Here is a 162,323-nt window from a genome sequence, read left to right as displayed (position 1 = left end):
CGCCCGAGCTCAGCCCGTGATCTGACGGGGGCCTTTACGGCCCGGCATTTGGGAAACTTTTTCCATATTTGGCGCCGTACTTGAGCCACAATCCCGCGGCGTTCTGATAAGAGACAAGCTTGAATCGCGGGGACGCCTGTGGGGGCTGCCGGCGATTTTCATGGGGTCAGAGGAAGGCGATGTTGCAAATGACGCGACCTTCCTTCGGCATTCGAAAGACATCGAGAGCGCTTTACCCGTACAGCTGTTCGTAATTTCGGCCGGCCCCATCAAGGGGCTTTCTGGGCGCGGACAGTTGTGCGGCTTGCCTGCTCCGGCGATCCCCGTTCAAGAGGGCAGCCTGGGACAGGTTCGAAACCGGGCATCTTGGGTCGTTGAGTTGGGGGACTTGGGTTGAACCACAGGACGTCACGCGGCACTTTCGGGCGTGAGACCGGGATCATCGATCTCGGCCACGAGCCGCCGCTGTCCGTCGATGGTTCTGAAGCCGCGGTGATCGACCGCCGCCGCGTCTCGGTGCAATGGTTCAGCGGGACAATTTTGACCGGACTCTGCGGCGCAGCCCTGATCGGCGGCGCCGTTTTCGCTTCGCTCGACGGCGAGATGACCTTCGCCAAGGTGCCGGAGCGGGTCGAAGGCGCGCTGCGCGGAGCATTCGGCGCCGCCGATCGCGCCGCCACGCTGCACAAAAGCGACCGCCTGCCGCCGCCGAGCGAATCCACCGCCTCGCGCAACGTGATGCGCGTCTCGACGGTTGCCCGCGTCGGCAACCGTGACGTGATGCGGGTGCGTCCGTTCGTGCGGATCGCCGGCAATCTGTCGATGACGACGAGCGATCTGTCGGCGAAGATCCCGCCGTTCAACGCCCAGCGCCTGCTCACCGATGTCGGCTCCGACCCGAAGACAGCGTCCGACGATCCCAACAATCCCGAAGCCGTCGAGCCCGACGCGGAAGTGTCCTTCGTCACCAAGGACCTGTCGCCGGTGCTGCCGAAGGCCAAGATTTCCGCGGTGGTGGCACTCGACGACATCCTGATGCGGGTGCGCGATGCCGCCAATTGGCGCGGCAATGGCGGGGTGCGCTACGCCTCGCTCGCCAACACGGCTGCCGACATCTCCGGCGCGACCGGTCCTTCCGACATCAGAACCGCCTACGCCGCCGAGGCCTCGCCGTCCGATCCCTATGCCGGCTTCGAGACGCGCGTGGTGCCGGAAAACGTCACGCTGCTGCCCAAGACCAAGGAGCAGATCACCGGCGGCAATCCCAACGGCGAACGCGTCCACATGGTCAAGAAGGGCGACAGCGTCGCCGGCGTGCTGCGCGATCTCGGCGCCAATGCCGACGAGATCAAGGCGATCACCGCGACGCTCGGACCGCGCGGCCGCGACGGCGGCCTGAAGGAAGGCGAGAAGCTCCGCATCCTGATGGCGCCCGCAAGCCCCGGCGCCCGCCTGCAGCCCTATCGCGTCGTGGTTGCAAACGACACGATGGTGGAAGCGATCGCGGCGCTGTCCGATCTCGGCAAATACGTCGCCGTCGACGTCTCCAGCATGAACACCGTCGCCGATACTGCGGCCAACGCCAGCAGCGACGACGAGGATGACGATGACGGCTCCGGCGTGCGGCTCTACCAGAGCATCTACGAGACCGCGATGCGCAACAAGGTCCCGATGCCCGTCATCGAGGACATGATCAAGATCTACTCCTACGACGTCGATTTCCAGCGCAAGGTGCAGCCCGGAGATTCCTTCGACGTGTTCTACGCCGGCGAGGACGAGGGCGTGACGTCGAGCGAGAAGAACGAGGTGCTGTTCGCCTCCCTCACCGTCGGCGGCGAGACCAAGAAATACTACCGCTACCAGAGCCCCGACGACGGCCTGGTCGATTATTACGACGAGACCGGCAAGAGCGCGAAGAAGTTCCTGGTCAGAAAGCCCGTCAACAACGCCATCATGCGCTCCGGCTTCGGCGGCCGCCGCCACCCGATCCTCGGCTACGTGAAGATGCATACCGGCGTCGACTGGTCCACCAGCTACGGCACGCCGATCTTCGCCTCCGGCAACGGCATGATCGAGAAAGCCGGCCCCGAGGGCGGTTACGGCAAATACATCCGCATCAAGCACGCCAACGGCTACGAGACTGCCTACGGCCACATGTCGGCCTTCGCCAAGGGCATGGAGCCCGGCAAGAAGGTGCGGCAGGGTCAGGTGATCGGCTTCGTCGGCTCCTCCGGCCTGTCGACCGGCCCGCACGTCCATTACGAGATCCTGGTCAACGGCCGCTTCGTCGATCCGATGCGCGTGAAACTGCCGCGCGGCCGTTCGCTGGAGGGCCCGATGCTGGCAAGCTTCGAGAAGGAGCGCGACCGGCTCGACGGCATGATGAGCGGCCGCGGCGGCGCCATCGCCCGGATGTCGGATGCCACCGGCGGGCCGCTGCAGGTCACCAACCGATAAGCCGGCAACGCACCGATATCAGCCGGCGTTTTCAAACAGAATTTCAAACGAGCACGCTACGCAGCGAGGCGCGTTACAACGTCAAGTTTCGTTTGCCAAAGCCGCAGGACGGGCGAATACTTTCCAAAAAAATGGGAGGTCACGCCATGACGAGCAGGCTCGCCTGCGCAGCCCTGATTGCTGCGCTGTTCTCCACAACGAGCGCATCGGCCGACGGCTGGGAGGTCACGAGACTCGTGCCGGGCTCGGCATTCCACGGCGTGCACGGGCTCGGTGTCGACAAGGCCGGCCATTTGTTTGCCGGCAGCGTCGCGGGCGCTGCGCTCTACGAGGTCGACATTGCCGGCGGCAGCGCCAAGGTTGCAATCCCGGCGCCGGTCGGGATGGCCGACGACATCGCGTTCGCACCCAACGGCACCATGGCCTGGACCGGCTTCCTCGCCGGCGATCTCTATGCGCGCAAGGGCGACGGTCCGATCAAGAAGCTCGCTTCCGGGCTTCCCGGCATCAACTCGCTCGCCTTCCGCAAGGACGGCAGGCTCTACGCCACGACGGTCTTCCTCGGCGATGCGCTCTATGAGATCGACGTCGAGGGCGTCAAACCGCCTCGCCAGATCATGGAGAAGATGGGCGGCCTCAACGGCTTCGAGTTCGGTCCCGACGACAAGCTCTATGGTCCGCTCTGGTTCAAGGGTCAGGTCGCAAGGGTCGATGTCGACAAGGCCGAGCTGAGTGTCGTCACCGACGGCTTCAAGATCCCGGCCGCCGTGAACTTCGATTCCAAGGGCAATCTCGTCGTGATCGACACCGCGCTCGGCCAGCTCGTCCGGGTCGATCCCAAATCGGGCGCCAAGACCATGGTCGCGCAGCTGAAGCCGTCGCTGGACAATCTCGCCATCGACGACAAGGACCGCATTTACGTCTCCAACATGGCCGACAACGGCATCCAGGAGGTCGATCCCGCGACCGGTCATGCCAAGCAGATCATCATCGGCAAGCTCGCTTTGCCCGGCGGCATCGGCGTCACCTCGGATAACGGCAAGGACACGATCCACGTCGCCGACCTGTTCGCCTATCGCACGGTGGACGGCGTGACCGGCGAGGTCACCGAAAAGGCGCGCATGCACGCCGCTGGCACGACGCTCGAATATCCGATGAGCGCGACGGCGAAGGGCAACGACGTGGTCCTGTCGAGCTGGTTCACCGGCACCGTGCAGGTGATCGACGGCAAGACCGGCGCGACGCGCGACATGCTGCACGACTTCAAGGCGCCGCATGACGCGGTCGTACTCGCGGACGGCAGCATCCTGGTAGCCGAGCTCGGCACCAAGTCGCTGGTCAAGGTGAGCGGCGAGCACGGTAAGGATCGCACCACGCTGATCGGCGCGCTCGAGGGTCCGATGGGTCTCGTCCGCGGGGCCGGCGACGAGGTTTACGTCACCGAGGCTTTTGCCGGCATCATCTCCAAAATCGACAGCACCGGCGAAAAGACCGTGATCGCGAAGGAGCTGAAGATGCCGGAAGGCATCGCGCGCACAAGCGACGGCAAGCTGATCGTCGCCGAAGTCGGCGCCAAGCGGCTGATCGAGATCGTGCCGGAAACCGGCAAGGTCACCGAGATCGCAGCCAATCTCCCGATCGGCCTGACCGGCGCGCCCGGCGGCTTGCCGACGCATATCCCCACCGGCGTCGCCGTCGGCGCGACGGGCGTGATCTACGTCAGCTCGGATGTCGAGAATGCGATCTACAAGGTGGTGAAGAAATAGCAGTGGCGTGCGCGGGACCGGCCCGGGAACCCCCGCGCGGGTTCCCCGGTTAGACGCTGACCGAAGCCAGCACGAGGATCGCCCATGACGCGCCTCTCACGCGACGATGTCGTCAAGGCCGTGGACCGCGCCGACGACGTCACCATTGCCCAGATCATCGGAACCGGCGCCACCGCCGAGGAACTCGCGGAAGCCCAGGCTTGGCTCGCCAATGACGAGCCGATGATCAACGACCTGCGCCCGCTGGCCCAGGGCCGGGTGCGCGAGCTGGTGGATATTTTGTCGGAGTTGGAAGAGGACGACGAGGAGGCTGGGCCGGCGAAAGCGGGCTCAGCGCCCGCAGCCGGCTAGGACTGCGCGCATCTTCACCGAACACAATTCGCCCGGAGAGATGAACCTCTCCGGGGCGGTAAGTCGTTCAGGCGGCCTTGCCGATCAATTCAACAGATATTAACCCGCACGCACCCGTGCGAACAATTCCGACGGCATCATGCCGAACATGTCGCGGAAGGCCGTGCTGAAATGCGCGGAGCTGGAAAAGCCCGCGTCATGCGCGGCCTCGGTCAACGATTGGCCTTGTGCGACCGCCCGTGCGGCAGCGCCGATCCGGGACCAGATCCGGTAGCGGCGGAGCGGCACACCCGTGACGTCCTTGAAGAGATGCAGGAAGCGCGAGGACGAAAGCCCGGCCTTGCGGCCGAGTTCAGCAAGCGTGTGCGAACCGCCGGGCTGCTCGCGCATCCGCTCGATGGCGGCGGCAATTCTTGCATCCGGCTGCGGATTTGATCCGATCCCAAGCATATCGCGGGCTGCTTGCTGCGCCTGCTCTGATGCAAGGCGTCGCTCCGCGATGTCGCAGAACAGCGCGACGACCGACCTCTCGTCGATCAGGTCGAACGCGGCGTTCGATCCCACCTCCTTCATTCGTGAGCGAAGCGCCTCGATATCGCGCCCGAGGGGATCGACATACAGAAAGGCCGACCGTCCGGCATCGATGCGGAGATGGTGCAGACTGTTGGGCATGATCAGCACGCTGCGGGTCTGGCGATAAGACGGTGAGCGCGCCCTCGGATCGTTAGCTACGCCTATCGCCCCGTCGAGCGCGACGGCCAGCACGCCGGTGGCATTGCGGTGGGGCGTCAGCCCGAAGGCTGGACCGAGATAGAGCACCCGCGCGTCCCAATCGAGCATCCGCGCCCTCTTCGGTCCGCCGCTGGGCGGCGTGCTGATAGCCAGTTCCTGAAAGCCGGGTGGCGAGATCATGCCTCATCATAGCGCACCGGCACAGCGCTGCCGATGACCGGGGAGATCATATCGATGGACAGAGTTCTGGTAGATGACGCCGCACCAATCGCCGCGATCCGCGCCGCCGTCACGCGCTACGCGGCCGCCTGGCAGGCCGGTGATCGCGCCGCGATCGCCGCCTGCTACCACGATGAATTCGTGCTGCATTATGCCGGCCATAACCCCCTCGCCGGCACTCACCACGGCAAGGCGGCCGCGCTTGCCACTCTGGCCGAGGTCGCACGCCGCTCCAACCGAAAACTTCTCGGCATCGACGACGTGATGGCCGGGCCGCGGCGCGGCGCCATTCTCGCACGGGAATCATTCAGCCGGGACGGTCGCACGGCTGAATTGGAACGGTTGCTGGTCTATGCCGTGCGTGAAGGCCTGCTGAGCGAATGCTGGGTCTACGACCGCGATCAGGCAGTGGTGGACGCGTTCTTAGCGGATTGAAAAACGCCCTCCGCGAGCTTGGCGCGGAGGGCGTGCATTTCATCAGTTCAGCTTCCGTTTCGGCACTGGTGCCTCGAACTGCGCGATCTCCGCGGTCTGCGGCGCCTTGCCGTTGAAGGTCAGGACGTTGCCTTCCGACGAGATCGCGACGCTGTCGCCGTCCCTGACGTCGCCGGCGAGGATCATCTCGGCGAGCGGGTCCTGGAGGTAGCGCTGGATCACCCGCTTCAAGGGCCTTGCGCCGTAGGCGGGATCCCAGCCCTTGGCGGCGAGCCAGTCGCGGCCGGAGGCATCGAGGCTCAGCACGATCTTGCGATCGGTCAGGAGCTTCTGCAGGCGCGCGAACTGGATCTCGACGATCCGGCCCATCTCGCTCTTCTGCAGCCGGTGGAACAGGATGATCTCGTCGACACGGTTGAGGAATTCGGGGCGGAAGTGCGCCCGCACCATTCCCATCACCTGCTCGCGCACCGCCGCGGTGTCCTCGCCCTCCGGCTGGTTCACCAGATATTCCGAACCGAGGTTGGAGGTCATGATGATCAGCGTGTTGCGGAAGTCGACGGTGCGGCCCTGGCCGTCGGTCAGGCGGCCGTCGTCGAGCACCTGCAACAGCACGTTGAAGACGTCAGGATGCGCCTTCTCGATCTCGTCGAACAGCACGACCTGGTAGGGCCGGCGCCGCACCGCTTCGGTGAGCGCGCCGCCCTCGTCATAGCCGACATAGCCGGGGGGCGCGCCGATCAGCCGCGAGACCGAGTGCTTCTCCATGTATTCGGACATATCGAGGCGGACCATCGCGGTCTCGTCGTTGAACAGGTACTCCGCCAGAGCCTTGGTCAGCTCGGTCTTGCCGACGCCGGTGGGACCCAAGAACATGAACGAGCCGGTGGGGCGGTTCGGGTCCTGCAAGCCGGCACGCGAGCGGCGCACGGCGGTTGCGACCGCACGCACCGCCTCGGCCTGGCCGACGACGCGCTTGCCGAGCTGCTCCTCCATCTTCAGGAGCTTCTCCTTCTCGCCTTCCAGCATCTTGTCGACGGGCACGCCGGTCCAGCGCGAGACCACCTGCGCGATGTGGTTGGCGGTGACAGCCTCCTCCATCATCTCGCCGGCGTTCTCCTTGGCCTCGATGTCCGCGAGCTGCTTCTCGAGCTGCGGGATCCGTCCATAGGCCAGCTCGCCGGCCTTCTGGAATTCGCCGCGCCGCTGCGCGTTGGCGAGTTCGACACGTAAACCGTCGAGCTCGGCCTTCAGCTTCTGGGCATCGGAGAGCTTGCTCTTCTCCGCGCTCCAGCGCGCCGTCAGCGCCGCCGACTTCTCCTCGAGCTCGGCGAGGTCCTTCTCCAGGGTCTGGAGCCGCGACTTGGAGCCGACATCGCTTTCCTTCTTCAGCGCCTCCTGCTCGATCTTGAGCCGGATGATCTCGCGGTCGAGCGAATCCAGCTCTTCCGGCTTGGAATCGACCTGCATCTTCAGCCGTGCCGCGGCCTCGTCCATGAGGTCGATCGCCTTGTCGGGCAGGAAGCGGTCGGTGATGTAGCGGTTGGACAGCGTCGTCGCCGCAACAAGCGCGGAATCGGTGATCCGCACGCCGTGATGCTGCTCATACTTGTCCTTCAAGCCGCGCAGGATCGAGATGGTGTCCTCAACCGAGGGCTCGCTGACGAAGATCGGCTGGAAACGCCGAGCCAGCGCGGCATCCTTCTCGACGTGCTTCTGGTACTCGTCGAGCGTGGTCGCGCCGATGCAGTGCAGCTCGCCGCGGGCGAGCGCCGGCTTGAGCAGGTTGGAGGCGTCCATCGCGCCGTCGCCCTTGCCGGCGCCGATCAGCGTGTGCATCTCGTCGATGAACAGGATGAAGGTGCCCTCGCTCCCGGTGACTTCCTGCAGCACGGCCTTCAGCCGCTCCTCGAACTCGCCGCGGTATTTCGCGCCGGCGATCAATGCGCCGAGGTCGAGCGAGAGCAGCTTCTTGTCCTTGAGGCTCTCCGGCACGTCGCCGTTGACGATGCGCAGCGCGAGGCCTTCGGCGATGGCGGTCTTGCCGACGCCGGGCTCGCCGATCAGGACGGGATTGTTCTTGGTCCTTCGCGACAGCACCTGGATGGTGCGGCGGATCTCCTCGTCGCGGCCGATGACCGGATCGAGCTTGCCGTCACGCGCGGCCTGGGTCAGGTCGCGGGCATATTTCTTCAGCGCGTCATAGGCGTTCTCGGCGGTCGCAGAGTCGGCCGTGCGGCCCTTGCGCAGCGCCTCGATCGCCGCGTTGAGGTTTTGCGGGGTGACGCCGCCCTTGGCGAGAATGGTGCCGGCCTCGCTGGTCTTCTCCAGCGTGAGCCCGAGCAAAAGCCGCTCGACCGTGACGAAGCTGTCGCCGGCCTTCTCGCCGGCCTTTTCGGCCGCATCGAAAGTGCGGGCCAGCTCGGGCGCGAGATAGATCTGCCCGGCGCCGCCGCCGGAGACCTTCGGCACCTTGTTGAGGGCGTCCTCGGTCGCCTTCAGGATTGCGCGGGAATTGCCGCCGGCGCGGTCGATCAGACCGGCGGCGAGCCCCTCATTGTCGTCCAAGAGGACCTTCAGCACATGCAGGGTTGAGAACTGCTGGTGCCCCTCGCGCATCGCGAGTGACTGCGCGGACTGGATGAAGCCCCTGGAGCGTTCGGTATACTTCTCGATATTCATCTTTTCTGTCCCTCGGCCTGCCCTCGGGGCCCTCTAAGGCACCCCAAACGGCATCTTCATTGGGTTTCCAATTACCGCATTGACGTTTCTCAACCGGTAACGGTCGTCTTTTGCCGGCGTTGCCGCCGGCCTGGGCCAGATGTGGGAAGCAGGTTGCGGATGCGAAAGAGGCAACTTCACAATTTCGTGCGCGCGGGAGCGGGCTTGGCGGTGGCAGGCCGAATCCCTTAAGTAGCGGCATGACAGCCAGCCACACCGCCGAGATCACCGGCCTCTACCGTTACCCGATCAAGGGCCTGACGCCGGAACGCCTGTCGCGCGTCTCTTTGCGGGTCGGCCAGACCCTGCCGGCCGACCGCCGCTACGCCATCGAGAACGGCCCGAGCGGGTTCAACCCCGAGGCGCCCGAATGGAAGCCGAAAATCCAGTTTCTGATGCTGGCGCGCAATGAGCGGCTGGCCGCGCTCGACAGCCGGTTCGACGACGAAACCAACGTGCTGACCATCCGCAAGGACGGCCAGATCGTCGCCAGCGGCGATCTCGAGACCGCCGCCGGGCGCGCCGCCATCGAGGCCTATTTCACGGAGAACTTTCAGCCCGAGTTGAAGGGCCCGCCCAAAATTCTCTCCGGCCGCGACCACAGCTTCTCCGACGTCGCCCGCAAGGTCGTCTCCATCATCAATCTGAACAGCGTCCGCGCCATCGAGACCATGCTCGGCGGCGTCGCCGTGCATCCGCTGCGCTTCCGCGCCAATCTCTACGTGAAAGGCTGGCCGGCCTGGTCGGAGCTCGACCTCGTCGGCCAGACGCTCGCGATCGGGCAGGCCCGACTGAAGGTGATCAAGCGCATCGTCCGCTGCCCGGCCACCAATGTCGACCCCGAGACCGCCAAGCGCGATCTCGAAATTCCGCCCACGCTCTCGCGCCATCTCGGCCACATGGACTGCGGCATCTATGCCGAGGTGATCGAAGGCGGTGACGTCGGCGTCGGCGATGTGGTGGCGGTGGAACAGCCGAAGCTGGTGTGAATCAATGCCGTCTCCACGCACTCCGTCATTGCGAAGAGCGAAGCGACGAAGCAATCCAGAGTATGTCCGCGGAGGGATTCTGGATTGCTTCGCGGAGCCTGTCATCGGGCCGCGCGCTGCGCGGACCCGTTGGCTCGCAATGACGACCTAAAGAAGCTGCGTCGCCGAACGTTCAGAAATCGTAGAGTGGGCAAACCACCCTACGGCACCGGCACTCCTCAGTTCGGCATCACATAGGCATAGATCTTGCCGCGCGAGACCGGGGCTTCGCGGACGCGGTTGCCGTTGTTGCCGGAGATCATGATCGGATTGCCCTGCGCGTCGATGCCGGTGATGATGCCGACATGACCGCCGCGGCGGCCGCGCGACATCACGGCGATGGCGCCGACCTGCGGACCGGAGATGCGCGTGCCGTAGCGCGCGAACGAGCTCGCCATGTCGGAGCCGGTGCCACGATGGCCGGTATGCTCCAGCACCATGTTCATGAAGCGCGCGCACCACAGGCGGCCGCGCCCGGTCGGATTGCCGCCGATATGGCGGCGCGCCTCGGACACGAGGCCCGATCCTCCGCTGAAGCCTCCGTTCATGCCGGCACCGCTGGCATTGGCATTCGGATCATAGCTCGCCTGGGTGTCGGCGAAGCCGCTCGCCCGCAATTGCGCCGCGCTGCGCTCGAAGCGCGAACTGCGGGCATGATGGCGATAGTGACGGTGGTGATGATGTCTGGCGTGATGCACGTAACCGTGCCGCTCTGCGCTATGACGATGATACGGCCGTGCCGAGGCCGGAGAAACGAACACGGCGAACGCCGCGAAGAACAGCGCCAGCGCGACAACACAACGCGACAGGCGAGACGCAAACAACTCGAACATTCTTCATCCTTCTTGACACCCCACTTCCCGCCGGCCCGTGCAATGGCCGACATCCGTTTGGCCGTTAAGCCGCTCGATGTGGCGAGAAAAAGACGCAACGCTCGCGAATGGCTGCAATGATTTTGTGTTCGTGCTCGGCGCTGCTGCCGCATTGCCGACAACAGAATTAACTGCGATCCTCGAACACGGCTTGAAACAGAGGGAAACGGTTAATGCCCCATGCCACGACCAGGGACGGCGTCCGCATCTATTTCGAGGAGACGGGCCAGGGAACGCCGATACTTTTTCTGCACGAGTTCGCGGCCGACTACACCAATTGGGAGCCGCAGATGCGCTACTTCTCGCGCGGCCATCGCTGCATCACCTATTCGGCGCGCGGCTACACGCCGTCGGACGTGCCTGACGGCGAGGTCTACACCTACACGCATTTCTACACCGATGCGCTTGCGGTGCTCGATCATCTCGGCATCGAGCGCGCGCATCTCGTCGGTCTTTCGATGGGCGCCTATTCCTCGCTGCAGATCGGATTGAACGCGCCGCAGCGCGCACTGTCGATGACGCTCGCCGGCGTCGGCTCCGGCTCGGAGCTCGAGAACCTCGACGATTGGCGCAAGCAGTGCCGCGCCAATGCCGAGCAGTTCGAGACGCTGGGCTCCGCCGAGGTCGCAAAAGTCACGCGCGAGGCGCCGAGCCGGATTCCGTTCCTGGTGAAGGATCCACGCGGGCATGCCGATTTCTACGCCGCACTGGCGCGGCACGATGCCAAGGGATCGGCGCGCACCATGCGCGGATTCCAGGGCGGCCGTCCCTCGATTTACACGATGACAGACGCGATCAGAGGCGTGGCAACACCCGCGCTGATCATCTGCGGCGACGAGGACGAGCCGTGCGTGGGCGCCAGCCTGTTCCTGAAGAAGCACCTGCCCGCGGCGGGGCTCGCGATGTTTCCGAAGTCCGGCCACGTGCTGAACCTGGAGGAGCCCGCGCTGTTCAATGAGAGCGTGGAGCGGTTCGTGACGCTGGTGGAAGCAGGACGTTGGCCGGTGCGGGACCCGCGGTCACTGGCTGCCCATTGAGGTAGAAGCGCCGCCAAGTACTCCGTCATTGCGAGCGTAGCGAAGCAATCCAGAATCCCTCCGTGGCGGCATTCTGGATTGCTTCGTCACAAGAGCTCCTCGCAATGACGGAGAGAAACTACTTCCTCCCGCCGCGGCTCAGCAGGAACACCGCCTGCTCGCCGAACATGTTCCACACCCACCAGGGCAGGTTCAGCGGCACCGGGCGGCCGTAGAGATCGAGCGCGACCGAGCGCTCCATCTTGACGTTGATCTCGTCGCAGAGCTGCACGAAATCCTTGATGGTGCAGAAATGGATGTTGGCGGTGTCGTACCAGGTCGCCGGCAGATTCTCCGTGCGCGGCATGTGGCCGCCGATCAGGAGCTGGAGTCGCATCTTCCAGAACCCGAAATTCGGGAAGGAGACGATGGCGCGGCGGCCGATGCGCAGCAGATTCTCCAGCACGACCTTCGGCTGCCGCGTCGCCTGCAGCGTCTGCGACAGGATCACGTAGTCGAAGGCATCGTCGGGATAATTGACGAGATCGGTGTCGGCATCGCCCTGCACCACCGCGAGCCCCTTGGCGACGCAGCGGTTGACGCCCTCGCGCGACAATTCGATGCCGCGGCCGTCGATGCCGCGGGTCTCCAGCAGCTGAAGCAGATCACCGTCACCGCAGCCGACGTCGAGCACCTTCGAGCCCGGCTTGACCATCTCGGCGACCAGCCGATGATCGGCGCGATAATCGCCGGACGGCGCTGTGGCAACGCCGTTCAACGGCAGCACTTCCTGCACGGACATCGCTAGCGGTCCTCGAGGTTGAGCCCGCGGGCCTTGCCTGCCGATTGCAGGAAGGCGCGGGAGATGTCGAAGAATTCGGGCACGTCGAGCAGGAAGGCGTCGTGGCCGCGATCGGTCTCGATCTCGGCAAACGACACCCGGGCGCTCGAAGCGTTCAGCGCGTGCACCAGCGCGCGCGATTCCGAGGTCGGGAACAGCCAGTCGCTGGTGAAGGAGACCACGCAGAAGCGGGTCTTGATGTCGGCGAAGGCCTTGGCCAGGACGCCGCCGTGGTCGGCGGCGATGTCGAAATAGTCCATCGCCCGCGTCAGATAGAGATAGGAATTGGCGTCGAAGCGCTCGACGAAAGACGAGCCCTGGTAACGCAGATAGGATTCGACCTGGAAGTCGGCATCGAACGAGAAGGTCGGCAGCTCGCGGTCCTGCATGCGCCGGCCGAACTTGCGATGCAGCGCCGCGTCCGAGAGATAGGTGATGTGCGCCGCCATCCGCGCCACCGCGAGCCCCCGGTGCGGATGGATGCCGCGGTCGGCATAGCCCCCACCGTGCCAGTCGGGGTCGGCCATCACGGCCTGGCGGCCGAGCTCGTGGAAGGCGATGTTCTGCGCCGAGTGCCGCGTCGCGCAGGCGATCGCCAGCGCGGAGTACACGCGCTCCGGATAGGCCGCGGTCCATTGCAGCACCTGCATGCCGCCCATCGAGCCGCCGACGACCGCAAACAGCGTGTCGATGCCGAGCCGGTCGATCAGCATGGCCTGCGCGCGCACCATGTCCGGGATGGTGATGACGGGAAAGTCCAGGCCCCAGACCTTGCCGGTGGCGGGATTGATCGAGGCCGGCCCGGTCGAGCCCATGCAGCCGCCGATCACGTTGGAGCAGATAATGAAGTAGTGCTTGGGATCGATGGGGCGGCCGGGGCCGACCAGCGTCTCCCACCAGCCCGGCTTGCCAGTGACCGGATGCACGTTGGCGACATGCTGGTCGCCGGTCAGCGCATGGCAGATCATCACCGCATTGGAGCGATCGGCATTGAGCTCGCCATAGGTCTGGTAGGCGATCTGGAACGGGGAGAGATCGACACCGCAATCGAGCCGCAGCGGCTGCTCGGTGCCGAAATGCGCAACCAGCGAGCTTGGATGATCGACCTCGTGCGACCGCTCGTCGGCGCTGATCGCAGGACTCGGTATCGACTTGACGCTACCCATCTCGGACATCGACCTCGTTTGCGACGGGCTGCTCGACCGCGCCGCTGACATCAGGCCATGAAAAACCCGGCCTGAACGATAGGTTCGGCCGGGATCGGAAGCGTCCCCGGCCTGTTTAGCGAGTTTTTTAACGTGGCTGCAAGCCGGCCGGCTCAAATGACCACGGAACGGGCAAAAGCTACCGTCTTGGGCGGTTTTCGTCAAGTCGCGGCCCGGATCGGCCCAATTCGTCTCTGTCGCGTCGACCGAAAAGGACGTCATTTCTCTTTGCTTTCACCGTCCCGACTGCCTAATCAGGACATCCCCCATCGGAACGATCGACGACCTGACATGTCCCAACGTCCGCCCGCGCCACCATCGCTGCAGGAACTGCGCAAGGAGATCGACGCGATCGACGAGGGCATGCATCGCCTGCTGATGCAGCGCGGCGACATCATCGACCGCCTGATCCAGGTGAAGCAGACCCAGGAGGTCGGCTCGGCGTTCCGGCCCGCGCGCGAGGCTGCCATGATGCGCGAGCTCGTGCAGCGTCATCGCGGCATCCTGCCGCTCGACACGGTCGAGAGCATCTGGCGCGTCATCATCTCGACCTTCACCTATGTGCAGGCGCCGTTCTCCGTGCATGCCGACGTCTCGGTGAGCGAGCCGGCGATGCGGGATTCCGCGCGCTTCCATTTCGGCTTCACGGTGCCTTATGTCGCGCATTTCAGCGCGCAGGCCGCGGTCGAGGCGGTGGCGAAGTCCAAGGGCGATCTGGCGCTGGTCTCGGCGATATCGAGCCGCACGCCGTGGTGGCTGGAGCTGGAGGCGAACGGCGCGCCGAAGATCATCGCGCGGATGCCGTTCGTCGAGCGCGCCGACCATCCCGCCGCATTGCCGGTGTTCGCGATCTCGCGCGTCGCCGACAGCGCCCTGGTGACGGAGGTCGAGACCTTCAGCGTGCGCGTCTCGGGATGGAACGCCGAGGTCGCCCGCGCGCTGTCGCCGCTCGCCGAGATCGTGGCGGTGCCCGATACCGCCTTCGACGGCGCGGCGCTCTTGGTCTCGGTCACCGGCGCGACCAGCATCGACAAGATCAGGGCTGCCCTGATCGAGGCGGGGGCCTCGGTGCGCTCCGTGGCCCTCGTCGGCAGCCACGCAACGCGCTATACGGTGCCCCCGACCGGGCCGAAATCGTAAAATCGCGAGCCGCCCAGCCTATCCGGAGTCCAAGATGTCCCGCCCCGTGCCGAATCCCGGCATTCTCGATATTGCGCCCTACACGCCCGGCAAGAGCCCGGTGCCGGAGCCGGGCCGCAAGGTGTTCAAGCTCTCGGCCAACGAGACGCCGTTCGGGCCCTCGCCCAAGGCGATCGAGGCGTTCAAGCGCGTGGCGGATCATCTGGAGGACTATCCGGAAGGCACCTCGCGCGTGCTGCGCGAGGCGATCGGCCGCTCGTTCGGGCTCGATCCCAACCGCATCATCTGCGGCGCCGGCTCGGACGAGATCCTCAATCTGCTCGCGCACACCTATCTCAGCCACGGCGACGAGGCGATCTCCACTACGCACGGCTTCCTGGTCTACCCGATCGCGACCATGGCGGTCGGTGCCAGGAACGTCGTTGCGCAGGAGACCAACCTCACTGCGGACGTCGACGCCATCCTGAAGGCGGTGACGCCGAAGACGAAGCTGGTCTGGCTCGCCAACCCCAACAACCCGACCGGCACCTATCTGCCGTTCGACGAGGTCAAGCGGCTGCGTGCCGGCCTGCCCTCGCACGTGCTGCTGGTGCTGGACGCCGCCTATTGCGACTACGTCTCGCGCAACGATTATGAGATGGGGATCGAGCTCGTCGCCACCACCGAGAACACGGTGGTGACGCACACCTTCTCGAAGATCCACGGCCTGGCCGCGCTGCGCATCGGCTGGATGTTCGGGCCCGAGCACGTCATCGACGCGGTCAACCGCATCCGCGGTCCCTTCAACGTGTCGACGCCGGCGATGTATGCCGCGGTCGCCGCGATCGAGGACACCGCGCATCAGGCGATGTCGAAGCAGTTCACCGAGACATGGCGCAACCGGCTCACCGAGGAGATCGGCAAGCTCGGGCTGAAGGTGACGCCGAGCGTCGCCAATTTCGTGCTGATCCACTTCCCGACCGACAAGGGCAAGACCGCCGACGACGCCGACGCCTTCCTGACCAAGCGCGGCCTCGTGCTGCGCGGCTTGAAGAATTACGGCCTGCCGCATGCGCTGCGCATGACCATCGGCACCGAGGAGGCCAACCGCCTCGTGGTCGAGGGCTTGCGCGACTTCATGGCGGGCAAATGAGCGCGCAGGCGCACTTCCAGCGCGTCGCGCTGATCGGCTTCGGCCTGATCGGCGGCTCGATCGCCCGCGCTGCGAAGCTCCAGGGGCTTGCCGGTGAAATCGTCACCACTGCGCGCTCGGAAAAGACGCGTGCGCGCGTTGCCGAGCTCGGGATCGTCGACCAGGTCGTGGCGACTAATGCCGAAGCGGTGAAGGATGCCGATCTCGTCATCCTCTGCATTCCCGTCGGCGCCTGCGGACCCGTGGCAGAGGAGATCGCGCCCCATCTCAAGCCGGGCGCGATCGTCTCCGATGTCGGCTCGGTCAAGGGCGCGGTGGTCAGGGACATGGCGCCGCATCTGCCGAGCGGCATTCATTTCGTGCCGGCGCATCCGGTGGCGGGCACCGAGCACTCGGGGCCGGATTCCGGCTTTGCCGAGCTCTTCATCAACCGCTGGTGCATCCTGACCCCGCCCGACGGCACCGACGCAGCGGCCACGGAGCACCTGCGCGCGTTCTGGACGGCGATGGGCGCCAAGGTCGAGGTGATGACGCCGGATCATCACGACCTCGTGCTCGCCATCACCAGCCACCTGCCGCATCTGATCGCCTACACCATCGTCGGCACCGCCGACGAATTGGCGCAGGTGACGGAATCCGAGGTGATCAAATTCTCCGCCGGCGGTTTTCGCGATTTCACCCGCATCGCGGCGTCCGATCCGACGATGTGGCGCGACGTCTTCCTCGCCAACAAGGAGGCCGTGCTGGAGATGCTCGGCACCTTCACCGAGGATCTCGCCAAACTCACCCGCGCGATCCGCCGCGGCGACGGCGAAGCACTGTTCGACCACTTCACCCGCACCCGCGCCATCCGCCGCGGCATCGTCGAGATCGGCCAGGATTCCGCTGCGCCCGATTTCGGCCGGCCGCATGCGGCGCTGAAGAAGCCGTGAGCCTGTCATTCCGGGGCACCCGAAGGGCGAGCCCGGAATCCATCAGGCCACAGCACAAGCGGTGAAATGGATTCCGGGTTCGATGCTCGCATCGCCCCGGAATGACGACAGAGCCGTCAATACAGCGGCGGGATCTGGCCGACCTTGACCGGGCCGAGCAGCACCGCGCCGTCGGCGAATTTCAGCGGGAAGCTTCGCGCCTTCTTGCCTTCCAGCGTGCTCTCGGTGCCGATCGAATTGATGCCGGCGGCAACGCCGGCATTGGCGTTCTGCTTGATGACCTTGCCGAGGCCGGGCACGGCGCGGTCGAGCGCGCCGAACAGATTGTTGAGGTCCTGCGACTTCACGCCGGGCGCAACGCGATCGAGCGTTGCCTGCGGCACGCCTTCCTCCAGCATCTTCTCGATGCCGAGCGCCGGGATCACGCGCTCGAGGCCGGTCACGGTCATCTGCAATTCGCCGTCGAGCCGGCCGTTGGCCGACAGGCCGAGCGTGCCGGCCGCGACCGCGATCATCTCGCCCTGCTGGATCCGCGACTGCACGATCTCGATGTGACCGCCGGCGGCCTGGATCTCGCGGAAGCGCTGCGGCCACGGTTTGGGCGTGAGGTCGGAGAGGCCGGTGATCTTGGCGCGGGTGTCCGCCTCGAACGGCTCGGCGAGCAACGGATGCACGCCCTGGATGCTGCCCTGCGCGACATGGAGCACGGTCTCGATCACGGGACGATCCGGCGCTGATCCATCGGCAAGGCGACCATGCAGCTCGACCTGCTTGGCGCGCGCAAGCGGCACCTGGACGCTGCCATCGAGCCGGTTGAGGCTGGGGTCGTCGAACACGATGGAAGCGCGATCCGGCACCGCCGGCAGACCCGCCACACTGGCGCGGCCCTTGCTCCAATTCACGCTGAAGGTGTTTTGCGTAATGCCGTCGATCAGCATGGCGGGCGCGGAGAATTCGGCGATGATGCGCTTGGGGTCGTAGACCTGGGCCACGACCAGGATGTTGTCGAGCTTGGCCGTGAACGGCGTCTTGCTCGCGTTCTGCGAGACCAGGGCAACGCTGGCGCCGGAGCACTGGACCTCGAAGCGGAACGGGAAGCCGGCGATCGAGCGCTTGGCACAATCATAGATGCGGCCGGCCTTGGCTTCCTGCGTCCGCCAGGCGTCGGCGACGATTTCGGCCTGCCACGCCGCATAGAACCAGAAGCAGGTCCAGCCGACGGCGAGGACCAGGACGAGAACGGGGGCGATGAAGAGGCCCAAGCGGGAGCGGCGGCCTGTTGCGACATTCATATTGGACATGCGGCGACCCTTTGACGCCAGATTCAGGCAAATGTAAGCGGAGCCGGCCTGCGACGAAAGGCGCAGAAATCGCTTCGCTTGGGCGCAGGGTTCTGGTAGCCGTCCCCGAAATGTCGGAAATCACACTCCCCTCCGTCACCACAGCCAAGGGCGACCTCTGGGTGTTCGGCTACGGCTCGCTGATGTGGCGGCCGGGCTTCGACTTCGAGGAGCGCGTCCCGGCGCGGCTGGTCGGCGAGCACCGCGCGCTCTGCGTCTATTCCTTCGTGCATCGCGGCACGCCGGAGAAGCCGGGCCTGGTGCTCGGACTCGACCGCGGCGGCGCCTGCCGCGGCATCGCCTTCCGCGTCGCCGAGAAGAACCGTGCCGAGGTGGTCGCATATTTGCGCGCACGCGAGCAGGTCACCTCGGTCTATCGCGAGGTGATGCGCTCGGTGTGGCTGGAGAACGATGCACGTCAGCGCGTCTCCGCGCTCGCCTACGTCGTCGACCGCGGCCATGTGCAATATGCCGGCCGCCTCTCGCTCGCCGAGCAGCACCGCCATGTCGTCCAGGGCCACGGCCAGTCCGGCGCCAACCGCGACTACGTCACCGCGACGGTGAAGGCGATCGAGGCCGAAGGCTTTCGCGACACGCAGCTGCATCAGCTCGCGTTGATGCTGCATGGTGATGCGCATTCGTTGCACGCGCCGGATCGGGGCGAGGATCGCGAAAGCCGCTAAAGCATGATCCGGAAAAGTGCGAAGCGGTTTTCCGGGAAGATCATGCGTAAACAACAACCTAAAGCGCGATGAAGATTCATCCCAATCTCATCGCGCTTTAGCCGGTGGGCGCGTAGCTCGGTGCAGAGCCAATCAACTGTTCCTGCTCCTTCCGCCCTGCTTCGACGAGCCGGGCGGTCGCGTCCTCGATCGCCGCTTGCACGCGTGCGAGAAACTCGTCCTTCGGCAGGCCCGGCGGCAACGGTTCGAGAAACTCCACCACCAGCGTGCCCGGATAGCGCATGAAGGTGCGGCGCGGCCAGAACAGGCCGGAATTTAGCGCGATCGGCAGGCACGGCACGCCGCAGGAGGAATAGATCTGCGCAAAGCCGGTCTTGTAATCGGGCGGCGCACCCGGCGCACGGCGCGTGCCTTCCGGAAAGATCACGAGCTGCTTTCCACTGCGCACCGCCTCGCGCGCGCGCCGCGTCATGTCGAGCAGCGCCTTCACGCCGGCATTGCGGTCGATCGCGATCATCCCGGTCTTGACCAGGAACTGGCCGAACACCGGGATCTGCATCAGCTGGCGCTTGAGGATGAAGATCGGCCGGTTGAAGAAGCCCGGCAGCACGAAGGTCTCCCAGAACGACTGATGCTTGGCTACGATCAGCAGCGGTCCTGTCGGGATCTTCTCCACCCCGCGGAATTCCACCTTGATGTTGCAGACCAGGCGCATCAGGACCAGCGTGGCCTTGGCCCACCATTGCGCCACCGTCAGCATGGCGCGCGGCGGCAATGCAAAGGTCGGCAGGGCCACGATCGCGAGACAGACCAGCACGGCGTAGAACAGCACGTTGAACACGAGCGATCGCAGGAAAATCAGGAACATCGATGGTCCGATCAATTGGCCTGCGCGGTGGCGGGCCGCTTCGGTTGCTGACCTGCAGGCTGCTCCGACATCTCGGGCCAAAGGTCAATCCCGAAACCCTCCAGCCGCACCCTGAGCTCGGCCGCAACGTACTTGACGTATTCGGACAGGAGCAGCCGCAGCGTCGAGCCTGAGATCCACCACGGCTCCTCGCGCCATTTTTCGCCAACCACCGCGAACGGGATCAGCGTCGTCCGCGGCATCGCATGCGAGAATTCCACCAGCGCGCGCGGCATGTGATAGTTCGAGGTGACCACGATCAGAGACGTAAATCGGCGCCCCTCGGCCCAGCGCCGCGCCTCCGCGGCGTTGCCGCGGGTCGAAAGCGCGGTGCGGTCGAGGTCGACGCAGCAGGTCATGAAGGATTGATTCTCCGGCAAGGTGCGGGAGATGTCGTTCGCCGTCGAGGTCGGATGCACGCCGGAAATCAGCAGCCGCCTGCCGTAGCCCGCAGCCAGCAACTCCATCGCGTCCGATACCCGCGAGGAGCCGCCGGTCAGCACCACGATGCCGTCCGCCCTGCGGTCCGGCACCTTCTCGGCGCCGCGCAATTGCGACAGGAATGCAACGAAGCCCGCGGCCGCGCCGACGAAGACGAGCGCGATCGTCGACACGATTGCCGCGCGCAGCCAGCCGCGCGGCAGTTTCGGCGATCGATCGTCGGTCGGCGAGCTCATGCGATGTCGGTGATCCCTTCCCGATCTGATTTTATGACGTTTTGAGGCGAAGTGGAGTCCGGTTTAGCAAGCCTAGTCGACATCATTCAATGTCGCGAACAGCGTTTGGCGCGAGGCGACTGCGGTAATGGCGCCGATCAGGACGGCCTGAACCGCGAGCACGATGTAGCCGGAGGGGCGCAGCGAGAAGGTGCCGAGCAGCGCGGCGAACTGGTCGCCGACGGGAGTCCCGGAAAACCAGCCTGCGATGGACTCGGAGAAGCCGAACATCAGCATGGCGGCACCGCCGCCGATCACGCCGCCCTCCAGGCCCAGCCTGAGGAAATGACGCAGGAAGTGGTTGGCGATGTAGCGGTCGCCGGCGCCGACGAAATGCAGGACCTCGACGATCGGACGGTTCGCCGCCATTGCGCCGCGCGTCGCGAACGACACCGAGATGATGGTTGCGACGATGACGAGCGCGAGGATGCCGAGGCCGGCCAGCACGGTGGCGTTCGTCATCAGGCGCATGCGCTCGATCCAGGCGCGGTGATCGTCGACGCTGGCGCCCGGCGCGACCTGCGCCACGCGCGCGCGCAAGGCGCCGAGATCGAGCGGCGTGCCCGGCTGCACGCGCGCGATGATCATGCGCGGCACCGGCAGATCGTCCATCGACAGGCCGGTGCCGAGCCAGGGCTCGAGCAGCTTGCCGCTCTCGTCCCTGGTGAACGGCTTGACCTCGACGATGCCGGCTTGCGTGCGCATCGCTTCCGCCACGGCTGCGGTGTCGCGCTCGAGATCGCGGCCGGCCTGCGGGCGAACCTGGATGGTGATTTCGCTCGCGACGTCCGACTGCCATTCGGCCGCGGAGGCACTCACCAGCAGCACCGTGCCCGTGGCCATCGAGGCGAGGAAGGTCATGATGGCGACCACCGCAAGCAGCGCCCTGCCGTGGATCGAGGCGCGCGGGACGATCGGCGACATGTTGCGTGCCTTGGCCGGAAGCTGCGGACGCTCCTGTCCGAGATCGACCAGCACGCCGCGCTCGTCGAGCCTACTCATAGACGTGCAGCCGTCCCTGGTGCAGCACCAGCCGCCGTGCTTCGTACTGGTCCATCAGCCCGATGTCGTGGGTGGCGATGATGACGGCGGTGCCTGATTTGTTGAGCTCGATGAAGAGTCGCAGCAGGCGGCGGCCGAGCGTCGGATCGACGCTGCCGGTCGGCTCGTCCGCGAGCAGCAGCTGCGGCCGCGAGATCACGGCGCGCGCGATCGCGGCGCGCTGCTTCTCGCCGCCCGACAGGATCGGTGGCAGCGCGTCCATGCGGTCGCCGAGGCCGACCCAGCGCAACAGATCGATCACCTCCTTGCGGTAGCTCGACTCGCTGCGGCCCATGACGCGGAACGGCAGCGCGACGTTCTCATAGGTCGTCATGTGATCGAGCAGGCGGAAATCCTGGAGCACGATGCCGATGCGCTTGCGCAGGTCTGCGATCTCGTCCTTGCCGAGCTGCGAGATGTCGTGGCCGAACAGGTTGACGAGGCCCCGCGTCGGTCGATGCGACAGGAACAACAGGCGCAGCAGGGACGTCTTGCCGGCACCTGACGGTCCGGTGAGAAACTGGAAGGAATGCGCGGGAATCTGGAAGGTGAGGTCGCGCAAAATCTCCGGCCCCAGACCGTAACGCAATCCGACATTTTCGAACCGAACCAAGCTCAGCTCCGTTCGAGAGGGGGCGCGGGCCGCATTGCGGCGCTCCGCCATACGCGATCAACGGGTTTTGCCGCCGTTATGGTTTCCGGTTCGTTAACGGTCGCCCAGTAGCATAAGGGGCGCCCGGTCTCCGCGACCGTGGCATCGTCAAGACCCGTACAAGACCTCCGTTCAAGACCTTCGTTCATGCATCAAGGCTCGTCCATGCATATCGTCTGCCCCCATTGTATGACATCCTACGCCATCAAGCTCGCGAGCCTTGGGGCGAACGGGCGGGCGGTCCGCTGCTCCCGCTGCAAGGAGACCTGGATCGCCCACGCCGAGGATGCCATCGAGGAGGCGTCCGTTCCGGCCATGGCCGCGGCCGGCCGAGCCGACGACCAGTCCGACCTCGCCGAACAATGGAACTCCTATGCCAAGGACGACGGCGCCGCTGATGCGCCCGTCGTCGATAGCCCATCGATCGCCAGCGACTGGCCGGACGAGCAGGCCCGTGAAACCGAGGACGAATGGTCGGCGGCGGCCCGGCAGGCCGAAGAGGAGGCCGTCGGCGCCCAGCACCAGTCCTGGTTCCGCAGCCTGTTCCCTCGCCGCGGCGCGCGGGTGAGCCGCCCGGTTGCCACCACGGCTCCGCGCAAATCCTATCTTGGCCTGCCGAGCGCCTGCGCCGCGATGGGCGCGCTGGTGCTGGCACTGGTGCTCTGGCGTGGCGACGTGGTGCGGCTGCTGCCCCAGACGGCTGCGTTCTACCAGATGGTCGGGCTCGAGGTGAACTTGCGGGGTCTCGCCTTCAAGGACGTCAAGCTCTCCAGCGAGACCGTGGACGGTAAGCAGGTGTTGGTGATCGAGGGCATGATCGTCGGCGAGGGCAAGAAGCCGCTCGACATCCCGCGCTTGCGCTTTGCCGTGCGCGACGCCCAGGGCGCGGAGATCTATGCCTGGAATGCGGTACTTGAGCAGACCGTGCTGCGGCCCGGTGAGCGCGCCTTCTTCCGGTCGCGCCTGGCCTCACCGCCGCCGGAGGGCCGCAACATCGACGTTCGTTTCTTCAACCGGCGCGACATTGCCGGCGGCAGCGTATAATCGCCCCGCAGGGGTGGTTGATACCAAGGTTCGTCTCATGCCGAAGATCTTGATCGCCGACGACGAGGATTCGATGCGCACGCTGGTGGCGCGTGCCATCGCCATGGACGGCCACGAGACCGTCACCGCCCAGGACGGCGCCGAGGCGCTGGAGATCCTGACCCGCGAGGATGGCGCCTTCGACCTGTTGCTCACCGATATCCAGATGCCGGTGATGGACGGCATCGCGCTGGCGCTCTCCGCCGCACGCGATTTCCCCGACCTGACTATCCTGCTGATGACCGGCTTTGCCGACCAGCGCGAGCGCGCCTCGAACCTGAACGCGCTGGTGCATGACGTCGTGACCAAGCCGTTCTCGGTCGCGGATATCCGCACGGCGGTCGCCGATGCGCTGGCGGCGAAGAAGGGCTAGCGTCGGCGGCTACACATTCCCCTGTCATGCCCCGGCTTGACCGGGGCATCCCGTACGCCGCGGCTTCTCGATTGAATCATAACAGTCTCGGAATACTGGATCGCCCGGTCAAGCCGGGCGATGACACTGAGAGTGCCGCTCAAAACCCCTTCAGCAGCCGCTCGAGATAATCGAGCTCGATCTGCGGCCGCGAAGGATCGCCGAGACGGCGGCGGAGCTCTTCGAGAATGCGGCGGACACGCTGCGTGTCGATCTCGCCGGGGATCTTGACCGTGTAATCGTCGCCATATTCGCGCCCGTGAAGCGGACGGCCGAGCGGATCGGTCTGGTTGCCGCCGCTCTGCTGCCGGCCGGCACGCTGCCCGGGGCCGTCGCCCTGGCCGTCGCCGTCGCCCTGCTGCATCGCCTCGGCCATCTTCTGCGCACCCTTGCGCATGGCGTCGAGTGCCTTGCCCTGCGAGTCCACGGCGCCGTCGGCATTGCCCTCGCCGAGCTTTGATCCGGCATCGCCCATGGCACCGTCGGCTGCGTCCAGGCTGCCGTCATCGCCCTGGTCGCCGTCCTGATCGCCGTTCTGGCCGGGCTGGCCCTGCTCGCCTTGCTGACCCTTCTGGCCCTTCTGTGCCTGCTGGCCCTGCTGACCCTTCTGCCCCTTCTGGGTGAGGCCGCGCTTGGCAAGCTCGTCCTGCAGCTTCTTCAGGCGGTCGCGTAGTCCCTGCTGGTCCTGCTGCAGCTCCGACATGGACTGATCGCCCTGCTGCTGCTTGCCGCGCGAGCGGTCGCGCCGGGAATCCTGGCCCTGCTTGAACGTCTTGTCGCGCAATTGCTGCTGCTTGCGGATCATGTCGCCGAGTTCATTGAGCGCCTGCTCCATGTCGCTCTCGCCGGACTGCCCGGGCTGCGCCATCTGCAGGCCTTCCAGCATCTGCTGGAGCTGGTCGAGCAACTGCTTGGCCGCATCCTTGTCGCCGGAGCGCGACAGGCGCTCCATCCGGTCGATCATGTTCTGCAGATCCTGCTGACGCAGGACCTTGGTGTTCGGATCGAGCGGCCGCGCCAACTGCTGCGGGTCATTGTTGTTGCGGAACTGCTCGGCGAGCTGGCGCATGAAATCGTTCAGCGCCTGACGCAGATCCTGCGTGAGCTTCTTGATCTCTTCGTCGCTTGCACCGCGCTCCAGCGCCTGCTTCAGCGCCTCCTGGGCCGCGCGCAACGCCTTCTCGACGTCGGAGATCTTGCCGTCCTCGATCGTCACCGCAAGCGCCCACAGGCTCGCCACGACCTCGCGCAGGGCTTCATCGGTGCGCGCGGCCTCGAGCTGCCGGGCCACGCTGTGGAGGCCGAGATATTGTCCCGGCTCCGGCGTGAACATCTCGGGCGCGATCATCAGCCCGTCGAGCGCGGCATAGACGTCCGAATTCTTGTTGGCGTCGAGCGCGAGGATGCGGCGCTGCTCGATCAATGCACGGGCCAGCGGCTTGGTGAAGAGCCGCTCGGGCAGGCGCATGTTGAACGGCTCACTTGCGGCCTCGTTGCCGGCCTCGTCCTTGGCCGTGAGCGTCAGCGTGACCTCGGCGCCGGCATAGGGATCCTCGCTGAGATCCTTCACGGATTGCCCGACGCCATTGCGGGTGCGCGCATTCGGCAGCGCGAGCGGGAATTTCGGCGGCTGGAACAGCGGCCGCGGCGGCGTCCTGCTGTCGCCATCGCCGGCGGCGGCCTTCGGACCATCCTTGGCACTATCTTTGGCGTCGGTCGGCCGCGGGGCGAATTTCGCCTCGGCGCCGGTGACGCCGTAATCGTCCTCGATCTTGTAGGAGAGCTGGAGCGCGCCGCGCGCCTGCCGCTCCGGATCCTTGGCGAGCGCGATCGTCGGCGGACGATCCGGCGTGGCCGCAAAGGCCCATTGCGGCTGGCCGGAGGGTGCCCGGACATGCGCGGTTCCGTCGCTGGAAATCGCGAAATGCTTTTCGTTGGTCCCCTTGGGGCTGGCTTCGGCCGGGGCGACCTCCTTGAGGCCGCCCGAGACGGCGACATCCAGGTTGCCGCCGGAGGAGCGCACGATCAGGGTCGAGCCGGCGGGAACGGCGAGCGGGCCTCCGGCGGGCAGCGCCGCGGCTTCCTTGTTGGCGGCCGACAGGATGACCGGCGGCCTGCCGGTGTAGAGCGGCGGCGTGACCCAGGCATCGACGCGAACATTGGCCGGCGCCAGCACCCCGTTCCAGTTGAAGGCGGCGCCAAGGCGCATCGCACGCTCGTCACCCGCGGCAAAGAAGGTCGCGACCAGCATCACCATCACGAGGGCACGCAGCGCCCAGGGGTCGTGAAGCGCGAGTCGGGGCTGCGGCACACCGGCGCGGATGCGCTTGATGGAGGCGAGCGTCCGCTCGCGCTGCGCCTGCCACAGCGCCTGCGCGACCGGGTCCTGCGAGGTCAGCGTGTCCGTGAGCGTGGTGGCCGGGCGGTGCCGGATGCCAGAGCCACGATCGAGCCGGGCGAGCGCTTCCTCGCGGCTCGGCCAGCGGAAGCGAATCAGCGGGAACAGGGCGGCCGCCGCGATCACGGCGAAGAGGGCGAGGCCGACGGCCCTGGCCGTGAACGGCAGCGCCAGCCAAAGGCCGGCCCAGGACACCACCAGGAACAGGCCGACGACGGTCAGAAGGCGCGCCCCATTGGGCCAGGCACGCTCCCACGCGATGGCATAAGTCGCCCGATCAAGGGCCTGCGCCAGCTTCAGCCGCGACAGCGCATCGCCGTTGCGGATCGGGTCTGACGGCTCGGGGGTGACGCCGTTCAATCAACTCTCCAGGTTGCCCGGTAGAGCAGAGCCTATCACAACGGCAGCACTGAGGCATCCGTTCCCGTACGGGAGCGCCTCCTTTTCCCGCATAACACGAGGACGTGACTGGCCGGGTGCAACCCCGTAATTTCCGCGCGCCAATCTCGAGGGAAACGAAGGAAACGCCATGGACAAGAAGATGCACGACAAGGGCCTGGAAGTCCGCAAAGCGGTGCTGGGCGAGGCCTATGTCAACAACGCCCTGAAGAACGTCGACGATTTCAACCGCCCGTTCCAGGAGATGCTCAACGAATATTGCTGGGGCACGGTGTGGGGCCGCGACGAGCTGCCGCGCAAGACCCGCAGCATGCTGAACATCGCCATGATCGCGATCCTCAACCGTCAGCACGAGTTTCGCGCGCATCTGAAGGGCGCGCTGACCAATGGCGTCACCCGCGAGGAGATCCGCGAGATCCTGATGCAGGTCGCGATCTATGGCGGCATGCCCGCCGCGGTCGACAGCTTCCGGATCGCGCGCGAGGTGTTCGCGGAGATCGACGGGAAGGCGTGAGACCTGTCGGAGGTCATCCCGGGGCGCGCAAAGCGCGAGCCCGGGATCCCTAACCACAGGAGGATGTGGTTACGGAAACTCGGAGTGATCGCTTTCGCGCCACGACCTCCTTCCGGGGTTATGGATTCCGGGCTCATCGCTTCGCGATGCCCCGGGATGACGCGTGGAGAATGATCGCCGCTTCACGTTCAACCAACAACGAACAACAACACAAGGAAACACCATGGACATCGGATTCATCGGGCTCGGAAACATGGGTTTCCCGATGGCGCGGCGGCTGATCGAGGCGGGGCACAGGCTCGTCGTATTCGACACACGCAAGGAGGTTACGGGCAAGCTGGTCGCGCGCGGCGCCATTGCCGCGTCATCGCCGAAGGACGTCGCTGACCAGGTCGAGACCGTGATGGCGAGCCTGCCGTCGCTGCAGGCTTCCCTGGACGTTGCCACCGGCGCTGGCGGCGTGATCGAGGGCACGCGTGCCAAGCGTTTCGTCGATCTCTCAACCGTCGGCTCGGCGATGGCCGCGAAGATTCACGGCCTGCTCAAAAAGCGCGACATCGTTCAGATCGACTGTCCCGTCTCCGGCGGCGTCGGCGGCGCCGAGAAGGGCACGCTTGCGGTGATGGTGTCGGGCCCGAAAGCCGATTTCGAGCAGCTCAAGCCTGCGCTCGAGGTGATCGGAAAGGTGTTCTTCATCGGCGAGAAGCCCGGCGCGGCGCAGACCATGAAGCTCGCCAACAATTTCCTGTCGGCCACCGCGATCGTGGCGACGTCGGAAGCCGTGGTGATGGGCGTCAAGGCCGGGCTCGATCCCGCTGTGATGATCGACGTCATCAATGCCGGCTCCGGCATGAACACGGCGAGCCGCGACAAGTTTCCGCGCGCGGTGCTGCCGCGCACCTTCGACTTCGGCTTCGCCACCGGATTGATGGTGAAGGACGTGCGGCTGGCGCTGGAGGAGATGAAGCAGCTCGGCCTGTCGATGGAGGTCGCCGACGCGGTCGCGCGGCTGTGGGAAACGGTGATCAGCGCTGAAGGCGCCGAGTCCGATTTCACTGCGGCGATCAAGCCGATCGAGAAGAAGGCGGGTGTGATCGTAGGCGGGAAAAACTGACGTTCAGCGAAATAGCGCGGTCGTGCTGAATTTGCCTGACAGTTCAAGCGACTTTGCCCGACGACCGCGCATCATCGCGAAAGCCCCGGTCTACTGTGCATGGGGTTGTTTTGCAGGTTTTGGTAGCGGCCTCACAGCCACGGCGCCGGCGTGTCCATTGCAATGAGCTGCTCGACCTCGATGCGCGGGCGCACCACGGCGTATTGGTCACCCTTCACCAGCACCTCGGGCACCAGCGGCCGGGTGTTGTAGGTGCCGGCCTGCACGGCGCCATACGCACCGGCGGTCATGATGGCGAGGAGATCGCCGGGCGCGGGCGTCGGCAGCGTGCGGTCGAGGGCGAGATAATCGCCGGTCTCGCAGACCGGGCCGACGACATCGGCCTTGATGGTGGCGGCGCCCTTGGCCGGCTGCTTCACCGCCAGGATGTCGTGATGCGCCTCGTACAGCGTCGGGCGGATCAGGTCGTTCATGGCGGCATCGATGATGACGAAATTCTTGCCGTCGCCGTGCTTCACATAGATCACCTTGGCGACCAGAATGCCGGCATTGCCGACGATCATGCGGCCCGGCTCGAACATCAGCGTGCAGCCGAGATTGTGGCTGACGCGCTTGACCATGGCAGCATAGGCGGCGGGCGCCGGCGGTGCCTCGCGGTCCATGTAATAGGGAATGCCGAGACCGCCGCCGAAATCGACGTGGCTGATGTCGTGGCCGTCCGCCCGAAGCGTCTGCACGAATTCGGAGAGGATGCGGAACGCGGTCTCCATGCCGGACAGGTCGGTGATCTGGCTGCCGATATGCACGTCGGTGCCGGTCACCTTGATTCCGGGCAGCTTCGCCGCGCGCGCATAGACCTCGCGGGCATGCACGATCGGGATGCCGAACTTGTTCTCGGACTTGCCGGTGGAGATCTTTGCGTGCGTGCCGGCATCGACGTCGGGATTGACGCGGAGCGAGATGCGCGCGGTCTTGCCCATCTCGGTCGCGAGTCGCGACAGCAGCTCGAGCTCCGGCTCGGATTCGACGTTGAGGCAGAGGATGTCGGCGGCGAGCGCCGCGCGCAGCTCTGCCTCGGTCTTGCCGACGCCGGAGAAGACGATCTTGCTGGCGGGAATGCCGGCGGCCAAAGCGCGCTTCAGCTCGCCGCCCGAAACCACGTCGGCGCCGGCGCCGAGCTTGGCCAGCGTCCGCAGCACCGACTGGTTGGAGTTCGCCTTCATGGCGTAGCAGACCAGCACCTTCTCGCCGGCAAAGGCCTCGGTGAAGACGCGGTAGTGCCGCTCCAGCGTTGCGGTCGAATAGCAGTAGAACGGCGTGCCGACGTTGGCAGCCAGCTCGGACAGGTTCACCGCCTCGGCGTGCAGCACGCCGTTGCGATAGTCGAAATGGTTCATGGCGCAGGCTCGGTTGTCCCGGCTTATTTCTTGCCGGGAGGTTCGTCCAGGAGCGGGTCGAGAATAAACGATTTCTTCCGGCCCTTGGCCGCCGCGGGCGCGGCATCCGCGCTGGCGGTGGGCTCGAACAGGCTCGGCGCCTTCTGGGCCGCGGTCTCGGGCTCGACGGGTGCGGCGCCGGTGGCTGCGGGCGCGTTGGAGGCGGTCGGCGGCAGATCCAGCGGGCCCTTGCGGCCGCAACCTGCAAGCGCGAGCGCCGTCAGGCTCAAGACAATGATGGCCCACCCCGAGCCGGCCGGGCGAAACTTTGACGTCACGACGAAATCCCCACTACGCGCGGCGCACCATACAGAGATTGGCGCGTTCTGGCGAGAGCCGGATGACCATGAAACATAAGCGAAATTTTGCCCTCAGCCCAATTTTCGCTCTTTTTCCAGCCGCTTCGCCCAGGCCTTGGCCTGGGACGTCACATTCTTCGGCGCGGTGCCGCCAAAGCTGGTGCGGCTCTTCACCGACGATTCGACCGAGAGCACGCCGAGCACGTCCTTGGTGATCTTGGGCTCGATCGCCTGCATCTCCTTCAGCGGCAGCTCGTGCAACGCGACGCTCCCCTCGGCGGCCTTGGCGACGATGCGACCCGTGACGTGGTGCGCCTCGCGGAACGGCATCTTCAGCGTCCGCACCAGCCAGTCGGCGAGGTCGGTCGCCGTGGCGTAACCCTCGCCCGCGGCCGCCTTCATCTTGGCTTCGTCCGGAACGAGATCACGGACCATGCCGGTCATGGCGCGGATTGCCAGCGACAGCGCGGCAAAACCCTCCATGGCGCCTTGCTTGTCCTCCTGCATGTCCTTTTGATAGGCGAGCGGCAGGCCCTTCATGACGATTAGGAGGCCGTTGAGCGCGCCGATGACGCGGCCGGTCTTGGCGCGCACGAGCTCGGCGGCATCCGGGTTGCGCTTCTGCGGCATGATCGAGGATCCCGTGGTGAACTTGTCGCTGAGTCGGATCATGCCGACCAGCGGAGAGGTCCAGATCACGATCTCCTCGGCAAAGCGCGACATGTGCACGGCGCAGATCGCGGCGGCCGACAGCGTCTCCAGCACGAAGTCGCGGTCGGAGACGGCATCGAGCGAGTTCGCCATCGGGCGGTCGAAGCCGAGCGCCTTCGCGGTGGCGTGGCGGTCGATCGGGAACGAGGTGCCGGCGAGCGCAGCCGCGCCGAGCGGCGATTCGTTCAGCCGCTTGCGGGCGTCCTGGAAGCGGCCGCGGTCGCGCGCCGCCATCTCGACATAGGCCAGCAGGTGATGGCCGAACGTGACGGGCTGCGCCGTTTGCAGATGCGTGAAGCCGGGCATCACGGTTGCGGCGTGCTCCAGCGCGCGGTCCACCAGGGCCTGCTGGAACGCGGCGAGCGCGGCATCGGTCTCATCGATGACGTCGCGAACGAACAGACGGAAGTCGGTAGCGACCTGGTCGTTGCGCGAGCGTGCGGTGTGCAGCCTTCCGGCGGCCGGGCCGATCAGGTCCGAGAGGCGGCTCTCGACATTCATATGGATGTCCTCGAGCGCGCGCTTGAATTCGAAGCCGCCCCTGCCGATCTCTGACAGGATTGTGTCTAGACCCTTGCCGATATTTTTCGCATCAGAAGCCGTGATGATGCCCTGATTGGCCAACATCGCGGCGTGGGCCTTGGACGCGGCAATGTCCTGGGCGAAGAGGTGACGATCGACGTCGATGGAGACGTTGATCTCTTCCATGATCTCGTCGGGGCGTTCCGAGAACCGGCCGCCCCACATCTTGTTGCTCATGATCCCCTGTGCTCACGCCTGATTTGCCGAACGTTTGCTGGCCGTGGCCAGCCGTATTAAGAGGCCCCTGATAGCCATATCTGCGACCGGATGACAAACGATATGCTCGAACCGAAGCCCTCCACGCGCCGCATCCCCCTCGTCATCGCCACCGTGGCGATTGGCGGGCTGGCCGGCTTCGCCGCGCTGTACGGGCTGGGCCTGAGCCGGGCGCCATCAGGCGATCCGACCTGCAAGGCGGCGGTCGCGACGGCGCAGAAAATCGCCCCGCTCGCCCATGGCGAGGTGGCGGCGCTGACCATGGCGAGCGCCCCCTTGAGATTGCCCGACCTCGCCTTCGAGGATTCCGAGGGCAAGCCGAAGAAGCTGTCCGACTTCCGCGGCAAGACCCTGCTGGTGAACCTCTGGGCGACCTGGTGCGTGCCCTGTCGAAAGGAGATGCCGGCGCTGGACGAGCTCCAGGGCAAGCTGTCGGGCCCGAATTTCGAGGTGGTGGCGATCAACATCGACACCCGTGACCTGGAGAAGCCGAAAACCTTCCTGAAAGACGCCAATCTTGTCAGGCTCGGCTATTTCAGCGACCACAAAGCCAAGGTTTTTCAGGATCTTAAAGCTGTCGGACGGGCGCTGGGAATGCCCACCTCGGTGCTTGTGGACCCGCAGGGCTGCGAGATCGCGACAATCGCCGGGCCGGCGGAATGGGCGAGCGAGGACGCACTCAAGCTGATCCGGGCGGCAACAGGGAAGGCCGTCGCGTCGCTTTGAAGCTCAGGCGGTGACGTTGAGATTGCCGCCGACGCCAGGGCCGACATTGGCGAGCGAGGGCTGGCCGGCGCCGAGCAGCGTCAGGACGGTGGATTTCTCCATATCCGCGTTCTGCTTGGTCAGCGTCGCCGCAATATTCGACTGCAGCGCGCCTTGCTGTGCGGCCAGCATGGTGCTGACCATTGCCATCATGTCCATTACGCGAACCCTCGTACCGGCCGTAACCTAGGCGCGAGAGGTTAACGACAGATGAGCGGAGAGGTGTCCCGGACAAGGCGCGGCACGAAGTGACGCGCTACGCAGCGTCCGGGGCAGGAGATCACCCACCTTAACGCGTCGGCACCGGCTTGGCGCCGCGGTAATCGTAGAAGCCGCGCTGGGTCTTGCGGCCGAGCCAGCCGGCCTCGACGTATTTCACCAGCAGTGGGCACGGGCGGTACTTGGAGTCGGCCAAGCCCTCGTGCAGCACCTGCATGATGGAGAGGCAGGTGTCGAGGCCGATGAAATCGGCAAGCTCGAGCGGACCCATGGGATGGTGGGCGCCGAGCTTCATCGCCGCGTCGATCGCCTCGACGTTGCCGACGCCTTCATACAGCGTGTAGATCGCCTCGTTGATCATCGGCAGCAGGATGCGGTTGACGATGAAGGCAGGGAAATCCTCGGAGACCGCGACCTGCTTGCCGAGCTTGCCGACGAATTCCTTGGCGGTCTCGAAGGTGGCGTCGTCGGTGGCGATGCCGCGGATCAGTTCGACCAGTTCCATCAACGGCACCGGATTCATGAAGTGAATGCCGATGAAGCGTTCTGGGCGGTCGGTGGCGGCGGCGAGGCGCGTGATCGAGATCGAGGACGTATCGGAGGCGACGATCGCCTCCGGCTTCAATATTGCGCAGAGCTCGTGGAAGATCTTGCGCTTGACCTCTTCCTTCTCGACCGCGGTCTCGATGACGAGGTCGCAATCGGCGAGATCGTCCAGCTTCTCGGCTAGCTTGATGCGCGCAATCGCCTTGGCCCTGTCGTCCTCGGTGACGGCCTTCTTGGAGACCTGACGCGCCAGATTGCCGTTGATGGTGGCCATGCCCGACTTGAGGCGGTCGGCCGAAACGTCGTTGAGCACCACGTCGAAGCCAGCGAGCGCCGCGACATGCGCGATGCCATTGCCCATCTGACCCGCGCCGATCACGCCGACCTTCTTGATCACTGCCGCCATATTGTCATCCACCGGAACGGCGCGCGGGGGGCGCGCCCTGCCTTTCCCCTCGAGCCGGGAGGTCCGATTTAATCAGAACCTTGGCTCGAAACCTAGATTGGATCGTCTCCAAGGCGCGCCCCACGCCAAAGAAAACGCCTCAGAAATGCAACACCGGCCGGAGTTTATACCTCCGGCCGGTGTTTTCGATGCCTTTTACTTGCCGAGCTTGCCGAGTTCGGCCGTCAGCTCCGGAACCGCCTGGTAGAGATCGGCGACCAGGCCGTAATCGGCGACCTGGAAGATCGGCGCGTCCTCGTCCTTGTTGATCGCGACGATCACCTTGGAGTCCTTCATGCCGGCCAGATGCTGGATCGCGCCGGAAATGCCCACCGCAACATAGAGCTCGGGAGCCACGACCTTGCCGGTCTGTCCGACCTGCCAGTCGTTCGGCGCATAGCCTGCGTCGACCGCGGCGCGAGAGGCACCGACACCGGCCCCAAGCTTGTCCGCGAGCGGCTCGATGTACTTGGCGAAGTTCTCGCGGCTCTGCATGGCGCGGCCACCGGAGACGATGATCTTCGCCGAGGTCAGCTCGGGGCGATCGCTCTTGGCGACTTCCTCACCGACGAAAGTCGACAGGCCCGGATCGGCCGCCGCCGCCACGGTCTCGACCGGGGCGCTGCCGCCCTCGCCTGCTGCGGCGAAGGTGGAGGTGCGGACCGTGATGACCTTCTTGGCGTCCTTCGACTTCACCGTCTGGATGGCGTTGCCAGCATAGATCGGGCGCTCATAGGTATCGGGCGCGACCACCTTGGTGATCTCCGAGACCTGCATGACGTCGAGCAGGGCGGCGATGCGGGGCATGACGTTCTTGAAGCGCGAGGTCGCCGGCGCGACGATCGCGTCATAGCCGGACGCCAGCGACACGACCAGCGCAGCCAGCGGCTCGGCGAGATCGTGCGCGTAGAGGTCGCCATCGGCGAGCAGCACCTTCTTCACGCCAGCGAGCTTGGCAGCGGCATCCGCCGCGGCCTTGGCGTTCTGGCCGGCAACCAGCACCTCAACATCCGCGCCGAGCGCGGCAGCTGCGGTCAGGGCCTTGTTGGTGGCGTCCTTGAGCGAGGCATTGTCGTGTTCGGCAATCAGAAGCGTCGTCATCAGAGCACCCCGGCTTCGTTCTTGAGTTTGGACACCAGCTCGGCGACGTCCTTGACCTTGACGCCGGCCTTGCGGCCCGCGGGCTCAGCCGTCTTCAGAACCTCGAGACGCGCGGCGATGTCCACGCCGTAATCGGCGACGGTCTTCTCCGCGATCGGCTTCTTCTTCGCCTTCATGATGTTGGGCAGCGAGGCGTAGCGCGGCTCGTTGAGGCGAAGATCGGTCGTGACGATCGCCGGCCCCTTCAGCTTCACGGTCTGGAGACCGCCATCGACTTCGCGCGTCACCTTGAAGTCGGAGCCTTCGATCTCGAGCTTGGAGGCGAAGGTCGCCTGCGACCAGCCGAGCAGCGCGGCCAGCATCTGGCCGGTCTGGTTCGAGTCGTCGTCGATCGCCTGCTTGCCGAGAATGATCAGGCCCGGCTGCTCTTCGTCCGCAACCTTCTTCAGGATCTTGGCGACGGCGAGCGGCTCGACGGTGCCGTCCGCCTTCACCAGGATGCCGCGATCGGCGCCCATGGCAAGACCGGTGCGGATCGTCTCGGACGCCTGCGCCGGTCCGATCGAGACCACCACGACCTCGGTGGCCTTGCCGGCTTCCTTCAGGCGCAGCGCTTCCTCGACAGCGATTTCGTCGAAGGGGTTCATGGACATCTTGACGTTGGCGAGTTCAACGCCCGATCCATCGCTCTTGACGCGGACCTTGACGTTGTAATCGACCACCCGCTTTACCGGCACTAAGACCTTCATCGATCCTCTTTCACTCAATTTGGGAGGGGGGTTATCAACTGGCGCGGAACCTAAAGGCCTGATCTGCCCCGGTCAACGCGCGAACGGGTCTAATTTTGGCCTTCTGAAATGCGGGCGCCCGATGGGTCAGCGATTCTGGCCGGGAACCCAGAGCACGTCGCCCGCGCCGTTGCCGTTCGCGGCCCGGCTCGCCACGAACAGCAAGTCGGAGAGACGATTCATATATTGGATGCCAGCCGCGCTGACCGGCTCGCCCGGCTGGGCCGCCAGTTCCACGATCACCCGTTCCGCCCTGCGGCATATCGTGCGCGCCACATGCAGGTGGGCCCCAGCCGGCGTGCCGCCGGGAAGCACGAAGGAGGTCAGCGGCGCGAGCTTGTCGTTGAGCATGTCGATGTCGCGCTCAAGCCGCTCGACCTGGCTCGCCACCACCCGCAGCCGCTCGGCCTTGCCTTCCCGCTCCGGCACGGCGAGATCGGCACCAAGATCGAACAGATCGTTCTGGATGCGGCCAAGCATCGCATCGAGCTCGGACATCTCCACGGTGTGGAGCCTGACCACGCCGATCGCGGCATTGGTCTCGTCGACCGTGCCATAGGCCTCGATGCGCAGATCGTATTTCGGCCGGCGCTCGCCGGTTCCGAGCGCCGTCGTGCCGTCGTCACCGGTCTTCGTGTAGATGCGATTAAGTACGACCATGATCAGCGTCCCATCGCCCAGACCGCGAGCATCGCGATGATGATCGCCACGAACTGAAGCAGCACGCGCCAGCGCATCAGCTTCTGCGAGGTGTTGGGCGAGCCGCCGCGCATCATGTTGATAAGCCCGAGCAGCAGCACCAGCGCCACGGCGCCGGCTGCGGCCGGCAGGATGAAAGTACTCAGGAGAGATGCCATTTGAGGGTAGATAACACCGTGTGTGCTGGTTCGCCATCTCCCCAGCTCGTCATTCCGGGGCGATGCGGCGGGACCGAGCGCAGCGAGGCCCGGCGCATCGAGCCCGGAATGACGGCGGGGGCGCTTCGCGAACTGGCTTTTGGGCCAAGAATATCAGATGGTAGCGCGATGATTTTTCGATTTGCGCCCATTGCTTGTTCTCCTGGCCTCTCCCTACGTGCAGAGGGAGAGAGCAGCGGTGTAGGTGCCAAGTGAAAGCCATCCGCTACATTTACTGCGTCGTTGAGGACGCGTTCTACACGTTCCTCGCCGATGACGGCTGGGCGATCGCGAGCCACATTGCGCTGTCGACGCTGATGGCGCTGTTCCCATTCCTGATCGTGCTGACCGCGCTCGCCGGCTTCTTCGGCTCCAAGGAACTCGCCGACCAGGCCGCCAGCCTGATGCTCCAGGTCTGGCCCAAGCAAGTCGCCGATTCGATCTCGGGCGAGGTGCATGACGTGCTGACCACCACCCGGACCGGCCTTTTGACCATCGGCGCGGCGCTGTCGGTCTATTTCGCCTCGAACGGCGTCGAGGCGCTGCGAGTCGCGCTCAACCGCGCCTATGCGGTGGTGGAGATGCGAAGCTGGTACTGGCTCCGGCTGGAATCAATCGCCTATACGATCATTGCCGCCTTCACGGCGCTCGCCATGGCTTTCCTGATCGTGCTCGGTCCGCTCATTATCGAGGCGGCGCGGCGCCACATTCCGCTGTTCGTCGAATCCAACGAGAGCATCCTCACCTGGGTGCGCTATGGCATCTCCATCGGCGCGCTGGTGGTGGCGCTGATCATCCTGCATGCCTGGCTGCCGGCGGGACGGCGCAGCTTCCTGCAGATATTGCCCGGCATCGTCTTCACCATCGTGGCGTCGCTGATCTCGAGCATCGTGTTCGGCCAATACTTGGCCCGCTTTGCCAACAACTACGTGACAATGTATGCGGGCCTCGCTTCGGTGATCATCGCGCTGGTGTTTCTGTACTTCATCGCCGCAATCTTCGTTTACGGCGGCGAGCTGAACGCCGCGATCATCAAGTCGCGGCTTCCTCACGGCGTGTCGCTTCAAGCAGCGCAGTCGCTAAAGCCCGCGGAGACACAGGCTTGACCAGGAAGGCGTCAGCCCCGGCTTGGCGCGCGGCGGCCTCGTCCTCGCCGCGGCCGGACACGCCGATGATCGGGATCTGAGCCAGCGGCGTCGTCAGCCTGCGAATCCGCCTGATGGCCTCGATGCCGTCGATGCCCGGCAGCACCATGTCCATCAGCACCGCGTCGAACGCGCCATGCTCCAGCCGGTTCACGGCGTCCTCGCCGCGCCCGATGAACTCGGCATGATGGCCGAGCTCGGTCAGGATGGTGTTGAGCACGACGCGGCCGAACGGGTTGTCCTCGACGCTGAGAACGCGAAGCGCAGCCACCGCCTCGGGCTCGCTGCCGTCCTTTGCCTTGCGGGCCTTGCCCCGTCCCGCCGAGTCCAGCGACACCGTCAATGTGAAGGTGGCGCCGCCACCCCGGCGCGGAGCGACGGTGATGTCGCCGCCCATCGCCCGCGCCAGTTGCTTGACCGAGGAGAGCCCCAAGCCGGCGCCGCCGAAGCGTGCGGCAATGGTGACATTGGCCTGGGTGAACGGACGGAATAGCCGCTTGATCTCGGCCATGGTCAGGCCGATGCCGCTGTCGGACACGGCGAAGGCGACGCCGACCCGGCCCTTTGCTTTGCCCTTGGCCGGACGCCAGGGCTCGACCGCGAGGGCCACACCGCCCTCGTCGGTGAATTTCACGGCGTTGTCGATCAGGTTCTCGAGCGCGGCGCGCAGGCGGACGGAATCACCGACCACGAGCCCTGGGATCTTGTCGGCGATCTCGACCTTGGCCTGGAGACCTTTGGCCGCGGCGCGGCCGGCCAGGGAATCGCCGGCGGTGCGGGCGAGCGCCTTGAGATCGAACAGATCCTGGCGCGGCGTGCTGCCGCCCTTCCCCGTTCTGGCAGCATCCACGAACAGCGTGGCGAGGCTCGCCAGATGCTCGGCGCCGGCCTTGATGGTGTCGGCCCAGCGCCGCTCCCGCTCGCCTAGATCGGAGGTCGCGAGCAGGTCGCTGATCGCGAGAATGCCGGTCAGGGGGGTGCGGACCTCATGGGCAAACGCGGCCAGCGCCGCCTGGACGACATCAGGCGCAACCGCCTTGGTGCTGCGCTTTCGCAGCTGGCCGGCCGCCCTGGGCCGCTTCCGAAGCGGCCGCCGCCTGGACGTCCGGGTGGTGCGCACTGGACGCGTCTTCGCCGCCATGAATCCCCTTCGAAGTACCCTCTTCGAACCCCGCGCTGGCCAAGCATGGCACGGAGGAACGCCCGGAGTCACGGCGACGTTTCGCTAACCCCCAGAGAAACTTAACCTAATCCCACCAGCCGGCAGATCGCGGCAGGCGTGAGGCCGGCCGCGCGCAATTCGCGCAGACCGGTCGAGCGGCCCGATTTCGACAGCTTCCGACCCGCCTCATCGCGAATCAACCGGTGATGGCGATAGGCCGGCTCGGGCAGGCCGAGCAGGACCTGGAGCAGGCGGTGCACCGCGGTGGCGTAAAAGAGGTCCTGCCCCCGCACGATCTCGCTGGCGCCCTGGAGCGCGTCGTCGACGACCACCGAGAGATGGTAGCTGGTCGGCGTCTCCTTGCGGGCCAGGATGATATCGCCCCAGGCCTCCGGCCGCGCCGGGACGATGCCGCGCTCGCCATCCGGCCCCTCGCCGAGCTCGTTCCAGCTCAGGCCGGCGACGCGGCGGCAGGCGGTCGCCATGTCGAGCCGCAGCGCATAGGGCGCGCCCGAGGCGATCAGCTGCGCGCGCTCGTCAGGCGAGAGTGATCTGGCCTCGCCCGGATAAAGCGGCGCGCCGTCGGGATCACGTGGCCACGGCCCGCCGGCCTCGCGCGCCGCCACCAGCCTTGCGATCTCGGCCCGGCTTTCGAAGGCGGGATAGACGAGACCGAGCCCAGAGAGCTTTTCCAGCGCAGCACGATAATCGGCGAGATGTTCGGATTGACGTCGCACCGGCGTCTCCCAGGCAATCCCGAGCCAGCCGAGGTCCTCATAGATCGCCGCCTCATAATCCGGCCGGCAGCGCGTCGCGTCGATGTCCTCGATCCGTAGCAGCAATCGGCCGCCGGACTCGCGCGCTCGATCAAAATTGAGCAGCGCGGAATAGGCGTGGCCGAGATGCAGGAAGCCGTTCGGGCTGGGGGCAAATCGGAAAACGGGTGGCATGGATTCTCACGAGGCTTGTCATGGCCGGGCTTGACCCGGCCATCCATCTTCCAAGACTCTGTTACGATAGGAGATGGATGCGCGGGTCAAGCCCACGCATGACGAGCAGGGCCTTCATGACCATCCACCTCGAAACCCAGTCCGATCTCGAAGAGGCCGTTCACGCGCTGATCAAGCGCGATCCGCGGCTCAAGCCCGTGCTCGAGATCGCGGGCATGCCGGCGTTGCGGCGGCGCGAGCCGGGTTTTACGGGGCTCGCGCACATCGTCTGCGGGCAGCAGCTCTCCACCGCGAGCGCCGCGGCGATCTGGGGGCGGCTGTCGGCCGCATTCGATCCGCTCGACCATGACGCCGTGCGCCGCGCCCGCGCCGACCGGCTGGGGCGGCTCGGCCTCTCCGCCGCCAAGATCAAGACGCTCAAGCATCTCGCCCGCGAGATCGCCGCGCAGCGGCTGAACCTCGACGTGCTCGCGGAGGAGGATGCCGACGCGGCGCATCACACCCTGATCGCGCTGCCGGGCATCGGCCCCTGGACGGCCGACGTCTACCTGTTGTTCTGCCTCGGCCACGGCGATGCCTGGCCGGCCGGCGACCTCGCCGTGCAGGAAGGCATCCGTATCGGCCTCGGCCTCAAGGCGCGGCCGACGGAGAAACAGATGGCGCCGATCGCCGAGCCCTGGCGTCCGCTGCGCGGTGCGGCTGCGCATCTGTGGTGGAGCTATTACCGCGCGGTGAAGAAGCGCGAGGGCGTGCTCGCGGAATCGGGCTAACCGCGCAGCCGCGCGCGGTCGGCCCGGGCGCATTCGGCGACGAATTCGATTACGGCGCGCACCGCCGGCAGCTCGACGAGATCGGGATGGGCCAGCAGCCAGAGATCCGCGACGCTGGCGAGCTTTTGCGGGGCGACGCGCACGAGATCGGAATAGGTTTCGGCGACGAAGCACGACAGCGCGGAGATTCCGATTCCGGCGCGGGCCGCCGCCAGCATGTCGCCCTGGGACGAGCAGCGCATCACCACCCTGGCCTGCCGCGTGACCACATCGCTCCAGCGCGCAAGCTGCGCATTGGACGTCTGGTCGGCGAAGCCGATGACGCTGTGCTCCTTCCAGTCGCCGCGCCGTTCCGGCAGGGACCGCCCGGCGGCATAATCGCGCGAGGCATAGAAGCCGGTGCCGAGACGGCCGATCTTGCGGCCGACCAGGTTCTCCTCCCCGGTATCGAAGGGCCGCAGCACCACGTCCGCCTCACGCCGGCGCACGCTCGCCGGAAATGGATGGGTGATGATCTCGAGCTGGATATGATCGTGCGCGCGCAGGAAGGCTGGCAAGCGCGGCATCAGCCAGTGCGAGGCCAGCGTCGCGCCGATCGACAGCTTGACGATGCCGCGCGCCTTGTGTCCACCCGCCGCCACTGCGGTCTCGGCCCGCAGCGCTGCGGCCGCCATGGCCTCGGCGTGCTCGCGCAAGGTCCGTCCGTCCGCGGTCAGCGCCAGGCCATCGGCGGCCCGCGCCACCAATCTTGTGCCGAGCTGGGCTTCCAGCGCCGCGATCTTGCGGCTGACGGTGGGATGGCTGGTGTGCAGGCGGCGGGCGGCGGCGGTGAAGCTGCCGGTATCGGCGACCGCGACGAAGGTCTTGCAAAGGTCCCAATCCATCGGCAGCCCTGTTCATACCTGAATGATCGTTCGTTCATTATTGAACGGCCGGGCCGCGTCGTCCAACCTTATAATGGGATCAAATCCGCGGCCCGGGCGGCCCATCCGCCCGCGCGACAATCAATACGGAAACGCCTCGTCATCCGCCCGCGGGCGGGGCTGCGTTTCGGGAGGACATGATGGCACTGCCCACACTCTTGAAGGATTCGCTCGAGCTGCCCGTGGTCGGCTCGCCGCTGTTCATCGTCTCCGGCCCGGAACTGGTGATCGCCCAGTGCAAGGCGGGCGTCGTCGGCTCCTTTCCCGCGCTCAATGCCCGCCCGGTCGAGAAGCTCGGCGAATGGCTGAGCCGGATCGAGGACGAGCTCGGCGAATACAAATCGCGCAATCCCGGCAAGAAGGTCGCGCCCTACGCCGTCAACCAGATCTGCCATGCCTCCAACGACCGGCTGATGAAGGACATGGAGACCTGCGTCAAGCACAAGGCGCCCATCATCATCACCTCGCTGCGGCCGCCGGCTGAGATCGTCGAGGCCGCGCATTCCTATGGTGGGCTGGTGTTCCACGACGTCATCAACGTCAAGCACGCGCGCAAGGCGGCCGAGCAGGGCGTCGACGGCCTGATCCTGGTCTGCGCCGGTGCGGGCGGACACGCCGGCACGCTGTCGCCCTTTGCGCTGGTGCGCGAGGTCAAGCAATGGTTCGACGGCGCCGTCCTGCTGTCGGGCGCGATCAGCGACGGCTATGGCATCGCCTCGGCGCTGACGCTGGGCGCCGACCTCGCCTATATGGGCACGCGCTTCATCGCGACGCAGGAAGCCAATGCGGACGGGGCCTACAAGTCGGCGCTGACGCAGCACGCCGCGCACGACATCGTCTACACCAACCTGTTCACCGGCGTGCACGGCAATTATCTCGGCCCGTCGATCGCTGCCGCCGGCCTCGATCCGGACAATCTCCCCGCCGCCGACAAATCGAAGATGAACTTCGGCTCCGGCGGCAACATGAAATCCAAGGCGTGGCGCGACATCTGGGGATCGGGCCAGGGCATCGGCCAGATCACCGATGCCCCGCCCGTCGCGGAGCTCGTCGACCGCATGAAGCGTGAATTCGATCAGGCGAGGCAGGATTTCCTGATGCGCGTCAGCGCCTGACGGCGCGGTCCGACAACAGGATTGGACTGACAATAAAACGGGAGGACATCATGAAGCTGGCAGCCACATTGATCGGCCTGTCTCTGCTGGCGCTCGCCGGTGGCGGCGCCCATGCCGAAGGCAGTGACGAGATCCGGATCGGACAGACCCTGCCCTATAGCGGCCCGGCCTCCGGCTTCGGCGCGATCGGCCGGACGCAGGAGGCGTTCTTCGAGAAGATCAATGCCGAAGGCGGCATCAACGGCCGCAAGGTCAAGTTCATCACGCTGGACGACGCCTATTCGCCGCCGAAGACGGTTGAGCAGACCCGCAAGCTCGTCGAGCAGGACGAGGTGCTGATGCTGTTCGGCTCGCTCGGCACCGCAACCAACAGCGCCGTGCAGCGCTACCTCAACGGCAAGAAGGTGCCGCAGCTGTTCGTGCTCTCCGGCGCGACCAAATGGGCCGACCCGCAGAAATACCCATGGACCATGCCCGGCATGGCCGCCTATGAATCCGAAGGCGTGGTCTATGCCAAGCATGTGCTGCGCACCAAGCCGGGCGCCAAGATCGCCATCCTCTCCCAGAACGACGATTTCGGCCGCGACTACGTCGCCGGCTTCAAGCGCGCGCTCGGCGACAAGGCTGCCGGCATGATCGTTGCGGAAGCGACCTACGAGACCAGCGCACCGACGATCAGCTCGCAGCTGTCGACCCTGAAGGCGTCGGGGGCCGACGTGCTGTTTGGCGTCGTGCTCGGCAAGTTCACCTCGCAGATGATAAAGGGCGTCGCCGAGCTCGGCTGGAAGCCCGAGCTGTTCTTCGTGCCGACCTCGGCCTCGTCGATCTCGTTTCTGGAGCCGGCCGGGCTCGACAACGCCGTCGGCCTGATCTCGTCGAGCAACCAGAAGGACACGATGGACCCGCAATGGGCCAGCGATCCCGGCGTGAAGGAGTATTTCGCCTTCATGAAGCAGTACATGCCGAATGCGGACCTCTCCAACTCCAATTATGCGGCCGGCTACCACTACGCGACGCTGCTGATGACGGTGCTGAAGGCGTGCAAGGACGATTTCAGCCGCGACAACATCATGCGCCAGTCCGCCTCGCTGAAGGAGGTGAAGCTGCCGCTGCTGCTGCCCGGCATATCCGTCAGCACCGCCGCCGACGACTATCTGCCGTTCCAGCAGCTGCAGCTGCGGCGCTTCAACGGCAAGAGCTGGGTCGGCTTCGGCGACGTGCTGGACGATCGCTGACTCGAACGGAATAGGACAGACCATGATCATCAGCGGCGAACGCCGGATCGGCTATGACGAGATCCAGGCGCGCATCAGACGCGCGGCGAGCGGGCTGCGCGCCCTCGGCCTTGCCGAAGGCGCGCCGGTCGCCATGATGCTGCGCAACGACTTCGCCTTGTTCGAGGTGGTCGCGGCCTCGGCCGCACTGGGCAGCCCCGTGGTGCCAATCAACTGGCACCTGAAGGCCGAGGAGGTCCGCTACATCCTGACCGACAGCGGCGCGAAGATCCTGATCTGCCACGCCGACCTACTGCCGCAAATCCGGGGCGGCATTCCGGAGGATGTTCGCCTGCTCGTGGTCGCGACCCCGCCCGAGCTGGCGGCGACCTTCGCCATTCCCCATGAGCTGACCGAAATCCCGGCGGATCTCACCGATTGGGACCGCTGGCGCGACGGCCACACCGAGATGCAGGAGCCGCCGCGCCGGGCCGCGGCGATGATCTACACGTCGGGGACCACGGGCATGCCGAAGGGCGTGCGCCGCATGCCGATGCAGCCGGAGCAGGCCGCTGCCTCCGAGCGGGTCGGCGCGATCGCCTATGGCCTCAAGCCGCGCGAGGGCCAGGTCGTGCTGATCAACGGGCCGATGTATCACTCGGCGCCGCATTCCTACGGCATGATGGCGTTCCGCAACGGTTGCACGATCGTGCTTCAGCCGCGCTTCGACGCCGAGGAGCTGCTGGCGTTGATCGAGCGCCACCGTGTGACCCATATCCACATGGTGCCGACCATGTTCGTCCGTCTGCTGCGCCTGCCCGAAGCGGTCCGGCAGCGCTACGACCTGTCGTCGCTGCGCTTCGTTGTGCACGGCGCGGCGCCCTGCCCGTCCGAGGTGAAGCGGGCCATGATCGAGTGGTGGGGACCGGTCATCAACGAATATTTCGGCTCGACCGAGACCGGCATCCCGGTTTGGCACTCGGCCGAAGAGGCGCTGAAGAAGCCCGGCACCGTCGGCCGCGCCATCGAAGGCGGCATCGTCAAGATCTTTCGCGACGACGGCAGCCTCTGCGATGTCAATGAGGTCGGCGAGATCTATATGCGCCAGACCGCGGTGCCGGATTTCGACTATCACGGCAAGGCGCAGGCGCGCGCCGAGGCCGGCCGCGACGGTCTCGTCAGCGTCGGCGACGTCGGCTATCTCGACGAGGACGGCTATCTGTTCCTGTGCGACCGCAAGCGCGACATGGTGATCTCGGGCGGCGTCAACATCTATCCCGCCGAGATCGAGAACGTGTTGATCGCGATGCCCGGCGTGCGCGATTGCGCCGTGTTCGGCATCCCGGACGCGGAATATGGCGAGCGGCTGTGCGCCTGCATCGAGCCCGACAGGGCCGAGCAGCTCTCGGCCGCCGCGGTGCAGGCTTTCTTGCGCGAGCGTCTGGCCAACTTCAAGGTGCCGAAGGAGGTCAAGTTCCTGGATGCGCTGCCCCGCGAGGCGACCGGAAAGATCTTCAAGCGCAAGCTGCGCGATCCCTATTGGGCCGAGCACAGGCCGGGCGGCGCTTAAGTCGTTCTGCGGCCGCGTCCGCACGCGCGGAATTCCGGGCCATATTCCGTCCGGGCAGGGCTGCATGCCGGCCTCGCGCGGTTCGCGGCTTTTGGCGGGCGGCGAAACCGTATAGCGTTCGATCTCCGAGGAAACGCCGCGAAGACGGCCATGAGGTCGCGCATGCTGGACCGGACGCAGGATATTTCCATCGCCGCACAGGCCTGGCTCGACGATTTCGAGCGCACCTTAAGCAGACCTGATCCCGCGACGCTGGGCCCGCTCTTCCTCGCCGACGGCTTCTGGCGCGACGTGCTGGCGCTGAGCTGGAACCTGCAAACGCTCGCCGGGCGCGAGACGATTGCGCAAGCGCTGGCCGCGCTCGCGTCCAAGGCAGAGCCGACCAATTTCAAGATCGCACCGAACCGGGCGCTGCCGCGCCGGGTGACGCGCGCCGCCACCAACTGCATCGAGGCGATCTTCAACTTCGAGACCGCGATCGGTCGCGGCAACGGCATCGTGCGGCTCGTGCCTGATCCTGCCGACGGCGACCGCCTGAAGGCATGGACGCTGCTGACCGCGCTCGACGAGCTCAAGGGCTTCGAGGAACAGCTCGGCACCTCGCGGCCGCGCGGCCAGGCCTATTCGCGCGACTTCCGCGGGCCGAACTGGCTCGACCAGCGCAACGCTGCGCGCGCCTATGCCGACCACGATCCGGCCGTGCTGGTGGTCGGCGGCGGCCAGGCCGGGCTCGCGATTGCCGCGCGGCTGAAGCAGCTGAAGGTCGATACGCTGATTGTCGATCGCGAGATGCGGATCGGCGACAATTGGCGCAAGCGCTATCACGCACTGACCCTGCACAACCAGGTGCAGGTCAATCACCTGCCCTATATGCCGTTTCCGCCGAACTGGCCGGTCTATATCCCCAAGGACAAGCTCGCCAACTGGTTCGAGGCCTATGTCGATGCCATGGAGCTGAATTTCTGGACCGGCACCGAGTTCGAGGGCGGCGCCTATGATGAGGCGAAGCGCCACTGGACCGTCACGCTGCGGAGCGCCGACGGCAGCAGGCGCACCATGCATCCGCGCCATGTGATCATGGCGACCGGGGTCAGCGGCATCGCCAATATTCCTGACATTCCGACGCTCGACAATTTCAAGGGCACGCTGCTGCATTCCAGCCGTTACGAGGACGGCGAGAACTGGACCGGCAAGCGTGCCATCGTCATCGGCACCGGCAACAGCGGTCACGACATCGCGCAGGATCTTCATTCCAGCGGCGCCGAGGTGACGCTGGTGCAGCGTTCGCCCACACTCGTGACCAACATCGAGCCGTCGGCGCAGCTCGCTTATGCCACCTACAACGAAGGCACGCTCGAGGACAACGACCTGATCGCAGCCGCGATGCCGACGCCGCTCGCGAGGAAGACGCATGTGATGCTGACCGAGCAGTCGAAGCAGCTCGACAAGGAGCTGCTCGACGGCCTCTCGCGCGTCGGCTTCAAGCTCGATTTCGGCGAGGCCGGCACCGGCTGGCAATTCAGATACCTCACCCGCGGCGGCGGTTATTATTTCAACGTCGGCTGCTCCGACCTGATCGTCGAGGGCAAGATCAAGCTCAGGCAGTTTTCCGACATCAACAGCTTCGTTGCGGAGGGCGCGCAGATGAAGGACGGCTCGATGATTGCCGCCGACCTGATCGTGCTCTCGACCGGCTACAAGCCGCAGGAATATCTGGTGCGGCAGCTGTTCGGCGAGGCCATCGCCGCCCGCGTCGGTCCGATCTGGGGGTTCGGCGACGGCTTCGAGCTGCGCAACATGTATGCGCGCACCAAGCAGCCCGGCCTCTGGTTCATCGCCGGGAGCCTCGCGCAATGCCGGATCAACTCGAAATATCTGGCGCTGCAGATCAAGGCGGTCGAGGAAGGGATTTTGGGGCGAGTATAGCTACAGCTGTCATTCCGGGGCGCGCGAAGCGCGAGCCCGGAATCTATCCAACCGCGAAACCTGCTGCACAATGGATTCTCAGATGCGCAATTGCGCATCATAGTTCACGACTTCGTCGCGCCCCGGAATGACAAGAGGAGAGACCACCCATGCCAGCCATTCTCGGCACCGGCGAGCACCGCTACCGCGTCGTCGACAACTTCGCGAAATTGCCGGACGGCTGGCAGCTCACCGACGTCGCCTCGGTCGCGGTCGACAGCAAGGACCGCGTCTACGTCTTCAACCGCGGCGCCCATCCGATGGTGGTGCTGGATCGCGAGGGCAATTTCCTGCGCAGTTTTGGCGAAGGCCTGTTCTCGCGCGCGCACGGCCTGCATATCGACGCCGACGACAATCTTTATTGCACCGACGACGGCGACCATACCGTGCGCAAATGCACCACCGACGGCAAGGTGCTGCTGACGATCGGCATCCCGGCAAAGCCGGCGCCGTTCATGAGCGGCGAACCGTTCCACCGCTGCACCCACACCGCACTGTCGCCGAAGGGCGAGATCTACGTTTCCGACGGCTATGGCAATGCGCGCGTGCACAAGTTCACCCCTGACGGCAAGCTGATCAAGAGCTGGGGCGAGCCCGGCACCGACCCCGGCCAGTTCAATATCGTGCACAATATCGCCACCGATGCCGACGGCTGGGTCTATGTCGCCGATCGCGAGAACCACCGCGTCCAGGTGTTCGACGGCGAGGGCAAATACGAGACGCAGTGGAACAATCTGCACCGGCCCTGCGCGCTGTGCTGCTGCGGCGGGGCCAAGAGCCCGACCTTCGTCATCGGCGAGCTCGGCCCCGGCCTTGCCATCAACCGCAATGTGCCCAATCTCGGCCCGCGGCTGTCGATCGTCGATGCACAGGGCAAACGCATCGCACGGCTCGGCGGCGAGGAGGGCCCGGGCGTTGCCCGCGGCAAATTCCTCGCGCCGCATGGGCTCGCACTGGACTCAAGGGGTGACATCTATGTCGGCGAGGTCGGCGTCACCAATTGGACGACCAGCTTTCCGGACGAGGAGATGCCAGCCGCGGTGCGCGCGACGCGGTGCCTGCAGAAGCTGGAGCGGGTACGGGAGTAGCTGCCATGGCACAGGCAGCCTACGCCGGGGAGGTTCCGCGCGCCCCCGGGATCGCGGCTTTTTGAGCACGTTTGCCACCCCGCCGCCGCATTGCTTGCGCTTGAATAAGTCGCTCAACGGGCTTCACAATCCCGTCACGCTGCATGTAGTATGTCACTACATGCTGCTTCGCAGCGTATATTGGAGGCCGGGAGCGTTACTTGAACGCACATGTCTCGCAAGGCAGTTGGCCGGTGTTGGTGCTGAATGCGGACTTCCGGCCGCTGAGTTATTACCCACTGTCGTTGTGGTCGTGGCAAGACGCGATCAAGGCGGTGTTCCTCGACCGCGTCAACATCGTCGCACATTACGATCAGGCGGTTCGAAGTCCCACGCTGGAAATGCAGCTGCCCAGCGTCGTCTCGCTCAAATCCTTCGTCAAGCCGACCACCCACCCCGCCTTCACCCGCTTCAACGTCTTCCTGCGCGATCGTTTCGCCTGCCAATATTGCGGCTCGCCCGAAGACCTCACCTTCGATCACATCATCCCGCGCAGCAAAGGCGGCCAGACCACCTGGGAGAACGTGGTCGCGGCGTGCTCGCCGTGTAATTTGCGCAAGGGCAACCTCACCCCGGCGCAAGCCAAAATGTTTCCGCGCCAGACGGCGTTCGCACCGACCGTGCACCAGCTCCACCGCAATGGCCGGCTGTTTCCGCCGAACTATCTGCACGACAGCTGGCTCGACTATCTGTACTGGGATACGGAGCTGGATCCGTAGGTGCGAACCAGCGCGCTCAGCTATCCCCGCTGCAAGGCGAGCGTCACGCCGCCGAGCGTGAGCGCCATCGCCGCCCATTCGCGGTAACCGAGCGGCTCGCCCAAAATGATGGCGGCGGAGACGACGCCGATCACGGGCACGATCAACATGCCGGTCGAAGCCGTGGTCGGGGGCAGACGGCGCAGCGTCTCGAACCAGGTGACGTAGCAGAGGCCCATCGGCACCAGCGTCATGTAGACGAAGCAGCCGAGCCCCAGCGGAGTGATGGCGGTGAGGTCGGGGCGCTCGAACAGCACGCCGAGGACCAGCATCGTGGCGCAGCCGAGCCCGACCTGCCAGGCGACGACGACCAGCGGCGGCATCGGCAGCGGCTTGCGGTTCAGCACGTTGCCGAGCGCGAACAGGATGGCGCAGAGCAGTGCGAGCACAATGCCGACCAGCTTGTCGGTGCTGAACGCAAGACCGTTGCCGCTCAGGAGCAGCGTGACGCCGGCAATGCCGAGGACCAGCCCGAAAACATCCCGTCGCGCCGGCCGCGTATGCAGCACCGGCCAGGCGAACAGCATCGCCCAGATCGGCATCGTATAGGCGAGCAGCGCGCCCTCGCTCACGCTCACATATTTCATCGCGACCGTGCCGAGACCCATCCAGGCCAAGACGTTGGTGAAGGTGGCAAACAACAGCCGCGGCACCGCCTCGCGCGGAACTGCGAAGGATTCCTTCCGGCTCAGCACCAGGGCGCCGAGAATGAGCGAGGCGCAGACGCCGGCGAGGCCACGGGCGAACAGTGGCGGCCATTGCTGCAGCAACAGCTTCATCAGCGGCCAGTTCAGCGCCCAGCCGAACGCCGTTACGCACAGGCAGAGAGAGCCGATCGTCCTGTCGCGTCGCGCCGAATCCATGGATAGCGCTTAGCAGGCCCGCGCCTGCCGCTCCACCTCGGCTGGTGCATGCGGGCCGTTGGCGGGACGGAACCGGACTGCCTGGCGCCCGTTCAAGTGAGAGCACACGCGCCGACGCGTGCAGCGCAACCGAGGGAGGCCATCATGCCTGCAGCTGAGAAAGACCATGTCTACAAGATCCTGGACCTGGTCGGATCGTCCGAGACCTCGATCGAGGACGCGATCAAGAACGCCATCAGCCGCGCCTCGACGACCATTCGCGAGATGAGGTGGTTCGAGGTGGTGCAGACGCGCGGCCACATCGAGAACGGCGCCATCGGTCACTATCAGGTCACGTTGCGCGTCGGCTTCACGCTCGAGGAATGAGGCCGTTTGGCTGGAGCGTGGCTAAGGTCCCGCTGATGCGAATGAACCAAGATACCGACGGTTCCACGGCCCCAGTACGGACCCCGCACAATCATCACGGATATTGCAACAGGCCGTTAAGGCGAAAGTGAGAGGTTTGCTCCGATTTGGAGCACGCCTGATGGTCACGAGCCGCGAACTCGGCAAAACGCGCCTTCCGCTCTGGGCGGCCGGATTCGTCGTGCTGACTTGCGTGGCCATCCTTGGCCTGAGCGCCTGGCGCGAATGGGAGGCGCGCAACGCCGATCTGAGGAACGCCGAGATCGACGTCACCAACGTTGCTCATTCGCTGATTCAGCATGCGGACGACACGTTCGAGCTTGCCGATACGATTCTTGTCGGGCTGGTCCACCGGCTCGAAATCGACGGGACGGGTGCGGACACGATTACGAAACTCCAGGCCTATCTGCCGACCCGCAAATCATCGGACCGCATCCGCGGCATCTTCATCTATGATGCGACCGGCCGCTGGCTGGCCACGACGGAGCGGCTCGACTTCTCCAAGCTCAACAACAGCGACCGCGAATATTTCCAGCGCCATCGCGATTCTCCGGAGAGGGGCACGCTGATCGGGCGGCCCGTCAAGAGCCGCTCCGGCGGCCAGTGGATCATCACGGCTTCCCGCCGGATCAACGATTCCGACGGCGGCTTCGCCGGCGTTGCCCTGCTCACGATCGATGTCAGCTATTTCGTCAAGTTCTACGAGCGGTTCGATATCGGACCGAACGGTTCGGCATCTCTGCTCAACGACAACGGCATCATGCTGGCACGCAGCCGCGACGAGAGCGGTGCCTTCGTCGGACGCGACCTGTCCGATGCGCCCCTGTTCAGGAGTTGGAAGAGCCGCCCCGCCGCGGCGGTCTATTATTTCAGGTCGCCGCTCGATGGCGTGGAGCGGCTGAGCTATTACAAGCGCAGCAGCCGCTATCCGCTGATGGTGCTGGCGAGCAAGTCGCAGGACGACGTGCTCGCCCCCTGGCGGCGCGCGGCGACAGCACGCATGAGCTTCGTCCTCGGGCTCGTCCTCCTGATCGCGGTGATCGGCTACTATCTCGTCCGTCAGCTGCTGCAGCGGCAGCGCACGGCACAGGCCCTCATCGCCAAGGAAGCCAATTTCCGCCTGCTGGCCGAGCAATCCAGCGACATGGTGACCCGCATCGGGCTGGATAACCGGCTGCTCTACGTCTCTCCCTCCTGCGCGCGCATCACCGGCTGGCCGGCGGAAGAGCTGCTGGGCACCTCGGCGCTGGCCGGCATCCACGCCGAGGACATGGAACGGGTCGAGCAGGCCATCGCCGCGCTGAAGAATGGCGAGGCGGAGGAAGCGCGGTTCGTCTATCGGCAGCGTCATCGCGACAAAGGCGAGATCTGGGCCGAGGCCGCGCTACACGTGACCGTGGCGTCCGACAGCGGCGTGATCGACGGCGTCGTCGCAGTCGTGCGCGACATGACCGAACAGAAGGATCTTCAGGACAGGCTCGCCTCGCTGGCAACCACCGACGGTCTCACCGGCCTCGCCAACCGTCGCGCCTTCGACGATCACCTTGCCGACGAATGGGCGCGGGCGAGGCGCGACGGAACGCAGCTCTCGCTGCTGCTGATCGATGTCGATCATTTCAAGAAATTCAACGACCTTTACGGGCATCTGGCGGGCGATGCCTGCCTTCGCGCGCTGGGCCGGATCCTATCCGCCCAGGCCAAGCGTCCGGCCGACCTCGCGGCGCGCTATGGTGGCGAGGAATTCGCCGTGCTGCTGCCGAACACCGGCCCTGAAGGCTGCGCCGAGGTCGGCGAAGCGATTCGCCAGGCGCTGCACGATCTCGCCATGCTGCATGCGCAAAATCCGCCTTCCCGGCTGGTGACGGCGAGCGTCGGCGGCGCCGCGGCTCTTCCGTCCCAGACTGCGATGGACTGTAACATGCTGGTCGCCGCCGCCGACCGTGCGCTCTACGTCGCCAAGGACAGCGGCCGAGACCGGCTGGTGATGTCGGGCCAGGTGATAGCTTGGCCCGCGAAAAGCGCGTGAACTGATTGGCCGGATTTGTCGTCCGCGCTATGGACTCATTGTCTACGCCAAGTGGCACGCCACGAAATGGCCGCCCGCGCCCTCCTTCAGCGGCGGCGCGCTTTCCGCGCAGCGCGGCTGGGCGATCGGACAGCGGGTGTGGAAATGACAGCCGGAGGGCGGCTTCATCGGGCTCGGCACGTCGCCCTTGAGGCGGATGCGTTCACGCTTGAGCTTTGGATCTGGTACTGGCACCGCCGACAGCAGCGCCCTGGTGTAGGGATGCTGCGGGTTGCGGTAGAGGTCGCTGGCTTTCGCGAGCTCGACGATGCGGCCGAGATACATCACCGCGACGCGATCGGAGATGTGCTCGACCACCGAGAGATCGTGCGCGACGAACAGATAGGTCAGGTTCAGTTCGGCCTGGAGATCCTCCAGGAGGTTGATGACCTGGGCCTGGATCGACACGTCGAGCGCGGAGACCGGCTCGTCGCAGACGATCAGCTTCGGCTCGACCGCGAGCGCGCGCGCGATCACGATGCGCTGGCGTTGGCCGCCGGAGAATTCATGCGGATAGCGCCGCATGTGCTCGGCCTTGAGCCCGACCTTGACCAGAAGCCCCGCAACGCGCTCCTCGCGCTCTTTCGAGGAGGCGGCGAGATTGTGGATGGTGAAGGCCTCGCCGAGGATGGCGCCGACCGTCATGCGCGGATTGAGCGAGGCAAACGGATCCTGGAACACCAGCTGCATGTTCCGCCGCATCGCGCGCAGATCGTTGCCGCCGAGCTTGCGTACGTCCTGGCCGTCGAAAGTGACCTCGCCGTCGGTCGGCTCGATCAGGCGCAGCACGCAGCGCCCGGTCGTCGACTTGCCGCAACCGGATTCGCCGACGAGGCCGAGCGTCTCGCCGCGGTTGACCGAGAACGACACGCCGTCGACCGCATAGACGGTGCCGACCTGGCGCGACAAGAGGCCGCCGAGCACCGGGAAATGTTTCTTCAGGCCGCTGACGCGGAGCAAGGGCTCGCTCATGACGCGGCTCCCACGCTGGTATCTCCGAGATGACAGGCCATGCGGTGACCGGGCGCGATCTCGCGCAGCAGCGGCTCCTTCTCGGTGCAGACATTCATGGCGAACTTGCAGCGCGGCGCGAAGCGGCAGCCGACCGGCGGGTTGATCAGGATCGGCACAGAGCCGCCGATCGCCTCGAGCCGCGTCTTGTGCTCGCTGTCGAGATCGATGCGCGGGATCGAGCGGATCAGGCCTTGCGTATAGGGGTGACGGGGATCGCCGAAGAGATCGTCGACCGGCGCCTCCTCCACCACCTTGCCGGCATACATCACGACGACGCGCTGCGCGGTCTCGGCGACGACGCCCATGGCATGGGTGATCAGCATCACCGCCATGCCGAAGCGGTCCTTCATGTCCTGCAAAAGGTCGAGGATCTGCGCCTGGATGGTGACGTCGAGCGCGGTGGTGGGTTCGTCGGCGATGATCAGCTTCGGCTTGCAGGCGAGCGCCATCGCGATCATCACGCGCTGGCGCATGCCGCCGGAAAACTGATGCGGATAATTGTGCACGCGGCCTTCGGCGTTCGGGATCTGCACCAGTTTCAGCATCTCGATGGTGCGCTCGAGCGCCTGCTTCCTGGTCACCGCTTCGTGCCGCCGCAGGCTCTCTGCGATCTGCTCGCCGATGGTGAGCACCGGATTGAGCGAGGTCATCGGCTCTTGGAAGATGAAGCCGATCTCCTTCGCCCTGATCTCGTCGAGCTGGTTGCTGGTCAGCGGCACCAGATCGCGCCCCTCGAAGATGATCTGGCCCGCCGCGATCCGGCCCGGCGGCATTGCGATCAGCTTCAGGATCGACATCGCGGTCACGGTCTTGCCGCAGCCGGATTCGCCGACGACGCAGAGCGTCTCGCCCTTGTTGATGGAGATGTCGACACCGTCGACGGCCTGGAGGATGCCGTCGTCCGTGGAGAAGTGGGTTTTCAGGCCCTTGATCTCGAGCAGCGGCGCCATCAGATCACCCGTCGCGCATCGAGCGCGTCGCGCAGACCGTCGCCGATGAAGTTGATGGCCACCACCGCGACGAAGATCGCGCCGCCCGGAAACAGCGCCCAGTGCGGGCCGATGTCGAGAAAATCCTTGGCGTCAAACAGCAGCCGGCCCCAGGTCGGGGTATCCGGCGGGAAGCCGAGGCCGAGGAAGGACAGCGTCGATTCCGCGATGATCGCGGCGGCGACGTCGATGGTGCCGGCGATGATCACCGGGCCGACCGCATTGGGCAGGATGTGCCGTACCACCTGCCGCACCGGACTGGCACCGAGCGCACGGGCGGCTTCGACGAACTCCTTTTCGCGGAGCGACAAGAACTGGGCACGCACCAGCCGCGCCACCGGCATCCAGCGCAGACCTCCGATCACAAGCACGATCAAGATGAAGATGCCGCCTTCGGGCCCGAACACCTGCTTCAGCCCGTCGCGGAACAGATAGATCAGCAGCAGCAGCAGCGGCAGCTGCGGCAGCGACAGGAACAGGTCGGTGAGCCACATCAATCCGTGTCCGAGCGCGCCGCGCGACATACCGGCGAGCGCGCCGATCACTGTGCCGATGATGACAGCGACCAGCATCGCGGCGAGCCCGACCGCGAGTGAGATGCGGCCGCCATAGATCATGCGCGCCAGAATGTCCTGGCCGAGATCGTCGGTGCCGAAGGGATGGGCGAGCGAGGGTCCCTGTAGCCCCGCGACAATGTCGATCTCGTTGATCTTCACACGCCACACGAACGGCCCAAGCACGACGGCGAGCACCAGGATGAGGAGCAGGACAGCGCTGACCACCGCGAGCCGGTGGCGGCTGTAACGCCGCCATGCTTCGCGCCAGGGCGAATAGGCGCGCCGCTCAGCGGAGGGAGATGCGAGGGTCAAGCCAGCCATAAAGCACGTCCGCGATCAGATTGAACAGCACCACGAGGCACGCGAAGACGAAGGTGACGGCCATCACCACCGGCGTGTCGTTGGAAAGGATGGAGGAGATCAGCAGCGAGCCGATGCCGGGAATGCGGAAGATCTGCTCGGTGACGATGGCGCCGCCGAACACCGCGGGCATCTGCAACGCGATCAGCGTGACCACGGGGATCATGGCGTTGCGCATCACGTGCTTGATGATCACCGTGGTCTGGCCGAGGCCCTTGGCCCGCGCCGTGGTGACGTAATCGAGCCGGATGACGTCGAGCATCGCCGAGCGCACGAAGCGCGTCATCGATGCCGCCTGGAACAGGCCGAGCACCGCCACCGGCATGATCGCCTGACGGATCATCTCCAGCACCCAGCGGATGCCGGTGGCCTTGATGTCGGTGGTGTAGACGAAAGGCAGCCAGTCCAGCGTGACCGAGAAGATCAGGATGAACAGGATGCCGGTGAAGAAGGTCGGCAGCGAAAAGCCGACAAAGGCGAGCGTATTCGCGATTTGGTCGAACAGCGAATACGGCCTGGTCGCGGCATAGACGCCGACCGGAATCGCGATCAGCAGCGCCAGGATCTGCGCCGAGCCGATCACGTAGAGCGTGGCGGGCAGGCGCTGGAGGATCAGCGTGTCGACGTTCATCCGGCTGACGAAGGAGAAGCCCCAGTCGCCGTGCAACATGGCGTTGAGCCAGTGCAGGTAGCGGAGGTAGATCGGATCGTCGAGACCGAACTTGGCCCGGAGTGCCGCCTGCACTTCGGGCGGCACGTTCGGATTGGTGGCCAGTTCGGAGAACGGATCGCCGGGCGCGAGCGCAAGCACGACGAACAGCACCAGCGAAATCGCCAGCAGGCTTGGAACGGCAATCAGGAGGCGACGCAGGACATACTGACTCATAGGGAAGAATCCCGTCTAGCCTGCGCTCATGCCTCCCGGTACCAGTCCTGGAGGTTATCGGTCCGATTGGCCCAGCCCGAGAGCGCCGGCCGCAACGTGTTGGAGCAGGCATCCACCAGCAGGCGATGCATCACCGGAATGAACACGGTGTCCTGCCACAACAGGTCGTTGCACTTGATGTAGAGCGCGGCGCGCTTGACTGGATCGGTCTCGGTCTCAGCCGCAGCAATGGCGTCATCATACTCCTTGTTGACGTAGCGCGGGAAGTTCTGCCCCTGCCATTTGTTCTCCTTGGTGGCCACATTGGCGGAGATGTAGCGCCGCATGTGCAGGGCCGGATCGGGCTGCGTCATCGGGATCTGGAACTCCTCGATGTCGGCATAGAACTTGGGGTAGGTGTCCGGGTTGGCGACGTCGGACGAGAAGAAGACCGAGGCGACGACCGATTTCAGCTCCACGTCGATGCCGGCCTTCTGACAGGCCTGCTTGACGATGGCCTGGGTCTTCTGGCGCGGACCGTTGGTCGAGGTCTGGTACAGAAGCTTGAATTTCTTGCCGTCCTTCTCGCGGATGCCGTCGGCGCCAACCTTCCAGCCGGCGTCATCGAGCATCTTCGACGCCTTCTCGACGTTGAACTCCCACGAGGTGTTCTTGGAGACGAACTTCTCGGGGCCGTTGAGGTAGTTGGCCGTGGTGCGGCCGGCCCGACCATAGATCGCCTTCTTGACGGAGTCGCGGTCGACGAGCAGGGCGAGCGCCTTGCGCACGTTCGGATCGGAGAAGATCGGGTGCTTGGTCTTCATCGAGGACCGTTCGCCGTCGATCTCGACGTTCGGATCGGTGAAATTGATCGCAATGAACTCGATGTCGCCGCCGGTGGCATAGACGGTCTTGCCCTTACCGCCCTTCTCCAGACGCAGCAGCACGTCGTCTTCGACCTGCATGTTCCAGGCGAAATCGAATTCGCCGGTCTGGATCACCGCGCGCGCCGCCGAGACGGCATCGCCGCCGCCCTTCATCTCGATCGTGTCGAAATGCGGACGGTTGGGCATATGATAGTCTGGATTGAGCTCGCCGCGGACCACGTCGCCCGGCTTGAACTCGACGAACTTGTAGGGACCGGTGCCCACCGGGGCCAGATTGTTCGGCGCTTCGCGGGACTTCGAGCCTTTATAGTCGGCAAACAGATGCTTGGGGAGAACGCATCCATAAGCGCCGACGAACGCGTTGGCCCAGAACGGCGTCGGGGTCTTGAACAGGATGCGAATCGAAAGATCGCTGACCTTCTCGACCGTGATTTCACCATAGGTGCTGATAGTGACGGCAGCCGTGGCGGGATCGCTGGCGTATTGCCAGGTAAACACGAAGTCGTCGGCAGTCAGCGGCTTGCCATCGTGCCATTTCACTCCCGGCTTGATTTTCCAGACCACCGATTTGGCATCGGCGGCAAGACCGCCGTTTGCAAGCGAGGGAATCTCTGCAGCGAGGATCGGGTTGAGATTGCCGTCGGCGTCCCAGCTGGCGAGCGGTTCGTAGAACAGCCGCGATCCGTCCTGGTCCTTGGTGCCGGTGGCGAAATGCGGATTGAGAAGCGTCGGCCCCTGCCACCACAGCACCTTGAGAGGGCCACCACCCCCGCGCTTGGTCGGCTTGTAGACCGCGGGGCTCTGCGCCATGGCAACGCCGCCGAGCGCGAGGAGCTGGTTGGCCAGGGGAGCGGTGAGACCGACCGCAGCGAGGCGCTTGACGAAGGCGCGGCGGTCCATCCGCCCGTCCTTCACCTGACCGATCATCGAACGCAGCTCTTTGTCCAGCATGGTTGTCCCCCGTCTGGTTCCGACATGGATGCAGGCGGCCGCTCGCGACCGCCGGGTTTGGCTGGCGGTAGATGGCACACCGAATGGGGTGCACGTCAACTGGGACCGTGTGTATGCAAACGGTCTATTGGCTGTCCGTTGGGCAAAATTGCGCTCCGCAGCCCATCCGTTCGGCAATCCAGCATCAAAATCTGCTGGATTGCGCGCTGCACTGCGGAAAATTTGTTCGCTGGATCAGACGAAGTATCGAGGCGAACTCCTACGCCACGGACATGTCGAGCGGCGGCGCGACGTGATCCGGCAACGGACAGACGTAAGGAGTGCGGGCCGTCCGCTTCTGGAGATCCGCCTTGGCAACCTTGATCAGCTCCGGTTCCGTCAACGCCTTGATGCCGAGACCTGCCATCGCCTTGGCGGCCTGCACCATGGCCTTGTGCGCGTGCGGGCTCTTGCCCTGCGCCACCACCTGCCAGGTGTGGAAGGGCGTGCCGATTGCAACCGTCGGTGCGTGCACCTGCACGGTCGGCACCACCCAGCTCACGTCGCCGACATCGGTGGAGCCGACCAGCGGGTTGCGCTTGGCATCGAGCGGCACCAGGAAGTCGGCCAGCGGCCGATCGGTCGGCTCCATGCCGATCGCGTAATAGACCGAGGCGATATCCTTGTCGCTCAAGGTCGCACGGATCTGGCCGGCAAAGCTCTTGTCCGCATCGTCGAAATGCGGCGGTCCGAGCTCTTCCATGACCTGATGCAGCGCCTGCTCCAGCGGCGTGTTCGGCAGGATGTTGGAGACCGCGGAGATGATCTTCATCTCGACCTTGGTCTCGGTCATCAACGCCGCGCCTTGCGCGATCTTGGACACACGCTCGACCAACTCGTTCATGCCGGGAAGATCGCGCGCGCGGATCGAATAGCGCACGCGGGCATGGGCCTGCACCACGTTCGGCGCGATGCCGCCGGTGTCGAGCAGGGCATAGTGCACGCGCGCGTCGCTCGGCATGTGCTCGCGCATGTAGTTCACGCCGACATTCATCAATTCCACCGCATCGAGCGCCGAACGGCCGAGATGCGGCGAGGCCGCCGCATGCGAAGTGCGGCCGGTGAAGATGAAATCCGCGCGCGTATTCGCAAGCGAGGGCGTCACCGCCACTTCCCAAAAGCTGTGCGGGTGCCAGGTGATGGCGATGTCGGCGTCCTCGAACGCGCCGGAGCGCACCATGAAGGCCTTGGCCGCGCCGCCTTCCTCCGCCGGACAGCCGTAATAGCGCACCCGGCCGGGCACCTTGTTCGCGGCCAGCCAGTCCTTCACCGCGGTCGCGGCGAGCAGCGCTGCGGAACCGAGCAGGTTGTGACCGCAACCATGGCCATGGCCGCCGGTTTCGATCGGGCGATGCTCGGCGACACCCGCCTCCTGGCTGAGGCCCGGCAGCGCATCGTACTCGCCCATGAAGGCAATGACCGGACCGCCCTCGCCCCACTCGCCGATCAGCGCAGTCGGGATGCCGGCGACGTTCTCGGTGATGCGGAATCCCTGATGACGCAGCTCGGCGAGATGCTCGGCGGCGGACCGCGCCTCGGTGTAGCAGACCTCAGGCATGCCCCAGACCCTGTCGCTGAGGTCGATGAAGCGTGCCTTGATCGTGTCGATGCCACGCCAGATGTCGCTGCGGTTGTCCATGCTTGTCGTCCGTGATCCCTTGGTCAAACGAGGCGGCAATGGTTAGCAGCTTCACTGCACGGCGCCTAGCACCGCGCCGGACAGCAGCCATGCTGCCGGATCAGATGACGATGTGTTTCCAGGCCTTTCCAAGATTTCACGCGGCGTTCTCCCGAATAGTTGGGAACGAGGCTTTCAAGACGGCCTGCTCCGGCCTAAATTAGGCGTGCTTCGCGCGTCGCTTCGCCAGCCTTGCCGGAGCGATGCTCTCAGCCAGGAGAACTCCATGAGCGCTCTGACCGAATGGAGAGTGCCGCCGGCGAACCAGCCGCGGGCGAGCGACTATGGTTTCGATCTCGACCGCGCGCTCGGCTCCGTCGTCGGCCTGCACGCCATCATCCCTCCGGACGCCTTCAGTGCCGAGACGCTGGGCACCGAACGCGCCGGCAACGGCGTCGTGATCGATGACGGCCTGGTGCTCACGATAGGTTATCTCATCACCGAGGCAGAGTCGGTCTGGCTGCACCGCGCCGACGGACGCGTGGTGGAGGGCCATGCGCTCGGCTTCGATTCCGAGACCGGGTTCGGGCTGGTGCAAGCGCTCGGCCAGCTCGACATTGCGCCGCTGACGCTCGGCTCGTCGGCGGCGACACGGATCGGCGACCGCGTCGTGGTCGGCGGCGCCGGCGGACGCACGCGCTCGGTCGCGAGCCAGGTCGTGGCCAAGCAGGAATTCGCCGGTTACTGGGAATATCTGCTGGACGAGGCCATCTTCACCGCGCCCGCACATCCGAACTGGGGCGGTACGGCGCTGCTCAACGAACGCGGCGAGCTGATCGGCATCGGCTCGCTCCAGCTCGATCGCGAACGTGACGGCGAGGCCGAGCACGTCAACATGATCGTGCCGATCGACCTCTTGAAGCCGGTCCTGGACGACTTGCGCAAATTCGGCCGTGTCAACAAGCCGGCACGGCCCTGGCTCGGACTCTACTCGACCGAGATCGACAACCGCGTGGTGGTGATCGGGATCTCCGGCAATGGCCCGGCCGCCCGCGCCGAGCTCAAGACCGGCGACGTCATTCTCGCCGTGAACGGTGACAAGGTGACGAGCCAGACCGCCTTCTACAAGAAGATGTGGGCGCTCGGCGCCGCCGGCGTCGACGTGCCGCTCACCGTTCATCACGAAGGCGTCACCTTCGACGTCACCGTGACGTCGACCGATCGCTTCAAGCTGCTGAAGGCGCCGAAGCTGCACTGATCCAAAAAGGCTTTGAGGAAAGCAGGCGATGACCGAGGCCGTGGTGGACGACATCGTGGCCGTGCTGCCGCCGCTGCTCAACGCGCTGGAAGCACTCGGCTTCTTCCAGCGGCATCTGCATCCGCCGGCTTTCGCCTCGGTGATGGATGCGATCGGCACGCCGGACGAGGCGCTGCAGACGGCGCACGCAGCAATCGGGGATTGGCCGGAGCAGTTCGCCGGGCTGCGCGACCGGCTCGATCGCGCCTGCGGCGAGACGCTCGCTGCCTTTGCCGGCATTCGTGAGGTCGAGCGTGGCCATGGCGATCTCGTCGCGGTGTTCCGCGCCCTGCGCCACGTCCCGCGCGCGCAGGAGGCGCTCTATCCGCTGGCCGCGCAGTTTCCGCCCGTGAGCGGCTTCTTCTTCAACGCCGCCAATCGCGACAATGCGGATTTGTTGTCGCGGCTCCAAGCCAGCGCGAGCGTAGATACCGGCATCTTCCACGACCACAACGAGCCTGGCAGCCGCGGCGGCTTCTCGGTCTATGTCCCCGAATATTATTCGCCCGAGCGTGCCATGCCGCTGGTGATGGCTCTGCATGGCGGCAGTGGCAACGGACGCGGCTTTCTGTGTAGCTGGCTCCGCGACGCCCGCAGTCTCGGGGCGATCCTGGTGGCGCCGACCGCGACCGGCCCGACCTGGGCGCTGATGGGCGACGACACCGACACACCGAACCTCATGCGCATCATCGATACTGTGCGCGGCCGCTGGCGGATCGACCCCGCGCGCATGCTGCTGACAGGCATGAGCGACGGCGGCACCTTCTGCTACGTCACCGGCCTCCACGGCGCCTCGCCCTTCACGCATCTCGCCCCTGTTGCAGCGACCTTCCATCCGCTGATGGCGGAAATGGCCGACGCGACGCGCCTGCAAGGCCTGCCTATCTTCATCACTCACGGCAAGCTCGACTGGATGTTTCCGGTGCAGACCGCACGGCAGACGCAGGCGGCGCTGTCCACCGCCGGTGCCCAAGTCACCTATCGCGAGATCGACGACCTCAGCCACACCTATCCGCGCGAGATCAATGCGGAGCTGATGGAATGGCTGAATGGAAAATGAACAACCTCTCCTTGAATGCGCCGCATGGTCGCGGAACCATCACTCCGGGCCGACGTTATCGCCCGTCACCGGAGGTTCGCCATGCAGACTTTTTTCGGAATGATCCTGGGCGCGTTGCTGCTTGCGGGCGGCGTCTACGTCTATGATTCCATGCAGACGTCGTCAGTCGCCAAAGGCGAGGTCGCGACCACCAACCGCACCATCGTGAACTGGGACGTCGCCAAGGCCGATTGGGATGCGCTGCGCGATCGCGCGCACAAGGACTGGGTCCGGATCTCGTCGAAGTAATTTCGTCCGATCGACATGAACGAGGCGCCGTCGCAGATCCGCGACGGCGCCTTTGTATTGCGTCCTGAAATATCGCCGCGGTCAGTTCATCTTGGCCTTGCGGGCGTCGGCGATGACCTGCTCGAACTCGGTCATGCTGAGCGCGCCGGGCACGCGATACTTGCCCACGATGAAGGATGGGGTGCCCTGGAAGCCGAAAGCTTCAGCCTGCTCGTTGTTGCGCTTGAGGATGGCGTCGATGTCCTTGGCGTGGCCGGTGAGATCGCGCTTCAAGCGGTCCATGTCGACCCCGGCAGCCGCGAGCAGCTCGTTGATGCGCGGCTCGGTCAGGCGCGAGCTGACGCCGATCAGGGCGTCATGGGCCTGGTGATACTTGCCCTGGAACTTGGCCGCCAGCGCGCTCCGCGCCGCGGTGACCGAAACCGGCCCGAGGATCGGCCAGTCCTTCATGACCAGCCGCACCTTGCCGTCGTCCTGGACCACCTGGCGCAGCTCGGGCTCGAGCTTGCGGCAATAGGGACAATTGTAGTCAGACCATTCGACGATGGTGATGTTGCCGTCGGGATTGCCTGCGACCGGCGTGTCGGGATCGCGCAGCACCTTGGCTTCGGTCAGCACCTCGTCATCGCCGGTGGCGGCGCGCGCAGAGGTGATGCCACCCGCCGCAAGCGCGCCCGCCCCGATCAGCATCAGCGCCACGCGTCGCGTCGGCACAAGGCCCTTATTCGTGAATCCAGCCATATCTCGTCCCGTTTCGGTCCCATCTCCATCAATACGGATCGAGACCGGGAATTGTTACCGAACATATAGAGTGTCGCGGCGGCGATGTCATCGCACCAGCAGTGTGACCGCCACCGGCACCAGGAACGAGGTCACCAGAGCGTTCAGGCTCATGGCGATGCCGGAAAACACGCCGGCGATCTCGTCGACCTGGAACGCGCGGGCGGTGCCGATGCCATGCGCAGCAAGGCCGGCGGCAAAGCCGCGGGCCCGGTAATCGGTGATGCCGGTGCGGTTCATCAACGGCGTCACGATAATTGCGCCCATGATGCCGGTGAGGATCACGGCGACCGCCGCCAGCGAAGGATCGGCGTGCAGGGATTCGGCGATACCCATGGCGACGCCTGCGGTGACCGATTTCGGCGCCAGCGACAGCACGACATCGCGCGGCAGTCCGGCGAGCTCGGCCAGCAGCACCACAGACACCACCGCCGCGACCGATCCCACGATCAGCGCCACCAGCATCGGCACGATCGATGCGACCACGCGCTTGCGGTTCTCGTAGAGCGGCACGGCGAGCGCGACCGTCGCAGGCCCGAGCAGGAAGTGCACGAACTGCGCGCCGGCGAAATAGGTCGTGTAGGAGGTACCGGTCAGGAGCAGGAACGCGCCGATGATCCACACCGCGTGCAGCACGGGATTGCACAGCGGATGGCGCCGCGTCGCCAGCGAGACCGCGTCCGTGGTTGCATAGACCAGCAGCGTTACGGTCAGCCACAGCAGTGGCGATTGCGAAAGATAGACCCACAGCGAGAACGGATTGTCCTTCATCGCGCGTCCTGTTGCCTCAACAGGCGGCTGACGAGGCGAAAGGTCAGCACGGTCGCAAGCAGCGTGACCACCACAGACAGCGCGAGCACAAGGGTGATCGCGATACCGTGAGAGGCGTGCAAATCGAGCTTCTGCACCACGCCGACACCGGCCGGCACGAATAATAGCGAGAGATGGGCCAGCAGGCCCTTGCTCGCCGTCTCGACACCGTCATTGCGCAGCGGCCCGCGCGCGAGCAGCGTAAAGCGGTCCCGCGTCATCAGCAGGATCAAGAGCAGCAGGAGGCCCAGCACGGGTCCCGGCAACGGCAGGCCGAGGCCGCGCGCAACGGCTTCGCCGATCAATTGGCAGAGCAGGATGAGGCCGAGACTTGCAAGCATGACCATCTCATCAAGGGATGCGCTGGCACGCTTGTCAATCGCCGCTATGCGCGGGACGCGCCCGGCTCAACTAAGCCGCCGGCAGCATCGCCATCAAGGTCCCGCTCATCATGGCGATCAGCGTGGTCTTGCCGTCATGCTCGGCGTAGGCTTTTGCCTCGCAGAAGGTCAGCGTGCGGCCGGGCTTGACCACTTCGGCCTTGAAGACGAAACGCTCGCCGCGGGCGGGCGCGAGCAGCGTGGTCTTGAATTCGACGGTGAGGATACCGGCCTCCGCCGGCATCAAGCTGAAGGCCGCAACGCCGCAGGCGTTGTCGAGCCCGGCCGTGATGATGCCAGCATGGATGAAACCGTTCTGCTGCGTGAAGGCCGGCGCATGCAGCATCGCCAGCTCGACCTCGCCCGGCGCGAGACGGACGATCACGATACCGAGCGTGCGCATCGCCGGTTGAGCATCGAACATGGCGATGGTCGCCGCGCGATAGCCCGGGTTTTTCGGCTCGAATGCGGCCATGGCTCACACCTCGGCTGGTTCGGCAAGATGCTTCAAGGCAGCTTTGCGAATGCAATCGGCGAACGGGGCGGACTTGCGGAGCTGACGATCCATGTGCACGCCCGTGATCTCGCACGTCGCGGCGAGCTCGCCGGTCTCGGCATTCGTCATGTCGTGCCGGAATCGGATCGACTTGTCCCTGATCTCGAGCAGATGGCTGCGGATCTCGACGATGTCGCCGGCGAGCAGCTCGCGCTTGTAGGCGATGTTCTGCTGCATCGCGGCCATGCCGCGGCCGGAGATGCGCAAATAGCTCGGCGTCAGGCCGAGGCGGGCGAACAGATTCCAATTGGCCTCGTCGAACTTGCCGACATACCACATGATGTTCATGTGCCCGACATGGTCGCATTGCCACGGATAGACCGTGCCGCGATAGGTCGCCTCCTGCTCCATCGCATTTCCTCCCGCATTTTCGTCCTTCTTGATACGGTAGCGTATCAAACCCGTGTCGCGTTAGCAATACGGCACCGTATCAGGACCGGGTGAGGTTTCCTTCATGAGCGACGGCAAGGGCGACGTCTGGGTCGAGGCTGGATTTGCCGAGCTCGCCCGCGCAGGGGCGGAGGGCGTGCGGGTCGAGGTGCTCGCCAAGAATCTCGGCGTCACCAAGGGCGGCTTCTACCGCCGCTTCGCCGACCGCGCCGCACTGCTCGAGACCATGCTCGAAGCCTGGCGCAAGGGCCGCATCGCCGCGATCGCGCAGCAGACAAGCCTCGACGGGCAAGCGCCCCGCGAGCGGCTAAGGGCGATGATCCAGCTCTATTCCGAGCGGCTCAATCCGGAAGGGATGGCGATCGAGCTTGCGATCCGGCAATGGGCCCGCTCGGACGACAATGCCGCGGCGGCGGTGGCGAGCGTCGACGCGGCTCGGCTCAGGCACGTCGGCGACCTCTATCGCGCGACCGGCCTTGCGACCGAGGAGGCCGACGCGCAGGCCTTCCTGTTCTACTGCTTCATCTTCGGCCAGAGCCTGTTGTTCGTCGAGAGCGGTCCGCGCAAGCGGTCGCAGCTCGTGGCGAAATCTGCCGAGAAGCTGCTCGACTGAGCATGATCCGGACCCCAAGGGCCGCGCAAGCGCAAGGTGTGCAGCGGCCTTCCGAAAAGATCATGCCCGACGCTTCAGGCGAATTGGCCGGAGCGTTGCTCCGGCCTTCGCAGCAATGCGGAGCTCAGGCGGCGCCCTTCAGCTTCTTGGTGCACTCGCTGTAATAGCCGCCGCCTTTCTGAATCCATTTCAAGCCGCCGTTGCCGTTGGTGGTCTTGTTGGCATTGTACTGGTCGACGCAGGTGTGCAGGCGCGCCTTGCCGGGCGTCTCCTTGGCATATTTCGGATCGACCGCGTTCGGGTAGACCGCAGGACCGGCCGGCAGGGCCGGCGCGGCGGCCGGTGCCTCTTCCTTCTTGGCCTGCTTCGGCTCCGCGGGAGCTGTGGGCGCAGCCGCAGTCGGCGCAGCGGCGGGCGTCGCATCGGCACCGCATTGGGCCTTGCGGAAGTCATTCCACTTCATGGTGCCGAGCGTACCGTCCTTCTTGGCGGCCTGGTACTTTGCGCTGCACTCCTGCGCGGTCAGTGCCTGTGCCGGCGCGCTCGTCAGCAATGCCGCGACACCGGACGCTGCGATCGCATACAACAATTTCGTCTGAATGGTCATCCCTGGGTCTCCTGCTTGATCTTCCCCGACGGAAGTGAATTGAGGATTGCTATCCTAGCGTGCCGGCCGCTTGCGACAAGGATGCGATGAGTTGCGCCGGCAAAATATAGTGATCCTGCCGCTCAACTCATTCATGTCGCGTTCAGCAACGCGAGCCAACGTTCCAGCCCTTCGCAATTCTCGCAAGCAGAGTGCACCACATGACCTTCACGTCCCGCCTCGCCGCCGTTGCTCTCGCCTCCCTGCTCGTCACCGGCACCGCTTTCGCACAGACCGCCGCGCCGGCCGCCAAGACCGACAGTGCCGCCACTGTTGACGACAAGAAGGCAATGAAGGAGCGATCGGCGGAATCGCTGGAATGCTCCAAGCAGGCGGACGCCAAGGGATTGAAGGGGAAGGAGCGCAAGAAATTCCGTCGCGAATGCAAAAAGGAGGCGAAGGCCGGCAGCGCAGCCGCCGCTCCCGCAGCCGACAAGAAATAAGCCCGTCACGATTCCTTCCGAGCCTCCGCGGAAGGCCTCGCGCATTGCGGCATGACGAGCCTGCAATTGTGCGCCTCGCGCTGATTTGCGATAAGGCGGCGTGAAGCACATCACCGCCTCCCTGTCGTTCGAATGGCCGAGCCGTGCCACGATCCTGAGCACGGTGGAGACGCTCGTCATCGGCACCGCCGGCGGCCTTGTGTTTCTGCTCGCCGGCCTTCCCGGCGGGCTGATCTCCGGCTCGATGATCGCGGTCGGGATCGCCGCGATCGCCGGCCGTCAGCTGACCTTGCCGCCGATCCTGACCCAGACCGTGCTGGTGCTGCTCGGCATCTCGCTGGGCTCGGTCGTCTCGCGCCATTTGCTTCAGCAGGTCAGCGCCTACCCGGTCACCATCGGCCTGCTTGCGCTCGCCACGTTCTGCTCCACGTTCGGGTCGAGCTATTACCTCCGGCGCATCCATGGCTGGGACCGCACCTCGGCTTTCCTGGCCGGCAGTCCCGGCGCGCTGTCGCAGATCACGATCCTGGCGGTCGAGCGCGGCGCCGACCTGCCGGGCATTGCGGTGGTGCAGACCATGCGCGTCATCATCCTGACCGCCGCGCTGCCGATGGTGCTGGCGATCGCAGGCGTCACGCCCTCCGCTGCACCGTCGCTGACGACGACCATCGCCTCGCCGCTCGACCTGCTCGAGCTGGCCGCGGCGTCGCTGGCCGCTGCGCTCGTGTTGCGGCTGATCAAGTTTCCCGCGAGCTGGATGTTCGGCGCGATGATCGCCTCCAGCGTGCTGCATGGTGCCGGATGGGTCGAGGGCGGCCTGCCGGACTGGGTGCGTGGCGTTGCGCTGATCGGGATCGGCGCACTGATCGGCAGCCGTTTCGCGCGAATGCAGGTCAAGACGCTCGTCGGCCACCTCCGTGCGGCGCTGGGCTCGTTTTCCGTGGCCATCGCCGTCTCCGCCATCTTCGTCGGCATCGTGGCGCTGACCACGGAGGTGAAATTCTCCGACGTCGTCGTCGCCTTCGCGCCGGGCGCGATGGACGCGATGCTGGCGCTGGCCTTGACGCTGCACATCGACCCGATCTTCGTCGGCGCCCACCACCTGTCGCGTTTCGTCTTCGTGACGATCGCAACGCCGGGCATCGTGCACCTGTTCGGGCGCACGCAGGACGACGTGGATGATTGAGCTTTAGCGCTTCGCCGTCCGCACGAATCCCCACGCGGCGATCGCGGCCATCACGAGCGAGATCAGCACGTTGTAGCCGGCGAGCGAGAGGCCCAGGAAGCGCCATTGCACCTCGTCGCAGCGCACCACCTTCACGGTGTCGAGCTTCGACAAGAGATCGGCGGCGCTGCCGAGATTGACGACCGGACCGGAGCAATCGGTCGGCCCCTTCCAGAACCCCCATTCGACCCCGGAATGGTAGGCGCCGAGACCGGCATTGGCGAGCGTCGACAGGGTGAGGATCGCCAGCCCCGCCAGCAGCAGCGGCCGCGGCGCGCCGCTTCGCGCCGCCAGCGCCGTCAGCACACCGAGCGGTATCGCTAGGTAATAGGCGTAGCGCTGCTCCAGGCACAATGGGCAGGGCAGGATCTCCAGGACGAGCTGGAAGAACCAGGCGCCCGCAATCGTGGCTGCGCCGATCAGCGTGACCAAGGCCGCGGCGGTCAGCGCGGGGCTCGTGGCGCCCGGCTTGAACGCAGGTATGGCGGCACTCTGGGTGGTCACGGCAGCCTCTTTCGTATCTCTCGCGCGCCCTAAGCCTCTAGCTCCGGCCCATGCGGCTGTCGAGAACGGCCGGGATCACTTTGGCGCGGGTTGACCCCGTCCCGTCCATGGCTATAGTCCGCCGGCTTCGCGACGCCGCCTATGGGGCCGACCGAGGGCCCCTGTGGCGGAACTGGTAGACGCGCTCGACTCAAAATCGAGTTCCGCAAGGAGTGCTGGTTCGATTCCGGCCAGGGGCACCACGCTTCGCCCTTCGGGCTTCGCGTGACGGGGCTCGAAGGGCGAAGCGTGTCCGTCGAAGCCTCTTGGCGAAGTCGGACTGGTTCAGCAAACTCGAACTACGACCCGAGCGTTGCTGCGAGCACATCGGCCAGGCCGCGCCCGGCGCTACCGTCTTCGTCCAGGCCCGGATTGTAGATGGTGATCTCGAGGCCGACTGCCTTGCCACTGGCCAAGCCAGCCCGGAGCACGGTCGCCAGCTCGTCCCACGACAGCCCACCGGCTACGCGAAAATCGACAGCCGGCATGATGGCATCGTCGAGACAATCTGCGTCGAGATGGATGAAGAAGCCGTCCAGTTCGGCTCGCGTCAGGTGATCGACCGCTTCGCGCGCAGCAGCCTCGATGCCACGCGCCCGCACGGCGGGAAGGTCAAGCACCTTGAGCTTTTCGGGAAGCGGCTGGCTTCCATATTCCGCCTGATCCTGGTGATCGCGATATCCAAACGCCACAATGTCTTCAGGGCGGACCAGAGGACCACGTCCTTCGATGTCGGCCAGGAGGGAGGGGCCGTAGCCGGAAACGAAGGCCAGGTCCATCGAGGCGCCCTCACCATTGGGCTCCGCCTCGGGCTGGAAAAAATCGGCGTGGCCGTCGATGAACAACAGGCCGTAGCGGCCGCGCCGTCGAAACGCGAGCATCGAGCCCAGCACGATCGTGCAATCGCCGCCCAGCACGAGCGGAAACTCGCCCGCGACGAGCACCGCGTCAACCGCGTCGGCGAGCTGGGGCGACCACGCCGCTATTGCGCCGGCGTTCAAGATGCCGGTCTCGGGATCCGGCGTCGGATCTTTCGAAGGCGCCACCAGCCGCCCGGCGCGGCGCGCGCCGATGCGCTCCGCAAGACCAAGCTTCAGCAGCTGTTCGGGCAAGCGCTCCACGCCGTCAGTCGCAAGGCCGAGCGTCGAAGGAGCTTCGATAATTGCATAGGGCATGGTCGGCATGGCGCCTCCCCGCTCGCGACTATTGTGCCGAGTAGGTCACGGCCTCGATCTTGTGACCGTCTGGATCGCGGACAAACGCCCCATAATAGTTCAGGTCGTAACTCGGCCGCAGCCCGGGAGCGCCAGCGTCGCTGCCACCATGCTCTAGTGCTGCTGCGTAGAAGCGATCGACCATCGAGCGGTTCTCGACGGCAAAGGCGATGTGGCTGCCGTTACCCACGGTCGCGGGTTTTCCATCGATTGGAACTTGAACGCTGAAGTGAAACGTCCCGCTTCCGTAGCCCAGTCCACCCTCGCCCTCGGCCATCGGCGTGATCCCGACGACCGGCAAGACCGCATCGTAGAAGCGCTTCGCACGCTGAACATCATTCGTGCCGACCGAGACATGGTGGATCACGACGACCTCCGTTCCGATGCTGCTTCGTAACGGTGAGCTTCCGGTCGTTGTTCCGCAGAGCCGCCTGCGGTTCTACCCACCACGACGCAGATGCCGGGAACCCCGCCCCGGAAGTTGCTTTATCTACGGAGGAAGCAAGACATGGACACACGCGTCAGACATTGCAGGGTGCGGATCGGATCCGTGGATACCTTCTACCGAGAAGCCGGTCCTGAACGCGCGCCCGTCGTTCTCCTGCCGCACGGCTATCCCTGTTCATCCTACGAATTCCGCAATCTGATGCCGCGACTGGCCGATAAATGGCGGCTGATTGCTCCCGACTATCCCGGGTTCGGCTATAGCGGGACACCTGATGACTTCGATTATAGCTTCGACGGCTATGCCGTGTGGCTCGATCAGTTCGTGCGGCAGCTGAAAATCGAACGCTTCGTGATCTACCTTCATGATTTCGGCTCACCGATCGGAGCCAGGCTGGCGATCATGCGGCCTGAGAGGGTGGTGGCCCAGATCATTCAAAACGGCGACATACCTTACGAAGATGCGCTTGGCCCGGCATACGCCGACATCGAGAAGTCCTGGTCACTGCCCGATCAGGAGATGCGTGCGGCGATGAGGGAAGCTATCACTGAAGAGAATTTCCGCGACGAATTCCTGAACGACGTGCGTGCGGACCTAGCTCGACTCATCGCGCCGGACCTTTGGCGATTGCACTGGTCGCTGATGACCGAGCAGCGGAAGGACGCCGCCGCAGACGTTCTGTTTGGCCTCAAGGCGAACCGCCAATGGTTTCCCGAGCACCGCCGATATCTTCAGCAGCACAAGCCGCCGACATTGATCCTGTGGGGGCCGCAGGACCATTACATGCCCGAGGAGTCAGGGCGAGCCTATCTCCGCGACCTGCCGGATGCCGAACTGCATCTCCTGGATGGCGGCCATTGGCTGCTCGAAACCAACCTCGATGAGGTTGTTTCGCTGATGCGATCATTTCTCGAACGGTTGGAATCGCGCGGCGCATAGCCGCTCCGGCAATGACGGCGATTGCGCCCCTGGCCCCGGCAAGCCCCCCAAAGGAGCGTTCGACTTCGCCAGGCTATCTCCTATATCGTGCGGCATGATGGTGATGCAGCGGACCGCTTCGATGGCCAGGAGACGCACGACGAACGCCGACGACCTCCCCCGCTATTTCGTCTGGGTCCGGGGGCTCGAAGGGCCCGAGCCGCAGAAATGGACCGCGATGGATTTCGGCGTCGGCGATTGGAAGCGGCCGCTCGTGCTGGCGTATCTGGAACTGCCGGAAGACGAACGGCCGCTGTCGCTGTCAGTCCTGGCGCGGCGGTATCCGCCGCCGCGGGTTGATCTTTCGTAAGCCAGATTGGCGGCGGCCCGTCGCCTGACACGTCAGGCCGGCACATGGCAGTCCCGTGACTTTCCCGCCCCCATGATTATGGGTGTCACGGCCTTCGGGCTGCGGTTAGACTTGCTTCGCGCCGCGGGGGACACGCGGGTCGCGGGACGATGATCATGACCGAACAGGGCGAGACGGGTGACACCATCACCATCCTCCTCGTCGAGGACGACGCGCCGACTTGCTGGCGGCTGCAGGATGCGCTGGCCAAGGCCGGTTACGAGGTGCGCAGTGCAGGTACGCTCGCAGAGGCGCGGCAGGCCCTCGCCGCCGGCGCGCCGCGCGTGCTGCTGACCGACCTGCGGCTGCCCGACGGCCACGGCGTCGAGCTGATCCGCGAGATGCGGCAGCGCTTCCCCGACACCGAGATCATGGTGATCTCCGCGCTCGGCGACGAGGAGAGCGTGATTTCCGCGATCACGGTCGGCGCCACCGGCTACCTGCTCAAGGACGCCTTCCCCACCGATATCGCCACCACGGTGCGCGATCTGGTCGCGGGACATTCGCCGATCTCGGCCTCGATCGCCCGCTTCATCGTGCGCAGGACGCAAGGTGCCGCACAGAATTCGGCGGAGCCGCCGCCCGGCCCCGCGCTCAACACGGCAAGGCTCACCCCGCGCGAGATCGATATCCTGTGGGGCATCGCCAAAGGCTTCAGCTATGCCGAGATCGCGAGCCATCTCGGCCTGTCCAAGCAGACCGTGCCCGGCCATATCAAGAACATCTATCGCAAGCTCGAGGTGCATACGCGCAGCGAGGCGGTGTTCGAGGCGGTGCAGCAGGGCCTGATCAAGCTGTGAGCGAGATCGCGGCCAAAGCATCTGCGAAGGCACCCGCGAAGGCACCGACACGCCCGCGGCGCCGGCTGATCGCCTCGCGCCTCGTGCCCTATCTGCTGCTCCAGGCCCTGATCGTGATCGTCACGATCCTGGGGATTCGGCTGCTGCAGCCGAACGATCCCGAAGACTACGCTGTGAGCGATTTCTCCGCGCGGGAGGACGGTTGGACGCGCCCCGTGACGCTGCCGCATTTCACCTCGTCACGCTATTCACTGGCCGACCCGCCAATCTACACCGCCACCTTCACATTCCGGAGCGGCGATGCGGCCTCGGGTTGGTCGGTGTACCTGCCGCGCTTCAGCAACGCGGTGGAGGTCGCCGTCAACGGCGTCGTCGTGCTCGACTCCCGGCGCGATGCCAACGCCAACCGGCCCGACCGCAACACGCCGCAGATCGCGGTCATCCCGGCGTCGCTGCTGCGCGAGGGCGCCAACGAGATCACGGTGCAGCTGTTCGTGTGGGGCCCGCTCAAGGGCTTCCTCGACACCGTCTATGTCGGGCCGGATGCCGCCTTGCGCCCGGCCTATGAGACTCGGACGCTGCTGTTCGTCACGCTGCCTGTGGTGTTCTCCGCCTGGCAGGCGATCCTGGCCGTCATCCTTTCGATCATGTGGCTGATGCGGCGCCACGAGCCGGTCTATGGCGTGCTGGCCGCCGCGATGATGCTCGGTGTGGTACAGGCGTTCGCGCCGCCACCGGCCCCGCCGGCCACCGTCTCGCGCCTTGCCGCGGTGCTGCTCGCGTCCGCACCGATCGAGAGCGCGCTGATCGTGGTGTTCGGCGTACTGTTCTTCGGCTGGCGCTGGCCGCGCTACGGCACGCTGCTGTTCGTGCCCGGCGTCCTCGTGTTCGTGGTCGGGCTGATCGGGGGCCCGCCGCTGCCGCGCATCCTGTTCCTGGTGCTCGGCATTCCCACCGTCGGGCTCTGCCTGGTCCTGATGGCCTGCGTCACCGCAACCGCGGTGGTACGACGGCAGGACGCAGCGAGCTTCACGATCGGCTGTGCGGTGACCATCGTGCTGGTCTGTTGGGTCCAGGACATGCTTACGGTGCTCGATATCGTGGGCAACGATCGCATCTTCGTCTCGCGCCTGTCCTATTCGGCGATGCTGGTCGCGATCGGCGCCGGGCTGACCTGGCGCTTCGCCCGCGCCTTGAACCAGGTCGACAGCTTCGCCGGCCAGTTGGTGACGCGGGTGCGGGAGGCCGAGGAGCGGCTGAAGGCGAGCTTTGCCCGCGAGGAGGAGCGCGCCCGCGCGGCGGCGCTCGCCAACGAGCGCACGCGCCTGATGCGAGACCTGCACGACGGCCTCGGCGGCCAGCTCGTGAGCATCGTCGCGCTGTCCGAGCGCGGCAGCGCGGGCGCGAGCATCACGGACGCCGCTCGCGCGGCGCTGAAGGATCTCCGTCTCGTCATCGATTCCATGGACGACATCGGCGGCGACCTGATGCTGGCGCTCGGCTCCTGGCGCGAGCGCGCCACGGCCCAATTGCGGCCGCACGACATCACGCTCGACTGGCGCGTGGCGACGCCGCAGGGCCTGCCGCTGCATCCCGAGCTCAGGCCATGGCACGTCATCCAGATCGTGCGCATCCTCGACGAAGCCGTGACCAATGCGGTCAAGCACGCGCAGGCCCGCCGCATCGCGGTGACCATCGACACGTTCGACGCGGGCCAGGGGCCGTACGGCGTGATCAGCGTGACTGACGACGGAGGCGGCTTTGCGCTGGCCGGCAATGGCGAGGCCGCGGGGGCCGGCCAGACCGCGCGCGGCCTGCGCAACATGAAAAGCCGCGCCGCGCGCTGCGGCGCGGTGCTCGACCTGACGTCCGATTCCTCCGGCACGCGCGTGCGGCTGAAATTGCCGCAACGTTTTCCCGACAGCGACATGGCCGCGGGCTGAAAGGGCCCCCTCCCCGAACGTGTGGGGCGCACGGAGAGAGGGGACGGGCCGGGTAAAATTGCCTGCGGAGGACGGGGGGTTCGTCCGCAGGCCCCTTGGCCCGAAGCGATGTATCAATTCAATGAAGCGGAAATATCAGCGCACGCCGACGCGATTGACCGGGCCGCCGCGATTCATCGGCGTGCCGGCGCGCACACCGACACCGGGCGCGCCGACACCCGGGGTCACGACGGCAGCCCGCGCGACCGGCGCTCCCACCACCACGGCCCCAGTCGGCCGCACCACGCAGCCCTTCGGCACGCCGACGGTCTTGCAATAAACCACGGCCTGCGCCGGGCTCGTGCCCAGCGACACCATCGCCGCGCCCGCCAGCACCATGACCGTCAGCCCCGCGCCCAGCGCTCCAGCTCTCTTCGACATTTTTGCTCTCCTGGTTCCGTTCGGCATCCCGACGCAATCACCGGGTCTCGCAGCCGAGGTGCAGCCTGAATGACAAAAGTCGGCGCGCGGATACATGCCATGAAGATGGGGGTACCGCGGACGGGAGGACTGGCCGCTGCCATGAACATGGCATGGACCGGCGCGCGGCCTTTGCGGAATGGTCCGGCCCGATTGATCCCGGTCGGGACCAACGAGAATTCCAAAGAGGTGCTCTATGAAGATTTCGGTTCTTGCCGCGCTGCTGCTCGCAGCTGCCGCCCTGCCTGCTGCCGCGCAGTCCGGTCCATCCGTCCAGGAGCAAATGGCCTGCCGCGGCGACGCCAACAAATTCTGCGCCGAGCATATCGGCAGGCCGCCGCAGATGAACGCCTGCCTGCGCGAGAACAAGTCGAAGTTGTCCGATTCCTGCCGCAAGGTGGTCGAATCGCGCGGAGGCTAGTCGTTCATCCTTCTCTCCTGGAAGAAGACAGAGAGGGCGGCGCTCTGCCGCCCTCTCGATAGACAGCTTCGGCATTGGGAGAGGCTGATCGGCGCCGGCGCTCGTTGAAGCTGGTGCCGCACACTCCGTCCTCATCCTGAGGAACCCGCCGAACGCGGGCGTCTCGAAGGATGGCAGCAGGGAACAGCCTTCAACTGAAGGCGCGCCGCTATTCCTGCATCATCTCCCCGCTGCCGCCGAGCTCGGCCGGAAAATCCTTCAACTTGGGCAGGCCGTCGCGCATCGGCAGCACGGTCTCGGCGTAGTTGACGTGCACGGCGGGCGTGAACGCGAGCGTGGGGATGATGGCGGTGAAGACGTCGACCAGACCGAACGGCGGATGGTTGGTCATGAGATGGCCACCGCACTTCCTGCAATATTTGCGCTGGCTGAGCGGCGTCTTGACGAAGGTCTCGACATTCTGAGCGCCTTCGGTGATGCGCACCGCTTCCGGCTTCCACAGGCTGAAGGCATTCACCGGACCGCCCGACCACGAGCGGCAGGACCGGCAATGGCAATAGCCCATCGCTTCCGGCGCGCCCGTGACCTCGACCGTGACCGCGCCGCAGAAGCAGTTTCCGACATGTTTCATTGGGACGTCTCCCTTTTCTGATGGATCGCTATCGCGCGTCGGCGCCCTGCGCGCCCTTGTTTCGATTGGATGCGCGGGGCTTGGCCTAGACTATACCGACCGGCGCCAGGGAATAAGCATGGAGACGCGTTGCTTGTACTGCCGGTACTCGTCGCCGAAGAGATCGACGAGATCGCTCTCCTCCAGCGCGATGCCGACGAAGATGTAGAGCGTGGTCACGGCCGCGAACAGCAGATGACCCGCGGTCATGACCGGCGCCGCCCAGAACGCGACGATGAAACCGAGATAGATCGGATGGCGGACGAACTTGTAGAGCAGCGGCGTCTTGAAGCGCGGCGGCTGCATCTCCTTGCCGATGAGATGATTAGTCACCTGATGCAGGCCGAACAGCTCGAAATGGTTGATGATGAAGGTCGAGGTGAACACCAGCACCCAGCCGGCGAAGGACAGCGTGACCAGTGTCACGGCAAGATCGGGGTTCTCCACGCTCCATATGACCGACGGTAGCGGACGCCACTGCCAGAACAGGAGCAACAGTGACAGGCTCGCGAACAGCACATACGTGCTTCGCTCGACCGGCTTGGGGACGAACTGCGTCCACCAATCCTTGAATTGCCGGCGTGCCATCACGCTGTGTTGAACCGCGAACAGCGACATCAGCAGCAGATTGATGACGACCGCGCGAACGACGGGCGCTTCGGCACCGGTATCGATGGTCTTGGGCACCATCACCCCCATGACGAAGCCGATCGCGTAGAGAATGGTGACGAAAAACACGAGATACGCCGCAATTCCGTACAGAAAGGCGATGAACCTGAAAATACGGGAGCCCGTAACCTCCGGGCCGAGAGAATGAACCTGATGATCAATTTGGGTCATGAAACACTCCGTTGTGCCGAGGCATCGACACGGTTTGGTCTTCGCACCATGCCGGATCGGACGTCCCGCGGCTTTCGCGGACGATTGATTTTCGCCTGAGACGACTTTGATTTTTGCTTGAGACGACGAGAACGTGCGATTTCGCTTTGAAAACAACGTGCTGGACGGCGACCTTCGGGAGCTCACTTGCGACGGAAAACCCGTCCCGTTGCAGCCGCAAGTGTTCGATCTGCTGCTTTATCTGGTCACGCAACGGGCGCGTGTGGTCAGTAAGGGTGACCTGATCAGCCAGATCTGGAACGACCGCATCGTCTCGGATTCCGCCCTGAACAGCCGGATCAACGCCGCGCGCAAGGCGCTCGGCGACGATGGCGCGACCCAGCGCCTGATCAAGACCATTCCGCGCAAGGGGTTTCGCTTCATCGGCGAGGTCCGGGAAGAGGTGGCGGTATCGCTCGCGCGGACGGAAGCCGGGCCCGCTCCCCCGCGCGTGGCGGACCGCCCGGCGATCGCGGTGCTCGCCTTCGAGAACAAGAGCGGGGATCCCGAGCAGGACTATTTCGGCGACGGGATCAGCGAGGACATCCTCACCGCGCTGTCGAAGCAGCGCTGGTTCATGGTGATCGCCCGCAACTCCTCCTTCACCTACAAGGGACGCGCGGTCCATATCAGGCAGATCGCCGAGGAGCTCGGCGTCCGCTACATCGTCGAAGGCAGCGTGCGCAAGGCGGACAAAAGGGTGCGCATCACCGCGCAGCTCAACGACGCCGTGTCGGGCAGTCATCTCTGGGCCGAGCGCTATGACCGCGAGCTCGTCGACGTCTTCGCCGTGCAGGACGAGATCACCAACGCGATCGCCGCCGCGATCGAGCCGCAGATCCACGCCGCCGAGAATTTCCGCAGCCGTCGCAAGCCGCCGGCGAGCCTCGACGCCTGGGACCTCCTGATGCGCGCGCTATCGCACTACTGGCGCGTGACCCGCCAGGACCACGCGGCCGCGAAGGCGCTGCTCGCGCGCGCGATCGCGATCGATCCGGATTACGGCCAGGCGTTATCGGTGCTGGCCGTGAACGACATGTTCGGCGTGCATCTCGGCTGGACCGAGCTGGCCGCGGTTGCTCCGTCCGCGGAAGCCGCCGCGCTCAAAGCGGTGCGCTGCGACCATGAGGATGCCTGGGCACATGCCGCGCTCGGCAGCGTCTGCTTCTCGACCCGCAGGCTCACTGACGCGCTGTCCGAGTTCGAGCAGGCGCTCGCGCTCAATCCGAACTTCTCCCTGGCGCAGGGCTATTACGCGCTGGCACTGTCCTATGCCGGACGGTCTAGGGACTCGTTCGAGGCTGCGCAAAAGGCGATCCGGCTGTCGCCGCGCGATCCGTCATTGGCGATCTATCACGGTATCGCCGCCTATGCGCGCTTCACCGAACGGCACTATGGCGAGGCCATCGCGCTGGCGCGCGAGGCGATCCGCCACCGCGGCGACCTCACCGGCGCATACCGCGTGCTCGCGGTCTCCGCCGGCATGACCGGCGATGGCCCGCTTGCGGAGATAGCGCTCGGAGAGCTCCGCCGCACCCAGCCTGGCATCTCGCTGCACTGGATCGCGACGCACCTACCGTGGGCCAGTGAGCGAGATCGCGAACACTATCTGGAGGGATTCCGCCGCGCCGGGTTGCGGTAAGAGCGCACGGCTGCGCTACGTTCGCTTCCGGCGCAAATGGACGATGACGTCGAGACGCGCGATCTCGTGGCCGGGAAGCGCCTCGGGTATCTTGGTGAAGGCGAGGCCATCGGCAACGTCGACCAGCACGTCCTCGCCTTCGAGATAGAAGTGCGGATGCACTGACGTGTCGGTGTCGAAGAACGACTTGATGCCGTCGGCCGCGATCCGCCGCAGCAGGCCGGCTTCGGTGAACTGGTTCAGCGTGTTGTAGACGGTGGCGAGCGACAGGTATGCGTTCGCAGCCATCGCTTCTGCGTAGAGACCTTCTGCGGTGACGTGACGATGGCCGCCCAGGAACAGCAGTCGGCCGAGCGCCAGGCGCTGGCGTGTCGGGCGCAGGCCGGCATTGCCGAGCAAAAGCAGGCAGTGCTGCACGCCTGCGTCCGGCGCCGGCTCGAGACCGGCGACATCAGGCCCGCTGTCGTCATCCGCAGGAATAGTCGTGGCCTGAATGTCCATCGATCGTCTCACGGCTCAAGGGAACAGGACGCGCAGCCGCATCCCGCTACTTGCCATTCGATCGCAGAAGCGCCGGGCCGGCTTTGATCCGGATCAAATTGGGCGCCGACCGCCTCTGATCTGGCGCAAGGCGGTCCGGCTCGTTCTCGGCCAGAATGCACGGACATCGATGAGGTTCGCATGTCCAAGCCGATTCCCGACAAGGCAGAGGTCGCGCTCGAATATCCCGACAAGTTCTATGTCGGCACCTTCGAGCATTCGTCCCGCTTCGAGGCGAAGCTCGACGGCAGCGGCATTGCGCTGGTGCTGCAACATCCTGGCGCGGCCGATGAACGCAAGTCGGTGCATCTGCACATCAACTTCGGCCTGCTGGCCGGCATCCTGCGGGAGCTCGCCCGCAGCGTCGCCGCGCTGCCCAAGGACGACATCGCGCACCGCGAGCAGCTTGCAGAGGCTCTCGACGAATTGCGGCGGGCGCTCGGCGCAAAATGACGGGCTGATGCTTTTGGTCGCAGGCGCGGACTTGTGCACTGCCCCGGCATGCTCTCATCACTTCTGAAGGCCGCCTGATCCCTCGGAGCTGGCCGATCTGCCGTGGCGTCGCACAGGCGGAGAAACAGGACGAGCTGTACATTTTTTGTGCGAGCACTGTCGCGACTTTCATCTTGCCGCACGGAACGGGACTGTGTGAGCCTCGATGGCGGATGGGGACTGGGATGGACCGACCGTCGCTTTGCGCGCGAGAGCGCGTGCGAAGCGTTTCCGGCTGGTCTCGCTTGAGAAAGATTACGACATGCCAAAACGAGTGTTGCTTGGTCTCCTCCTGGCTTGCGGCCTTGCGGCCCCCGCGCTGGCGCAAGAGCCGAAGACGGGGGGTGTGATCAATGCCGTGATCCAGCCCGAGCCGCCCGGCCTGATGCTTGCGCAGGTCCAGAACGGCCCGACCCAGATGGTCTCGGGCAACATCTTCGAAGGCCTCTTGCGCTACAGCCCCAAGCTCGATCCCCTGCCGGAGCTCGCCGAGAGCTGGAGCGTCAGCGAGGACGCCAAGACCTACACCTTCAAGCTGAAGAAGGGCGTGACCTGGCACGACGGCAAGCCCTTCACCGCCGCCGACGTGCTGTTCTCGATCGAGATGCTGAAGCAGACCCATGCGCGTGCCCGCACCAATTTGGCGCAGGTCGACAAGGTCGAGACGCCGGACGATCATACGGTGGTCTTCACGCTGAAGCAGCCGTTCGGCCCGTTCCTCGGCATCTTCGAGGTCGGCTCGATGCCGATGGTGCCGAAGCATCTCTATGCAGGCACCGACTGGAAGACCAACCCCTACAACAACGCACCCATCGGCACCGGCCCATTCATGTTCAAGGAATGGCAGAAGGGCTCGTTCATCCGCCTGGTCAAGAATCCGAACTACCACGAAAAGGGTAAGCCCTATCTCGACGAGATTTACTGGCAGATCATCCCGGACGCCGCCGCGCGCTCGGTGGCTTACGAGACCGGCAAGGTCGACGTGCTGCCCGGCGGCTCGGTCGAGAATTTCGACGTGCCGCGGCTGTCCAAGCTGAAGGACACCTGCGTCACCGGCGCCGGCTGGGAATTCTTCTCGCCCCTGGCCTGGCTGTGGCTGAACAACCGCCAGGGTCCGCTCGCCGACAAGCGGGTGCGGCAGGCGATCATGTATGCGGTCGACCGCGACTTCGCCAAGGACGTGATCTGGAACGGGCTCGGCAAGGTCGCCACCGGCCCGTCGGCCTCGACCATCAAGTTCTACACCGATGACGTGAAGAAATACCCCTACGATCCGGCCAACGCCAAGGCACTGCTGAAGGAAGCCGGCTACAAGGGCGAGAAGATCCGCCTGCTGCCGCTCGCCTATGGCGAGACCTGGCAGCGCTGGGGTGAAGCCGTCAAGCAGAACCTCCAGGATGTCGGCATGACCATCGAGACGATCGCCACCGACGTCGCCGGCGGCAACCAGAAGATCGCCGAATGGGATTACGACATCGCCTTCACCTATCTCTACCAGTACGGCGACCCCGCGCTCGGAGTGGGACGCAACTACATCTCCAGCAACATCGCCAAGGGCCAGATGTTCAACAACGTCGAGGGCTATTCCAACCCGGAGATCGACAAGCTGTTCGCCGAGGGCGCGGTTGCAACGCCGGATTCCAAGCGCAAGGAGATCTACGAGAAGGCGCAGAAGATCCTGGTCGAGGACGTGCCGGTGGCCTGGATGCTCGAGCTGCAATTTCCGACCATCATGCGCTGCAAGGTCAAGAACCTGATCACCACGGGGATCGGGGTCAATGACGGCTTCAAGGACGCATGGCTCGACAAGTGAAGCCTCTTACCTCTCCCCGCCTGCGGGGAGAGGTCGAATGTGCGCATAGCGCACATTCGGGTGGGGGGGAGTCTCCACGAGTCCAACTGCTGATACGCTCGCGGAGAGTCCCCCTCACCCCGACCCTCTCCCCGCAAGCGGGGCGAGGGAGTCACTCCGTCCCCGTGGCGCCAGGCCACATCACCAATATGACTCCCTAGATGCTCTCCTTCGTTGCTCAGCGTGTTCTGAAGGGCGTGATCGTCCTGCTCGCGATCGTGGTCCTCAACTTCTTCCTGATCCGCCTGGCGCCCGGCGATCCCGCGATCGTGATGGCGGGCGAGGCCGGGGCCAGCGATCAGGTCTTCGTCAAGCAGCTCCGGGAGAAGTTCGGGCTCGACAAGCCGCTGCCCGAGCAGCTCTTCATCTACGTCAAGGGCGTCGTTAGCCTCGACCTCGGCTTTTCCTTCCGCCAGCAGGCTCCGGTCGCAAAACTAATCGGCGAGCGGTTGCCGGCGACGCTGTTGTTGACGCTCACCGCCTTCGCGATCTCGCTCACGTTCGGCATCCTGTTCGGCACCTTCGCCGCGCGCTTTGCCGGAACCTTTTTCGACACCGCCATCACCGTATTCGCGCTGATCTTCTATGCCATGCCGATCTTCTGGGTGGCGCTGATGGGCATCCTCCTGTTCTCGGTCACGATGGATTGGCTGCCGAGCTTCGGTTACGAGACGGTCGGGGCCAACCTCACCGGCCTTGCCCATGCGGTCGACGTCGCAGAGCACCTGATCATGCCGGCGATGACGCTCGGCCTGTTCTTCATGGCGACCTACACCCGCATGACGCGCGCCTCGATGCTGGAGGTGAAACGCCTCGACTTCGTCAAGACGGCGCGCGCCAAGGGGCTCTCCGACGCCGTGATCCAGCGCCGCCACGTGCTGCGCAACGCGCTGCTGCCGGTGGTGACGCTCGCCGGCGTGCATTCCGGCACGCTGATCGGCGGCGCCGTCATCACCGAGACCGTGTTCGCCTGGCCCGGCATCGGGCGGCTGATGTACGACGCGCTGCTGCAGCGGGACTACAATCTGCTGCTCGGCGTGTTCGTGATCTGCTCCGCCATGGTCCTCACCTTCAACCTCATCACCGACCTCGTCTATCGCCTGGTCGATCCGCGGATCGAATACGCCGCATGAAACAGTTCTGGAAATCGATGCTGAAGAGCCCGAGCGGCGTCATCGGGCTCGTCATCCTCCTGGTTGCAATCTCGGTCGCGGTGTTCGGACCGATGCTGTTCCCGAACTCGCCCTGGCGAATGGTGCAGCGGCCGTTCCTGCCGCCGTTCACACTCTCGACCGTGCCGCTCGGCACCGACGCGCTCGGCCGCGACATCTTCGCCGGCATGATCTTCGGCGCCCGCGTCTCGCTTCTGGTCGGTCTCGTCTCCACGCTGGCGGCGCTGATCGTGGGGGTGCCGGTCGGTGCCATGGCCGGTTATTTCGGCGGCAAGGTCGACGACGCCCTGATGCGCTTCACCGAGTTCTTCCAGACCATTCCGAGCTTCGCGCTCGCGATCGTGCTGGTCGCGATCCTGCAGCCCTCGATCTATTCGATCGTCGCCTCGATCGCGGTGGTGAGCTGGCCGCCGGTCGCTCGCCTCGTGCGCGGCGAGGTGCTGTCGCTGCGTACCCGCGAATATGTCCAGGCCGCCGTGGTCACCGGCCAAAGCAACAGCTGGATTATCCTGCGCGAGATCCTGCCCAACGCGTTGTCGCCCGTGATCGTGCTGGCCTCGTTGATGGTGGCGACCGCGATCCTGCTTGAATCCTCGCTGTCCTTCCTCGGCCTCGGCGATCCCAATCTGATCTCCTGGGGCTACATGGTCGGCGCCGGCCGCACCGTGATCCGGCAGGCCTGGTGGATCACCGTGTTTCCCGGCATCGCCATCCTGATCTCGGTGCTCGGGCTGAACCTGATCGGCGAAGGCCTCAACGATGCGCTCAATCCGCGCCTGTCGCGCGAGGGCCGCTGACGATGACCGCCCCGCCCGCCGTCTCCATCAGGAACTTGCGGATCGCGCTGCCCAAGGGCGCGGAGCGCCCCTTCGCGGTCGACGGCGTCTCGCTCGATCTGCAGCCCGGCAAGATCGTCTGCGTCGTCGGCGAGTCCGGCTCCGGCAAGTCGATGTGCGCGCATGCGCTGATGGGGCTTTTGCCGGATACGGTGTCGGTCACCTCCGGTGAAATCCAGTTCGAGGGCCGGGACCTGCTCAAGCTCGCTGACGACGGCTGGCGCGATCTGCGCGGCCGTCGGCTGGCGATGATCTTCCAGGAGCCGATGACCGCGCTCAATCCGTTGATGCGGATCGGCGACCAGATGGCGGAGATGTTCGAGGCGCACGGCCTGTTCACGCCGAAGGAGCGGCGGGCCAAGGCGCTGGCGCTGGCAAGCGAGGTCGGCCTGCCCGACCCTGAGCGCATCGTGCGCGCCTATCCGCACCAGCTCTCCGGCGGCCAGCGTCAGCGCGCCATGATCGCGATGGCGCTCGCGCTCGAGCCGGCGGTGCTGGTCGCGGACGAGCCGACCACCGCGCTCGACGTCACCACGCAGGCCCAGATCCTGAAGCTGATCCGCAACCTCCAGCAGAGCCGCAACATGGCGGTGATGTTCATCACGCATGATTTCGGCGTGGTCGCCGACATCGCCGACCAGGTCGTGGTGCTCCGCCACGGCAAGGTCGTCGAGGAAGGCCCCGCCACGGCCATCTTCAACGAGCCGCAGCACGACTACACCAAGGCATTGCTTGCCGCCGTGCCCTCGATGGATCCGCCGCCGCGAGAGCCAATGGACGATCGGGCCAAGGCCGTCGAGGTGATCGGGCTGGACAAGACCTACGTCACGTCGGGCGGCTGGTTCCGCCAGGCCCGCCGCGTCGATGCGGCGCGCGCGGTCAATTTCAACATCCTCAAGGGCGAGACGCTCGGCCTCGTCGGTGAATCCGGCTCGGGCAAGTCGTCGGTGGCGCGCCTGGTGATGCGGCTGATCGAAGCCGACCGCGGCACGGTGCGGATCGGCGAGACCGACCTGACCTCGCTTTCCGGCAAGGCGCTGCGCGGCGAGCGCCATCGCATCCAGATGATCTTCCAGGATCCGTTCGCCTCGCTCAATCCTCGCCGCAAGATCGGCCACATCATCGCGGACGGGCCGATCGCAGCCGGGACCGATCCGAAGGTGGCGTTCGACCGCGCGCGCGATCTCCTCAAGATGGTCGGGCTGGACGCCGGCGCGCTCGAGCGCTATCCGCACGAATTCTCCGGCGGCCAGCGCCAGCGCATCGGCATCGCCCGTGCGCTCGCGCTTGAGCCGGAGATCATCGTCGCGGATGAGGCCGTTTCCGCGCTCGACGTCTCGGTGCAGGCGCAGGTGCTGAAGCTGCTGGAAGATCTCAAGGTGCGCCTCGGCCTGTCGATGCTGTTCATCACCCACGATCTGCGCGTCGCGGCCCAGATCTGCGACCGCATCGCGGTGATGCAGCGCGGCGCCATCGTCGAGCTGAAGCCGACGGCGCAACTGTTCGCCGCGCCCGAGCACGCCTATACGCGCGAATTGCTCGCAGCCGTGCCCGGACGGAAGGAGCACGCGCCGGCGGCCTGAGGGGCCGGCCGGGCAAATTCGCCAACTTTCGAGATGGTTCCAAAAACTTGCACGCTGCAAGGAGCGAAACATATTCGATCCAGCAGCATTGCTTCGTGTGACCTTCCTTGCTGGCGGCAGCGAGCGGTCACGCGCTTTTTATCCGGTCGTGACCGACCCGCCGCTTCCAAGGTCGAAGACGGCACCATAGCTTCAGATGAAATGATCAACGTCATCTCATGACGGACTCACACTGATATTCGGAGCCAACATGGGCGAAGTTATTCGATTTGTCTCGAAGTCCGAGCGCGAGCGAACGCGTCTCATCCAGGAAGCGCGGGCGATCTACGACAGCATCTTCCCGCCGGTCGATCCGACGGACGAGGGCCAGGGAAAGCCGGCGATCGGTCGCCCGTTCATCGGCCGCGACGGAGGTAACGTATCGTGATCAAGATCATCGCCGTGCTTTGCAGCCTCGCCTCTCCCTCCAATTGTCACGAGCAGATCGTCACCACGTCGGACTTTGCGCAAATCTCGGTGCAGGCCTGCCTGATGGGCGCGCCGCAGCTTGCCGAATGGATGAACCAGCATCCGGCCGAGCGCCTGGCGGCCTGGCGCTGCGTGATCGGAGACCAGGGGCGCCGGGGAATCTAGCGGGGCGGATTCTCCTCCGACAAATTAAGGCGGCCCACAAATCACGCAGTGACGCCAGTCCATTGCCGGTCTACCCTCCCTGTTCGAAAAATGAGGGGAAGCCGGATGGAGGTCGCCAGCCTCGTTCTTCCCGTATTCGCGATCATCGTCACCGGCTGGCTCGCCGGCGAGTTCGGCTATCTCTCGCGCGGGCTGGCCGATGCCCTGGTGCATTTCGCCTACAACGTGGCGATGCCGGCGCTGTTGATCGTCACGATCGCCCAGGAGCCGGCGCGCAATCTCCTGGAATGGCGCTTTCTGCTCGCCTTCGGCGGCGGCTCGCTGATCTGCTTCGCGCTCGTGTTCGTGCCGGTCCGCGCAGGCGGCAAACACGACCTCGCCAGCAGCACCATTCACGGGATGGCGGCGGCGATGACCAACACCGGGTTCGTCGCGCTGCCGATCCTGCATGCGATCTACGGCCAACCCGCCGTCCTACCCGCAGCTGTCGCGACGGTGTTCGTGGCCGCGGTGATGTTTCCGATCACGGTGATTCTGCTGGAAAAGCGCGATGCACGCGGGGCCTCCGCACACTCTGCGGGATTGGCAAAGCAGATCCTTCTCAATCCGATGGTGCTGTCGACATTCGTCGGCCTCGCGTGGGCGGTTACGGGACTGCCGGTTCCGCCACCGGTCGCGGCCTATCTCAACATGATCGCCGACGCGCTGACGCCAAGCGCGCTGTTTGCCATCGGGCTCGGCCTGTCCGTCGAGGGCCTCCGGTCCAACCTGAAAGCGTCGTTTGCACTCGCGGCGGTGAAACTCGTGGTCATGCCGCTCATCGTCTACGGACTTTGCGTCGTGATCGGCCTCACCCCTCGCTACACGGTTGCGGCGGTCATCTGCGCGGCCGTGCCGACGGCGAAAACCGTCTACGTCCTCGCACATGAACACAAGGTCGAGGAGAAGCTGGTTGCGGCCACGGTCTCGATCACGACGATGCTGTCGGTCGCGACATTGCTCATCGCGCTTTATCTGCTCCCGGGATCGGCGAGCGGCATGCGTTGATCCGCCAGTGGCCTCCACCTTGCCGGAGCCCTCTATCTCGTGGTGTTGCTCCAGGTGGGAGCCGAGTTGGTCACGCCGACCGAAGGCCAATTGTATGATCCGATCGACGGCGCGGTGACAGTGCCGACCGTCTGTCCGGATGCCCCATAGGACGCCCTCGGCTGTGCTGCGGGCGCGCCGGCACCGCTATAGGTCGGCGCCACCACACCAGTGCTGTATTGCCGGCTCGACCGGACCTTTTTCGCCTCAGCTGCGAACGGTGCGGCAAGCAGTCCCGTGCTGACGAGCGCGGCGATGGCAAGTCTGATGGTTTTCATGGATGATCCTTTCGCACGCTGCGCGCCCCGATATGCCAAGTGTTCATGCATCGGCAAATTTCCATGGGTTCTCCCTTCATAACTCCGTGTGCGGACGAAGGTGCCGGGAGCGCGGCGGACCCACACCGTCTTCGGATGGACCCGAATCAGCGCTAGTGCATTGCTTTCAGTGACTTCCCTGGACGCAAGCATGACCGGCGCCGAACTGAAGCAGCTTCGCAACGACCTCTCCGATGCCCTCGAGCGCAAGCTCAGCGCGGCCGACATGGCCAAGCTTTGCGGATTGCCGGAGAGAGGCGGCGCCGACACCATCCGGCGCTGGGAGGTCAGCGGCCCGACGCCGGAGGCGACCAGGATACTGCGCGTGCTCGCGATGGCGAGCGAGCGCTATCCGATCCTGGAGAAGTTCGACATCTTCGATCGACACGACGTGCGTGAGGAAGACAGGCCGGCAAAGCGCGCCGCCTTTCGCGCGCAGATGCGCGACGAGGCACGGCGGCGTCTTGGTTAACGCAAGGCGCGCGCAAGTTACCGACAGAGTGCGCCGTTTAGCCTTCCTTCACCACTTCTTAAGTTGCCATTAAGCACGAAAATCATTTACGGCCCAACAAGTTACGTTAGCCGTCGCTGTGCCACGGATGTGACAGCATTTTCGTCAAAAGCGAGCTATCTGCAAAACCAATGCGGCGCAGAAAACGCGCCTGCCGGGGACCTTACGTGTTGGAGTTCAAGACGATGAAGAAGATTCTGTTTGCGACCGTGGCGCTGCTCGTGGTGGGCGCGGCTGCGCCGGCCGTCGGTGCCGATCTCGGCAACCGCAATTATTACAAGACGCCTGCGCCGGCCTACGCCGCGCCGATCTACAATTGGACGGGCTTCTATCTCGGCGCCCATGTCGGCGGCGCGTTCTCCAGCGACAACAATTTCAACGGCCTCTCCACCGGCAACAACGGCAACGGCCGCTTCCTCGGCGGCGTGCAGGTCGGTGCGGACTGGCAGTTCAACCCGAACTTCGTGGTCGGCGTCGAAGGCCAGTATTCCTGGCTCTCCGGCAGCGTCGGCGCGGTGTTCCCGGGCGGCATCGCCTACACCAACGACCAACGTGGCCTCGGCTCGATCACCGGCCGCGTCGGCTACACCTGGGGTCCCGGCCTGGTCTATGTGAAGGGCGGCTACGCCTATTCGGACAACAACGAGAAGGTCACCGTCGGCGGCGTGCCGACCGCCTTCGTCATCACCGGCGATCATCGCAACGGCTACACCGTCGGCGCCGGCCTCGAATACATGTTCGCCCCGAATTGGTCGGCCAAGGCCGAGTACCAGTATTACAATTTCGGCGACGCGAGCTTCACCGCCGGTCCGCTCGCGGGCACCGGCGCCTTCACCACCGACGACCATACCTTCAAGGCGGGCGTCAACTACCGCTTCAACTGGGCGAGCCCGGCCATGGCGCGCTACTGATCGGTTAGCAAACATTATCGTGATGAGGGGCCGGCGACACTGCCGGCCCCTCTTTTTTCGCTCTGCGGAACGCATGCAACCGATTGCAGCAATTGCGATTTTTTAACCGCCCTGGCCGATACTCCCCGCCACAAAACATAAGCAAGGGCGTGGGGGAATTTCGATGGCGATCCGTTTCAGTCTCGGCCGTTTCAAGCCGCGTTTCAAAATGCCGAAATGGGGCGTGCGCGGCAGCCTGTTCGCGGCCTTCATCTTGATCGCGGGCATGGGCCTCGTGATCGCGGCCGGCGCCGGCCTTGCGCTGCAGAATCTCGGCGGACGCATGACTGAACTGAGCGGACGGGACATTCCGCGCCTTTCCGCCAGCCTGCAATTGTCGGCGCTGAGTGCGAGCCTCGCGGCGCAGGGACCGGCCCTGCTTGCGGCGCAGAGCGACGACGCCCTGAACGACCGTACCAAGAAGCTCAGGGAATTGCAGGAGCAGACGCAGCAGAAGCTCAACGAGATCATCGAACTCGGTGGCGACAAGAGCGTCGTCTCGGGGCTCAGCGATACGATGAAGAGCATCAACGAGGCGGCTCAGAGCCTGACGAAGGCCGCCCGCGAACGGCTCGACATCGCGGCCCTGCACGAGAAGCAATATGACGCGCTTCGCACCGCGCAGGGCGCGTTCGTCGGCGCAGCGAGCCCGGCGATGCTGGACGCGCAGACCCGCGTCAACGCCATTCTCGGTTCAGCCGACCTGTCCGCCGCGGATGCGACCGACGCCGCGCAGACCGTCGGTCAGCTCGGCAACGTCGTCGCCAGCGGCAATCTCGCGGCCGCCAACATGAGCGCGGCGCTTTCGGCGAGCACCAATGACAAGCTCGACGACATCCAGAAGGAATTCAAGACGGCGCAGGGACGCCTGCGGTCGAACCTCGATCTGTTGCCGGACAATCAGGGCAACAAGATGCTGCGCGAGGCCGCGGAAAAGCTGCTCGCGCTCGGCACCGGCAAGACCGGGGTGTTCAATCTGCGCGAGAAGGAGCTCGACGCCATCGACTACGGCCAGACCATCCTGGACGAGACGCGCAAGCTCAATGTCGGCCTCGGCATCAGCGTGCAGCAGCTCGTCGACGGCGTGCAGAAGGAGACCAACGCCTCGACCCTCCAGGCGCGGCAGGAGATTTCACTCGCGACGTCGGTCATGCTGGCGCTGGGCGCGCTGATGCTGGTTGGCTCGGCTCTGTTCGTCTGGCTCTATGTCGGCCGCAACATCCTGCGCCGGATCGGCGCCTTGCAGCAGTCGATGCAGCTGCTCGCGAACGGGGATCTCGAAACCGAGATCTACCGCTCGAAGAACCACAATGACGAAATCTCCGTCATGGCGAACACGCTGCAGGTGTTCCGGGAGAGCATGATCGAGACCCGCGCGCTGACGAGCGAGCAGGACAAGGACCGTATCGCCAAGGCCGAGCGGGCCGCGCGCATGGAGGCGAAGATCGCCCAGTTCGAAAGCACGGTGCGCTCCGCGCTCGACAATCTGGCGCAATCAGCCAATTCGATGCAATCGACCGCGCAGAGCATGTCGAACACCGCCGACCAGTCCAACGCGCTGGTCAACGCGGTCGCCTCCGCCGCGGAGGAGACGTCGGTCAACGTGCAGACCGTCTCGGCCGGCACCGAGCAGCTGTCCTCCTCGATCCAGGAGATCAGCCGCCAGGTCGTGACCTCCGCCGAGATCGCCAAGAAGGCGGTCGACGAAGCGGGAGCGACCGACGCCACGGTGCAGAGCCTTGCCGACAGCGCGAGCCGCATCAGCGTCGTCGTCGACCTGATCCAGACCATCGCCTCGCAGACCAATCTGCTCGCGCTCAACGCCACCATCGAGGCGGCGCGCGCAGGCGAGGCCGGCCGCGGCTTCGCGGTGGTTGCCTCCGAGGTGAAGAGCCTAGCCAGCCAGACCGCCAAGGCGACCGACGAGATCCGCACCCAGATCGCCAGCATGCAGTCAGTCACGACCTCCGCGGTCGGCGCTATCCAGGGCATCGGCCGGATCATCGGCGAGATCAACGACGTCACCACGACGATCGCAGCTGCGGTCGAGGAGCAGGGCGCCGCGACGCGCGAAATCGCCCGCAACATCCAGCATGCCGCCGGCGGCACCAGCGAGGTCTCCAGCAACATCGTCGGCGTCTCCACCGCGTCCGCCGAAGCCGGCGCTGCGGCCACTGAGGTGCTGGGCGCCTCGGACGCACTGCGGCGCGAGGCCGATATGCTGCGCGGGGAGATCGACGCCTTCCTCAACGACATGCGGGCGGCGTAAGGGCCCTGTCCTGTAGCCTGGATGGAGCGGAGCGTAATCCGGGGACGTGCCGGAAGCACGGAAGTCCCGAATTGCGCTCCGCTCCATCCGGGTTACGGAAAACTGCCTCGGTATGACCGCCATGCGGTCGCCGCCCAGCATCCTTTTTCGGCTGGCGCCCTGCGCGCACTGGGTTTAAGCCGATGGCATGAGCTCGAAAACCGACACCCCGCAGTCCTCGGCCGAGGCCCTGCGCTACCCCTGGGAACAGCATCCCGGCCCCGAACAGGTGGTCGAGGTGCGGCCCGGCGTGTTGTGGGCGCGGCTGAAGCTGCCGTTCCGCCTCAACCACGTGAACATCTACCTGCTCGCCGATGGCGACGGCTATGCGATGATCGATGCCGGCTTCGGCAACGAGGAGACGATCGAGGCCTGGACGAAGCTGTTCGACGGGCCGCTGAAAGGCATCAACATCACGCGCCTGATCGTCACGCACTCCCACCCGGATCATGTCGGTCTCGCCGGTTGGATCGTCGAACGGTTCGGCTGCCCGCTGGTGATGTCGCAGGTCGAATATCTGCAATCGGTCTATCACCAGAACCGCGGCACCGAGGAGCGGCGCGAGGCGCAGCGGCTGTTCTTCCGCCGCCATGGCATGGACGAGTCGCTCACCGAAAAGCTGCTCGGTCGCGGCCAGGACTATCTGAAGCGCGTCTCGGTGCTGCCGCCGTCCTATCGCCGCATCTCGCATGGCGACGACGTCGTGATCGGCACGCGCCGCTTCAAGGTCATCACCGGCGGCGGCCACGCCCTCGACCAGGTGATGCTGTATTGTGCCGACGACAAACTGTTCCTCTCCGCCGACCAGGTGCTGAGCAAGATCTCGCCGAATGTCAGCGTCTGGGCGGTCGAGCCCGACCAGAATTCGCTCGGCGAATATCTGGCCTCGCTCGCCAGCCTCACGACGACGCTGCCCTATGACGTGCTGGTGCTGCCTGGCCATGGTGTGCCGTTCTACGGATTGAAAACCCGCATCAAGCAGCTCGCCGATCACCATGAAGAGCGCTGCCGATTGATCGCGGAAGCCTGCCGCGAGGTGCCGCAAACCTCGCGCGCCCTGGTGCCCGTCGTATTCAACAAGCACGTGCTGGACGAGCACCAGATGGGCTTTGCCGCCGGCGAGCTCGTCGCCCACGTCAACTACATGATCGTCGAGGGCCGCCTCACGCCCGAGATGCAGAACGGCGTGCTGCAGTTTCGGACGACGTGAGTTCTTCGCCTTTCCTCTGCGGGGAAAGGGAGCAGACCTCACTTCATATTCGCGATCGCGTGCAGCGCCACGATGTAGCCGAACGGCCCGAGCCCGCAGATCACGCCGGTCGCCACGAACGAGATCTTGGAGTGCCGGTGATATTCGTCACGGGCGTGGATGTTGGAGATGTGCACCTCCAGCACCGGACCCTCGAACGTCTTGATCGCGTCCATGATCGAGACCGAGGTGAAGGAGAGACCGGCCGGATTGATGACAATCGCGTCCGCGTCCTGCCGCGCCGACTGGATCAGATCGACCAGCACGCCCTTGGACTGGTGGAAGGCGAGCTTGAGGCCGAGCCTGGCGGCTGCGTCCTCGCAGCTCGCGTTGACCTCCGCGAGCGTCGTCGCGCCGTAGATGTGCGGCTCGCGGATGCCGAGCATGTTGAGGTTGGGACCGTTGAGGATCATCACGCGCTTCATGGAAGGGTCCTTTCGAGAGCCTGGTTGAGCAAGGAAAGCGCGCGCCGGACTGAAGACCATAGGCTGGGGTTGAAGCCTCGCCCCAGCAGATGGTGCAGAGCAGCATTACATGTCGCGCAGGATTGATCGGGATCAAACTGAGACGCGCCGGATAGGGCATTTTGCCCAAATGCCCCACAGATCCAAATGTGGGATAGCGCATAGACATTGGAGCTGGAAAAGCTCTAAGTAGACGCGTCCCCTTGGTCAGGTTCCGTTGCAGGTTTGCCGATGGATTACGCCCAATTCTTCGATTCCGCCCTCGATCGTCTCCACACCGAGCGGCGTTATCGCGTGTTCGCCGACCTCGAACGCACGGCCGGCCGGTTCCCGCATGCGGTCTGGCACTCGCCCAAGGGCAAGCGCGATGTCGTGATCTGGTGCTCCAACGACTATCTCGGCATGGGCCAGCATCCGAAGGTGGTCGGCGCCATGGTCGAGACTGCCACGCGCGTCGGCACCGGCGCCGGCGGCACCCGCAACATCGCCGGCACGCATCATCCGCTGGTGCAGCTCGAAGCCGAGCTCGCCGATCTCCACCGCAAGGAAGCCGCGCTGCTGTTCACCTCGGGCTATGTCTCGAACCAGACTGGCATCCCGACCATCGCAAAGCTCATTCCGAACTGCCTGATCCTGTCGGACGAGCTCAACCACAATTCGATGATCGAGGGCATCCGCCAGTCCGGCTGCGAGCGGATCGTATTCCGCCACAACGACGTTGCGCATCTCGAAGAGCTGTTGAAAGCGGCCGGCCCCGATCGGCCGAAGCTGATCGTCTGCGAGAGTCTCTATTCCATGGACGGCGATGTCGCGCCGCTCGCCAGGATCTGCGATCTCGCCGAGAAATATGGCGCGATGACCTATGTCGACGAAGTCCACGCCGTCGGCATGTACGGCCCGCGCGGCGGCGGCATCGCCGAGCGCGACGGCGTGATGCATCGCATCGACATTCTCGAGGGCACGCTGGCCAAGGCGTTCGGCTGTCTCGGCGGCTACATCGCCGCCAACGGCCAGATCATCGACGCCGTGCGCTCCTATGCGCCGGGCTTCATCTTCACCACCGCGCTGCCGCCGGCGGTCTGCTCGGCCGCAACCGCCGCAATCAGGCACCTGAAGACGTCGAGCTGGGAGCGCGAGCGCCACCAGGACCGTGCCGCCCGCGTCAAGGCGATCCTCAATGCCGCCGGCCTGCCTGTGATGTCGAGCGACACCCACATCGTACCGCTGTTCGTCGGCGATCCCGAGAAGTGCAAGCAGGCCTCCGACCTGCTGCTCGAACAGCACGGGATCTACATCCAGCCGATCAACTATCCGACCGTCGCCAAGGGCACCGAGCGCCTGCGCATCACGCCCTCTCCCTATCACGACGACGGCCTGATCGATCAGCTCGCCGAAGCGCTGCTGCAAGTGTGGGACCGCCTCGGCCTGCCGCTGCGCGCGAAGTCGCTGGCCGCGGAGTAGGCCTCTTTTACCCTCCCCTGGAGGGCCCCTCCAGGGAGGGCAAGAGCGGGCGGACAGCTCGCCTCACCGCTTAACGACGCCTGCAGTTCCTGCCGCCACCCGGCATTTCGCTGTCGCCTGCACTCGCTCAACGCGCTAGGTTTACAGGGAAAATGAGCTCGGGCGCCGCCGGCGCCCAGGGAGAGAGCCCCCGACCCATGCTGCACGATTGGGGCGTGATCGCCGCCGCCTTCGGCTATATCGGCTTCCTGTTCCTGGTGGCGAGCCACGGCGACCGCCGCTCGCCGGCCGGGCGCGGCCGCGCCTCCGGGCTGATCTATCCGCTGTCGCTGGCGATCTACTGCACGTCCTGGACCTTCTTCGGGTCGGTCGGCTTCGCCACCCGCACCTCGACCGATTTCCTCGCGATCTATGTCGGCCCGATCCTGATGATCGGCCTAGGGGCCGGGGTGCTCCGACGCGTGATCCAGCTGGCGAAAGCCCACAACATCACTTCGATCGCCGACTTCATCGGGGCCCGCTACGGCAAGAGTCAGGCGGTGGCGGCGACCGTCGCCGCAATCGCGATCATCGGCTCGGTGCCCTATATCGCGCTCCAGCTCAAGGCGGTGGCTTCCTCGCTGGGCACAATCCTAAGCGAAGACCAGGCCTTCTCGCACATCCCGATCCTGGGCGACATGGCGCTGATGGTGACGCTGACGATGGCGGCCTTCGCTGTGCTGTTCGGCACGCGACAGACCGACGCGACCGAGCACCAGCACGGCCTGATGCTGGCGATCGCGACCGAATCCATCATCAAGCTGGTCGCCTTCCTGGCTGCCGGCATCTTCGTCACCTTCTGGATGTTCTCGCCGCATGAATTGATCGAGCGCGCGATGAGGACGCCGGAAGCGGTGCGCGCCATCAATTATTCGCCGTCGATCGGCAACTTCCTGACCATGACGTTGCTGTCGCTCTGCGCGATCATGCTGCTGCCGCGCCAGTTTCACGTCAGCGTGGTGGAGAATTCCTCGGATGCCGAGGTCGGCCGCGCGCGCTGGTTGTTTCCGCTCTACCTCGTCGCCATCAACCTGTTCGTGATCCCGATCGCGCTCGCCGGCCTCGTGACCTTCCCGTTCGGCACGGCCGACCCTGATATGTACGTGCTGGCCCTGCCGATCGAGAGCGGCGCGAACCTGCTCAGCGTCGCCGTCTTCGTCGGCGGGCTGTCGGCGGCGACCGCCATGGTGATCGTCGAATGCGTCGCGCTCTCCATCATGGTCTCGAACGACCTCGTGGTGCCGCTGGTGCTGAAACGTCGGCCGGAGGGGCGCGCCGGCGGGGCTGATTTCAGCAACTTCCTGCTGCGCTCGCGCCGGCTCGCGATCTTCGCCATCATGGTGATGGCCTATTTCTACTATCGCGCGCTCGGCAGCACCCAGCTCGCGGCGATCGGCCTGCTCTCCTTTGCCGCCATCGCCCAGCTCGCCCCGAGCTTCTTCGGCGGCCTACTCTGGCGGCGCGCGACCGCGCGCGGGGCGATCGGCGGCATGCTGGTCGGGTTTGCGGTGTGGCTCTACACGCTGTTCATGCCGAGCTTCATGGATTCCTCGACGTCAGGCATCCTGCTGCTGCAGCACGGCCCGTTCGGCATCGAGGCGCTGCGGCCGCAGGCACTGTTCGGCGCCGACCTGCCGCCTCTGATGCACGGCGTGATCTGGTCGCTGTCGCTCAACATCCTGACCTATGTGCTGCTGTCGCTGGCGCGCCGGCCGTCTTCCATTGAGCTGCTGCAGGCCGATCTGTTCGTGCCCGACACGCTCGCACCGATCTCCCCGAGCTTCCGCCGCTGGCGCACCACAGTCACCGTGCAGGACATCCAGACCACGGTGGCGCAGTATCTCGGGCCCGACCGCGCACGGCACTCCTTCGAAGCCTTCTCGGCGCGGCGCAACGTGCGGCTGGAGCCCGGTGCGCCCGCCGATTTCGAGCTGCTGCAACACGCCGAGCATCTGATTGCCTCCTCGATCGGCGCGGCCTCCTCCCGCCTCGTGATGTCGCTGCTGCTGCGCAAGCGGACGGTCTCCGCCAAGGCCGCGCTGAAGCTGCTCGACGATTCTCACGCCGCGCTGCATTTCAACCGAGAGATCCTGCAGACCGCGCTCAACCATGTGCGCCAGGGCATCGCCGTGTTCGACGCCGATCTGCAACTGATCTGCTCCAACCGCCAGTTCGGCGACCTCCTCAATGTACCGCTGCATTTGATCCAGTTCGGCACGCCCTTGCGCGAGATCCTGGAATTCATCGGCCTCGGCGATCCGAACGATCCGCTCGAGCGCGAGGCCCTGCTGGAACGGCGCCTTGCGGCCTACACCACCGACAGCGAGCCTTATCTCGAGCGCCTGCCGGAACGCCACATGGTGATCGAAGTGCTCACCAACCGCATGCCCGGCGGCGGCTTCGTCATCACCTTCACCGACGTCACGCCGACCTTCGAAGCCGCCGAAGCGCTGGAGCGCGCCAATGCGACGCTGGAAAAGCGCGTGCGCGACCGCACCGAGGAGCTGACGCGGCTGAACTCCGAGCTGGCCATCGCCAAGAGCGCGGCGGAGGACGCCAGCATCTCCAAGACGCGTTTCCTCGCCGCCGCCAGCCACGACATCCTGCAGCCGCTGAACGCGGCGCGGCTCTACGTCACGAGCCTCGTCGAGCGCCAGCACAATGGCGAGGAGACGCGGCTGGTCGAGAACATCGACGAATCGCTGCAGGCGATCGAAGAGATCCTCGGCGCGCTGCTCGACATCTCCAGGCTCGACGCCGGCGCGATGGCGACCTCGATCTCGAGCTTCAAGATGGCCGATCTGATGCGGTCGCTGGAAATCGAGTTCGCGCCGATCGCGCGCGCCAAGGGCCTGGAGCTCGCCTTCGTGCCCTGCTCGCTGCCGGTCGAGTCGGATCGGCTCCTGCTGCGGCGCCTGCTCCAGAACCTGATCTCGAACGCGATCAAGTATACCCCGCGCGGCCGCGTGCTGGTCGGCTGCCGCCGCCGCGGCGCCTCGCTCAAGATCTGCGTCTACGACACCGGCGTCGGTATCCCCGCGCTCAAGCGCGGCGAGATCTTCAAGGAATTCCATCGCCTGGAGCAGGGGGCGCGGATCGCGCGCGGTCTGGGCCTTGGGCTCTCGATCGTGGAACGCCTTGCCCGCGTGCTCAAGCACGGCATCGCCATCGACGGCAATCGAAGCGGCGGCTCGGTGTTCTCGGTGACCGTGCCGACAGCGAAGGCGGTCACCCACACCGCGGCCGTGACCAGCGCGACGCCGCTGGCGCGCACACCGATCTCGGGCGCGCTGATCGTCTGCATCGAGAACGATGCGGCGATCCTCGACGGCATGCGCACGCTGCTCAAGGCCTGGGACGCCGAGGTGATCGCGGTCGCCGATCCCGAAGGCGCGATAGCTGCGATCGAAACCGCCGGCCGCCGCGTCACCGGCCTTCTGGTCGATTATCACCTCGATCGCGGCAATGGCATAGCCGCCATCCGCGAGATCCGCCGCCGTTTCGGCGATACCATCCCTGCGATCCTGATCACCGCCGATCGCAGCCCGGCCGTGCAGGTCGCCGCGCGTGACGAGAAGATCGCGGTGCTCAACAAGCCGGTGAAGCCGGCCTCGCTGCGCGCCCTGCTCGGGCAATGGCGTACGCAACAGATGGTCGCCGCGGAATAGGACGCCGTCAGTAGTCGGTCGATACGCTGAGCGTGCGCCATTTCTCCAGCTCGTCGAGACGCTGCCGGTCCGTCGCCGCGATGGCGTTGACGGCATCGCTGCCGAGCGCGATGCGCAGAGGCGGGTGATCCATGTTCGCGAGCTGCAATACCACGTCGGCCGCCTTGGCGGGATCACCGGGCTGACGGCCATCGTAGTCGCGCTGCATCCTGACGGGCGGCACCGACCACCGCGTCGTACTCCGGACGTCCTTCGTCGGTCTCATGCGAGGTCTGGGCAAAGCCGGTCCGGAAGCCGCCGGGCTCGACGATGGTCACATGCACGCCGATCAGCGCCATCTCGCGCGCCAGCGATTCCGAAAAGCCTTCGATACCCCATTTCGTCGCCGAATAGGGCGCGCGGGCCGGCGCGCCGATGCGGCCGCCGACCGACGAGACCTGCATGATGTGCCCGCGGCGCTGCTTGCGCAGCACCGGGATCGCCGCCTTGGTGACGATGATGGTGCCGATCAGATTGGCCTCGATCTGCTGCCGGAACGAGGCGAGGCTGGTGTCCTCGACCGAGCCGAGATCGCCATAGCCGGCATTGTTCACGACGACGTCGAGACCGCCGAAGGCTTCCACCGCGAGGTCGATCGCCGCTTGCGCTGCCGCTTCGTCGGTCACATCAAGCGTTGCCAGCCGCAGTCTTTCCCCGAAGCGTTCGCGCAGCGGTTCGAGCGGGTCGAGCTTGCGAGCCGTGGCCACCACCCGGTCGCCCGCAACGAGTGCGGCTTCCGTGATGGCGCGCCCCAACCCGCGCGAACTGCCGCTGATGAACCAGGTCTTCATTCCAGTCTCCGAAAGGACTTAAGGCGCGAGCCGCGTGAACACGTAATCGTGGCTCTTGGCACGGGCTTCGTGACAGCCCCAGCAGGTGCGGTGCTGGGCCTCGTCAACCGGCTTGCCGTTGATGAAGCGGCCAAAGCCCCAGCCTCCAGTGGAGGCATATTTCTTGGAATCCTTGACCATCACCTGGACCGTCGTAGCAGCACCGGGGATCGTCGCGGATGCAAATTCAGGTGATTGCTTCCGCTTCCAAGCGCGCTTGACCAACACGGTCCCGTCCGGGAACGGAAGCTTGCCGGCCTGGTAGGCATCGATGGCAGTCTGGTCGCCGACGACAGCGCGCAGTTCGTCGAGCGGCGCAGCCTCCTCGGCCGGCGCGATCAGCTCCCACTGCTTGTAGCCGGCGGGGATCGTGACGCCGAAGATCGGCGAGGCGTTGGCGGCCGTGCTTTCAGCCCGCGTCTGCGCCGAGACGATCGCGGCGAGATACGGCACGCAGGTCAGCAGAATGACGACGAGAACCACGGCAAGAACGATCACCGTGGAGAATGCGAAGGTTTTCTTTTCGGGTTCGGGCGGGGTCATGATCTCTCAACAGGCTCGGAGCGACGGAAATCCTCCGGTCCAGCCGGACTGGACCGGAGGCAGACAACATCCTCAGGCGCCGCCGTCGGCGTCGATGACGGCCTTGGCGAAGGCTTGCGGCGCTTCCTGTGGCAGATTGTGACCGACGCCGCCGGTGATCAGGCGAAACTCGTATCGGCCTGAGAACTTCCTGGCATAGGCGCTGGGATCGGGATGGGGTGCGCCGTTGGCGTCGCCCTCCATCGTGATCGTCGGCACTTCGATTTGCGGAGCTGCGGCCAGCTTCTTTTCGAGATGCTCGTATTTTGCCTCGCCCTGGGCGAGCCCGAGCCGCCAGCGATAGTTGTGGATCGTGATCGCGACATGATCCCTGTTGTCGAGCGCCGCCGCGCTCCTGTTGAAGGTGGCGTCGTCGAACTTCCATTGCGGCGAGGCCAGCTTCCAGATCAGCCTGGCGAAATCGTGCGTGTACTTCTCGTATCCGGCCCGGCCGCGCTCGGTCGCGAAATAGAACTGATACCACCATTGCAGCTCCGCCTGCGGCGGCAACGGCGCGTTGCCGGCAGCCTGGCTGGAGATCAGATAGCCGCTGACCGATACCAGCGCGCGGCAACGGTCCGGCCATAGCGCGGCGATGATGTCGGCGGTGCGTGCGCCCCAGTCGAAGCCGGCGACGACGGCCTTCTTGATCTCGAGCTTGTCCATCAGCGCGATGATGTCCGCGGCCATGGCCGCAGGCTCGCCGTTGCGCGGCGTTTCGCTGGAGAGGAAGTGCGTCGAGCCGTAACCGCGCAGATGAGGGATGATGACGCGATAGCCGGCCTGCGCCAGGATCGGTGCGACCTCGACGAAGGCGTGAATGTCGTAGGGCCAGCCATGCAGCAGGATCGCCACCGGACCGTTCGAGGGACCCGCCTCGGCATAGCCGACATTGAGGACGCCGGCTTCGATCTGCTTGATCGTGCCGAAGGACGCATTCGACGCTTGGGATCGCTGCGGTTCGGTCTCGGCACGCGCGAACGCGATCATGCCGATACCGGCGGCGGCAGCTCCCGTGGCGATGCCGAGAAACTGGCGGCGGTGCTGATCGATGATCCGTTTCATGAAGGTGTTACCTCGTCGTGGTTGATGATGGTGCGTCAGATCAGCGCGACCGTGACGTCGATGTTGCCGCGGACGGCCTTGGAGTAGGGGCAGGTTTGATGCGCTTCATCGATGATGCCGCGTGCGATCTCGGGGTCGAGTCCCGGCAGGCTGACATTGAGGCGCGCCCTCAGCGCGTAGGCGCCCTCGTCGAGCACCAGATCGATCTCCGCGTCGATCGCGCTTTTCCTGGGAAGGCTCACCTTCTGCTTGCGCGCGGCGAGTTCCATGGCGCCTTCGAAGCAGGCCGACCAGCCGGCCGCAAACAATTGCTCGGGATTTGTGCCGATGCCGGCCCCGCCCGGCGGCGACAGCTTGACGTCGAGGCGACCGTCGGAACTGCGCGATATGCCGTCGTGCCGGCCGCCGCTGGTGTGGGTCCGGGCCGTGTAGAGCAGTTTTGCCGTTTGCGTCATGAAGAGCTCCTTGCCGTCGCGCAAACTGACTAGCAGCGACGCGCTCCGGAGACCCGTTTGGACTTGTGAGAAATTGTGAGGCCGGCGCAGAAGCTGATGCGAGGTCTGCAAACAAGGTCTGAGGCCGATGCAACGCAGGCCTTGCGGGATGACTGCCCTCTGGCTATCCGATTCGCAAATGAGCAAGATTTCGCGATGACCACGCCGACCGGGCCAAGACTCTCGTTCGGACCATTCACCGTGGCGCCACATGAAAGGCTCGTGACGCGCGACGGCCTCGCGGTGCCGCTGGGTGCGAAGGCCTTCGACACGCTGATCGCACTGATGTCGCGGCCGAACGAGGTCGTCAGCAAATGGGATCTGATGGCGCTGGTGTGGCCCGGCATCACCGTCGAGGAGGCCAATCTGCGCTTTCATATCGCCGCTCTCCGCAAGGCGCTCGGCGACGGCAAGGACGGAGCGCGATACATCACGACGCTCTCCGGGCGCGGCTATTGCTTCGTGGCACCGACCTCGCACACGCAGCTTCCGGCGGCGCGGCGCTCGTCCCCGCCGATGGAATTGCCGCCGGTCAAGCTGCCAAATCGGCTGCAACGGATGGTCGGGCGCGACCAGGCGGTCGCCACCATCTCCGACAAGCTTCTCACCTCGCGCTTCGTCACGATCGTCGGTCCGGGCGGCGTGGGCAAGACTGCCGTCGCGGTGGCGATCGCCCACGACCTGCTCGCGCCGTTCTCCGACGCCGCGCATTTCGTCGACCTTGCCGCCCTCAGCGATCCCGATCTCGTGATCACCTCGATCCTGTTGATGCTCGGCTTGCCGGCCGAGACCGACGATCCCCTGCCCGCGCTGCTCGCGCATCTCCGCGACAAGCGGTTGCTGCTCATCCTCGACAATTGCGAGCATGTCATCGTCGCGGCGGCACCGCTGGCTTCGGCGATCTTCCACGCTGCGCCTGATGTCCACATCCTCGCCACCAGCCGCGAAGCCCTGCGCGTCGAGGGCGAGCAGGTCTATCGATTGGCACCGCTCGCCGTACCGCCTGATAGTGCCGGGCTGACCGCGGCGGCCGCGCAGACCTATCCCGCGCTTCAGCTCTTCATCGAACGGGCGACCGCTGGCGGCGCGCAGATCGCGCTCGACGATGGCAATGCCGCGCTCGTCGCCGGCATCTGCCGCAAGCTCGACGGCATGGCCCTGGCGATCGAGCTCGCCGCCGGCCGGGTCGAAGCCTTCGGCCTGGAGCAGACGGCCGCGCTGCTCGACGAGCGTCTCAATCTGCTCTGGCAGGGCCAGCGCACCGCGCCGCCGCGGCAGAAGACGTTGCGGGCGACGCTGGACTGGAGCTACGGGCTGCTGTCGGACATCGAGCGCCTCGTGCTGCGGCGGCTGGCGGTCTTCGCAGGTCACTTCACCCTCGACGCCGCCCTCGAGGTCGTCCCCGATGAACGTGCCGATCGCTCCCGCCTGTTCGATGCCATTGACAATCTCGTCGCCAAATCGATGGTCGCGCCGCGGCCGATCGGCGCCATGATGCGCTACCGTCTGCTCGATACCACGCGCGCCTACCTGCTCGAGATCGAGCCGAACGATGCCTCGCTCGCCGCCCGCCACGCGACCTACTACCGGCGATGGCTGGAGCAGGCCGGCGGCACATGGGCGGCAACGCCGAACGCCGACGAACGGGCGGTCCACTTCTCCGCGCTCCACAACGTGCGTGCCGCGCTGGACTGGTGCTTTGGCACGGGCGGCGACGCCAACGCCGGCATTGCGCTCGCCGCCGCGGCAGCGCCGATCTTCCTCGCGATGTCCCTCTTGATCGAATGCCGGCGCTGGTCGGAACGGGCACTGCTTGCCATGACCCCGTCCGCGCGCGGCAGCGCCGATGAAATGCATATCCAGGCTGCCCTCGGGCTGACCCTGATGTTCACGCGCGGCGGCAGCGAGGCGGCGCGCGTGGCCTTGAGCAGGAGCCTTGCGATCGCGGAGGCGCGCGGCGACGCGCCGAACCAGCTCCAGCTGCTCGGCCGCATGCACATCTTCCACGAACGGATGGGGCAGTTCGATGCCGCGCTTGGCTATGCGCAGCAGAGCCTTGCGGTCGCGCAGCCGCTCGGCGATCCCGGCTCGATCGTCCTCGCCCATTCGCTGCTCGGGGTCTCGCTACATCTGGCCGGCCAGCACCGCGACGCCCTGAAGATGCTGGAGGTCGCATGGCAAGGGCCGGGCGCCGAACGAATCAGCACCATCCATGGCTTCGATCATCGCAACCGGGCCGGCATCACGCTGGCGCGCGAACTCTGGTTGCAGGGCCGTCCCGCGGACGCGCGGCAGCTGGCGCAGCAGACGGTGACTGAAGCCGCGCAGATGGAGCATCCGATCACGCTGTGCATCGCCCTGATCTGGGCGGTCTCGATCTCGCTCTGGGACGGCGATCTCGACGGCGCGGAACAGAGCATCGACCAGTTCATCGCGCATGCCGAATCTCGCTCAATGGGCCCCTATCTCGTGGTGGGCCGCGGCGTGAAAGGCGAACTGGCGATCCGGCGGGGAGACGCCGCGCAAGGCGTCGATACGATCTTCGCTTGCCTACGCGATCTCCACGAGGCCGGCTACGAACTGCTCACCACGACTTTCAACATCGCGCTGGTTCAAGGCTTGTTGGCGCTCGGACGGACCGAGCAGAGCGCACACCTGATTGACGATGCGATCCGCCTCGTCGATCAGAGCGGCGATCATCTCTACATGCCCGAGTTGCTGCGGATGAAAGGCAGAGTTCTGTTGTCGCTGCCAGAGCCCGACGTCGAGCGGGCACAAGCCCACTTCATGCAATCCCTGGATCTCAGTCGCCGGCAAGGCGCCACGGCCTGGGAGCTGCGCGCTGCGATCGATCTCGCTGGGCTGTTTGCCGGACGCGGGCAGCGCGACGAGGCGAAGCGATGGCTTCAATCGGCGCTCGAGGGCTTTGCCGAGGGCTCCGAAACGGCGGATATCAGAGCGGCCAGCGCGTTTCTGACCACGCTGTAGCGGATCACCCCGTCGGCGTACCCTGCTTCCACTGGCCGCCGGCGATCTTCGCCGCGGCAATCACCGCCTGCGTCCGGCTCTCGACGCCGAGCTTCTGCAGGATGGCCGAGACATGAGCCTTGATGGTGGCCTCGGAGACACCGAGCTCGTAGGCGATCTGCTTGTTGAGAAGGCCCTCCGACAGCATCATCAGGACGCGAACCTGCTGCGGCGTCAGCGTCACCAGGCGGTCGCGGAGACGGGTCATGTCGGGGTCGGCGGCGACGGACAGATCGGTATCGGCGGGGACCCAGACGTCGCCCTCCATCACCTTGAGGATGGCGTCGCGCAAGGTCTCGACCCCGAATCGCTTGGGAATGAAACCGGACGCGCCGAAATCGAGCGAACGGCGGATCGTGGCGCTGTCGTCGGAGGCCGAGACGATCACGACCGGGATCGCCGGGTATTGCGCACGCAGATAGATCAGGCCGGAAAAGCCGGAGATCCCGGGCATGGAGAGGTCGAGCAGCACCAGATCGACCTCGGAGGTCTGCTCCAGAAGCTTGGTCAAGTCCTCGAAGGATCCGGCCTCGTCGATCTGTGCCGCGGGAAGGACGCCCGCCACCGCCTGCCGCAGCGCATCGCGGAACAGGGGATGATCATCGGCGATGACGAGATGGGTGTTTGCATTGGCTGTTGCAGTCATCTGTTCCGCAGGCCGACGAAAGATCGGGAAAGAAGTTCAACTCGTTGCTGATCAAGCAGCAATTGGCGATTGTTTACTGACTGGAGCCGTCTTGCAAGGCAACCTTCCGCCCGTAGTCGCAAGGCAGTTAATCACAGGCGCGAACCAATTGATGTTGCAGCGCAAAAAGCCACTGACGGGTTTCATCAGTCCCTGAACAGCAGGTCCCGGGTCAACTCCTCGATCACAGCGACCGCCTGAAGCGCTGCTCTCAATCGCTCGCGATCACGGGCCGACAACGGCTTGACCAACACCGCATTGGAGGGCGGCGTCCCCTGCGCCACATCCGCAATCTGTTGCGACACAATCAGCTTCAGAAAGATACCATGGGCCTCGTCGAGCGCATCGAGATCGGTCTCGCCACGGCCAACCAGGGCCTTCACGCCCGCGAGGCGTTGCGATGTCGATCGTCCCATCACATGGTAAAGGATCGCCATCGCACGCGCCGCAGCGACCAGGCCGAACAGCCCTGCCGCCTTGAGGTCGATGCGACCGCCGTCAGTGCGAATGCCGCCGAAGAATTTCAGGCTCGCAGGGACGCTGATCCCTTCGACCAGAAGCTTGGCGAACGCGACCTGCCCCTCGGCTGCCGCGAAAGCCGCCTGCCTGACCGCGACGGCAAGGCTGCCGTCGCCATGAACGGCCCGGAGATCGAAGAAGATATCGACCGACAGCAGATCCTTTGGACTGGAGCGGCAGACCCAGTGCTCGATGCGGTCCCGCCACGTTGCAACCGAGCCGCGCCAGGGTGGGTTTTTCGCCATGACGCCCCCCATGCAATAGGGCACACCGGCCTCGTGCAGAATATCTGCAACGTGAACTGCGAACGTCTCAAACCAGCGATCCTCGTCGCCTCCCGGCTCGCCTTGCGCGAAGATCACGGCATTGTCCTGATCCATCGCCAGCAGGCTTTCGCCGCGCCCGGCAGACCCGAGCACGATCAGCGTGTATGGCGTTGGGGCCGCGCCCCGACCGCGATCCCGCATGATCCGCTCGGCGATCACGGCGGCCTGACGGGTGAGGGCGCAGAGCTCGCTGGAGATCACCTCCGCAATCTGACGCCCGGACAATCCTTCCGCCAGGAGCACCTCCGCAACCCGCGGCAGCTTCGCCCAGGCCAGCGCCAATGCCTGCGTATCCGCGGCATCCTCGATCTCGTCGCCGAGCGATATGGCCTCCCCTGCCCGCAGACGCAGCAGGTCCCGTGCGGACAACGCACCGACCACCCGGCCGGCCTCATCGACGACGCCGAGATGGCGGGTCTTGAGGCGATTCATCCGGCCAATCGCGCGATAGACGAGCGCGTCCTCGGGAATCGCCGCCAGCGGCCTGCTCATGATGCGGTGCACCGGCAGCTCCAGCGCGGGGGCACCGAGCCGGGCGATCGCCCGCAGCACGTCACGCTCGGTAACGATCCCGGCCTCGACGGCCTTGATATCGTCGGCGGCCGCATCCGCCGCACCGACGTACACAGCCGATATTCTCTCGCTGGTCATTCGCGCCAGGGCGTCGCTCACCGAAACGTCTGGACCGACGAAAATGACGGGATACCGCATGATGTCGCGGTTGCGGTGGCGATAGGCGTAGGCGTCGAACCGCTTCAGCGTTTGCTCTGCATCGATACGGGCCGTCGCTTCGATCGGCTCGACCCAACCCATCCGCACCTGATCGTCGAGCACCGTGGTGAGCGCGCGACAGACCCGCTCGGCCTCCGCAACGGTCCGGATGCCGTGCTCGCGCAGCCTCGGCAGCAGCGCCAGGAAGATCCGTGCCGTCGTGATCGCATCGCCGAGAGCGGAGTGCCGGCCGGCCACGTCAATGCCAAGCCAGGCCGCAAGATTCTCCAGCTGGTATCCGCCGAGGTCCGGCGCAACGATCTCCGCAAGCAGTCTGGTATCAAGCGTTCGAGGCCGGGACCATGGCAATCCCGCCAGATCGCATTCGCGCTTCAGGACGGCCAGATCGAAACCGATCATGTGCCCGATGACGACCGCCCGGCCGAGGAATGCCTCGAAACGCGGCCACACATCCACGAACAGCGGCGATTCAGCGACCATGGCATCATCGATGCCGTGAATGCGCGTCGTTTCGGCGGGGATCGGTTGGCCGGCCGGACTCAGCAATTGAACGAACGAACCGCCATCGGCCAGCTTTCCGGCCGACAGACGCACGCCGGCAAGCTCGATCACCCGCGCCTTGCGCGGATCGAGCCCAGTCGTTTCGGCATCGATGACAACGGCGTCGAGCGACAAAAGCGGGGCAGCACCACTTGTCGTAACCATTGTCCTCCCTCGGAAGGCCCGGACCGTGATGCCGGCCGGCAAACCGGGCATTGGCAGAGGCCGGGCGATCCTACGCCAGCAGCGTGTTGGTCACCGCAGCCGCATCGATACGATCGACCAATTCGTCATGGATGTTGCACAGGCTGACACGCAGGTAATTGCGGATCGTCTCGAAATCCCGTCCGCGCAGTTTTTCGTGGATCGGCATTATCGCAAAATAGGTTTCCGCCAGCGGCTCGGGAATGTCCATCACGCGCTTGGGCGCATGCCCGCCAACGAGGTCGAGCCGCTGCTCCAGTTCGCGCCGGGCCTCAAGCCAGGCGTCCTCGCCGAGCGACGGCGGCACGGGGTAACGGTCGAAAACCGAGAGGACGACGAGGATCATCTGGTCGAGAACCGCCCGGCGCTGCATGCCGGCATGTGGGCGCAATACCCCCTCGACCATCTCGCCGACCATCGCAAGCCCGAGCGGATAAGCCTGCCAGCGCGACCGTTCGACGGCTTGTGCAAAGCCTTCCTCGGCAAACAGCACCTTGGCGTAATGGCCCGCGCGGGCACGCGAATACTCGTAAATGCCCTTTTGCACGATGAATGCCGACTGCGCGTCGATGAAGTCGGCAAGCGCCTTGCGATCGCCAATCGGCGGCCGGGGACGAAAGAACCCTTCGAACAGCTTCATTTGCCTAACCTGCCAGATCGTCCGGTGCGTTCGGCAAGGGCCACCATCTGGAAACTCCATGTTTCAATGCAGCATCGCTATTAGCAGCTGCAACAAATTTTCCCGCCGAAAGTATAATAAGCCTTGGTAACCTGCAGTGTTAGCCTCAGCTCGCTTCCAATCGGCAAAAGATCGACGGAAGCAGCGGCGCGGGGGACGCCGCAGTTGTGGGATTGCAATCCCTCGACCGTTCAATTCCGGCGCATTGGCGAACCGGCTCTTGAGGGAGGATTGCAACCCATGATCGACTCAACAAATCTGAAAGAGAGAGAAGTAGCGCACTGGGCGAAGACCTCGCGCCTGATGTTCACGCATCTCGGCATCTGGTTCTTCTTCGGCTTCATCATCCATATGTTCGTGGATCCCCTCAACAAGATGGTCATCCCGATCCTCGGTTTTCCGCTCGGCTTCTATATGGCGGCGCAGGGGTCGCTTATCGTGTTCGTGGTGATGCTGTTCGTGTTTGCGAAACAGCAGGACAGGATCGATCGCGAATTTGATTTTGCTGAGGACGATTGAGGGGAGGAGACGGACCATGGCCACGGAAGCCACGACAAGCACTTCGGACTTCATCAAGAATCTGGGCAAGATGTACGGCACCTACACGGGTGGGTTCCTCGCATTCATCCTGTTGCTTGCATTTCTCGAGCAGGCCGGCGTTCCCAACAAGATCCTGGGCTACCTGTTCGTGTTCTTCACGCTTGCGGTCTACGCCATCATTGGCGTCATGACGCGAACCGCGCAGGTCTCGGAATACTACGTCGCCGGCCGGCGCGTCCCCGCTTTCTACAACGGCATGGCAACGGGCGCCGACTGGATGTCGGCGGCATCCTTCGTCGGCATGGCCGGCACCCTGTTCCTGCTTGGCTATGACGGCCTCGCCTGGGTGCTTGGATGGACTGGCGGATTTGTGCTGGTGTCGATCCTGATCGGACCGTATCTGCGCAAGTTCGGTGCCTATACGGTGCCCGACTTCCTGTCGTTCCGTTACGGCGGCAACTTTGCCCGAATTCTCGGTGTGATCGTGCTGGTTGCCTGCTCCTTCACCTATGTGACGGCGCAGATCTACGGCACCGGCCTTATCGCATCGCGATTCCTCGGCATGCAGTTCGAGCTTGCGGTGTTCGCGGGCCTGGTCGGCATCCTGCTTTGCGCCATGCTCGGCGGCATGCGCGCGGTGACGTGGACGCAGATCGCGCAGTACATCGTTCTCATTATCGCCTATCTGACGCCGATCGTGATCCTGTCCACCATGAAGTACGGAATTCCGCTTCCGCAGCTCACCTACGGACAGGCGATCGCCGACATCACCGCGCGAGAGCAGGGGATGCTGGCGTCGGGTCTGGCGACAGCCGCGGCGCTCAAGCCGCATATCCAGCCGTTCATCAACTATAGCCCGCTCAACTTTTTCGCGATCATCATGTGCATGATGGTCGGCACGGCTTCGCTGCCGCATATCCTGATGCGCTATTTCACCACGCCGTCAGTGCGTGAGGCGCGCCAGTCCGTGGCATGGTCGCTGCTGTTCATCTTCCTGCTGTACTTTTCGGCGCCGGCTTACGCGGCTTTCTCCAAGCTGGAGGTCTATACCAACATCATCGGCAGGGACCTGACGGCAATCCGCCCATGGTTATTCACCTGGGGCGAGCTTGGGCTGATCCAGATCTGCGGCAAGAACGCGGCCAGCATTGATGCTGTCGTTGCGGCCTGCAAGGCGATTGCCGGACATCCCGGCGTGGTGCGGCTGCAGGACTTCGTCATCAACACGGACGTGATCGTGCTATCGACGCCGGAAATCGCGGGCCTTCCGTATGTGATTTCGGGTCTCGTGGCGGCCGGTGGTCTCGCCGCCGCCTTGTCCACCGCTGACGGGCTGCTGCTCGCCATCGCGAACGCGTTGTCGCACGACATCTACTACAAGATGATCGACCCGAACGCGCCGACCATCCGCCGCCTCACGGTGGCGCGTGTTCTTCTCGTGGGCGTCGCCGTGGTCGCGGCTGCGACGGCAGCTACCAAGCCCGCGGACATCCTGGCCATGGTCGGCTGGGCATTCTCGCTTGCAATGGCGGGCAACTTCCCGGCCCTCGTGATGGGTGTCTGGTGGAAACGCACGACGGCGGCCGGTGCGGTCTGCGGCATCATCGCCGGCTTCGGGCTCTGCTTGTTCTACCTCGTGACCACGCGCTACTTCCCGGGTGCGGGCGTGAAGTACTTCGGCATGACGTCGCTGCTCAATCCGGCCACCGGTGCGCCGCTGGTCGATATCGCCAAGGCGATGGCGCTGCCCAACGCCATGGAGAGCTTCCCGACGCTCGCGCACCCGCTGGCCAACAAGGTCGGCTGGTTCAACCTTACCAACATCGCCTGCGGACTGCTCGGAGCCCCGCTCGGCTTCCTCGTCATCTATGTCGTCAGCCTGCTCGGCAGGGAGCCGTCGAGGGAAATGCAGGCCTATGTCGATGACATCAGGAGGCCGCGAGGCAGGACGGTGCTCGAGGAAAAGACTACCTGAGGCATCGCAGCGCCAAAGTCGCCAGACGGGGCCCCCCCTTGGGCCCCGTCTTTGTCTTGTCTGAAATGCCAGTCTTGTCGGGACACAATGCCCTTGCCATTGTCGCACAAGATGCCGGTTGAGGATTGAGCTGCCGGTCGCGAGGAGAAGCGTCCTTGGACACAACGTCACTAGCCGCATACTGGTACTTCCACCTGCCCAATTTCCTGCTGGCGGCATTGATGTACACCTTGCTTGGCCGCGTCCTGCTGGGTCTGATGGTCGATGCGGACTCGCCGAACTACATCTGGCGATTCTTTTGCCGAATCACCGATCCCGTCGTAGCGGCCGTCGCGGTCGTGACACCGAGGGTAACTCCTCCGGTCGTACTGTGGCTGTTCGGCTTCGTCTGGCTGTTCTGGCTGCGCGTCGCGTTTCACTACACATTGCTGTTGTTCAATCTCGCCCCTCGGCTCGGCGGAGCGGCCGGATGAGCCGCAACTACTATTTCGTAGCAATTGCGTTTTTCGGAATGATCAACGGCATATTCAACCAGCTGGCGCTGATCTTCACACTCCTTTACGTGCAGATGCTCGCCGGTCCGCTGCTGTTTGGAAATCTGTCCCTGACGCTGATGTTCGCCTCGCTGATGGTCTCGACCGCCACAGTCATTCTTGGCGGAATCCCGGCGGCGATCTATGAGCGGATCACAGGCACCGCCGAGTCGAACAATGTCTCGCTGTGGCTGTGGCTTGCCGGCACCGCGATCCTCGCGCTTCCGGCCGTCGGGAACTTTCTCCAGATCGGACTGTAGCCATTCATCGCATGGTTGAGGACCGCTTCTGCCGGCGCTAGGCTGGGCTCAGTTCCCTCAATCGATGTGGCTGATCAATTTCGATCGACGGAGTAGCGGCTCATGGAAGAGGTGCGCCGTATCGCCTATGCGATTGTGCTGCGCGCTTGCGGGTTCGCCTCGTTAGCCATCTTCTGCGTCATGATCGGCCTGTCCTTCCTCCCGCGCGCCGCGTTTCAGGCGGGAGGTTTTCTCAGCATGACAATGACGCTTGTGCTCGCGTTCAAGGCCCGCGAAGCCCGAACCAAGGATCACCGCCGGACCGAGATGTGGCTTTATCTTCCCAAGGAGCGCCGTCCGCCTCAAGCTCATGCGCAGCAAACGATCTCAGCAGTCATGCGGGAAACCTATCTTCTGTTCGCGTGCTGGACCGCGATCATTTCCATCGTGATGTGGACGATCGCGTTGGCCTTATCCTTCATTGGACTTTAGTCTAGACTTCGGAAGGCGCGAGGCAACCATTTGCGCCAAAGATTGGCATTGGTGCCTATCCTGAAAGCGGGAGGCGCGGACCAGAAGACCACCACCGAAGCCGAGATGCGGCTGTGTCTTCCAAAGGAAGAACGCCGGCTCCAGTCGCATCCGCAAGAAACAATCTCGACACTGATGCGAGAGATCTATCCTGGCATTTGCGCGCCGACTACGCTGGTGTCCGTGGTGATGTGGACCGTCGCACCCGCTTCCCAGTTTTTCTGCAGATCGGCGACGGTATTTCGCTCCTGCACCCTGTCGCTCTTTGCCAGGATAGCTTCGCGATCCTTCCGATCCCTGACAATTTTTTAGGCGCACTCGCTCCTTGCGTCTCATCCAAAAGTCGGTTCGAGCCGAAAGTACTATTGGGCCGGACGCGGCAAGCATGTAAGTGCTCACCTTGATTAATTGCGCGCCTTTATGGCGCGGATCAGTTTTGAATCCAAAAAAGCAAGCGGGAGCGAATCGGAATGACGACAATGGCTGTGTCTCAATCGAGCGCGCAGGGGATGACGAAGGACGAACGGTTCGTCATTCTCGCCTCCTCGCTCGGTACCGTCTTCGAGTGGTACGACTTCTATCTCTACGGCTCGCTGGCCGGCATCATCGGCGCGCAGTTCTTCTCGGCCTATCCGCCGGCAACCCGCGACATCTTCGCGCTGCTGGCGTTTGCCGCCGGCTTCCTGGTGCGCCCGTTCGGCGCGATCGTGTTCGGCCGTGTCGGCGACATCGTCGGCCGCAAATACACCTTCCTCGTCACCATCCTCATCATGGGTCTGTCGACCTTCATCGTCGGCCTGTTGCCCAACGCAGCCACCATCGGTATCGCAGCCCCGATCATCCTGATCATCCTGCGTCTGGCCCAGGGCCTGGCGCTCGGCGGCGAATATGGCGGTGCGGCGACCTACGTCGCGGAGCACGCGCCGAACGGCAAGCGCGGCTTCTACACCTCCTTTATCCAGACCACGGCGACCCTCGGCCTATTCCTGTCGCTGCTGGTGATCCTGTTCACCCGCACCGCGCTCGGTGAGGCCGATTTCGCGGCGTGGGGCTGGCGCATTCCGTTCCTCGTCTCCGTGCTGCTGCTCGGCATCTCGGTCTGGATCCGGCTACGCCTCAACGAATCGCCGATCTTCCAGAAGATGAAGGAAGAGGGGAAGAGTTCGAAGGCGCCGCTGACGGAAGCCTTCGGCAATTGGCAGAACGGCAAGCTCGTGCTGCTCGCCCTGCTCGGCGGCGTCATGGGCCAGGGCGTGGTCTGGTACACCGGCCAGTTCTACGCGCTGTTCTTCCTGCAATCGATCCTGAAGGTCGACGGCTACACCGCCAACCTGCTGATTGCATGGTCGCTGCTGCTCGGCACCGGCTTCTTCATCGTGTTCGGCATGCTGTCCGACAAGATCGGCCGCAAGCCGATCATCCTCGGCGGCTGCCTGATCGCGGCGCTGACCTTCTTCCCGATCTTCAAGATGATCACGTCCAACGCCAACCCGGCGCTGGAAAAGGCCATCGAGTCGGTCAAGGTCGAGGTGGTGGCCGATCCCGCCGGCTGCGGCGATCTGTTCAACCCGGTCGGCACCCGCGTGTTCACCGCGCCTTGCGACACCGCACGCGCCTACCTGTCGCAATCGTCGGTCAGGTACACGACGAGTTCGGGTCCGGCCGGCTCGGGCGTGAAGGTCGTGGTCAACGGCAAGGACGTGCCCTACGCCAACGCCAAGGACAGCAACCCGGCGGTTCTCGCCGCGGTGCAGGCGGCTGGCTATCCCAAGGCGGGTGACACCGGCATCGTGAAGATGTCGCATCCGTTCGACGTCTTCCGTCCGCAGCCGGCGGCGATCATCGGCCTGCTGTTCGTCCTGGTCCTGTTCGTGACCATGGTGTACGGCCCGATCGCGGCGATGCTGGTCGAATTGTTCCCGACCCGCATCCGCTACACCTCGATGTCGCTGCCTTACCACATCGGCAACGGCTGGTTCGGCGGCCTCCTGCCCGCCACCGCCTTCGCCATCGTGGCCTCGACCGGCGACATCTATGCCGGTCTGTGGTACCCGATCATCTTCGCCTCGATTACCGTGGTGATCGGCTTCCTGTTCCTGCCGGAAACCAAGGACGTCGACATCAAGGCGACCTGATCGCAGCACCAATCGACGACACCAACCGGCCGCGGTCTCCGCGGCCGGTTTTGCTTTGTGTGGTTATCGATTGCTGCCGATGAATTGCAGCACGATCTCACGGCGGTGCGGGCGGCTGCGATGCTCGATCAGGTAGATCGCCTGCCAGGTGCCGAGCGCGAGCCTGCCGCTCAGGACCGGGATCTGGAGCGAAGTCTGCGTCAGCATGGTCTTGATATGGGCCGGCATGTCGTCGGGTCCCTCGGTATCGTGGGTCCACCCGGCGTTCTCCGGCGCGAGCCGGGACAGTGCCGTGGTGAGATCGACCAGCACGGAGGGATCGGCGTTCTCCTGGATCGTCAGCGAGGCCGAGGTGTGGCGGATGAACAGCGTCAACGCGCCCTCACCCGCGTGCGCCTCGGCGATGAATCTCGCGGCCTCGCTGGTCAGATCCGTGAAGCCGCGGCCAGGCGTCTGCACGGTGAGCAGGGTCGATGTGACGGTGGTTGCCTGCACGGACGATGGTGCGGAGCGGGTGACAGATCTGGCTGATCTCATGGAGGGGCCCGCATCAGATCTTCCCCGACACGTCTTTCTGCACGCGGTTGGCCATGTCGATCAGCCGCCGCCAGGCCTTTTCCAGGAACGACATCACGCGGTCGACGTCCTGCTCGCTCGGCAGCGGTATCTCGATCTTGCGCTCGCCCTCGGCGACCTTGGGGTCGGGCTTCCTGAGTGGATCGGATTTCGGCAGCGCCTCGTCGATCTTGCCCGATACCGTTGGCCCCGCCGCGAGCTGTGCCTTCAGCCGCTCGACCTCGGCCTGGAGTCTGCCGATCTCGGCGTCGAGCGCGGTCCGCTCGTCGGGCACCGCGTAGCAGGCCCAACCGTTGCCGTTCCTGGTGCAGGTCGACACGGTGCCGGTGCGCGTGTCGAGCCGCAGCACGCCCTCGGGGATGGGCGTCATGCTGTAGCGGCCATTTTCGCCGTCGGGCGCAGATTGCGCGGCCACGAGGCCGCCGCTGACCACCATCACCGCGGCCGCCGCCGCGAGCCATGATGTCGTGGATGACGTCGCAGGTCTCATCATTGTCTCCGCCCCGGCACTGCTGCGGCTGCGGTTGCAATTCTACACCCCCAGCCGGCAATCCGCCGCCAAAAAGCCGCCCCCGAAATCAACGAACGCGGCGGCTTCTTTGATCCCGCGAGCGCGGCGAAAGCACGGCTGCGTCCGCCGTTCGCAAGCAGACCTGCTGCGGTGCGGCGTCACGCTGTGGGCAGCACTGCCGTGCGCGTCAATATCATCAAGTAAATCAAATATATAATCGGAAGCGACGCAATCGTGACTTGGCTTGACTTGATTATAGGCCATCAGTATGGTCCGCGCGGCTTTTGAGGGTGACGGGCGCAATTTCCATTCAGCCGCAGCGTTTCGGGTCTTCGTTGCATGACACAGGGCACGGGACACGGCGAGGATGGAGATCGCGATAGATCGTCCGAGGAAGCCGCGCTTTCCGATCGGCTCGGAAATCTTGATCAGCGGTTGTCCGAATTTCGCGACCGCCGGGCCAAGACCGAGCAACCCGCAGGTGACGATGGAGACAAAGCGGCCAGAGCCTCGGCGATGGCGCTTGGTTTCCGACTATCCTCGGAGTTGATCGCCGGCGTCGCTGTCGGAGCGGGGATTGGCTGGGGGTTCGACCACTTGCTGTCGACGTCGCCTTTCGGATTCATCGCGTTCCTGCTGCTGGGCTTCATCGCCGGCGTGGTGAATGTGGTGAGAACGGCAGGCGCGGGTCCGAACAGGCGCGGTGGTTCGTAATTGGCCTAGCCGGGTTAACTGTCGTGCCGCTCGCCGGCACAGCCGGCCGACCAATCTTCACTGGTCGGCTTGTCCAGCAGACGAGAGATGCCGCGCGGATGAAAATCGACCCGATCCATCAGTTCAACGTCGAACCGCTCTTCACGATCGGCCGTATCGGCGATCACACGATCGCCTTCACCAATGCCTCTCTCTACATGTTCGTCGCGGTAGGGATCATTGCGCTGCTTCTGCTCACCAGCGGCAAGCAGCTGGTTCCAGGGCGTCTGCAGTCGGTGGCCGAGCTCTCCTATGAGTTCGTGGCCAGCATGATCCGCAGCACTGCCGGAGCGGATGGCATGCGGTTCTTCCCGCTGATCTTCTCCCTGTTCATGTTCATCTGCGTCTCGAACCTCGTAGGCATCGTTCCGTACACGTTCACCGTGACGAGTCATCTCATCGTCACTGCGGCGCTGGCGCTGCTGGTGTTCTTCACGGTCCTGATCTACGGCCTCTACAAGAACGGCCTGAAGTTCCTGAAAGTGTTCGTGCCCTCGGGCGTTCCGGGCTACATCCTGCCGCTGGTCATGGCGATCGAGGTGCTGTCGTTCTTCCTGCGGCCGGTCTCGCACAGCGTTCGACTGTTCGCGAACATGCTCGCCGGCCACATCGCGCTGAAGGTGTTCGCCGGCTTCGTTGCCATGCTCGGCGCGTCTCTTGGCGTGGTCGGCTGGATCGGCGGGGTCATGCCGCTGGCGCTCGCCGTCGCGCTCACCGCGCTCGAACTGCTGGTCGCGTTCCTGCAAGCCTATGTGTTTGCGATCTTGACCTGTATCTACCTCAACGACGCCATTCACCCTGGACACTGAGTGATCCGGGTGCTTTTCCACCCACACCTGTCTTTCTTCGAAGGAGTCAAAAATGGATCCGCAAGCAGCTAAGTTTCTCGGCGCGGGCATCGCGTGCATCGGCATGGGCGGCGCCGGCATCGGCGTGGCCTTCATCTTCGGCAATTATCTGTCCGCAGCCATGCGCAACCCGGCAGCTGCTCAGGGCCAGTTCGGCAACCTGATCTTCGGCTTCGCCGTGACCGAAGCGCTCGGCATCTTCTCGCTGCTGATCGCTCTGCTGCTGCTGTTCGTCCCGCTCTGAACGCGTTTCGCGCCGCTTCCAGGTGGGAGGCGGCGCGTCTGACAGCAACAGGAGAACTCCATGGCTGAAAGTCATGGCGGCGCCAAAGGTACCGGCGCTCACACGGAGGCCGATGGCGGTCACCACGGCGGTGGCTTTCCGCCTTTCGAGAGCAGCACCTTTGCTTCGCAACTGGTGTCGCTCGCGATCGCCTTCGTCGCGCTGTATCTGATCGTCTCCCGGTTCGCGCTGCCGCGTGTCGGGGGTGCGATCGAGGCGCGTCAGAACAAGATCGAGGGCGATCTCGCCGAAGCGCAGAAGCTGAAGGACCAGTCCGAGGCGGCGCTCAAGGCCTATGAAGGCGAGCTCGCGTCGGCGCGCGCACGTGCACAGGCGATCGGCAACGAATCCCGCGAGAAGGCGAATGCGCGGGCGGAAGCCGAACGCAAGGCGCTGGAAGAGCAATTGTCCGCCAAGCTCGCCGAGGCGGAGAAGACCATTGCCTCGACCCGCGCGACCGCCATGAGCAACGTCCGCGGCATCGCGGCCGATGCAGCCGGCACCATCGTTCAACAGCTCACGGGCGTCGTTCCGGATGCAGCGTCGGTCAATGCCGCCGTTGACGCGACCTTGAAGGGTTAGTCTCGATGTTCTTCACACCTGAGTTTTGGGTCGCCGTCGCCTTCGTGATCCTGATGGTGATCTTCGCCTATGTGGGGGTGTTCAAGACGGCGATGTCGGCGCTCGATCATCGCGCCGCTCGTATCAAGGCCGAGCTGGACGAGGCGGCGCGCCTCAAGCAGGAGGCCACCAAGGTGCTCGCCGACTACAAGGCGCGCACTGCCGGTGCCGAGCGCGAGGCCGCCGACATCATCGCCAACGCGAACGCCGAAGCCGAGCGCATCGCAGCAGAGGCCAAGGCGAAATTGGAAGATTTCGTCACCCGCCGCACCAAGACCGCCGAGGGCAAGATCGCACTCGCCGAGGCTCAGGCTCTCGCGGACGTCCGGGCCGCCGCCGCGGAAGCCGCCGTGCAGGCTGCCTCCACGATCCTGTCGCAGTCGGTCAAGGGCCAGATCGCCGACGACCTGCTCGCCAAGGGCATCAACGAAGTCAGGCAGAAGCTGAACTGAGGGATTTGCCTTGCCCAATCAAAAAGCCGGCGCGACGAGCGCCGGCTTTTTTTGTCTATCCAAGTGACGGTGGACGGACTGGCTACTTGGCTGTCTAATCGGTCATGCAGGCCACGATCTCTTGAGATCGCATGAAAATCGTCCAATGCAGCACGCACGGTCCCCAGCCAATGACGTTCGTGTGCCAGCACGTCGTCCATGGCCTCACAAGGCGTGAACGCGTTGGCTTCTTCTGGGCGTCCGATCCCGACAATCCGAGATCCGATGCTTGGTGCAGTGAGTGCAATGATCGGGTCACCGTGGCAGGCGGTGAGTGGATCGGTGATGCCCTGGAGCATCTCGATCCGAAGGTGCTTTGTGGGGCTTGCTATGACCTCGCAAAGCTCTTCCACATGGGCGGAAATCCCTGGTCCTGACAGGCCGCGGTGCCCTACTTCTTCTTCTTCCCTTTCGGCTCCGGCGAGAGCGCCTGCGGGTCGAAGCCGACATAGAAGATGTAGGTATCGGCAACCGCGGGCGCCGGCACCGGATAGGCCAGATCCTCGGCGACGAAGGTGAAGGGCACGCTGCCGCCTTCCGACATCGCCACCGTGGTCCGGTAGGCCTTCGAGGCGATCACCTTCTCGCCGACGCCGCCCTGCACGACGGCGATGCGCAGCGGCACCTCGACGGAGGCAGGTGCCCCGGCGGGGCCGGCGATGACGCGGCCCTGGATGCCGATCCGGGCCGTGATGCCGGCACTGCTGCGCAAGCATTCGCGCGCCATCTTGGTGATCGAGGCCTGGAAGCGGATGTCATTGCCGACCGCCGGCTTGCCGCTGGCGCCGACCGCGTAGGTCGAGGCGCCCGCGCGTACCGTGACCTGCGGGCAATCGAGGTCGTCTTCGGCCGGCTGCCCAGGCGCAGGCGCCGGCTTCGGCTCCGCCGGCTCGTCGGACTTGCCGCCGAACAGGCTCTTGAAGCGGTCGGTCAACGACTGTGCCGCCACCGGCGAGACGGAGGCGAGCCCGACCGACAATGCCAGCACGACCGCTACGCCGCGCCGCAACCTCGTCCGCGATGACCGAAGCTCCTGCACCATCAACACCCGTACTCCATGACAATGTTCCGGCCGGGTTATATCGCCAATATCGGCGAACCCAAGGCGGCAAAAAGGGATTTGGCCGCATCCATCAGGCTGCTCAGCCGCGGAAGTCCTCGTGCAGCAGGCCGAATAGCAGGTGATCCTGCCAGACCCCGTTGATGCAGAGATAGCGGCGCGCCAGGCCCTCGCGCGAGAATCCGCACTTCTCCAGCACCCGGATCGACGGCGCATTGGTCGGGATGCAGGCGGCCTCGACCCGGTGCAGATTGAGCTCGCCGAACAGCGTCGGCAGCAGCACCCGCAGTGCGGCCGTCATGTAGCCGCGATGGGCATAAGGCTGGCCGACCCAATAGCCGATGGTGCCGGCCTGCACGATGCCACGCCGGACATTGGCGAGCGTGATGCCGCCGACCAGGGCACCGTCGAGCTCGCGGAAGATCAGAAAGGGATAGGAGCGGTCCGCGGCAATGTCCTCGGCATAGCGGCGCAGGCGACGGCGGAAGCCGGAGCGGGTGAGATCGTCGGACGGCCAGATCGGCTCCCAAGGCGTCAGATAGTCGCGGCTGGTCTCGCGCAAATGAGCCCATTGCAGGAAGTCGGACATTTGCGGCGCGCGCAGGAGCAGCCCGTTGCCGCGCGGCGCCAGGGCGGCGGGTCCACTGGATGGCAGGCGAAAGAGAGCCATGGTGATGCTTCCCGGGGCGCGGCCCGCGCGCGGCTCCTAATGCAGCCGCGCCTTGGCGCGCGCCCGTGTCAATCCTTCCGCAAAAGACACCGCCGTGTCCAGACCCCTGCCGCTGCCCAATGCGACGACCGCAGGCCGGCTGCGCGACAGCAGCGCACGGGCCGCATCGCGCGTCGATTCGATGCTGACGGCGTCGATCCGGGCGACCAGTTCCTGCACCGTCTGCGGCCGCCCGTAGGCCAGCACATGCCGGGCGAGCTGCTCGGCGCGGGAGGAGCAGCTCTCCAGCGCCATCAGCAGACCCGCCTTCATCTGTGCCTTGGCCCGGGCGATCTCGGCGTCGGTCAGCGTCTCCACCGAATCGTTCATGATGTCGACCACGACCTCCATCATCTCCGGTGCGTCGGCGGGATCGGTGCCGGTATAGAGGCCGAAAAAGCCGGTATCGCTGTAGGGCGCGTGGAAGGTGTAGATGGAGTAGCAGAGGCCGCGCTTCTCGCGCACCTCCTGAAACAGGCGCGACGACATTCCGCCGCCGAGGACATTGGTGAAGACCTGCAGCGAGAACAGCGAAGGATCGGTCTGCGGCACCCCCTCGAGTGCCAGCGTCAGATGCGCCTGCTCGAGCTCGCGATGCACCACCTTGGCGCCGCCCTGGCCGAACCGAGCGGCCTGCGGCTTCGGCCCGGGCGTCCCCTCAAAGCTCGCAAAGCGCTTTTCGACCTCGGCGACGACCTGGCCGTGATCGACCGCCCCGGCCGCGGCCACCACCATGTCGGGCCCGCGATAATGCGTCGACAGATAGCCGCGCAGCATGTCGCGGTTGAAGGCGCGCAGCGTCTTGGCGGTGCCGAGCAACGAACGGCCCATCGGCTGGTCGGGATAGCAGAGCTCGTTCAGATGCTCGAACACGACGTCGTCGGGCGTGTCCTGCGCGGCACCGATCTCCTGCACGATGACGTTCTTCTCGCGCTCCAGCTCGTCGGGCTCGAAGGCGGGATTGGCAAGGATGTCGGCGAGCACGTCGAGCGCGAGCGGCACGTCGGCCTTCAGCACCCGCGCGTAATAGGACGTGGTCTCGGTCGAGGTGCCGGCATTGAGGTCGCCGCCGACCGCCTCGATCTCCTCGACGATCTCGCGCGAGGAGCGCCTGGTCGTGCCCTTGAACGCCATGTGTTCCAACAGATGCGAGATGCCGTGCTCGTTCGGCTTCTCGTCGCGTCCGCCGACGCCGGCCCAGACGCCGAGCGCTGCCGTCTCGAGGTGGGGCATCTCGTCGGTGACGACGGTGAGGCCGGAGGCAAGCTTGGACATCTCGACGCTCATCCGGCAACTCCCTGCTTTGCGGCGCGGCTGGCGGACAGCACGAACCGCTCGAGCTCGACCTGATCGTTCTTCATCACCCTCATGTGTTCGGATTTGGTCATCAGCCCGTCGAGCCAGGCCGGCAGTTGCGGCCGCTGGCCGCAAGCCGCCTCGACGGCGCCGGGGAACTTGGCCGGATGGGCGGTGGAGAGCACGATGCTCGGCACCTTCGTATCGGTGGTGTCGCGGTCCGCGACGGCGAGCGCCACGGCGGTATGGGGATCGACCAGCTCGCCGGCTTCGCGCCAGGCGGCGCGGATCGCAGCCGCAGTCTCGGTCTCGTCGGCGCGCCCGGCATCGAACTCCTCGCGGATCGCGGCGAGCGTCGCATCCGGCAGCACGAAGCGGCCCGACTGCTTCAGCTGTTCCATCAGGCGGCGCACGCCGGCGGCATCGCGCCGGCCGGCCTCGAACAGCAGCCGTTCGAAGTTCGAGGAGATCTGGATGTCCATCGACGGCGATGCCGTCGCGTGCACCTCGCGCACCTCGTAGATGCCGGTCTTCAGCGTGCGCGCCAGGATGTCGTTGACGTTGGCGGCGATGTGCAGGGTGCGCACCGGCAGCCCCATGCGCTTGGCGACGTAGCCGGCGAAGATGTCGCCGAAATTGCCCGTCGGAACGACGAAATCGACCGCGCGCGCCGGAGCACCGACCGCGACGGCGGAGGTGAAATAGTAGACCACCTGGGCGACGATGCGCGCCCAGTTGATGGAATTGACGCCGGAGAGCGAGGTCGCATCGCGGAAGCGATGGTTGTTGAACATCCCCTTCACGAGCGCCTGGCAGTCGTCGAAGGTGCCTTCGACGGCGAGCGCATGGACGTTGGCCGCACCCGTCGTGGTCATCATCCGCCGCTGCACCTCGGAGATGCGGCCGTGCGGAAACAGCACGATGAGATCGACGTTCTCGAGGCCCGCAAAGGCTTCGACCGCGGCGCCGCCGGTATCGCCTGACGTCGCGACCACGATGGTGGTGCGCTGGCCGCGCTTTTCGAGCACATGGTCCATCAGCCGCGAGATCAGCTGCATCGCCACGTCCTTGAAGGCGAGCGTCGGACCGTGGAACAGCTCCAGCACGAACTGGTGCGGGGACATCTGGCGCAGCGGCACCACCGCGGGATGGCGGAAGGTGGCATAGGCCTCGTTCGCCATCCGTCCGAGTTCGGCGTCGGAAATCTCGCCACCGGCGAAGGGACGAATCACGTCGACCGCGACCTCCCAATAGGGGCGGCCGAAGAAGCCGGCGATCGTCTCGCTCGGAAGCTGTGGCCACACCGCCGGCACATACAGGCCGCCGTCGCGGGCAAGCCCGGTCAGCATCACGTCACAAAAGCCCAGTTCGGGGGCTTCGCCCCGGGTCGAGATATAGCGAGTCAAACTGCCCTCCAAAGGCGGCCGGGCCGAAGCTCGACCCTTAAGCCTTTGATTTTACGTAACTACTTGTCAACAGCCAGTGGCTTTGAACCACCATAGAGTGTTTTGCGGCATCGGGAAACCGCTTCCGGCCTGCCCCCTTGCCCAATGAAAAAGGGCTGCGGCATTGCCGCAGCCCTTCTCTTGGAAGGCCTGTCGTTGTGTGCAGACCGGTTGCCTCATCGGGGTCGCCGACCCCTCAAAACTGTTCCGGCAAGCTTTCGTCGCCTGTCACGAAATCGTCAAGTCCAAAACCCCGCGCGCTTCGAAAATGTTCCTATTCTTCCCGATCCGGCTCTGGTTCGTTTTGGCAGTTGCAGCCACGCCCCAGCCGTGATTCTGACCCTGAACTCCGCTTTTTCCCGAATCAGCCGCGGGAACGAATACAGCCTCGGCCCATTGTGTCGGCGGATGGGTGTCAGCCCGTTGTCCATTGCATTGCCCGGCCAACGGCGGCGTCGATCCGTCGGCCGAACCGCTGCATCCCGGAGCAGCCGGTTCGGTCGCTGGCGAAAGTCAGTTCATCCCGATTTCCACTGCGATCCGGATCAGGTCGGAATGGTTCTTGGCGCCAAGCTTCTGCTTGAGCAGGGACGTGGTGTTGGCGACCGTCTTGTAGGAGATGCCGAGCGCCTCGGCGACCTCGACGATCTTGTCGCCGCGTCCGAGCAAGCGAAGAATTTCGAGCTCCCGCGGCGTCATCTGTGACGCGGGGTTGGCCTTGATCGCCGCGCCGGAAAACGTCACGGCTTCCGCAAGCTGCGGCGAGATGAAGTTGTCACCCGCGACCACCTTGCGCACCGCTTTGAGCAGGATCCTGGGATCGTCGCCTTTGGAGACATAGCCCTGCGCCCCGAGCTCGACGGCCCGCACGACGAACGCCGGATCGTCGTTCATGCTGAACATGATGATCTTGGCGTCGGGGTCGTCCTTGCGGATGCGCCGCATCAGCTCGAACCCGGAGACGTCGGGCAGGCTGATGTCGATCACGGTGACGTCGGGCCGCTTGCTGACATAGGCGCGATGCCCGGATTTGGCGTCGCTCGCCTCGTCAATGCGGATTGAATGGTCGGATGCGAACAGGGTGCGGCAGCCGGACAGCACCACGGGATGGTCGTCGACGATCAGGACCCTCGTCGCCAGCTTGGCGGTATCTTGCATCGCGCACTCTCTTGTTTTTCGACTCATAGCCCGCCGGGAATAAATGGAAAGAGCAAATCCCGCCGATACGCGTTAGAATTGACCTAATGTGGCGACGATTTTCGTTCCGAACGCAATTGTTTCTCCCGCTCGGCGCGAGCCTTCTCGCAGCCCTGATCCTGGGCGGCATATTACTGCAGATATTTGCAGCAGGTCAGGTCGCTGATGAACACGAGCCGGCTCGACGCTCGATCCAGACCATCGCCGCCGCGCTCAACAGCACTCTGCGCGCATCGGACAATCCGCAAAAGACCCTCGATGCATTTGTTCAGTCCTTGGACGCCTCCACGGATATTCAATTCCGCCGCATGGACGGAGGTCCCCCGCCGTCTCCGAAAGACTTGCGCAACCTGAAGAAGGTTCCGCAATGGTTCGTCAACCTCATCACCATACCAGAGATGGAAGCGGCGTTTCCGATCGTCATTGACGGCAAACATGTCGGCGATATCGTGTTCTTCCCGGACATATCGGCCGACTTGTTCGAGAAGTGGATCGGCTTCCTTGCGCTGACGAGCCTGGTCGCTGTCCTGATGGTGCTCGCCGCCACCGTTGCCTATGTCTTCGCCGGTTCGGCCCTGCGCCCACTGCAAGATCTCGGCGAAGGTCTCACGCGAATACGACGGGGCGACTACACGAGCCCAATTCCGGTCCGAGGCCCAGCGGAAATCCGGCAAGGCTGCGAGGAGGCGAACGCGCTGGCTGCAACGCTGGCGCAGTTGAGCCAGGACAATCGCGATCTGATGCACCGCCTGGTGTCGCTGCAAGATGACGAGCGGCGCGATCTCGCCCGCGAACTGCACGACGAGCTCGGGCCCCTCCTCTTCAGCATCCGCGCCGGCACGATCGCGCTGACCGATGCCTCCGAGCCAACGGGACATCTCGGCAATTCGGCTCAGGACCTGCTGCAATCGGTCGAGGCCCTGCAGCAGACCAACCGCCGCATCCTCGACCGGCTGCGGCCGCTCTATATCGAGGAGCTCGGCCTTTCGAGCAGCGTGCAAACGCTGCTCCGGAATTTTCGCAAGCAGGCACCTCATATCGTGCTGACGGACGCGATCGATCGCGATCTCAGCGCAATCGGCGGACCGCTGGCGCAGACCGTCTATCGGGTGATCCAGGAGGCACTGACCAACGTGCTGCGACATGCCAACGCCGGCAACGCACATGTGCAGGCGACGGTTGCCGACAAGACGCTCGTCGTCGAGATCTCCGACGATGGCGGCGGTTTCCCCGCGGACAACGTCTTCGGCCGGGGCCTGACCGGCATGCATGAGCGCGTGCGCGCGCTCAGCGGATCGCTATCGCTGTTGCGCGTGGATGACCGAACCTACGTGCGCTGCCGCCTTCCGGCGGAGACGATGCGGGACGTTCCACATCCAGGCTGAATCAGCAGGCGCAGCCATTATGCGCATTCTGTCGCGCCGGTTCGCACAGCGTGCTGCGGATCTTGCCATCCGGGCTGAAGCGGAACGAGGCCTGAATGCGCAGCGCGCCGGCGACGGAATATTCGAGGTGGACGCCGTGGGGCGCGGGATGGATCTCTTCCAGCCCGAACCCCGCCAAGGAGAAGGCGCTGAGACGCGGCTGCCAATAGGCCTCGATCTCGCTCCGGCCACGATAGCGCCGCGCGCCGTCGCAGGTGCATTCGAGCTGCGCGTCGTCGGCATAGAGGTCGAGCAGGGCTGTGAGGTCGCCCTTGCGGCAGGCATCCACCCAGTCGACGATAATTCCCATCTGGTCGAAATCACTCACGCCGCACCCAATCTGCCGCGGACAATACTGGCGGCTTAGAACCACACTCGTGAATATGCGCTGAATAATAAACCCCGGGCGATACCGGGTTCCCTCGATGGACCTGCCAACGAGCTCAGCTCTGCCGCCGGCCTCTTGCCCACACGCCGAAGGCGACGAGCACGGCGCCTGCAAGCGTGAACCAGGTGATTGCATATTGCAGATGGTCGTCCTTGAGATTCACCTGGAGCGGTCCCGGACGCGGGATGCCGTTCGCCGGCGCGGGCCGTTCGAGATCGATATAGAACGGCGCAACCGTGCCCCAGCCCAGCACGCTTGCGATTGCCAGATGATCGCGCACGAACCAGAGCCGCTTGCCGCGATCCTCCGCCGGAGTCAGCCAGCTTGGCGCCTCGGGAAAACGCAGATAGCCGGTGAGCTCAACCGGCTGGCCCGTGACGAGCTTGTTCACCGCGCGATCCTCGACGCTGCGGTCCTGCATCGTGTTCTCGATGAAACCCGCGTCGATCACGACCATCTCGCCGCCGGGAAGCCGCGCCGGCAGGAACGCCCAGGTGCCGGGGCCGGAGGCGTCCTTGCGCACCGCCGAGCCGGAGGAATAGACCATTGCATCGGGGAGGGCTGCATAGGTCGCGGTGAAGCTGACGCGGCGGAATTCGTCGCGGACGGGATTGAGCGCGGCCCATTGCGCGGACGGCGGCAGCGCAACCGGCGCGGCCGCAAGCCGTTCGGTGAGCGCCGCAATCAACTCGTGCTTGGCGGCGCGGCGCTGCAGCTGCCAGACACCGAGCGCCACGAACACAGCCGTGAGGAACAGCGTGAACAGCGCGAAGCCGGCCACGGGGGCCTTGCGCGACGCAGGCTCGTTCATTTCGCGCGATCGACCAACCGGCCCGGCGCTGCCTTGTGGTGGAATTGCAGCGCGATCAGCAACGACTTCATCGAGCGCAGCGGCAACAGCGTGGTGGCGAGGATGAGCGGCAGCCAGAGCACCGCATGCAGCCAATATGGCGGCTGGTACTTGACTTCGACGATGAGGGCGCACGCGACGACGATGCCGCCGGCCAGCATGATGATGAAGATCGCCGGACCGTCGCCGGTATCGATGAAGGCATAGTCGAGCCCGCAACGGTCGCATGCGGGCGCGAGCGTCAGAAAGCCCGCATAAAGCTTGCCCTGGCCGCAGCGCGGGCATTTGCAGGCAAGCCCACGCAGCGCGCTTTGCAGAACGGTGGTTTCGGACGGGGGTGTGCCGGCACTGTCGTTCATGATGGCGGACTCTATCACAGTTTCCGACGAAACTTCCGGTGGCCGGAAAGCGAAAGGGCGGCCCTGCGGCCGCCCTTCCTGATCGTGTTCGATCGGGCTCAGTGCGCGGCGCTGGCCATGGTCTCGGCGCCGCGTCCCCAGACGTAGATGCAGAGGAACAGGAACAGCCAGACCACGTCGACGAAGTGCCAGTACCAGGCCGCGAACTCGAAGCCGAGATGCTGCTTCGGCGTGAAGTGGCCGGCATAGGCGCGGAACAGGCACACCAGCAGGAAGATGGTGCCGACCAGCACATGGAAGCCGTGGAATCCGGTCGCCATGAAGAACGTCGCGCCGTAGACGTTGCCGCCGAAGGAGAACGCCGCGTGGGCGTACTCATAGGCCTGCACGCAGGTGAAGAGCGCGCCGAGCACGACGGTGAGGATCAGGCCATACTTCAAGCCCTGGCGGTCGTTCTCGAGCAGCGCATGGTGCGCCCAGGTCACGGTGGTGCCTGACGTGAGCAGGATCAGCGTGTTCAGCAGCGGCAGATGCCAGGGATCGAAGGTCTCGATGCCCTTCGGCGGCCAGGTGCCCGGGACCGCGCAGGCGCCGGGCTGCGTGCCGAGGCCGCAACCGAACACCGCATCGCGGGTGGCGTGGACGGCATCGGCCGGAAACAGCGCCGCGTTGAAATAGGCCCAGAACCAGGCGACGAAGAACATCACCTCGGAGGCGATGAACAGGATCATGCCGTAGCGGTGATGCAGCTGCACGACACGGGTGTGGTCGCCCTTGTACTGGGCTTCCTTGATCACGTCGGCCCACCAGCTCGCCATGGTGTAGAGCACGCCCACGGTGCCGACGCCGAACACGATCGGCGCCGCCGAGAACATGTGGTGCATCCAGGCGACCGCGCCGACCGCCATGATGAAGGCCGAGAGCGAGCCGACTGCCGGCCAGGGAGAGGGATCGACGAGGTGATAGTCGTGATGCTTGGTGTGCGCCGTGGCCATTTCCGTCTCTCTCCTCAATCCCGTGCCTGTCCGGCACCTATCCCCTTGTGTCCAACCGCCTGCGCAAAAGCCCTGCGGTCAAAGGTTTCCCTTGCGCTTGTCGGCTTCGCCCGATGCCAGCGGTTTCACCACGGGATCGCGCATCGGATAGAACGTGTAGGACAGCGTGATCGTGCTCAGCCCGTCGTTCTCATGGTCGGCGGCGATCGACGGATCGACGTAGAACACGACCGGCATCTCGCGCTTCTCACCGGGTGCCATGGTCTGCTCGGTGAAGCAGAAGCAGTTGATCTTCTGGAAATAGGCGCCGACCGTCAGGGGCGCGACGTTATAGGCGGCCTGGCCCGCGGTGGCGCGCGCCGCCTGGTTGGTCACGGTGTAGAAGACGGTCACGACCTGGCCGATATTGACCTCGATCTCGCTCTGCTCCGGCTCGAACTTCCAGGGCAGGCCGGGCGCGACGTTGGAATCGAAGCGCACCGAGATCTTCCGCGCTATCGGGCCCGTGGCCGGCGCTGAGGTCGCCACTTGCGTCGTGCCGTTGAAACCGGTGGCGCGGCAGAACCAACTGTAGAACGGCACCGCCGCGTAGGAGGCGCCGACCATCAGCGCGACCACGCCGCCGCAGATGGACGCGACCACCACATCGCGCCCCAGCCCGCGGCCCTTGCCCGGGTTGCGATGGCCCGGCTTGGCGCTGACGTCCTGCGATATGGTGGGCTCGTGATCCATGTTTCCTACATCGGCCGCACGAGCACTGCCGGCCCCTTGACCATGGTGACGGCGAAGAACAGCACCACGAGCACGCCGAGCGCCAAAGCGATGGCGATGGAGCGCTGACGACGGCTCTTCCGCTGCGCCTCGGTGAGGACGATTCCTTCCGGCTCGGGTTTGTCGGCCATCGCGGTGATCATGCGCCCCCAACCATCGGAGCAAGCGCCCGGTACACGACCTCGGCCAGCAGGGTCGCAAACAGTGCGAACAGGTACAGGATCGAGAACGCAAACAGCTTGCGGGTCGCGCGCAGCGACTGGCTGCGCTCGCGGCGCAGATAGACGTTGATGGCGAGCACCAGCATGCCGGCACCGAGAATCAGCGAGACCACGCCGTAGACGGCATCGAAATAGCCGAGCGCCCAGGGCGCGGCGGCGACCGCGATCAGCACGATGGTGTAGAGCAGGATCTGCAGACGCGTGGCGTCGGGACCGGCGACGTTCGGCAGCATCGGAATGCCGGCGCGCGCGTAGTCGTCGGAGCGGAACAGCGCCAGCGCCCAGAAATGCGGCGGGGTCCAGAAGAAGATGATGGCGAACAGCAGCAGCGGCTCGACGTCGACCGTGCCCGTCACCGAGGCCCAGGCCACCACCGGCGGCAGCGCGCCGGCCGCGCCGCCGATCACGATGTTCTGCGCGGTCCAGCGCTTCAGCCACATCGTGTAGATCACGACGTAGAAGAAGATGGTGAAGGCGAGCAGCGCGCCCGCGACCCAGTTGACGAGGATGCCGAGCGTCATCACCGAGAAGAAGGCGAGCGTCGTGCCGAACGCCATCGCTTCAGGGCGGGTGATGCGGCCGCGCGGGATCGGCCGGTTCGCCGTGCGCGACATCTTGGAGTCGATGTCGCCCTCGAGCGCCATGTTGAGCGCCCCGGAGGCGCCTGCACCGACCGCGATGCAGAGCAGCGAGGTGATCGCCAGCACCGGGTGGAAATGCCCCGGCGCCATCGCCATCCCGACCAGCGCAGTGAAGATCACCAGCGACATCACCCGCGGCTTGAGCAGCGCGAGATAATCGCCAACCTCCGCTTCGGAGATGTGGGGATTGATGTCGATGGCGTTGTGGTCGAGGACGGACACTTAGATCTACTCGCTTCGTTACAGCGCCGCGGCGCCCGTCACGGGCGCCGCGGGAGATTGCTTACTGCACGCGGGGCAGCACTTCGAACTGATGGAAGGGCGGCGGCGAGGACAGCGTCCACTCCAGCGTGGTCGCGCCGGCACCCCATGGATTGTCGCCTGCCGGCACCCTCTTCATGAAGGCGTCCAGCACGCAGTAGAGGAAGATCAGCACGCCGAAGCCGGAGATGTAGGAGCCGACCGACGAGACCAGGTTCCAGCCCGCGAACGCATCGGGATAGTCGATGTAGCGGCGCGGCATGCCGGACAGGCCGAGGAAGTGCTGCGGGAAGAACACCAGGTTGACGCCGACGAAGGTGACCCAGAAGTGCAGCTTGGCGAGCCCCTCATTGTACATGTAGCCCGACATCTTCGGGAACCAGTAGTACCAACCGGCGAAGATCGCGAATACCGCACCGAGCGACAGCACGTAATGGAAGTGCGCAACGACGTAATAGGTCTCCTGGAGCACGCGATCGACACCCGCGTTCGCCAGCACGACGCCGGTGACGCCGCCGACCGTGAACAGGAAGATGAAGCCCACCGCCCAGATCATCGGCGCGCGGAACTCGATCGAGCCGCCCCACATCGTGGCGATCCAGGAGAAGATCTTCACGCCGGTCGGAACGGCGATGACCATCGTGGCGGCGACGAAATAGGCCTGCGTCGCCGAGGACATGCCGACCGTGTACATGTGGTGCGCCCACACCACGAAGCCGATGCCGCCGATCGCGACCATGGCGTAGGCCATGCCGAGATAGCCGAACACGGGCTTGCGCGAGAAGGTCGAGACGATCTGGCTGATCATGCCGAAGCCGGGCAGGATCAGGATGTAGACCTCGGGGTGACCGAAGAACCAGAACAGATGCTGGAACAGCACGGGGTCGCCGCCGCCGTCGGGAGCGAAGAACGTCGTGCCGAAATTGCGGTCGGTGAGCAGCATGGTGATCGCACCGGCGAGCACCGGCAGCGACAACAGCAGCAGGAACACCGTCACCAGGATCGACCACACGAACAGCGGCATCTTGTGCAGGGTCATGCCCGGCGCGCGCATGTTGAAGATGGTGGTGATGAAGTTGATCGCGCCCAGGATCGAGGAGGCACCGGCGAGGTGCAGCGACAGGATCGCGAAGTCGACCGCCGGGCCGGGATGGCCCGAGGTCGACAGCGGCGCGTAGATGGTCCAACCCGCCCCGACGCCGTTGGAGCCCGGCTCGCCCTCGACGAAGGTCGACATCAAGAGCAGCGCGAACGATGCCGGCAGCAGCCAGAACGAGATGTTGTTCATGCGCGGGAACGCCATGTCGGGCGCGCCGATCATCAGCGGTACGAACCAGTTGCCGAAGCCGCCGATCATCGCGGGCATGACCATGAAGAAGATCATGATCAGGCCGTGCGAGGTCACGAACACGTTGTAGGTGTGGGCCTCGTGGAAGACCTGCACGCCCGGATACATCAGCTCGGCCCGGATCGCGATCGACATCGCCGCACCGATGATGCCGGCGACGACCGCGAAGATCAGGTACATCGTGCCGATGTCCTTGTGATTGGTCGAATAGACGTAGCGCCGCCATCCGGTCGGATGGGCATGCTCGTCATGATGCGCGTGATCGCCGTGTGCCGCTGCGCTCGTTGCCATTTTCAAATCCTGCCTTGCGTCCCATTCGGACCTTTGGAGGTCCCACCCTTATCGCTTTCAGTCCCTCAGGCCGCCCCCGGCGCTTACTGCGTCGGGCCGGCCGCGGAGGCGTAGGTGCTGGTGCCGCCGCTCGCAAACTTCTTCTTCGCCGTCTCGACCCAGGAGGCGAACTCCTGGTCGCTCACCACGCGGATCGCAATCGGCATGAAGGCGTGATCCTTGCCGCACAGTTCCGAGCACTGACCGTAGTACATGCCGGTCTTGGTGGCCTTGAACCAGGTCTCGTTCAGACGGCCGGGAATGGCGTCGATCTTGACGCCGAAAGCCGGCAGCGCGAACGCATGGATGACGTCCGCACCCGTGGTCTGGACGCGAATCACCTTGTTGACCGGCACCACCATCTCGTTGTCGACGCCGAGCAGACGGGGCTGCTTGTCCTGCGCCATCAGCGAATCGAATTCGAACTTGCCGTTATCCGGATAGGCATAGGACCAGTACCACTGCTTGCCGGTCGCCTTCACGGTCAGGTCCGCTTTCGGAATGTCGAGCTCCAGGAACAGCAGCCGGAACGACGGCACCGAAATGCCGACCAGGATCAGCACCGGGACGAGCGTCCAAGCCACCTCGATCAGCGTGTTGTGGGTGGTCCGCGACGGCACCGGATTGGCCTTCGCGTTGAACTTGACGACCACGATCACGAGCAGCGCCAGGACGAACAGCGTGATCAGGGTGATCAGCACGAAGAGGAAGTTATGGAACCAGACGATGTTGTCCATCACCGGGGAACCGGACTGCTGGAGCGTCCACTCCCACGGCGACGGCTGCCCGAGCTCGGCCAATGCCGCACCACCCGTCGCCAGCGTGACTCCAGCCGCCACCAAGGCGATGGTGGCCAATCCCAGCAGTTGCCGGCCCACCCGACCCATCGACATCCTCATGTCGTTCGCGCTCCCCTTCCGAAATCACCCCACGTGCATTTCCCTGTTTGCGGGAAACGCTTATTCGCTCCGCCAGTCCGACAAACCGCCACGCAAGAATACCTCTAAGAGGAATTGGGGCCAGATCGCTAGAACGCGAAATCAAGCCTCTCAAACCATAATTCTTGATCTATCGCAATGCAGTCTTGAGCCCCGCCTGCCAGCCATCACCGGCAAGATATTTCCCAGCAAGATCAGACAAAAATACCGTTTCCCGGGACGCTGCGGCTTGACAGCGAAATTGCCCGCGGTAGGCACTGGAAGACTGCCACGCGGCAGCCTGATTCGTGCGGGCAATGGCGGTGTGCGCGGCGCGGAATTTGCTTGGGAATCGCCTTCAAGACGCCGTCATTCCGTATCAGTCCGCCAGATCAGTCCGCCAAGCGCGAGCAACCCAGGCGAGCAGAGGGACCGACCCGATGGGGCTTTCGAGATCGATGGCAAGGCCGGCGAACGGCCTCCCGGCGCTCGCCGCCCTCGTGGCTGCGATGGTCCTGCTGGCGCTGCCGGGGCTTGCCCATGCGCAGGGCGCGGTGCGCTCCGTCCATGGCGACTGGCAGATCCGCTGCGACACCCCGCCCGGCGCCCAGACCGAGCAATGCGCCCTGATTCAGAGCGTGGTGGCGGAAGACCGCTCCAATGCCGGCCTGACCGTGATCGTGCTCAAGACCGCTGACCAGAAGAGCCGGCTGATGCGCGTGGTCGCTCCGCTCGGGGTCCTGTTGCCCTCCGGCCTCGGGCTCAAGCTCGACAACCAGGACGTCGGCCGCGCCGGCTTCGTCCGCTGCCTGCCCAACGGCTGCGTCGCCGAGGTGGTCCTGGAGGACAAGCTGCTCGGTCAGCTCCGCAGCGCCAAGACCGCGACCTTCATCATCTTCGAGACCCCGGAAGAAGGCATCGGCTTCCCGCTCAGCCTGAACGGGCTCGGCGAGGGCTACGATAAGCTGCCGTAGGAGCGGCTAATCCTGACAATCCTTTTGTTTCCGTAATGTGAGGCTTCGCGCCCTCGCGGAACCGATCCGAAACCATTATCTTGCCCCACATCCCCGGCTAATGGACGGACGCATGACCAATCCTGCCACGACCTCCCTGCTCGACCGTGCCAATCTCGACCGCGATCAGGTTCGCAGCGAGGTCGCGCGCGGGCTTTCCGGCGCTGACGACGGCGAACTGTTCCTGGAATACAGCCAGACCGAAGCGCTGATGTTCGACAATGGGCGGCTGAAGCAGGCGACCTATGACACCTCGCAGGGATTTGGCCTGCGCGCCGTCAAGGACGATGCGGTCGGCTACGCGCATTCCTCCGACGTGTCGCTGCCGGCGCTGATTCGCGCGGCGGACGCCGTTGCCGCCGTGCGCGGCGGCTACTCCGGCAGCTTCTCGGCGCCGCCCCCACATACCAATGTCCGCCTCTATGGCGACGACAATCCGCTGGACGCGCCGGGCTTCGAAACCAAAGTAAAACTGCTCGCCGAGATCGACGCTTACTTGCGCGACAAGGACCCGCGGGTGCGGCAGGTCAGCGTCAGCCTGGGTGCGACCTGGCAGGTCGTCGAGATCCTGCGGCCCGACGGCGAGAGCTATCGCGACATCCGCCCGCTGGTGCGCGTCAACATTTCCGTGGTCGCCGGCCAGGGCGACCGCCAGGAGAGCGGCAGCAAGGGCTATGGCGGCCGCGCCGGCTATGCCGAGTTCATCGAGAGCAAGAACTGGCGCGAGGCCGCCGACGGCGCGCTGCGCGAGGCGCTGGTCAATCTGGAATCGATCCCCGCCCCCGCGGGCGAGATGGACGTCGTGCTGGGCGCCGGCTGGCCCGGCGTGATGCTGCATGAAGCGGTCGGCCACGGCCTCGAGGGCGATTTCAACCGCAAGAAGACGTCCGCGTTCGCCGGCCTGATGGGCCAGCAGGTCGCGGCCAAGGGCGTCACCGTGGTCGACGACGGCACCATCGCCTCGCGCCGCGGCTCGCTGTCGATCGACGACGAGGGCACGCCGACCAATCGCACCGTGCTGATCGAGGACGGCATCCTGGTCGGCTACATGCAGGACCGCCAGAACGCACGGCTGATGAACATGAAGCCGACCGGCAACGGCCGTCGCCAAGGTTATGCCCATGTGCCGATGCCGCGCATGACCAACACCTACATGCTCGCCGGCGACCGCGATCCGGCCGAGATCATCGCCTCGGTGAAGAACGGCGTGTTCGCCGCGAATTTCGGCGGCGGACAGGTCGACATCACCTCGGGCAAGTACGTGTTCCAGTGCACCGAGGCCTACAAGATCGAGAACGGCAAGATCGGAGCGCCGCTCAAGGGCGCCATGCTGATCGGCAACGGGCCGACCGACCTGCATCGCATCCGCATGATCGGCAACGACCTTGCGCTCGACACCGGCATCGGCACCTGCGGCAAGAACGGCCAGGGCGTGCCCGTCGGCGTCGGCCAGCCGTCACTGCTGATGGAACGCATCACCGTGGGTGGAACCGGCGCATGAGTGTTGAAGACAAGGTCACGGTCAGCCCCAAGCGCAAAAGCAGCGGCTGGGGCGGACAGATCGCTCAGCTCGCCGGCATCGTCGCCGCGGTCTTCATCGCCAAGGGCGCGCTCGCCGAGCCGTTCTACGTGCCGTCGGGCTCGATGGAGCCGACGCTCCTGATCGGTGATGCGCTGCTCGCCTCGAAATTCCCCTATGGCTACGGCACCTCGTCGCTGCCGATCCAGATCAGCCTGCCGGAAAGCGGCCGCGTGTTCGCGGAGACGCCGAAGCTCGGCGACGTCGTCGTCTTCCGCTGGCCCGGCGATCGTTCGCAGGCCTGGGTCAAGCGCGTCGTGGGCTTGCCCGGCGACCGCATCCAGATGCGGCAGGGCCAGCTCTTCATCAACGACCGTCCGGCCGAGTTGAAGCCGGACGGCGTCGGCGCCGCCGAGAACGACAGCGGCGGCAGCGAGCCCGCCTATCGCTATGTCGAGACGCTGCCGAACGGCGTCTCGCATCTGATCTTCAAAATGCGCGACAGCGGTCCGCTCGACAACACGCCCGAGGTGACGGTTCCGGCCGGGCATCTGTTCGTGCTCGGCGACAACCGCGACAATTCCGCCGATAGCCGCGTGCCGCTGCGCTCCGGCGGCGTCGGCCTGCTGCCGATCGACAATCTGATCGGCCGTGCAGACGCAGTGGTCGGCTCCTGGGACCTCGGCATGCGTAGCCAGCCGGTGTGGACCTGGCTGTCCGGATTCAGGCTGTCGCGGTTCTTCACCGCCGTGCACTGATTGGCCGCAGGGTGAGCAAGGATGAATTCCTCGCGCTCGCCTTACGCAATCCGGTCAACGCCGCGATCGCCGACGAGCTGCATCGACTTGCATTACCGGATGCGTGGCTGGTGTCGGGATGCCTGGTGCAGACGGTATGGAACGTGCTCACGGGGCGCCCGATCGACCACGGCATCGCCGATTACGACGTGTTCTATTTCGACGCCGATACATCGTGGGAGGCCGAGGACGCGGTGATCCGCACCCTCCATACGCGCCTCGCGCATCTCGGCGCCAAGATCGAGGTCCGCAACCAGGCCCGCGTGCACATGTGGTACCCGGCCAAGCACGGCCTGCCCTATCCGCCGCTGAGAAGCTCGAGGGAAGGCATCGACCGCTTCCTCACGCAGAACACGCAGGTCGGCGTCAGGCGCGCAAGCGATGGCCACGAGGTCTACGCACCGCGCGGGTTTGACGACATTGCGGCACTGATCGCGCGGCCAAATCCAGGACCGAATTTTTCCGCGGCGAACTACGAAGCGAAGGCTAAGCGCTGGAAGGCGCTGTGGCCGGAGATCACGGTGATCGCGGCGGAGTGAGATGCCGCTACATCTTACCCGTCATTGCGAGCGCAGCGAAGCAATCCAGAATCCGTCCGCGGAAACAGCCTGGATTGCTTCGCTGCGCTCGCAATGACGGCGGAGGGAGTGCGTGCTATCTGACCACGCCCGAGGTGAACCCCGCCTTCCTTCGCGGCGGCTTGATTTCCTTCTTCAGGAAGCAGCGCGCCTCGCGCCCGGTGTAGCCGGGGCGGGCATAGGTGAAGGCGCGGCATTTGTTGTCGGCGGTGCAGGCGGCCTTGCACGCCTCGACGCTTTCGCCGTCCTTGAGCTCGAAATTGCGCAAGTCGCCGCCGGGACGGTCGATCGACGTCTCGACGCCTTCGACGCGCGGCTCGATCACGCCGGCGCCGCGCACGCCCGAGATACAGCAACTACCCGGCACGCGCGCCGGCACGGTGTTCTTCAGCCAGCACACGGCCGAGCCGCCTTCGACATCGGGATAGTTGAAGCTCCAGGAGCGGCAACGGCGATCGCGCTCGCACAGCAGCGCGCAATCCTCGGGATCGCCGGAGGTGACGGGCGTACTGAAATAGTCGCCGCCGGGCCGGTCGAACGCCGTCTGGGCAAGCGCCGGCGCGCTCGCAAACGCAAGCGAAAGCAGCGCGACACATGCCGCGGCGCTGGACATGATGGCCCCGGACAGGCGGCCCTTCCCCATCGGAACAGCTTTCGAGTTATTGACGACGCTCAGGTTTTTTCAGCCGGTCATTTGATCGCCGCAAACCTGTATGGGCGATGAACGGCTGAATCCTGGGTGCCCGGCTTCAGAGGTCTAGAACGCGTATTCCGCGTAGGCCGGTTCCACCGAGCCCTTCCAGGGACCGTTGAATTTATCCAGCATCTCCTCGGCCGGCGTCCGGCCGGAATCGATGATGCGATCGAGCGGCTCGAGATGCCGGGTTTCGTCGCGGCCGAGTTGATCGATCCGGCCGCGCCGGCGCAGGCCAGCATGGGCAAGAACGAGGCATTCCTTGGCGATCTCGAACAGATAGCGGTCCTTGATCCGCGCCTTGAAGCCCATGCGCGGCACGTCGTCGCGCAGGGCTTGGCGTTCATGCGCGCTCCAGTGCTTGACGATCTCCCAGGCGGCATCGAGCGAGGCATCGTCGTAGAGCAGCCCGACCCAGAACGCCGGCAGCGCCGGCAAGCGGCCCCATGGGCCGCCGTCCGAGCCGCGCATCTCGAGATAGCGCTTCAGCCGCACTTCCGGGAAGATCGTCGAGAGGTGGTTGGCCCAGTCCGACAAGGTCGGACGCTCGCCGGGAAGGTTGTTGTTGCGGCCGTCGAAGAAGGCGCGGAACGAGGAGCCCGAGACGTCAATGTACTCCTCGCCGCGCTTGACGAAATACATGGGCACGTCCAGCGCATAATCGACATAGCGCTCGAACCCCATGCCGTCCTCGAACGCCCACGGCATCATGCCTGCGCGCGCGTTGTCGGTGTCGCGCCAGATCTCGGACCGGAACGAGAGGAAGCCGTTCGGCTTGCCCTCAGTGAACGGTGAATTGGCGAACAGCGCGGTTGCGACCGGTTGAAGCGCGAGCGAGACGCGCAGCTTCTTGACCATGTCGGCTTCCGACGAGAAGTCGAGATTGGTCTGCACCGTGCAGGTCCGGTACATCATGTCGAGGCCGTATTGGCCGACCTTCGGCATGTAATTGGTCATGATCTTGTAGCGGCCCTTGGGCATCACCGGGATATCGGCGCGCGACCAGGACGGCGTCATGCCGAGGCCGAGGAAGCCGATGCCGAGCGGGGTTGCGATCTCGCGCACCTGCGCCAAGTGCGCCATCAGCTCGCTCTGGGTCTGGTGCACGTTCTCGACCGGCGCGCCGGACAGCTCGAACTGTCCGCCGGGCTCGAGCGAGATGGCGCCGCCGCCGGTGACGTCGTAGAGGCCGATGATGTTGCCCTGCTCCATGATCGGCTCCCAGCCGAGCAGGAGCTTCATGCCTTCGAGCAGCGCGCCGATGCCGCGCGCGCCCTCGTAAGGCACCGGACGATGACCGTCGAGCGTGAACGGCGTCTTCTCGTGCTCGGTGCCCATGCGGAATTCGGACGGGTCCTTGCAGCCCGCCTCGAACCACGCGACGAGTTCGTCGCGTGATTGCAGCGGTGTCATGTCGATCTGGTCTCGCGCCATATCAAACTCTAATCAAAAGCGCTTCGACCGAACGCGCGCGGGTGACAGGGATGGCCCGCGAACCCACCGGTTGCACGGGCGAGCGGGGTTGCCGCGCGATCATCGCGACGGCATGGTTTCGTTGGCGGCCGCGGGCGGCAGTTTCATCTCGCCGCACGAGCAGCCCAGGCGATCGAGCAGATTGCTGAGCTTGACGGCGTCGGCGTCCGACAGTTTCGAACCGACATATTTCTCGATCGCGGCCGAATAGGCGCCCCACATCCGCTTCTGCAGCTCGCGGCCGGCTTCGGTGATCTCGACGAACTGGCCGCGCTTGTCGATCTTGCATTCGCGCCGCGAGGCGAGGCCCTCGTCGACCAGGCGGTCGATCAGGCGCGAGGTCGAATATTGCGGGATCAGCATCTGCCGCTCGAGCTCGACCGGCCGCAGCTCGCCCGAGGGCGCCCGCGACAGTTCGAGCAGCGCGTCATACCAGGCCAGCGGTGGGAAGCCGGCCTTCTTCAAGTCCTGCTCGACGCAATCGAGCACGCGGCTCTGCACCCGCATCAGGCGGATCCAGGCGGCGGTTGCCTCGGTCGATGGTTTGCGTTTCATGATTCCGCTCAAGCTCGTCGCCCGTCTCTTACTCCATTCGATGCACCTGCATCAATCTTGACTATTTCAAGCAGGTGCATGTAGTCGTTCTTTCGGCCGAACCAAGCGTCAGGGGAAGGAATTTCCTCGAAACCGGACGGTTTGCCCGGTGTGTGCCCGCCGTCCCCACATCGTGATCCTGGAGGCCGGCCCGCTCTATGGCCTGGTCGAGGTCGGTAGCGGCGCCAAGAAGCCCGAAAATAGTGAGAATTATCTGAAGCTGCCCCCCTTGGGGCCAGGTCCCTGCGCTGGGCCTCGACAGCAAATGAGATCGTGACGGAAGGCCAAGTGATTGTCCAGATGATCGCCAATCAGGTCTGGTCCACCGTCGCGAAACACGACCGGAAGGACGGCGAAGAGCCGGACCGGTGATTCGGCTCTTTCCTTGCCACATTAGCTAGTCCGAAGATTTGCGATGCGCTGACGCCGATTTTACGAGCATTGTCCGGGTTAACAATAACTCCGCGTTGTGCGCTCCGGGGACGTCACCATCCTTGTGAGAGCAATGCTCTTGGCTCAGCTTCAGCGCGGGGACAGGACGCTAGCCGTCGGACCGGAAAAACTATCGTGACGACTGTACTCCTCCTCCTGCTCGCGAGTGCAATAACCGGCTTGGCGACGGGGCTATTCTTCCGAGTCTGGACTCTATTGCTGGTCTCGCCGGCGACTGCGATCCTTGCCGCGACCGTCCTTCAGACCTCAGGCTTTGGCTTTTGGACGGGCGTTCCAATCGTCGTCGGCTGCCTGATTGCCGGCCAGGTCGCCTACTTGGCGGCGACATTCTACGTGCACAGAGGTGAGCTTTCAGTGCAGGACGAGATCGACGGCGAACCAGGCAAGCACGGCCAGCGCCATATCAAAGATGAGGACGAGTAGGACCAGGTCGACCCACGAAGGAACTCTTCTGCGCCTCCGGAGGAGCCGGCGGCGCGGCCACGGCCGCCGCAGCAGCGACAAGGGGACGTATCTTACCGCAACGCCGGCTGCGCTGTCTTGAGACACCGTGGAGATCATTGCGGGACACCTTCATTGTCGATGGGCCATCCGGCGGATCATCAGCAAGAGCGGTGCCAGGGCGAAGCGAGCGTGGCCGGGGTGGAGATTGGGAAAGCGCATCAATCGATGTGACAAGGCGCAAGGCAGAGCGCCCAAGCGATGATCCAGCCCTTCCATTTGTGAACCATCCGATCCGCGGCGACGTCGAAGGAACATCTCCAAGAGACAGTTTCCGCCATGAACCTGATCGTCCTCATGACCGCCGCCGGCGCGCCGCTCGCGATGCTCGGCTTGTCGACGCCGGTCGCGCCGGAACGCAATTGCATCTTCATGATCCATCCGCAGATCACCTCGGCCGTGTTCGAGAGCAAGGAAGGCAAGATCGTCTTCCCGGACCGGCCAACCGAATATCCCTGTCGCTACGCCAGAACGAAGGGCGGCGCGGACATCGCCTTTACCAACCAAAATGGCTGGCGTTTCGAGGTGCGCATCGGCCGCGGCGACGAAGGCAGCTGGAAGGCCCGGCTCGACGACGATGTAGTTGGAGGGCGCGCCTTCTCGCCGTTCGGCGACGGAAAATGAAAAAGGCCGGATCGATGATCCGGCCTTTTGTTTCTGCGTAGCCCCGAGCTTCCGTCAGGCTGCCGCCTTCTTCGGCGCGAAACGGCCGTAGAAGGTCTCGCCCTTCGCCGCCATCTCTTCCAAGAGCTTCGGCGGGGTGAAGCGCGAGCCGTACTTCGCCTCCAGCTTGTGGCAGAGCTCGACGAATTTCTTCGTGCCCATGAAGTCGATGTAGGACAGCGTGCCGCCTGTGAACGGCGCGAAGCCGAAGCCGAGGATCGAGCCGACATCGGCCTCGCGCGGATCGATGATGACGTGGTCCTCAACGGTGCGCGCAGCTTCCACCGCCTGCACCACCAGGAAGCGCTGCTTCAGCTCCTCGATATCGAGCGTGTCAGGGTCGAGCTGCTTCGGCTGCAAGGCCGAGAGGCCTGGCCACAGGCTCTTCTGGCCCTTGCCCTTCTCGGGATAGTCGTAGAAGCCCTTGCTGTTCTTGCGGCCGAGCCGGCCCTGCTTCTCGACCATCTCCACCATCAGCTTCTTCTGCTCGGGATTGATGGCGTTGGGGCCGAGATCGGCTTCGGTCGCCTTCATGATCTTCAGACCGAGATCGAGCGCGACCTCGTCCGAGAGCGAGAGCGGGCCGACTGGCATGCCGGCCATCTTGGCGCAGTTCTCGATCATCGCCGGCGGCACGCCCTCCAGGAACATCTCGTTGCCTTCGGCGACGTAGCGGCCGACGCAGCGATTGGCGAAGAAGCCTCTGGAGTCGTTGACCACGATCGGCGTCTTGCCGATCTGGCGGACGTAGTCGAGCGCGGTCGCGAGCGCGACGTCGCCGGTGTTCTTGCCGAGGATGATCTCGACCAGCATCATCTTCTCGACCGGCGAGAAGAAGTGAATGCCGATGAACTTGCCCTGATCCTTGAACGCCTCGGCCAGCGAGGTGATCGGCAGCGTCGAGGTGTTGGAGGCGAAGATCACATCCGGCTTCAGATATTGCTGCGCCTTGGCAAAGGTCTCCGCCTTGACCTTGCGGTCCTCGAACACGGCCTCGATGACGAGGTCGACGTCCTTCAGCGCGGCGTAGTCCGCGGTCGGCGTGACGCGCGCGAGCAACGCTTCGGCGTCCGCAGGCTTGGCGCGGCCCTTCTTGATCTGCTCCTCGATCACCTTCTGGGCATGCGCCTTGCCCTTGTCGGCGCTCTCCTGGTCGCGGTCGATCAGGACGACGTCGAGGCCGGCGCGGGCCGAGACATAGCCGACGCTTGCGCCCATGAAGCCGGCGCCGATCACGGCGATCTTCTTCACCTTGGTTGCGGGCACATCCTTCGGACGACGCGCGCCCTTGTTGAGCTCCTGCATCGACAGGAACAGGCTGCGGATCATCGCCGCCGCTTCCTTCGAGCGCAGCACCGAGGTGAAGTAGCGCGACTCCACGCGCAGCGCCGCATCGATCGGCAGCTGCAGGCCTTCATAGACGCAGCTCATGATCGCGCGTGCGGCCGGGTAATTGTCGTAGGTCTCGCGGCGATAGATCGCGTTGCCGGCCGGGAACATCATCATGCCGGCCTTGGAGAACACCGGACCGCCAGGCAGCTTGAAGCCCTTCTCGTCCCACGGCGCGACGGCCTTGCCGCCGCCCTTGATCCAGTCCTTCGCCGCCTTGATAAGGTCGGCGGCGGGAACGATGGCGTGAATGAGGTTCAGCGCCTTGGCCTTGTCGACCGTGACAGGATCGCCCTTGAGCAGAATGGTCATGGCGTCCTGCGGCGGCACCAGGCGCGGCACGCGCTGCGTGCCGCCGGCGCCGGGGAACAGGCCGACCTTGACCTCGGGCAGGCCGAGGCGCGTCTTGGGATTGTCCGCCGCGACGCGATAGTGGCAGCACAGCGTGATCTCGAAGCCGCCGCCGAGCGCGAGGCCGTTGATCGCGGCCGCCCACGGCTTGCCTGAGGTTTCGATTCCGCGCAGCACCTGCGAGAAGCGGCGGCTCTGGTCGAACAGCATCTGGTTCGCCGCGGTCTCGCCCTGCTCCTTGAAGACCTTCGCATAGGCCTGGTTCATGCCTTCGAGCATCGACAGGTCCGCGCCGGCGCAGAACGCTTCCTTGGCCGAGGTGATGACGACGCCCTTTACCGCGGCATCGGCCGTGGTCGCCTTGACGATCGTCTCGAGCTCGTTGGTCGAGGTCTCGTCGAGCACGTTCATGGAACGGCCGGGGATGTCCCAGGTGACGAGCGCGATGCCGTCGGAATCGGTCTCAACCTTGAAGTTCTTGTACGACATGTTGGTTGCTCCTCGGTGCCGCAGCCGATCTCAGGCGCGGCGGTTGATGGTGATCTCGTAGGGTGGGTTAGCGAAGCGTAACCCACCACGGTCTTTCGCTGCGGAGACAGAAGAGGTGGGTTACGCCTTCGGCTAACCCACCCTACGAACCTACACCCGCTCGATGATGGTCGCGGTGCCCATGCCGCCGCCGATGCACAGCGTGACGAGGGCGGTGGACTTGTTGGTGCGCTCGAGCTCGTCGAGCACGGTCCCGAGGATCATCGCGCCGGTCGCCCCCAGCGGGTGGCCGAGCGCGATCGCGCCGCCATTGACGTTGATCTTGGCATTGTCGATGTCGAAGGCCTGGATGTAGCGCAGCACGACGGAGGCGAAGGCCTCGTTGAGCTCGAACAGGTCGATGTCCGACTTCTTCATGCCCGAGCGCGCGAACAGCTTCTCGGTGACGTCGACCGGACCGGTCAGCATCATCGCGGGCTCCGAGCCGATGTTGGCGAAGGCACGGATCTTGGCACGCGGCTTCAGGCCGTACTTGCTGCCTGCCTCCTTGCTGCCGAGCAGCACGGCGCCGGCGCCGTCGACGATGCCCGAGGAATTGCCGGCATGGTGCACGTAATTGACGCGCTCGATTTCCGGATGCGACTGCACCGCGACGCCGTCAAAACCGCCCATCTGCGCCATCATCGTGAACGAGGGCTGCAGCTGCGCCAGCGACTGCATCGTCGTCGAGGGACGCATGTGCTCGTCCTTGGCGAGGATGGTGAGGCCGTTGATGTCCTTCACCGGCACCACGGATTTGTTGAAGCGGCCTTCGTCCCAGGCTTTGCCGGCGCGCTGCTGGCTCTGCACGGCATAGGCGTCGACGTCGTCGCGCGAGAAGCCGTATTTGGTGGCGATCAGGTCGGCCGACACGCCCTGCGGCATGAAATAGGCCGGCACCGCCATCGAGGGATCCATCGGCCAGGCTCCGCCGGAGGCGCCGATGCCGACGCGGCTCATGGATTCGGCGCCGCCGCCGATCACGAGCTCATGCTGGCCGCTCATGATCTGCGCTGCGGCGAAGTTCACGGCATCGAGGCCGGAGGCGCAGAAGCGGCTGATCTGCACGCCGGGCACGGCTTCGCCGAGGCCGGCCTTCAGCGCCGCGAAGCGCGCGATGTCGGAGCCGGCTTCGCCGACCGGATCGACCACGCCGAGCACGACGTCATCGACCGAATCCTCGGGAAGGTTGTTGCGGTCCTTCAGCGCCTTCAGCGGCACGGTCGCAAGCGCGAGCGCGGTGACTTCGTGCAGCGCGCCGTCCGGCTTGCCGCGGCCGCGCGGGGTGCGAACGTGGTCGTAGATGAATGCCTCAGGCATGACGCCCTCCTGATGTGATGTTCGGTACGATTGGGAGCAGGCAGCGGAAGCAGGCTCAGAACGCTTCCGCCGGCAGTTCCATGATGGTGGCGCAACCGGCCTGGATGCGCGCGAGGTTGGCGGCGGTCTCCGGCAACATCCGCTCCATGAAGAAGCGGCCGGTGACGAGTTTTGTGGAGAGATAGGGCGTCGCCCCGCTCTCGGCAATCTTGGCATTCGTCACCTTGGCCATCCGCGCCCACATGTAGCCGAGCGCGACGAAGCCGAAGAGATGCAGGTAATCGGTTGCGGCCGCCCCCGCATTGTCGGGCTTCGCCATCGCGTTCTGCATCAGCCAGGTCGTCGCCTGCTGGAGATGGCCGAGCGAGGTCGAGAGCGGGGTGATGAAGGGCTTCAGCGCCTCGTCGCCGCCGTTCTCCTTGGCGAAGGCCATGACCTCGCCGAAGAAGGCCATGATGGCGCGGCCGCCGTCGCGCGGCAGCTTTCGGCCGACGAGGTCGAGCGCCTGGATGCCGTTGGCGCCTTCATAGATCATGGCGATGCGCGCATCGCGCACGAACTGCTCCATGCCCTGCTCGGCGATGTAGCCGTGCCCGCCATACATCTGCTGCGCCTGCACCGCGTTGGCGAAGCCATAGTCGGTGAGGAAGCCCTTCAGGACCGGGGTCATCAGGCCCATGTGGTCGTCGGCGGCCTGGCGGTCCTTGGGATCTTCGGAGCGGTGGGCGACGTCGCTCTTCAGCGCGGTCCACATCACGAAGGCGCGCGCGGCCTCGTTGAAAGCGCGGATCGAGAGCAGCGTGCGGCGCACGTCGGGATGCACGATGATCGGGTCAGCCTGCTTGTCCGGCGCCTTGGCGCCGGTGAGCGCGCGGCCCTGGATGCGCTCGCGGGCATAGGCGACCGCGTTCTGATAGGCGACCTCGGACTGCGCAAGGCCCTGCACGGCGACGCCGAGCCGGGCCTCATTCATCATCACGAACATGCCCTGCATGCCCTTGTTCTCTTCGCCGATCAGCCAGCCGGTGGCGTTGTCGTAGTTCATCACGCAGGTCGAATTGCCGTGGATGCCCATCTTGTGCTCGATCGAGCCGCAGACGACGCCGTTGCGCTGCCCCACCGAACCGTCGGCGTTGACGAGGAACTTCGGCACCACGAACAGCGACACGCCCTTGATGCCGGCCGGCGCGCCCTCGATGCGGGCGAGCACGAGATGGATGATGTTGTCGGCGAGATCGTGCTCACCGGCCGAGATGAAGATCTTGGTGCCCGTGATCTTGAAGCTGCCGTCCGCCTGCCGCACCGCCTTGGTGCGGAGCATGCCGAGGTCGGTGCCGCAATGCGGCTCGGTGAGGTTCATGGTGCCGGTCCATTCGCCGGCCACCATCTTCGGCACGTAGGTCTTCTTCTGCTCGGGCGTGCCGTGCACCAGAAGCGCCGCGGTCGCACCCATGGTGAGGCCGCCATACATCGAGAACGCCATGTTGGCGGAGATCTGGAATTCGTTGACGGCTTGCGAGAGCGTCACCGGCAGGCCCTGGCCGCCATATTCGGTCGGCGCCGACAGGCCGAGCCAGCCGCCCTCGGCGACCTGCTTGAAGGCCTCCTTGAAACCCTTGGGCGTGGCGACGCTGCCATCATCCGCGCGCTTGCAGCCTTCGAGATCGCCGACGCGGTTGAGCGGCTGCAGCACCTCTTCGGCGAGCTTGGCGGCTTCGCCGAGGATGGCCTCGCGCACGTCGCTCGACGCATCGGAGAAGCCGGCGAGATTGTCGTAGCGATCGATCTGGAAGACGTCGTTGAGCAGGAAGTTCACGTCTTCGACGGGGGCTTTATAGATCGGCATTGGGGGTCTCCCGGCGTGTCCTTGAAGTATTGGGGCTTGAAGGGGATGTTGGGCTTATGATTGGGCGGCTGCAAGCTGCTCCGCCATCAGGCGGTGCAGCATGTTGATCGCCTTGAGCGGACGTACCATCACCTTGAAGTGAGTGATGCGTCCCTCGTTATCGAAGCTGATGATGTCGACGCCGTTGATCTCGATGCCGTCGATGACATTCTTGAATTCGAGCACGGCGCCGTTGTCGCTGCGCCACTCTCCGACATAGGTGAAGCCGGGGCCGCCGAGCACCTTCTCGGCGCTGGAGAGGTATTTGAAGGTGATGTCGCGGCCGGCTTGCGGCGTGTGCACGACGGGGCTTTCGAACACGGCGTCGGGATGCAGGAGGTCCCAGAGCGCCGCGCGGTCGTGAGACTTCATGTAGGCGTACCAGGAATCGAGGCCGGTCATTCTCGGGTGCCTCCCTCAAGGCTAGGGCAAAAAGTGCGAAAACAACCCCATGCACAGTAGCGAGGAGATTGATTTCGCTTGATTATCCAGTCGGGTCATGGACCCGCCCGCACGCTGCCCCATATGCACATTGACGCATATGCGCCGATGCGCATAAAGTCAAGCAACTTGGTCAAGCCTAAGGAAGGGGGCCGGTCATGGCACTGGGCGACGCAATCCTCGCATGCCTGACGGAACGTCCGATGACGGGCTACGAGCTCGCCAAGACGTTCGATTCCTCGATCGGCTTCTTCTGGAAGGCCGACCATCAGCAGATCTACCGCGAGCTCTCCAAGCTGCGGGACCGCGGCTACATCCAGGGCCGCGAGGTCGTGCAGTCGGGCAAGCCGAACAAATTGATCTATACGCTGACTCCCGAGGGCCGAACAGCACTGCGGCACTGGGCCGCGCGGCCAAGCACGCCGCCCTCGATCAAGGACGACCTCCTGGTGCGGCTGCATGCGCTGGACAGCATCGACCTCGAGCCCATGCGCACCGACCTGATGGCCCGCCTGGAGCACCACCGCGACCGCCACGCCAATTACGAGCGCATCTTGAAGAAGCGCTTTCCCGACGGCACGGCGGAGGGCCGGCTCGATCTCGGCAATCTGCTGCTGCTTCAGCTCGGCGCCCGTCACGAGCAGATGGTGGCCGATTTCTGCGAGGAGGCGCTGGAAGCGCTGTCGGCGATGAGCGGCAAGGCCACGGTGGTGCCGCTGGAGGATGGCAAGCGCGAGGGGAAGGGCTGAGGGCGCCGACGTTACCCGAACCTTTCCGCCCCTCGCTGTCATCGCCCGGCTTGACCGGGCGATCCAGTACGCCGAGACATTTATGGTTCAATCGATATGCCGCGGCGTACTGGATGCATCGCCACAGCGTCCCAACCCCGAGTTCCGCCGCCCAACTTTAAGACCCCGGCGCCGCATTCCTTAACCCGTTATTTACCGTAACAGGAAAAAGTCGGTTTTCGAGGCAGACGACCCGCGCCAAATTCGATTGTGTTTGCAACCGGCACGCGTGGGAAAGCTGGAGGCGCCGGGTGGGGTGCCGAAGTCGGAACCGGACAGAGTCATGAATTCGCGCGTATCGTGGAGTGTCGACGGCATCGATCCATCCGTCCGGGAGCGGGCCGAGGCTGCCGCGCGCCGTGCCGGCATGTCGCTCAACGATTGGCTGAACTCCACGCTCGGCGATACTGCCCCGCCCAACTTTCGCGGATCGTATGATCAGCGGCCGCAAGCCATGCCGAGCCAGGAGAGCCGCGAAGTCGCCGACATCCACCAGCGGCTCGACGCGATCACCCAGCAGATCGAGCGGATCTCAAAACCCGCCCCGCGCCAAGACTCCTCAAGACAAGACGCCTCAAGACAAGACTCCTCACGACCGGACATCTCGCGCGAGCAGGGCGTCGCGCGCCAACTCAACGATGCGATCTCGCGGCTCGACGCGCGCCTGTCGCAGATCTCCCGCCCACAGCGGCAAGCGCCGCAGCCGCAGGCCCCTCGCCCCACCCCGGCCGAGACGCGCCAGCACCAGGCCGATGCCGTCGAGCGCGCCGCCGCGCAGGTCTATCGCGGCTCACCACCCCTGAGCCCGGCTTCGTTCGACGTCGCGGTCGCCGAGATCACCGCGCGCCAGAGCGAGCTCGACGGCTTTGCGCCGCGGCAGATGCCGCCGCGTGCCGCGCCGCCGCTTGCGCCAACGGCTGCTTACGCGCCGCCGATGGCGCCGCCCGCCCCTGCCTATGCGCCACCGCCCCCGCAGCCGGGGCCGGATTTTTCCTCGCTCGAGCGCCATCTGCTCAAGATCACGAGCCAGATCGAATCGCTGCAGCGGCCTGACAATACCGAGCAGGCCATCAACGCCTTCCGCAGCGAGCTGGCCGAAATCCGCGCCGCCATCACCGAGGCAATGCCGCGGCGCGCGATCGAGTCGATCGAGAACGAGATCCGCTCGCTGCATCGCCGGATCGACGAGACCCGCTCCAACGGCACTGACGGGCAGGTTCTTGCCGGCATCGAGCGCGCACTGTCCGACATCAAGCAGGTGCTGCGCACGCTGACGCCGGCCGAGCAGCTCACCGGCTACGACGAGGCGATCCGCAATCTCGGCGCCAAGCTCGACCTGATCCTGCGCGCCAACGACGATCCCTCGACCGTGCAGCAGCTCGAAGGCGCGATCTCAGCGTTGCGCGCCATCGTCTCCAACGTCGCCTCCAACGAGGCGCTGGCGCGGCTGTCCGAAGACGTCCAGCTGCTGTCGTCCAAGGTCGACCAGATCACCCGCGCCTCCGGTCCCAGCGACAGCTTTGCGGTGCTGGAGCAGCGCATCGCGGCGCTCACCGCGGCGCTGGAAACCCGCGAGCGGCCGCAGCCGTCCGAGAGCACCGAGCATCTGGACGCTGCGATCCGCGCGTTGTCGGACCGCTTCGACCGCATGCAGGTCGGCAACGATTCCGCATCGACCTTCGCCCATCTCGAGCAGCGTGTCTCCTATCTCCTGGAGCGGATCGAGGCCGCCGCCGATCCGCGCAACGGCAATTTGAGCCGCGTCGAGGACGGACTGCACGACATCCTCAGGCACCTGGAACGGCAGCAGGCGACCTATGCCGCGCTGGCCGAGAGCCGCAACGCCGCGCCGCCGCCCGAATCCGGCATGGTCGACCTCGTCAAGCGCGAGCTCTCCGACATCCGCTTCAGTCAGGCCGAGACCAACCGGCACACCCAGGACTCGCTCGAGGCCGTCCACAGCGCGCTCGGCCACGTCGTCGATCGCCTCTCGATGATCGAGGGCGATCTGCGCGCGGTGCGCACCGCGCCGCCTCCCCCCACCCCACAGCCGATGTCGATGCCGATGGCGGCGGCGATGGAGCCGGCGCCGATGGCGCGCGAGCCGCGGCCGCAAGCGCCAGCACAGCCGCCGAAATACGATTCGAAGCCCGAGCTGCCCAATCCGGCTGCCGCGCAGGCGCCGCCGGCTGCCTTCGTCGCCGCGCCGCGCGAATTCCACGCCGCCACCCCCGCCGCGCCGCCGCCCGTGCCGGCGGCCCCGCCGGTTCCCCCGCGCGCGATCAGCGAGATCCTGGAGCCGCACACGGCGCGCGCTGCACTCGCGCCGGAACTGCCGCCGGATCACCCGCTCGAGCCGGGCACCCGGCCGGGCGGGCGCGTCGCCACGCCGTCGGAACGCATCGCCGCCTCCGAAAGCGCGATCAGCGGAATCGCCGCCGCGCCGAAAGAGCCGGTGTCGTCGTCGAGCTTCATCGCGGCCGCGCGCCGCGCGGCGCAAGCTGCCGCCGCACAGCCGCCCGAGAAGCCGGCCCGCGGTGCCAAGGCCGCGATCGCCCGCGCCAAGGAGAAGGGCCAGGAAGGCGGCTCGACCATCACCTCCAAGATCCGCTCGCTGCTGGTCGGCGCGAGCGTGGTCGTGATCGTGCTCGGCACCTTCAAGATGGCGATGAACCTGCTCGACGGCGGCAGCTCGTCACCGACGCCGCAGGCGATGCAAAACGTCCCGAGCGAGCCGGCACCGCAGCCTGCGCCGCCGCCGGTCGAGACCAAGCCAGCCGCGCCCGAGCAGATCACGCCGTCGATGACGTCGCCGACACCGATCGGACGACAATCGCAGAACAATGCCGTGCCGGCGCCGAGTCCCAGTTCCGGCGGCTCGGCATCGGTTGAAATCCCGCAAGCGCCTGCCGCGCCGGTGCCGTCGGCCGCCAGCGACGTCACCGGCGCGCTGTCGGGCACCAGCCGCGCCAGGCTCGGCGCTGTCCAGGTGCCACCGAGCGAAAAGCTGCCCGACGGCATCGGCGGTCCCGCCTTGCGCAGCGCCGCGATGAAGGGCGATGCGACCGCGGCCTACGAGATCGGCGTGCGCTTTGCCGAAGGCAAGGGCGTCGCCACGAATTACGACGAAGCGGCGAAGTGGTACGACCGCGCGGCGCAGGCCGGGGTCGTCCCCGCAATCTTCCGCCTCGGCACGCTCTACGAAAAGGGCCTAGGGGTGAAGAAGGACGCCGACATCGCGCGCCGCTACTACACCCAGGCCGCCGAGCGCGGCAACGCCAAGGCGATGCACAATCTCGCCGTGCTCGATGCCGACGGCGGCGGTCGCGGCGCCAATTACAAGAGCGCGGCGCAGTGGTTCCGGAAAGCGGCCGATCGGGGCGTCGCCGACAGCCAGTTCAACCTCGGCATCCTCTATGCCCGCGGCATCGGCGTCGAGCAGAACCTCGCCGAATCCTACAAATGGTTCAGCTTGGCTGCCGCCCAGGGCGATGCGGATGCCGCCGGCAAGCGCGACGATGTCGCCAAGCGCCTCGACCCGCAATCGCTGGCGGCCGCCAAGCTCGCGATCCAGACCTTCAGCGCCGAGCCGCAGCCCGACGATGCCGTCAACGTTGCGGCCCCGAACGGCGGCTGGGACAGCGCACCGCAGGCCAGCGCGAAGCCGGCCCCCAAGCAAGTCGCGACCAAGCGCTCGGCCTCAGCGGCGCATTGAGCCGGATCGTATTCGATCCAACGCGGAGACACCGCCAACCCTCCTCAAGCGCAGGGCTACCGCATATGACCTGTGGCGGCGGCCTGCGCGCACGCCTCGTCCTTCGAGACGGCGCTGACGCGCCTCCTCAGGATGAGGCTAATCAGCATGAGCGCTCGCTGAACCTGCTGCCGCGCACTCCGCCCTCATCTTGAGGAGCCCGCCCCAAGCGGGCGTCTCGAAGGATGGCGGCAGGGAAGAAACTCCCAAATGCTATAGCCTCCCCGCAAGCGAGAGAGGGTTGGGGGTATCAGCCCGCAACTTTTGCATTCTGCGGGGAAATCGCTATTTTCCGCGGCCCGGAGGCCCCTGATGTCCGTTATTGATCTAGCCGCAAACCCGAGCGCGTTGCGTGCGCTCGCCGAACAATCCAACGCCTGGCCGTTCGAGCAGGCGAAGGCCATTGTCGCGCGGCTGAAGAAAAGCCCGAAGGACGAGGTGCTGTTCGAGACCGGCTATGGTCCGTCCGGCCTGCCGCATATCGGCACGTTCGGCGAGGTGGCGCGCACCTCGATGGTGCGCCACGCCTTCCGCGTGCTCACCGAGGACAAGGTCAAGACGCGCCTTTTGGCGTTCTCCGACGACATGGACGGCTTCCGCAAGGTGCCCGACAACGTTCCGAACAAGGAGATGCTGGCGGAGCATCTCGGCAAGCCGCTGACGCGGGTGCCGGATCCGTTCTCCAACGAGTACCCGTCGTTCGGCCACCACAACAATGCGCGGCTGCGCGCCTTCCTCGATCATTTCGGCTTCGACTACGAGTTCGCGAGCTCGACCGACTATTATACGTCGGGCCGCTTCGATGCGACGCTGCTGAAGATGCTCGCCGCCTACGATAAGATCATGGCGATCATCCTGCCGACGCTGGGGCCGGACCGCCGCGCGACCTATTCGCCGTTCCTGCCCATCAGCAAGACCACGGGCGTCGTGCTGCAGGTGCCGATGATCCGCCGCGACGTCGCGGCCGGCACGGTGACCTATGTCGATCCCGATACCAACCAGGAAGTCGAGACATCAGTCACCGGCGGCAACGTCAAGTGCCAGTGGAAGGCCGACTGGGCGATGCGCTGGGTCGCGCTCGGCGTCGACTACGAGATGGCCGGCAAGGACCTGATCGATTCCGTGAAGCTGTCCGGCGCGATCGCGAAGGCGCTCGGCAGCACGCCGCCCGAAGGTTTCAACTACGAGCTCTTCCTCGACGAGAAGGGCCAGAAGATCTCGAAGTCGAAGGGCAACGGCCTGACCATCGACGAATGGCTGCGCTACGCCTCGCCGGAATCGCTGTCGCTGTTCATGTATCGCGAGCCGAAGGCGGCCAAGCGGCTGTATTTCGACGTCATCCCGCGCAATGTCGACGACTACCAGCAATTCCTCGACGGCTTTCCGAAGCAGGACGGCAAGCAGCAGCTCGGCAATCCGGTCTGGCATATCCACTACGGCAAGCCGCCGACGGGCGACATGCCCGTCACCTTCCAGCTGCTCCTGACGCTGGTGTCGTCGTCGAACGCGGAGAACGCCGAGACGCTGTGGGGCTTCATCGGCCGCTATCGGCCCGGCGTGAGCCCGCAGACGCATCCGAAGCTGGATGCGATGGTCGGCTATGCCATCAACTATTATCGCGACTTCGTCGCGCCGACGAAGCAGTTCCGCGTGCCTGATGACAGCGAGCGCGCGGCGCTGCAGGACCTGCGCGATGCGCTGTCGCAGCTTGCGCAGGACGCCTCGGCCGAGGACATCCAGAACGTCGTCTACGAGATCGGCCGCCGCGAGCCGTTCCTCGACCAGGTCAAGAAGGGCAAGGACGGCCGCCCCGGCGTGACGCTGGACTGGTTCAACATGCTCTACCAGGTGCTGCTCGGCCAGGAGAAGGGCCCGCGCTTCGGCTCCTTCGTCGCGGTCTACGGCGTGCAGAACGCGGTCAACATGATCGACGGCGCGCTGGCACGGAGTGCGTGAGCGGCGCCATCACTGGCTCGCCCAGAGGATGCGCGCAACCCAGGCGACATCGCTCGCCGCGACCGTTCGCGCCGCCTGTGACGCATCGAGGGGCGCCAAGTCCAGGGTCTTTGCCGTGCGGCGCTTCAAGATCGCGATCGTGATCTCGTCCGTCTTGATCTTGACCACCACGCGATCGCCCTTGCGGATCGGTGCGCCGGGCGAGACCAGGACGATGTCGCCGTCGCGATAGACCGGCGCGAGCGCGTCGCCGGAAATCTCCAACGCAAACGCATGACCGTCCTCGGCGATCGGAAGCGCGATATCGGTCCAGCCCCTGCCGGTTGGAAGACCGGCCTCATCGAAGGCGCCGCTCATCCCGGCCTGTGCAAAGCCGAGCAGCGGCACCGAGCGGCCATCGCTCGCGCCGTCGTCGTCGATCAATTTGGCAAAGCTGTCGATCGAGGCGTCGGCCGCGGCAAGCGCTTTTGCGATCGATTCGGTCGAGGGCCAGCGCTCGCGGCCGTCGGCGGTGACACGCTTGGACCTGTTGAAGGTGGTGGGGTCGAGCCCGGCACGCTTGGCAAGGCCGGACGGCGACAGTCCGGCGCGCGCCGCCAGCCGGTCCAGTGCGGTCCAGATCTGGCCGTGAGTCAGCATCCTCTGCGCTTTGGCCTGTCTGACCATGGAAGGTCCAGCCCGTCGCAACTCAGGAAAACTATCCTCAAATCAACCGGTTTTCCGTTTTCCGCGCAAGAGGCGGCGGCTTACTCTTGAGTTCGGAAGGGGCCGCCTTTACGGTCGCGCCCGGGTTTCGAGGACCCGCGAAAAGCGAAAAAACCCAAGAGACTCAAAGAACAAACAAGGCTGCGATAGCGGTGGTCAAGATCTACAAAATCTGTCCGGCCTCGGCCTGGCGCGAGGCGGAACGGCAGGGTGTCTACCGGGGCAGCGCAGATGACGCGCGCGACGGGTTCATCCATTTCTCGACCGCGGCCCAGGTTCCCGAGACCTTGCGCAAGCACTATTTCGGGCAGCGCGCGCTGTTCCTGGTCGAGGTCGACGGCGACGCGCTCGGCAGCGAGCTGCGCTGGGAACGCTCGCGCAATGACGAGCTCTTCCCGCATCTCTATGGCGAGCTCGATCTCGGCGCGGTCCTTGCGGTGATGAACCTCAACATGCGCTCCGACGGCAGTCACGATGTTCCGGAGCTGTTGCCGTGATCCGCGCGTTCGACGCCTTTTCGCTGCCGGTGCTGCGCTGGCTCGATCCCGAGGACGCGCATCGCCTCGCGATCCAGGGCCTGCGCTTCCTGCCGCCGGTCAAGCCGCGTGCCGATGATCCCAAGCTCGCGGTGCGCGCCTTCGGGCTGAACTTTCCCAATCCGATCGGCATGGCCGCGGGCTTCGACAAGAGCGCCGAGGTGCCGGACGCGCTGCTGCGGCTCGGCTTCGGTTTCGTCGAGATCGGCTCGGTGACGCCGAAGCCGCAAGCCGGCAATCCGCGGCCGCGGCTGTTCCGGCTCGAGCGCGACGAAGCGATCATCAACCGCATGGGCTTCAACAATGACGGCGCGGAGGCGGCTCTGCGCCGGCTTGCCGCCCGCGCGCAGCACGGCGGCATCGTCGGCGTCAATGTCGGCGCCAACAAGGATTCGCCCGATCGCGTCGGCGACTACGTCAAGCTGATCGAGACCTTCGCGCCGGTGGCGAGCTATTTCACCGTCAACGTCTCCTCGCCGAACACGCCGGGCCTGCGCAACCTTCAGGAAGGCGCGCTGCTCGACGATCTGCTCGCGCGCGTGATCGAGGCCCGCGAGCGTGTCAGGCAGAAGGCCGGCGACACGCCGGTGCTGCTCAAGATCGCGCCGGATCTGAGCCTCGCCCAGCTCGACGATGTCGTGCAGGTCGCGCGCTCGCGCCGGGTCGACGGCATGATCGTGTCGAACACCACGGTCGCGCGGCCGAGCACGTTGCGTGAAGAGACGCGGGCGAAGGAGCAAGGCGGCCTGTCCGGCCGGCCGCTGTTCCGCCTGTCGACGCGCATGGTCGCAGAGACCTATGTGCGCGTCGAGGGCGCATTCCCGCTGATCGGCGTCGGCGGCGTGGATTCGGGCGGCGCCGCGCTGACCAAGATCCGCGCCGGCGCCAGTTTGATCCAGCTCTATTCGTCGCTGGTCTACAAGGGCCTCGGCCTCGTCGACGAGATCAAGCGCGACCTGACCTCGACGCTGCTCCGCACGGGGCGGGATTCGCTGGCCGACATCGTCGGCGCCGATGCGGCGACGCTCACGGCGGAAGACTGGCCGGGGATGTAGGGCATCCTTCGCCTCTCCCCGCGTGCGGGGAGAGGCCGGAATTTGCGAAAGCAAATTCCGGGTGAGGGGGACTCTCCGCGAATCCAACTCTCACCGTCGTTGAGGAGACTCCCCCTCATCCCGACCTTCTCCCCGCAAGCGGGGAGAAGGAGAAGAAAACGTCGCCCGGTACAGCGCCGGATACCTTGCGCCCTGCAAGCCGCCGCGCGCGACGTAGAACGCGATCAGCGCACTCCACAGGCCGGCATTGCCGAACGATTGCAGCGCCAGCCAGGCGGCGAAGAAGATGGCGAGCGAGAGCAGCATCAGGTTGCGCATCTCCCGCGCCCAGGTCGCGCCGACATAGATGCCGTCGAAGCCGAAGGCGAACACGCCGGGGACCGGCGCCAGCACGATGAAGGGCAGGAACTCGCGCGCCGCGCGGCGGACGTCCTCGCTCGCCGTCATGACGTTGATGATGTCAGGGCCGAACGCCGCGAACAGCACGGCGACAACGATTGCGAAGCCGAGCCCCCAGAGCAGCACCAGCCTGGTCGAATCCGCAAATCCCTTGGCGTCGCGTCCGCCAAAGGCGCGGCCGCAGAGCTGCTGGGCCGCGTTGGCAAGGCCGTCGAGGAAGAAGGCGCTGACCAGGAGGAAATTGTTGAGCACGGAGTTCGCCGCCAGCGTGACGTCGCCGGCACGCGCGCCCTTGGCGGTGAAGAACAGGAACACGGCGATCAGCGCCGCGGTGCGGATCAGGATGTCGGTGTTGACAGCCAGGAGCCGCATCAGCTTGTCGCGATCGAACAGCGTTGCGCGTGGTATGGCAAAACCGCCGACCGCATGGCGCCTGCACACGATCACGCCGAGCATGAAGCCGATCGTCTCGGACAGAAGCGCGGCGATCGCCGCGCCGGCGATGCCGGTGTCGTAGACCAGCACCAGCAGGATGGTCGCGACCATGTTGACGAGGTTGATGACGACCTGGAGCGCAAGGGCCGGATTGGCGCGGGCCTGCCCGACCAGCCAGCCGAGGATGATGTAATTGGCGAAGGCGAAGGGCGAGGACCAGATCCGGATCATGAAATAGGTCTTCGCGGCGCGCGTCACGCCATCGCTGCCGCCCATCAGGTCGAACAGTGCGCCTGCCAGCGGCAGCTGCAGCACGATCAGCGTCGCGCCGATCAGGCCGGCGACGATGAAGCCGCGCACCAGGATCACGGTCTGCTCGCGCGTCTCGCCCGCGCCGAGCGCCTGCGCAGTGAAGGCCAGCGTGCTCATCCGCAGGAAGCCGAACAGCCAGAACAGGCAGTCGAAGATGACGGAGGCCATCGCGACGCCGCCGAGCAGCGCGGCATCGTCGAGCCGTCCGATCGCGGTGGTCGAGACCACGCCGATCAGCGGCGTCGTGAGGTTCGCGACCATCGCCGGACCTGCGATGGCGAAGACCTGCCGGCTGCCGACGCGGTGATGGACCGGTGCGTGCATCGTTCAGAACACGAGCACCATGCCGTCTTCGGCGGCGAGGTGCTCGATCTCGGCCAGGCGCGACAGCATGTCGTCGCTCATATGGGTGAGGACGAGACGTTTTGCGCCGATTGCTGGCAAGTGCTGTTCCAAGGTCTTCAGGCTGAGATGGTTCTTCACCACCTTCTCGTACATATAGGCCTCGGCGATGAAAAGGTCCGCGCCATGCGCCAGCGGAATGAGCGTCTCCGTCCATTCGGTATCGGCGCTGTAGGCGAGCGTGCGGCCCTCGGCCGCGACGCGATAGGCGAGGAAAGGCCCGCCGGATTCGCCGTGCACCACCGGATAGGGCGTCACATTCACCGCGCCGAAGCTTTGGCGTTGCCCGGGTACGAGCTCGACCACGTTGAGCTCGAAGCGCTGCTTGGTGTTCGAGGAATGCTCGAACAGCGCCTCCATCACCTCGCGCAGCCGCCGCTCGATGCCTTGCGGGCCCGCGATCGTCAGCGGCCGCGTTCGGCGCGAGAATTGCGCGTCGAGCAGAAAGAACGGCAGGCCGGCAAAATGGTCGCCGTGGAAATGCGTGATCAGGATCAGGTCGATGTCGCCCCGATCGATCTCGAGCCGCTTCAGCGCCGGCAGCGCCGACGCGCCGCAATCGATCAGGAAGTTCGCTTCGCGCCCCGAGACGTGGAAGCAGGTGTTGAGCCTGCCGCCGGAGCCGAAGGCATCACCGCAGCCGACGAAACGCAATTGCATCGGCTGCGCACTCCCTCAATCCGATCCTTACCTGCCGCGCGGCGCGCCGAACACGCGCGACAGCAGCCAGATCGGAATCACGATGACCGCACCGAGCAGGAAGTAGCGCCACAGCCAGTTCACCGCGTCGAAGCCGAGGTCCCACAGCCGCTGGAACAACAGGCGAATGCTGTGGATGATGTTCCAGGGATCGAAGCCGATCGTCGCCAGCACGACGCCGACCAGGATCGAGAGCAGCACCAGGCGGAACGCGACCGCCAGCGGCGAGCCGCCGAGAAAGCGGTGCAGGCCGTCGCTGCGGCCGGCCGGCAAATCTCTGACGTCTTGGACCATCGCAAACTCCTGAAGCGGATTCGAGCCCATTATAGGCACGGCGGGGGACATGGGGAACCCGCAAGGGGCCGTCAATCGGGTTACCGGAGTTTAATTCGGGCAAGACGCGCCGCGGGCTCGGTCACCTCTCCCGCTCGCGGGAGAGGTCGGCGCGTAGCGCCGGGTGAGCGCTTTCTGCTCTAGGGGATTCTCTTGACAATCCCATCGCGGAGACAGCCCTCTCCCCGACGCTCTCCCGCAAGCGGGAGAGGGAGCGCACCGCCTTCGTGGCAACAGTTCACACCTCGATCTCCGCCGGCTCGGCCTTCAACATCTTCTCCAGCGTTTCCAGCCGGTCGGCCTCGCGCGGCGGCTTGTCCCAGCGCAGGCGGCTGATGCGGGGGAAACGCATGGCGACGCCGGATTTGTGCCTGGGCGAGCGCTGCAATCCCTCGAAGGCGACCTCCAGCACCAGCCCCTTGTCCGCTTCGTGCACGACGTGGCGGACGGGACCGAATTTTTCCGTGGTGTTGCGGCGGACGAAGCGGTCGATCTGCAAGAGCTCCTCGTCGGTGAAGCCGAAATAGGCTTTTCCGACCGGCACCAGCTCCTCGCCATTCTCGGTCTCGGTCCAGACGCCGAAGGTGTAGTCGGAGTAGTAGGACGAACGCTTGCCGTGGCCGCGCTGCGCATACATCAGCACGGCGTCGATGATGTGCGGGTCGCGCTTCCACTTCCACCATTGCCCCTTTGGCCGTCCCGGCAGATAAGGCGCATCGCGCCGCTTCAGCATGACGCCTTCGACGGCGTCGGCATCCTCGCCGGCACCGGCGCTGGCGGGATCGCCGCGTGCGGCGGTGAGCGCCTCCCAGCTATCGAAGGGAACGGTGGGCGAGAGATCGATGCGGGGATCGTCGAGCTTTGCGATGAATCGCTCCAGCCGTTCGCGCCGCTCGGCGAAAGGCAGCTCGCGCAGATCGTTCTCGTCGTCGCCGAGCAGATCGTAGGCGCGCAGGTGAATCGGAAACTCCTTGATCAGCTTCGGCGACACGACCTTGCGGTTGAGCCGCTGCTGCAGAACGTTGAAGCTCTGGACGCGGCCTTCGCGCAGGATCAGGAGCTCGCCGTCGATCGCGCCAGGCAGGCGCAGCGACGGCACGAGATCCGGAAAGCTCCCCGTGATGTCCTCACCGGTGCGCGAATAGAGCCGCGCGGTGATATGGCCGCGCTCGTCGCGCCCCGCCACCGCCTGCACGCGGATGCCGTCCCATTTCCATTCGGCGATGTAGTCGGCGGGATCGAGCGCGGCGAAATCCGCATCCTCGATCGCATGCGCCAGCATCACAGGGCGGAACGGCGCGGGATCGCGGTTGACGGGCTTGTCATCGCGGCCTTCCAGCCAGGCGAACAGGTCGAGATAGGGCGGAACGAGCCCCGGCCAGATCAGCTCGACCTCGTGCGGGTCCTTGTCGCCGAGCGCTGCGGCCGCAGTCTTGGCAAGGCGCGCGGAGATGCCGATCCGAAGGGCGCCCGTGACGAGCTTCAGCAGCGCCCAGCGGCCGGTCTCATCGAGCTCGTCGAGCCAGCGCTCGAGCTGCCTGGGCAGCTCGGTCTTGCCGAGCGTGCGCAGCGTGGTGACGACTTCGGTGAGGCTGGGTGGCGGCGGGTTGTTGTGGGCGGCGAGCGCCGCCTTCGGCCACATCAGCGCCACCGTCTCGGAGAGATCGCCGACATAGTCGTAGCTCAGCCCGAACAGCACCTCATCGGTGCGTGCCGCGATGAGATCGCGGATCAGCGCCGGCTTGGCGTGCTTGAAGCTGAGTGCGCCGGTCAGCGCAGCCAGCGCATAGCCGCGGTCGGGATCGCCGACCTCGCGAAAATAACCGGTGATCAGCCGCAGCTTGTTGTTGCGGCCGGGCTCATAGGCGAGGCGGTCGAGCAGCTCGGCGAAGCGGTTCATGCTTCGGCCTCGCCCGGAATGGGCGTCTCGCTCTCCTCCTCGTCGCCATAGCCGACGAGGTCGAGCGGCTGCGCCTTCAGGCCTTTGCTCCGGCACCAATGCACCAGCGCATCTTCCTGGCCGTGGGTGACCCAGATCTCTCCGGCGCCGGTCGCCGCGATGGTCGCGGTGAGGCCGCCCCAATCGGCGTGGTCGGAGATCACCAGCGGCAGCTCGACGCCGCGCTGCCGCGCCCGGGCGCGCACGCGCATCCAGCCCGAGGCGAAGGCGGTGACCGGATCGGGAAAGCGTCGCGTCCAGAGATCGGAGGTGGCCGAGGGCGGCGCCAGCGTGATGGTGCCGGCCAGCGCCGCCTTCTTCATGCCCTTCACTGGTTTGAGCTCGCCGAGGTCGATCCCGCGGCTCTGATAGTAATGCGTGATCGTCTCCATCGCGCCATGCAGGTAGATCGGCGCATCATAGCCGGCCTGACGCAGCAGCTTGATCACGCGCTGCGCCTTGCCGAGCGAGTAGGCACCGACGAGATGCGCGCGTTCCGGAAACAGCGCGACGGAAGCGAGCAGCTTCTTGACCTCGTCGCTCGCATCGCCATGCCGGAACACCGGCAGGCCGAACGTCGCCTCGGTGATGAAGACGTCGCATGGCACCAGCTCGAATGGCGTGCAGGTCGGGTCCGGCGCGTCCTTGTAGTCGCCGGAGGCGACGATGCAGGTGTCCTTGCACGAGACGGCGATCTGCGCCGATCCGAGCACGTGGCCGGCCGGGTGAAACTTGACCTTGACGTCGCCGAGCCGGATCTCCTCGCCATAGCGGATGGCTTGCGTCGAGCCGGCAAAGTTCTCGCCATAACGCAGCCGCATCATGTCCAGCGTTTCCTGCGTCGCCAGCACCGCGCCATGGCCCGCACGGGCATGGTCGGAATGACCGTGGGTGATCACGGCCCGCTCCACGGGACGGACGGGGTCGATATGGAAGCCGCCGGGCTTGCAGCACAGGCCGGCAGCATTTGGCAGCAGGATGTCTTGCGGGCGCATGGTGGTGATATAGGAAGTGGGCGCTTCAAATGAAGCTGTCATGCGCGGGCTTGACCCGCGCATCCATCCTCTTAAACAGTTCTGTTTTTGATGGATTGCCGGGTCAAGCCCGGCAATGACGAGTAGTTCCATGCCGCTCCGCCTGTTCCTGACCTCCGGCGATCTCATGGCCGACCGCCGCTTCGAGTTCGCGCGCGACCTCCAGCTCAAGGGCGACCTGCCCGCCGCCGCGGACCTGCTGGAGCAGGCGATCGAGCTCGCGCCCAACTTCACCTCGGCCTGGTTCACGCTCGGCGAGATCCGTCAGCAGCTCGGCGAGCGCGACAAGGCCATCGCGGCCTTTCGTGAAGCGCGGCGATGCGACCCCGGGGATCAGCACGGCGCCGGCCTGCACCTGATGCGGCTCGGCGATACCGAGATGGCGGAGATGCCCAAGGCTTACGTGCAGGCGCTGTTCGACCAATACGCCCCGCGGTTCGAGCACGCGCTGATCAATGATCTCGGCTATCGTGCCCCGACGCTGATCTTCAAGGCGGTGCTGGCGGCGCGCGTCGCCGCCAAGAAGCCCGCCTACTTCAAGCGCACCATCGATCTCGGCTGCGGCACCGGGCTCGCGGCAGCTGCCTTCGCCAAGCAGGTCGATCATTTCATCGGCATCGATCTGTCGCCCGGCATGATCAAGGAGGCGCGGGCGACTAACCTCTATGCCGAGCTCGAAGTCGCCGACATGATCGAGGGCCTGTGCGGCAAGGCGGATGCCAGCGCGAACCTCGTCGTGGCTGCGGATGCGTTCGTCTACCTCTCCGATCTCGCACCGGTGCTGAGCGAAGTAAGGCGCGTGCTCGTATCGGGCGGCGTGCTCGCCTGCACCCTGGAGACGCATGAGGGCAACGGCATCGTACTCGGCGCCGGCCTGCGCTATGCCCATTCCGCGGAATATGTGCGCGGCGCCATCGCGAAGGCCGGGCTCAAACTTCTCACGCTTGAGCCGGCCTCGCCGCGCAACGAGAACAACGAGCCCGTGCGCGGCCTCGTCGTCGTCGCCGAGAAAACTTGAGTCTAGGCGCTAACGCCTGACGATTTGAGCGTCATTGCGTCGCAAAGCTGCGACTTCCCACTTGCGAGCCGAGCTGCGATGTCAGCACAATGCGCGCATCAGGGAGAAAACAACAATGACCAAGAATCCATCGCGGCGCGATTTCAGCGCCGCCGCGCTCGCCACCATCGCTGCATCGACATTGCCCGCGCCTTACGTTTGGGCCGCGGAGAAGAAATACGACGCGGGCGCCAGCGACACCGAGATCAAGATCGGTCAGACCGTGCCGCATTCCGGCCCCGGCTCGCTCTACGGCGTGCTCGGCCGCGTCGGCGAAGCCTATTTCCAGATGCTGAACGAGAAGGGCGGCATCAACGGGCGCAAGGTCAAGTTCCTTACCATGGACGACGCCTACAGCGCGCCGAAATGCGTCGAGGCGACGCGGCGCCTGGTCGAGCAGGAAGAAGTGCTCGCGCTGTACGGGTCGCTCGGCACCGCGCCGCAAACCGCCGTGCACAAATACCTGAACTCCAAGGGCGTGCCCCAGCTCCTGCTCAACACCGGCGCATCGAAGTGGAATAATCCGAAAGAGTTCAAGTGGACGATGGCAGGCCTGCCGCTCTATCCGACCGAGGCGCGCATCCTGGCGCGCCACGTCGTCAGCGTGAAGCCGAACGCGAAGATCGGCATCCTCTACCAGAACGACGATTTCGGCCGCGACTTCCTCGGTCCCTTCAAGAAAGTGCTGGCGGATGCCGGCGGCACCGCGCAAGTGATCATGGAGCAGACCTATGATCTCACCGAGCCGACCGTCGATTCCCAGCTCATCAATCTCTCCAAGTCCGGAGCCGACGTCTTCTACAACATCTCGACCGGCAAGGCCTCGTCGCAGTCGATCCGGAAAGTGGCCGAGCTCGGCTGGAAGCCGCTGCACCTGCTGTCCGCCGGCTCCACCGGCCGCTCGATCCTCAATGCCGCAGGCCTCGAGAACGCCACCGGCATCGTCGCGATCCGCTACAACAAGGAGGTCGGCCTGCCGAAATGGGAGAAGGACCCGGACGTGATTGCGTTCGAGGAGCTGCGCAAGAAGTACACGCCGGCGATCGACCCCGACAACACCATCGCCTTCGCCGGCTACGGCCAGGCCGCCACGATGGCCGAGATCCTGCGCCGCTGCGGCAACGAGCTCACCCGCGCCAACGTGCTGAAGCAGGCATCCAACCTCCAAGGTTTTCACTCGCCCTATTTCCTCGACGGCGTCACCTACAGCTACACGCCCGAGGACTACACGCCGATGAAGACGCTGTTCATCTCCACCTTTACCGGGAAAGACTGGGACATCTCCGACAAGCCGATGTCGGAGTAGGCTCGGAGCGGCTCGTTCACCTCTCCCGAT

Annotated in this window: 158 protein-coding genes, 1 tRNA gene, 1 pseudogene and 1 riboswitch; of the genes and pseudogenes, 78 read left to right on the top strand and 82 right to left on the bottom strand. The window is 65.3% G+C overall.

The genetic code is table 11. The features are described 5' to 3' along the window. The first annotated feature begins 393 nt into the window (after window positions 1–393). The 3 genes from P0R31_RS22920 (at window position 394) to P0R31_RS22910 (ending at window position 4,574) form a co-directional block, all read left to right on the top strand. Window positions 394–2,457, top strand: coding sequence for a M23 family metallopeptidase (locus tag P0R31_RS22920; RefSeq protein WP_275516443.1), 2,064 nt, complete (start codon window positions 394–396; stop codon window positions 2,455–2,457). A 146-nt stretch (window positions 2,458–2,603) separates the two neighbouring features. Further along, a complete protein-coding gene (locus P0R31_RS22915) occupies window positions 2,604–4,223 on the top strand; it encodes a hypothetical protein (RefSeq protein WP_275516442.1) in 1,620 nt (539 codons plus the stop codon). 84 nt (window positions 4,224–4,307) lie between these two features. After that, window positions 4,308–4,574 (top strand): hypothetical protein, encoded by a 267-nt coding sequence (locus P0R31_RS22910; RefSeq protein WP_024337302.1) that lies wholly within the window; start codon window positions 4,308–4,310, stop codon window positions 4,572–4,574. Window positions 4,575–4,673: 99 nt separating this feature from the next. Here P0R31_RS22910 and P0R31_RS22905 read toward each other — a convergent pair whose 3' ends face one another. After that, window positions 4,674–5,486, bottom strand: a complete 813-nt coding sequence (locus tag P0R31_RS22905) for a helix-turn-helix domain-containing protein (protein WP_275516441.1) — start codon at window positions 5,484–5,486, stop codon at window positions 4,674–4,676. A gap of 54 nt (window positions 5,487–5,540) precedes the next feature. Between P0R31_RS22905 and P0R31_RS22900 the strand changes: the two genes are divergently transcribed. Further along, the gene (locus P0R31_RS22900; protein ID WP_275516440.1) at window positions 5,541–5,960 is read left to right on the top strand and encodes a nuclear transport factor 2 family protein; all 420 of its coding nucleotides are present in this window, start codon (window positions 5,541–5,543) and stop codon (window positions 5,958–5,960) included. A gap of 42 nt (window positions 5,961–6,002) precedes the next feature. On the opposite strand, the gene clpB is transcribed toward P0R31_RS22900, so the two are convergent. After that, window positions 6,003–8,642, bottom strand: a complete 2,640-nt coding sequence (gene clpB / locus P0R31_RS22895) for an ATP-dependent chaperone ClpB (protein ID WP_275516438.1) — start codon at window positions 8,640–8,642, stop codon at window positions 6,003–6,005. A 239-nt stretch (window positions 8,643–8,881) separates the two neighbouring features. Between clpB and P0R31_RS22890 the strand changes: the two genes are divergently transcribed. Continuing rightward, complete coding sequence (locus P0R31_RS22890; protein ID WP_275516436.1) at window positions 8,882–9,670, top strand: MOSC domain-containing protein; 789 nt, start codon at window positions 8,882–8,884, stop codon at window positions 9,668–9,670. A 218-nt stretch (window positions 9,671–9,888) separates the two neighbouring features. Here the strand turns inward: P0R31_RS22890 and P0R31_RS22885 are convergent, their stop codons facing one another. Beyond that, window positions 9,889–10,542, bottom strand: a complete 654-nt coding sequence (locus P0R31_RS22885) for a TIGR02594 family protein (RefSeq protein ID WP_275516434.1) — start codon at window positions 10,540–10,542, stop codon at window positions 9,889–9,891. A gap of 212 nt (window positions 10,543–10,754) precedes the next feature. Between P0R31_RS22885 and P0R31_RS22880 the strand changes: the two genes are divergently transcribed. Beyond that, a complete protein-coding gene (locus tag P0R31_RS22880) occupies window positions 10,755–11,618 on the top strand; it encodes an alpha/beta fold hydrolase (protein ID WP_275516432.1) in 864 nt (287 codons plus the stop codon). A 118-nt stretch (window positions 11,619–11,736) separates the two neighbouring features. On the opposite strand, the gene metW is transcribed toward P0R31_RS22880, so the two are convergent. Continuing rightward, complete coding sequence (gene metW / locus P0R31_RS22875; RefSeq protein ID WP_275516431.1) at window positions 11,737–12,399, bottom strand: methionine biosynthesis protein MetW; 663 nt, start codon at window positions 12,397–12,399, stop codon at window positions 11,737–11,739. Between the two features lie 2 nt (window positions 12,400–12,401). Next, window positions 12,402–13,604, bottom strand: a complete 1,203-nt coding sequence (gene metX / locus P0R31_RS22870; RefSeq protein WP_275516448.1) for a homoserine O-acetyltransferase MetX — start codon at window positions 13,602–13,604, stop codon at window positions 12,402–12,404. Between the two features lie 94 nt (window positions 13,605–13,698). Continuing rightward, window positions 13,699–13,778: riboswitch (SAM riboswitch) on the bottom strand. A gap of 156 nt (window positions 13,779–13,934) precedes the next feature. Between metX and P0R31_RS22865 the strand changes: the two genes are divergently transcribed. From P0R31_RS22865 to P0R31_RS22855, 3 genes are read left to right on the top strand one after another with little or no spacing between them, the layout of a single operon-like run. Beyond that, window positions 13,935–14,783 (top strand): chorismate mutase, encoded by an 849-nt coding sequence (locus tag P0R31_RS22865; RefSeq protein WP_275516430.1) that lies wholly within the window; start codon window positions 13,935–13,937, stop codon window positions 14,781–14,783. 34 nt (window positions 14,784–14,817) lie between these two features. Further along, a complete protein-coding gene (gene hisC / locus P0R31_RS22860; RefSeq protein ID WP_275516429.1) occupies window positions 14,818–15,915 on the top strand; it encodes a histidinol-phosphate transaminase in 1,098 nt (365 codons plus the stop codon). Next, the gene (locus P0R31_RS22855; RefSeq protein WP_275516428.1) at window positions 15,912–16,847 is read left to right on the top strand and encodes a prephenate/arogenate dehydrogenase family protein; all 936 of its coding nucleotides are present in this window, start codon (window positions 15,912–15,914) and stop codon (window positions 16,845–16,847) included. The genes hisC and P0R31_RS22855 overlap by 4 nt, the downstream gene beginning before the upstream one ends. Before the next feature lie 116 nt (window positions 16,848–16,963). On the opposite strand, the gene P0R31_RS22850 is transcribed toward P0R31_RS22855, so the two are convergent. Then, window positions 16,964–18,148 carry a DUF2125 domain-containing protein gene (locus tag P0R31_RS22850; protein ID WP_275516426.1) on the bottom strand — a complete coding sequence of 395 codons (1,185 nt, stop codon included), beginning with the start codon at window positions 18,146–18,148 and terminating at the stop codon, window positions 16,964–16,966. Window positions 18,149–18,258: 110 nt separating this feature from the next. Here P0R31_RS22850 and P0R31_RS22845 point away from each other — a divergent pair, with 110 nt between their 5' ends. Continuing rightward, the gene (locus tag P0R31_RS22845) at window positions 18,259–18,870 is read left to right on the top strand and encodes a gamma-glutamylcyclotransferase (protein ID WP_275516425.1); all 612 of its coding nucleotides are present in this window, start codon (window positions 18,259–18,261) and stop codon (window positions 18,868–18,870) included. A gap of 97 nt (window positions 18,871–18,967) precedes the next feature. On the opposite strand, the gene P0R31_RS22840 is transcribed toward P0R31_RS22845, so the two are convergent. From P0R31_RS22840 to ftsE, 4 genes are all read right to left on the bottom strand, one after another. Continuing rightward, the gene (locus tag P0R31_RS22840; protein ID WP_225134267.1) at window positions 18,968–19,738 is read right to left on the bottom strand and encodes a lysophospholipid acyltransferase family protein; all 771 of its coding nucleotides are present in this window, start codon (window positions 19,736–19,738) and stop codon (window positions 18,968–18,970) included. A gap of 11 nt (window positions 19,739–19,749) precedes the next feature. Beyond that, window positions 19,750–20,454, bottom strand: a complete 705-nt coding sequence (locus P0R31_RS22835) for a YdcF family protein (RefSeq protein WP_275516422.1) — start codon at window positions 20,452–20,454, stop codon at window positions 19,750–19,752. Between the two features lie 72 nt (window positions 20,455–20,526). After that, complete coding sequence (locus P0R31_RS22830) at window positions 20,527–21,495, bottom strand: cell division protein FtsX (RefSeq protein WP_036040380.1); 969 nt, start codon at window positions 21,493–21,495, stop codon at window positions 20,527–20,529. Beyond that, the gene (ftsE, locus tag P0R31_RS22825) at window positions 21,488–22,147 is read right to left on the bottom strand and encodes a cell division ATP-binding protein FtsE (protein WP_057028593.1); all 660 of its coding nucleotides are present in this window, start codon (window positions 22,145–22,147) and stop codon (window positions 21,488–21,490) included. Before ftsE ends, P0R31_RS22830 begins: the two co-directional genes overlap by 8 nt. A gap of 204 nt (window positions 22,148–22,351) precedes the next feature. Here ftsE and P0R31_RS22820 point away from each other — a divergent pair, with 204 nt between their 5' ends. Both P0R31_RS22820 and P0R31_RS22815 read left to right on the top strand, forming a co-directional pair. Beyond that, window positions 22,352–23,230 carry an MJ0042-type zinc finger domain-containing protein gene (locus P0R31_RS22820; protein WP_275516421.1) on the top strand — a complete coding sequence of 293 codons (879 nt, stop codon included), beginning with the start codon at window positions 22,352–22,354 and terminating at the stop codon, window positions 23,228–23,230. 37 nt (window positions 23,231–23,267) lie between these two features. Continuing rightward, on the top strand, window positions 23,268–23,642 hold the full coding sequence (locus P0R31_RS22815; protein ID WP_025033579.1) for a response regulator: 375 nt from the start codon (window positions 23,268–23,270) through the stop codon (window positions 23,640–23,642). A 139-nt stretch (window positions 23,643–23,781) separates the two neighbouring features. Here P0R31_RS22815 and P0R31_RS22810 read toward each other — a convergent pair whose 3' ends face one another. After that, entirely contained in the window at window positions 23,782–26,439 is a 2,658-nt protein-coding gene (locus tag P0R31_RS22810) for a TIGR02302 family protein (protein WP_275516419.1), read from the bottom strand. 169 nt (window positions 26,440–26,608) lie between these two features. Here P0R31_RS22810 and P0R31_RS22805 point away from each other — a divergent pair, with 169 nt between their 5' ends. Together P0R31_RS22805 and P0R31_RS22800 are read left to right on the top strand one after the other, a co-directional pair. Further along, a complete protein-coding gene (locus P0R31_RS22805; protein WP_028178897.1) occupies window positions 26,609–26,992 on the top strand; it encodes a carboxymuconolactone decarboxylase family protein in 384 nt (127 codons plus the stop codon). Between the two features lie 223 nt (window positions 26,993–27,215). Beyond that, window positions 27,216–28,106: an NAD(P)-dependent oxidoreductase gene (locus P0R31_RS22800; protein WP_275516415.1), complete on the top strand. Its 891-nt coding sequence runs from the start codon at window positions 27,216–27,218 to the stop codon at window positions 28,104–28,106. Window positions 28,107–28,237: 131 nt separating this feature from the next. Here P0R31_RS22800 and lysA read toward each other — a convergent pair whose 3' ends face one another. The 3 genes from lysA to argH all read right to left on the bottom strand — a co-directional run bounded on the left by lysA (window position 28,238) and on the right by argH (window position 31,311). Beyond that, window positions 28,238–29,503: a diaminopimelate decarboxylase gene (lysA, locus tag P0R31_RS22795; protein WP_275516413.1), complete on the bottom strand. Its 1,266-nt coding sequence runs from the start codon at window positions 29,501–29,503 to the stop codon at window positions 28,238–28,240. A gap of 23 nt (window positions 29,504–29,526) precedes the next feature. Further along, window positions 29,527–29,820 (bottom strand): LPS translocon maturation chaperone LptM, encoded by a 294-nt coding sequence (gene lptM, locus P0R31_RS22790; protein ID WP_035996882.1) that lies wholly within the window; start codon window positions 29,818–29,820, stop codon window positions 29,527–29,529. 93 nt (window positions 29,821–29,913) lie between these two features. Next, entirely contained in the window at window positions 29,914–31,311 is a 1,398-nt protein-coding gene (argH, locus tag P0R31_RS22785; protein ID WP_275516411.1) for an argininosuccinate lyase, read from the bottom strand. Window positions 31,312–31,413: 102 nt separating this feature from the next. On the opposite strand from argH, the gene tlpA reads away from it, so the two are divergent. After that, window positions 31,414–32,076, top strand: a complete 663-nt coding sequence (gene tlpA, locus P0R31_RS22780) for a thiol:disulfide interchange protein TlpA (protein WP_275516409.1) — start codon at window positions 31,414–31,416, stop codon at window positions 32,074–32,076. A gap of 3 nt (window positions 32,077–32,079) precedes the next feature. Here tlpA and P0R31_RS22775 read toward each other — a convergent pair whose 3' ends face one another. The 6 genes from P0R31_RS22775 to P0R31_RS22750 form a co-directional block, all read right to left on the bottom strand. Next, window positions 32,080–32,274 carry a hypothetical protein gene (locus tag P0R31_RS22775; protein WP_008543352.1) on the bottom strand — a complete coding sequence of 65 codons (195 nt, stop codon included), beginning with the start codon at window positions 32,272–32,274 and terminating at the stop codon, window positions 32,080–32,082. 130 nt (window positions 32,275–32,404) lie between these two features. Beyond that, window positions 32,405–33,286, bottom strand: a complete 882-nt coding sequence (locus tag P0R31_RS22770; RefSeq protein ID WP_275516407.1) for a 3-hydroxybutyryl-CoA dehydrogenase — start codon at window positions 33,284–33,286, stop codon at window positions 32,405–32,407. 195 nt (window positions 33,287–33,481) lie between these two features. Next, the gene (locus tag P0R31_RS22765; protein ID WP_036020748.1) at window positions 33,482–34,426 is read right to left on the bottom strand and encodes an electron transfer flavoprotein subunit alpha/FixB family protein; all 945 of its coding nucleotides are present in this window, start codon (window positions 34,424–34,426) and stop codon (window positions 33,482–33,484) included. Next, window positions 34,426–35,175 (bottom strand): electron transfer flavoprotein subunit beta/FixA family protein, encoded by a 750-nt coding sequence (locus tag P0R31_RS22760; RefSeq protein ID WP_275516406.1) that lies wholly within the window; start codon window positions 35,173–35,175, stop codon window positions 34,426–34,428. Before P0R31_RS22760 ends, P0R31_RS22765 begins: the two co-directional genes overlap by 1 nt. Window positions 35,176–35,301: 126 nt before the next feature. Next, window positions 35,302–35,874 carry a cob(I)yrinic acid a,c-diamide adenosyltransferase gene (locus P0R31_RS22755; protein WP_275516405.1) on the bottom strand — a complete coding sequence of 191 codons (573 nt, stop codon included), beginning with the start codon at window positions 35,872–35,874 and terminating at the stop codon, window positions 35,302–35,304. A gap of 2 nt (window positions 35,875–35,876) precedes the next feature. After that, window positions 35,877–36,071: a twin transmembrane helix small protein gene (locus P0R31_RS22750; protein ID WP_028178512.1), complete on the bottom strand. Its 195-nt coding sequence runs from the start codon at window positions 36,069–36,071 to the stop codon at window positions 35,877–35,879. A gap of 251 nt (window positions 36,072–36,322) precedes the next feature. Between P0R31_RS22750 and P0R31_RS22745 the strand changes: the two genes are divergently transcribed. Beyond that, window positions 36,323–37,216, top strand: coding sequence for a YihY/virulence factor BrkB family protein (locus P0R31_RS22745; protein ID WP_225152190.1), 894 nt, complete (start codon window positions 36,323–36,325; stop codon window positions 37,214–37,216). Here P0R31_RS22745 and P0R31_RS22740 read toward each other — a convergent pair. Continuing rightward, window positions 37,143–38,396 (bottom strand): ATP-binding protein, encoded by a 1,254-nt coding sequence (locus tag P0R31_RS22740; protein WP_275516403.1) that lies wholly within the window; start codon window positions 38,394–38,396, stop codon window positions 37,143–37,145. The two genes, P0R31_RS22745 and P0R31_RS22740, sit on opposite strands and share 74 nt — an antisense overlap. A gap of 101 nt (window positions 38,397–38,497) precedes the next feature. Next, window positions 38,498–39,367 (bottom strand): tRNA glutamyl-Q(34) synthetase GluQRS, encoded by an 870-nt coding sequence (gene gluQRS, locus P0R31_RS22735; protein WP_275516402.1) that lies wholly within the window; start codon window positions 39,365–39,367, stop codon window positions 38,498–38,500. Window positions 39,368–39,483: 116 nt separating this feature from the next. Between gluQRS and P0R31_RS22730 the strand changes: the two genes are divergently transcribed. Beyond that, complete coding sequence (locus P0R31_RS22730) at window positions 39,484–40,137, top strand: DNA-3-methyladenine glycosylase family protein (RefSeq protein WP_225152186.1); 654 nt, start codon at window positions 39,484–39,486, stop codon at window positions 40,135–40,137. On the opposite strand, the gene P0R31_RS22725 is transcribed toward P0R31_RS22730, so the two are convergent. After that, window positions 40,134–41,021 (bottom strand): LysR family transcriptional regulator, encoded by an 888-nt coding sequence (locus P0R31_RS22725; protein WP_275516399.1) that lies wholly within the window; start codon window positions 41,019–41,021, stop codon window positions 40,134–40,136. The genes P0R31_RS22730 and P0R31_RS22725 overlap by 4 nt on opposite strands. A gap of 179 nt (window positions 41,022–41,200) precedes the next feature. On the opposite strand from P0R31_RS22725, the gene P0R31_RS22720 reads away from it, so the two are divergent. The 6 genes from P0R31_RS22720 to P0R31_RS22695 all read left to right on the top strand — a co-directional run bounded on the left by P0R31_RS22720 (window position 41,201) and on the right by P0R31_RS22695 (window position 48,770). Further along, entirely contained in the window at window positions 41,201–42,175 is a 975-nt protein-coding gene (locus P0R31_RS22720; protein WP_275516397.1) for an NAD(P)H-dependent flavin oxidoreductase, read from the top strand. A 50-nt stretch (window positions 42,176–42,225) separates the two neighbouring features. Beyond that, window positions 42,226–43,410: an ABC transporter substrate-binding protein gene (locus P0R31_RS22715; protein WP_275516396.1), complete on the top strand. Its 1,185-nt coding sequence runs from the start codon at window positions 42,226–42,228 to the stop codon at window positions 43,408–43,410. 22 nt (window positions 43,411–43,432) lie between these two features. After that, window positions 43,433–44,959 (top strand): acyl-CoA synthetase, encoded by a 1,527-nt coding sequence (locus P0R31_RS22710; protein WP_275516395.1) that lies wholly within the window; start codon window positions 43,433–43,435, stop codon window positions 44,957–44,959. 162 nt (window positions 44,960–45,121) lie between these two features. Continuing rightward, window positions 45,122–46,885, top strand: coding sequence for a flavin-containing monooxygenase (locus P0R31_RS22705; protein ID WP_275516393.1), 1,764 nt, complete (start codon window positions 45,122–45,124; stop codon window positions 46,883–46,885). Window positions 46,886–47,034: 149 nt separating this feature from the next. Next, window positions 47,035–48,012, top strand: coding sequence for a peptidyl-alpha-hydroxyglycine alpha-amidating lyase family protein (locus tag P0R31_RS22700; protein WP_275516392.1), 978 nt, complete (start codon window positions 47,035–47,037; stop codon window positions 48,010–48,012). A 200-nt stretch (window positions 48,013–48,212) separates the two neighbouring features. Then, a complete protein-coding gene (locus P0R31_RS22695) occupies window positions 48,213–48,770 on the top strand; it encodes an HNH endonuclease (protein WP_025033554.1) in 558 nt (185 codons plus the stop codon). Between the two features lie 20 nt (window positions 48,771–48,790). Here P0R31_RS22695 and P0R31_RS22690 read toward each other — a convergent pair whose 3' ends face one another. Further along, window positions 48,791–49,672, bottom strand: coding sequence for a DMT family transporter (locus tag P0R31_RS22690; RefSeq protein ID WP_275516390.1), 882 nt, complete (start codon window positions 49,670–49,672; stop codon window positions 48,791–48,793). 144 nt (window positions 49,673–49,816) lie between these two features. Between P0R31_RS22690 and P0R31_RS22685 the strand changes: the two genes are divergently transcribed. Continuing rightward, the gene (locus P0R31_RS22685) at window positions 49,817–50,038 is read left to right on the top strand and encodes a dodecin (protein WP_275516388.1); all 222 of its coding nucleotides are present in this window, start codon (window positions 49,817–49,819) and stop codon (window positions 50,036–50,038) included. A 160-nt stretch (window positions 50,039–50,198) separates the two neighbouring features. Next, on the top strand, window positions 50,199–52,103 hold the full coding sequence (locus P0R31_RS22680) for a sensor domain-containing diguanylate cyclase (protein ID WP_275516387.1): 1,905 nt from the start codon (window positions 50,199–50,201) through the stop codon (window positions 52,101–52,103). Window positions 52,104–52,145: 42 nt separating this feature from the next. On the opposite strand, the gene P0R31_RS22675 is transcribed toward P0R31_RS22680, so the two are convergent. From P0R31_RS22675 to P0R31_RS22650, 6 genes are all read right to left on the bottom strand, one after another. Further along, entirely contained in the window at window positions 52,146–53,114 is a 969-nt protein-coding gene (locus P0R31_RS22675) for an ABC transporter ATP-binding protein (RefSeq protein ID WP_275516385.1), read from the bottom strand. Continuing rightward, a complete protein-coding gene (locus P0R31_RS22670; RefSeq protein WP_036040321.1) occupies window positions 53,111–54,106 on the bottom strand; it encodes an ABC transporter ATP-binding protein in 996 nt (331 codons plus the stop codon). The genes P0R31_RS22675 and P0R31_RS22670 overlap by 4 nt, the downstream gene beginning before the upstream one ends. Next, window positions 54,106–55,023, bottom strand: a complete 918-nt coding sequence (locus P0R31_RS22665; RefSeq protein ID WP_035996800.1) for an ABC transporter permease — start codon at window positions 55,021–55,023, stop codon at window positions 54,106–54,108. The genes P0R31_RS22670 and P0R31_RS22665 overlap by 1 nt, the downstream gene beginning before the upstream one ends. Next, the gene (locus P0R31_RS22660) at window positions 54,989–55,948 is read right to left on the bottom strand and encodes an ABC transporter permease (protein WP_025033623.1); all 960 of its coding nucleotides are present in this window, start codon (window positions 55,946–55,948) and stop codon (window positions 54,989–54,991) included. Before P0R31_RS22660 ends, P0R31_RS22665 begins: the two co-directional genes overlap by 35 nt. 26 nt (window positions 55,949–55,974) lie before the next feature. Further along, complete coding sequence (locus P0R31_RS22655) at window positions 55,975–57,765, bottom strand: peptide ABC transporter substrate-binding protein (protein WP_275516384.1); 1,791 nt, start codon at window positions 57,763–57,765, stop codon at window positions 55,975–55,977. Window positions 57,766–58,024: 259 nt separating this feature from the next. Beyond that, the gene (locus tag P0R31_RS22650; RefSeq protein ID WP_275516382.1) at window positions 58,025–59,443 is read right to left on the bottom strand and encodes a M20 family metallopeptidase; all 1,419 of its coding nucleotides are present in this window, start codon (window positions 59,441–59,443) and stop codon (window positions 58,025–58,027) included. Window positions 59,444–59,708: 265 nt separating this feature from the next. Between P0R31_RS22650 and P0R31_RS22645 the strand changes: the two genes are divergently transcribed. The 3 genes from P0R31_RS22645 (at window position 59,709) to P0R31_RS22635 (ending at window position 62,067) form a co-directional block, all read left to right on the top strand. Continuing rightward, on the top strand, window positions 59,709–60,680 hold the full coding sequence (locus P0R31_RS22645; RefSeq protein WP_275516381.1) for a S1C family serine protease: 972 nt from the start codon (window positions 59,709–59,711) through the stop codon (window positions 60,678–60,680). 28 nt (window positions 60,681–60,708) lie between these two features. Continuing rightward, window positions 60,709–61,779 carry a phospholipase gene (locus P0R31_RS22640; protein WP_275516380.1) on the top strand — a complete coding sequence of 357 codons (1,071 nt, stop codon included), beginning with the start codon at window positions 60,709–60,711 and terminating at the stop codon, window positions 61,777–61,779. An 81-nt stretch (window positions 61,780–61,860) separates the two neighbouring features. After that, window positions 61,861–62,067 carry a hypothetical protein gene (locus P0R31_RS22635; RefSeq protein ID WP_128265907.1) on the top strand — a complete coding sequence of 69 codons (207 nt, stop codon included), beginning with the start codon at window positions 61,861–61,863 and terminating at the stop codon, window positions 62,065–62,067. A gap of 81 nt (window positions 62,068–62,148) precedes the next feature. Here the strand turns inward: P0R31_RS22635 and P0R31_RS22630 are convergent, their stop codons facing one another. The 5 genes from P0R31_RS22630 to P0R31_RS22610 form a co-directional block, all read right to left on the bottom strand. Further along, entirely contained in the window at window positions 62,149–62,808 is a 660-nt protein-coding gene (locus P0R31_RS22630; RefSeq protein WP_275516378.1) for a DsbA family protein, read from the bottom strand. Window positions 62,809–62,895: 87 nt separating this feature from the next. Then, window positions 62,896–63,618, bottom strand: coding sequence for an LrgB family protein (locus tag P0R31_RS22625; RefSeq protein WP_275516377.1), 723 nt, complete (start codon window positions 63,616–63,618; stop codon window positions 62,896–62,898). Beyond that, window positions 63,615–63,998 carry a CidA/LrgA family protein gene (locus tag P0R31_RS22620; RefSeq protein WP_275516376.1) on the bottom strand — a complete coding sequence of 128 codons (384 nt, stop codon included), beginning with the start codon at window positions 63,996–63,998 and terminating at the stop codon, window positions 63,615–63,617. Before P0R31_RS22620 ends, P0R31_RS22625 begins: the two co-directional genes overlap by 4 nt. 70 nt (window positions 63,999–64,068) lie before the next feature. After that, window positions 64,069–64,512, bottom strand: coding sequence for a PaaI family thioesterase (locus tag P0R31_RS22615; protein WP_275516375.1), 444 nt, complete (start codon window positions 64,510–64,512; stop codon window positions 64,069–64,071). A 3-nt stretch (window positions 64,513–64,515) separates the two neighbouring features. After that, window positions 64,516–64,944 carry an acyl-CoA thioesterase gene (locus P0R31_RS22610; protein WP_275516373.1) on the bottom strand — a complete coding sequence of 143 codons (429 nt, stop codon included), beginning with the start codon at window positions 64,942–64,944 and terminating at the stop codon, window positions 64,516–64,518. 103 nt (window positions 64,945–65,047) lie between these two features. Here P0R31_RS22610 and P0R31_RS22605 point away from each other — a divergent pair, with 103 nt between their 5' ends. After that, window positions 65,048–65,596 carry a TetR/AcrR family transcriptional regulator gene (locus P0R31_RS22605; protein ID WP_275516372.1) on the top strand — a complete coding sequence of 183 codons (549 nt, stop codon included), beginning with the start codon at window positions 65,048–65,050 and terminating at the stop codon, window positions 65,594–65,596. Between the two features lie 124 nt (window positions 65,597–65,720). Here the strand turns inward: P0R31_RS22605 and P0R31_RS22600 are convergent, their stop codons facing one another. Next, window positions 65,721–66,203, bottom strand: a complete 483-nt coding sequence (locus tag P0R31_RS22600; protein WP_275516371.1) for a hypothetical protein — start codon at window positions 66,201–66,203, stop codon at window positions 65,721–65,723. A 200-nt stretch (window positions 66,204–66,403) separates the two neighbouring features. Here P0R31_RS22600 and P0R31_RS22595 point away from each other — a divergent pair, with 200 nt between their 5' ends. Then, window positions 66,404–66,685, top strand: coding sequence for a PsiF family protein (locus P0R31_RS22595; protein WP_275516369.1), 282 nt, complete (start codon window positions 66,404–66,406; stop codon window positions 66,683–66,685). 100 nt (window positions 66,686–66,785) lie between these two features. Then, entirely contained in the window at window positions 66,786–67,871 is a 1,086-nt protein-coding gene (locus tag P0R31_RS22590; protein WP_275516368.1) for an AbrB family transcriptional regulator, read from the top strand. 3 nt (window positions 67,872–67,874) lie between these two features. Here the strand turns inward: P0R31_RS22590 and P0R31_RS22585 are convergent, their stop codons facing one another. Next, window positions 67,875–68,414, bottom strand: coding sequence for a disulfide bond formation protein B (locus tag P0R31_RS22585; protein WP_275516367.1), 540 nt, complete (start codon window positions 68,412–68,414; stop codon window positions 67,875–67,877). Window positions 68,415–68,571: 157 nt separating this feature from the next. Between P0R31_RS22585 and P0R31_RS22580 the strand changes: the two genes are divergently transcribed. Then, window positions 68,572–68,656: transfer RNA gene (locus P0R31_RS22580), tRNA-Leu, on the top strand. A gap of 96 nt (window positions 68,657–68,752) precedes the next feature. On the opposite strand, the gene P0R31_RS22575 is transcribed toward P0R31_RS22580, so the two are convergent. Continuing rightward, on the bottom strand, window positions 68,753–69,637 hold the full coding sequence (locus P0R31_RS22575; protein WP_275516365.1) for an arginase family protein: 885 nt from the start codon (window positions 69,635–69,637) through the stop codon (window positions 68,753–68,755). 19 nt (window positions 69,638–69,656) lie between these two features. Continuing rightward, the gene (locus P0R31_RS22570) at window positions 69,657–70,034 is read right to left on the bottom strand and encodes a VOC family protein (protein ID WP_275516363.1); all 378 of its coding nucleotides are present in this window, start codon (window positions 70,032–70,034) and stop codon (window positions 69,657–69,659) included. A 141-nt stretch (window positions 70,035–70,175) separates the two neighbouring features. Between P0R31_RS22570 and P0R31_RS22565 the strand changes: the two genes are divergently transcribed. From P0R31_RS22565 to P0R31_RS22550, 4 genes are all read left to right on the top strand, one after another. Then, window positions 70,176–71,051 (top strand): alpha/beta fold hydrolase, encoded by an 876-nt coding sequence (locus P0R31_RS22565; protein WP_275516362.1) that lies wholly within the window; start codon window positions 70,176–70,178, stop codon window positions 71,049–71,051. A gap of 121 nt (window positions 71,052–71,172) precedes the next feature. After that, a complete protein-coding gene (locus P0R31_RS22560) occupies window positions 71,173–71,400 on the top strand; it encodes a hypothetical protein (RefSeq protein ID WP_035996796.1) in 228 nt (75 codons plus the stop codon). Between the two features lie 155 nt (window positions 71,401–71,555). Next, entirely contained in the window at window positions 71,556–72,239 is a 684-nt protein-coding gene (locus P0R31_RS22555; protein ID WP_275516361.1) for a response regulator transcription factor, read from the top strand. Beyond that, complete coding sequence (locus tag P0R31_RS22550) at window positions 72,236–74,182, top strand: sensor histidine kinase (RefSeq protein WP_275516360.1); 1,947 nt, start codon at window positions 72,236–72,238, stop codon at window positions 74,180–74,182. The genes P0R31_RS22555 and P0R31_RS22550 overlap by 4 nt, the downstream gene beginning before the upstream one ends. A 135-nt stretch (window positions 74,183–74,317) precedes the next feature. Here P0R31_RS22550 and P0R31_RS22545 read toward each other — a convergent pair whose 3' ends face one another. After that, the gene (locus tag P0R31_RS22545) at window positions 74,318–74,602 is read right to left on the bottom strand and encodes a hypothetical protein (RefSeq protein ID WP_275516358.1); all 285 of its coding nucleotides are present in this window, start codon (window positions 74,600–74,602) and stop codon (window positions 74,318–74,320) included. A 235-nt stretch (window positions 74,603–74,837) separates the two neighbouring features. Between P0R31_RS22545 and P0R31_RS22540 the strand changes: the two genes are divergently transcribed. Further along, the gene (locus tag P0R31_RS22540) at window positions 74,838–75,062 is read left to right on the top strand and encodes a cysteine rich repeat-containing protein (RefSeq protein ID WP_275516357.1); all 225 of its coding nucleotides are present in this window, start codon (window positions 74,838–74,840) and stop codon (window positions 75,060–75,062) included. Window positions 75,063–75,270: 208 nt separating this feature from the next. On the opposite strand, the gene P0R31_RS22535 is transcribed toward P0R31_RS22540, so the two are convergent. Both P0R31_RS22535 and mddA read right to left on the bottom strand, forming a co-directional pair. Beyond that, on the bottom strand, window positions 75,271–75,693 hold the full coding sequence (locus P0R31_RS22535; protein WP_275516356.1) for a GFA family protein: 423 nt from the start codon (window positions 75,691–75,693) through the stop codon (window positions 75,271–75,273). Window positions 75,694–75,783: 90 nt separating this feature from the next. Then, window positions 75,784–76,572 carry a methanethiol S-methyltransferase gene (gene mddA / locus P0R31_RS22530; RefSeq protein ID WP_275516355.1) on the bottom strand — a complete coding sequence of 263 codons (789 nt, stop codon included), beginning with the start codon at window positions 76,570–76,572 and terminating at the stop codon, window positions 75,784–75,786. A gap of 133 nt (window positions 76,573–76,705) precedes the next feature. Between mddA and P0R31_RS22525 the strand changes: the two genes are divergently transcribed. Beyond that, the gene (locus tag P0R31_RS22525; protein ID WP_275516354.1) at window positions 76,706–78,253 is read left to right on the top strand and encodes a winged helix-turn-helix domain-containing tetratricopeptide repeat protein; all 1,548 of its coding nucleotides are present in this window, start codon (window positions 76,706–76,708) and stop codon (window positions 78,251–78,253) included. 15 nt (window positions 78,254–78,268) lie between these two features. Here P0R31_RS22525 and irr read toward each other — a convergent pair whose 3' ends face one another. Continuing rightward, window positions 78,269–78,754 carry a Fur family transcriptional regulator Irr gene (irr, locus tag P0R31_RS22520; RefSeq protein ID WP_275516353.1) on the bottom strand — a complete coding sequence of 162 codons (486 nt, stop codon included), beginning with the start codon at window positions 78,752–78,754 and terminating at the stop codon, window positions 78,269–78,271. A gap of 180 nt (window positions 78,755–78,934) precedes the next feature. Between irr and P0R31_RS22515 the strand changes: the two genes are divergently transcribed. The 8 genes from P0R31_RS22515 to P0R31_RS22480 all read left to right on the top strand — a co-directional run bounded on the left by P0R31_RS22515 (window position 78,935) and on the right by P0R31_RS22480 (window position 86,408). Further along, window positions 78,935–79,246 carry a hypothetical protein gene (locus P0R31_RS22515; protein ID WP_275516352.1) on the top strand — a complete coding sequence of 104 codons (312 nt, stop codon included), beginning with the start codon at window positions 78,935–78,937 and terminating at the stop codon, window positions 79,244–79,246. Between the two features lie 301 nt (window positions 79,247–79,547). Next, the gene (locus P0R31_RS22510) at window positions 79,548–81,098 is read left to right on the top strand and encodes an ABC transporter substrate-binding protein (protein ID WP_275516350.1); all 1,551 of its coding nucleotides are present in this window, start codon (window positions 79,548–79,550) and stop codon (window positions 81,096–81,098) included. Between the two features lie 200 nt (window positions 81,099–81,298). Next, entirely contained in the window at window positions 81,299–82,270 is a 972-nt protein-coding gene (locus tag P0R31_RS22505; protein WP_275516348.1) for an ABC transporter permease, read from the top strand. Beyond that, window positions 82,267–83,106, top strand: a complete 840-nt coding sequence (locus P0R31_RS22500) for an ABC transporter permease (RefSeq protein WP_275516346.1) — start codon at window positions 82,267–82,269, stop codon at window positions 83,104–83,106. The genes P0R31_RS22505 and P0R31_RS22500 overlap by 4 nt, the downstream gene beginning before the upstream one ends. Window positions 83,107–83,108: 2 nt before the next feature. Continuing rightward, on the top strand, window positions 83,109–84,728 hold the full coding sequence (locus P0R31_RS22495; RefSeq protein WP_275516345.1) for an ABC transporter ATP-binding protein: 1,620 nt from the start codon (window positions 83,109–83,111) through the stop codon (window positions 84,726–84,728). Between the two features lie 250 nt (window positions 84,729–84,978). Next, window positions 84,979–85,155, top strand: a complete 177-nt coding sequence (locus P0R31_RS22490; RefSeq protein WP_197424428.1) for a hypothetical protein — start codon at window positions 84,979–84,981, stop codon at window positions 85,153–85,155. Then, a complete protein-coding gene (locus tag P0R31_RS22485) occupies window positions 85,152–85,361 on the top strand; it encodes a hypothetical protein (RefSeq protein WP_035996696.1) in 210 nt (69 codons plus the stop codon). The genes P0R31_RS22490 and P0R31_RS22485 overlap by 4 nt, the downstream gene beginning before the upstream one ends. Window positions 85,362–85,466: 105 nt before the next feature. Beyond that, the gene (locus P0R31_RS22480; protein ID WP_275516343.1) at window positions 85,467–86,408 is read left to right on the top strand and encodes an AEC family transporter; all 942 of its coding nucleotides are present in this window, start codon (window positions 85,467–85,469) and stop codon (window positions 86,406–86,408) included. A 32-nt stretch (window positions 86,409–86,440) separates the two neighbouring features. Here the strand turns inward: P0R31_RS22480 and P0R31_RS22475 are convergent, their stop codons facing one another. Beyond that, window positions 86,441–86,725 (bottom strand): hypothetical protein, encoded by a 285-nt coding sequence (locus tag P0R31_RS22475; protein ID WP_275516341.1) that lies wholly within the window; start codon window positions 86,723–86,725, stop codon window positions 86,441–86,443. A gap of 190 nt (window positions 86,726–86,915) precedes the next feature. Between P0R31_RS22475 and P0R31_RS22470 the strand changes: the two genes are divergently transcribed. The 4 genes from P0R31_RS22470 to P0R31_RS22455 all read left to right on the top strand — a co-directional run bounded on the left by P0R31_RS22470 (window position 86,916) and on the right by P0R31_RS22455 (window position 91,743). Beyond that, window positions 86,916–87,236 (top strand): hypothetical protein, encoded by a 321-nt coding sequence (locus tag P0R31_RS22470; RefSeq protein ID WP_275516339.1) that lies wholly within the window; start codon window positions 86,916–86,918, stop codon window positions 87,234–87,236. A gap of 224 nt (window positions 87,237–87,460) precedes the next feature. Further along, window positions 87,461–88,186, top strand: coding sequence for an outer membrane protein (locus P0R31_RS22465; RefSeq protein WP_275516338.1), 726 nt, complete (start codon window positions 87,461–87,463; stop codon window positions 88,184–88,186). Between the two features lie 163 nt (window positions 88,187–88,349). After that, window positions 88,350–90,494 carry a methyl-accepting chemotaxis protein gene (locus tag P0R31_RS22460; protein WP_275516336.1) on the top strand — a complete coding sequence of 715 codons (2,145 nt, stop codon included), beginning with the start codon at window positions 88,350–88,352 and terminating at the stop codon, window positions 90,492–90,494. Window positions 90,495–90,681: 187 nt separating this feature from the next. After that, window positions 90,682–91,743, top strand: a complete 1,062-nt coding sequence (locus P0R31_RS22455; RefSeq protein WP_275516335.1) for an MBL fold metallo-hydrolase — start codon at window positions 90,682–90,684, stop codon at window positions 91,741–91,743. A gap of 38 nt (window positions 91,744–91,781) precedes the next feature. On the opposite strand, the gene P0R31_RS22450 is transcribed toward P0R31_RS22455, so the two are convergent. Further along, window positions 91,782–92,207, bottom strand: a complete 426-nt coding sequence (locus tag P0R31_RS22450; RefSeq protein WP_275516334.1) for a type II 3-dehydroquinate dehydratase — start codon at window positions 92,205–92,207, stop codon at window positions 91,782–91,784. Between the two features lie 270 nt (window positions 92,208–92,477). On the opposite strand from P0R31_RS22450, the gene hemA reads away from it, so the two are divergent. Together hemA and P0R31_RS22440 are read left to right on the top strand one after the other, a co-directional pair. After that, the gene (gene hemA / locus P0R31_RS22445) at window positions 92,478–93,707 is read left to right on the top strand and encodes a 5-aminolevulinate synthase (RefSeq protein ID WP_275516333.1); all 1,230 of its coding nucleotides are present in this window, start codon (window positions 92,478–92,480) and stop codon (window positions 93,705–93,707) included. A 197-nt stretch (window positions 93,708–93,904) separates the two neighbouring features. After that, a complete protein-coding gene (locus tag P0R31_RS22440; RefSeq protein ID WP_275516332.1) occupies window positions 93,905–97,414 on the top strand; it encodes a PAS domain-containing hybrid sensor histidine kinase/response regulator in 3,510 nt (1,169 codons plus the stop codon). 7 nt (window positions 97,415–97,421) lie between these two features. Here P0R31_RS22440 and P0R31_RS22435 read toward each other — a convergent pair. The 4 genes and pseudogenes from P0R31_RS22435 to P0R31_RS22420 form a co-directional block, all read right to left on the bottom strand. After that, a pseudogene (locus P0R31_RS22435) lies at window positions 97,422–98,244 on the bottom strand (SDR family NAD(P)-dependent oxidoreductase). Window positions 98,245–98,262: 18 nt separating this feature from the next. Then, entirely contained in the window at window positions 98,263–98,826 is a 564-nt protein-coding gene (locus P0R31_RS22430) for a cytochrome P460 family protein (RefSeq protein WP_275516331.1), read from the bottom strand. Window positions 98,827–98,898: 72 nt separating this feature from the next. Next, window positions 98,899–99,930 (bottom strand): alpha/beta fold hydrolase, encoded by a 1,032-nt coding sequence (locus P0R31_RS22425; protein WP_275516329.1) that lies wholly within the window; start codon window positions 99,928–99,930, stop codon window positions 98,899–98,901. 35 nt (window positions 99,931–99,965) lie between these two features. Continuing rightward, a complete protein-coding gene (locus P0R31_RS22420) occupies window positions 99,966–100,385 on the bottom strand; it encodes an organic hydroperoxide resistance protein (protein ID WP_275516327.1) in 420 nt (139 codons plus the stop codon). Between the two features lie 195 nt (window positions 100,386–100,580). Between P0R31_RS22420 and P0R31_RS22415 the strand changes: the two genes are divergently transcribed. Beyond that, a complete protein-coding gene (locus P0R31_RS22415) occupies window positions 100,581–103,412 on the top strand; it encodes an ATP-binding protein (RefSeq protein WP_275516325.1) in 2,832 nt (943 codons plus the stop codon). A gap of 4 nt (window positions 103,413–103,416) precedes the next feature. On the opposite strand, the gene P0R31_RS22410 is transcribed toward P0R31_RS22415, so the two are convergent. From P0R31_RS22410 to P0R31_RS22400, 3 genes are all read right to left on the bottom strand, one after another. Next, window positions 103,417–104,097, bottom strand: a complete 681-nt coding sequence (locus tag P0R31_RS22410; protein WP_275516323.1) for a response regulator transcription factor — start codon at window positions 104,095–104,097, stop codon at window positions 103,417–103,419. A 185-nt stretch (window positions 104,098–104,282) separates the two neighbouring features. Continuing rightward, on the bottom strand, window positions 104,283–106,418 hold the full coding sequence (locus tag P0R31_RS22405) for a DUF294 nucleotidyltransferase-like domain-containing protein (RefSeq protein WP_275516322.1): 2,136 nt from the start codon (window positions 106,416–106,418) through the stop codon (window positions 104,283–104,285). Between the two features lie 70 nt (window positions 106,419–106,488). After that, the gene (locus tag P0R31_RS22400; RefSeq protein WP_275516320.1) at window positions 106,489–107,097 is read right to left on the bottom strand and encodes a hypothetical protein; all 609 of its coding nucleotides are present in this window, start codon (window positions 107,095–107,097) and stop codon (window positions 106,489–106,491) included. 279 nt (window positions 107,098–107,376) lie between these two features. Here P0R31_RS22400 and P0R31_RS22395 point away from each other — a divergent pair, with 279 nt between their 5' ends. The 6 genes from P0R31_RS22395 to P0R31_RS22370 all read left to right on the top strand — a co-directional run bounded on the left by P0R31_RS22395 (window position 107,377) and on the right by P0R31_RS22370 (window position 113,089). Next, entirely contained in the window at window positions 107,377–107,655 is a 279-nt protein-coding gene (locus tag P0R31_RS22395) for a DUF4212 domain-containing protein (protein ID WP_275516446.1), read from the top strand. Between the two features lie 16 nt (window positions 107,656–107,671). Next, window positions 107,672–109,651, top strand: a complete 1,980-nt coding sequence (locus tag P0R31_RS22390; RefSeq protein ID WP_157285657.1) for a sodium:solute symporter family protein — start codon at window positions 107,672–107,674, stop codon at window positions 109,649–109,651. A 155-nt stretch (window positions 109,652–109,806) separates the two neighbouring features. After that, complete coding sequence (locus tag P0R31_RS22385) at window positions 109,807–110,124, top strand: YggT family protein (RefSeq protein WP_157285658.1); 318 nt, start codon at window positions 109,807–109,809, stop codon at window positions 110,122–110,124. Next, complete coding sequence (locus P0R31_RS22380) at window positions 110,121–110,444, top strand: hypothetical protein (RefSeq protein ID WP_157285659.1); 324 nt, start codon at window positions 110,121–110,123, stop codon at window positions 110,442–110,444. The genes P0R31_RS22385 and P0R31_RS22380 overlap by 4 nt, the downstream gene beginning before the upstream one ends. Window positions 110,445–110,546: 102 nt before the next feature. Continuing rightward, the gene (locus P0R31_RS22375; protein WP_157285660.1) at window positions 110,547–110,915 is read left to right on the top strand and encodes a hypothetical protein; all 369 of its coding nucleotides are present in this window, start codon (window positions 110,547–110,549) and stop codon (window positions 110,913–110,915) included. 548 nt (window positions 110,916–111,463) lie between these two features. Further along, a complete protein-coding gene (locus P0R31_RS22370) occupies window positions 111,464–113,089 on the top strand; it encodes an MFS transporter (RefSeq protein ID WP_275516445.1) in 1,626 nt (541 codons plus the stop codon). Window positions 113,090–113,152: 63 nt separating this feature from the next. Here the strand turns inward: P0R31_RS22370 and P0R31_RS22365 are convergent, their stop codons facing one another. From P0R31_RS22365 to P0R31_RS22355, 3 genes are read right to left on the bottom strand one after another with little or no spacing between them, the layout of a single operon-like run. After that, window positions 113,153–113,626 carry a secondary thiamine-phosphate synthase enzyme YjbQ gene (locus tag P0R31_RS22365; RefSeq protein ID WP_275516319.1) on the bottom strand — a complete coding sequence of 158 codons (474 nt, stop codon included), beginning with the start codon at window positions 113,624–113,626 and terminating at the stop codon, window positions 113,153–113,155. Window positions 113,627–113,639: 13 nt separating this feature from the next. Then, window positions 113,640–114,155 (bottom strand): hypothetical protein, encoded by a 516-nt coding sequence (locus P0R31_RS22360; RefSeq protein ID WP_275516318.1) that lies wholly within the window; start codon window positions 114,153–114,155, stop codon window positions 113,640–113,642. A 42-nt stretch (window positions 114,156–114,197) separates the two neighbouring features. Continuing rightward, a complete protein-coding gene (locus tag P0R31_RS22355; RefSeq protein WP_275516317.1) occupies window positions 114,198–114,440 on the bottom strand; it encodes a hypothetical protein in 243 nt (80 codons plus the stop codon). A 75-nt stretch (window positions 114,441–114,515) separates the two neighbouring features. On the opposite strand from P0R31_RS22355, the gene P0R31_RS22350 reads away from it, so the two are divergent. The 5 genes from P0R31_RS22350 to P0R31_RS22330 all read left to right on the top strand — a co-directional run bounded on the left by P0R31_RS22350 (window position 114,516) and on the right by P0R31_RS22330 (window position 117,133). Continuing rightward, window positions 114,516–114,890 (top strand): AtpZ/AtpI family protein, encoded by a 375-nt coding sequence (locus P0R31_RS22350; RefSeq protein ID WP_271546232.1) that lies wholly within the window; start codon window positions 114,516–114,518, stop codon window positions 114,888–114,890. 98 nt (window positions 114,891–114,988) lie between these two features. Continuing rightward, a complete protein-coding gene (locus P0R31_RS22345) occupies window positions 114,989–115,738 on the top strand; it encodes a F0F1 ATP synthase subunit A (RefSeq protein WP_035996621.1) in 750 nt (249 codons plus the stop codon). 52 nt (window positions 115,739–115,790) lie between these two features. Then, on the top strand, window positions 115,791–116,021 hold the full coding sequence (locus tag P0R31_RS22340; protein WP_008541273.1) for a F0F1 ATP synthase subunit C: 231 nt from the start codon (window positions 115,791–115,793) through the stop codon (window positions 116,019–116,021). 60 nt (window positions 116,022–116,081) lie between these two features. Continuing rightward, a complete protein-coding gene (locus tag P0R31_RS22335; RefSeq protein WP_275516315.1) occupies window positions 116,082–116,642 on the top strand; it encodes a F0F1 ATP synthase subunit B in 561 nt (186 codons plus the stop codon). A gap of 5 nt (window positions 116,643–116,647) precedes the next feature. After that, window positions 116,648–117,133 (top strand): ATP F0F1 synthase subunit B, encoded by a 486-nt coding sequence (locus P0R31_RS22330; protein ID WP_035996616.1) that lies wholly within the window; start codon window positions 116,648–116,650, stop codon window positions 117,131–117,133. A gap of 430 nt (window positions 117,134–117,563) precedes the next feature. Here P0R31_RS22330 and P0R31_RS22325 read toward each other — a convergent pair whose 3' ends face one another. The 5 genes from P0R31_RS22325 to P0R31_RS22305 form a co-directional block, all read right to left on the bottom strand. Beyond that, a complete protein-coding gene (locus tag P0R31_RS22325; RefSeq protein WP_275516314.1) occupies window positions 117,564–118,214 on the bottom strand; it encodes a hypothetical protein in 651 nt (216 codons plus the stop codon). A gap of 100 nt (window positions 118,215–118,314) precedes the next feature. After that, window positions 118,315–118,902, bottom strand: coding sequence for a GNAT family N-acetyltransferase (locus P0R31_RS22320; protein WP_035996611.1), 588 nt, complete (start codon window positions 118,900–118,902; stop codon window positions 118,315–118,317). A gap of 36 nt (window positions 118,903–118,938) precedes the next feature. Then, window positions 118,939–120,228 (bottom strand): M16 family metallopeptidase, encoded by a 1,290-nt coding sequence (locus P0R31_RS22315; RefSeq protein ID WP_275516312.1) that lies wholly within the window; start codon window positions 120,226–120,228, stop codon window positions 118,939–118,941. Beyond that, a complete protein-coding gene (gene thrC / locus P0R31_RS22310) occupies window positions 120,225–121,643 on the bottom strand; it encodes a threonine synthase (RefSeq protein WP_275516311.1) in 1,419 nt (472 codons plus the stop codon). The genes P0R31_RS22315 and thrC overlap by 4 nt, the downstream gene beginning before the upstream one ends. A 552-nt stretch (window positions 121,644–122,195) precedes the next feature. Further along, entirely contained in the window at window positions 122,196–122,840 is a 645-nt protein-coding gene (locus P0R31_RS22305; RefSeq protein ID WP_028178165.1) for a response regulator transcription factor, read from the bottom strand. Window positions 122,841–122,926: 86 nt separating this feature from the next. Here P0R31_RS22305 and P0R31_RS22300 point away from each other — a divergent pair, with 86 nt between their 5' ends. Further along, entirely contained in the window at window positions 122,927–124,264 is a 1,338-nt protein-coding gene (locus P0R31_RS22300; RefSeq protein ID WP_275516310.1) for a histidine kinase, read from the top strand. A 1-nt stretch (window position 124,265) separates the two neighbouring features. On the opposite strand, the gene P0R31_RS22295 is transcribed toward P0R31_RS22300, so the two are convergent. The 9 genes from P0R31_RS22295 to coxB all read right to left on the bottom strand — a co-directional run bounded on the left by P0R31_RS22295 (window position 124,266) and on the right by coxB (window position 131,366). Beyond that, window positions 124,266–124,631, bottom strand: a complete 366-nt coding sequence (locus P0R31_RS22295) for a nuclear transport factor 2 family protein (protein ID WP_275516309.1) — start codon at window positions 124,629–124,631, stop codon at window positions 124,266–124,268. Window positions 124,632–124,746: 115 nt separating this feature from the next. Further along, window positions 124,747–125,502, bottom strand: coding sequence for an SURF1 family protein (locus tag P0R31_RS22290; RefSeq protein ID WP_275516307.1), 756 nt, complete (start codon window positions 125,500–125,502; stop codon window positions 124,747–124,749). After that, the gene (locus P0R31_RS22285) at window positions 125,499–125,900 is read right to left on the bottom strand and encodes a DUF983 domain-containing protein (RefSeq protein WP_035996593.1); all 402 of its coding nucleotides are present in this window, start codon (window positions 125,898–125,900) and stop codon (window positions 125,499–125,501) included. Before P0R31_RS22285 ends, P0R31_RS22290 begins: the two co-directional genes overlap by 4 nt. A gap of 98 nt (window positions 125,901–125,998) precedes the next feature. Continuing rightward, window positions 125,999–126,895 carry a cytochrome c oxidase subunit 3 gene (locus P0R31_RS22280; protein WP_035996590.1) on the bottom strand — a complete coding sequence of 299 codons (897 nt, stop codon included), beginning with the start codon at window positions 126,893–126,895 and terminating at the stop codon, window positions 125,999–126,001. Window positions 126,896–126,973: 78 nt separating this feature from the next. Next, the gene (locus tag P0R31_RS22275) at window positions 126,974–127,627 is read right to left on the bottom strand and encodes a cytochrome c oxidase assembly protein (RefSeq protein WP_275516306.1); all 654 of its coding nucleotides are present in this window, start codon (window positions 127,625–127,627) and stop codon (window positions 126,974–126,976) included. Window positions 127,628–127,632: 5 nt separating this feature from the next. Beyond that, entirely contained in the window at window positions 127,633–127,809 is a 177-nt protein-coding gene (locus P0R31_RS22270) for a hypothetical protein (protein WP_035996586.1), read from the bottom strand. Further along, window positions 127,806–128,750 carry a heme o synthase gene (locus P0R31_RS22265; RefSeq protein WP_275516305.1) on the bottom strand — a complete coding sequence of 315 codons (945 nt, stop codon included), beginning with the start codon at window positions 128,748–128,750 and terminating at the stop codon, window positions 127,806–127,808. The genes P0R31_RS22270 and P0R31_RS22265 overlap by 4 nt, the downstream gene beginning before the upstream one ends. 61 nt (window positions 128,751–128,811) lie before the next feature. Continuing rightward, a complete protein-coding gene (gene ctaD / locus P0R31_RS22260) occupies window positions 128,812–130,428 on the bottom strand; it encodes a cytochrome c oxidase subunit I (RefSeq protein ID WP_035996582.1) in 1,617 nt (538 codons plus the stop codon). 83 nt (window positions 130,429–130,511) lie between these two features. Next, window positions 130,512–131,366 carry a cytochrome c oxidase subunit II gene (gene coxB, locus P0R31_RS22255; protein WP_275516304.1) on the bottom strand — a complete coding sequence of 285 codons (855 nt, stop codon included), beginning with the start codon at window positions 131,364–131,366 and terminating at the stop codon, window positions 130,512–130,514. Between the two features lie 458 nt (window positions 131,367–131,824). Here coxB and P0R31_RS22250 point away from each other — a divergent pair, with 458 nt between their 5' ends. The 4 genes from P0R31_RS22250 to P0R31_RS22235 all read left to right on the top strand — a co-directional run bounded on the left by P0R31_RS22250 (window position 131,825) and on the right by P0R31_RS22235 (window position 135,252). Then, complete coding sequence (locus P0R31_RS22250; RefSeq protein ID WP_036040195.1) at window positions 131,825–132,358, top strand: invasion associated locus B family protein; 534 nt, start codon at window positions 131,825–131,827, stop codon at window positions 132,356–132,358. A 112-nt stretch (window positions 132,359–132,470) separates the two neighbouring features. After that, window positions 132,471–133,898, top strand: a complete 1,428-nt coding sequence (tldD, locus tag P0R31_RS22245; RefSeq protein ID WP_275516303.1) for a metalloprotease TldD — start codon at window positions 132,471–132,473, stop codon at window positions 133,896–133,898. Beyond that, on the top strand, window positions 133,895–134,674 hold the full coding sequence (lepB, locus tag P0R31_RS22240) for a signal peptidase I (protein WP_275516302.1): 780 nt from the start codon (window positions 133,895–133,897) through the stop codon (window positions 134,672–134,674). Before tldD ends, lepB begins: the two co-directional genes overlap by 4 nt. A gap of 11 nt (window positions 134,675–134,685) precedes the next feature. Further along, window positions 134,686–135,252: a nucleotidyltransferase family protein gene (locus P0R31_RS22235; protein WP_275516300.1), complete on the top strand. Its 567-nt coding sequence runs from the start codon at window positions 134,686–134,688 to the stop codon at window positions 135,250–135,252. 115 nt (window positions 135,253–135,367) lie between these two features. Here the strand turns inward: P0R31_RS22235 and P0R31_RS22230 are convergent, their stop codons facing one another. From P0R31_RS22230 to P0R31_RS22220, 3 genes are all read right to left on the bottom strand, one after another. Continuing rightward, window positions 135,368–135,934 (bottom strand): PAN domain-containing protein, encoded by a 567-nt coding sequence (locus P0R31_RS22230; RefSeq protein ID WP_275516298.1) that lies wholly within the window; start codon window positions 135,932–135,934, stop codon window positions 135,368–135,370. Window positions 135,935–136,048: 114 nt separating this feature from the next. Continuing rightward, window positions 136,049–137,419, bottom strand: coding sequence for a glutamate--cysteine ligase (locus tag P0R31_RS22225; RefSeq protein ID WP_275516296.1), 1,371 nt, complete (start codon window positions 137,417–137,419; stop codon window positions 136,049–136,051). A gap of 99 nt (window positions 137,420–137,518) precedes the next feature. Then, on the bottom strand, window positions 137,519–138,013 hold the full coding sequence (locus tag P0R31_RS22220; RefSeq protein WP_035996519.1) for a MarR family winged helix-turn-helix transcriptional regulator: 495 nt from the start codon (window positions 138,011–138,013) through the stop codon (window positions 137,519–137,521). Window positions 138,014–138,619: 606 nt separating this feature from the next. Between P0R31_RS22220 and P0R31_RS22215 the strand changes: the two genes are divergently transcribed. After that, window positions 138,620–138,928, top strand: coding sequence for a hypothetical protein (locus P0R31_RS22215; RefSeq protein ID WP_245452296.1), 309 nt, complete (start codon window positions 138,620–138,622; stop codon window positions 138,926–138,928). Between the two features lie 357 nt (window positions 138,929–139,285). Continuing rightward, complete coding sequence (locus P0R31_RS22210; protein WP_275516294.1) at window positions 139,286–139,630, top strand: hypothetical protein; 345 nt, start codon at window positions 139,286–139,288, stop codon at window positions 139,628–139,630. A gap of 54 nt (window positions 139,631–139,684) precedes the next feature. Here the strand turns inward: P0R31_RS22210 and P0R31_RS22205 are convergent, their stop codons facing one another. The 4 genes from P0R31_RS22205 to P0R31_RS22190 all read right to left on the bottom strand — a co-directional run bounded on the left by P0R31_RS22205 (window position 139,685) and on the right by P0R31_RS22190 (window position 145,544). Then, a complete protein-coding gene (locus P0R31_RS22205; protein WP_275516293.1) occupies window positions 139,685–141,898 on the bottom strand; it encodes an FAD-dependent oxidoreductase in 2,214 nt (737 codons plus the stop codon). 150 nt (window positions 141,899–142,048) lie between these two features. Beyond that, the gene (locus P0R31_RS22200) at window positions 142,049–143,257 is read right to left on the bottom strand and encodes an acetyl-CoA C-acetyltransferase (RefSeq protein WP_036020547.1); all 1,209 of its coding nucleotides are present in this window, start codon (window positions 143,255–143,257) and stop codon (window positions 142,049–142,051) included. Between the two features lie 55 nt (window positions 143,258–143,312). Next, the gene (locus P0R31_RS22195) at window positions 143,313–145,103 is read right to left on the bottom strand and encodes an acyl-CoA dehydrogenase C-terminal domain-containing protein (protein ID WP_275516291.1); all 1,791 of its coding nucleotides are present in this window, start codon (window positions 145,101–145,103) and stop codon (window positions 143,313–143,315) included. A 54-nt stretch (window positions 145,104–145,157) separates the two neighbouring features. After that, window positions 145,158–145,544 carry a nuclear transport factor 2 family protein gene (locus P0R31_RS22190; protein WP_275516290.1) on the bottom strand — a complete coding sequence of 129 codons (387 nt, stop codon included), beginning with the start codon at window positions 145,542–145,544 and terminating at the stop codon, window positions 145,158–145,160. Between the two features lie 197 nt (window positions 145,545–145,741). On the opposite strand from P0R31_RS22190, the gene P0R31_RS22185 reads away from it, so the two are divergent. From P0R31_RS22185 to P0R31_RS22175, 3 genes are all read left to right on the top strand, one after another. Further along, on the top strand, window positions 145,742–146,332 hold the full coding sequence (locus P0R31_RS22185; protein WP_275516289.1) for a PadR family transcriptional regulator: 591 nt from the start codon (window positions 145,742–145,744) through the stop codon (window positions 146,330–146,332). A 322-nt stretch (window positions 146,333–146,654) separates the two neighbouring features. Then, window positions 146,655–150,086, top strand: a complete 3,432-nt coding sequence (locus P0R31_RS22180; protein WP_275516288.1) for a tetratricopeptide repeat protein — start codon at window positions 146,655–146,657, stop codon at window positions 150,084–150,086. Window positions 150,087–150,437: 351 nt separating this feature from the next. Continuing rightward, a complete protein-coding gene (locus P0R31_RS22175) occupies window positions 150,438–152,081 on the top strand; it encodes a lysine--tRNA ligase (RefSeq protein ID WP_275516287.1) in 1,644 nt (547 codons plus the stop codon). Between the two features lie 9 nt (window positions 152,082–152,090). Here P0R31_RS22175 and P0R31_RS22170 read toward each other — a convergent pair whose 3' ends face one another. Beyond that, a complete protein-coding gene (locus P0R31_RS22170; RefSeq protein ID WP_275516286.1) occupies window positions 152,091–152,747 on the bottom strand; it encodes a S24 family peptidase in 657 nt (218 codons plus the stop codon). 191 nt (window positions 152,748–152,938) lie between these two features. On the opposite strand from P0R31_RS22170, the gene P0R31_RS22165 reads away from it, so the two are divergent. Continuing rightward, entirely contained in the window at window positions 152,939–153,283 is a 345-nt protein-coding gene (locus P0R31_RS22165) for a DUF952 domain-containing protein (RefSeq protein WP_035996479.1), read from the top strand. Next, entirely contained in the window at window positions 153,280–154,377 is a 1,098-nt protein-coding gene (locus tag P0R31_RS22160; RefSeq protein ID WP_275516285.1) for a quinone-dependent dihydroorotate dehydrogenase, read from the top strand. The genes P0R31_RS22165 and P0R31_RS22160 overlap by 4 nt, the downstream gene beginning before the upstream one ends. Before the next feature lie 90 nt (window positions 154,378–154,467). On the opposite strand, the gene P0R31_RS22155 is transcribed toward P0R31_RS22160, so the two are convergent. The 5 genes from P0R31_RS22155 to P0R31_RS22135 all read right to left on the bottom strand — a co-directional run bounded on the left by P0R31_RS22155 (window position 154,468) and on the right by P0R31_RS22135 (window position 159,891). After that, window positions 154,468–155,847: an MATE family efflux transporter gene (locus tag P0R31_RS22155; RefSeq protein WP_275516283.1), complete on the bottom strand. Its 1,380-nt coding sequence runs from the start codon at window positions 155,845–155,847 to the stop codon at window positions 154,468–154,470. Window positions 155,848–155,850: 3 nt separating this feature from the next. Beyond that, complete coding sequence (locus P0R31_RS22150) at window positions 155,851–156,585, bottom strand: MBL fold metallo-hydrolase (RefSeq protein ID WP_275516282.1); 735 nt, start codon at window positions 156,583–156,585, stop codon at window positions 155,851–155,853. 27 nt (window positions 156,586–156,612) lie between these two features. Continuing rightward, window positions 156,613–156,918, bottom strand: coding sequence for a DUF6460 domain-containing protein (locus tag P0R31_RS22145; RefSeq protein ID WP_035996474.1), 306 nt, complete (start codon window positions 156,916–156,918; stop codon window positions 156,613–156,615). 277 nt (window positions 156,919–157,195) lie between these two features. After that, window positions 157,196–158,857 carry an ATP-dependent DNA ligase gene (locus tag P0R31_RS22140; protein ID WP_275516281.1) on the bottom strand — a complete coding sequence of 554 codons (1,662 nt, stop codon included), beginning with the start codon at window positions 158,855–158,857 and terminating at the stop codon, window positions 157,196–157,198. Next, on the bottom strand, window positions 158,854–159,891 hold the full coding sequence (locus tag P0R31_RS22135; protein WP_275516444.1) for a ligase-associated DNA damage response exonuclease: 1,038 nt from the start codon (window positions 159,889–159,891) through the stop codon (window positions 158,854–158,856). The genes P0R31_RS22140 and P0R31_RS22135 overlap by 4 nt, the downstream gene beginning before the upstream one ends. A 130-nt stretch (window positions 159,892–160,021) precedes the next feature. Here P0R31_RS22135 and P0R31_RS22130 point away from each other — a divergent pair, with 130 nt between their 5' ends. Further along, the gene (locus P0R31_RS22130; protein WP_275516280.1) at window positions 160,022–160,948 is read left to right on the top strand and encodes a class I SAM-dependent DNA methyltransferase; all 927 of its coding nucleotides are present in this window, start codon (window positions 160,022–160,024) and stop codon (window positions 160,946–160,948) included. Between the two features lie 115 nt (window positions 160,949–161,063). Further along, window positions 161,064–162,293 carry an ABC transporter substrate-binding protein gene (locus tag P0R31_RS22125; protein WP_275516279.1) on the top strand — a complete coding sequence of 410 codons (1,230 nt, stop codon included), beginning with the start codon at window positions 161,064–161,066 and terminating at the stop codon, window positions 162,291–162,293. The last annotated feature ends 30 nt before the right edge of the window (window positions 162,294–162,323 follow it).

The sequence above is a fragment of the Bradyrhizobium yuanmingense genome (assembly GCF_029167105.1).
Lineage (GTDB): Bacteria > Pseudomonadota > Alphaproteobacteria > Rhizobiales > Xanthobacteraceae > Bradyrhizobium > Bradyrhizobium yuanmingense_A.
Note: the sequence above shows the minus strand (reverse complement) of the source record. Positions and strands in the feature narration are given on the sequence as shown.

Bases quoted from the DNA above. Each gene is read 5' to 3' on its own strand.
- P0R31_RS22540 (WP_275516357.1), top strand. From the start codon at position 74,838: ATGAAGATTTCGGTTCTTGCCGCGCTGCTGCTCGCAGCTGCCGCCCTG.
- P0R31_RS22490 (WP_197424428.1), top strand. From the start codon at position 84,979: ATGGGCGAAGTTATTCGATTTGTCTCGAAGTCCGAGCGCGAGCGAACG.
- P0R31_RS22725 (WP_275516399.1), bottom strand. From the start codon at position 41,021: ATGGATTGGGACCTTTGCAAGACCTTCGTCGCGGTCGCCGATACCGGC.
- P0R31_RS22500 (WP_275516346.1), top strand. From the start codon at position 82,267: ATGAAACAGTTCTGGAAATCGATGCTGAAGAGCCCGAGCGGCGTCATC.
- hemA (WP_275516333.1), top strand. From the start codon at position 92,478: ATGGATTACGCCCAATTCTTCGATTCCGCCCTCGATCGTCTCCACACC.
- P0R31_RS22415 (WP_275516325.1), top strand. From the start codon at position 100,581: ATGACCACGCCGACCGGGCCAAGACTCTCGTTCGGACCATTCACCGTG.
- P0R31_RS22395 (WP_275516446.1), top strand. From the start codon at position 107,377: ATGATCGACTCAACAAATCTGAAAGAGAGAGAAGTAGCGCACTGGGCG.
- argH (WP_275516411.1), bottom strand. From the start codon at position 31,311: ATGAGCAACAAGATGTGGGGCGGCCGGTTCTCGGAACGCCCCGACGAG.
- P0R31_RS22405 (WP_275516322.1), bottom strand. From the start codon at position 106,418: ATGGTTACGACAAGTGGTGCTGCCCCGCTTTTGTCGCTCGACGCCGTT.
- P0R31_RS22465 (WP_275516338.1), top strand. From the start codon at position 87,461: ATGAAGAAGATTCTGTTTGCGACCGTGGCGCTGCTCGTGGTGGGCGCG.
- P0R31_RS22380 (WP_157285659.1), top strand. From the start codon at position 110,121: ATGAGCCGCAACTACTATTTCGTAGCAATTGCGTTTTTCGGAATGATC.
- P0R31_RS22710 (WP_275516395.1), top strand. From the start codon at position 43,433: ATGATCATCAGCGGCGAACGCCGGATCGGCTATGACGAGATCCAGGCG.
- P0R31_RS22410 (WP_275516323.1), bottom strand. From the start codon at position 104,097: ATGACTGCAACAGCCAATGCAAACACCCATCTCGTCATCGCCGATGAT.
- P0R31_RS22845 (WP_275516425.1), top strand. From the start codon at position 18,259: ATGTCGGAAATCACACTCCCCTCCGTCACCACAGCCAAGGGCGACCTC.
- P0R31_RS22510 (WP_275516350.1), top strand. From the start codon at position 79,548: ATGCCAAAACGAGTGTTGCTTGGTCTCCTCCTGGCTTGCGGCCTTGCG.
- P0R31_RS22660 (WP_025033623.1), bottom strand. From the start codon at position 55,948: ATGAGTCAGTATGTCCTGCGTCGCCTCCTGATTGCCGTTCCAAGCCTG.
- P0R31_RS22185 (WP_275516289.1), top strand. From the start codon at position 145,742: ATGGCACTGGGCGACGCAATCCTCGCATGCCTGACGGAACGTCCGATG.
- P0R31_RS22210 (WP_275516294.1), top strand. From the start codon at position 139,286: ATGAACCTGATCGTCCTCATGACCGCCGCCGGCGCGCCGCTCGCGATG.
- P0R31_RS22375 (WP_157285660.1), top strand. From the start codon at position 110,547: ATGGAAGAGGTGCGCCGTATCGCCTATGCGATTGTGCTGCGCGCTTGC.
- P0R31_RS22685 (WP_275516388.1), top strand. From the start codon at position 49,817: ATGCCTGCAGCTGAGAAAGACCATGTCTACAAGATCCTGGACCTGGTC.
- P0R31_RS22355 (WP_275516317.1), bottom strand. From the start codon at position 114,440: ATGGCCTATAATCAAGTCAAGCCAAGTCACGATTGCGTCGCTTCCGAT.
- metX (WP_275516448.1), bottom strand. From the start codon at position 13,604: ATGGGTAGCGTCAAGTCGATACCGAGTCCTGCGATCAGCGCCGACGAG.
- P0R31_RS22730 (WP_225152186.1), top strand. From the start codon at position 39,484: ATGACCATCCACCTCGAAACCCAGTCCGATCTCGAAGAGGCCGTTCAC.
- P0R31_RS22560 (WP_035996796.1), top strand. From the start codon at position 71,173: ATGGCCAGGAGACGCACGACGAACGCCGACGACCTCCCCCGCTATTTC.
- P0R31_RS22615 (WP_275516375.1), bottom strand. From the start codon at position 64,512: ATGGCCGCATTCGAGCCGAAAAACCCGGGCTATCGCGCGGCGACCATC.
- P0R31_RS22480 (WP_275516343.1), top strand. From the start codon at position 85,467: ATGGAGGTCGCCAGCCTCGTTCTTCCCGTATTCGCGATCATCGTCACC.
- P0R31_RS22905 (WP_275516441.1), bottom strand. From the start codon at position 5,486: ATGATCTCGCCACCCGGCTTTCAGGAACTGGCTATCAGCACGCCGCCC.
- P0R31_RS22360 (WP_275516318.1), bottom strand. From the start codon at position 114,155: ATGAGACCTGCGACGTCATCCACGACATCATGGCTCGCGGCGGCGGCC.
- P0R31_RS22915 (WP_275516442.1), top strand. From the start codon at position 2,604: ATGACGAGCAGGCTCGCCTGCGCAGCCCTGATTGCTGCGCTGTTCTCC.
- P0R31_RS22820 (WP_275516421.1), top strand. From the start codon at position 22,352: ATGCATATCGTCTGCCCCCATTGTATGACATCCTACGCCATCAAGCTC.
- lepB (WP_275516302.1), top strand. From the start codon at position 133,895: ATGAGTGTTGAAGACAAGGTCACGGTCAGCCCCAAGCGCAAAAGCAGC.
- P0R31_RS22575 (WP_275516365.1), bottom strand. From the start codon at position 69,637: ATGCCGACCATGCCCTATGCAATTATCGAAGCTCCTTCGACGCTCGGC.
- P0R31_RS22750 (WP_028178512.1), bottom strand. From the start codon at position 36,071: ATGGCATCTCTCCTGAGTACTTTCATCCTGCCGGCCGCAGCCGGCGCC.
- hisC (WP_275516429.1), top strand. From the start codon at position 14,818: ATGTCCCGCCCCGTGCCGAATCCCGGCATTCTCGATATTGCGCCCTAC.
- P0R31_RS22155 (WP_275516283.1), bottom strand. From the start codon at position 155,847: ATGCACGCACCGGTCCATCACCGCGTCGGCAGCCGGCAGGTCTTCGCC.
- P0R31_RS22330 (WP_035996616.1), top strand. From the start codon at position 116,648: ATGTTCTTCACACCTGAGTTTTGGGTCGCCGTCGCCTTCGTGATCCTG.
- P0R31_RS22175 (WP_275516287.1), top strand. From the start codon at position 150,438: ATGTCCGTTATTGATCTAGCCGCAAACCCGAGCGCGTTGCGTGCGCTC.
- P0R31_RS22900 (WP_275516440.1), top strand. From the start codon at position 5,541: ATGGACAGAGTTCTGGTAGATGACGCCGCACCAATCGCCGCGATCCGC.
- P0R31_RS22680 (WP_275516387.1), top strand. From the start codon at position 50,199: ATGGTCACGAGCCGCGAACTCGGCAAAACGCGCCTTCCGCTCTGGGCG.
- P0R31_RS22890 (WP_275516436.1), top strand. From the start codon at position 8,882: ATGACAGCCAGCCACACCGCCGAGATCACCGGCCTCTACCGTTACCCG.
- P0R31_RS22555 (WP_275516361.1), top strand. From the start codon at position 71,556: ATGACCGAACAGGGCGAGACGGGTGACACCATCACCATCCTCCTCGTC.
- lysA (WP_275516413.1), bottom strand. From the start codon at position 29,503: ATGAACCATTTCGACTATCGCAACGGCGTGCTGCACGCCGAGGCGGTG.
- P0R31_RS22815 (WP_025033579.1), top strand. From the start codon at position 23,268: ATGCCGAAGATCTTGATCGCCGACGACGAGGATTCGATGCGCACGCTG.
- P0R31_RS22440 (WP_275516332.1), top strand. From the start codon at position 93,905: ATGCTGCACGATTGGGGCGTGATCGCCGCCGCCTTCGGCTATATCGGC.
- P0R31_RS22225 (WP_275516296.1), bottom strand. From the start codon at position 137,419: ATGGCGCGAGACCAGATCGACATGACACCGCTGCAATCACGCGACGAA.
- P0R31_RS22195 (WP_275516291.1), bottom strand. From the start codon at position 145,103: ATGCCGATCTATAAAGCCCCCGTCGAAGACGTGAACTTCCTGCTCAAC.
- P0R31_RS22565 (WP_275516362.1), top strand. From the start codon at position 70,176: ATGGACACACGCGTCAGACATTGCAGGGTGCGGATCGGATCCGTGGAT.
- metW (WP_275516431.1), bottom strand. From the start codon at position 12,399: ATGTCCGTGCAGGAAGTGCTGCCGTTGAACGGCGTTGCCACAGCGCCG.
- P0R31_RS22720 (WP_275516397.1), top strand. From the start codon at position 41,201: ATGGCACTGCCCACACTCTTGAAGGATTCGCTCGAGCTGCCCGTGGTC.
- P0R31_RS22370 (WP_275516445.1), top strand. From the start codon at position 111,464: ATGACGAAGGACGAACGGTTCGTCATTCTCGCCTCCTCGCTCGGTACC.
- P0R31_RS22280 (WP_035996590.1), bottom strand. From the start codon at position 126,895: ATGGCCACGGCGCACACCAAGCATCACGACTATCACCTCGTCGATCCC.
- P0R31_RS22285 (WP_035996593.1), bottom strand. From the start codon at position 125,900: ATGAACGACAGTGCCGGCACACCCCCGTCCGAAACCACCGTTCTGCAA.
- P0R31_RS22620 (WP_275516376.1), bottom strand. From the start codon at position 63,998: ATGCTTGCAAGTCTCGGCCTCATCCTGCTCTGCCAATTGATCGGCGAA.
- P0R31_RS22755 (WP_275516405.1), bottom strand. From the start codon at position 35,874: ATGGTCGTACTTAATCGCATCTACACGAAGACCGGTGACGACGGCACG.
- P0R31_RS22605 (WP_275516372.1), top strand. From the start codon at position 65,048: ATGAGCGACGGCAAGGGCGACGTCTGGGTCGAGGCTGGATTTGCCGAG.
- ctaD (WP_035996582.1), bottom strand. From the start codon at position 130,428: ATGGCAACGAGCGCAGCGGCACACGGCGATCACGCGCATCATGACGAG.
- P0R31_RS22855 (WP_275516428.1), top strand. From the start codon at position 15,912: ATGAGCGCGCAGGCGCACTTCCAGCGCGTCGCGCTGATCGGCTTCGGC.
- P0R31_RS22595 (WP_275516369.1), top strand. From the start codon at position 66,404: ATGACCTTCACGTCCCGCCTCGCCGCCGTTGCTCTCGCCTCCCTGCTC.
- P0R31_RS22455 (WP_275516335.1), top strand. From the start codon at position 90,682: ATGAGCTCGAAAACCGACACCCCGCAGTCCTCGGCCGAGGCCCTGCGC.
- P0R31_RS22205 (WP_275516293.1), bottom strand. From the start codon at position 141,898: ATGTCGTACAAGAACTTCAAGGTTGAGACCGATTCCGACGGCATCGCG.
- P0R31_RS22190 (WP_275516290.1), bottom strand. From the start codon at position 145,544: ATGACCGGCCTCGATTCCTGGTACGCCTACATGAAGTCTCACGACCGC.
- P0R31_RS22775 (WP_008543352.1), bottom strand. From the start codon at position 32,274: ATGGACATGATGGCAATGGTCAGCACCATGCTGGCCGCACAGCAAGGC.
- P0R31_RS22320 (WP_035996611.1), bottom strand. From the start codon at position 118,902: ATGGCTCTCTTTCGCCTGCCATCCAGTGGACCCGCCGCCCTGGCGCCG.
- clpB (WP_275516438.1), bottom strand. From the start codon at position 8,642: ATGAATATCGAGAAGTATACCGAACGCTCCAGGGGCTTCATCCAGTCC.
- P0R31_RS22305 (WP_028178165.1), bottom strand. From the start codon at position 122,840: ATGCAAGATACCGCCAAGCTGGCGACGAGGGTCCTGATCGTCGACGAC.
- P0R31_RS22420 (WP_275516327.1), bottom strand. From the start codon at position 100,385: ATGACGCAAACGGCAAAACTGCTCTACACGGCCCGGACCCACACCAGC.
- P0R31_RS22740 (WP_275516403.1), bottom strand. From the start codon at position 38,396: ATGGCGGCGAAGACGCGTCCAGTGCGCACCACCCGGACGTCCAGGCGG.
- P0R31_RS22170 (WP_275516286.1), bottom strand. From the start codon at position 152,747: ATGGTCAGACAGGCCAAAGCGCAGAGGATGCTGACTCACGGCCAGATC.
- P0R31_RS22885 (WP_275516434.1), bottom strand. From the start codon at position 10,542: ATGTTCGAGTTGTTTGCGTCTCGCCTGTCGCGTTGTGTTGTCGCGCTG.
- P0R31_RS22515 (WP_275516352.1), top strand. From the start codon at position 78,935: ATGTCCAAGCCGATTCCCGACAAGGCAGAGGTCGCGCTCGAATATCCC.
- P0R31_RS22715 (WP_275516396.1), top strand. From the start codon at position 42,226: ATGAAGCTGGCAGCCACATTGATCGGCCTGTCTCTGCTGGCGCTCGCC.
- P0R31_RS22325 (WP_275516314.1), bottom strand. From the start codon at position 118,214: ATGGTGCAGGAGCTTCGGTCATCGCGGACGAGGTTGCGGCGCGGCGTA.
- P0R31_RS22180 (WP_275516288.1), top strand. From the start codon at position 146,655: ATGAATTCGCGCGTATCGTGGAGTGTCGACGGCATCGATCCATCCGTC.
- P0R31_RS22230 (WP_275516298.1), bottom strand. From the start codon at position 135,934: ATGGGGAAGGGCCGCCTGTCCGGGGCCATCATGTCCAGCGCCGCGGCA.
- P0R31_RS22835 (WP_275516422.1), bottom strand. From the start codon at position 20,454: ATGAGCTCGCCGACCGACGATCGATCGCCGAAACTGCCGCGCGGCTGG.
- P0R31_RS22655 (WP_275516384.1), bottom strand. From the start codon at position 57,765: ATGCTGGACAAAGAGCTGCGTTCGATGATCGGTCAGGTGAAGGACGGG.
- P0R31_RS22665 (WP_035996800.1), bottom strand. From the start codon at position 55,023: ATGGCTGGCTTGACCCTCGCATCTCCCTCCGCTGAGCGGCGCGCCTAT.
- P0R31_RS22505 (WP_275516348.1), top strand. From the start codon at position 81,299: ATGCTCTCCTTCGTTGCTCAGCGTGTTCTGAAGGGCGTGATCGTCCTG.
- P0R31_RS22880 (WP_275516432.1), top strand. From the start codon at position 10,755: ATGCCCCATGCCACGACCAGGGACGGCGTCCGCATCTATTTCGAGGAG.
- P0R31_RS22340 (WP_008541273.1), top strand. From the start codon at position 115,791: ATGGATCCGCAAGCAGCTAAGTTTCTCGGCGCGGGCATCGCGTGCATC.
- P0R31_RS22470 (WP_275516339.1), top strand. From the start codon at position 86,916: ATGACCGGCGCCGAACTGAAGCAGCTTCGCAACGACCTCTCCGATGCC.
- coxB (WP_275516304.1), bottom strand. From the start codon at position 131,366: ATGAGGATGTCGATGGGTCGGGTGGGCCGGCAACTGCTGGGATTGGCC.
- P0R31_RS22430 (WP_275516331.1), bottom strand. From the start codon at position 98,826: ATGACCCCGCCCGAACCCGAAAAGAAAACCTTCGCATTCTCCACGGTG.
- P0R31_RS22760 (WP_275516406.1), bottom strand. From the start codon at position 35,175: ATGAAGGTCTTAGTGCCGGTAAAGCGGGTGGTCGATTACAACGTCAAG.
- P0R31_RS22200 (WP_036020547.1), bottom strand. From the start codon at position 143,257: ATGCCTGAGGCATTCATCTACGACCACGTTCGCACCCCGCGCGGCCGC.
- tlpA (WP_275516409.1), top strand. From the start codon at position 31,414: ATGCTCGAACCGAAGCCCTCCACGCGCCGCATCCCCCTCGTCATCGCC.
- P0R31_RS22140 (WP_275516281.1), bottom strand. From the start codon at position 158,857: ATGAACCGCTTCGCCGAGCTGCTCGACCGCCTCGCCTATGAGCCCGGC.
- irr (WP_275516353.1), bottom strand. From the start codon at position 78,754: ATGGACATTCAGGCCACGACTATTCCTGCGGATGACGACAGCGGGCCT.
- P0R31_RS22300 (WP_275516310.1), top strand. From the start codon at position 122,927: ATGTGGCGACGATTTTCGTTCCGAACGCAATTGTTTCTCCCGCTCGGC.
- P0R31_RS22545 (WP_275516358.1), bottom strand. From the start codon at position 74,602: ATGTCGAAGAGAGCTGGAGCGCTGGGCGCGGGGCTGACGGTCATGGTG.
- P0R31_RS22690 (WP_275516390.1), bottom strand. From the start codon at position 49,672: ATGGATTCGGCGCGACGCGACAGGACGATCGGCTCTCTCTGCCTGTGC.
- P0R31_RS22270 (WP_035996586.1), bottom strand. From the start codon at position 127,809: ATGATCACCGCGATGGCCGACAAACCCGAGCCGGAAGGAATCGTCCTC.
- mddA (WP_275516355.1), bottom strand. From the start codon at position 76,572: ATGACCCAAATTGATCATCAGGTTCATTCTCTCGGCCCGGAGGTTACG.
- P0R31_RS22630 (WP_275516378.1), bottom strand. From the start codon at position 62,808: ATGGCTGGATTCACGAATAAGGGCCTTGTGCCGACGCGACGCGTGGCG.
- P0R31_RS22290 (WP_275516307.1), bottom strand. From the start codon at position 125,502: ATGAACGAGCCTGCGTCGCGCAAGGCCCCCGTGGCCGGCTTCGCGCTG.
- P0R31_RS22645 (WP_275516381.1), top strand. From the start codon at position 59,709: ATGAGCGCTCTGACCGAATGGAGAGTGCCGCCGGCGAACCAGCCGCGG.
- P0R31_RS22865 (WP_275516430.1), top strand. From the start codon at position 13,935: ATGTCCCAACGTCCGCCCGCGCCACCATCGCTGCAGGAACTGCGCAAG.
- P0R31_RS22315 (WP_275516312.1), bottom strand. From the start codon at position 120,228: ATGAGCGTCGAGATGTCCAAGCTTGCCTCCGGCCTCACCGTCGTCACC.
- P0R31_RS22535 (WP_275516356.1), bottom strand. From the start codon at position 75,693: ATGAAACATGTCGGAAACTGCTTCTGCGGCGCGGTCACGGTCGAGGTC.
- P0R31_RS22425 (WP_275516329.1), bottom strand. From the start codon at position 99,930: ATGAAACGGATCATCGATCAGCACCGCCGCCAGTTTCTCGGCATCGCC.
- P0R31_RS22135 (WP_275516444.1), bottom strand. From the start codon at position 159,891: ATGCGCCCGCAAGACATCCTGCTGCCAAATGCTGCCGGCCTGTGCTGC.
- P0R31_RS22460 (WP_275516336.1), top strand. From the start codon at position 88,350: ATGGCGATCCGTTTCAGTCTCGGCCGTTTCAAGCCGCGTTTCAAAATG.
- P0R31_RS22150 (WP_275516282.1), bottom strand. From the start codon at position 156,585: ATGCAATTGCGTTTCGTCGGCTGCGGTGATGCCTTCGGCTCCGGCGGC.
- P0R31_RS22765 (WP_036020748.1), bottom strand. From the start codon at position 34,426: ATGACGACGCTTCTGATTGCCGAACACGACAATGCCTCGCTCAAGGAC.
- P0R31_RS22610 (WP_275516373.1), bottom strand. From the start codon at position 64,944: ATGGAGCAGGAGGCGACCTATCGCGGCACGGTCTATCCGTGGCAATGC.
- P0R31_RS22670 (WP_036040321.1), bottom strand. From the start codon at position 54,106: ATGGCGCCGCTGCTCGAGATCAAGGGCCTGAAAACCCACTTCTCCACG.
- P0R31_RS22125 (WP_275516279.1), top strand. From the start codon at position 161,064: ATGACCAAGAATCCATCGCGGCGCGATTTCAGCGCCGCCGCGCTCGCC.
- P0R31_RS22145 (WP_035996474.1), bottom strand. From the start codon at position 156,918: ATGGTCCAAGACGTCAGAGATTTGCCGGCCGGCCGCAGCGACGGCCTG.
- P0R31_RS22475 (WP_275516341.1), bottom strand. From the start codon at position 86,725: ATGAAAACCATCAGACTTGCCATCGCCGCGCTCGTCAGCACGGGACTG.
- P0R31_RS22675 (WP_275516385.1), bottom strand. From the start codon at position 53,114: ATGAGCGAGCCCTTGCTCCGCGTCAGCGGCCTGAAGAAACATTTCCCG.
- P0R31_RS22635 (WP_128265907.1), top strand. From the start codon at position 61,861: ATGCAGACTTTTTTCGGAATGATCCTGGGCGCGTTGCTGCTTGCGGGC.
- P0R31_RS22335 (WP_275516315.1), top strand. From the start codon at position 116,082: ATGGCTGAAAGTCATGGCGGCGCCAAAGGTACCGGCGCTCACACGGAG.
- P0R31_RS22250 (WP_036040195.1), top strand. From the start codon at position 131,825: ATGGGGCTTTCGAGATCGATGGCAAGGCCGGCGAACGGCCTCCCGGCG.
- P0R31_RS22350 (WP_271546232.1), top strand. From the start codon at position 114,516: ATGACACAGGGCACGGGACACGGCGAGGATGGAGATCGCGATAGATCG.
- P0R31_RS22400 (WP_275516320.1), bottom strand. From the start codon at position 107,097: ATGAAGCTGTTCGAAGGGTTCTTTCGTCCCCGGCCGCCGATTGGCGAT.
- P0R31_RS22365 (WP_275516319.1), bottom strand. From the start codon at position 113,626: ATGAGATCAGCCAGATCTGTCACCCGCTCCGCACCATCGTCCGTGCAG.
- gluQRS (WP_275516402.1), bottom strand. From the start codon at position 39,367: ATGCCACCCGTTTTCCGATTTGCCCCCAGCCCGAACGGCTTCCTGCAT.
- P0R31_RS22705 (WP_275516393.1), top strand. From the start codon at position 45,122: ATGCTGGACCGGACGCAGGATATTTCCATCGCCGCACAGGCCTGGCTC.
- P0R31_RS22345 (WP_035996621.1), top strand. From the start codon at position 114,989: ATGAAAATCGACCCGATCCATCAGTTCAACGTCGAACCGCTCTTCACG.
- P0R31_RS22625 (WP_275516377.1), bottom strand. From the start codon at position 63,618: ATGAAGGACAATCCGTTCTCGCTGTGGGTCTATCTTTCGCAATCGCCA.
- P0R31_RS22770 (WP_275516407.1), bottom strand. From the start codon at position 33,286: ATGGCGGCAGTGATCAAGAAGGTCGGCGTGATCGGCGCGGGTCAGATG.
- P0R31_RS22650 (WP_275516382.1), bottom strand. From the start codon at position 59,443: ATGGACAACCGCAGCGACATCTGGCGTGGCATCGACACGATCAAGGCA.
- P0R31_RS22700 (WP_275516392.1), top strand. From the start codon at position 47,035: ATGCCAGCCATTCTCGGCACCGGCGAGCACCGCTACCGCGTCGTCGAC.
- P0R31_RS22390 (WP_157285657.1), top strand. From the start codon at position 107,672: ATGGCCACGGAAGCCACGACAAGCACTTCGGACTTCATCAAGAATCTG.
- P0R31_RS22910 (WP_024337302.1), top strand. From the start codon at position 4,308: ATGACGCGCCTCTCACGCGACGATGTCGTCAAGGCCGTGGACCGCGCC.
- P0R31_RS22220 (WP_035996519.1), bottom strand. From the start codon at position 138,013: ATGAAACGCAAACCATCGACCGAGGCAACCGCCGCCTGGATCCGCCTG.
- P0R31_RS22840 (WP_225134267.1), bottom strand. From the start codon at position 19,738: ATGTTCCTGATTTTCCTGCGATCGCTCGTGTTCAACGTGCTGTTCTAC.
- P0R31_RS22640 (WP_275516380.1), top strand. From the start codon at position 60,709: ATGACCGAGGCCGTGGTGGACGACATCGTGGCCGTGCTGCCGCCGCTG.
- P0R31_RS22130 (WP_275516280.1), top strand. From the start codon at position 160,022: ATGCCGCTCCGCCTGTTCCTGACCTCCGGCGATCTCATGGCCGACCGC.
- P0R31_RS22495 (WP_275516345.1), top strand. From the start codon at position 83,109: ATGACCGCCCCGCCCGCCGTCTCCATCAGGAACTTGCGGATCGCGCTG.
- P0R31_RS22805 (WP_028178897.1), top strand. From the start codon at position 26,609: ATGGACAAGAAGATGCACGACAAGGGCCTGGAAGTCCGCAAAGCGGTG.
- P0R31_RS22450 (WP_275516334.1), bottom strand. From the start codon at position 92,207: ATGAAGCGCGTGATGATCCTCAACGGTCCCAACCTCAACATGCTCGGC.
- P0R31_RS22275 (WP_275516306.1), bottom strand. From the start codon at position 127,627: ATGGATCACGAGCCCACCATATCGCAGGACGTCAGCGCCAAGCCGGGC.
- P0R31_RS22600 (WP_275516371.1), bottom strand. From the start codon at position 66,203: ATGACCATTCAGACGAAATTGTTGTATGCGATCGCAGCGTCCGGTGTC.
- P0R31_RS22830 (WP_036040380.1), bottom strand. From the start codon at position 21,495: ATGAGTAGGCTCGACGAGCGCGGCGTGCTGGTCGATCTCGGACAGGAG.
- tldD (WP_275516303.1), top strand. From the start codon at position 132,471: ATGACCAATCCTGCCACGACCTCCCTGCTCGACCGTGCCAATCTCGAC.
- P0R31_RS22800 (WP_275516415.1), top strand. From the start codon at position 27,216: ATGGACATCGGATTCATCGGGCTCGGAAACATGGGTTTCCCGATGGCG.
- P0R31_RS22850 (WP_275516426.1), bottom strand. From the start codon at position 18,148: ATGTCCAATATGAATGTCGCAACAGGCCGCCGCTCCCGCTTGGGCCTC.